Origin of the sequence: Paracoccus kondratievae, from assembly GCF_009301415.1 — a bacterium.
GTDB lineage: Bacteria > Pseudomonadota > Alphaproteobacteria > Rhodobacterales > Rhodobacteraceae > Paracoccus > Paracoccus kondratievae.
In genome coordinates, this window is the sequence record NZ_CP045073.1 from 504,257 (window position 1) to 731,502 (window position 227,246).

General features: G+C 63.1%; 221 protein-coding genes, 2 tRNA genes, 1 other RNA gene and 9 pseudogenes (2 of these 233 running past the window's edge). 103 read left to right on the plus strand and 130 right to left on the minus strand.

Going from position 1 to position 227,246, the window contains the following annotated elements; genetic code table 11:
• The 5 genes in view from F8A10_RS13790 to F8A10_RS13810 are tightly spaced (at most 18 nt apart) and all read left to right on the plus strand, a layout consistent with a single transcriptional unit that may run on beyond the window.
• Positions 1-1,400 carry the 3' portion of an ABC transporter substrate-binding protein gene (locus tag F8A10_RS13790; protein ID WP_152367606.1) on the plus strand. It extends 193 nt beyond the left edge of the window, so only the last 1,400 of its 1,593 coding nucleotides appear in the window; the start codon falls outside the window, past its left edge; it ends in the stop codon at positions 1,398-1,400.
• Between the two features lie 18 nt (positions 1,401-1,418).
• Entirely contained in the window at positions 1,419-2,390 is a 972-nt protein-coding gene (locus tag F8A10_RS13795; protein WP_010394303.1) for an ABC transporter permease, read from the plus strand.
• 3 nt (positions 2,391-2,393) lie between these two features.
• Positions 2,394-3,272: an ABC transporter permease gene (locus F8A10_RS13800; RefSeq protein ID WP_406611796.1), complete on the plus strand. Its 879-nt coding sequence runs from the start codon at positions 2,394-2,396 to the stop codon at positions 3,270-3,272.
• 3 nt (positions 3,273-3,275) lie between these two features.
• Positions 3,276-4,268: an ABC transporter ATP-binding protein gene (locus F8A10_RS13805; protein ID WP_010394297.1), complete on the plus strand. Its 993-nt coding sequence runs from the start codon at positions 3,276-3,278 to the stop codon at positions 4,266-4,268.
• Entirely contained in the window at positions 4,265-5,215 is a 951-nt protein-coding gene (locus tag F8A10_RS13810) for an ABC transporter ATP-binding protein (RefSeq protein ID WP_085502690.1), read from the plus strand. Before F8A10_RS13805 ends, F8A10_RS13810 begins: the two co-directional genes overlap by 4 nt.
• A 58-nt stretch (positions 5,216-5,273) precedes the next feature.
• Here the strand turns inward: F8A10_RS13810 and F8A10_RS21450 are convergent, their stop codons facing one another.
• Both F8A10_RS21450 and F8A10_RS21455 read right to left on the minus strand, forming a co-directional pair.
• Positions 5,274-5,483 (minus strand): hypothetical protein, encoded by a 210-nt coding sequence (locus tag F8A10_RS21450; protein WP_227493507.1) that lies wholly within the window; start codon positions 5,481-5,483, stop codon positions 5,274-5,276.
• Between the two features lie 68 nt (positions 5,484-5,551).
• Entirely contained in the window at positions 5,552-5,719 is a 168-nt protein-coding gene (locus F8A10_RS21455; protein ID WP_227493508.1) for a hypothetical protein, read from the minus strand.
• A 142-nt stretch (positions 5,720-5,861) separates the two neighbouring features.
• Here F8A10_RS21455 and F8A10_RS13820 point away from each other — a divergent pair, with 142 nt between their 5' ends.
• Positions 5,862-6,302 (plus strand): MarR family winged helix-turn-helix transcriptional regulator, encoded by a 441-nt coding sequence (locus F8A10_RS13820; protein ID WP_227493509.1) that lies wholly within the window; start codon positions 5,862-5,864, stop codon positions 6,300-6,302.
• Between the two features lie 91 nt (positions 6,303-6,393).
• On the opposite strand, the gene F8A10_RS13825 is transcribed toward F8A10_RS13820, so the two are convergent.
• From F8A10_RS13825 to dsbD, 4 genes are read right to left on the minus strand one after another with little or no spacing between them, the layout of a single operon-like run.
• Entirely contained in the window at positions 6,394-7,023 is a 630-nt protein-coding gene (locus F8A10_RS13825; protein WP_085502688.1) for a DsbA family protein, read from the minus strand.
• Positions 7,024-7,059: 36 nt separating this feature from the next.
• Positions 7,060-7,707, minus strand: a complete 648-nt coding sequence (locus F8A10_RS13830; RefSeq protein WP_152367608.1) for a DsbA family protein — start codon at positions 7,705-7,707, stop codon at positions 7,060-7,062.
• 9 nt (positions 7,708-7,716) lie between these two features.
• Entirely contained in the window at positions 7,717-8,529 is an 813-nt protein-coding gene (locus F8A10_RS13835) for a TlpA disulfide reductase family protein (RefSeq protein WP_152367609.1), read from the minus strand.
• Positions 8,526-10,295 (minus strand): protein-disulfide reductase DsbD, encoded by a 1,770-nt coding sequence (gene dsbD, locus F8A10_RS13840; RefSeq protein ID WP_152367610.1) that lies wholly within the window; start codon positions 10,293-10,295, stop codon positions 8,526-8,528. The genes F8A10_RS13835 and dsbD overlap by 4 nt, the downstream gene beginning before the upstream one ends.
• Positions 10,296-10,390: 95 nt before the next feature.
• On the opposite strand from dsbD, the gene F8A10_RS13845 reads away from it, so the two are divergent.
• Positions 10,391-11,071, plus strand: coding sequence for a response regulator (locus tag F8A10_RS13845; protein WP_152367611.1), 681 nt, complete (start codon positions 10,391-10,393; stop codon positions 11,069-11,071).
• On the plus strand, positions 11,068-12,435 hold the full coding sequence (locus F8A10_RS13850; RefSeq protein WP_152367612.1) for a sensor histidine kinase: 1,368 nt from the start codon (positions 11,068-11,070) through the stop codon (positions 12,433-12,435). Before F8A10_RS13845 ends, F8A10_RS13850 begins: the two co-directional genes overlap by 4 nt.
• 30 nt (positions 12,436-12,465) lie before the next feature.
• Here F8A10_RS13850 and F8A10_RS13855 read toward each other — a convergent pair whose 3' ends face one another.
• The gene (locus F8A10_RS13855) at positions 12,466-13,167 is read right to left on the minus strand and encodes a L,D-transpeptidase (RefSeq protein ID WP_176224567.1); all 702 of its coding nucleotides are present in this window, start codon (positions 13,165-13,167) and stop codon (positions 12,466-12,468) included.
• 161 nt (positions 13,168-13,328) lie between these two features.
• On the opposite strand from F8A10_RS13855, the gene F8A10_RS13860 reads away from it, so the two are divergent.
• A complete protein-coding gene (locus F8A10_RS13860; protein WP_152367613.1) occupies positions 13,329-13,967 on the plus strand; it encodes a DsbA family protein in 639 nt (212 codons plus the stop codon).
• Positions 13,968-13,993: 26 nt separating this feature from the next.
• On the opposite strand, the pseudogene F8A10_RS13865 reads toward F8A10_RS13860, so the two are convergent.
• Positions 13,994-15,514 (minus strand): annotated as a pseudogene (locus F8A10_RS13865) (AbgT family transporter).
• Positions 15,507-16,694 carry an amidohydrolase gene (locus tag F8A10_RS13870; RefSeq protein ID WP_152367614.1) on the minus strand — a complete coding sequence of 396 codons (1,188 nt, stop codon included), beginning with the start codon at positions 16,692-16,694 and terminating at the stop codon, positions 15,507-15,509. Before F8A10_RS13870 ends, F8A10_RS13865 begins: the two are co-directional and overlap by 8 nt.
• 181 nt (positions 16,695-16,875) lie before the next feature.
• Between F8A10_RS13870 and F8A10_RS13875 the strand changes: the two genes are divergently transcribed.
• Together F8A10_RS13875 and F8A10_RS13880 are read left to right on the plus strand one after the other, a co-directional pair.
• The gene (locus F8A10_RS13875) at positions 16,876-17,784 is read left to right on the plus strand and encodes a LysR family transcriptional regulator (protein WP_152367615.1); all 909 of its coding nucleotides are present in this window, start codon (positions 16,876-16,878) and stop codon (positions 17,782-17,784) included.
• 80 nt (positions 17,785-17,864) lie between these two features.
• Positions 17,865-19,082 carry an aminotransferase-like domain-containing protein gene (locus tag F8A10_RS13880; RefSeq protein WP_152367616.1) on the plus strand — a complete coding sequence of 406 codons (1,218 nt, stop codon included), beginning with the start codon at positions 17,865-17,867 and terminating at the stop codon, positions 19,080-19,082.
• 541 nt (positions 19,083-19,623) lie between these two features.
• Here F8A10_RS13880 and F8A10_RS13885 read toward each other — a convergent pair.
• From F8A10_RS13885 to F8A10_RS13935, 11 genes are all read right to left on the minus strand, one after another.
• A complete protein-coding gene (locus F8A10_RS13885) occupies positions 19,624-20,409 on the minus strand; it encodes an ATP-binding cassette domain-containing protein (RefSeq protein WP_193668291.1) in 786 nt (261 codons plus the stop codon).
• A complete protein-coding gene (locus tag F8A10_RS13890; protein ID WP_227493529.1) occupies positions 20,406-21,386 on the minus strand; it encodes an ABC transporter permease in 981 nt (326 codons plus the stop codon). Before F8A10_RS13890 ends, F8A10_RS13885 begins: the two co-directional genes overlap by 4 nt.
• A gap of 123 nt (positions 21,387-21,509) precedes the next feature.
• Positions 21,510-22,529, minus strand: coding sequence for a sugar ABC transporter substrate-binding protein (locus F8A10_RS13895; protein WP_010394264.1), 1,020 nt, complete (start codon positions 22,527-22,529; stop codon positions 21,510-21,512).
• Positions 22,530-22,625: 96 nt separating this feature from the next.
• Complete coding sequence (locus tag F8A10_RS13900) at positions 22,626-23,369, minus strand: SDR family NAD(P)-dependent oxidoreductase (RefSeq protein WP_152367617.1); 744 nt, start codon at positions 23,367-23,369, stop codon at positions 22,626-22,628.
• A 69-nt stretch (positions 23,370-23,438) separates the two neighbouring features.
• Positions 23,439-24,083 (minus strand): HAD family hydrolase, encoded by a 645-nt coding sequence (locus F8A10_RS13905; RefSeq protein ID WP_010394260.1) that lies wholly within the window; start codon positions 24,081-24,083, stop codon positions 23,439-23,441.
• Positions 24,080-25,573, minus strand: a complete 1,494-nt coding sequence (locus F8A10_RS13910) for a xylulokinase (protein ID WP_152367618.1) — start codon at positions 25,571-25,573, stop codon at positions 24,080-24,082. The genes F8A10_RS13905 and F8A10_RS13910 overlap by 4 nt, the downstream gene beginning before the upstream one ends.
• 33 nt (positions 25,574-25,606) lie before the next feature.
• Positions 25,607-26,692, minus strand: coding sequence for a glycerol dehydrogenase (locus tag F8A10_RS13915; RefSeq protein WP_152367619.1), 1,086 nt, complete (start codon positions 26,690-26,692; stop codon positions 25,607-25,609).
• Positions 26,679-27,452 (minus strand): SDR family NAD(P)-dependent oxidoreductase, encoded by a 774-nt coding sequence (locus F8A10_RS13920; RefSeq protein ID WP_010394250.1) that lies wholly within the window; start codon positions 27,450-27,452, stop codon positions 26,679-26,681. Before F8A10_RS13920 ends, F8A10_RS13915 begins: the two co-directional genes overlap by 14 nt.
• Before the next feature lie 17 nt (positions 27,453-27,469).
• On the minus strand, positions 27,470-28,441 hold the full coding sequence (locus F8A10_RS13925; protein ID WP_152367620.1) for an ABC transporter permease: 972 nt from the start codon (positions 28,439-28,441) through the stop codon (positions 27,470-27,472).
• A gap of 10 nt (positions 28,442-28,451) precedes the next feature.
• Complete coding sequence (locus F8A10_RS13930) at positions 28,452-29,945, minus strand: sugar ABC transporter ATP-binding protein (RefSeq protein ID WP_152367621.1); 1,494 nt, start codon at positions 29,943-29,945, stop codon at positions 28,452-28,454.
• A 69-nt stretch (positions 29,946-30,014) separates the two neighbouring features.
• Positions 30,015-30,980, minus strand: a complete 966-nt coding sequence (locus F8A10_RS13935) for a substrate-binding domain-containing protein (protein WP_010394244.1) — start codon at positions 30,978-30,980, stop codon at positions 30,015-30,017.
• Between the two features lie 205 nt (positions 30,981-31,185).
• Here F8A10_RS13935 and F8A10_RS13940 point away from each other — a divergent pair, with 205 nt between their 5' ends.
• The 6 genes from F8A10_RS13940 to F8A10_RS13965 all read left to right on the plus strand — a co-directional run bounded on the left by F8A10_RS13940 (position 31,186) and on the right by F8A10_RS13965 (position 38,044).
• Positions 31,186-31,806 (plus strand): glucose-6-phosphate isomerase, encoded by a 621-nt coding sequence (locus tag F8A10_RS13940; RefSeq protein ID WP_227493511.1) that lies wholly within the window; start codon positions 31,186-31,188, stop codon positions 31,804-31,806.
• Positions 31,807-31,824: 18 nt separating this feature from the next.
• Entirely contained in the window at positions 31,825-32,784 is a 960-nt protein-coding gene (locus tag F8A10_RS13945) for a shikimate dehydrogenase family protein (protein ID WP_152367622.1), read from the plus strand.
• Positions 32,785-32,817: 33 nt separating this feature from the next.
• The gene (locus tag F8A10_RS13950) at positions 32,818-33,642 is read left to right on the plus strand and encodes an MBL fold metallo-hydrolase (RefSeq protein WP_010394240.1); all 825 of its coding nucleotides are present in this window, start codon (positions 32,818-32,820) and stop codon (positions 33,640-33,642) included.
• 3 nt (positions 33,643-33,645) lie between these two features.
• Positions 33,646-34,524 (plus strand): MurR/RpiR family transcriptional regulator, encoded by an 879-nt coding sequence (locus F8A10_RS13955; RefSeq protein WP_010394238.1) that lies wholly within the window; start codon positions 33,646-33,648, stop codon positions 34,522-34,524.
• A gap of 43 nt (positions 34,525-34,567) precedes the next feature.
• Positions 34,568-35,986: an FAD-binding oxidoreductase gene (locus tag F8A10_RS13960; RefSeq protein WP_152367623.1), complete on the plus strand. Its 1,419-nt coding sequence runs from the start codon at positions 34,568-34,570 to the stop codon at positions 35,984-35,986.
• Positions 35,987-36,394: 408 nt separating this feature from the next.
• The gene (locus F8A10_RS13965; RefSeq protein ID WP_040601769.1) at positions 36,395-38,044 is read left to right on the plus strand and encodes an FMN-binding glutamate synthase family protein; all 1,650 of its coding nucleotides are present in this window, start codon (positions 36,395-36,397) and stop codon (positions 38,042-38,044) included.
• Positions 38,045-38,453: 409 nt separating this feature from the next.
• On the opposite strand, the pseudogene F8A10_RS13970 reads toward F8A10_RS13965, so the two are convergent.
• Positions 38,454-39,111: pseudogene (locus F8A10_RS13970) on the minus strand (transposase).
• Positions 39,112-39,282: 171 nt separating this feature from the next.
• Here F8A10_RS13970 and F8A10_RS13975 point away from each other — a divergent pair.
• A pseudogene (locus F8A10_RS13975) lies at positions 39,283-39,525 on the plus strand (transposase); the annotation flags it as partial.
• 88 nt (positions 39,526-39,613) lie between these two features.
• Here the strand turns inward: F8A10_RS13975 and F8A10_RS13980 are convergent.
• From F8A10_RS13980 to F8A10_RS14010, 7 genes are all read right to left on the minus strand, one after another.
• Entirely contained in the window at positions 39,614-40,399 is a 786-nt protein-coding gene (locus F8A10_RS13980; protein WP_152367624.1) for a GAD-like domain-containing protein, read from the minus strand.
• A 145-nt stretch (positions 40,400-40,544) separates the two neighbouring features.
• The gene (locus tag F8A10_RS13985; protein WP_152367625.1) at positions 40,545-41,255 is read right to left on the minus strand and encodes a GAD-like domain-containing protein; all 711 of its coding nucleotides are present in this window, start codon (positions 41,253-41,255) and stop codon (positions 40,545-40,547) included.
• Between the two features lie 12 nt (positions 41,256-41,267).
• Entirely contained in the window at positions 41,268-41,810 is a 543-nt protein-coding gene (locus F8A10_RS13990; RefSeq protein WP_152367626.1) for a polymorphic toxin type 15 domain-containing protein, read from the minus strand.
• A gap of 236 nt (positions 41,811-42,046) precedes the next feature.
• Complete coding sequence (locus F8A10_RS13995) at positions 42,047-42,511, minus strand: hypothetical protein (protein WP_152367627.1); 465 nt, start codon at positions 42,509-42,511, stop codon at positions 42,047-42,049.
• A gap of 36 nt (positions 42,512-42,547) precedes the next feature.
• Positions 42,548-42,706: a hypothetical protein gene (locus F8A10_RS21125; protein WP_176224553.1), complete on the minus strand. Its 159-nt coding sequence runs from the start codon at positions 42,704-42,706 to the stop codon at positions 42,548-42,550.
• A 323-nt stretch (positions 42,707-43,029) separates the two neighbouring features.
• A tRNA-Leu gene (locus F8A10_RS14005) sits at positions 43,030-43,114 on the minus strand.
• Between the two features lie 85 nt (positions 43,115-43,199).
• Positions 43,200-44,720: an NAD(P)H-hydrate dehydratase gene (locus tag F8A10_RS14010; RefSeq protein WP_152367628.1), complete on the minus strand. Its 1,521-nt coding sequence runs from the start codon at positions 44,718-44,720 to the stop codon at positions 43,200-43,202.
• A gap of 153 nt (positions 44,721-44,873) precedes the next feature.
• Here F8A10_RS14010 and F8A10_RS14015 point away from each other — a divergent pair, with 153 nt between their 5' ends.
• The 6 genes from F8A10_RS14015 (at position 44,874) to gap (ending at position 50,939) form a co-directional block, all read left to right on the plus strand.
• Entirely contained in the window at positions 44,874-45,212 is a 339-nt protein-coding gene (locus tag F8A10_RS14015) for a P-II family nitrogen regulator (protein ID WP_010398051.1), read from the plus strand.
• Positions 45,213-45,307: 95 nt separating this feature from the next.
• Positions 45,308-46,714, plus strand: a complete 1,407-nt coding sequence (gene glnA / locus F8A10_RS14020; RefSeq protein WP_010398047.1) for a type I glutamate--ammonia ligase — start codon at positions 45,308-45,310, stop codon at positions 46,712-46,714.
• Positions 46,715-46,854: 140 nt separating this feature from the next.
• Positions 46,855-48,171, plus strand: coding sequence for an adenylosuccinate lyase (gene purB / locus F8A10_RS14025; RefSeq protein ID WP_010398044.1), 1,317 nt, complete (start codon positions 46,855-46,857; stop codon positions 48,169-48,171).
• A gap of 60 nt (positions 48,172-48,231) precedes the next feature.
• A complete protein-coding gene (locus F8A10_RS14030) occupies positions 48,232-49,290 on the plus strand; it encodes a flagellar motor switch protein FliG (RefSeq protein ID WP_085502473.1) in 1,059 nt (352 codons plus the stop codon).
• 260 nt (positions 49,291-49,550) lie between these two features.
• Positions 49,551-49,694, plus strand: coding sequence for a hypothetical protein (locus tag F8A10_RS21130; protein ID WP_010398041.1), 144 nt, complete (start codon positions 49,551-49,553; stop codon positions 49,692-49,694).
• 243 nt (positions 49,695-49,937) lie between these two features.
• Positions 49,938-50,939 carry a type I glyceraldehyde-3-phosphate dehydrogenase gene (gene gap, locus F8A10_RS14035; RefSeq protein WP_152367629.1) on the plus strand — a complete coding sequence of 334 codons (1,002 nt, stop codon included), beginning with the start codon at positions 49,938-49,940 and terminating at the stop codon, positions 50,937-50,939.
• Positions 50,940-51,068: 129 nt separating this feature from the next.
• Here gap and F8A10_RS14040 read toward each other — a convergent pair whose 3' ends face one another.
• Complete coding sequence (locus tag F8A10_RS14040) at positions 51,069-51,368, minus strand: antibiotic ABC transporter (RefSeq protein WP_227493512.1); 300 nt, start codon at positions 51,366-51,368, stop codon at positions 51,069-51,071.
• Positions 51,369-51,506: 138 nt separating this feature from the next.
• Here F8A10_RS14040 and pyrC point away from each other — a divergent pair, with 138 nt between their 5' ends.
• The 8 genes from pyrC to F8A10_RS14080 all read left to right on the plus strand — a co-directional run bounded on the left by pyrC (position 51,507) and on the right by F8A10_RS14080 (position 60,246).
• Positions 51,507-52,550, plus strand: a complete 1,044-nt coding sequence (gene pyrC / locus F8A10_RS14045) for a dihydroorotase (protein ID WP_152367630.1) — start codon at positions 51,507-51,509, stop codon at positions 52,548-52,550.
• Positions 52,547-53,218, plus strand: a complete 672-nt coding sequence (locus F8A10_RS14050; RefSeq protein WP_152367631.1) for an orotate phosphoribosyltransferase — start codon at positions 52,547-52,549, stop codon at positions 53,216-53,218. Before pyrC ends, F8A10_RS14050 begins: the two co-directional genes overlap by 4 nt.
• A gap of 237 nt (positions 53,219-53,455) precedes the next feature.
• On the plus strand, positions 53,456-54,955 hold the full coding sequence (locus F8A10_RS14055; protein ID WP_010398031.1) for a replicative DNA helicase: 1,500 nt from the start codon (positions 53,456-53,458) through the stop codon (positions 54,953-54,955).
• Positions 54,952-55,314, plus strand: coding sequence for a DMT family protein (locus F8A10_RS14060; protein ID WP_010398028.1), 363 nt, complete (start codon positions 54,952-54,954; stop codon positions 55,312-55,314). Before F8A10_RS14055 ends, F8A10_RS14060 begins: the two co-directional genes overlap by 4 nt.
• Before the next feature lie 64 nt (positions 55,315-55,378).
• A complete protein-coding gene (locus F8A10_RS14065; RefSeq protein ID WP_010398025.1) occupies positions 55,379-56,587 on the plus strand; it encodes a multidrug effflux MFS transporter in 1,209 nt (402 codons plus the stop codon).
• 57 nt (positions 56,588-56,644) lie between these two features.
• Positions 56,645-58,039: a helix-turn-helix domain-containing protein gene (locus F8A10_RS14070; RefSeq protein ID WP_152367632.1), complete on the plus strand. Its 1,395-nt coding sequence runs from the start codon at positions 56,645-56,647 to the stop codon at positions 58,037-58,039.
• A 439-nt stretch (positions 58,040-58,478) separates the two neighbouring features.
• A complete protein-coding gene (locus tag F8A10_RS14075) occupies positions 58,479-59,759 on the plus strand; it encodes a M23 family metallopeptidase (RefSeq protein WP_085502469.1) in 1,281 nt (426 codons plus the stop codon).
• Complete coding sequence (locus F8A10_RS14080) at positions 59,749-60,246, plus strand: bactofilin family protein (protein WP_010398018.1); 498 nt, start codon at positions 59,749-59,751, stop codon at positions 60,244-60,246. The genes F8A10_RS14075 and F8A10_RS14080 overlap by 11 nt, the downstream gene beginning before the upstream one ends.
• 52 nt (positions 60,247-60,298) lie before the next feature.
• Here F8A10_RS14080 and F8A10_RS14085 read toward each other — a convergent pair whose 3' ends face one another.
• The 4 genes from F8A10_RS14085 to F8A10_RS14100 all read right to left on the minus strand — a co-directional run bounded on the left by F8A10_RS14085 (position 60,299) and on the right by F8A10_RS14100 (position 63,249).
• Positions 60,299-61,153 carry a DUF2189 domain-containing protein gene (locus F8A10_RS14085; RefSeq protein WP_227493513.1) on the minus strand — a complete coding sequence of 285 codons (855 nt, stop codon included), beginning with the start codon at positions 61,151-61,153 and terminating at the stop codon, positions 60,299-60,301.
• A 66-nt stretch (positions 61,154-61,219) separates the two neighbouring features.
• A complete protein-coding gene (coaD, locus tag F8A10_RS14090; RefSeq protein WP_152367634.1) occupies positions 61,220-61,714 on the minus strand; it encodes a pantetheine-phosphate adenylyltransferase in 495 nt (164 codons plus the stop codon).
• A 108-nt stretch (positions 61,715-61,822) separates the two neighbouring features.
• Positions 61,823-62,260: a CBS domain-containing protein gene (locus tag F8A10_RS14095; RefSeq protein ID WP_010398012.1), complete on the minus strand. Its 438-nt coding sequence runs from the start codon at positions 62,258-62,260 to the stop codon at positions 61,823-61,825.
• A 95-nt stretch (positions 62,261-62,355) separates the two neighbouring features.
• Complete coding sequence (locus F8A10_RS14100; RefSeq protein ID WP_029372343.1) at positions 62,356-63,249, minus strand: LysR family transcriptional regulator; 894 nt, start codon at positions 63,247-63,249, stop codon at positions 62,356-62,358.
• Positions 63,250-63,354: 105 nt separating this feature from the next.
• Here F8A10_RS14100 and F8A10_RS14105 point away from each other — a divergent pair, with 105 nt between their 5' ends.
• From F8A10_RS14105 to F8A10_RS14125, 5 genes are all read left to right on the plus strand, one after another.
• The gene (locus F8A10_RS14105) at positions 63,355-64,854 is read left to right on the plus strand and encodes a CoA-acylating methylmalonate-semialdehyde dehydrogenase (RefSeq protein WP_010398007.1); all 1,500 of its coding nucleotides are present in this window, start codon (positions 63,355-63,357) and stop codon (positions 64,852-64,854) included.
• A 165-nt stretch (positions 64,855-65,019) separates the two neighbouring features.
• Positions 65,020-66,165 carry an acyl-CoA dehydrogenase family protein gene (locus F8A10_RS14110; protein ID WP_152367635.1) on the plus strand — a complete coding sequence of 382 codons (1,146 nt, stop codon included), beginning with the start codon at positions 65,020-65,022 and terminating at the stop codon, positions 66,163-66,165.
• Complete coding sequence (locus F8A10_RS14115) at positions 66,166-67,173, plus strand: enoyl-CoA hydratase/isomerase family protein (protein ID WP_085502466.1); 1,008 nt, start codon at positions 66,166-66,168, stop codon at positions 67,171-67,173.
• A complete protein-coding gene (gene mmsB, locus F8A10_RS14120) occupies positions 67,170-68,045 on the plus strand; it encodes a 3-hydroxyisobutyrate dehydrogenase (protein ID WP_152367636.1) in 876 nt (291 codons plus the stop codon). The genes F8A10_RS14115 and mmsB overlap by 4 nt, the downstream gene beginning before the upstream one ends.
• Positions 68,046-68,151: 106 nt before the next feature.
• The gene (locus F8A10_RS14125; RefSeq protein ID WP_010397998.1) at positions 68,152-68,475 is read left to right on the plus strand and encodes a hypothetical protein; all 324 of its coding nucleotides are present in this window, start codon (positions 68,152-68,154) and stop codon (positions 68,473-68,475) included.
• Positions 68,476-68,485: 10 nt separating this feature from the next.
• Here F8A10_RS14125 and recN read toward each other — a convergent pair whose 3' ends face one another.
• The 13 genes from recN to F8A10_RS14190 form a co-directional block, all read right to left on the minus strand.
• On the minus strand, positions 68,486-70,129 hold the full coding sequence (gene recN / locus F8A10_RS14130) for a DNA repair protein RecN (RefSeq protein ID WP_152367637.1): 1,644 nt from the start codon (positions 70,127-70,129) through the stop codon (positions 68,486-68,488).
• 7 nt (positions 70,130-70,136) lie between these two features.
• Entirely contained in the window at positions 70,137-70,979 is an 843-nt protein-coding gene (locus tag F8A10_RS14135) for an outer membrane protein assembly factor BamD (protein ID WP_010397995.1), read from the minus strand.
• A 140-nt stretch (positions 70,980-71,119) separates the two neighbouring features.
• Positions 71,120-72,058 (minus strand): UDP-3-O-acyl-N-acetylglucosamine deacetylase, encoded by a 939-nt coding sequence (gene lpxC / locus F8A10_RS14140; protein WP_085502464.1) that lies wholly within the window; start codon positions 72,056-72,058, stop codon positions 71,120-71,122.
• Between the two features lie 236 nt (positions 72,059-72,294).
• Positions 72,295-73,908: a cell division protein FtsZ gene (gene ftsZ / locus F8A10_RS14145; RefSeq protein WP_010397991.1), complete on the minus strand. Its 1,614-nt coding sequence runs from the start codon at positions 73,906-73,908 to the stop codon at positions 72,295-72,297.
• 220 nt (positions 73,909-74,128) lie between these two features.
• Positions 74,129-75,463 carry a cell division protein FtsA gene (gene ftsA / locus F8A10_RS14150; RefSeq protein ID WP_010397988.1) on the minus strand — a complete coding sequence of 445 codons (1,335 nt, stop codon included), beginning with the start codon at positions 75,461-75,463 and terminating at the stop codon, positions 74,129-74,131.
• Positions 75,464-75,485: 22 nt separating this feature from the next.
• Entirely contained in the window at positions 75,486-76,502 is a 1,017-nt protein-coding gene (locus tag F8A10_RS14155) for a cell division protein FtsQ/DivIB (protein WP_085502463.1), read from the minus strand.
• Positions 76,490-77,425, minus strand: coding sequence for a D-alanine--D-alanine ligase (locus tag F8A10_RS14160; protein WP_152367638.1), 936 nt, complete (start codon positions 77,423-77,425; stop codon positions 76,490-76,492). The genes F8A10_RS14155 and F8A10_RS14160 overlap by 13 nt, the downstream gene beginning before the upstream one ends.
• Before the next feature lie 105 nt (positions 77,426-77,530).
• A complete protein-coding gene (murB, locus tag F8A10_RS14165) occupies positions 77,531-78,451 on the minus strand; it encodes a UDP-N-acetylmuramate dehydrogenase (protein WP_010397982.1) in 921 nt (306 codons plus the stop codon).
• 54 nt (positions 78,452-78,505) lie between these two features.
• Complete coding sequence (locus F8A10_RS14170) at positions 78,506-78,910, minus strand: hypothetical protein (protein WP_227493514.1); 405 nt, start codon at positions 78,908-78,910, stop codon at positions 78,506-78,508.
• Positions 78,882-79,157 carry a DUF2484 family protein gene (locus tag F8A10_RS14175; protein ID WP_010397979.1) on the minus strand — a complete coding sequence of 92 codons (276 nt, stop codon included), beginning with the start codon at positions 79,155-79,157 and terminating at the stop codon, positions 78,882-78,884. The genes F8A10_RS14170 and F8A10_RS14175 overlap by 29 nt, the downstream gene beginning before the upstream one ends.
• Entirely contained in the window at positions 79,154-80,581 is a 1,428-nt protein-coding gene (gene murC / locus F8A10_RS14180) for a UDP-N-acetylmuramate--L-alanine ligase (protein WP_152367639.1), read from the minus strand. Before murC ends, F8A10_RS14175 begins: the two co-directional genes overlap by 4 nt.
• Positions 80,578-81,684 carry an undecaprenyldiphospho-muramoylpentapeptide beta-N-acetylglucosaminyltransferase gene (gene murG / locus F8A10_RS14185; protein ID WP_152367640.1) on the minus strand — a complete coding sequence of 369 codons (1,107 nt, stop codon included), beginning with the start codon at positions 81,682-81,684 and terminating at the stop codon, positions 80,578-80,580. Before murG ends, murC begins: the two co-directional genes overlap by 4 nt.
• Positions 81,681-82,850, minus strand: a complete 1,170-nt coding sequence (locus F8A10_RS14190; RefSeq protein WP_010397972.1) for a peptidoglycan glycosyltransferase FtsW — start codon at positions 82,848-82,850, stop codon at positions 81,681-81,683. Before F8A10_RS14190 ends, murG begins: the two co-directional genes overlap by 4 nt.
• A 263-nt stretch (positions 82,851-83,113) precedes the next feature.
• Between F8A10_RS14190 and F8A10_RS14195 the strand changes: the two genes are divergently transcribed.
• The 6 genes from F8A10_RS14195 to ssrA all read left to right on the plus strand — a co-directional run bounded on the left by F8A10_RS14195 (position 83,114) and on the right by ssrA (position 88,601).
• Positions 83,114-84,010, plus strand: coding sequence for an ATPase (locus tag F8A10_RS14195; protein WP_085502459.1), 897 nt, complete (start codon positions 83,114-83,116; stop codon positions 84,008-84,010).
• On the plus strand, positions 83,991-84,917 hold the full coding sequence (locus tag F8A10_RS14200; protein WP_010397967.1) for a homoserine O-succinyltransferase: 927 nt from the start codon (positions 83,991-83,993) through the stop codon (positions 84,915-84,917). The genes F8A10_RS14195 and F8A10_RS14200 overlap by 20 nt, the downstream gene beginning before the upstream one ends.
• Before the next feature lie 4 nt (positions 84,918-84,921).
• Complete coding sequence (ppk2, locus tag F8A10_RS14205) at positions 84,922-85,827, plus strand: polyphosphate kinase 2 (RefSeq protein WP_152367641.1); 906 nt, start codon at positions 84,922-84,924, stop codon at positions 85,825-85,827.
• A gap of 11 nt (positions 85,828-85,838) precedes the next feature.
• Positions 85,839-86,783, plus strand: coding sequence for a TPM domain-containing protein (locus tag F8A10_RS14210; protein ID WP_152367642.1), 945 nt, complete (start codon positions 85,839-85,841; stop codon positions 86,781-86,783).
• 72 nt (positions 86,784-86,855) lie between these two features.
• Positions 86,856-87,908: an ABC transporter substrate-binding protein gene (locus F8A10_RS14215; RefSeq protein ID WP_152367643.1), complete on the plus strand. Its 1,053-nt coding sequence runs from the start codon at positions 86,856-86,858 to the stop codon at positions 87,906-87,908.
• Positions 87,909-88,248: 340 nt separating this feature from the next.
• Positions 88,249-88,601: a transfer-messenger RNA gene (gene ssrA, locus F8A10_RS14220) on the plus strand.
• Positions 88,602-88,676: 75 nt separating this feature from the next.
• On the opposite strand, the gene F8A10_RS14225 is transcribed toward ssrA, so the two are convergent.
• A complete protein-coding gene (locus F8A10_RS14225) occupies positions 88,677-89,051 on the minus strand; it encodes a recombinase family protein (protein WP_288948639.1) in 375 nt (124 codons plus the stop codon).
• On the opposite strand from F8A10_RS14225, the pseudogene F8A10_RS21920 reads away from it, so the two are divergent.
• Positions 89,001-89,198: pseudogene (locus F8A10_RS21920) on the plus strand (DUF3363 domain-containing protein); the annotation flags it as partial. The gene F8A10_RS14225 and the pseudogene F8A10_RS21920 sit on opposite strands and share 51 nt — an antisense overlap.
• Before the next feature lies 1 nt (position 89,199).
• Here F8A10_RS21920 and F8A10_RS14230 read toward each other — a convergent pair.
• From F8A10_RS14230 to pdxR, 3 genes are all read right to left on the minus strand, one after another.
• A complete protein-coding gene (locus tag F8A10_RS14230; RefSeq protein WP_152367645.1) occupies positions 89,200-89,988 on the minus strand; it encodes a YggS family pyridoxal phosphate-dependent enzyme in 789 nt (262 codons plus the stop codon).
• Between the two features lie 28 nt (positions 89,989-90,016).
• On the minus strand, positions 90,017-91,321 hold the full coding sequence (gene glyA / locus F8A10_RS14235; RefSeq protein WP_152367646.1) for a serine hydroxymethyltransferase: 1,305 nt from the start codon (positions 91,319-91,321) through the stop codon (positions 90,017-90,019).
• Positions 91,322-91,452: 131 nt separating this feature from the next.
• Positions 91,453-92,946 carry a MocR-like pyridoxine biosynthesis transcription factor PdxR gene (gene pdxR, locus F8A10_RS14240; RefSeq protein ID WP_152367647.1) on the minus strand — a complete coding sequence of 498 codons (1,494 nt, stop codon included), beginning with the start codon at positions 92,944-92,946 and terminating at the stop codon, positions 91,453-91,455.
• Positions 92,947-93,056: 110 nt separating this feature from the next.
• Between pdxR and F8A10_RS14245 the strand changes: the two genes are divergently transcribed.
• From F8A10_RS14245 to F8A10_RS14295, 10 genes and pseudogenes are all read left to right on the plus strand, one after another.
• A complete protein-coding gene (locus tag F8A10_RS14245) occupies positions 93,057-94,289 on the plus strand; it encodes a benzoate/H(+) symporter BenE family transporter (protein WP_152367648.1) in 1,233 nt (410 codons plus the stop codon).
• A pseudogene (locus F8A10_RS14250) lies at positions 94,289-94,408 on the plus strand (pyridoxal kinase); the annotation flags it as partial. The gene F8A10_RS14245 and the pseudogene F8A10_RS14250, both read left to right, overlap by 1 nt.
• Before the next feature lie 278 nt (positions 94,409-94,686).
• Positions 94,687-94,986, plus strand: a complete 300-nt coding sequence (locus F8A10_RS14255) for a hypothetical protein (RefSeq protein ID WP_193668293.1) — start codon at positions 94,687-94,689, stop codon at positions 94,984-94,986.
• 352 nt (positions 94,987-95,338) lie between these two features.
• The gene (locus F8A10_RS14265; protein ID WP_152367651.1) at positions 95,339-95,674 is read left to right on the plus strand and encodes a tyrosine-type recombinase/integrase; all 336 of its coding nucleotides are present in this window, start codon (positions 95,339-95,341) and stop codon (positions 95,672-95,674) included.
• Between the two features lie 209 nt (positions 95,675-95,883).
• Positions 95,884-96,246, plus strand: coding sequence for an ArsR/SmtB family transcription factor (locus tag F8A10_RS14270; RefSeq protein WP_152367652.1), 363 nt, complete (start codon positions 95,884-95,886; stop codon positions 96,244-96,246).
• On the plus strand, positions 96,239-96,778 hold the full coding sequence (locus tag F8A10_RS14275; RefSeq protein ID WP_152367653.1) for an arsenate reductase ArsC: 540 nt from the start codon (positions 96,239-96,241) through the stop codon (positions 96,776-96,778). Before F8A10_RS14270 ends, F8A10_RS14275 begins: the two co-directional genes overlap by 8 nt.
• A gap of 8 nt (positions 96,779-96,786) precedes the next feature.
• Positions 96,787-97,212: an arsenate reductase (glutaredoxin) gene (gene arsC, locus F8A10_RS14280; protein ID WP_152367654.1), complete on the plus strand. Its 426-nt coding sequence runs from the start codon at positions 96,787-96,789 to the stop codon at positions 97,210-97,212.
• Positions 97,213-97,221: 9 nt separating this feature from the next.
• Positions 97,222-98,277, plus strand: coding sequence for an ACR3 family arsenite efflux transporter (gene arsB / locus F8A10_RS14285; RefSeq protein ID WP_152367655.1), 1,056 nt, complete (start codon positions 97,222-97,224; stop codon positions 98,275-98,277).
• Positions 98,277-98,993, plus strand: a complete 717-nt coding sequence (arsH, locus tag F8A10_RS14290; protein WP_152368151.1) for an arsenical resistance protein ArsH — start codon at positions 98,277-98,279, stop codon at positions 98,991-98,993. Before arsB ends, arsH begins: the two co-directional genes overlap by 1 nt.
• Before the next feature lie 361 nt (positions 98,994-99,354).
• On the plus strand, positions 99,355-99,585 hold the full coding sequence (locus F8A10_RS14295; RefSeq protein WP_152367656.1) for a helix-turn-helix transcriptional regulator: 231 nt from the start codon (positions 99,355-99,357) through the stop codon (positions 99,583-99,585).
• A gap of 107 nt (positions 99,586-99,692) precedes the next feature.
• On the opposite strand, the gene F8A10_RS14300 is transcribed toward F8A10_RS14295, so the two are convergent.
• Complete coding sequence (locus F8A10_RS14300) at positions 99,693-100,049, minus strand: helix-turn-helix domain-containing protein (RefSeq protein WP_152367657.1); 357 nt, start codon at positions 100,047-100,049, stop codon at positions 99,693-99,695.
• A 137-nt stretch (positions 100,050-100,186) separates the two neighbouring features.
• Here F8A10_RS14300 and mads1 point away from each other — a divergent pair, with 137 nt between their 5' ends.
• From mads1 to F8A10_RS14335, 7 genes are all read left to right on the plus strand, one after another.
• Positions 100,187-100,423: a methylation-associated defense system helix-turn-helix domain-containing protein MAD1 gene (gene mads1, locus F8A10_RS14305; RefSeq protein WP_152367658.1), complete on the plus strand. Its 237-nt coding sequence runs from the start codon at positions 100,187-100,189 to the stop codon at positions 100,421-100,423.
• Positions 100,407-102,440 (plus strand): methylation-associated defense system DNA methyltransferase MAD2, encoded by a 2,034-nt coding sequence (mads2, locus tag F8A10_RS14310; RefSeq protein WP_152367659.1) that lies wholly within the window; start codon positions 100,407-100,409, stop codon positions 102,438-102,440. The genes mads1 and mads2 (F8A10_RS14310) overlap by 17 nt, the downstream gene beginning before the upstream one ends.
• The gene (mads2, locus tag F8A10_RS14315) at positions 102,437-104,455 is read left to right on the plus strand and encodes a methylation-associated defense system DNA methyltransferase MAD2 (RefSeq protein ID WP_152367660.1); all 2,019 of its coding nucleotides are present in this window, start codon (positions 102,437-102,439) and stop codon (positions 104,453-104,455) included. Before mads2 (F8A10_RS14310) ends, mads2 (F8A10_RS14315) begins: the two co-directional genes overlap by 4 nt.
• Complete coding sequence (locus F8A10_RS14320; RefSeq protein WP_193668294.1) at positions 104,452-105,147, plus strand: restriction endonuclease subunit S; 696 nt, start codon at positions 104,452-104,454, stop codon at positions 105,145-105,147. Before mads2 (F8A10_RS14315) ends, F8A10_RS14320 begins: the two co-directional genes overlap by 4 nt.
• A protein-coding gene (locus tag F8A10_RS14325; RefSeq protein WP_152367113.1) for an IS5-like element ISPko5 family transposase occupies positions 105,098-105,879 on the plus strand; the annotation gives its coding sequence in 2 pieces (ribosomal slippage) (positions 105,098-105,428 and positions 105,428-105,879; 783 coding nt in all). Before F8A10_RS14320 ends, F8A10_RS14325 begins: the two co-directional genes overlap by 50 nt.
• A gap of 89 nt (positions 105,880-105,968) precedes the next feature.
• On the plus strand, positions 105,969-108,929 hold the full coding sequence (locus F8A10_RS14330; RefSeq protein ID WP_152367661.1) for a type I restriction endonuclease subunit R: 2,961 nt from the start codon (positions 105,969-105,971) through the stop codon (positions 108,927-108,929).
• The gene (locus tag F8A10_RS14335; RefSeq protein ID WP_193668295.1) at positions 108,929-109,960 is read left to right on the plus strand and encodes a DUF4268 domain-containing protein; all 1,032 of its coding nucleotides are present in this window, start codon (positions 108,929-108,931) and stop codon (positions 109,958-109,960) included. Before F8A10_RS14330 ends, F8A10_RS14335 begins: the two co-directional genes overlap by 1 nt.
• Positions 109,961-110,317: 357 nt before the next feature.
• Here F8A10_RS14335 and F8A10_RS14340 read toward each other — a convergent pair whose 3' ends face one another.
• The 5 genes and pseudogenes from F8A10_RS14340 to F8A10_RS14365 all read right to left on the minus strand — a co-directional run bounded on the left by F8A10_RS14340 (position 110,318) and on the right by F8A10_RS14365 (position 117,418).
• Complete coding sequence (locus F8A10_RS14340) at positions 110,318-112,150, minus strand: SLC13 family permease (protein ID WP_152367662.1); 1,833 nt, start codon at positions 112,148-112,150, stop codon at positions 110,318-110,320.
• A 3-nt stretch (positions 112,151-112,153) separates the two neighbouring features.
• On the minus strand, positions 112,154-114,112 hold the full coding sequence (locus F8A10_RS14345) for a heavy metal translocating P-type ATPase (RefSeq protein ID WP_152368153.1): 1,959 nt from the start codon (positions 114,110-114,112) through the stop codon (positions 112,154-112,156).
• 579 nt (positions 114,113-114,691) lie between these two features.
• Positions 114,692-115,234, minus strand: a pseudogene (locus F8A10_RS14355) (IS66 family transposase); the annotation flags it as partial.
• A 119-nt stretch (positions 115,235-115,353) separates the two neighbouring features.
• The gene (locus tag F8A10_RS14360; RefSeq protein WP_018000059.1) at positions 115,354-116,736 is read right to left on the minus strand and encodes a sensor histidine kinase; all 1,383 of its coding nucleotides are present in this window, start codon (positions 116,734-116,736) and stop codon (positions 115,354-115,356) included.
• Between the two features lie 10 nt (positions 116,737-116,746).
• A complete protein-coding gene (locus F8A10_RS14365; RefSeq protein ID WP_018000060.1) occupies positions 116,747-117,418 on the minus strand; it encodes a winged helix-turn-helix domain-containing protein in 672 nt (223 codons plus the stop codon).
• A gap of 165 nt (positions 117,419-117,583) precedes the next feature.
• Between F8A10_RS14365 and F8A10_RS14370 the strand changes: the two genes are divergently transcribed.
• The 3 genes and pseudogenes from F8A10_RS14370 to F8A10_RS21925 all read left to right on the plus strand — a co-directional run.
• A complete protein-coding gene (locus F8A10_RS14370; RefSeq protein WP_227493516.1) occupies positions 117,584-119,113 on the plus strand; it encodes an ArnT family glycosyltransferase in 1,530 nt (509 codons plus the stop codon).
• Positions 119,114-119,121: 8 nt separating this feature from the next.
• A complete protein-coding gene (locus F8A10_RS14375) occupies positions 119,122-120,126 on the plus strand; it encodes a glycosyltransferase family 2 protein (protein ID WP_227493517.1) in 1,005 nt (334 codons plus the stop codon).
• Positions 120,120-120,422: pseudogene (locus F8A10_RS21925) on the plus strand (GtrA family protein); the annotation flags it as partial. The gene F8A10_RS14375 and the pseudogene F8A10_RS21925, both read left to right, overlap by 7 nt.
• Positions 120,423-120,456: 34 nt before the next feature.
• Here F8A10_RS21925 and F8A10_RS14385 read toward each other — a convergent pair.
• The 19 genes from F8A10_RS14385 to F8A10_RS14475 all read right to left on the minus strand — a co-directional run bounded on the left by F8A10_RS14385 (position 120,457) and on the right by F8A10_RS14475 (position 134,980).
• Positions 120,457-120,696 carry a D-Ala-D-Ala carboxypeptidase family metallohydrolase gene (locus F8A10_RS14385; RefSeq protein ID WP_018000064.1) on the minus strand — a complete coding sequence of 80 codons (240 nt, stop codon included), beginning with the start codon at positions 120,694-120,696 and terminating at the stop codon, positions 120,457-120,459.
• A 72-nt stretch (positions 120,697-120,768) separates the two neighbouring features.
• The gene (locus F8A10_RS14390) at positions 120,769-121,044 is read right to left on the minus strand and encodes a DUF6127 family protein (RefSeq protein WP_026155384.1); all 276 of its coding nucleotides are present in this window, start codon (positions 121,042-121,044) and stop codon (positions 120,769-120,771) included.
• A 25-nt stretch (positions 121,045-121,069) separates the two neighbouring features.
• Entirely contained in the window at positions 121,070-121,390 is a 321-nt protein-coding gene (locus F8A10_RS14395) for a phage head closure protein (protein ID WP_152367663.1), read from the minus strand.
• A 2-nt stretch (positions 121,391-121,392) separates the two neighbouring features.
• Positions 121,393-121,971, minus strand: a complete 579-nt coding sequence (locus tag F8A10_RS14400) for a head-tail connector protein (RefSeq protein ID WP_227493364.1) — start codon at positions 121,969-121,971, stop codon at positions 121,393-121,395.
• Between the two features lie 28 nt (positions 121,972-121,999).
• Positions 122,000-122,440, minus strand: coding sequence for a hypothetical protein (locus tag F8A10_RS14405; RefSeq protein WP_152367102.1), 441 nt, complete (start codon positions 122,438-122,440; stop codon positions 122,000-122,002).
• 80 nt (positions 122,441-122,520) lie between these two features.
• Positions 122,521-123,804, minus strand: a complete 1,284-nt coding sequence (locus F8A10_RS14410; RefSeq protein ID WP_152367101.1) for a phage major capsid protein — start codon at positions 123,802-123,804, stop codon at positions 122,521-122,523.
• 10 nt (positions 123,805-123,814) lie between these two features.
• Positions 123,815-124,681, minus strand: a complete 867-nt coding sequence (locus F8A10_RS14415; protein WP_152367664.1) for a head maturation protease, ClpP-related — start codon at positions 124,679-124,681, stop codon at positions 123,815-123,817.
• Positions 124,668-125,975 carry a phage portal protein gene (locus F8A10_RS14420; protein WP_227493518.1) on the minus strand — a complete coding sequence of 436 codons (1,308 nt, stop codon included), beginning with the start codon at positions 125,973-125,975 and terminating at the stop codon, positions 124,668-124,670. The genes F8A10_RS14415 and F8A10_RS14420 overlap by 14 nt, the downstream gene beginning before the upstream one ends.
• Positions 125,976-126,002: 27 nt before the next feature.
• Positions 126,003-127,775, minus strand: coding sequence for a terminase large subunit (locus tag F8A10_RS14425; protein ID WP_152367665.1), 1,773 nt, complete (start codon positions 127,773-127,775; stop codon positions 126,003-126,005).
• Positions 127,759-128,229 (minus strand): phage terminase small subunit P27 family, encoded by a 471-nt coding sequence (locus F8A10_RS14430; protein WP_152367666.1) that lies wholly within the window; start codon positions 128,227-128,229, stop codon positions 127,759-127,761. The genes F8A10_RS14425 and F8A10_RS14430 overlap by 17 nt, the downstream gene beginning before the upstream one ends.
• 51 nt (positions 128,230-128,280) lie before the next feature.
• A complete protein-coding gene (locus F8A10_RS14435; RefSeq protein WP_062563245.1) occupies positions 128,281-128,526 on the minus strand; it encodes a DUF7220 family protein in 246 nt (81 codons plus the stop codon).
• Positions 128,523-129,899: a site-specific DNA-methyltransferase gene (locus F8A10_RS14440; RefSeq protein WP_152367667.1), complete on the minus strand. Its 1,377-nt coding sequence runs from the start codon at positions 129,897-129,899 to the stop codon at positions 128,523-128,525. Before F8A10_RS14440 ends, F8A10_RS14435 begins: the two co-directional genes overlap by 4 nt.
• Positions 129,900-130,005: 106 nt before the next feature.
• Positions 130,006-130,419, minus strand: coding sequence for an HNH endonuclease (locus F8A10_RS14445; RefSeq protein ID WP_227493519.1), 414 nt, complete (start codon positions 130,417-130,419; stop codon positions 130,006-130,008).
• 92 nt (positions 130,420-130,511) lie between these two features.
• The gene (locus F8A10_RS14450; protein ID WP_068282971.1) at positions 130,512-130,892 is read right to left on the minus strand and encodes a DUF6362 family protein; all 381 of its coding nucleotides are present in this window, start codon (positions 130,890-130,892) and stop codon (positions 130,512-130,514) included.
• A complete protein-coding gene (locus F8A10_RS14455; RefSeq protein ID WP_028720215.1) occupies positions 130,885-131,085 on the minus strand; it encodes a hypothetical protein in 201 nt (66 codons plus the stop codon). The genes F8A10_RS14450 and F8A10_RS14455 overlap by 8 nt, the downstream gene beginning before the upstream one ends.
• Positions 131,082-131,693, minus strand: a complete 612-nt coding sequence (locus F8A10_RS14460; protein ID WP_454557389.1) for a hypothetical protein — start codon at positions 131,691-131,693, stop codon at positions 131,082-131,084. Before F8A10_RS14460 ends, F8A10_RS14455 begins: the two co-directional genes overlap by 4 nt.
• A 10-nt stretch (positions 131,694-131,703) precedes the next feature.
• The gene (locus F8A10_RS14465) at positions 131,704-134,031 is read right to left on the minus strand and encodes a phage/plasmid primase, P4 family (protein WP_227493520.1); all 2,328 of its coding nucleotides are present in this window, start codon (positions 134,029-134,031) and stop codon (positions 131,704-131,706) included.
• A complete protein-coding gene (locus F8A10_RS14470) occupies positions 134,028-134,774 on the minus strand; it encodes a hypothetical protein (RefSeq protein WP_152367668.1) in 747 nt (248 codons plus the stop codon). The genes F8A10_RS14465 and F8A10_RS14470 overlap by 4 nt, the downstream gene beginning before the upstream one ends.
• A complete protein-coding gene (locus tag F8A10_RS14475) occupies positions 134,774-134,980 on the minus strand; it encodes a DUF6511 domain-containing protein (protein WP_152367669.1) in 207 nt (68 codons plus the stop codon). Before F8A10_RS14475 ends, F8A10_RS14470 begins: the two co-directional genes overlap by 1 nt.
• 228 nt (positions 134,981-135,208) lie before the next feature.
• On the opposite strand from F8A10_RS14475, the gene F8A10_RS14480 reads away from it, so the two are divergent.
• The 16 genes from F8A10_RS14480 (at position 135,209) to F8A10_RS14555 (ending at position 152,468) form a co-directional block, all read left to right on the plus strand.
• Positions 135,209-136,399, plus strand: a complete 1,191-nt coding sequence (locus F8A10_RS14480; protein WP_152367670.1) for a hypothetical protein — start codon at positions 135,209-135,211, stop codon at positions 136,397-136,399.
• Positions 136,371-137,528: a hypothetical protein gene (locus F8A10_RS14485; RefSeq protein WP_152367671.1), complete on the plus strand. Its 1,158-nt coding sequence runs from the start codon at positions 136,371-136,373 to the stop codon at positions 137,526-137,528. Before F8A10_RS14480 ends, F8A10_RS14485 begins: the two co-directional genes overlap by 29 nt.
• A 164-nt stretch (positions 137,529-137,692) precedes the next feature.
• Complete coding sequence (locus tag F8A10_RS14490) at positions 137,693-138,304, plus strand: sigma-70 family RNA polymerase sigma factor (protein WP_152367672.1); 612 nt, start codon at positions 137,693-137,695, stop codon at positions 138,302-138,304.
• Between the two features lie 176 nt (positions 138,305-138,480).
• The gene (locus tag F8A10_RS21475) at positions 138,481-138,774 is read left to right on the plus strand and encodes a hypothetical protein (protein ID WP_227493521.1); all 294 of its coding nucleotides are present in this window, start codon (positions 138,481-138,483) and stop codon (positions 138,772-138,774) included.
• Complete coding sequence (locus F8A10_RS14495; protein ID WP_227493522.1) at positions 138,771-139,667, plus strand: ATP-binding protein; 897 nt, start codon at positions 138,771-138,773, stop codon at positions 139,665-139,667. Before F8A10_RS21475 ends, F8A10_RS14495 begins: the two co-directional genes overlap by 4 nt.
• A 2-nt stretch (positions 139,668-139,669) precedes the next feature.
• Positions 139,670-140,299, plus strand: a complete 630-nt coding sequence (locus F8A10_RS14500; RefSeq protein ID WP_152367674.1) for a hypothetical protein — start codon at positions 139,670-139,672, stop codon at positions 140,297-140,299.
• Positions 140,300-140,311: 12 nt separating this feature from the next.
• Complete coding sequence (locus F8A10_RS14505; protein WP_152367675.1) at positions 140,312-141,994, plus strand: DEAD/DEAH box helicase; 1,683 nt, start codon at positions 140,312-140,314, stop codon at positions 141,992-141,994.
• A gap of 196 nt (positions 141,995-142,190) precedes the next feature.
• Positions 142,191-142,646: a DUF2924 domain-containing protein gene (locus F8A10_RS14515; RefSeq protein ID WP_152367677.1), complete on the plus strand. Its 456-nt coding sequence runs from the start codon at positions 142,191-142,193 to the stop codon at positions 142,644-142,646.
• Positions 142,643-143,968 carry a recombinase family protein gene (locus F8A10_RS14520; RefSeq protein ID WP_152367678.1) on the plus strand — a complete coding sequence of 442 codons (1,326 nt, stop codon included), beginning with the start codon at positions 142,643-142,645 and terminating at the stop codon, positions 143,966-143,968. Before F8A10_RS14515 ends, F8A10_RS14520 begins: the two co-directional genes overlap by 4 nt.
• Positions 143,965-144,351 (plus strand): hypothetical protein, encoded by a 387-nt coding sequence (locus F8A10_RS14525; protein ID WP_152367679.1) that lies wholly within the window; start codon positions 143,965-143,967, stop codon positions 144,349-144,351. Before F8A10_RS14520 ends, F8A10_RS14525 begins: the two co-directional genes overlap by 4 nt.
• An 83-nt stretch (positions 144,352-144,434) precedes the next feature.
• Positions 144,435-145,025, plus strand: a complete 591-nt coding sequence (locus tag F8A10_RS14530; RefSeq protein WP_152367680.1) for a restriction endonuclease subunit S domain-containing protein — start codon at positions 144,435-144,437, stop codon at positions 145,023-145,025.
• Positions 145,025-146,542 carry a type I restriction-modification system subunit M gene (locus tag F8A10_RS14535; RefSeq protein WP_152367681.1) on the plus strand — a complete coding sequence of 506 codons (1,518 nt, stop codon included), beginning with the start codon at positions 145,025-145,027 and terminating at the stop codon, positions 146,540-146,542. Before F8A10_RS14530 ends, F8A10_RS14535 begins: the two co-directional genes overlap by 1 nt.
• Entirely contained in the window at positions 146,535-147,698 is a 1,164-nt protein-coding gene (locus F8A10_RS14540) for a restriction endonuclease subunit S (RefSeq protein WP_193668299.1), read from the plus strand. Before F8A10_RS14535 ends, F8A10_RS14540 begins: the two co-directional genes overlap by 8 nt.
• On the plus strand, positions 147,695-148,534 hold the full coding sequence (locus F8A10_RS14545) for a DUF3800 domain-containing protein (protein WP_152367682.1): 840 nt from the start codon (positions 147,695-147,697) through the stop codon (positions 148,532-148,534). The genes F8A10_RS14540 and F8A10_RS14545 overlap by 4 nt, the downstream gene beginning before the upstream one ends.
• A complete protein-coding gene (locus F8A10_RS14550; protein WP_152367683.1) occupies positions 148,531-151,755 on the plus strand; it encodes a type I restriction endonuclease subunit R in 3,225 nt (1,074 codons plus the stop codon). The genes F8A10_RS14545 and F8A10_RS14550 overlap by 4 nt, the downstream gene beginning before the upstream one ends.
• Positions 151,752-152,468 (plus strand): M48 family metallopeptidase, encoded by a 717-nt coding sequence (locus tag F8A10_RS14555; protein ID WP_152367684.1) that lies wholly within the window; start codon positions 151,752-151,754, stop codon positions 152,466-152,468. The genes F8A10_RS14550 and F8A10_RS14555 overlap by 4 nt, the downstream gene beginning before the upstream one ends.
• Before the next feature lie 411 nt (positions 152,469-152,879).
• Here the strand turns inward: F8A10_RS14555 and F8A10_RS14560 are convergent, their stop codons facing one another.
• The 10 genes and pseudogenes from F8A10_RS14560 to F8A10_RS14605 form a co-directional block, all read right to left on the minus strand.
• Entirely contained in the window at positions 152,880-154,616 is a 1,737-nt protein-coding gene (locus tag F8A10_RS14560) for a SulP family inorganic anion transporter (protein ID WP_152367685.1), read from the minus strand.
• A 131-nt stretch (positions 154,617-154,747) separates the two neighbouring features.
• A complete protein-coding gene (locus tag F8A10_RS14565; protein ID WP_152367686.1) occupies positions 154,748-156,430 on the minus strand; it encodes a bifunctional protein tyrosine phosphatase family protein/NAD(P)/FAD-dependent oxidoreductase in 1,683 nt (560 codons plus the stop codon).
• Between the two features lie 14 nt (positions 156,431-156,444).
• Positions 156,445-157,370: pseudogene (locus tag F8A10_RS14570) on the minus strand (MBL fold metallo-hydrolase).
• 65 nt (positions 157,371-157,435) lie between these two features.
• On the minus strand, positions 157,436-157,861 hold the full coding sequence (locus tag F8A10_RS14575; protein ID WP_198517369.1) for a ferritin-like domain-containing protein: 426 nt from the start codon (positions 157,859-157,861) through the stop codon (positions 157,436-157,438).
• Positions 157,862-157,901: 40 nt separating this feature from the next.
• Positions 157,902-158,786 carry an MBL fold metallo-hydrolase gene (locus F8A10_RS14580; protein ID WP_152368161.1) on the minus strand — a complete coding sequence of 295 codons (885 nt, stop codon included), beginning with the start codon at positions 158,784-158,786 and terminating at the stop codon, positions 157,902-157,904.
• A 91-nt stretch (positions 158,787-158,877) separates the two neighbouring features.
• Positions 158,878-159,315, minus strand: coding sequence for a DUF6691 family protein (locus F8A10_RS14585; RefSeq protein ID WP_152368162.1), 438 nt, complete (start codon positions 159,313-159,315; stop codon positions 158,878-158,880).
• A gap of 4 nt (positions 159,316-159,319) precedes the next feature.
• Positions 159,320-159,751: a YeeE/YedE family protein gene (locus F8A10_RS14590; protein WP_152367687.1), complete on the minus strand. Its 432-nt coding sequence runs from the start codon at positions 159,749-159,751 to the stop codon at positions 159,320-159,322.
• Between the two features lies 1 nt (position 159,752).
• Positions 159,753-159,968, minus strand: a complete 216-nt coding sequence (locus F8A10_RS14595) for a YgaP family membrane protein (protein ID WP_100651859.1) — start codon at positions 159,966-159,968, stop codon at positions 159,753-159,755.
• 124 nt (positions 159,969-160,092) lie between these two features.
• Entirely contained in the window at positions 160,093-160,758 is a 666-nt protein-coding gene (locus F8A10_RS14600; RefSeq protein WP_152367688.1) for a Crp/Fnr family transcriptional regulator, read from the minus strand.
• On the minus strand, positions 160,755-161,225 hold the full coding sequence (locus F8A10_RS14605; protein WP_152367689.1) for an Rrf2 family transcriptional regulator: 471 nt from the start codon (positions 161,223-161,225) through the stop codon (positions 160,755-160,757). The genes F8A10_RS14600 and F8A10_RS14605 overlap by 4 nt, the downstream gene beginning before the upstream one ends.
• A gap of 134 nt (positions 161,226-161,359) precedes the next feature.
• On the opposite strand from F8A10_RS14605, the gene F8A10_RS14610 reads away from it, so the two are divergent.
• From F8A10_RS14610 to F8A10_RS14630, 5 genes are all read left to right on the plus strand, one after another.
• Positions 161,360-161,992 (plus strand): peroxiredoxin, encoded by a 633-nt coding sequence (locus F8A10_RS14610; RefSeq protein ID WP_152367690.1) that lies wholly within the window; start codon positions 161,360-161,362, stop codon positions 161,990-161,992.
• 73 nt (positions 161,993-162,065) lie between these two features.
• Positions 162,066-162,335, plus strand: coding sequence for a hypothetical protein (locus F8A10_RS14615; RefSeq protein WP_193668301.1), 270 nt, complete (start codon positions 162,066-162,068; stop codon positions 162,333-162,335).
• Positions 162,336-162,439: 104 nt separating this feature from the next.
• Complete coding sequence (locus tag F8A10_RS14620; protein WP_152367691.1) at positions 162,440-163,849, plus strand: cytochrome ubiquinol oxidase subunit I; 1,410 nt, start codon at positions 162,440-162,442, stop codon at positions 163,847-163,849.
• 12 nt (positions 163,850-163,861) lie between these two features.
• Complete coding sequence (gene cydB, locus F8A10_RS14625; protein ID WP_152367692.1) at positions 163,862-164,866, plus strand: cytochrome d ubiquinol oxidase subunit II; 1,005 nt, start codon at positions 163,862-163,864, stop codon at positions 164,864-164,866.
• On the plus strand, positions 164,866-164,976 hold the full coding sequence (locus tag F8A10_RS14630) for a DUF2474 family protein (RefSeq protein WP_152367693.1): 111 nt from the start codon (positions 164,866-164,868) through the stop codon (positions 164,974-164,976). The genes cydB and F8A10_RS14630 overlap by 1 nt, the downstream gene beginning before the upstream one ends.
• 458 nt (positions 164,977-165,434) lie before the next feature.
• Here the strand turns inward: F8A10_RS14630 and F8A10_RS14635 are convergent, their stop codons facing one another.
• The 10 genes and pseudogenes from F8A10_RS14635 to F8A10_RS14680 all read right to left on the minus strand — a co-directional run bounded on the left by F8A10_RS14635 (position 165,435) and on the right by F8A10_RS14680 (position 174,853).
• Entirely contained in the window at positions 165,435-165,788 is a 354-nt protein-coding gene (locus F8A10_RS14635) for a C1q-like domain-containing protein (protein ID WP_227493530.1), read from the minus strand.
• 11 nt (positions 165,789-165,799) lie between these two features.
• Positions 165,800-166,588, minus strand: a pseudogene (locus tag F8A10_RS14640) (IS5 family transposase).
• A gap of 420 nt (positions 166,589-167,008) precedes the next feature.
• Positions 167,009-167,710 carry a VIT1/CCC1 transporter family protein gene (locus F8A10_RS14645; RefSeq protein WP_152367695.1) on the minus strand — a complete coding sequence of 234 codons (702 nt, stop codon included), beginning with the start codon at positions 167,708-167,710 and terminating at the stop codon, positions 167,009-167,011.
• A complete protein-coding gene (locus F8A10_RS14650; RefSeq protein WP_152367696.1) occupies positions 167,707-169,614 on the minus strand; it encodes a heavy metal translocating P-type ATPase in 1,908 nt (635 codons plus the stop codon). The genes F8A10_RS14645 and F8A10_RS14650 overlap by 4 nt, the downstream gene beginning before the upstream one ends.
• Before the next feature lie 5 nt (positions 169,615-169,619).
• The gene (locus F8A10_RS14655; RefSeq protein ID WP_152367697.1) at positions 169,620-170,600 is read right to left on the minus strand and encodes an FAD:protein FMN transferase; all 981 of its coding nucleotides are present in this window, start codon (positions 170,598-170,600) and stop codon (positions 169,620-169,622) included.
• Complete coding sequence (locus F8A10_RS14660; RefSeq protein WP_152367698.1) at positions 170,581-172,788, minus strand: PepSY domain-containing protein; 2,208 nt, start codon at positions 172,786-172,788, stop codon at positions 170,581-170,583. The genes F8A10_RS14655 and F8A10_RS14660 overlap by 20 nt, the downstream gene beginning before the upstream one ends.
• 11 nt (positions 172,789-172,799) lie before the next feature.
• Positions 172,800-173,270: a DUF2271 domain-containing protein gene (locus F8A10_RS14665; protein WP_152367699.1), complete on the minus strand. Its 471-nt coding sequence runs from the start codon at positions 173,268-173,270 to the stop codon at positions 172,800-172,802.
• Between the two features lie 37 nt (positions 173,271-173,307).
• Positions 173,308-173,682 (minus strand): hypothetical protein, encoded by a 375-nt coding sequence (locus tag F8A10_RS21140; protein WP_193668303.1) that lies wholly within the window; start codon positions 173,680-173,682, stop codon positions 173,308-173,310.
• Positions 173,683-173,868: 186 nt separating this feature from the next.
• Positions 173,869-174,540, minus strand: a complete 672-nt coding sequence (locus F8A10_RS14675) for a cytochrome b/b6 domain-containing protein (RefSeq protein WP_152367700.1) — start codon at positions 174,538-174,540, stop codon at positions 173,869-173,871.
• Positions 174,533-174,853, minus strand: coding sequence for a PepSY domain-containing protein (locus F8A10_RS14680; RefSeq protein ID WP_152367701.1), 321 nt, complete (start codon positions 174,851-174,853; stop codon positions 174,533-174,535). The genes F8A10_RS14675 and F8A10_RS14680 overlap by 8 nt, the downstream gene beginning before the upstream one ends.
• Before the next feature lie 163 nt (positions 174,854-175,016).
• Here F8A10_RS14680 and F8A10_RS14685 point away from each other — a divergent pair, with 163 nt between their 5' ends.
• Positions 175,017-175,676, plus strand: a complete 660-nt coding sequence (locus F8A10_RS14685; protein ID WP_152367702.1) for a response regulator transcription factor — start codon at positions 175,017-175,019, stop codon at positions 175,674-175,676.
• Entirely contained in the window at positions 175,673-177,031 is a 1,359-nt protein-coding gene (locus F8A10_RS14690; RefSeq protein WP_152367703.1) for an ATP-binding protein, read from the plus strand. Before F8A10_RS14685 ends, F8A10_RS14690 begins: the two co-directional genes overlap by 4 nt.
• Positions 177,032-177,209: 178 nt before the next feature.
• On the opposite strand, the gene F8A10_RS14700 is transcribed toward F8A10_RS14690, so the two are convergent.
• From F8A10_RS14700 to F8A10_RS14785, 19 genes are all read right to left on the minus strand, one after another.
• Complete coding sequence (locus F8A10_RS14700; protein WP_152367705.1) at positions 177,210-177,467, minus strand: hypothetical protein; 258 nt, start codon at positions 177,465-177,467, stop codon at positions 177,210-177,212.
• Positions 177,464-178,138, minus strand: coding sequence for a YcbK family protein (locus tag F8A10_RS14705; protein WP_152367706.1), 675 nt, complete (start codon positions 178,136-178,138; stop codon positions 177,464-177,466). The genes F8A10_RS14700 and F8A10_RS14705 overlap by 4 nt, the downstream gene beginning before the upstream one ends.
• 73 nt (positions 178,139-178,211) lie before the next feature.
• Positions 178,212-178,499 (minus strand): DUF6127 family protein, encoded by a 288-nt coding sequence (locus F8A10_RS14710; RefSeq protein ID WP_152367707.1) that lies wholly within the window; start codon positions 178,497-178,499, stop codon positions 178,212-178,214.
• A 52-nt stretch (positions 178,500-178,551) separates the two neighbouring features.
• Positions 178,552-178,899 carry a phage head closure protein gene (locus F8A10_RS14715; protein WP_152367708.1) on the minus strand — a complete coding sequence of 116 codons (348 nt, stop codon included), beginning with the start codon at positions 178,897-178,899 and terminating at the stop codon, positions 178,552-178,554.
• Entirely contained in the window at positions 178,899-179,468 is a 570-nt protein-coding gene (locus F8A10_RS14720) for a head-tail connector protein (protein ID WP_152367709.1), read from the minus strand. The genes F8A10_RS14715 and F8A10_RS14720 overlap by 1 nt, the downstream gene beginning before the upstream one ends.
• A gap of 77 nt (positions 179,469-179,545) precedes the next feature.
• Positions 179,546-179,932, minus strand: coding sequence for a hypothetical protein (locus tag F8A10_RS14725; RefSeq protein ID WP_152367710.1), 387 nt, complete (start codon positions 179,930-179,932; stop codon positions 179,546-179,548).
• Between the two features lie 67 nt (positions 179,933-179,999).
• Entirely contained in the window at positions 180,000-181,274 is a 1,275-nt protein-coding gene (locus F8A10_RS14730; protein ID WP_152367711.1) for a phage major capsid protein, read from the minus strand.
• Positions 181,275-181,284: 10 nt separating this feature from the next.
• A complete protein-coding gene (locus tag F8A10_RS14735) occupies positions 181,285-182,154 on the minus strand; it encodes a head maturation protease, ClpP-related (protein WP_152367712.1) in 870 nt (289 codons plus the stop codon).
• Positions 182,154-182,306, minus strand: a complete 153-nt coding sequence (locus F8A10_RS21145) for a hypothetical protein (protein WP_193668306.1) — start codon at positions 182,304-182,306, stop codon at positions 182,154-182,156. Before F8A10_RS21145 ends, F8A10_RS14735 begins: the two co-directional genes overlap by 1 nt.
• A 17-nt stretch (positions 182,307-182,323) precedes the next feature.
• Positions 182,324-183,682, minus strand: coding sequence for a phage portal protein (locus F8A10_RS14740; protein ID WP_227493523.1), 1,359 nt, complete (start codon positions 183,680-183,682; stop codon positions 182,324-182,326).
• 20 nt (positions 183,683-183,702) lie between these two features.
• Positions 183,703-185,496 carry a terminase large subunit gene (locus F8A10_RS14745; protein WP_152367713.1) on the minus strand — a complete coding sequence of 598 codons (1,794 nt, stop codon included), beginning with the start codon at positions 185,494-185,496 and terminating at the stop codon, positions 183,703-183,705.
• Positions 185,480-185,950 carry a phage terminase small subunit P27 family gene (locus tag F8A10_RS14750; RefSeq protein WP_152367714.1) on the minus strand — a complete coding sequence of 157 codons (471 nt, stop codon included), beginning with the start codon at positions 185,948-185,950 and terminating at the stop codon, positions 185,480-185,482. The genes F8A10_RS14745 and F8A10_RS14750 overlap by 17 nt, the downstream gene beginning before the upstream one ends.
• Positions 185,951-185,968: 18 nt before the next feature.
• Positions 185,969-186,199, minus strand: coding sequence for a DUF7220 family protein (locus F8A10_RS14755; protein ID WP_152367715.1), 231 nt, complete (start codon positions 186,197-186,199; stop codon positions 185,969-185,971).
• Positions 186,196-187,587 (minus strand): site-specific DNA-methyltransferase, encoded by a 1,392-nt coding sequence (locus F8A10_RS14760; RefSeq protein ID WP_152367716.1) that lies wholly within the window; start codon positions 187,585-187,587, stop codon positions 186,196-186,198. Before F8A10_RS14760 ends, F8A10_RS14755 begins: the two co-directional genes overlap by 4 nt.
• 137 nt (positions 187,588-187,724) lie before the next feature.
• Positions 187,725-188,069: an HNH endonuclease gene (locus tag F8A10_RS14765; protein WP_018000081.1), complete on the minus strand. Its 345-nt coding sequence runs from the start codon at positions 188,067-188,069 to the stop codon at positions 187,725-187,727.
• A gap of 139 nt (positions 188,070-188,208) precedes the next feature.
• On the minus strand, positions 188,209-188,586 hold the full coding sequence (locus F8A10_RS14770; protein ID WP_152367717.1) for a DUF6362 family protein: 378 nt from the start codon (positions 188,584-188,586) through the stop codon (positions 188,209-188,211).
• Positions 188,579-188,803, minus strand: a complete 225-nt coding sequence (locus F8A10_RS14775; protein WP_319805340.1) for a hypothetical protein — start codon at positions 188,801-188,803, stop codon at positions 188,579-188,581. The genes F8A10_RS14770 and F8A10_RS14775 overlap by 8 nt, the downstream gene beginning before the upstream one ends.
• A 311-nt stretch (positions 188,804-189,114) precedes the next feature.
• A complete protein-coding gene (locus F8A10_RS14780; protein ID WP_152367719.1) occupies positions 189,115-191,340 on the minus strand; it encodes an AAA family ATPase in 2,226 nt (741 codons plus the stop codon).
• Positions 191,337-191,537 carry a hypothetical protein gene (locus F8A10_RS14785; RefSeq protein ID WP_152367720.1) on the minus strand — a complete coding sequence of 67 codons (201 nt, stop codon included), beginning with the start codon at positions 191,535-191,537 and terminating at the stop codon, positions 191,337-191,339. Before F8A10_RS14785 ends, F8A10_RS14780 begins: the two co-directional genes overlap by 4 nt.
• Positions 191,538-191,660: 123 nt before the next feature.
• Between F8A10_RS14785 and F8A10_RS14790 the strand changes: the two genes are divergently transcribed.
• Both F8A10_RS14790 and F8A10_RS14795 read left to right on the plus strand, forming a co-directional pair.
• Entirely contained in the window at positions 191,661-191,900 is a 240-nt protein-coding gene (locus F8A10_RS14790) for a FitA-like ribbon-helix-helix domain-containing protein (protein WP_095641522.1), read from the plus strand.
• Positions 191,897-192,331 (plus strand): PIN domain-containing protein, encoded by a 435-nt coding sequence (locus F8A10_RS14795; protein WP_152367721.1) that lies wholly within the window; start codon positions 191,897-191,899, stop codon positions 192,329-192,331. Before F8A10_RS14790 ends, F8A10_RS14795 begins: the two co-directional genes overlap by 4 nt.
• Here the strand turns inward: F8A10_RS14795 and F8A10_RS14800 are convergent.
• From F8A10_RS14800 to F8A10_RS14810, 3 genes are all read right to left on the minus strand, one after another.
• Complete coding sequence (locus F8A10_RS14800) at positions 192,241-193,035, minus strand: sigma-70 family RNA polymerase sigma factor (protein ID WP_227493525.1); 795 nt, start codon at positions 193,033-193,035, stop codon at positions 192,241-192,243. The two genes, F8A10_RS14795 and F8A10_RS14800, sit on opposite strands and share 91 nt — an antisense overlap.
• A gap of 97 nt (positions 193,036-193,132) precedes the next feature.
• Positions 193,133-193,366, minus strand: coding sequence for a hypothetical protein (locus tag F8A10_RS14805; protein ID WP_115754683.1), 234 nt, complete (start codon positions 193,364-193,366; stop codon positions 193,133-193,135).
• Between the two features lie 93 nt (positions 193,367-193,459).
• Positions 193,460-195,622: a hypothetical protein gene (locus F8A10_RS14810; RefSeq protein ID WP_152367722.1), complete on the minus strand. Its 2,163-nt coding sequence runs from the start codon at positions 195,620-195,622 to the stop codon at positions 193,460-193,462.
• Positions 195,623-195,955: 333 nt separating this feature from the next.
• On the opposite strand from F8A10_RS14810, the gene F8A10_RS14820 reads away from it, so the two are divergent.
• The 5 genes from F8A10_RS14820 (at position 195,956) to F8A10_RS14845 (ending at position 202,386) form a co-directional block, all read left to right on the plus strand.
• Positions 195,956-196,405, plus strand: coding sequence for a DUF2924 domain-containing protein (locus tag F8A10_RS14820; RefSeq protein WP_152367723.1), 450 nt, complete (start codon positions 195,956-195,958; stop codon positions 196,403-196,405).
• Positions 196,402-197,709: a recombinase family protein gene (locus tag F8A10_RS14825; protein WP_152367724.1), complete on the plus strand. Its 1,308-nt coding sequence runs from the start codon at positions 196,402-196,404 to the stop codon at positions 197,707-197,709. Before F8A10_RS14820 ends, F8A10_RS14825 begins: the two co-directional genes overlap by 4 nt.
• Complete coding sequence (locus F8A10_RS14830) at positions 197,706-198,188, plus strand: hypothetical protein (RefSeq protein ID WP_454557390.1); 483 nt, start codon at positions 197,706-197,708, stop codon at positions 198,186-198,188. The genes F8A10_RS14825 and F8A10_RS14830 overlap by 4 nt, the downstream gene beginning before the upstream one ends.
• Positions 198,189-198,730: 542 nt before the next feature.
• Positions 198,731-198,934: a hypothetical protein gene (locus F8A10_RS14835; RefSeq protein WP_152367725.1), complete on the plus strand. Its 204-nt coding sequence runs from the start codon at positions 198,731-198,733 to the stop codon at positions 198,932-198,934.
• A 533-nt stretch (positions 198,935-199,467) separates the two neighbouring features.
• Positions 199,468-202,386, plus strand: a complete 2,919-nt coding sequence (locus F8A10_RS14845) for a DNA methyltransferase (protein ID WP_152367726.1) — start codon at positions 199,468-199,470, stop codon at positions 202,384-202,386.
• Here the strand turns inward: F8A10_RS14845 and F8A10_RS14850 are convergent.
• The gene (locus F8A10_RS14850) at positions 202,383-203,600 is read right to left on the minus strand and encodes a phospholipase D family protein (RefSeq protein ID WP_152367727.1); all 1,218 of its coding nucleotides are present in this window, start codon (positions 203,598-203,600) and stop codon (positions 202,383-202,385) included. The genes F8A10_RS14845 and F8A10_RS14850 overlap by 4 nt on opposite strands.
• A gap of 92 nt (positions 203,601-203,692) precedes the next feature.
• The gene (locus F8A10_RS21845) at positions 203,693-203,896 is read right to left on the minus strand and encodes a hypothetical protein (protein ID WP_319805341.1); all 204 of its coding nucleotides are present in this window, start codon (positions 203,894-203,896) and stop codon (positions 203,693-203,695) included.
• Between F8A10_RS21845 and F8A10_RS21150 the strand changes: the two genes are divergently transcribed.
• Positions 203,816-204,103, plus strand: coding sequence for a hypothetical protein (locus F8A10_RS21150; protein ID WP_193668308.1), 288 nt, complete (start codon positions 203,816-203,818; stop codon positions 204,101-204,103). The two genes, F8A10_RS21845 and F8A10_RS21150, sit on opposite strands and share 81 nt — an antisense overlap.
• Before the next feature lie 208 nt (positions 204,104-204,311).
• Here the strand turns inward: F8A10_RS21150 and F8A10_RS14860 are convergent.
• The 4 genes from F8A10_RS14860 to phaC form a co-directional block, all read right to left on the minus strand.
• Positions 204,312-204,401 (minus strand) — tRNA-Ser (locus F8A10_RS14860).
• Positions 204,402-204,451: 50 nt separating this feature from the next.
• Positions 204,452-205,042, minus strand: coding sequence for a polyhydroxyalkanoate synthesis repressor PhaR (gene phaR / locus F8A10_RS14865; protein ID WP_010399951.1), 591 nt, complete (start codon positions 205,040-205,042; stop codon positions 204,452-204,454).
• A 174-nt stretch (positions 205,043-205,216) separates the two neighbouring features.
• Positions 205,217-205,672, minus strand: coding sequence for a phasin family protein (locus tag F8A10_RS14870; RefSeq protein ID WP_010399953.1), 456 nt, complete (start codon positions 205,670-205,672; stop codon positions 205,217-205,219).
• Between the two features lie 107 nt (positions 205,673-205,779).
• A complete protein-coding gene (gene phaC / locus F8A10_RS14875) occupies positions 205,780-207,687 on the minus strand; it encodes a class I poly(R)-hydroxyalkanoic acid synthase (protein WP_152368164.1) in 1,908 nt (635 codons plus the stop codon).
• Positions 207,688-207,781: 94 nt separating this feature from the next.
• Here phaC and F8A10_RS21485 point away from each other — a divergent pair, with 94 nt between their 5' ends.
• Complete coding sequence (locus tag F8A10_RS21485; protein ID WP_152367728.1) at positions 207,782-208,129, plus strand: hypothetical protein; 348 nt, start codon at positions 207,782-207,784, stop codon at positions 208,127-208,129.
• Between the two features lie 92 nt (positions 208,130-208,221).
• A complete protein-coding gene (gene phaZ / locus F8A10_RS14885) occupies positions 208,222-209,568 on the plus strand; it encodes a polyhydroxyalkanoate depolymerase (RefSeq protein WP_139824634.1) in 1,347 nt (448 codons plus the stop codon).
• A gap of 46 nt (positions 209,569-209,614) precedes the next feature.
• Here phaZ and F8A10_RS14890 read toward each other — a convergent pair whose 3' ends face one another.
• Complete coding sequence (locus F8A10_RS14890; protein WP_152367729.1) at positions 209,615-210,364, minus strand: alpha/beta fold hydrolase; 750 nt, start codon at positions 210,362-210,364, stop codon at positions 209,615-209,617.
• Between the two features lie 163 nt (positions 210,365-210,527).
• Here F8A10_RS14890 and thrS point away from each other — a divergent pair, with 163 nt between their 5' ends.
• From thrS to F8A10_RS14920, 6 genes are all read left to right on the plus strand, one after another.
• On the plus strand, positions 210,528-212,474 hold the full coding sequence (gene thrS / locus F8A10_RS14895; RefSeq protein WP_085503092.1) for a threonine--tRNA ligase: 1,947 nt from the start codon (positions 210,528-210,530) through the stop codon (positions 212,472-212,474).
• Positions 212,475-212,711: 237 nt separating this feature from the next.
• On the plus strand, positions 212,712-212,918 hold the full coding sequence (locus F8A10_RS14900) for a cold-shock protein (RefSeq protein ID WP_010399969.1): 207 nt from the start codon (positions 212,712-212,714) through the stop codon (positions 212,916-212,918).
• A 155-nt stretch (positions 212,919-213,073) separates the two neighbouring features.
• Entirely contained in the window at positions 213,074-214,540 is a 1,467-nt protein-coding gene (locus tag F8A10_RS14905; RefSeq protein WP_152367730.1) for a class I adenylate-forming enzyme family protein, read from the plus strand.
• Complete coding sequence (locus tag F8A10_RS14910) at positions 214,537-215,196, plus strand: DsbA family oxidoreductase (RefSeq protein WP_085503087.1); 660 nt, start codon at positions 214,537-214,539, stop codon at positions 215,194-215,196. The genes F8A10_RS14905 and F8A10_RS14910 overlap by 4 nt, the downstream gene beginning before the upstream one ends.
• 153 nt (positions 215,197-215,349) lie before the next feature.
• Positions 215,350-217,614, plus strand: a complete 2,265-nt coding sequence (locus F8A10_RS14915) for an adenosylcobalamin-dependent ribonucleoside-diphosphate reductase (RefSeq protein ID WP_152367731.1) — start codon at positions 215,350-215,352, stop codon at positions 217,612-217,614.
• A gap of 131 nt (positions 217,615-217,745) precedes the next feature.
• A protein-coding gene (locus F8A10_RS14920; RefSeq protein WP_152367732.1) for an IS630 family transposase occupies positions 217,746-218,805 on the plus strand; the annotation gives its coding sequence in 2 pieces (ribosomal slippage) (positions 217,746-218,218 and positions 218,217-218,805; 1,062 coding nt in all).
• Positions 218,806-219,641: 836 nt separating this feature from the next.
• Here the strand turns inward: F8A10_RS14920 and tssH are convergent.
• The 6 genes from tssH to tssC form a co-directional block, all read right to left on the minus strand.
• On the minus strand, positions 219,642-222,266 hold the full coding sequence (gene tssH, locus F8A10_RS14925; protein ID WP_152367733.1) for a type VI secretion system ATPase TssH: 2,625 nt from the start codon (positions 222,264-222,266) through the stop codon (positions 219,642-219,644).
• Positions 222,263-223,258, minus strand: coding sequence for a type VI secretion system baseplate subunit TssG (gene tssG, locus F8A10_RS14930; RefSeq protein WP_152367734.1), 996 nt, complete (start codon positions 223,256-223,258; stop codon positions 222,263-222,265). The genes tssH and tssG overlap by 4 nt, the downstream gene beginning before the upstream one ends.
• Positions 223,255-225,156 carry a type VI secretion system baseplate subunit TssF gene (gene tssF, locus F8A10_RS14935; protein ID WP_152367735.1) on the minus strand — a complete coding sequence of 634 codons (1,902 nt, stop codon included), beginning with the start codon at positions 225,154-225,156 and terminating at the stop codon, positions 223,255-223,257. Before tssF ends, tssG begins: the two co-directional genes overlap by 4 nt.
• Positions 225,153-225,677 carry a GPW/gp25 family protein gene (locus tag F8A10_RS14940; protein WP_193668311.1) on the minus strand — a complete coding sequence of 175 codons (525 nt, stop codon included), beginning with the start codon at positions 225,675-225,677 and terminating at the stop codon, positions 225,153-225,155. Before F8A10_RS14940 ends, tssF begins: the two co-directional genes overlap by 4 nt.
• Positions 225,678-225,826: 149 nt before the next feature.
• Positions 225,827-226,324 (minus strand): Hcp family type VI secretion system effector, encoded by a 498-nt coding sequence (locus F8A10_RS14945; protein ID WP_152367737.1) that lies wholly within the window; start codon positions 226,322-226,324, stop codon positions 225,827-225,829.
• A gap of 32 nt (positions 226,325-226,356) precedes the next feature.
• Positions 226,357-227,246 carry the 3' portion of a type VI secretion system contractile sheath large subunit gene (gene tssC / locus F8A10_RS14950; protein WP_152367738.1) on the minus strand. It continues 598 nt past the right edge of the window, so 890 of the gene's 1,488 nt are visible here — the last part of the coding sequence; its start codon lies beyond the right edge, outside the window — the gene reads right to left on this strand; the stop codon is at positions 226,357-226,359.

Sequence of the window (227,246 nt, forward strand, 5' to 3'; positions counted from 1 at the left end):
CACAGATTTTTGCCACATTGCTGCGCTATGGTGAGGATTTCGAGCCTCAGCCCTATCTGGCCGAAAGCTGGTCGTTCAGCGAGGACAGCAAGGTTCTGACCCTAAAGCTGCGCAGCGGCGCGACCTTTCATGACGGTCAGCCGATCACCGCCGAGGACGTGATCTGGTCGCTGGGCGTCGTCAAGGAAAACCACCCGTTTTCAAGCATGCTCGCGCCGGCCGAGACCTTTGAGGCGCCTGACCAGCAGACCGTTGTCATCCGCATGACGCAGCCCCATCCCGCGATCCTGCTGGTGCTGTCATCGGCTTTGACACCGATCATGCCCAAACATGTCTTTGACGACGGGCAGGACATCAAGTCGAACCCGAAAAACAACATGCCCGTCGGCTCGGGCCCTTTCAAGGTAACGGCTTTCGAGCCGGGGCAGCATATCATCCTGGAGCGTCACGATGGCTTTTTCCTCAAAGACAGGCCCTATCTGGATCGGATCGTCATCCGCCAGTATCAGGATCCGAACTCGGCCGTGCTGGCGCTTGAATCGGGCGAGGCGCAGCTTTTCCCGATGCTCGACTCGACCCGACTGATCCGGCGGCTTGAGAAGTCCAGCAGCCTGACCATCAGCGATCAGGGTTATGCCGGGATCGGTCCGGTAAACTGGCTCGCCTTCAACACCAAGCACCCCGCCCTGTCCGATGTGCGCGTGCGTCGGGCCATCGCTTACGCCATCGACCGCAATTTCATCACCAAGGCCCTGCATTCAGGCCTGTCCAAACCCGCGATCGAGCCGGTCGTGCGGGACAGTCCCTTCTTTACCGAAGAGGTCGAGCGTTATGACTTTGATCTCGACAAGGCCAAGGCTCTGCTGACCGAGGCAGGCTTTGGCGAAGGGGGGCAGACGCTGAAACTGCGCATCGACTATCTGCCCGACACTGACGAGCAGCAGCGTTCGGTTGCGGAATATGTCAAGGCGGCGCTGGCCAAGGCGGGGGTCGAGGTCTCGGTCCGCGCCTCGCCGGATTTCCCGACCTGGGCACAGCGTGTGTCCTCTTATGATTTCGATATGACGATGGATCTGGTCTTCAACTGGGGCGACCCGGTGATCGGGGTGAACCGGACCTATCTGTGTTCGAACATCCGACAGGGGATCATCTGGTCTAACACCCAGCAATATTGCAACGAAGAGGTGGACCAGCTCCTGAACGCAGCCGGGGACGAACCGGACCTGACCAAGCGCAAACAGCTTTACGCCCAGGCGTTTGGACAGATCACCGCCGACATCCCGATCCATTTCCTTAATGAGATTCCCTATCACACGGTCTGGTCTCAGGCGGTGCAGAACCCGCCCATCTCGATCTGGGGGGCAATGGGGCCGATGGATGAGGTCTGGCTGAAGCAATAACCGGCAGAGGCAATCGAGATGTTCAAAGCTATCCTCAGGCAGCTGCTTTACGTAGCGGCCCTGATCCTTGCGGTCCTGGTCCTGAATTTTCTGCTGATCCAGCTTGCCCCCGGTGATCCGGCCGAGGTCATCGCCGGTGAAATGGGCGGAGCCAATGCCGAGGTCATGGCCGCGATCCGCGAGCAATACGGGCTCGACAAGCCGGTACTGACCCAGCTGGCCCTGTATCTGGGCCGCGCATTGCAAGGCGATCTGGGCACCTCCTATTTCTACAATCGCCCGGTGGCCGAACTGATCCTGTCGCGCCTTGGACCAACGCTGCTTCTGGTGGCGACCGCGCTGGCTTTTGCGCTGATCATCGGCACGCGGCTGGGAATGCTGGCATCGCGCAATCCGCGCGGGATCGCCTCGGCACTGGTCACGGTGCTGTCGCTTGTCGGATATTCGGCACCGGTGTTCTGGACCGGGCTGATGCTCGTCATCTTGTTTGGCGCAACCATACCGCTGTTTCCGATCGCCGGGATGATCGACGTGGTGAAACAGGGTGGCCCGCTGGGCCGTGCACTGGACATCGCCCATCATCTGGTTCTGCCGGCGTTGACGCTGGGGCTGGTCTATCTGGCGCAATACAGCCGCCTGACCCGCGCCGCGATGCTTGAGGTTTTGGGCGCGGATTACATCCGCACCGCCCGCGCCAAAGGGGTCAGCGAGCGGCAGGTCTTTGGCCGCCACGCCTTTCGCAACGCCCTGCTGCCGGTCGTGACCGTCGCGGGCATGCAGTTCGGCACCATCATTTCGGGCGCGGTCCTGGTCGAGACGGTGTTCAGCTGGCCAGGACTTGGGACGTTGGCCTTTCAGTCGATTCTGGCCCGCGACTATCCCACTGTGATGGGTATCCTGTTCTTTTCCACTCTGATCGTCATCATCGCGAACCTGCTGACCGATTTCATCTCGCGTCTGCTGGACCCGCGCCTTGCCGGAGGTCGCTAAGACATGACCGCGCCCGCCAGAACCACGGTTCCAGCAGCCCGCGGCCCTATGGCCGAAGCCTGGGACATCTTTCGCCGCAGCCCTGCCGCCATGCTTGGCCTGTTGCTGCTGGGGCTGGTCATCCTGATGACCGTTGCCGGACCCTTTCTCTATCAGGTCGATCCGTTCGAAATCGTCTGGGCTCCGCTGACACCGCCGGGCGAGGAGGCGACAATTCCGCTTGGCACCGACAACCTTGGCCGCGACATCCTTGCCGGGCTGATCGAGGGCGGTCGCGCCACGCTGGCCGTCGGCTTTTCCGCCGCGCTGATCACCATGCTGATCGGGGTGGTGATCGGCGCCTACGCAGGCTTTTACGGCGGCTTTGTCGATGACATGCTGATGCGCGTCACCGAGTTCTTTCAGGTCCTGCCTCCGCTGCTGTTTGCCATGGTGGTGGTCACGTTGTTTCAGCCGACACTTATCAACGTGGCGCTGGCGATCGGCATCGTCAGCTGGCCCCAGACCGCACGACTGACCCGGTCCGAGTTTCGGCGCATCCGCACGCTGGAATATGTCAGCGCCATGCGCGCGGTCGGCGCGGGCGACGGCAATATCATCTGGCGCGTCATCCTGCCTAATGCTTTGCCTCCGCTGATTGTTTCGGCCACTCTGACCATCGGCATGGCCATCCTTTTCGAGGCAGGGCTTAGCTTTCTTGGCCTGTCGGACCCCAATGTCATGTCCTGGGGCCTGATGATCGGCACCGGACGCGAATATCTGCTGGACGCGTGGTGGGTGGTGACCCTGCCCGGCACGATGATCTTTCTGACCGTTCTGGGCATCAGCCTGGTCGGAGACGGGCTGAACGACGCCTTCAACCCCTGGATGAGAGAACGCTGAGCCATGATGACCGAACCCGTTCTGGACATCCGCAACCTCAAGGTCGATTTCGTCACCCGCCGCGGCGTGGCCCATGTCCTTGATGACGTGTCCTTCAGCGTCGCCGCTGGTGAGCTTTTGGCCATTGTCGGCGAATCCGGCTGTGGCAAAAGCATGACCGCGCTGTCGATCCTTGGGCTTATCCCCTCACCCCCGGGCAGGATCGTCGGCGGCAGCATCCTGTTTCAGGGTCGCGACCTGACCCGGTTGCGGCAATCTGAGCTGCGCCGGATCCGGGGCGGCGATATCGCCATGATCTTTCAAGAGCCCATGACCTCGCTTAACCCGGTCTTTACCTGCGGTGAGCAGATCGCCGAGGCGGTACGCCTGCATCAAAAGGTCAGCCCCAGGGCCGCGCTTGCCCGCGCGGTCGAGATGCTGCGCGCCGTGGGCATCCCCGAACCCGAGCTGCGCGCCCGCGCCTATCCGCACCAGCTGTCAGGCGGGATGCGCCAGCGCGTGATGATCGCCATGGCGCTGTCCTGCGAACCAAGGCTGCTGATCGCGGATGAACCGACGACGGCGCTGGATGTGACCGTGCAGGCGCAAATCTTTGCGCTGCTTGACGAGTTACGCCAGAAAACCGGCACTGCGATCATTCTGATCACCCATGACATGGGCGCAGTGGCCGAAATGGCGGACAAGGTCGCGGTCATGTACGCTGGTCGCATCATTGAGCGCGGTCCGGCGGATGCGGTTCTGGACAACCCCGGCCATCCCTACACGCGCGGGCTGCTTGCCAGCATTCCGCGCATCGACGCCGATCCCGACGCCGACCTGCCCGAGATCCCGGGCATCGTACCGGCCCTGACCGATCTTGGCCGGGGCTGCGCCTTTGCACCGCGCTGCGCGCTGGCAGTTCCGGCCTGCAACGCAGCCCAGCCGCATCATGTCGCGATGTCCCGGGACCACTCGGCCGCCTGCATCCGGCTGCAAGCCAATGAGGTTTCCGCATGAGCCAGCTTCTTTCCGTCCGCGACCTCAGGGTGCATTTCCCGACCGGGCGTGGCGGCACGATCCATGCGGTCGACGGCGTCAGCTTTGACATTCCACGCGGGCAGACACTGGGGATCGTCGGTGAATCCGGCTCGGGCAAGACCACGACGGCGCTGGCGGTCATGCGCCTTGCCCCGATCACCAGCGGCAAGATCGACCTTGACGGCATCCCCATCAGCCGCATCGAGGGCCAGGAGCTGCGCCGCGCCCGGCCACGCTTTCAGATGGTCTTTCAAGACCCCTTCTCATCCCTGAACCCGCGCGACCGGGTGGGGCGGATCATCCGCCAACCCATGGACCTGCTGGGTCTGCTTCAGCCACCCCAGCGCGATGCCCGGGTCGAAGAGCTGTTGGCTCAGGTCGGTCTGCGCCCCGAGCTGAAATCGCTGTACCCGCATCAGTTCTCGGGCGGGCAGCGCCAGCGCATCGGGCTGGCGCGGGCACTGGCGACCAAACCAGATCTGATCGTTTTTGACGAGCCAGTCTCGGCGCTGGATGTGGCGGTGCAAGCCCAGGTGCTGAACCTGATCCGACGATTGCAGCGGGAAACCGGGCTGACCTATCTGTTCATCAGCCACGATCTTGGCGTCGTCCGCCATGTCTGCGACGAGATCGCCGTGATGTATCTGGGCAGGATCGTGGAAAAGGCGTCGGCTGCGCGGATATTTGCCTCTCCCCGGCATCCCTATACGCAGGCGCTGATCGCCGCCGCCCCCTCGCTTGCGCCCGAGCATCGGCGCCGCGGCGGCGGGGCACGGCTGCAAGGCGATCCGCCAAGCCCGGTCAACCTGCCGCCGGGATGCCCCTTTGCCTCGCGTTGCCCAATCGCGGTCAACGACTGCCGTAGCCGGGTCCCCACGTTGCGCGAGCTTGCCCCCGGCCAGGCCGTTGCCTGCCATCTGGCCTGACTGGCTGCCTGCAAGCTGCACGGAGCTTTGTGAAAGAGCCAATGCGTTACGCCGCAATTTACACATTGCGACGGCGCAACCGGCCCTTCATCATTAACCCATCGCGAAGATTGAGCCCAAGCAAGGTGATATTCACCGCCCCTGCAATCAACTCGATCGCCTGCACGATGTAGAAATAGGCATCAAACTCATCAGCTTTGGCCTTAAAGGCCAGAAACAGCGCCGCCGGGATCAAAAGCAACAACCCATTCACGACAATGATCGGCATGCGCCGCAGCTTTGCGTCGGCCAGCCTGCCTCGGCGACCTCGCATTAAGGAAAACCCGGTCCCTCCGGTCAGGGCCAGCGCGGGGACCAGCAGCAAAAACCCCATGGAATAGCGGTCTTGACCTCAACAACTGCTGCTAAACCCAAAAACAGCTCTGAAATCACTGTCGAAAGCCAGAAACCTGCAACCGTCAGGAAAGCGACTAATCCGGCGATAGGGTGGATGATCTTTGGCATGACGCTTTCCTTTACAGAGCAAAATTGTAATTATGATGTCGATTTGGTATTATGATTACAATTAGATCTTTGACACCATGGTGTCAACCTAAGCACGGAGAGGAAAGTGCAGCAAAAGGCGGCAATCCCAGAGGGCGAAGCCTTGACCGGGCTGATCCTGACCATGTTCCGCGTGAACAACCTGACGCTTGGCTGGGGGGACAGGCTGGTTGCGCCATTCGGCCTGACCAGCGCACGCTGGCAGGTTCTGGGCGCAATCGTTCTGTCAGAAATGTCACGCCCTGTGGCCTGGATCGCCCGCGATCTTGGCGCGAACCGTCAGAACGTTCAGCGCATCGTGAATGATCTGGAAAAAGAAGGGCTCGTCGAGTTTCAGCCCAACCCCCACCATCGCCGCGCGCAACTGGTGGTGCTGACCGAAAAGGGGCGCCAAGCCTATGAAGCGGCAATCGACGCCTATACCCCCCGGGTGAATGCGCTGGCAAAGGACCTGTCAGCCGAGGAAATCCGAACCGCGCACCGGGTCATGGCCACGCTGCGCGAACGGCTGGAGGCCGAGGCTGATCAGGAAGGACAGTCCTGACCATCATCGCCCCACCCAGGGACGACCACCGTCAGGCCGCCGCATCCCTGCCTGTCAGGATAGTCAGCGGCGCATCAGCCTTGGCGACACCCTACCCCAGGGTTTCTCTCGCACGTTCCACCAGCCCGCGCAGATCGGCGAGGCTGTATTGGCCAAAGGCGCCCTCATCGCCCGCAACAAAAGTCGGGGTACCGACCAGCCCCATATGTTCGGCCAGCATATGGCTCATCGAAATATGGCGCTCGATCTGTTCGGCAGCCATGTCGCGTTCAAGCCGGGCGATATCCAGACCGACCTCTCGCGCGGCGCGCATGGTTGCAACCTCGGTCACGCGGCCCTTGGTGCGAAACAGCGCGGTATGCATCTGCCAGTATTTCCCCTGCTGCAATGAAGCCAAAGAGGCGCGCGCGGCAAATTCCGAATCCTCGCCGAAAACCGGCCATTCACGAAAGACGACCCGCAGGTTCTTGTCCGAGGTGATCAGCCGGTGCATCGGATCGACCATCTTACGGCAGAACGGGCAGTTATAATCAAAGAACTCGGTCAGGGTGATGTCCCCCTGCGGATTGCCCAGAACCGGCGAGGTCGGGTCACGCTCAAGCGCCTTGCGCAGATCCTCGGGCATCGGGTTCTCACGCGTTTTCTTTGCAAGGGCCGGACGGCCCAGAACCGGCAGCGACAGCAGGCTCGCGCCCGCGAGGATCAGATTTCGGCGTTGCATGGGATCTCCTTTTTATAAAGTGGCGGGCGTTTCAGCTTAGATTTGACCTCGCGCCTCAGCGATGGCGCGACGCAGGCGGTTTTCGTCCATGGCACCCGGATAGACCGTTCCGCCGATGACAAAGACCGGCGTGCCGCCAAGGCCCAGCCCCGCCGCCTGCGCCGAGTTGCGCGATAAAAGCCCGTCCCACCGATCACGTTCGGCGCGATAGGCAGTCAGGGCAGTCCCGGGGTCAATGCCGGCCGCGTTCAAAACCTCGTGGATCTGATCCTGGGACAGCCGCGCGTCGGTCGCCATCAGCGCGTCATGGGCCTGATGATAGCGACCCATCGACACAGCGCCGAGCACCAGCTGACTGGCCAGAACCGAAGGTGCGCCAAGGATCGGCCAGTCCTTCATCACCAGCCGGATATCGCCTTCATCGCGGACCACCCGACTTAGCATGGCATGGCCCATCTTGCAGTAAAGGCATTGGTAATCGAAATATTCAGCAACGGTCAGTGCGCCTTGTTGATTGCCCAGCACCGGGTTGTCAGGATCGTGCAGCGCCTGGTCGATCACCGCATCGGGCGTCGGCTTTACGCTGGCACCCTGTCTGCGGCTCAAAAGAAGCGCCCCTGTGGCAAGACCGGAAATGCCAAGGCCAGTGGTCGCGGCAAGAATATCGCGCCGGGTGATACTCATAACGTCTCCTTATCTTAGCTGCGTGGTCATTGCCGCCTGCGCAATCATGCGGGTCAGGGCGGCACGCGAAATCTCACCCGTATGGGACGCGACCAGCCTGCCCTGCGCGTCAAAGATCAGCGTCGAGGGCAGGCCGATAGCACCCAGCTTTCCCATCAACCGGCTTTGCGGGTCACTGATCATCCCCTGTCCGGGCAGGCCCTCAGCAACAAGAAAGCCCGCAATCCGGCGCAGGTCATCCCCCTGATTGACAAAGGCGAAATCGATGCCGGGGCTATTCGCGGCCAGATCGACCATCATCGGCATCTCGCGCCGGCACGGCGGGCACCAGGTCGCCCAAAGATTCAGCACCAACGGGCGGCCGCGCCCGGCAAGCTGCACCGCCTTTCCATCCAGCGTCAGCAACTGGATATCAGGCACGCTAAGCACAGGACGCGGAAGCGCGGCGATGACGACCTGATGCGCCAGAAAGGCGACCGCTCCGCCCAGAACCAACGCCAGACCCGCGCCGTGCACGCGGCGGAAAAGCATAAACAGCAGCAGGGCTGCGCCAGCGACCCAGCCCGCAGCAGGCAGAAAGCCGCCTTGCCACAGCTTCAACGCGTCCAGCGGATGGCTGGCAAAGCTGGACCAGTTCGCAAGGACGAAGCCAGCCCGCGCGGCAAGAACCCAGACCAGCGCCGCGATAATTGGCCAGCGCACCGCATCGCGCCCTTTTGCCCGCGCTGCGACCTCAGCCAGCACAAAGAACAGGGCAAACGCCACCACGGCGGCAAAGCGTGCGCCGTCAAGGACCAACGGCCCGATCGAGATCGCATTCACAGCCCGATCTTCGCAATCGAGGCCAGCAGCGCGGCGCTGTCCATCGCGCCGATCAGCCGGCTGCCCGAAGCCTCAGCCCGCGAAGGATCCAGAAAGATCATCGTCGGCGGGCCAGCAGCAGCCAGATCCTGCATCAGCGCCTGTGCCTCGGCGTTAAAGCTGGTAACGTCCAGCCGGATCGGTGCCAGATCAGCCAGCGCGGCATGAACGGCGGGATCGGCCAGAGGCCCGCGCTCGATGGCGCGGCATGTCACGCACCAGTCAGCGGTAATGTAAACCAGCGCCGGACGCCCCTGAGCCGCGGTCAGGGCACGGCCAAGCTCGTCACGGGTCGAGACCTCGGCAAATTGTGGCCCTGCCTTGGTCGGAGCGGGCACGTCCCGTCCGGCAAGCGGCGCCAGCGGGCCCAGGGGATCACCGGCCCCCAGCGCCGCACCAAAACCCTGAACCAACCCGGCGAAAAGCAATAGCACCCCCATAGCCGCGCCAAGCCGCCGCGTACGCGTCGTATCGCATTCAAGCCGGTCCAGCGCACCCAGAAAGACCGCCATCCCGACCAGCAGGGCCGACCAAAGCGCCAGCGTCGCCGGACCCGGCAGCACCCGCCCCGCCAGCCAGATCGCAAAGCCCAGAAAGATCACGCCAAAGGCGCGTCTCGCGCCCTCCATCCAGCCACCGCTGCGGGGCAGGATGCGCGGACCAAAAAGCCCGATAGCAAGCAGCGGCAGCCCCTGTCCCAGCCCCAGCGCAAACAGCGCCCCAGCCCCTAAAATGACATCTCCGGTCTGGGCGATATAGATCAGCGCCCCGGCCAGCGGCGCGGTCACGCAGGGGCCAATGATCAACGCCGAGGTAAGGCCCAGCACCATAGCCCCCCCGACCGAGCCGCGACGGCTCCCGGCCCGGCCAAGGCGGGATAACAGCGCCTGCGGCAGGCGCAATTCGTAAAAGCCGAACATCGACAGGGCCAGCACCACGAATAGCACCGCAATGACAGCGATCGCGGCGGGCGATTGCAGCACCAGTTGCAGGTTCGCCCCCGACCACGCCGCAGCCACACCGAGCAGACCAAAGGCCACCGCCATCGCCAGCACATAGGCGCTGGTCAGCAACAGACCCCGCCGCGCGGTCAGACTTTCACCCTGCGCGGCGAGCATGCCCGCGACGATGGGCAGCATAGGAAAGACACAAGGGGTAAAGGCCAGCAGCAAGCCGAAGCCCAGAAAAGCCGCGATGACCAATGCACCCCCGCCGCGCAGGGCAAGCCCCTGCACCAGCCCCTGATCCTGCGCCAGCGTCAGCCGCAGCCCGGGGCCAGCGGCCTGCGGCCTCCACCCCGCGCCTGCTTGGGCATCGCCTGCCATCAGCTTGCCCGTAGCGTCCAGCCGCGCGGTTTGTGGCGCATAGCAGATACCATCCTGCTGACAGCCCTGCCAACGCAGGGTCACCGGCCGATCCATCCTTTCAAGCCGGACCGAGACCGCGTCGCGATAGATCTGGCCCGTGCCGAAATAGGGGTCATCGTGAACCTCGCCCCCGGGCAAAGAAAGCGGCAGGCTCTGGCCGCCCGCCTCGGCAGAAAATTCGCTGCGGTAAAGATAATACCCCTCGGCGATGCGCCAGTTCAGCGAAAGCCCTGTTTCTCCATCGTGGCTGACGGAAAGGGCAAAGGCCTCATGCGGCGGCAAAGGTGCCTTGTGTGACTGGGCAGTGGAGGCGCTGGCGGCAAGGACCGCGATCAGCAGCGCCACAAGTGCGGGGAACAATCTCGTTATCATGGGCTCTGGCTAAAGACGCGACCTTAAGCCCACCTTAAGCTTTATCAACGATAGCGTGATCGTCACGAATTGCGGGGAAAACCATGCGCCTCTTGATTGTCGAGGACGATCCGGCCCTTGCAGACGGGTTAAGCGTCGGCCTGGGCCTGTCCGGATTCACCGCCGATGCGGTCGGAACACTGGGTGATGCCCGCGCCGCGCTGACGGGTGGCGGCTTTGCCGGCATGGTGCTGGACATCATGCTGCCCGATGGTTCGGGTCTGGACCTGTTGGCCGAGCTGCGCGCCGCGGGGTCGCGCCTGCCAATCCTGCTGCTGACGGCGCGCGATCAGGTACGCGACCGGGTACAAGGCCTTGATGCAGGGGCGGACGATTACCTTGGCAAGCCCTTTGACCTTGCGGAACTCGCCGCCCGCCTGCGCGCCATGCTGCGCCGGCAAGAGGGCCGGGCGGCGGCAGTGATCGAATGGAACGGGTTGCAGCTGGACCCGGCCACCATGCAGGGCAGGCGCGACGGTACGGATATCCCCTTTTCGCGCCGCGAGTTCACCATTCTTCAGGCGCTGATCGAACACCCCGGCGCGATCCTTGCCAAATCGGTGCTGGAAGAGCGGCTCTATGGCTGGCAGGCCGAAGTAGAGAGCAACACGGTCGAGGTCCATATCCACAAGCTGCGCGCCAAGCTTGGCCCCTCGTTCATCGAAACGGTCCGCGGGGCAGGCTATCGGCTGGGCAAGCCCGGCGAACAGGACGGTGGGGCATGAACTCGATCCGCAAACGGCTGTTCGTGATCCTGCTGGTCGCCACCGGCATCATCTGGCTATCTGCGATGGGCTGGATTCAGCATTCGACGCGGGTCGAGGTCGGCCATGTTCTGGACCGCCGCCTGCAGGAATCGGCCCGCATGGTCGCCTCGCTGATCCGTCGCAACGGCGGCATCGCCGCCCCCGATGCAGCTATGCTGGTCGACGAAGCACCGGCCCTGGCAGGCACCGGACCGCATGATTATGCCCGACAGCTGATCTGTCAGGTCTGGGGCTTTGACGGCCAACTGAAAAGCGAATCCGACGGCGCGCCATCGGGCCAGCTTGCCCGGCAGGAAGGGTTCAGCGAGCGCGAGGCCGACGGCGAGGTCTGGCGCGTCTATACCCATGTGGACCGCGAGATGGGCGTGCGCGTCATGGTGGGCGATGCACACTCGATACGTGAACGGCTGGTGCATGACGTCGCGATGGGACTGCTCGCACCCGCCCTGCTGATCCTGCCGCTGCTGGCGGTACTGATCTGGCTGGCGGTGCGCGGCGGGCTGGCGCCGCTTGACCGGCTGACTCAGGCGCTGTCGCGCCGTCCGGCGACCGATTTAAGCCCGCTGCGTCAGGTCGATACAGCCTCGGAGCTGCGCCCGATGATCGAGGCACTGAACGGCCTGTTCCAGCGCGTCGAGGGGCTGCGCGAGCGCGAGCGCAGCTTTACCGCCTTTGCCGCGCATGAACTGAAAACCCCGCTGGCCGGGCTGAAAACGCAGGCGCAAGTCGCCGCAATGGCCCCGGACACGGCAACCCGGGATCGGGCGCTGGGGCAGATCGCGCGCGGGGTGGACCGCACTGACCGGATGGTGCGCCAACTGCTTGATATGACAGCGGCCGAGAACGCCATCGACAGCGGCGCACCCCCGCAAGAAGGCGCGCGCATCCTTGCCGATGTCGCCGATGCGCTGGTGATTCTGGCGCAATCGCGCGGCGTCACCCTGCGGCTTGAGACCGGAGAAACCCAGTGGCGCACCACGCAGGCAGCCCTGCTGGCACCGGCACTGCGTAACCTGCTGGAAAATGCAATCCTCGCCTCGCCCAAAGGCGCGTGCGTCGAGGCACGGCTATTGCGGGACGGCGACACTGTACGCTTTGCGGTGCTGGACCGCGGCCCCGGTATTGCCGAGGCAGACCGCCCTCATGTCATCGAACGCTTTTATCGCGGTGCGTCCAGCCCCTCGGGCGGGGGCAGCGGGCTGGGCCTTTCGATCGTTGCCGCCGCGGTCCGGACGATGGGGGGTGAGCTGCGCCTGTCCCCGCGCCACAATGGCGGAGAGCGGGCAGAACTGATCCTGCCCGCCGCACCCCGCACCACCTGATCACATTTGGGGGTCGCCCGCTGCGCAGGCTCAGAAGATGGTGACCTGCGTGCCGATCTCGACCAGCGGGTAAAGCCTTGCGATATGTTCGTTATAAAGCCCGTAGCAACCGCTTGAGGATTTACGGCCAATCTTGCGCGTATCATGGGTGCCGTGAATCAGATAGGCCGGCCAGGACAGATACAGGGCATAGACCCCCAAGGGATTGTCCGGCGCCCCGCCTTCGACCCGCTGCGGCAGACTGGGATCGCGTTGACGCATACTGGGGGTTGGCGTCCAGGTCGGGTTCTCGGCCTTGCGCACCACCTCGGTCCGGCCGCGCTTGGTCAGCTCTTCCGACACCGGGATCGAAGAGGGGAACAGCAGATAGGTGTTCCCGTCGCCCGACCAGTAATGCAGCGCACGCGATGAGATGTCCGCCAGAATGACCCCCTTGCCAAGCGAGGGGTAGAACTCGCTCCAATGCCGATTGCGGAACGAAGACAGGTTGCGGCGGCTGTCTTTGGTCGGGTCGATCTGATAGACGCCCACATCCGGCGCCTGCCCGGCAGCCGCCGAGCCATAAACGGCCTGCCCCGTCGTCGGATCAATGGCCTGAGCCGATGCAAGCCGCGGCAGCGCCAGCCCTCCGGCGATCAGCCCGCCCAGAAACGCACGTCTGCTTGCTGTGCCATCCACAGTCGCCGTTTTGCGGCGCGGATCATGCGGGGGTTGGTGGCAAGGTTGATTCATATTTCACGCTCCAGTCGTTCGGGGTATCGGATCCCGCGCCCGAATGGGCGAGAAAGCTTAACACCAGCTTAAGGGTGATCAGGCGCGAACAGTTCTGCGCTTAAGGCTTGGTTAAGGCCCGCCGCCTATCAATGCGCTCCAGATCGCAGAAGGACAGGCCCATGCCAGACAGAACACTCCCCTCTCGCAACCGGCGCGAATTCCTGCAGACCGGCCTTGCGACAGGAGCCGTCATCATCACCGGCATCCCTGCCTCTGCACAGGAAAATCCCATGCCTGACGGGCTGCGTCAGGCGCTTGAACATGAAAAGCTGGGCGCAGTTCTGGGCAATCCCTCTGGTGATGTGACGCTGACCGAGTTCTTTGATTATAACTGCCCATATTGCCGCGCTTCGGTCGCTGACCTGCACCGGCTGATCCTTGAGGATCAGCAGTTGCGGGTGGTGCTGCGGGAATGGCCAGTCTTTGGTGCCGGATCACTTTATTGTGCAAAAGTCTCACTCGCCTCGCTGCGACAGGGAAAGTTCTGGCAGTTCCACACCAGCCTGATGCGCATCAAAGGTCCGGCGGATGACAAAAGCGCCATCGCCACCGCCAGCTCGGTCGGCCTCAACATGGGTGAGCTGCGCCGCGACATGGAGGACATCAATATCGCCCGCCAGATCGAGCATTCCTGGATTCTGGCCGAAAACATGGGGCTGTCCGGAACACCCACCTACATCGCCGGGGACTTCGGCGCGTTCGGCCAGCAATCCCTGGACGAGCTCAGGTCGATGATCGCAGAGGTGCGCGGGGCCTAGCCCAGCGCAAACTGCGCGCCGATCCTTTACGGATAGCTGACGGGAGTGCCGAACCCGACCGGCAGATCCAGAAAATACCACAGGACGATCAGGATCAGATATCCCAGCGAATAGGCGATGCTATAGGGGATGATCGCGCTGAAGATTGTCCCCATCCCCACATTGCGGTCATATTTCTGCGCCAATCCCAGCAGCACAGGAAAAAAGGCGTTCAGCGGAGTCAGCGGGTTGGCGACACTGCCTCCCATACGGTGGATCGCCTGCGTCAGCGCCGGATGGACACCAAGCTGCATCATCATTGGAACAAAGACCGGCGCAAAGACCAGATAACGCGCCGAACCGCTGATGATAAACATGTCCGCAACCGCTTCCAGCAGAAAGAACAGTATTAGGACAGCCACAACCGGCACCGCCAGCTGGGTCAGTGCCTGCCCGCCCCGAATGGCCAGTACCGCGCCCAGGTTCGATTCATTGAAAAGATACAGGAACTGGCTGACCACGATGGCGATGACAATAAAGGGAGAGACCGTCTTGACCGCCTCGGTCATCAGCCGCGCAAGATCGCTTAGGTTGCCGATCTTGCCGGTGCCAACCCCGAACACCGTCCCGGCCAGGAAAAAGACCATCAGCAGCAACGGAAAGATCAGTCACATCAGCGGTGCATCGACCACCAGCGAACCCGAGGGCGAACGCAGAAAGCTGTTTTGCGGAATCGCTGCGACGATGACGGCCAAAAGGAACAACCCAACCGCCAGATAGCTGCGCCGCAGCGCCCGGCGCTCGACATCCGTGACCACGATATCCGGCGTCCCCGCCAGTTCGCCTTCGTATTTTCCAAAGCGCGGCTCGACAAAGACCACCGTCACGAAGGTGGCGATGGCAGCAACGACGATGGTGCTGGTCGCGAGCAGGTAATAGCCGTTCAGAATGTTCATGTCAAAGCTCTCATCATAAAGATGCGCCGACTGAACGCTGATCGGGGTCAGGATCACATCGAAACCGCCCGGGATAACGCTGACGCCAAAGGCGCCTCCGACCACGGCATAGCCAAGAAACAGGCCGACCAGCGGGTGCCGGCCCATGCCCAGAAAGACGCTAGCCGAAAGGGCCGGAATGATGGCAAAGGACACATCCCCCGCCACATTGCCGATGGCAGCGATGCAGGCGATGGCAAAGACGACATAAATGCCGCGGACATTGCGCAGAGATTGCTTAATCGCGACGGTAAAGAAGCCGACCTGTTCGGCAATACCGGTTACGGCGGCCATCACGATGACCACTGCCAACACCGGAAAGTTTTGCAGGTTCGCCGTCAGCCTGCTCATCCAGGTCAGAATACTGTCGATTGTCAGCATGCTGCGGACAGCGATCACCTCTCCTGACTGGGGGTGGGTGGCGGTGACACCCGCCCATGACAAAAGCGCCGAAAGCAGCAGTACCAGCGCGATAATGCCCAGAAATATCGCCAGAGGATGGGGGATCTTGTTGCCGATACGCTCGACCGCACTCAGAAACCCGCGCTTTTCGATGATGACCGCATCACTCATTAATTAACCCTTTGCCGCCCGAGAGGCATTCGATCGCGTATTGCGCATGCAGCGCCGCACCCAGAACCAGTGAGTTTTCGTCGATATTGAAATTCGGATGATGATGCGGAAAGTCTGAGCCCAAAGAGGGATCTCGGATGCCGATAAAAGCAAAAACCCCGGGATAGCTGTCGAGGTAATCGGCAAAATTTTCAGACGCCATCAGCGTGTTGAACTTGGTCATTGACGAGGACAGGCCCAGATTGCGGACCGCCTGTTCGGCAATGCGGCTGAAGGTGGGATGGTTCTCAACAATCCCGCAACCCAAACCCCATTCAACCGTCGCCGTCGCCCGAAAGGTCTCGGCCGCGGTAATGGCCATACGCTCGACCGCCTGCACCATCTCAGCCTGAATCCGGGGCGAGGTGGTGCGCAAGGTCCCCTCGATCATCACTTCTTCGGGGATGATATTCGCGCTTTCGCCACCGGCGATTTTGCCAAAGCTTAGCGAAACCGGGGCAAGCGGGTCGATCTCACGGCTGGTGATGGTGGCGCAGTTCATCACGATCGCAGCCGCGGCGATGATCGGATCAACGCCGCGATTGGGATAGGCGCCATGGGTGCCGCGCCCCTTGACCCTGATCGACAGCTTTTTCCCGGAAGCCATCCTTGATCCCGCCTCGACCGAGATCTTGCCGGTCTCAAGCTCTGACCAAAGGTGAATCCCAAAGATGGACTGAATGGGGAATCGGGCCAGCTCGGCCTTGATTTCGGCGGTGCCCATTCCGACCTCTTCGGCCTGCTGGAAGCAAAGCTTTACCGAACCCTGCAGCGCATCGCGATTGGCCCAAAGGATGCGCGCCGCAGCCAGCAGCATGGCGACATGTCCATCATGGCCACAGGCGTGCATGACGCCGGGCACGGTCGAGATATAATCCAGATGGCTATTCGCCTCATGGATCGGCAGCGCGTCCATATCAGCACGCAGGGCGACCATCGGCTCGGCCCGCGCGCCGCTGATCGTCGCAACCAGCCCGTAATCCCCGACCCGGACATAGGGGATGCCGATCCCCTCCAGCTCTGTGGCGATCAGCTGCGAGGTCTTTTCCTCTTGCAAGGATAGTTCGGGGTTGGCGTGCAGACGTCGCCGGATAGCAATCATGTAGTCATGCTGAGCCCGAGCCCCTGCAAGAATATTCATCCGCTTCTCCTCCTGCGCGATCAGCGCGATTGCCTGCCGCAGCAGGAACAGAATTCTGGCAGACCTCTTACAAAGCCGGACCACAGCAAAGACGCCCGTCAGAGGTGACCAGGCGTAATGCTAACCATCTGGTTTCATACCCAGAAATACCTTATAAAGATCGCATCCATGCTGAACGGATATGGCAACGAAGCTGAGACAGTTGCGATATTTCCTGTCAGTCGTGGAATGCGGCAGCATCACCGCCGCCGCGCAGTCGATCCGCGTCGCTCAACCCGCCCTGACCCGGCAGATCCAGGAGCTGGAGACGGATCTTGGCACTCAGCTGTTCACCCGCACGGCCCGGGGAGTGACGCTGACGGATGCCGGGCTGCAACTTCAGCGCGACGCTGTGCGCCTGCTCAGCGATTTTGAACAGGCGCGCCAGAATGCGATCCGCGCCGGACGGGGCGAGCTTGGGACCCTGTCGCTGGCCCTGCCCGTCATGCAGATCATCCCGGCCCAAATCAGCGAGCTGTTGCGTTCGCTGCGTGACGCACTGCCCGATGTATCGATGACCTTCAGCCACCTGCTGTCCGAAGCGCAGTTGCCTTTGCTGCGAAAAGGTCGCCTGGATGCCGGCCTGACGCTGTTTCGTCCGCCAAACGACCCCGAACTGGCCGGCATACCCATTTATTCCGCAGGGCTTGGCATCGGCTATCCCAGCGACTGGCGCTGGCCCGAAGGCCAGCCGAAACGACTAAAGGACCTCATAGGTCGCGATTTCGTCTGGCTGCCGCGCCATGTTGCGCCATTATGGCACGATTGGGTTATCCATGCCTTTCACGAGGCAGGCTTTGTGCCACAACCCGCTACACTGGCCGCCAATGGCTCAATGATGCTGTCGCTTGTGGCGGCGGGTATGGGTTGCGCCATCATGCCGATGGATGTGCATGTCCCGCCCAATGTCTCGCTGACGCGGCTTGAAGACCTGACTCTGACGCAGGATTGGGAGCTGGTCTGGCGCACAGACAACCCCTCGTCTGTTCTGCACCACGTGATAACGGTCGTCCGCACAGCCTATGAAATCAAGCTCGGAAACGTGACATAACCTTCCCGACACCCCCCATTGCATTCACCTGCGCAGAGGCGCAGTTATCGGGAGATTTTGTGGCCGGGAGTGTGGAATCAATGCAATGGTCTGATGTGTTTGCGACGCGGAACGCCCGGATGAAGGCGTCCGAAATCCGTGAATTGCTCAAGCTGCTGGACCAGCCCGACATCATTTCCTTTGCCGGTGGCATTCCCGACCCCGAGCTTTTCCCCGCCGAGGCGTTTTCCAAGGCCCTTGCCACCGCCATGCAGCCCGGACAGGCCAAGGTCGCATTGCAATATTCGGTGTCCGAAGGGTATCGCCCCTTGCGCGAATGGATCGCCGGGCGCATGGCCGATCTGGGCGTCTCTTGCGATGCGGACAATATCCTTATCACCTCGGGTTCGCAGCAGGCACTTGATTACCTAGGAAAGCTTATGCTGTCGCCGGATGATACGGCGCTGGTCACATGGCCCAGCTATCTGGGTGCGCTTGGTGCGTTCAATGCCTATGAGCCGCGCTATGCCCGCCTTGATCCGTTCAGCAACGAGTCCCCCGAACTGCTGAAGGCGCAGGCCGGGGCCGCAGGCGGCGCAATCAAATTCGCCTATCTTTCGCCTGATTTCGCCAACCCCACCGGGGAAACCCTGTCCCTGGCAGGGCGTGAGGCGCTTCTTGATCAGGCCGAGGCTCTTGGCATCGCGATCATCGAGGACGCGGCCTATCAGTCCCTGCGGTTTGACGGCGATTCAATTCCTCCGATCCTTGCTCTCGATGTCGCCCGCAATGGCGGGATCGAAAGGACCCGCACCATCTATTGCGGCACCTTCTCAAAAACCCTGTCGCCCGGCCTGCGCGTCGGCTGGGTTTGCGCAGCCAAGGACGTGATCGGGCGGCTGGTGCTGATGAAACAGGCTGCCGACCTGCATTCGCCCACACTGAACCAGATCGCGACGAATGACGTGGCCCGTGCGCTGTTTGACGAACATGTCAACCGCCTCCGCACGGTCTATTCCGCCCGCCGTGACCGGATGATCGCGGCGCTTGCGCGCGAAATGCCCGCAAATGTTCACTTTACCCGGCCCGAAGGCGGGATGTTCATCTGGGTAACGCTGGACCCGTCGATTGACGCGGCAGAGCTGCTTGCCCGTGCCGTCCGTGACGCCCGGGTGGCCTTCGTGCCGGGGGGCGCGTTCTTTGCCGATGGGTCGGGGCGCAACACGCTGCGACTAAGCTTCTCTTGCGCCAGCGACCAGCAAATCGACGAAGGCATCCGCCGGCTTGGCGAAATGCTGAAGGCGCCGGCAGCAAGGTAAAGCTGCCGGGGTGGGCACCATTTAGCCTCTACCTCAGCCCAGCCGCACGGCGACAGCAGCGTCATCCATCGATTCGGCTGCCCGGACCTGCGGCTGGCGCATCGCGGGTATGAGCGGACAGAACCGGATCACCGACAAGACCAGATCAGAAACTGGCGCGATCAGTTCGCCATCATACTGCGCGACAATGCGGCTCTCTGTATCCGAACCGCTCCGGTCCCCGGGGCATGCTTTAGGCCAAACCCTGTTGCACTGATTGATCAGCCCCTGATGCATGCACGGTACGTACTTTCGCGGCCAGTGGCTTAAGTCGCGATAACGGCCCCAGTGTCCGCCTGCATTCTGTTTCGGACCGGTCTTGCCAACCGCCGCACCGTGCCTGGGTCCTTCGGTGTCCGACGAGGGGCAAGGAAGACAGCACTGAACCGGGGCGATTTCTGCAATGGCTTCTCCCTGATCGCGATGTAGTCGCCGCCCCCGCCGCCAGCATCAGCAAACCGGCAAGCAGACCCTGCCCCCTTTCGGGGCTAAGCCGGGCTTGTCATCCGACCACCTCTGCCGGGTTGCTTTCCGGACCAAGCGCCCCCGTCATCAGCCCGACCACATCGGGCATACTGCAATTCTTTGGCCTGACGGTGCAAAGCCGCTTTCCCAGCCGGTGTATGTGGATGCGGTCCGCGATCTCGAACACATGCGGCATATTGTGCGAGATCAGGACAATCGACAGCCCCCTGGCCTTCAGCTCGGCAATCAGGTCCAGAACGCGCTGTGACTCCTTGACTCCCAGCGCAGCGGTCGGTTCGTCAAGGATGATGACCCGGGACCCGAAGGCCGCAGCCCTTGCCACGGCGATGCCCTGTCGCTGACCGCCGGACAGGGTCTCGACCGGCTGATTGATGTTCTGGATGGTCATCAAGCCCAGCTCATTCAGCTTTTCACGAGCGAATGCGCGCATCCGCCCCCAGTCGAGCATCCGCAACACCGATCCGGCGAAACCCGGTCTGCGCAACTCGCGCCCCATGAACATATTGTCGGTGATCGACAGGGCCGGAGACATGGCAAGCGTTTGATAAACCGTTTCGATCCCCGCGCGCTGCGCCTCTTTGGTCGAGTTGAACTGAACCGGTTGGCCCTGAAACCGGATTTCGCCCGCGTCGGGCCGAACCGCGCCGGACAAGGCCTTGATGAGCGAGGATTTTCCGGCACCGTTATCGCCGATCACGGCAAGAATCTCGCCAGGATACAGGTCGAAATCAGCACCATCCATCGCGACGACATGGCCGTAACGCTTGACCAGCCCACGGGCCTGCAGAATTGGTTGGGTCATGATGTTACCTTTCTGATCCACTGATCGACCCCGACCGCCACGATGATCAGCACGCCAATCATCAGATAGGTCCATTGCGCGTCAGCCCCGAGCAGGCGCAGGCCAAGGGTAAAGACCCCGACGATCAGGCCGCCGAACAGGGTGCCCATGATCGAGCCACGCCCCCCGAAAAGCGAAATCCCCCCGATGACGACAGCGGTAATGCTTTCGATGTTCGTCAGCTGACCAACATTGGGTGAGACAGACCCTATCCGCCCGATCATCACCCACCCGGCAAGAGCGCAGATCAGCCCCGCCACTGCATAGACCGAGATCAGCGTGCCCCGCACATTCACCCCGGAAAGCTCGGCCGCGCCCGGATCGTCGCCCACGGCATAGACATGCCGTCCCCAGGCCGTATGGCGCAGCACAAAGGCCAGAAACAGCACCAGCGCCAGCATGAAGATGGTGCCAAGGGTGAAATCGGTCCCGGCGATGTTCTGTTTCGCGGCAAAGAGATGCAGCAGCGGTGCTTCTGCCGCGATATCCTGCGCCCGGATCGTTTCATTGCGGGAATACAGGAAATTCGCCGCCATCAGGATCTGCCACATGCCCAGTGTCACGATGAACGGCGGCAGCCGCATGATCGACACGAGCAGCCCGTTGATCGCACCAAACAGCGCACCCGCCGAAAGCCCGCACAGGATCGACAGACCCGGCGGCAGGCCATAGCGGAACGTGAACTGCCCCATGATAACCGAGCTTAGCACCATGATCGCCCCAACACTCAGGTCGATTCCCGCGGTGATGATGACAAGGCTTTGCGCCGCGCCGACGATCCCGACAATGGCGACCTGTTGCAGGATCAGCGTCAGCGCGAGCGGGGAAAAGAACCTCGGCCCGATCAGGATGCCAAAGACCAGGACCGAAACGACAAGGACCAGCAGCGGCACCAGCGAAGGGTTGGTATGCAGCGCATGCTGAACGCGATCCAGCATCGAGCGCCCGCCCCCGTGCCGGAAGCTGTCGGCCGAGACCGACTTTTCTGTAGATGTCATGAATAGTCTCCCAGGTGCTTCTGAAAGGCAAAGAGGCAGCAGCGGCCTCTTTGCCCGATGAGCTTAGCCCCAGCAGAGCTTGGCGCCTTCGGCAGAGTCGATCGACTCCAGCCCCTCGACCGGCTTGTCGGTAATCAGGGTCGTGCCGGTGTCAAAAAAGTCTTTCCCGGGCTCCAGTTCAGGCTTTTTCCCGGTTTCGGCATATTCCTTGATCGCATCGATACCCATTTGCGCCATGCGCATCGGATATTGCTGCGCTGTCGCGCCGATAATGCCTTCGGCAATGTTCTTGACGCCCGGACAGCCCCCGTCCACCGAAACCAGCAGCACATCTTTTTCACGACCAGCCGCAACCAAAGCCTCATAGGCGCCCGCCGCAGCCGGTTCGTTGATCGTATGGACAACGTTCACGTCCGGATTGATTTGCAGGATGGTTTCCATCGCCTTGCGGCCACCCTCTTCGGCACCGTCGGTATAGGCATGGCCGATGATACGACTGTCATCCTCATCCCCGATCACCCTGGGATCCTTGACGTCGATACCAAAGCCGGACATGAACCCCTGATCGCGCTGGTAATCCACTGCGACCTGACTTGCGTTCAGATCCAGAAAACCGATCCGTGCCTCGGCAGCCTTGTCGCCCAGTTGGGCTGCCGCCCATTTGCCGATCAGTTCGCCCGCCTTGAAGTTATCGGTCCCAAAGGTCGCATCCGCCGCATCAACAGGATCAAGCGGTGAATCCAGCGTGATGAAAAGGATCCCCGCATTCCTTGCCTGTTCGACCAGAGGGACGATGGCCGCACTGTCGTTGGGCGACATCAGGATTCCCTTTACACCTTCGAACATGCAGGTTTCGATTGCCGCGACCTGCGCCTCATGATCGCCGTCATATTTGCCGGCAAAGGTTTTCAGCTCGATCCCGACTTCTTTGGCGCGTGCGACCGCCCCTTCACGCATCTTTGCGAAAAAGGGGTTGCTGTCGGTCTTGGTGATCAGGCAGGCACTGATCTCGGCGGCACCTGCGGAGGCAGCAAAAGCGGCGCAAAGGCCAAGAAAAGCCACGGTTGAAAGGATGGGTTTCATTATTCATCTCCACTGTTGGACAGGCGTGCGAAGGCAGCGGGCAAAATGCGCAACCGCACCCTTGCCCGTACCGGTTTGCTTCAGAGGCGGGACAAATCAGCCGGTGTGGTAACCACCGTCGACGGGCAGAACCGCCCCGGTAACAAAACCAGCCGCGTCAGAGGCCAGAAACAGCGTGGGGCCAACCAGATCCTCGACAGTGCCCCACCGCTTGGCCGCCGCGCGCTGCGCGATGCGGTCTGCGGCCTCGGGTTCGGACCACAGCGGCTTGGTCATCTCGGTCTTGTGGTATCCGGGCGCAATGGCGTTGACGCGGATGCCGTCGGCACCCCATTGGTGGGCAAGCGCACGGGTCAACCCGACGATCCCCGTCTTGGAGGCGGTATAGGACGGGACCGTCGGATCCGCGAGATAGGACAACATTGACGCAACATTGATGATATTGCCGCGCCGGGCCTTCAGGCCGGGATAGGCCGCCCGCGCAAGCCGCATCGCGCTGTTCAGGTTGATGTCCATGACTGCGAGAAAAGTTTCCTCGTCCCATTCATCGCCGGGACGCGCGACACCCTGACAGTTGACCAGAACATCCAGCTCGCCCAGCTTTTCAAACCGCGCCCGAACCGCGTCATGGTCCCGGACATCCAGCCGCTCAAAGGACAGGTTCGGCCTTGCCTGGGCTTGCGCCCCGGCTAGCCGCTTTTCCGAGCCCCCGGTCGCAATCACCGTTGCACCGCAATCGGCAAACCCCTTGGCCAGGGCAAGGCCGATACCACCAGTGCCGCCGGACAGCAAAACGGTCTTGCCGGCAAAGGTAGTGCCGAAGACCTCCTGATAACCCATAACGTCACTCCTCCTCTGAGTTTTCACCATCTACACCGAGGCGCGGCCTTAAAGGCCGGGATCGGTTCGTCATTCCTGCGGCAGCAGACCCAGCCGTCCGAACAAGCCCGCAAGTTTGCCAGGGCTGGCGATCAACGCCCCCGCAGGCGGCTTTAACGTGGGAATCTGCGGACAAAAAATCGTCGTCATTCCGGCTGCCAGACCGGCGGCAGCACCCGTGGGACTGTCCTCAACGACGACGCAGTCGGCTGGCGGAACCCCAAGGCGCTCTGCGGCCAGCAGATAGCCTTCGGGATCGGGTTTGCCGCGGCGAACATCGTCACGGCTGACCGTCACCGGAAAATAGCGGGCAAGGCCGGCGACCGACAGATTATGTTCAACCTCGGCACGCGTCGAATTCGAGACAAGGGCCATGTCCCGACCGGCATTGGCCAGCGGTGCCAACAGATCCGCCTGCGACAGCCTCGTGATCCGGTCCGCCGTCTCGCGGTAATGCCGCCATTTCACCGCGCGCCAGCCTGCACGATCCAGCGTGATGGCGGTTTGAGCCACCAAAGCTTCATGCACGCGGTCCTCGCTCGCACCCAAAAGCCGGTCGTGAAACTCTGCCGGTACCGACAGGCCCAGCTCGGCAATCGCCGCATCAAAGGCCAGTTCGTGAGCAGGCTCACTATCGACCAGCGTCCCGTCGAGATCCCACAGAACCGCCCTCATATCAGCGCATCCAGTTCAGCGTAAAACGGCTGCGCAGCGGCGTAGAGCTTTTCATAGATCGGCATCATCCTGTCATAGCAATCCGCCCATTCCGGTTCGGGCAGGATTTCACGATCAAAGACCACCATACGCCGGACTGCCTCGGCCAGATCCGGCGCATCGCCGACAGCGACCGCCATCATCGCAGCAGCCCCGATGACGCCGCATTCCAGCTCGCGCGGGACCAGATAGGGGACGCGATACATGCTGGCCTTGATCCGCAGCCAAAGGTCGGATTTTGCACCGCCGCTGGCCGCAACGAACCGCTCGGGGCGCCGGCCCTGCACCTGAAGCGCCCCAAGCCTGAGGCGCACGGAAAAGGCCACGCCCTCCAGCACGGCCCGATGCAATTCGGGCAGTCCATGCGCGGCGGTCAATCCAAAGAATTGCGCGCGCGAATTGCGGTATTCGCCAAAGCGTTCCCCCGACAGATAGGGCAAAAAGAACAGCTTGCCGGAACCCGGCAAAGCGTGCCGTGCAGCATCGGCAATCTCGGCATAGCTACGGCGATTTTCGTGAAAGGCGCGCCGTGCCCATCTCATCGCATCACCACCCGCATCAAGCAGGGTCAGGCTGCCCCAATTTCCCTCGACCGTCGCGACATTCGAGACCTCGGGGTCGATGACCGGGGCGTCGTGCAACAGCGTCACAATCGTCGAGGTCCCCGTGACATCCGAAGCCATGCCGGGCGCCATGACGCCCGACCCAAGCAGGGCAACGGGATAATCACCGCCTCCGACCAGAACTGGCAGCCCTTCGGCAAGGCCCAGCCGCGCGGCGGCCTGCGGCGTCAACCCGCCCAGCACCTCGACCGGATCACGAAGCGGCGGCAGCAGATCGCGCGAAATCCCGGCCAGAGTCAGCAGTTCGCCGGACCAGTCGCGGGTCGCAGCGTCCATCAGAAAGCTCATCGACCCTTCGGTGCGGTCCTGTGCGCGAACGCCGGTCAGCTTGAAGTTGATCCAGTCCTTGGGCATCAGAACGGTCCGGGTGGCCGCCATGGCCGCCGGGTCATGGGCCGCAAGCCAGCGCAGTTTGAAAGCAGGCCAGGCCGGGCTTGGCGGGTTGGCCGTCCGCGCAAGATATTCCCCCGGGGCGTGGCGGGCAGCAAAATCCCCGACGTCAGCCAGCGTGCGCTTGTCGTTCCACAGCGGCACCGTCTCACGCGTAAGCTGACCGTCCGCGTCGATCAGAACCGTCCCGTGCATCTGTCCGCAGGCGCAGATCGCCGAGACACGGGCCGGCGCGTTCTCGACCCGGGTCAGCACGTCACGGATCGCCTCGACCGTGCCTGCCCACCAATCCGCCGGGCGCTGCTCGGACCAGCCGAACTGCGGCACGATCTGTTCATGCTCGCGGCTGCTCATGGCAAGGATCGTACCACGACGCTCGACCAGCGCCGCCCGCAGGCTGCCGGTGCCGACGTCAATGGCAAGATACAGGTCACGCATGGCAGGTTCCCTCAGGTATGAACGCCTTGGACGTCATCTCAGCCGTGCCAGAGCAGCAACGACCATCGGCGAAGTGACGGGCATCGGCTCGTTGTGAATGATTTCTCCGGGGCGGCAAGCCCGTTCGGCAATACGGAAAAGATCATCATCGCTTGCCGCGACAAGCCCGATATCGCCCAGTCGTACTGGCAGGCGGACCTTGGCGCAAAAATCGCGCACGCGGGCGAATTCGGCCTCATCCCCCTGAATCAACAGGCCCGCCAGAACCCCAATGGCAACCTTTTCGCCATGCAGATGGCCATGGACCGCATCAATTTCTGTCAGCCCATGATGAATGGCATGGGCAGCAGCGACGCCGCCGGATTCAAACCCGATCCCGGACAACAGGATATTCGCCTCAACCACCCGCTCGATCGCCGGGCCTGCGGTATCGGCATCACATTCGGCCAAAGCTGCAGCACCATGTTCAAAAATCGTGTCGCGGCAAAAGCGGGCGATTTCATAGGCCAGCGGCAGGCCGGGCATGCCAAGGCAATTCGCCGCCCCGCTGCGCCTGCAAGCCTCGGCTTCATAAAAGGTCGCAAGTGCGTCACCGATGCCCGCCGCCAGAAATCTTGCAGGCGCACGGGCGATCAGCCCCGTGTCGACCAGCACCAGATCAGGGTTACGGGGCAGAAAGCGGTCATGAGCCACCGTTCCATCATCATGATAGACGACCGCAAGGGCGCTGCACGGTGCATCTGACGCCGCGATGGTCGGCACGACGATGACCGGCAAGCCAGCCTCATGCGCCGCAGCCTTGGCAGTATCCAGCGCCTTGCCCCCGCCGATGCCAACCAGCACGCCAGCACCCTTGTCGCGCGCAGCCCCGGCTGCCGCAGCAATGGCGGTTTCGCTGCATTCGCCGCCATGGCGCAGGACCAGCGCGTCGGTCTTGTCCAATGCAGAGGCAAGTTCGCCCGCGATCAGCCCATGCACGCCCCCATCCACAAGAACCAGCGCAGATGACCCCGGCGCCAGGCCCTGAATTTCCGCACCCAGACGTGAAAGCGCACCCGGTCCCTGAAGGTAACGACCGGGAAAGCGCATACCGGCAGGCATGATCTTACCAGCAGACATAACCGCCATCCGCCAAAACGATGGAACCGGTCATCAGACTTGCCGCATCACCCGCAAGAAACAGCACGACCGAGGCAACCTCGTCGGGACGGCCCATCCGGCCCATGGGAGTGCCGCCGATCCAATGCCGATGCATCTCGGGGTCATCATAGACATAGGCGTTCATCTCGGTCTCGATATAGGTGGGCGCGACCGCGTTGACCCGCACCCCCCGCCCGCCCCATTCGGCAGCAAGCGAACGGGTCAGATGGTGGACACCAGCTTTCGAGGCATTGTAGTTCGCCTGCTCTTGCGGGCGATTGACGATAAAGCCCGACATCGAGCCAACGTTGACGATGCTGCCCGTCCCCTGTTCCAGCATTGCGCGGCCAAAGGCGCGGCAACACCAGAAAACCCCGTTCAGGTTCACGTCGATGACCTTGGCCCAGACCTCATCCGTCATGTCCTCGGCCGGCTTGTTCGAAATGGCGATACCTGCGTTGTTCACCAGGATATCGACCCTGCCGTGTCGTGCGACCACATCCGCCGCCAGGGCCTCGACCGCCGCGACATCGGTCACGTCCAGTGCGGCAGCCTGGGCCCGGGCGCCGGTTCCGGTGATCTTTGCCGCTGCGACCTCGGCTGCCTTGCCATCCATATCGGTCAGGATCACGGTTGCCCCGGCCTCGGCCAGCGCCTCGCTGATTGCCAATCCGATGCCTCGGGCTGCGCCGGTGACAACGGCAACACGGCCGTCCAGTCGGAAACGTTCAAGATACATGGATGTATTCTCCGAAATCAGCGGCGAAAGAAGGAAGAGCCGTATTGCAGCAGCATCGCCCCGATGATGATGACGCCCATAAAGACCTGCTGGTGATAGCCAGGCACATTGGCAAGGTTCATCAGGTTCGCGATGATGCCAAGGATGAACACGCCAACAAAGGTGTTCAGAGCACTGCCACGCCCGCCCATCAGGCTTGCGCCGCCGATCACCACCGCCGCAATGGCGTCAAGTTCAGCGCCGACCCCGATATTGGCCGAGCCGATCCCGGTGCGGCTGGACGAGATGATCCCCGCAGCAGCAGCCAGAATGCCCGAGATGACATAGACCGCGACCTCATAGCGCGAGACCGAGATCCCGGACAAGCGAACCGCATCACGGTTTGAGCCGATGGCCTTAACCAGCCGGCCGAACCGGGTATAGGTCAGCACCAGCCCAGCAATGACGAAAACCGCCAGCATCAGCAACACGGGATAGGGAACTCCCGCGACAAAACCCGTGCCAAAGGCGGTGATGGTTTGCCCCGCCTCTCCCATCCTGATGGGTTGGCCGGATGAGGCGATGAACGCGGCCCCGCGCGCAATGGTCATCACGGCAAGCGTTGTCACAAACGCCGGCAGGCGCAGAAAGGCCACCAGCAGGCCGGAAACCAGCCCGCAGGCCGCGCCGACGACAACCGTTGCCCCGATCGCAAGCCCCGGTGCCATCTGCTGGACAAGGACGGCGGAAACCACGCTGCCCAGCGCCGAAACCGAACCGACAGACAGGTCGATGCCCCGGGTCAGGATGACAAACAGCATTCCGACGGCCATCAGCCCGGTCGCCGCCACCTGCCGCAGGACGTTCATCAGGTTGCGCTGGGTCAGGAACACATCCGAAAGCATACTGGCAACCGCAAGCAGCACGATCAGGATCACGAAGGTTCCATAGCGATGCATGAGATCACCGAAATCAAGACGGCGAGTATCGGGTTTGGTCACCGTGGACATGGAATTATCCTCATGCAGCGTTCGCGTTACTGGTCATCGCCAGCTTCAGCAGTTTTTCTTCGGAGTAGTCGGGGGGCATAAGCTGACCGGCAAGCCTGCCCTCACGCATCACAAGAATACGGTCGCACAGGCCGAACAGTTCGTGATGTTCGGACGACACCACAAGCACCGCCTTACCCTCTGCCGCGAACCTGCGAATAAGCGAGTAGATCTCGGTCTTGGCACCAACGTCGACGCCGCGGGTGGGTTCGTCAAAGATCAGTACGCGCCCTTCTGCATGAAACCATTTCGCAAGCACGACCTTTTGCTGGTTGCCACCCGAAAGGCTTGAGACCGGAGCATCCTGACTGGAAGCCTTGATCCGCAGCTGATCCGACAGGGCGTCAACGGCCTGCCGTTCGGCGCGGCGGCGGACGACACCGACAAGGTTCGTCAGCGGGTCAAGGCGCGCCATGGTCGCGTTCACGCGGATCGGCATGTCCAGAACGACGCCCTGATCCTTGCGACTTTCCGGCACAAGACCGATCCCGGCCCGCACCGCGTCCCCGGGACGGCGGATGCGCATCTGTTGCCCTGCAACAAAGATGCGGCCGGCGTCATGACGGTCAGCGCCAAAGATCAGCCGCACAAGCTCTGTCCGTCCGGCACCGACAAGGCCGCCCAGACCGACGATCTCTCCGGCCCGCACCGTCAGCGAAACGTCCCGCACCACGTTACCACGCCCAAGACCTTCGGTACGCAGCAACTCACGCCCTATTTCACGCGGGACATCCTCGCCAAAAAGCGCATCCAGCCGACGTCCGACCATCATGCGGATGACATCATCAATAGTCACCGCGCTTTTCTCGACCATGCCGACGGTCGTCCCGTCTTTCATGACCGTCATACGGTCAGCAATGCGGAACACCTCATCAAGGCGGTGCGAAATATAGACCACCCCGACACCCTGATCCCGCAGGTCGCGGATGATCGTAAGCAGCCGCTCGGCATCCTGCACCGACAGCACCGCAGTCGGCTCGTCAAAGACGATGACGCGCGCATTTCTTGAAAGTGCCTTGGCAATTTCAACCACTTGTTGCTGAGCAACAGACAGATCCCGGACCATGGCCTGCGGCTGAATGTCAAAGCCAAGCCGCTGAATGATGTCACGCGCGCGCCGCTTCATCTCGCGCCAGGAAATCAGCCGGGGCAGTTCAGCAAGAAAGATGTTTTCGGCAACGCTAAGGTCCGGAACCAGCGCCATCTCTTGATGGATGACGACGATTCCGCGCTGCATGGCATCTGCGGGCCGGTGAAAGACGGCCGACAGGCCGTCGATACGGATCTCTCCCTCACTCGGCAAATGCTCTCCGCCCAGAACGCGCATCAGGGTGGACTTGCCCGCGCCGTTTTCACCCAGCAGGGCGTGCACCTCGCCAGAGCGAAGGACGAAGTCCACGCCTTTAAGAGCATGGATGCCGCCAAAGGATTTCCGGATACCGGAAAGCTGCACCACTTCTGTCATGGAAGCTTCTCTGCAAGGGATCGGAGGATAAAAGGCGGCAGAGACCATAGCCGTCCCCGCCGCCGTCGATCAGAACACCGCGTCGGGGCGATAGTACTTGCCGACGTTGTCTTTGGTGATCACTGCGGGCTCGGTATAGGTGATCTTGCCCATACCTTCAGGCAGCTCGCCATCGACTGCCTGTTTGGCCAGATCGACCGCCGTAGTCGCGACGATTGCCGGATCGTTAAGGCCGGTGGCCCCGTATTCGCCGGATCTGATCAGCTCCAACGCCTCTTTCTGACCGTCAGCGGCCGCAACCAGCAGCACGTCCGTCTTGCCTGCCGCCTTGAGCGCATTGCGCGCGCCAAGGACCATCGAGTCATTCTCGCCCAGCACAACATTGACGTCCGGATGGGCGACCAGGATGTCCTCCATCGCGTCGAGGCCGCCTTCATTGTTCCACAGACCCCAGCCCTGGCCGACGATCTCAAACCCTGCGGTGCCGCTGGTCTGCAACTGACCCTCAAGCAGCCCCGCAAGCACGCCCAGCCGGCGCTCTTGCCCGACTTCGTTGCCCTGATCGCCCGAGATCAGCGCGATCTTCAGCGGCTTTCCCTTGGTCTGATCGGCGATCCAGCGCCCGACCAAAAGGCCGTTGCGACTGTTGGACGACTGCACCAGCGTCACGAAATCCGCGCTGGAATCCAGCGTCGAGTCGATGACGAAAACCTTGACCCCCTGAGCCGAGGCCGCGTTCACGGCAGGGACCAGTCCCTGACTGTCGCGCGGATTGACCAGCAGCGCCTCGACCCCGCGCGCCACCATATCCTCGATATCAGCGACCTGCTTGTTCAGATCATTGCCCGCATCGGCTGTCATGATCTCGCAGCCGATCTCGGCGGCACGAGCTTTGGCGGCCACCTCTTGCGCGGCAAAATAGGGGGCATCCAGCGTCTTCATCGACAGGCCGATGGTGCATGCGGACGCCTCAGCCGCACTCATGGCCGTAATCGAAGCAACAGCGACAAGCGCAAGCCTTGCAGTGGTTTTCATTGGCAGTTCCTCCCAGACGGTGGTGAGTCCCGGGACATGCGCCCGCTGCTCATCTTTCGTAGTTTTGCAACTTAATATTTTCCGAGTCAACAATAATATTCGCCGCAATTTAGTGTAACCTTGGCAAATAGGGCATAATAATTGAGTATTGATTTCAATCTCGCTATCTTTTACGTAGCAAAACAACCAAACAGAGAGGCCCTGCATGTCCATCCCTACCCCAGCAAGCTGCCGCGTATCCCCCGAGGCCGGCACGATGTCGAACGGAACCGGACATTACGAAAAGCGCCTCAGCGATCTGGCGGGTCTTTATGCAGATCAAACGGCCTTTGCCGCCCTGCTGGCCGAGGGGGACCGGGTCGTCTATGACGTCACCGAGTTTCGCCCCTCGGAAAAAGCAGGGGATGTGATCTTTGGCGTCACCAGAATGAGCCCCGGCCGCATCGGCGATGAGTTCTTTCTGACCCGTGGCCACATTCACGCGAAATCTGACCGCCCCGAAATCTATTATGGCCAGAAAGGCACCGGGCTGATGCAGCTGGAATCGCCCGATGGCGAAACCCGCATTGTCGAGATCGGGCCGCAGACGATCTGCTACGTGCCCCCCTACTGGATTCACCGCACGGTCAATATCGGCGACGAAGATCTGGTGATGGTGTTCTGCTACCCCGCCGATTCGGGTCAGGACTATGGCATCATCGAACGCTCTGGCGGCATGCGTCACCGCGTCGTCGCAGTGGATGACGGTTGGACCCTTACCGACAATACCAGCTACGTTCCCCGCCCCCCGGAAGTCGCCGCCGCGCTTGTCGGTAATGCCGTCTGAAGTCGAAGGAAATCACGAATGCCCTACGAAGCCGCACGCAAACCGACCTTTTATTTCATCGGCGTAACCACCGCGAAAAGCTCGATCATGCGGGTCTTTCCCGCCTGGGCGCATCATCTCGGCCTGGGCGATGTCGAGATTCGCGGCATGGATTTTCAGCCACATGCCGAACCCGCGCGCTATCGCGAGGCCGTTGAATTCATCAAGGCCGATCCCCAGTCACTCGGCGCACTTGTCACCACGCACAAGCTTGATCTCTTTGCCGCCTGCCGCGACCTGTTCGACGAAATCGACCCGCACGCCGCACTGATGGCCGAGACAAGCTGCCTGTCAAAACGGAACGGACGGCTGATCTGCCACGCCAAGGACCCGATCTCATCCGGTCTTTCGATCGACAGTTTCCTGCAACCCGGGCATTTCGCCAGCACCGGGGCCGAGTTCTTTTCAATGGGGGCGGGCGGCTCGACCATCGCCATGACATGGCACCTGATGCAAGCCCGACGCGGGGCAGACAGACCTTCGCGGATCGTGGTTTCCAACCGCTCGCAGCCGCGCCTTGACCATATTCGCGACATCCACCGGCAGATCGGCAGCGACGTTCCGGTCGAATATGTCCTGGCCCCGACCGCCGCCGAAAATGACCGGGTGCTGGCAGGAATGAAACCCGGCAGCCTGATCGTGAACGCGACCGGGCTTGGCAAAGACGCGCCGGGATCGCCGCTGACAGATGCCTGTCAGTTCCCGGAACGCGCCGTGGTGTGGGAGCTGAACTATCGTGGCGATCTGGTCTTTCTGGATCAGGCTCGTGCTCAGGCCCCCGCGCGCAGGCTGCAGGTTGAGGACGGCTGGACCTATTTCATCCACGGCTGGACACAGGTGATCGCAGAGGTCTTCGATGTGGCGATTCCCACCTCGGGTCCGGAATTCGACGCTATCGCCCGGATTGCCGGCGAAGTAACCGGAAGGATCGCTGCATGAAACGCTTTCCGTCCGCTCATCCGGGGCAGTGCCATGCGGCTTAACCCCCGGCCCGGAGCTATCGCAGACGGCCCTGCCATCCATTGGCTGGGGCAGGCCGGTTTCTGGATCGACACCGGGGCGCATCGCCTGCTGATCGACCCTTACCTGTCCGACAGCCTGGCGCGGAAATATGCCGGCAAGCGTTTCGATCATCGTCGCATGATGCCGGTACCGGTGACGCCCGAGGCTCTGCCGCGGCCAGACATCGTGCTGATCACCCATGCCCATACCGACCATATGGACCCCGACACTCTGGGCCCCCTGCATCGCCGTTTTCCCGACCTGCCATTTGTTGTGCCGGCCGCCCGGGTTGAGGCGGCGCGCGAAAGGATCGGCGAGAATGCCTCCCTGATCGCCGTCAACGCCGATGATGAACCGGAGCCCCTGCCCGGCCTGACGCTGCGGGTGCTGCCGGCCGCCCATGAAATGTTTGAGCGGGACGAAAAGGGGCAGCATGTGTTTCTTGGCTATGCCTTTGCCTCGGGCGGAGCCCGCATCGCGCATTCCGGCGACACGATCCCCTACCCCGGGCTGGCCGAGCGGTTTCGTGATTTCGGGACAGACATCCTGCTGCTGCCGGTCAACGGACGAGACGCCGAACGGCGCGATGCCGGGATTCCGGGGAACCTGACGCTGGATGAGGCGATCACAGTCACGACCGCAGCTGCAGCGCGCTACCTCGTGCCGCATCACTTTGGTATGTTTGCCTTCAACACGCTCGATCCGGCGACCATCGACGCGGCCGCGGCAGCAAGCCGCGATCCGATCATCCTGCGTCCCGAAATCGGCATGGCAATGGACCTGCAGAAGGACTGACTGATGGATCTGATGGCAAGCGAAAGCCTTGACGACAACCTGCTTGAGGTAATCCGGCGCGCCCTGCCCGGATTACGCAAGTCCGACCGCCGCGTCGCCGAGACGATTCTTGAGGCCCCGCTTGCCGCCACCGAAATGACCCTTGCCGCACTGGCCGAAGCATCGGGCGTCAGTGAACCGACCGTTCTGCGTTTCTGCGCTGCGATCGGCTGCGAAGGCTTTCGCGATCTTCGGGTAAAGCTTGCCCGCTCACTGGCCTTTTCACGCTCGACCTCGCATAGTGCAATCTCGGCCGAGGACGATCTGGGCACCATCGTCACCAAGATCTTTGACTTCAACCTCTCGAACCTCGCCTGGGCGCGCAGCAAACTTGATCCCCAGCGGCTGGCCGCCGCAGTCGAGACGCTTTCCTCCTGCGACCGTATCGAATTCTTTGGCTTTGGCGCATCCGGCATCGTCGCACGCGATGCGCAACAGAAATTCCCGCTGTTTGGCGTACCCTGCGGCGCCCCGACCGACGGTCATCAGATGTTCATGACCGCCGCAATGGTCGGGCCACGTGATGTCGTGGTAGCGATCTCGAACACCGGTACCACGCGTGAGGTGATCCAGGCGACCCGCCTTGCAAAAGAACGCGGCGCCCGGACCATTGGCATCACCGGTTCGGAAAGCCCGCTGCTGCGCCACTGTGACATCGGCATCGTGGTCGAAACGCTGGAGAACACCGACGTCTTTACCCCGACGATTTCGCGCGTGGCCGCCATGGTCATCATCGACATTCTCTCAACCGCCGTCAGCCTGGGCCGGGATGAGGCGCATCGCGCACGCGTCGCCGACATGAAACGCCACCTGGCCGAAATGCGTGCCAGCGGAATTTACTGACCCCCTGCGCCTCGCGCAGGCCGCCCGACACAAAGGACAACCGATGACTGCCTCGCCCCGGACCGTGACTGCCGACGCCCTTTTTGCGGGTTTCGATGCCGATCTGTTTGTGACCGACCCGGACATCATCGCGTCTTACACGCGGGACCGGACCAGGGCCTATGTCGGCACCCCTCTTGCCGTCGCTCGCCCCCGCTCGGCGCAAGAGCTTTCGGCGCTTATGATCCGCTGCGCTGAACTCGGCGCCGGTGTCGTACCGCAAGGGGGTCTGACGGGTCTGGTGGGCGCGGCAGTCTCTGACCCTGACCGGCCAGAGGTCGTGGTGCTGCTTGACCGGATGAATGCCATCCGCTCGATTGATACGGTCGGCTTTGCGATGGTGGTCGAGGCCGGCTGCATCCTTGAAACCGCCAAGCTTGCGGCCGAAGAACAGGATTGCCTGCTGCCGATCACCTTTGGCGCTCAGGGGTCGTGCCGGATTGGTGGCAATGTCGCAACGAACGCCGGCGGGTTCAACGTCCTGCGCTATGGCATGACCCGCGATCTTGTTCTGGGGCTTGAGGTGGTCCTGCCCGACGGCAGGATCTGGAACGGCCTGAGAACCCTGCGCAAGGACAACCGCGGCTACGATCTTAAGCAACTGTTCATCGGCGCCGAAGGCACGCTTGGCATTGTCACCGCCGTGGCGCTGAAACTGTTCCCCAGACCAAGCCAGGTCGAGACCGCCCTTATCGGCCTGCACACGGTCGAGGACGCGATGGCGCTTTACGCCATGGCGCGGCGCAGTTGCAGTGACCTGCTTTCAGCCTTTGAGATCATGTTACGACCAGGTCTTGAACGCGGCCTTACCCATCGCCCCGAACTTTCTGACCCGCTGGAAACCCCCTGCCCGGTCTATATCCTTATGGAGTTGGCAGGTGGCGGCAGAGTCGATCTGCGTGCCCTTCTGGAAAGCTGCCTCGCGGATGCGGGTGACCTGCTGATGGACGGGGTGATCGCCATGAACAAAGCCCAGGCAGAGCGGCTATGGGCCTGCCGCGAGGCGATGGTTGAATCGCAAAGCCGCAGCGGGCCTTACCTTCGCACCGATGTTTCGGTGCCGATCGCACAGATCCCGGCCTTTCTTTCGGCCGCGCTTGAAACCCTGGCGCAGTCTTTGCCCGAAGGGCAACCGGTCACCTATGGCCATGTCGGAGACGGCAATATCCACCTCAATATCGTGCCACCCGCCGACTGGCCTGTCGAAGAGCGGAAAGCACTGTTTGCCCGCGCCGAAGAAATCATCTTCGGGACGGTCGATCAGTTCGGCGGCAGCATCAGCGCCGAACACGGGATCGGCAGATCGAAAAAACAGGCGTTCCTGCAACGCGTTGATCCGGTCACGCTGGACCTGTTCCGGCGTATAAAACGTGCAATTGATCCCGAAGCTTTGCTGAGCCGAGGCCGGATATTTGATCTGTAACCAGGTAGCGGCCGGCAATAACCTGCACCGCCGCCTGCCGTCCGTTTCAGGTTCTGATGCAGGATGGCTTTACTGTCATTGCCCAGGCAGACAGTGGCACGGACGTCATCGCGGCCCCGGGATCCGCAGCTTTCGGTCAAGCGACATGTGCGTGGGCACAGTGCTGCAAAAGAGGCCCTTGCGTCACATTGAACGGTCCTGACCAGGAGCCGCCCCTGCAGCTTTCAGGTGGCCTGCCTGCACAATAGTGTCCAACGCTGTCTCAACAGGCTCAAGAATGCCTGTGGGTTTTCATTGCTTACGCTGCGTCACCGGCTCTGCGGCATCTCGCTGACCAGCCCGCCTTGTCTGAGCGGACCTATGCAATATGATGGTTCAGGCATTCCAAACCTGGTTAAGGGGTTCCCCATGTTTTCGTCCGCCCGCTATACCGTTTTTGCTGGAACATGTATCACGGCAGTGATGGCATCAGCTGCGACAGTTCTTCACAGCGGCTGGTGGGCGCCATTGGCGATCAGCGCGACGGGCCTTTCTCTGCTGGGGCTGTGGGACATAAAACAGCGTCGGCATTCCATCCTTCGCAACTATCCGGTGATCGGTCACGTACGTTTCCTGATGGAATCGATCCGGCCTGAAATCCGTCAATACCTGATCGAAAGCGATCGTGACGAAGAGCCGTTCAGCCGTGAAGCCCGTGCGCTCGTCTATCAGCGATCCAAGGGCGTTGAGGACAAGCGGCCTTTCGGCACCACGCAAAACGTCTATGGCTCTGGCTATGCCTGGATCACCCATTCAGCCGTGCCGGTGACGATCAGTGACACCAATTTCCGGGTCAAGATAGGGGGGCCGGACTGTCGTCAGCCCTATGACGCCAGCATCTACAACATTTCCGCCATGAGCTTTGGCTCTCTGTCGGCAAATGCCGTGCTTGCGCTTAACCGGGGTGCGGAAAAGGGCGGTTTCGCACATGACACCGGCGAAGGGGGCATCAGCCGCTACCATCGGGAAGGCGGGGGCGATCTCATTTATCAGGTGGCCTCCGGTTATTTCGGCTGCCGGAATGAGGATGGCAGCTTCTCGCCCGAACGTTTTGCAAAGCAGGCCGCCGATCCTCAGGTAAAGATGATCGAGCTTAAGCTCAGCCAGGGGGCCAAGCCCGGTCATGGGGGCGTGCTTCCCGCCGCTAAGATCACGCCCGAAATTGCCGAAGCTCGTGGCATCCCGATGGGCGTCGATTGCATTTCACCTGCGGCGCACAGCGCATTTTCTACCCCGCTGGGGATGATGAGGTTCATCGGTCAGCTACGCGAGCTTTCAGAAGGCAAACCCGTCGGATTCAAGCTCTGTATCGGCCATCGGCGCGAGTTCATGTGCATGGTCAAGGCGATGCTTGAAACAGGCATCGTTCCCGATTTCATCGTCGTTGACGGGAAAGAGGGCGGCACCGGAGCCGCCCCGCTGGAGTTCACCAACCGGGTCGGCATGCCGATGCTGGAAGGTCTGAGTTTTGTTCACAACACCCTGCGCGGGGCAGGTATCCGTGACAGGGTCAGGATCGGGGCGGCCGGAAAGGTCATCTCGGCCTTCGATATAGCCCGGGCGCTGGCGCTGGGGGCGGACTGGTGCAACTCGGCCCGCGGGTTCATGTTCTCGATCGGCTGCGTTCAGGCACAGTCCTGTCATACGAACAAATGCCCGGTCGGGATTGCCACTCAGGATCCCCGCAGGCAGCGGGCGATTGACGTCGGGGACAAAAGTGATCGGGTTGCACGGTTCCACCGGAACACGCTTCACACCCTCGGTGAGCTGGCGGGCGCAGCCGGTCTGCATAGGCCCAGCGACTTCATGCCATATCACCTGATGTTCCGCCTCAGGGACAATGAGTTCACCGACGGCAACATCGCCAGCCCCTATCTGCCCGAAGGCTTTCTGGTGTCGGGCGAGACCTATCCCGACCTTGCCGAATGGCACGACAGGTGGCACAGGGCATCGGCCGAAAGCTTTACTCCGCATGAAATCCCCACCGGAGCCTATCGGAGCGCCTTCCAGGCGGCATAACAAACGGGTGCGGGGGCCCTCTTGCCGACGCTCACATCGTTGCAGGCGGGCCCTTTGGGCCTATGCCGGTGACCCCCAAGGCCCTGTGCCCTTTGCCGGCAGGGCTGTGATGGGCGGTTCTTCACGCAGTGTTTCCGACACGAATGAAAGCTGGTTTCTTTGACACCCAAAGCCCCGGAAAATAGGCGCGATACCGACTGCTTTCATTGCCGCAACCTTCTGAGATCATCCCGGCGTTACGCGCCTGCGTCATTTTTCCAAAACGCTCCTCGGCAATTTGTGTGACACACACGAATCCACAGGCATGCGCTTCGGCTACTCGCCTTTATCCTGCGGCTATCCTGCAGCACGACCCATCCACCCGGCCGCCGTGGGTCTTCTGCCGGCCCAGAATCAGGGCTCACAACCACTATATGACGTTTGCGGCCAGGGTGCAGGCGGAGAGGGACAGGATCGGGCAACGGTCGTATCGGGTTCCGATGCAGCGCCAGTCCTTGAGGCGTGCGAACATGTTCTCGATCCGGTGGCGCAGGCGGTAGAGTCCGGTGTCATGCGGGATCGAGGTTTTCCGGCCGGTGCGGGAGGGGGGGTGCGGGAGGGGATGCACGGCGAAATACCCGTCCCGATCAGCGCATTGCGGGACCAGCCGGCATCAAGACCCCGGTCTGCAAGCAGCGCCCGCGCGCCAATGTAGCCGGAGGTCTGGCCTGCCGACAGGAACATCCGGATCGGACGGCCCTTTGCATCCGCCAGGCTCGATGCGGTTCGATGCGCCCTGGCGTGGGTCGCGTCGATCATTACGATCCCGGTCTTCTGCGCTTCGGCAGCCTGTTCGGTCATGATCGTGGCGAACACACCCATCCGGCTCCACCGCTTCCAGCGGTTGCAGAGCGTCTTCGGCGGGCCATCGGCCGCAGGCGCGTCCTTTCACATCAACCCATTGCGCTGGATGAAGATTATCCCGCTCAACACCCGCAGGTCATCGGCCCTCGGCCTGCCCGGGACTTCGGAAAGAACGGCCGCAGCTGCTTAATCTGCGCGTCTGTCAGCCGGTAAAGTTCGCTCATGATCCCTCCCCAAGTCGGGAGTTTGAAGCATCCCGCCCGCCGGCATTCAAGAATATAGGTCCCAACTCAAGAAATGAGTATGGCGACGCTTGTGTGATTGCAGCGGCGTTGTTGCAGACGTCCCCGGCAAGCAGGATTTCCATGTAGAATCCATGGGTTTAATAGTCTGTCATGACCCGGCCTGACCCGAGCCACTACCGCACGACGAACTGGAAGTCCTACAACGATGCGCTCAGGCGGCGCGGGTCTTTGCTGATCTGGCTGGACAAGGACATGGTCTGGCGCGCACCGAAGGCCGGGTACAACGGTCGGCCGCCGGTATTCAGCGATGCCCCCATCCAATTCTGCTTGATGGTGAAAGTCCTGTCCGGACTGCCGCTACGGCAAACGACCGGGATCGCGGTCGCGGCGATCCGCACACCGATCATCCGTAAGCTGAAACAGGGCACTCCCGGCCAGTTGGGCCCGATCTCGCGCGTATTGGCCGAGGCTGCGGACGGGATTATTCGCCTTGCGGGCCAAGCTTGCGGATCGGAACAGGCCGCCTGAGGCCGCCGCCATCCGGTATCGGCTCCCAGCCGATCAGGGTGGCCCGATCAAGCTGAGCATGGAAAAGCAGATGCTCAACGATTTTCACCTTGCGCATATCTTCGGGATATCCTTCGCCGCCCATCTGGCGTGAGGGGAAAAAACCGAAGATCTCGCCAGGCTCAAGACGGCCAAGCCGGTTCGAGGCTGAGGTGAACAAGTGATAGTCCGTATACTCTTCGTCCATATCACGGGCGAGATTGTAACCGCGATTCCGCAAGTAATGGGCAACGAAAAAATCTGGCGTCATTGTGCCAAACTGAACATCAGGTAGCGGTTCAGGTCCGTAAACGTCTACTGTTGCGTTATCGAAGGCTGTCAAATCTATTTCACAGTGCTGGTTTTTTGCACTCCACGCTCGAACTCTACCGTCATATTCATAGGCATAGCAGTCAAACTCATCTGCCGAATATTCGGGATCTCCTTCGAACACAGCTTCCAGAACTGGCCGGAGCAGTTCGGGATCACAGAGCCATGCATAGCCTTGCAGCAATGCACCCCGCCCGTTCTTGACCCAAAAATCCAGCAGCCCGTCCGGTAGTCTCCCGCGATAGCGCTCCGCTTCTGCTTGGCTGACCGGTTCGACAAAATCCATCGGTCCCAGCACATCAAGAATATCATCGAATGGATGACTGCGGTCTGTTGGTCCGTAATCCTGCAAATTCATGCCACTGAAATCGACGCCGATCTCATCGTTCATAGCGGGTTTCCTTCTATATCAATGCCGCGACCGGGGCAGACCCGTAGTCACGCATTCATTTTAGGATAGCTATTGGCCTGCAAACGGGTAACATCGCTCATCGAGCAGAGAAGTTGAGAGAGTCGCGGGAAGGTTGTGGGTAACACTATGGCTGCCGTCCGACTTTTCTGCGTGGCACCAGCGTTCCGAAGCCTCCTTGTTCACCCTCGGGCTGGACATAATCGTAGAGCGTCGGCGGTGACAGCGAAGCCAGCATGACCAGATGCTCGATCAGCGGCAATCTTTGCAGGTTCCTGACGGGGTAATCACCAGAGGCCGAATAGGCGGGAACGAAGCCATAGATTTCGCCAGGGGCCAGTTCGCCAAGATTTTCCAGTGCCCAGGGGAATAGTGGGATCATGTCTTCGTCGTTCCAGTCAAGACGGTAGGCGCCATCATCAATTTGGAAGTATATTGGCTTGAAATCGGGCCTGCTACCCCGATAATCTGGGCTGGATTGATCGCGCCATGTCACCGTCCCGAAAGCAAGGTTGATGGTCATGGTCCTGCCCGCCCCCATGAACACATCGATCATCCCGAGCGCATTATAACCGAACGGGATCAGATCATCGACATTGTATTCCGGATCACCCGCGAAGACCTCGTCCATCACCGGGCGCAGGAAATCCGGATCACAAACCCAATACTGACCTTTGCTGAGCGATCCCCAGCCTTGTTCAGTCCACCAGCGCAAGAGGAAATCCGGCAGGCGCCCCCGCCATTTTTCGACCTGTGCTTCTGTCGGATAGGAATGAGCAACTGGCGCATATTTGCGGATCAGCGCGTCGAAATAATCCTGCTCACTATACTGAACCATGCTTGTTCTCCCTCACCGCCCTCGATCGACACAAATCTCAAGAACGACCTGGACCGAAGGACATCCGTTCCTTTGCTGTTCCATGGCGTGATTCGCCAGCCGCTGCGATCTGCCGCCCCGCCATTGCGATCCCATCGAGCTGTTCTCGTTGAGGCCGCCAATGCGGTCTCGCAGCGGGATCGACGGATCGGCAACCGAGGTATAGGCCCCGCCCGCGATCATGTCGGGATTGTGCAAGGCGGCAACGGTTTCCATGTGCGCGTCGAGCATTTTTCTGCCATCTGGGCCATATAACCTATTGTATTCCCTAATTTTCGAGGACCGATATTCCGCTCTCGTTCTTGCCTGCAACGGCTCGGACAGCTTGCGCATGCCTTCGGGATTGGCGAGATAGGCGCCACGGTTGCCCAACATCTCGCCCGGCGTCATCGCGTTCAGCGCCCGCTCCTGCAACTTCAATTGCCGGCGGAACTCGGTGCGATCCACATCGGGACTGACCGGCATGAAGCAGAGCAGCTGAACCTTGCAGCGCGGGCGTTCCTCATCCTCGTCCACGCGGACGTTATCTGGAAACGGGACGGGCTGGGGTCGGGCGGCAGGATCTTCCGCCGGGGCTTGCTTGCGCTCGCGATGATGTTGCAGTTCCTCAGGGGTGATTGCAGCGCACGCAGTGGCCGCAAAGTGGCATCGGCCAGCGTCGCATCGGGCGATGTCGAAAGACCCCCCACAGGGGTGGCGGGCGGCGCAGGCGCGCTTTGGTTGTCCTCAAGCACCAGATCGGCCAGCGCGGGTCAGCAGCGGGGAGGGGATATGCTCGCGGAGGTCAACAAGTGCCGCGCGCTGGTTGGTCCACTGACCCACGCTTTCCGGACTGCTCGCGTAATCGCAGAGCGAGCGCGGGTCTTCGGCCGCCATGCCGGGTTGAAGAAGAGGTTAGCGGGCATGTTCTTCGTGCCATACTCCTGCAATTTGGCGTTTTGGAAGCGGGCGCCGCGATCGTTGGTTACTATCGTGGCCTCGTCCCCAACCTTGACCACCACTTCGATGAACCCTCGCGAGCCCTTACCGGTCTGGACCGTCGTTGCATCCTCCACTCGGATCGAGCGGATCAATTCGCCCTCCTCGCGCGGCGCGAGATAACACATCGCGGACGTCACCTGCTCTCCACTAACCCGCGCCTGCGCCTTAGCGGCTGCGACAACCTTCGCCGCTTTGCGGCGAAACATGACTTGAACCTCGGGGATGCCGTTGACCATTTTTGACTCCCAGAATCAGTTAGTTGCTTCCTACGCTCAGGAGAAAAAATGGAGGTTCACATATCGGATACAGCACGGGCAGGCCAATTTCGCGGCCAACGGATAGGCGAACGGCAAATCCATGAACTGATCGGTATTGCCCGCGGCCTTCTCGCTGACGGTCACCTGAATGATGGAGAAATCAACTTTCTTCATCGATGGCTGGCCGCCGACGATGGGGCTCGGGCAAACCCACTGGTGTCATGCCTCGTCACGGTTAGCGCTATACCGCAGCCATGCAGTTAGCCGAGGCAGGATGTACGGACGCCGAGATCCAGTCAGTTACAGGGCACAAGACGCTGACGATGGTCCAAAAGTACCGCTCACAAGCAAATCAAAAGCAGGTCTCCAAGGCGGCTCAGAGTCGTAGAGAACAGAACAGGGACGGAACGTGATAGTGCTAAAACATGTGCCAAAACCCTTCGGCACAGGGTCAAATCCGTTGCCTATATACGCAAGATTGTGTATATTTTTCAATATGGTGCGGGTGGAGGGACTTGAACCCCCACGCCTTGCGGCGCCAGAACCTAAATCTGGTGCGTCTGCCAGTTTCGCCACACCCGCATCCTGATCCGCGCGAACCGAAACCGGCCATCCACGGATTGGCGCCCCTCTTAGCAAAGCCGTTTTCGGCTGGCGAGAGGAAAGTTTAACAGCCAAGCATACGAAGCACCGAAGGCAGCCGCCCGGGCAGGTCCTCGGCGATCAGGCCAGGGCCAAAATCACGCGCGGCCTCGGCGTGCAGCCAGGCCCCCGTCGCCGCAGCATCAAGCGGCGGGAACCCGCGCGCCAGCAGACCGGCGATGATGCCAGACAACACATCGCCCGAGCCCGCTGTTGCAAGCCATGGCGCAGCGGCCTCTCCGACAGCGGCGGCAATGCGCGCCTCTCCCCCCGGGGTAGCGATCACCGTGTCGGGCCCCTTGAGCAATACGGTGCAGCCAGCCCTCGCCGCCGCCTGTCGGACCGCGTCCAGTCGTGAAAACGCAGGACCAGTTGGGGCCGGGGCGACAAACTGACGGGCCAGATCAGGGAATAGCCGGGCAAACTCACCTCCGTGCGGGGTCAGCACCACGCCCGGATGCAGCGCCGAAAACAGAGTTCCGGGCGCATCGGCAAAGGCAGTCAGCGCATCGGCATCCAGCAATACCGCCCGCTGTGACGCCAGCGCCACCGGGACCAGATCGCGCGCGCGCTGAAGCCCCAGCGCCGGACCCAGAGCCAGCGCGTTGAAACGGCGATCCTCAAGCAACCGCTCCAGCCCGGCACGATCGGGGACCGGGCGCAACATCACCGCATCAAGCCGCGCCGCATTCTCGGCCAACGCGTCGGGCGGACAGGCAAGCGTCACCAGGCCCGCACCCACCCGCAACGCCGCCCGCGCCGTCAGCCGCGCTGCGCCGCCCTGCCCCGACCCTCCGCCCAGAATCAACGCGTGGCCGTGGTCGTATTTGTGGCCAGCGCGCTTTGCCAGCGCGGGCTGAGGACCAGCCAGCAGGGCAGGTCCATCCACCCCCTTCATCCACGAATCAAGACCAATATCGACAAGGCGCAACGCACCGCTAAGCTCGCCCCCCTGTGCCAGCAGATGCCCAAGCCTGGCGCGCTGAAAACTGACCGTCAGGGCCACCGCCGGCAGATCCAGCCCACCCAGCACCCGGCCACTGTCAGCGCAAAGCCCGCTAAGGATATCAACCGCGACGATGGGACAGCCACAGGCAGCAGCCAGCCGCAAAGGCGCAGCGCATTCATCAGGCAAGGGGCGCGTCAACCCGGTTCCGAAAAGCGCATCAATACACAGGGTGCCGGGCGGAAAGTCCTCGGGGCCAATATCGTCAAGCGCCGCAACCGTCCCGATCCAGCCCGCCGCCGCGGCGCGTGCATCAGGCGTCACGGGGGGCGCAAGCGCCGCCAGCCGGATCTGCCAGCCGCACGATGCCAGTTGGCGGGCGATGACATAACCGTCGCCGCCATTATTGCCCGGCCCGCAGAGAATCACCGCTCGCCCCGGCTGCTGTGCATACTCGGGCCAAAAGGTCAGAACCTCGGTCACAACACCCGCTCCGGCCCGCTCCATCAGCGCGGCTCCGGTCACGCTGGCACTGTTGATCGCGGTTCCTTCCAGCGCACGCATCTGTCGAGTCGTCAGGATCTCGCGTCGCCCGGCCATTCTGTCGCACATAATTCAGGCAACCCGCACAATAAACGGGCACATGCCCGGGATTTGCTGTCTGCATGCTGCTTTCCCCGTCAAGCCGCATGGACGCGCATCATCAAACCCGCCAATCAGGTCCCAGGCAAGTCGCGAGAGAAGGATCAGGCGATGAAGAAAGTCGAAGCCATCATCAAGCCCTTCAAACTGGACGATGTGAAAGAGGCCCTTCAGGAAGTCGGCGTGCAGGGTCTTTCGGTCACCGAGGTCAAGGGCTTCGGCCGGCAGAAAGGTCACACCGAGCTTTATCGCGGCGCGGAATATGTGGTGGACTTCCTGCCCAAGGTGAAGATCGAGATGGTCCTGCCTGACGACCTGGTCGAAGCCGCTGTGGACGCCATCATCTCGGCCGCCCGCACCGAGAAAATCGGCGATGGCAAGATCTTCATCCTGCCCGTAGAGCAGGCCATCCGCATCCGGACCGGCGAAACCGGCGACGACGCGGTCTGATCCGCGACCCCGCGCAGGATCAAAGACACGGAAATATTCAACTGGTATCCATGCCCGGCGGCGGCGCCGGTCAGACTGATGGAGGAAGGACCCAAATGACAGTCAAGGACGTTCTGGATCTGATGAAGGCGGAAGAGGTCGAATACGTCGATGTCCGCTTCACCGATCCCAAGGGCAAGCTGCAGCATGTGACCCTGGTCGCCGATCTGGTGGACGAGGACTTCTTTGAAGAAGGCTTCATGTTCGACGGCTCCTCGATCGCTGGCTGGAAATCGATCGACCAGTCCGACATGAAACTGATGCCGGACGCGTCCTCGGCCTATATCGACCCGTTCTACGCCGAAAAAACCCTGTGCCTGCACTGCAACGTGGTCGAACCGGACACCGGCGAACCCTATGCCCGCGACCCGCGCGGCACCGCCGTCAAGGCCGAAGCCTATCTGAAGTCGAGCGGCATCGGCGACACGGCCTTCTTCGGCCCCGAGGCCGAGTTCTTCCTCTTTGACGACGTGCGCTATTCGGTGACCCCACAGAAGGTCGCGTTCGAGCTCGACTCGGTCGACGCCGCCTGGAACACCGATACCGTTTACGAAGACGGCAACCTTGCCCATCGCGCGGCCCACAAGGGCGGCTATTTCCCGGTGAACCCGGTCGATGCGGCGCAGGACATCCGCGGCGAAATGCTTTCGACCATGAAGCGCATGGGCATCAAGGTCGACAAGCATCACCACGAAGTTGCGACCGCCCAGCACGAGCTGGGGATGATCTTCGGCACGCTGACCCAGCAGGCCGACAACATCCAGAAATACAAATACGTCATCCACAACGTCGCTGCCGCCTATGGCAAGACCGCGACCTTCATGCCCAAGCCGATGAAAGGCGACAACGGCTCGGGGATGCACGTCAACATGTCGATCTGGAAAGACGGCAAGCCGCTGTTCGCCGGCGACAAATATGCTGATCTTAGCCAGGAAGCCCTGTGGTTCATCGGCGGGATCCTCAAGCACGCCAAGGCCCTGAACGCGCTGACCAACCCCTCGACCAACAGCTATAAGCGGCTGATCCCGGGCTTTGAAGCTCCGGTTCTGCGCGCCTACTCGGCCCGCAACCGCTCGGGCTGCGTGCGTATCCCGTGGACGGAATCGCCGAAAGCCAAGCGCGTCGAGGCCCGCTTCCCCGATCCGGCCGCCAACCCCTATCTGGCCTTTGCCGCGCTGCTGATGGCCGGCCTGGACGGCATCAAGAACAAGATCGACCCGGGCCCGGCCTCGGACAAGGACCTCTACGACCTGCCGCCCGAAGAACTGGCTGAAATCCCGACGGTCTGCGGCAGCCTGCGCGAAGCGCTGGAAGAGCTGGAAAAGGACATGGACTTCCTGCTCGCCGGGGATGTCTTCACCCGCGATCAGCTGGAAGGCTATATCAAGCTGAAGTGGGAAGAGGTCTATGCCTATGAGCATACGCCCCACCCCATCGAATACGCGATGTATTACAGCTGCTGATCCGTTTTCGGGACAGTGACAGGGAAAGCCGCCTCTTGGGGCGGCTTTTTTCCATCAGGGCCGGCGCGGACCCTCGCCAGCCCGTGGTTGCGGGGCGGGGGCCTTGCCGCTAAAAGCCCGGCAAACATCAGGAGCCCCGCATGATCCCCCGCTATGCCCGCCCCGAAATGGTCGCCATCTGGTCGCCCGAAACCAAGTTCCGCATCTGGTACGAGATCGAGGCCCATGCCTGCGACGCCCAGGCCGATCTGGGTGTGATCCCGCGCGAGAATGCCGAGGCCGTCTGGAAAGCAAAAGACGTCGAATTCGACGTCGCCCGCATCGACGAGATCGAGGCGGTGACCAAGCATGACGTGATCGCCTTCCTGACCCATCTGGCCGAGCATATCGGCGCCGAAGAGGCGCGCTTTGTCCATCAGGGCATGACCAGTTCGGACGTGCTCGACACCACGCTGAATGTACAGCTGGTCCGGGCGGCGGACATTCTGCTGGCCGATATGGACAAGGTTCTGGCGGCGCTGAAAAAGCGCGCCTATGAACATAAGGACACCGTGCGTATCGGTCGCAGCCATGGCATCCATGCCGAGCCGACCACCATGGGCCTGACCTTTGCCCGCTTTTATGCCGAAATGGCCCGGGGGCGCGAGCGCCTGCAACGCGCCCGCGAAGAGGTCGCAACCGGCGCGATCTCGGGCGCAGTCGGGACCTTTGCCAATATCGACCCGCGCGTCGAAGAACATGTCTGCGCGCAGATGGGCCTGCGCCCCGAGCCGATCTCGACCCAGGTCATCCCGCGCGACCGCCACGCGATGTTCTTTGCCACGCTGGGCGTCATCGCCAGCTCGATCGAAAACATCGCCATCGAAATCCGCCACATGCAGCGTACCGAGGTGCTTGAGGCCGAAGAGTTTTTCAGCCCCGGCCAGAAAGGCTCGTCGGCGATGCCGCACAAGCGCAACCCGGTGCTGACTGAAAACCTGACCGGCCTTGCCCGGCTGGTGCGCATGGCCGTGATCCCCGCGATGGAGAACGTCGCCCTTTGGCATGAACGCGACATCAGCCATTCCTCGGTCGAGCGTGGTATCGCCCCCGACGCCACCATCACGCTGGACTTTGCCCTGAACCGGCTTGCCGGCGTGGTCGAGAAACTGGTTATCTACCCCGAAAACATGTTGAAAAACCTTAACAAGTTCAAAGGACTGGTTATGTCTCAACGTGTTCTTCTGGCGCTGACCCAGGCCGGTGTCAGCCGCGAGGACGCCTATCGGCTGGTCCAGCGAAACGCCATGAAAGTCTGGGAACAGGGTGCCGATTTCAAGACCGAGCTGCTGTCTGATCCCGAAGTGACCGCGGCACTGAGCCCGGCCGAGATCGAAGAGAAGTTCGACCTTGGCTATCACACCAAGCACGTGGACACGATCTTTGCCCGCGTTTTCGAAGAAAACGGCGCCCATTAACCCGCAGTTTGTCTTTTGCTGTCAGATTGCCCCCGAAGGTTATGGAATCGGGGGCAATTCATGGGCGTTCCGGCTATCGGGACGGCGGGTCTAAGCCCGCGGCAAAAGGCAGCGGTGATCGTACGGCTGGTTCTGGCCGAGGGCGAGGACATCGACCTTGCCCGGCTGCCGCAGGACTTGCAGACAGTGCTGGCTCAGGAAATGGCCCTGATGGGGGTCATCGACAAGCAGACGCGTGACGCCATCGTCGCCGAATTCTGCGACCATCTGGAATCGGTGGGCCTGTCTTTCCCGGGCGATATCGACGGGACGCTGGCGCTTCTTGACGGCCACCTGTCGCCCGACACCACCGACCGCTTGCGGCGGCTTGCCGCCCTGAACGGCACGGGCGACCCCTGGGACCGCATCGCCACATTGACGCCCGAGGTGTTGGCCGAGCTTGCCCGGACCGAGGCGCCCGAAATCGCAGCGGTGATGTTTTCTAAACTGCCGGTTCCGCGGGCGGCCGAGGTCTTTGCCCTGCTGGACCCGGCCCTGGCCCGGCGTATCGCCTATACGATGTCGCTGACCGGCGGCATCAGGGCTGATGCGCTGCAACGGATCGGGCGGGCCCTGATCCAGGCGGTCGACGCCCTGCCCCGCCCGGCTATCGAGGGCAAGGCCGACGAAAAGGTCGGCGCTATCCTGAACTTTTCTCCCTCGCGCATGCGCGACAGCGTACTGGCCGGGCTCGAGGATGATGATGCCGCCTTTGCCGGAGAGGTACGCAAGACCATCTTTACCTGGTCGCATATCCCGCGCCGCATTGATCCCCGCGATATTCCCCGCGTCACGCGCGAAGTGGACAATGCCGTGCTGATCAAGGCGCTGGCGGGCGCGCCCGAGGATGCGCGCGCTACAGTCGATTTCCTGCTTGGCGGACTGCCTTCACGGCTGGCAGAATCGCTGCGCGACGAAATGGAAACCGTTGGTAAGGTTTCAGCGCAGGATGCAGAAGAGGCGATGGATCAGGTCGTCCTCGCTATCCGGCAGATGGAAGCTTCGGGCGATCTGTTCCTGATCTCGCAGGAAGAACAGGACGATGGTCAGGAGACCGAAACAACCGAACCCTCTGCATGATCGCGCCAGGCAAATGAGCAAGCCAAAGCACCGAACGGGCATATGTCGCGCGGCATCCGCCAAGGTTGATACCGAAACCCCACCGCATCGCAGGGACGATCAGAACCGTCTCTGCAAGACGCCAGATCCCGACCTCGGGGGGAAACCAAACCGGGGCTTGCCTGCCAGAGGCGGCTGCCCTAGCAGAAGGGCGCGGCGTCCGTGCGGGCTCACACCATGGGGCAGAGAACGCGGACAGGAACAATCGCGGAAGGTATGGCATGACCAATCAGATCGCACTGGTGCTGGGGCTGTTGATCATCGGCCTTTTCGCGGTGGATGCGCTGTTTCTTCATTGGGGCCTGCCGGTGTTTTTGGGAAAACAGCTCGTCAGCCTGATCGAATATCTCAGCTTCTGGCGTTAGACGCCACGCCGGGGCGATTCGTTCCATCTGCTTCCAATCGGGCGGCGGGCCGCATGAATGGGCATGGCTGCGTCCCTTTCCGCGCCTCTTCAGCAACAGGTCTTGCGACCTTGTGCAGAGATTTCGCGCCACGGCATCGGATTTTCGGCTGGGTTAGCGCCCCCATTGGTTTCTGGCATTTGCATTTACCCGGCAATGCGGGCTATTTGCAGCCCGCAACATCATCAGCGGCGGAGGACACACATGGCTGTCAAGGTGGCGATCAACGGTTTTGGCCGGATCGGTCGGAACGTGCTGCGCGCGATCATTGAATCGGGGCGCAATGATATCGAGGTCGTGGCGATCAACGACCTGGGTCCGGTCGAAACCAACGCGCATCTGCTGCGCTATGACTCGGTCCATGGCCGTTTCCCTGCCGAGGTCAAGGTCTCAGGCGACTCGATCGACGTCGGCCGCGGCCCGATCAAGGTCACCGCGATCCGCAACCCGGCCGAGCTGCCCTGGGGCGACATCGACGTCATCATGGAATGCACCGGCATCTTTGCGTCGAAAGAAAAGGTGCAACCGCACCTGTCGACCGGCGCCAAGCGGGTGCTGATCTCGGCCCCCGGCGACAATGCCGACAAGACCATCGTCTTTGGCGTCAACCACGACACGCTGACCAAGGACGACCTCGTCGTCTCGAACGCCAGCTGCACCACCAACTGTCTGTCGCCGGTCGCCAAGGTGCTGAATGACAGCATCGGCATCGTCCGCGGCTTTATGACCACGATCCACAGCTACACCGGCGACCAGCCGACGCTGGACACCATGCACAAGGACCTTTACCGCGCCCGCGCCGCCGCGCTGTCGATGATCCCGACCTCGACCGGCGCTGCCAAGGCCGTGGGCCTGGTGCTGCCCGAACTCAAAGGCAAGCTGGACGGCGTCGCAATCCGCGTGCCGACCCCCAACGTCTCGGTCGTGGACCTTGTCTTTGAAGCCAGCCGCGACACCTCGGTCGAGGAAATCAACGCCGCGATCCGCGCCGCTGCTGACGGCCCGCTGAAAGGCGTCCTTGGCTATACCGAAGAAAAGCTGGTTTCGTCGGACTTCAACCACGATCCGCACAGCTCGGTCTTCCACATGGATCAGACCAAGGTGATGGAAGGCAAGCTTTGCCGCATCCTGACCTGGTACGACAACGAATGGGGCTTCTCGAACCGTATGTCAGATACTGCGGTCGCCATGGGCAAGCTGATCTGAGGATTGTCGGCCAGCGTCGGACAACCGTCGCAGGTCAGCCTGAGAAGATGGAACGCGCCCGACATAACTGGGCGCGTTTTTCATTTTCGCGTCTCATCATGCCCGGCCAGGAACCGGGCAGGGCCAGGATCAGTTTTTGCGTGACAGGCGGCGCATATTCGCCCGCGTGCGCCGACGATACGGCAACAGCGCCGCCGCCATGACCCGATCCGCGCGCTCGCCCCGTCCGGCCGCACGCAACGCTGCATGTAGCGCCTCGGATGCGGCATTGGCTTTTTCCATCACCATACGCTGAGGCTCAGAGGCATCTTGCGGCACCATGCCCATCAGCCCGGCCGTGCGCAATGCGATGACCATCTGTGCCTCCCAGGTCATGCGCGCCATCTGCTGCCAAAGCTGCAGCGTCTGCATCGCCGACCTATTCATCATTCCGAAACCCATCACGACTTCCTCTGAAACAGCGGGTAGGCAGAAAAATTTGCTCCTATCGCGGGCAAAAGCCAAGAGGTTCCTTGCAGCCGCCTTTGCCCTATGGCCATGAAGCCGCACCCGGTATAGAGGGGAATCATGACCACATCCGTAACTATCCGACGCCCCGACGACTGGCATCTGCATCTGCGCGACGGCGCCATGCTGCAGGCAGTGGCTTCTTTTTCCGGCCATTTTGGCCGGGCGATCATCATGCCGAATCTGGTGCCGCCGGTGGTGACCGGCGCGCAGGCTGCAGCCTATCGCGACCGTATCCAGGCGGCGCTGCCGGGAAAAGTGACGTTACGTCCCTTGATGACGCTTTATCTGACCGAGGCCACCGATCCCGCCGACGTGGTTGTGGCCCACGCGCAGGGAATCATCTCGGCGGTCAAGCTGTATCCGGCCGGGGCAACGACCAATTCTGCCTCGGGCGTGCGCGATTTCGACAAGGTGCGCCCTGTCCTGGACGCCATGGCCGAGGCGGGAATTCCCCTGCTTTTCCATGGCGAGGTCACCGATCCGTCAGTGGATATATTCGACCGCGAGGCGGTGTTCATCGACCGCGTTCTTGACCCGATCCGCCGCGCCACCCCCGGCCTGCGTGTGGTAATGGAACATATCACCACCTCGGACGGGGTTGATTACGTCCTGGGTAACGAGAGTATCGGCGCGACCATCACCACCCACCACCTGATCATCAACCGCAACCATATCCTCGCAGGGGGTATCCGGCCGCATTACTATTGCCTGCCCGTCGCCAAGCGCGAAACCCACCGGCTGGCGTTGCGCAAGGCGGCGACCTCGGGTGATGGGCGTTTCTTCCTTGGCACCGACTCGGCGCCGCACCCTGACCGCGCCAAGGAATCGGCCTGCGGTTGCGCCGGCTGCTTTACCGCGCCGAACACCATGTCGATCCTTGCGCAAGTGTTCGAGGAGGAGGGAGCGCTTGAGCAGCTTGAGGCCTTTACCTCGCTCAATGGCGCAGCTTTCTACGGCATTGCCCCGAATGAGGACCGCATCCGGCTGGTCCGGCGCGACACCCCTGCCGAATACCCCACCCATATCCCCGCCGGAGACGAGACCGTCACCGTCTTTGACCCCGGCTTCCCGCTTTACTGGCACGTTGAGGACCCCGCATGACCCTGCCCTTTCCCCCGCATGAGGAAATCGCCCGGCTGACCGCGCGCATGCTGCTGGAGATCAAGGCGGTTCATTTCAACGCCGCCGAGCCCTTTACCTATGCTTCGGGGCTGAAGGGGCCGACCTATATCGATTGCCGCAAGCTGATCAGCTTTCCGCGCATCCGCTCGACGCTGATGGATTTCATGGCCGCGACCGTACTGCGCGAGGCCGGTTTTGCCGCCTTTGATAACGTCGCCGGGGGTGAGACGGCGGGCATCCCCTTTGCCGCATGGGTCGCCGAACGGCTTGAACTGCCGATGACCTATGTGCGCAAAAAGCCCAAAGGCTATGGCCGCAACGCCCGGATCGAAGGGGCGATGACCGAAGGCCAGCGCGTGCTTCTGGTCGAGGATCTGACCACCGACGGCGGCTCGAAGCTAAGCTTTGTCGATGCCATCCGCGAAACCGGCGCGACCTGCGGGCATACGGCGGTGGTGTTCTACTACGACATCTTCCCCGAGACCGAGCAGCGTTTGGCCGATCATGGCGTCAAGCTGCACTATCTCTGCACCTGGTGGGACGTGCTGGCCGAGGCCAAAGCGCAAGGTTTTTACGACACCGGAACGCTGGCCGAGGTCGAGAAATTCCTGACCGATCCGCGTGCCTGGCAGGCAGCCCACCCCTGATCCGGCACGGTCGCCTGACGGTACCGCCGGAATAACCCTTCGTCAAAAAACCGGGTTGGCGCCCATCAGCGCCAGCCCGGTGCGGGTTTTTCTGCTATACCAGTAACCAGTTGCCCCTTTCGTCAGCGCAGGGGGCGGCTTTTCGCCTAGCCTTGGCCGGCCCTACAACGCCGTAGACCCGGCCCTTCATAAGGTGGATAACGATGCCCACCGAGTCGAATATCCGGAGCTGATGGGATGAGCGAGTTACGCGCCGTTGAGATCAGAAAGCCCGGCGAAATCGCCGAGGCCGCAGCCGAGCAAGCAGTACCGTTCTCGATCGAGGCCGAGCAGCAGCTTCTTGGCGCGCTCCTGACCAATAACGAGGTTTATGACCACGTTTCGCGCATCGTTCAGGCCAAGCATTTCTACGACCCTGTCCACCGCCGCATCTATGAAATCTGCGCCGAGCGCATCGCCCGCAACGCGCTGGCCAGCCCGGTGACCATCAAGGCGTTCATGGAACATGACGCCGGGCTTAAGGAGCTGGGCGGACCGGCCTATCTGGCCCGTCTTGCCGGAGCGGCGATCTCATCCCACGCCGCGCGCGACTATGCGCAAATGATCCGGGAATTCGCCCTGCGGCGCGAGCTGATCTCGCTGGGGCAGGATATCTCGTCCCGCGCGGCGACCATCGCAGTCGATGATTCCGCCGAAGAGCAGATCAAAGAGGCCGAGCAGGTGCTTTACAAGCTCGGCGAACAGGGCGTGGCCGAGCGTGGTTTCCAAAGCTTCCTTGCCGCGGTGACGGGCGCGCTGAACGCCGCCAATGCCGCTTTCAGCCGTGGCGGCGGGCTGTCGGGCATTTCGACCGGGCTGATCGACCTTGACCACAAGATGGGCGGGTTGAACCGTTCGGACCTGATCATCCTTGCCGGGCGGCCCTCGATGGGGAAAACCTCGCTGGCAACCAACATTGCCTTTAACGTCGCGCGGGCGCATCGGCTGGGCGAACTGCCCGACGGCACCCATGGCACGGTTGCGGGCGGTGTCGTCGGCTTCTTCAGCCTTGAGATGTCGGCCGAGCAGCTCGCCGCACGTATCCTTTCCGAGGCCGCCGAAGTACCAAGCGAGGCGATCCGCCGCGGCGACATGACCGAGGATGAGTTTCGCCGCTTTGTCAAAGCAGCCCACGATCTGCAAAACTGCCCGCTTTACATCGACGACACCCCGGCGCTGCCGATCAACCAGCTTGCCGCCCGTGCCCGCAAGCTTAAGCGCACCATGGGGCTGGATCTGCTGATCGTCGACTATTTGCAACTGCTGCGCGCCACCTCGGCCAAGGACAGCCGCGTCAATGAGGTGAGCGAGATCACCCAGGGCCTAAAGGCTGTCGCCAAAGAGCTGGACATCCCCGTCATCGCCCTGTCGCAGCTGTCCCGTCAGGTCGAGTCGCGCGACGACAAGCGCCCACAGCTTTCTGACCTGCGCGAATCCGGCAGTATCGAACAGGACGCTGATATCGTCATGTTCGTCTTCCGTGAGGAGTATTACCGCGAGCGCGAAAAGCCCGCCGATCACGATCTGGACAAGATGGCCTCCTGGCAACAGATCATGGAGGCCTGCCATGGCAAAGCCGAAGTGATCATCGGCAAGCAGCGCCACGGTCCCATCGGCACGGTCGAGCTGTCCTTTGAGGGCCGCTTCACCCGCTTTGGCAATCTGGAAAAACACCGCAGTTGGGACCGGTCTGAATGAACCTGCCCGTCTCTGTGACGACGATCGGTCTGCTGACCGCATCAAACCTGTTCATGACGGTCGCCTGGTACGGGCATCTGAAGTTCAAGGCCACGCCCCTTTTTCTGGTCATTCTGATCAGCTGGGGCATTGCCTTTTTCGAATATGTCCTGCAGGTGCCCGCAAACCGTATCGGCTACGGCCATTTCAGCGCCGCCCAGCTAAAGACCATCCAAGAGGTGATCAGCCTGTCGGTCTTTGTGCTGTTTTCTTGGGTGTGGCTTGGCGAAAAGCTGACCTGGAACGTGGCGGCGGGCTTTGCCTGCATCTGTCTTGGCGCCTTTCTGATCTTTCACAATTTCGGCGGTTCGGGCCATTAAATCTGACAGGGCCGTGTCAAACAGCCGATTGCCTTTGCCCGCCTAGAGGGGCAAAGGTGCGTGCATGAACAGCATGGCTTCCCCCAGCCCGCGCCGTCCCAGCATTCTGACCCTGGTCTCGATCTCGGCGGCGGGCGCCCTTTCGATGAATATCTTCCTGCCCTCGCTGCCGGCCATGGCGCGGGATTTTGGCGTGGAATACGGCTTCATGCAGCTTTCCGTCTCGGCCTTTCTTGGGGTCAGCGCGGTGCTGCAACTGCTTTGCGGCCCGATCAGCGACCGCTTTGGCCGCCGCCCTGTCGTGCTTGGATCATTTGCGATCTTTCTGCTTGCGACTATCGGGGCGCTGCTTGCACCGACTGCGGGCTGGTTCATGCTGTTCCGGCTAATTCAGGCGGTGGTGACCACCGGCTTTGTCATCAGCCGCGCCGTGGTGCGCGACATGGTCCCGGCTGAACAGGCCGCCAGCATGATCGGCTATGTGACCATGGGCATGTCGCTGGTGCCGATGGTTGCGCCCACGCTTGGTGGTATCCTGGACGAAACCCTGGGTTGGCGCGCCAGCTTTGTCGCGATGGGTCTGGCCGGGTTTGCCGTCATGACGCTATGCGCGGTCGACCTTAAGGAAACCGCGCGCAGCGGGGGGGTGCCGCTGGCCCAGCAGCTGGTGACCTATCCCATCCTTGCCCGCTCGCGCCGGTTCTGGGGCTATGCGCTGACTGCGACGCTTAGCGCCGGCTCGTTCTACGCCTATCTCGGCGGCGCGCCCTTCGTCGGGCAGGTGGTGCTGCATCTTTCACCGGCCGAGGTCGGCTATTGGTTCGCCGGCCCCTCTATCGGCTATGCGCTGGGGAATTTCCTGTCCGCGCGCTATTCGACCCGGATCGGCATGAACCGGATGATCCTTGCCGGAGCGGTGATCTGTTCTGCCTTCCTGACCGCAGCTTTGGTGGTCGATATGCTGGGCGGGCTGACACCGCTGGTCTTTTTCGGCTCGGTCGCCTTTATGGGCCTGGGCAATGGCATGCTGCTGCCGAACGCCAATGCCGGAATGATGAGCGTGCGGCCCGAGCTTGCCGGCACGGCCAGCGGGCTTGGTGGCTCAATGGCCGTTGCAGGCGGGGCGGGACTGGCCGCGCTGGCCGGGATGCTGCTTGACGCTCAATCGGGCGCAGTGCCGCTGTTGACGATCATGGCGGGCTCGGCCATCGCCTCGATCGGCTTCATCATTTGGGTGATGATCCGTGAAAGACAGGTCATCTCGGGCGGCTGACCCTCTTGCCGGAACACCTTTGCAAAGCGTATTGGTTGCTTTGCAAAGAGGAGTCCCATGGCCACGCAAAAGATCTATGCTGGCGTTGCCCTGCGCGAAACCCGCGCACGCGCGGGCCTGACCCAGCGCACCTTCGCCGACCGGCTGGGCGTATCGCTGCCCTATCTGTCGCAGATGGAAAACAACCATCGCCCGGTTTCGGCCGGGGTGCTGCTGAAGCTCGCGTCGGAATTCTCGGTCGATCTGGGTGCGATGGCGGTGGGTGATGCCGAACGCATGGTCATGGATATGGCCGAGGCGCTGGCTGATCCGTTGTTCGACTCGCCCCCGCCCCGCGCCGATCTGCGACTTGCCGCAACCAATGCGCCAGCGTTGGCACGCGCGTTTCTGGACCTTTACCGCGCCCACCGCGAGGGGCAGGAACGACTGGCGGCCCTGGACGAGGCGCTTGGCGCCGGAGCGCAAAACGCCACCCCCTCACCTTGGGAAGAGGTGCGGGATTTCTTTCACTACTGCGACAATTACATCGACGCGGTGGACCGCGCGGCCGAGCATTTCGCCCGCATTCGCCCCGAACTGCGCCCGCTTGACCGCGCTATCGCCGCACTGGCCGAACGCGGGATCGAGGTCACCATGGCCGAGCTTGGCAGCGCCCCGGTCTATCTGCGCGAAGGCAAACGAGTCACGCTGAACGCCGCCGCCGAACCCGCGACACAGGCCTTTCAGCTATTGCACCTGCTGGCGCTGGAAACGCGTAGCGACCTGCTTGAAGCGACGCTGGAGCTTGCGCGCTTCCGCAGCACCTCGGCCCGCGACATCGCGCGACTGGGGCTGGCGAACTATTTCGCCGGGGCCGCAATGATGCCCTATGCGCGCTTTTTGCAAACCGCGCGGGCCGAGCGTCACGACCTCGAAAGGCTGGCCCATCTGTTCCACGCCTCGCTTGAGCAGGTCGCCCATCGCCTCTCTACCCTGCAACGCGGCGGAGATCGCGGCGTGCCGTTCTTTTTCGTCCGCGTCGATCAGGCTGGCACGATCACCAAGCGCCATTCGGCCACCCGGATGCAGTTTGCCCGTTTCGGCGGCGCCTGCCCGCTGTGGAATGTGCATCAGGCGTTCGAGACCCCGGGCCGTTTCCTGCGCCAGTTGGCCGAAACACCGGACGGCAAGCGCTATCTGCTGCTCGCACGCGATGTCTCGAAACCCGGCGGGGCCTTTGGCGCGCCCGTCCGGCGCTTTGCCATCGGGCTGGGATGCGAGATCAGCCATGCGCGCGAGATGGTCTATGCAGACGGGCTGGATATCGGGAACCCGCAGCTTTTTGAACCGATTGGGGTGTCATGCCGCATCTGCCCACGGTCGAACTGCCACCAACGGTCAGTGCCTCCGGTGGACCGCCATATCCGCATCCCGCAGGATCGGCCCGGCCCCCTGCCCTATGAGATCGCCTGAACCGGCGAAAACGCCGAAACCCTGCACTGGTTCCGTCAAAAATTTAGGTCGCCGGGCAGAATCAGTGCTGGCCATCGTGCCCGATCCGATGCCGGGGACGGCTGGTGCCCGGCGAACAGTCGGGATGGCGAGCCTGTGGCAAAACCACCCATGCAATTTCATCGGTCCCGGCAAAAATTCAGCAATCGCAGTAATATACAGCGATTCCATCTCGTTATCAGCAAAACCCAGATTCTCTATCTAGGGCTGCAAGATTTCACCGCACCACCACCGGCGGATATCCACCTGCAACCGCCCGGCGTATCGGCATCAATCCGCCCAAACCCTGCCTAAGCGGCCCGCCCCTGTTGCGCTTTGAGCACAGGTCGGATTTATCCCTGCCCAGCCAAGACCAAAACTGCCCCTGCAGCACGGTCGGAACAACAATGGACCTGGGACATTGCGCATCACCCGTCGCCTGAATTCGGTGCTTGAACGCTGGCTGCCAGAGCAGCGCCTTTTTCTCAAATCGGACAAGAGCACCCGTTTTCTGCGACTGCGGCCCGCAACCCAACTTGCTGCGATCGGCGGTATCACCCTGGTTTTTGGCTGGTCGATCGTCGCCAGTTCTATCCTTGTCATTGATGCGATTGCCCCCAGCGGGGCGCGTAATGGCGCAGTGCATAGCCAGTCCACACTTGAGGCGCGGCTGACCGATCTTTCGGCCGAACGTGATCGCCGTGCCGCCGAAGCTGTGGCAGCGCAGAACCGCTTTGCCGTCGCGCTGGATCAGGTCTCGCGCATGCAATCGCTGCTTCTGGAATCCGAGGCGCAGCGGCGTGAGCTGGAAACCGGCCTCGACGCCGTTCACGCCAGCCTGCAACAGGCCGTAAAGGCCAGCCGCGAGGCTAACGCCGCCAACAGTGAAGCAGCACCCGTCCGCACCGCCGAGTTGCAGGCCGCCCTGGACATCCTTGCCGGTGAGCTGGAGCAGGCCGCCAACGCCCGCGCCGATGCCGTGCAGCAGGCCGAGGACGCGCGCCGCGTGGCCGATGCGCTTGCATTAGAGCGTGACCAGATCGTTGCCCGGAACGATCAGATCCTTTCGCAGCTGGAAGACGCTGTCAGTGTCTCCGTCAAACCGCTTGACGATATGTTCCGTAGCGTTGGCATGAACCCGGACGAGGTCCTGCGCAAAGTCCGTCAGGGCTATTCCGGCCAGGGCGGCCCCCTGAACCCGGTCAGCTATTCGTCCAGCGGCAATGCCGCCATTACTCAGGGCGAGGCCAAGGCGAACGAGATCCTGATCACGCTGGATCAGATGAACAGCTATCGTATCGCCGTCGAAAAAATGCCGCTGGCGATGCCGGTCAAATCGGCCTTTCGCTATACCTCGCCCTTTGGCCGCCGCTGGGGCCGCTCGCATGAGGGCATCGACATGGCCGCTCCGGTCGGAACGCCGGTTTATGCGACAGGCGAAGGCACGGTCATCTTTGCCGGCTGGCAGCGCGGCTATGGCAACCTGATCAAGATCCAGCATGAGCTGGGCACCGAAACCCGCTTTGGCCATTTGTCCAAGATTCGGGTCAAGGTTGGCCAAAAGGTATCGCGCGGCAGCTTGATCGGTGATATGGGCAATACCGGCAGATCGACCGGCTCGCATCTTCATTACGAAGTTCGCGTGAACGGCCGTGCCGTGGACCCTATGCGATTCATCAAGGCAGCCCAGAATGTTTTCTAAGACCCGTGTTACCGAACCAGGCCCCCGTACCCAGCCTACGCCCGAGCCCGAACCCGCGCGCGTCGACACGAGTTACGATATCCCCGCGACCACTGCGCGCACGCGCACGCCGCCTTCGGTGCTGGCGGCGGACCTGACGGTCACCGGCAATATCCAGACCCAAGGTGACATTCAGGTCGAGGGCACCGTGGAAGGCGATATCCGCGCCCATCAACTGGTAGTCGGCGAAAGCGCCACCATCCGTGGGGAAATCGTCGCCGAAGAAGTGGTGGTGAACGGCCGTGTCGTTGGCCGCGTCCGCGGGCTGAAAGTTCGCCTGACCGCCACTGCGCGGGTCGAAGGCGACATCATCCATAAGACCATCGCGATCGAATCCGGGGCCCATTTCGAAGGTTCGGTCCAGCGTCAAGAGGACCCATTGGCCAATGGCGTGACGCCGAAGCTGGCGCCGCCCGTCGCGCGCCCGGTTAGCGACGACTCAGAATAAAAGGTCTGTCGACCTGTGACCGGATCCTGGGCGGCCCATTGGCCGCCCTTTCTCACTCCCAAGCGTCGTCCGGCATCAGCCGCCGGTACATGTGCCAGCTTGCGTGACCCAGCACCGGTAGCGCGACAAACAGCCCCAGAAACAGCGGCAGGATCGCGGCAAACAGCAGCCCGGCGATCACCAGAGCCCAGACCAGCATGACCGGAAAATTGACCGCCACCGCCTGAAAGCTGGCGATGATGGCCGAGATAAGGTCCACCTCACGATCAAGGATCAGCGGCAGCCCGACCACAGAGATCGAGAAAAGCAGCGCAGCCAGCCCGCCACCGACCAGCGTGCCAGTGGCCAGCATTGCAAGCCCCCGTCCCTGCAACACCGCCTCGGCAGATGAGGAGATATTTGTCAGCGCCGATGCGCCCATGAACAGGGCAAAGATGGTATGGGCAGCAAAGACCCAGAACATAAAGAGCAGTAGGATCACCATGGCCATTGAGGGAATCTGCCGGTCTTTTTGCTCGATGACCACCGCAACCACCTCGCGCCAGATCAGCGGCTGGTCCGCCTCGATCCGGCGGCTGACCTCATAAAGCCCCACAGCAGCAAAGGGCGCGATCAGGGGAAACCCGACGATAAAGGGGATAAGCCACCATTCCCGTCCTGCAGCCATGGTTACGGCGGACAGGACCAGCCCGCCCGCGACGTAAAAGGCAGAAAACAGCAGCCCAAAGGCCGGAGCACGCCGGAAATCCCGCCAGCCCTCAGCCAGGGCCGCAGGGATGGCCTCGAACCCGACCACAGCAGGCAATGGAATTTCATCCGGGCCGGGATCCGGTGCGGGATCAGGCAGCGGCGACCGCCCCGGTTCGGGGATCGGGATGGGAATGGGCTTTGGTTCCGAATCGTGCATGGCCAACCGCTCCTCCGTCGCCTGGACAAAGGTTAGCAGGCCAAACATAAAGAAACAGCAAAAGCCTTAGCGCGCGAACCGGCCGACCAGTGCATCCCGGACAGAGGGCGAGACGAATTTCGATACGTCCCCGCCCAACCGGGCGATTTCCTTGACCAGCTTTGACGCAATCGCCTGACGGCGGGCATCGGCCATCAGAAAGACGGTTTCGATGCTGTCGTCCATGGCCCGGTTCATACCGACCATCTGGAATTCATATTCGAAATCGGCCACTGCCCGCAGACCGCGGACGATCACCTTGGCCCCCACATCGCGGGCGCAATCAATGAGCAGGTTTTCAAAGGGATGGACGACAATCTCACCGCCACGCTGGGCTACGATGCGGTCACATTCCTCGCGCACCATGGCGACGCGATCTTCCAGCTCGAACAGCGGTCCCTTGTCGCGGTTGATGGCAACGCCGATCACCAGCCTGTCCACCAGTTCCAGCGCGCGCTGAATAATATCGAGATGTCCCAAGGTGATAGGATCGAAGGTGCCGGGGTATAGCCCGATGCGCATGAAAAGGTCCTTCTCCTCGCCTGATGCCGGCAGTCAAACAGAGTTTTGCAAGAAAATGCAAGGCAGTGAGCCTTTTTTGCCATAACAGCAAAAAAGGCTCCCCGGCAATCAGTTCCCCATGATCATGCCGGTCAGCGCCTCTTTCTCGGCCGCCAACTCTTTCAGCCGGGCCGAAACCGTATCGCCGATCGAAACCAGACCGACCATTTCGCCTTCGTCGTTCACCACCGGCAAGTGACGGAAACGCCCCTGGGTCATGCGGTCCAGAATGACCAACGCATCCTCGCCCGTGGTGCAGGTAATCAGTTTGCGGGTCATCAGTTCGCTGATCGGCAGGGTCAGGACAGCGGCACCGCGCCTGCCCAGTTCGCGCACGATGTCGCGTTCGGACAGGATGCCCAGCGGAATGCGCCCATCCTCAGAGACCACGACCGCACCGATGCGCTTTTCCGAAAGCAGCCTGGCGGCATCGGCCACGCTGGCATCCGGTGCGACGGTGATGATATCGCCGCTAGGCTTCATCGACAGGATCTGAGTAACTAGCATCGCGGTTCCTCCTCGGGTCGGGCTGGCTTAGCTCGTGACCATCAGCGTCACCTCAAGCCGGCCTTGCGTCAAGACTGCTGTTGCAGTGCAGCGTCTCAGGGCACGACCAAAGCCTGAAGGCGCGCGACCTCGGCGCGGATCCCCTGCGCCAGCGCCTCGGCCAGCCGGTTCATGCGTTGCGAGCGGCGGTCATCAGCATGACGGATCAACCAAAAACTGCGTGTCAGCGAAACCTGATCGGTCAGCACCCGCCGCACTCCGGGGCAAAAGGGGATGGCAAAATCATGCACGATCCCAAGTCCCGCCCCTGCCCGGATCGCCTGCATCTGCACAGAAACGGAATTCGAAGTCAGCGCCGCCCATTCCATCCCGGTTTCAGGCAGATAATCCAGTTCCCGGTCAAAGATCATGTCGGCGATATAGCCGATCATGCGATGGCCATGCAGATCCTCGCGTGAGCGGATCGGCGGATGGGCGCGCAGATAATCCTGATGCGCGGCAAGGTGCAGCTGATAATCGGTCAGACGCTGCACCACCAGCCGCCCGGCCTGCGGCTGGGAAACGGCAATGGCCATATCCGCTTCGCGCCGCGACAGGTTAAAGACGCGCGGCAGGGCGATGATCTGAATCTCCAGCCGCGGGTGATCCTGCGACAACTTGGCGCAGACCTGCGGCAGAAGATAGTTCGCGCAACCGTCTGGCGCGCCGATGCGCAACTGCCCGGTCAGGTCCCCGGGACCCGAGAGCGCCTCTTCAGCCTCGCTTAGCGCCGCCTCGACCGCCTCAGCGTGGGGCAAAAGCCGCTCACCCTCGGGTGCAAGCCCGTATCCCTGCGGGGTTTTGACGAAAAGCTTGGCCCCCAGCGATGCTTCAAGCCGCGCCACACGCCGCCCGACGGTAGAGGCATCAATGCCCAGACGGCGCCCCGCGCCCGACAGGCTGTCAGCGCGCGCCACGGCCAGAAAGATGCGCAGATCGTCCCAGTCCATCTTACCCCTTTGCAGAAATGCAAAACGATTTTGCCAGACTTCCTCTTTTTTCGGCAATGCTGCAAGTCTATCATCCGCTCCGACTGGCATTCCTGGGAGGCATTCATGGAAGAACTCAGCCACTGGATCGACGGCAAAGAGGTCAAAGGCACCTCGGGCCGCTTTAGCGATGTCTATAACCCCGCCACCGGCGAAGTGATCGCCCGCGTGCCGCTGGCAACCCCGGCAGAGCTGGACGCCGCGGTCAAAAGCGCCGAAAAGGCGCAGATCGGCTGGGCCGCCACCAACCCGCAGCGCCGCGCGCGGGTGATGATGAAATTCGGTCAGCTTATCCAGGACAATATGGAGCAACTGGCCGAGCTGGTCGCGCGCGAGCACGGCAAGACCCTGCCCGACGCGCGCGGCGATGTGCAGCGTGGCCTTGAGGTTATCGAGGTCTGCATGGGCACCCCGGCGCTGCTCAAGGGTGAATATACCGACAACGCCGGCCCGGGCATCGACCTTTATTCGATGCGTCAGCCGCTGGGCGTGGTCGCGGGCATCACGCCCTTCAACTTCCCGGCGATGATTCCGCTGTGGAAGATGGGCCCGGCGCTGGCCAGCGGCAACGCAATGATCCTGAAACCGTCCGAGCGCGTGCCCTCGACCTCGATCATGCTGGCCAAGCTGGCGCAAGAGGCCGGGCTGCCCGATGGCGTGCTGCAGGTGGTCAATGGCGACAAAGAGATCGTCGACGCGATCCTTGACCATCCGACCGTTCAGGCGGTGGGCTTTGTCGGCTCGACCCCGATCGCGCAATATATCTATGGCCGCGCCGCGACCAACGGCAAGCGTGCGCAGTGCTTTGGCGGCGCCAAGAACCACATGCTGATCATGCCCGACGCCGATCTGGACAAGGCGGCGGATGCACTGGTCGGCGCCGGATTCGGCGCGGCGGGCGAACGCTGCATGGCGATCTCGGTCGCGGTGCCGGTCGGCGACAAGACCGCCGATGCGCTGATCGAACGGCTGGTGCCCAAGATCGAAAAACTGAAGGTCGGCCCCTATACCGCTGGCGAGGATGTCGATTACGGTCCCGTCATCACCAAGGCCGCACAAGAGCGCATCAACCGCCTGATCGGTTCTGGCGTGGATCAGGGCGCGAAACTGGTCGTGGACGGCCGCGGGCTGAAAATCCAGGGCTATGAGAACGGCTTCTTCTGCGGACCGTCGCTCTTTGACAATGTCACGCCCGAGATGGACATCTACAAGGAAGAGGTCTTTGGCCCGGTGCTTTCGACCGTGCGGGCCAAGACCTATGAAGATGCGCTGCGTCTCGTCATGGACAACGACTATGGCAACGGCACCGCGATCTATACCGCCGACGGCGACACGGCGCGCGACTTTGCCAGCCGCGTCAACGTCGGCATGGTCGGGATCAACTTCCCGATCCCGGTGCCGCTTAGCTACTACACCTTTGGTGGCTGGAAAAAGTCGGCATTTGGCGACCTGAACCAATATGGCCCGGACGCCTTCCGCTTCTACACCAAGACCAAGACAGTGACTGCGCGCTGGTTCTCGGGGATCAAGGACGGCGTTGCGCTGAACTTCAAGGCCATGGACTGATGGCGGCGAGGGAGGTGGAAACGCCCCCTTCCATCCCGGACCACCGGGACAGTGCTGGGGCGGGACAACCGCCCCGCCCCTTTGCGCAGGGCTTGCAATACTTGCGCAACATTTTCCGGCCATGTCCGGCACGGCATATCACACGAAAGACATGAGGGAGTGAGCATGGATTTCGCGCTGAGCGAGGAACAGCAGGCGATTTTTGACATGGCCCGGGATTTTGGGGCCACTGAGATTGCCCCCCACGCCCGCGCCTGGGAAGAGGCCGGCGCCATCCCCCGCGACTTGTGGCAAAAGGCTGCCGAACTGGGCTTTGGCGGCGTCTATGTCGCCGAAGAACATGGCGGCACCGGGCTAAGCCGTCTGGACGCGACACTGGTCTTTGAGGCACTGGCCATGGCCTGCCCTTCGGTCGGTTCGTTCCTGTCGATCCACAATATGTGTGGCGGCATGATCGACAAATTCGGCACCGGGGCCAACAAGACCCGTTGGCTGCCCGACCTGTGCAGCATGAAGAAAGTGTTCTCCTATTGCCTGACCGAGCCGGGCTCGGGCTCGGACGCGGCGGCGCTGCGCACCCGGGCGGAGCGTGTCCCCGGCGGGTGGAAGCTCAATGGCACCAAAGCCTTTATCTCGGGTGGCAGCTACTCGGATTGCTATCTGGTCATGGTGCGCACCGGGCAGGACGGTCCGCGCGGCATCTCGACGGTGGTGGTCGAGGCCGGCACCCCCGGCCTTAGTTTCGGCGCGCTTGAACACAAAATGGGCTGGAAGGCGCAACCGACGGCGCAGGTCCAGTTCGACGATTGCATCATCCCCGAAGAGAACCTGATCGGCGAGGAAGGCCGCGGCTTTTCCTATGCCATGGCCGGGCTTGACGGCGGGCGGCTGAATATCTCGGCAGGCGCGCTTGGCGGCGCTCAGGCCGCGCTTGAACAGACGCTGCGCTACATGGGTGAGCGACGCGCGTTTGGCCAGACGCTCGACCAGTTTCAGGCGCTGCAATTCCGTCTGGCCGAGATGGAGACAGCACTGCAATCCTCGCGCATCTTTCTGCGCCAGGCAGCGTGGAAGCTGGACCGCGGAGAGCGTGACGCAACCAAATTCTGCGCCATGGCCAAACTGCATGTGACCGACCGCGCCTTTGATGTCGCCAATCAGTGCCTGCAACTTCATGGCGGTTATGGCTATCTTGCCGATTACGGGCTGGAAAAGATCGTGCGCGATCTGCGCGTACATCAGATTCTGGAAGGCACCAATGAAATCATGCGGCTGATCATAGGCCGCGCCCTGCTGGCGGAGCGTGACTGAATGAATGATATGATCATCCGTAAGGACCGCCGCGCCGGACGGCTGACCTTTAACCGGCCCCAGGCGCTGAACGCGCTGAGCCATGAAATGGCGCTGGCAATCGACGCCGCGCTTAGGGAATGGCGCGACGACCCCGAGGTGGCGCTGGTCATCATCGACGCCGAGGGCGAGCGCGCCTTTTGCTCGGGCGGGGATATCGCAGCGGTCTATCGCGCCGGTCTGGCCGGGGACCACCGCGTCGGACGCGAGTTCTTCCGCGACGAATACATCATGAATGCGCGGATCGCGGAATATCCCAAGCCCATCGTCGCCTTCATGCAGGGCTTTGTCATGGGCGGCGGTGTCGGTGTCGGCGGCCATGCCAGCCATCGTATCGTCGGCGACACGACCCAGATCGCCATGCCGGAATGCGGCATCGGCCTGATCCCGGATGTCGGCGGCAGTTGGCTGCTTGGCCATGCTCCGGGCCGCTGCGGCGAATATCTGGGGCTGACCGCCGCGCGGATGGGTGCGGGTGATGCGATATTCACCGGCTTTGCCGACAGCTATATCCCCGAGGCCGAGTGGCCCGCGCTGATCGAGCGGCTGGCCGAAAGCGGCGATGTGACAGCGATCGGCGCCCACCCCGCGCCCGAGGCGCCGCTTGCAACGGTGGACCTGTCTGCCTTTGCCGGCGAAACCGTAGCCGAGATTGTCGCCGCGCTGGAAACTGCTGGCAATGAGGCCGCCCTGAAACCCCTGCGCCGCAACTCGCCCCTGTCGATGGCGGCGACGCTGGCGCTGGTGCGGGCGGCACGCAAGGATGCCACCCTGCGCGACAGCCTTGCGCGCGAATTGCGCTTTACCGCCCGCGCCACCGCCGGCAGCGACTTTCTGGAAGGGGTGCGGGCGCAGATTATCGACAAGGACCGCAACCCGCGCTGGTCCGCAGACGCGAGTCCCGCGCATGTCGCAGAAATGCTGGCGCCGCTGGGCGCAGATGAACTCATCTGGGAGGAGAACAAATGAAGATCGGATTCGTCGGCCTGGGCAATATGGGTGGCCCAATGGCAGCCAATCTTGCCAAGGCAGGCCATGAGGTCACCGGCTTTGACCTGGCGGCACCGATGCCCGAGGGCGTGACCAAGGCCGCCAGTGCCCCCGAGGCGGCGCAGGGCGCCGAGGTCGTCATCACCATGTTGCCTAATGGCGCCATCCTGCGTGCCGTTGCCGCCGAGGTAATCCCCGCCATGCAGTCGGGCGCGGTCTTGTGCGACTGCTCGACGGTCGACGTGGATAGCGCACGTGCAGTCGCGGCCGATGCGCAGGCGGCAGGGCTGGGCGCACTTGACGCGCCGGTCTCGGGCGGGGTCGGGGGCGCAGGCGCCGGCACGCTGACCTTTATGGTCGGCGGCAGCTCTGCTGCCTTTGAAAAGGTCAGCCCGCTTTTCGACATCATGGGGCAAAAGGCGGTCCATTGCGGCGAATCTGGCGCCGGACAAGCGGCAAAGATCTGCAACAACATGATCCTTGGCGTGACCATGATCGCCACATGCGAAGCCTTTGCCCTTGCTGACAAACTGGGGCTGGACCGGCAAAAGATGTTCGATGTCGTCTCGACCTCTTCGGGTTACAGCTGGTCGATGAACGCCTATTGCCCGGCACCGGGGGTTGGCCCGACTTCGCCCGCAGATAATGGGTACAAGCCCGGTTTCGCCGCCGAGTTGATGCTGAAGGACCTGCGGCTAAGCCAGCAGGCCGCCGAATCCGCCGATGCCGACACGCCGATGGGTGAGCTTGCCGCCGCGCTTTACGCCCGCTTTGTCGACGAAGAGGACGGAAAAGGCAGGGATTTTTCAGCCATGCTGCCAAGATTCGAGGCAAGGCACCGCCACGACTGACACCGCCCGCACCCCGGGGGCCCGGATTTCTCGCATTCGTGAGGGAGCCAATCGGTAGCTTGCGGCGTTTAACCTACAAGCAAGCTTCTTGTGCTAGGCTGGACCCATGTCACGCAATCGCCAGAGCCTGATTCTTATCGTCTGCCTGCTTACCGCCCTTGTTCCGCCCAGCTTTGCGGAACCGGCGGGGCAGGCGAAAGGGGCGGGCAAATCACAGGCCGTCGGCCAATCCCAATCCTCGGCGCTGCGTGTCGGCGACCAGCTGGATAGCGCACGTCTGCATCAGGTGACGCGCCCCGGCCTTTACGGAATGAGTCAGGCCCCCGCCGGCAGCCGCTATGGCATCGTCGATGGAAAACTGATCCGCTATGATCCGGAAAGCGCGCGTGTCCTGTCCATCATCCGACAGGTCGACAAGATCATGGACTAGAGCCCGACGATCAGCCGCGTAGCAACGACCGCGCAGCCTCTTTCGCGGCGGGGGTGATTTCCTCGCCCGACAGCATCCGCGCGATCTCTTCGATACGCTGGCTGTCGGTCAACGCCGCCACCTCTGAAGTGGTCATGCCGCCCTGAACCGACTTCGCCACCCGGAAATGATGGCCGCCCAAGGCCGCAACCTGTGGGCTGTGGGTGACGACCAGGACCTGTGCGTCCTCGGCCAGCCGGGCGAGGCGACGGCCAACCGCATCGGCAGTAGCCCCGCCGACACCACGGTCGATCTCGTCAAATATCAGCACCAGCGCATCATTACCGCGCGCCAGACAAACCTTGAGCGCCAGCAGAAACCGCGACAGCTCACCACCCGAGGCGATGCGGTCCAGTGGCCCGGCAGGGGCACCGGGATTGGTCGCAACGGTAAAGGCGACCATATCGCGTCCCTCTGGCCCCGGATCGCCCTCAGATATCAGGGTCGCAAAGACCGCGCGTTCCATTTTCAACGGGGCAAGTTCGGCCGCCATCGCGGCATCGAGCCGCTTGGCCGCCGCGATGCGCTGCTGCGTAAGGTCAGAGGCGGCGGCGTCATAATGCGCATCGGCCTCGTCTACGGCGGTGCGCAGGCGGGCAATATTATCCTCGCCCGCGTCGATCCGACCCAGACGGCCACGCAGTTCATCCGCGAGCACCGCCAGATCATCCGCCAGAACGCCATGTTTGCGCGCCAGCGCCCGCAGCGCAAAAAGCCGCTCTTCGGTCGCCTCAAGCTCGCGCGGGTCAAACTCCATCGCATCAAGAGCCGCCTCGACGCCTGACACCGCCTCACCCAGTTCGATCAGCGCCCGTTGCAGGGCGGCTGCGGGGCCCTCAAGCCGCCCCTCGGCACGTTCGGCGGCGCCGTCAAGCCAGCGCGCGGCGTCCAGCATCGCGCCCTCGGCCCCCTCTGTGCCCAACGCCTGCAGGGCGCGAACCACGTCCTCGCGGATGCGCTCGGCCCCTTGCATGGCGCGGCGGCGGGTATCAAGCGTGTCCTCTTCGCCCGGCTGAGGATCAAGCTTATCGAGTTCAGCCACCGCATGCCGCAGGAACTCTTCTTCGTCCTTGGCAGCTGCCAAAGCGGCCTCGGCCTCAGCCAATGCGGCCCGCGCCTCGCGCCGGGCGGCCCATGCCGCGCGGGTCGGGCCAAGGTCCACCCCGGCAAAGGCATCAAGCAACAGGCGATGGCCACGCGGGTTCAAAAGTCCGCGGTCATCATGCTGGCCATGCAGCTCGACCAGCACCTCGGACAGGGTCCGCAACACCTCACCCGAGGCGCGCCGGTCGTTGATCCAGCCGGTCTTGCGCCCATCGGCACCGTTCACGCGGCGGATGATCAGTTCATCCGAGACCGGAAAACCCGCCTCATCCAGAAGGGTGCGGGCGGGATGATCGGGCGGCAGGTCAAAGACGGCCGTCACCTCGCCCTGAGTCGCGCCCTGCCGGACCAGATCGGCACGACCGCGCCAGCCGAGGACAAACCCAAGACAATCAAGCAGGATCGATTTACCCGCCCCAGTCTCTCCGGTCAGCACGTTCAGGCCGGGCCGGAACTCCAGCTCCAGCCGGTCGATGAGCAGCATATCGCGGATATCGAGATGCCGCAGCATCGCCCGCTTACAGCCACTTGCCCTGAATGACCTGCCGATAGACACGCGTCAGCCAGCTGTCGCCACGCGCCTCGGGCGACAGGCCGCGACCGCGCAGCTGCGCATAAGCATCGGCATAGAAGGGCGAGGAGCGGAAGTTATGGCCGAGAATCGCCCCCGCCGTCTGAGCCTGATCGTTCAGACCCAGCGCCAGATAGGCCTCGACCAACCGCATCAGCGCCTCGGGCGTGTGCGAGGTGGTCTGGAAGTCCTCGACCACCACGCGGAACCGGTTGATCGCAGCGGTGTAATGGCCGCGCTTGAGGTAGTAGCGACCAATCTCCATCTCTTTGGCGGCGAGATGGTCAAAGGCCAGGTCGAACTTGAGGATCGAGGAACGCGCATATTCCGTATCGGGATATTGCTCGATCACCTCGCGCAGCGCCTGCAGCGCCTGAAAGGTCAGGCCCTGGTCGCGGCCGATCTCGTCTATCTGGTCGTAATAGGACAGCGCCAGCAGGTATTTCGCATAGGCTGCGTCCTCATCGCCCGGATAGGTGTCGATGAACCGCTGGGCCGCGCCCCGCGCCTCTTCGTATTGGCGGGCACGGTGGTAGGAATAGGCCTGCATGATCAGCGCACGCTTGGCCCATTCGGAATAAGGGTAAAGCCGCTCGACCTCAGAGAAATACTTCACCGCATCCTTGGGCTTGCGCGAATTCTCAAGCTCGTACTCGCCGCGCTTGTAGATTTCTTCGGCAGTGAAGTTCTCGAACGATTCGGGTTCTTTGCCGCCCCCGCCCGCGCATCCTGCCAGAAGGCCCAACGACAGCACAGCCGCGACCAAGGAACCCGATCTGATGCCTGTCATTCTACCCTGCCCGTCAGAAATTCATGCCGCCGCATCAGGAAACAGCCCGTGCAGCCTGGTCGTCCTAGCACAGAAAATCTGGTTGCGCAAAATGCCAAAACCGGAAAAACAGCGATGCAGGCTGAAGCCGGCCATCACCTTCAGGCGACGGCCAGCTGACGGGTAGCAGCAGCGATTCGCTGAGCCGAGGCCAGCACCCCTGCACCGGGCAGCCGGCTTTCCATCGTCGGGGTCAGCGTCACCCATTCCCAGGCATCCGGCTGGGCAAACAGGGCCCGCAGCAGCCGGTTGGTCATGGCATGGCCCGCGCGGTGGCCTGTGTAGCGCGCCAGCAGCGGCGCCCCGGCCAGCGCAAGATCGCCGACCGCATCCAGCATCTTGTGGCGCACAGCCTCGTCCCGGTGGCGCAGCCCACCCGGCGACAGCACCTTGTCGCCATCAAAAACCACGGCGTTCAGATAGGTACCGCCAAGCGCCAGACCGCTTTCCTGCATCTTCACCACGTCTGCCTTGCGGCAAAAGGTGCGGCTGTCCATGAGTTCATGCACGAAGGTGCCGTTGGCCATGTCGAGTCGCTTTTCCTGATGGCCGATGGCCGCATCGACAAAGTCGATGTCGAAATGGATCTCAAGGTGATCGGCAGGGGACAGGCGTGCATAAGCCTCACCCTGCTGAACCTCGACCTCGCGCAGCACGCGAATGGCGCGCAGCGGGGCGTTCTGCTGCCGCAGACCCGCCTCAAGAATGCCACGCACGAAGGGTGCGGAGGAACCGTCCAGAATCGGCACCTCGGGTCCGTTCACCTCGACCACAGCGTTGTTGATTCCGGTCCCGGTCAGCGCCGCCATCACATGCTCGACCGTCGAGACGGTCGCCCCCTCGCCATTGTCGAGCAGGGTGCAAAGCTGCGAGGGCGTCACATGGTCCCAACGGGCAGGAATGCGGGCGCCGTCCAGATCGGTGCGCACGAACACAATGCCATGATCCACCGGCGCAGGCAGGATCACCAGCCGCACGGCTGCACCGGAATGCAGCCCGACGCCACGGAACTGCGCTTTCTGAGCAATGGTGATCTGCATGGTCTTACCCGCCGTTCTCTGTTGACGACCCGCGCCGGGAGAATCTCCCCACGGCCGCCAGATTGAGTTAGGCACGCCCTGCAGATTGCTCAATTAACGTTTTGTAACGGCGTGAAACAATCACTCCCCCGGACTGCAACACAGCCTCAAGACCCGGGCAGACTATTGATTTTGCAAATAAAAAGGACCGCCGAAGCGGTCCCCTATGATTCTGCCACAGAAATTTTGTGATCTGCTCAATTGGCCTGACGGCGCAGGAACGCGGGAATTTCAACATTGTCGTCCGAACGATCCGGGCTGGCCAGATCATCGAACCCAGCATCAAAACCGCTGCGATTCCGCGCAGCCACACGCTCACTGACACGTTCGGCGATGGTCGAGGGCGCGGGCTTTTCCGCCTGTTCGGTATGACCCGAGATGCGCTCAAGCATCCGGCTGAGACCGGCCATGCGGCCCTGACCACGCGGCTGCTCGGCGGCCGCCTGCTGGGCGGCCTGACGCTCAGGCGCCTTTTGCACGGCGCGCGCAAGACGCTGCATCACCTCGTCCGACGGGGTACCGGCCGGGGCCTGCGGGCGGCGGGTCGGCGCGACAAAACCGCCAGCGTCACCGTTCAGAACATCGCCGGCCTGAGGCGCAGCGGGGGTCTGGCGCAGTTCCGGCTGATAGGCCGGGCGCGGCATATCGTCGTCTTCGTGCTGCGCGGCAGGCGCGGTGGGCTGAGGGCGCGCAACAGGCTGGTGCAGGGTCGATTCGGCGACCGGAGCGGTACGGCGCGGGGGAACCGGGATATCTTCTTCGACCGCTTTCTGCGTGACCGAAGGGGTCTGGGTCAGCGGCTCGCGCATACCACGGCGCGGGGCCGGGATTTCGGCCACCGAAGCGTCGATGCCGGTCGCCACGACCGAAACGCGGATCGAACCTTCCATCTGGGGGTCGAGGGTCGAACCGACGATGATATTGGCATCGGCATCGACTTTCTCGCGGATCTTCTCGGCCGCCTCGTCCATTTCGAACAGGGTGAGGTCATAGCCACCGGTGATGTTGATAAGCACACCCTTGGCGCCGTTGAGGCTGATTTCGTCCAGCAGCGGGTTGGCGATGGCTTTCTCGGCGGCCTGAACGGCGCGGTTCTCGCCCGAGGCCTCGCCGGTGCCCATCATCGCCTTGCCCATCTCGTCCATCACCGCGCGCACGTCGGCGAAGTCGAGGTTGATCAGGCCCGGACGCACCATCAGGTCGGTCACGCCTTTGACGCCCTGATAAAGCACGTCGTCAGCCATGGCGAAGGCTTCGGTGAAGGTGGTCTTTTCATTCGCCAGACGGAACAGGTTCTGGTTGGGAATGATGATCAGCGTGTCGACAACTTTCTGCAGCTGTTCGACCCCTTCCTCGGCCTGGCGCATCCGCTTGGTGCCCTCGAACTGGAAGGGCTTGGTCACAACGCCGACGGTCAGGATGCCCATCTCACGCGCGGCCTGAGCGATGATCGGGGCAGCGCCGGTGCCGGTGCCACCGCCCATACCGGCGGTGATAAAGCACATATGCGCACCCATGAGGTGATCGACGATGTCCTCGATCGTTTCTTCGGCCGCCTTGGCACCGATGGTCGGCTTGGCACCCGCGCCCAGACCTTCGGTCACTTTCGGGCCCAGCTGGATGCGGCTTTCAGCCTTGGACTGCTGCAGCGCCTGCGCATCGGTATTCGCCACGACGAATTCGACGCCCTCAAGCTGCTTTTCGATCATGTTGTTGACTGCGTTTCCGCCCGCGCCCCCGACGCCGAAGACGGTAATGCGCGGCTTCAGTTCCTGGTCATCATTCAGCATCAGGTGGATCTGCCGTTCCATGTCTCGCCTGCCTTACATCTGTTGCGCCGGACATCTGCGCAGTCCGGTCGAATCCCCTATGGCTCTCAGCCTAGCCAGATTCTCTCCGAGCGTCACCCGAAAAACACAGGTCGCATACCAAATATGGCGGTAATCGCCGGGGTTCTCGGCGGTATCTTGCCCAAACTCCAGCATGTGGTGGGGACGCCCGCCCACACCACCGCATCCGGGTTCTGCCTGATCACCAGTTGTTGCGGAACCAGCGATAGGCCCGGCGCAGACTGCGCGCCGGATAATGTTCGGCGGGCATGTCGAAATCCCACCATTCATCCTGCGGATGGGCCGTCAGCAGCGCCAGCCCGATGGCCGAGGAAAAGCCCGGCGCGGTCGCGTTATGCGGCAGGCCCTGAATGCGCAGCGGCCGGCCGATACGGACATTCTGTCCCAGAATGCGCGAGGCAAGGACGTCCAGCCCCGGGATCTGGCTTGACCCGCCGGTCAGGACGATCTGACGCGCGGGCATGCAATCAAAGCCCGCTGCCTCAAGGATCTCACCCACTTTCTCAAGGATCTCTTCGACGCGGGGACGCATGATGCCGATCAGATCGGCACGGCTGACGCTGCGGCGGTCGGTATCCCAGTCCCCGGTCGAACCGCCCAGTTCGATCATTTCGCGGTCATCACGGCCGGTGGCCTCAAGCCCGCCATGCAGGGTCTTCAGCCGCTCGGCCACGGCGTAGCTGACGCGCAGACCCTTGGCGATGTCCTGGGTGATCAGATCGCCGCCAAAGCGCACCGCATCGGCAAATATCATGTGCTTTTTAATGAACACCGACACGCCGGTGGTACCGCCGCCCAGATCGATACAGGCCGCGCCCAGTTCCTGCTCATCCTCGACCAGCGCAGCAAGCCCAGCGGCGTAAGAGGCCGAGGCCACGCCCGCCAGCTCCATGTCGCAGCGCCGGATACAATGGACGAGGTTCCCGGCAGCATCACCGTCGATGGTCAGCACATGCATGTCGCAGGCCAGGCGGCTGCCCGACTGGTCGCGCGGGTCCGACAGACCAGAACGCCCGTCGATGGCAAAGTTCACCGGCTGAGCGTGCAGCACCTCTCGCCCGCGCCCGAAATCGGGCACGTCGCATGAGGCCAGCACCCGCGCCACGTCGGTTTCGGTGACCTTGCCCGAAGGCAGCGTGATTTCGCCCGCCAGCCCATAGCTTGCCGGACGCGCGCCCGAGATACAGGCGATGACGTGATCTACCCGGGTCCCAGCGACCTTTTGCGCCGACTGGATCACCGTGCGGATGGCGCGTTCCGTCTCGGCCATGGTCTCGATCTCGCCATAGCGCATCCCGCGCGAACGGGTGGTGGCGGTACCGATAACCCGGAAATTCGACTGACCGGCCATAGGGCCGACGCCATCGGTTTCGCGGAACTGACTTGGACCGTCGAATTGCAGGACAAGACAGGCGATTTTCGAGGTCCCGATATCCAGAACCGCGATGACGCCGCGCTGCATCGCCTGGCGGCGCATGTTTCGCATTGCCCGCTGGCCCTGATACAGATCCTTCATATCTTCCTGCCTCTCCAAGCTGTTAGCCGCTCTTTTTCGTGCTCTTTCCACCGGATTTTCCGGCGGCTTCGACCGGTTTGCCGTCAGGCCCGATCTCGGGTTGGCCGCGCGCGCGGCGAATGGCGTTCTGGGCCTCAAGCCCCAGCCGCACCACCGGCCGTGCCTCCTGCCGCAGATCGATCACCGCGATGTCGCGTTCAAACATGTCCTGGGCGCGGTCCAGCGCAATGGCACGCTCAAGCGCCTGCAGGGCCTTGTCTTCGGGCAGCTTGATGCGCTGGCCGCGATCCAGAACCAAGTCCCAGCGCCGCTCTCCAATACGTTCCAGCCCGCGCAGACGGGGCAGGATCGGCCCGGCCGCGTCGATCAGGGCCAGCGCCTCGGGGGCGGCAAGGTCTGCGCCCTCACCCGCGATGATCGGCAGATCGCCCCGCACCTCACGCGAGGTGACCGAGGCAACGCGATGCCCGGTCTTGTCAAGCAGCTCGATCCCCCGCGCATGGCGCCACAGCACCACCGGCACCCGTTCGGTCACCACCGCCGACAGCACCCCGCCCGGCTTGATGCGCAGATCAACCGCCTCGACCGCGTCAAGCTTCAGCACCCGCTCGCGCAGCTTTTCAAGGTCGATGTCAAAGCTGGAGGCCGGCAGATCGACCGGCAACATGGCGCGCAAGCCCTTGTCCACGACCGGCGAGGCCCCTTCGATGGTCATCATCTTGACCATGAACTCCTCGCGGTGCTGGATGCGATCAACGATGGCGTTGATACCACCGGTCAGATTGGCGCGGCGCGTTTCATCGGAAAGCCACAGCCCCGCGACCATTGCCGCCAGAAAGGCCGGCAGGCCGATATGGACAAGCCGCCGCACCAGCGGACGCAGCATCATCCGGTTCAGGCGATAGGCAAGGCGCGAAGGCGCAGGATCGCGGCGTGGCGCGCGGTTCAGCGCCGGGGCAGGACGCGCAGGAACGTGCCGCACCGGGGCCGGACGGCCACCGTCACCATGCCCACGGTGAAAGGGATTCAGGCCCTGCACAGCGCCTCCTCGACGATCCAGCGGCAAAGCGCGGGAAAGTCCATACCAGTATGGGCCGCCTGTTCCGGGGCCAGAGAGGTGGGCGTCATGCCGGGCTGGGTATTCACCTCAAGGATGATCAGCCCGTCCAGCCCGCGGCTTTCGTCCCAGCGGAAATCCGTCCGGGTAAGCCCCCGGCAGCCAAGCGCCTGATGCGCGCGGACAGCATAGTCGCGGCAGGCGGCGGCGATTTCGGCCGGGATATCAGCCGGGATCACATGGGTCGAACCGCCGGGCTTGTATTTGGCATCATAATCATACCAGCCCCTGGTCACGATCTCGGTGACGCCAAGCGCACGGTCGCTCAGCACAGCGACGGTCAGTTCCCGGCCCGGGGCATAGGTTTCCACCATCACCCGCGCGGGCATCTGGTCCGAGAGCTGAGGCGGACCGTTCGCGGCCTCGTGCACGATATACACGCCGACCGAAGAGCCCTCGTCATTCGGTTTAACCACATAGGGCGGGGCCATGACATGACGGTTGCGCACCTCATCGGCCGAGGCGATCACGCTATCCATGACCGGCAGCCCGGCAAGGCGCAGCACCTGTTTGGCGCGGCTTTTATCCATGGCCAGCGCAGAGGCCAGCACGCCCGAATGCGTATAGCGATAGCCCAGCCACTCTAGCAGGCCCTGAACGCAGCCATCCTCGCCCCAGCGGCCGTGCAGCGCGTTAAAGACCACGTCAGGCGCATACTCGGCCAGACGCGCGGGCAGATCCCTGCCCGCATCCAGTTCCACGACTTCAAAGCCCGCCTGCCGCAGCGCCTTCGCGCATTCACGCCCAGAGGACAGTGACACCTCGCGCTCTGCCGAGGGGCCGCCCATCAGGACCACGACTTTCGGGGCTGTCCTGCTCGACCTGCCCGCCAATTTCCGCCTCATGTCCCCGGTTGATCCGGGTATTTGTTCGGTGAGGATAGCTGTTATGGCCGAATCACAAAAGTCCCTTTTCGCATCGGGCGCGATATTTCGGGACAGGCAGGCAAGTTACGGCTCACCAATACGAATGACTTCCCATTCCAGTTGATGGCCGCTCGTCTCGCGCACCTTCCGGCGCACCAGCTCGCCTAGCGCCTCAAGGTCGGCGGCCGTGGCGCCATCGGCATTCAGCAGGAAATTGGGGTGCTTTTCAGACATTTGCGCACCGCCCAGGCGGTGGCCGCGCAAGCCCGCCTCGTCGATCAGGCGCCATGCCTTCAATTCATGGCTGTCATCGGCACGGCCGGTCGAGGAATAGCCTGCCGGATTGCGGAAGGTCGAGCCAGCACTGCGGTCGCGCGTGGGCTGGCTTGCGTCACGACGGGCAAGCTGCTCATCCATCCGGGCCGCGAGTGCCTGCGGGTCACCCTGCCCGGCGCGAAAGCGGGCCTCGGTGATCACCCAGCCTTCGGGAATTTCCGAATGGCGATAGGCCAGGCGCAGATCCGCGGCCGGGATTTCGTGCAGACTGCCGTCACGGGCGACGGCACGGACCGAGATCAGGTGATCTGCGACATAAGAACCATAACAGCCCGCATTCATCCGCACCGCACCGCCAATACTGCCGGGAATGGTCCGCAGAAAGGTCAGGTCCAGCCCCGCCTCGGCCGCGCGGCGCGCGACATGGGCGTCAAGCGCGGCTGCCCCGGCGGTAACAGTCCCGTCCTGGCATGAAATGGCGTTGAAGCCACGTCCCAGCCGGATCACCACACCACGAATACCGCCGTCGCGCACGATGAGGTTCGATCCGACGCCCATCGGGAAAACCGGCAACTCGGGATCGAGATCACCCAGGAAATCGGCCAGATCGGCCTCATCCGCGGGCTGGAACAGCCAATCGGCAGGGCCCCCGACGCGCAGCCAGGTCAGATCGGCAAGAACTCGGTTCGGGGTCAGTGCGCCGCGCGGCGAAGGAAGCGTCTGGGTCATGTCGGTTCGTTAATCAGCGTTGCGGATGCCGTCAATGCAGCCAGGGGAAAGCAGTCACTCAGCGATACTGAAACCCACCGCCAGGGTCGACAGGACCAGCAACAGCCAGATATCCCAGCTGCCGACGGGTGGGCGTTTCGGCGCTGACCGGGCGATCCCGTCAAAGAGCCAGCGCACCCCTGCCCCCAGCAGCAGCCCACCTGCCGCGATCAGCATCAGCAGACTCATCAGCATGCCCGCAAGGCCGGGCAAATGACCGCCGGTCTTGCTTGCGCCGATCATGTAGCACAACAGGGCCGAGCCAAGCAGCAAGGCAAAGTCGATCGCAAGCTTGCCTCCGGTCCGGGCGGCAACCCGCAATGCGCCAATGATGCCGGTCAGCACCACGACCCCGGCGACGATCAGCCAGACCTCTCCCATAGCCTCGCGCTCAGCGCAGACCGCGCTGGACCAGCGCACGGCGCCGACGCCGGGGGTCAAACGGCGGCCAGACAAGCAGGGACAGGCCAAGTGCAAAGAACAGCACGCCAAAACCCGGCCCGCACAGATAGGTCAGCCAGCCCAGCACCGGCACCCCGCAAAGAACCAGCGTCCAAAAGGCCGAATAGCGCCAGCGCAGCCGCACAAAGGGCAAGAGACAGGCCATCACGCCCCAAAGGACAGCAGCAAGCGCCGCAGTGGCAGGATGGCTTGCAAGGGCGATCACGCCGCTTTCTCCGCCAGAAGTTCGGGCAGATTATTCGCCCAGGCCGAAATAGTGCCCGCCCCAAGGCAGACCACCATATCGCCGGGCCGCGCCTGTTCGCGGACCAGCCGCGCCAGATCGGTTTCGTCGATCACAGCCCGGGCATGGCGATGGCCATGGGCAATCAACCCCGCAACCAGATCATCGCGAGAGGCACCGGGGATCGGGTCCTCGCCCGCGGCATAGACCTCGGCAATGCCAACGACGTCGGCCTCGTTGAAGCAGGTGCAGAAATCGTCAAACAGGCTCGACAGCCGCGAATAGCGATGCGGCTGGTGCACTGCGATGACGCGTCCCTTGGTCGCCTGCCGCGCGGCCTTGAGCACCGCCGCGATTTCGACCGGATGATGGCCATAATCATCAATGATCGTGACCCCGTTCACCACGCCAACGCGGGTAAAGCGGCGGCCAACGCCTCCGAACCGAGCCAGCGCCTCTCGGATCTGGGCACGCTTCATGCCCAGATGGCGGGCGACCGCCACGGCCGCAAGCGCATTCGAGACGTTATGATCGCCCGGCATCGGCAGGGTGCAGCCCTCGATCACCGGGACATCGTCGCCATTCAGATCGGCCTCGGCCTGCAGGGCGATATCGAAATGTGCTACTCCGTCCTCATAGCGCAGGTTCATCGCCCGCACATCGGCCTGAGCGTTAAAGCCAAAGGTGACAACGCGGCGGTCCGTCAACCGGCCGACCAGCGCCTGCACCTCGGGGTGATCGGTGCAGCAGACGGCAAGGCCATAAAAGGGAATGTTCGAGACAAAATCCTGAAAGCCCTTGCGCAGCGCGTCAAAGCTGCCCCAATGCTCCATATGCTCGGGGTCGATATTGGTGACGATGGCGATGGTCGCGGGCAGACGGTTGAACGAGCCATCCGATTCATCAGCCTCGACCACCATCCATTCGCCAGCCCCGGCACGGGCGTTCGAACCATAGGCGTGGATCACGCCGCCGTTGATGACGGTCGGGTCAAAACCACCGGCGTCCAGCAGGGTCGCCACCATGGTCGTCGTCGTGGTCTTGCCATGGGTCCCGGCAATGGCGACGTTGGATTTCAGCCGCATCAGCTCGGCCAGCATCTCGGCCCGGCGCACGACGGGCAGACCGCGGCGGCGCGCCTCTTCCAGTTCGGGGTTGCCCTTCTTGATCGCGGTCGAGATGACGACGACGCCCGCATCGCCAATATTCTCGGCTCTCTGCCCTTCAAAAACGGTGGCGCCAAGGGCCTCAAGCCGGTCGGTGATCCTTGAGCGTTTCGCATCCGACCCCTGAACCGTATAGCCCAGCGTCATCAGCACTTCGGCGATACCAGACATGCCGATGCCGCCGATGCCGATAAAGTGGATGGGGCCCAGTTCGCCGGGAAGTTTGGTCGCTGCGTTCATCGGGTCAGTTCCGTCACTAGATCTGCAAGGCGCTGCGCCGCATCCGGGCGACCCAGCGAAAGCGCCGCCGCTGCCATGCCGGTGGCGCGGGCGCTGTCGGAAAGGATATCCCGCATGTCGCGCCTGAGGCTTTCGGCGTCAAGCACGGATTCGGGCAAAAGGATCGCCGCGCCCGAATCCGCCAACGCACGGGCATTGGCGCTTTGGTGGTCCCCGGTGGCGGCGGCATAAGGGATCAGGATGGCCGGACGGCCGATCACAGTGATATCCGCAATCGACGAGGCGCCGGCTCGGCTGATCACCAACTGGCACGAGGCAAGCCGTTGCGGCACGTCCTCGAAAAACGGGCGCACCTCGGCGGGAATGCCGGCGGCTAGATAGGCAGCGGTCACGCGCTCGACATCCTCGGCGCGGGCCTGATGGCTGACCGACAGCCGGGCGCGCATCGCATCAGGCAGGCCGGCGACGGCGGCGGGCACCGTGTCGGAAAGCACGCGCGCGCCCTGACTGCCGCCAATGACCAGAAGGTTCAGCGTCCCCTCTTCGGAGGCAGGCGTATAGGCAGCCCCCGCCTGATCCAGCACCGCCTGTCGCACCGGGTTGCCGGTATGGAGGCCCTTCACCCCGGATGGCAACCGGGTCGGCCAGGTGCCGCAGGCGACGCGATCAACGCGGCGGGCAAAAGCTGCGTTGACGCGCCCCATGATGCCGTTCTGTTCATGAACCATGCGCGGGATCCGCAGCGCCAGCGCCGCCGACATGGCCGGAATGGTCGGATAGCCGCCAAAGCCTACGACCACGGCGGGCCGGTCGGCACGCAGCGCGCGGATAGCGGCAAGGACCCCCGCCCCAATGCGGAACGGCACGGCCAGCTTGGCCAGCGCCCCGCCACGTGCGGTGGTGGCCGAGCTGACGACCTCGCGCACGACCTCTTGCGGAAAGGCCCCGGCATAACGCGCGCCGCGTTCATCGGTGGACAGCTTTACCCTCCAGCCGCGTTCCAGCAGGACCTCGGCCAGCGCCTGAGCGGGAAACATATGGCCTCCGGTACCGCCTGCTGCAATCAGGCAGAGCGGCCGGCCTTGAGTCTGTACGGCGCTCATCCCCGACCTCGGCCCAGCACGTCGCCAATGCGACCCTGAGGACGGGTGCGGGTCAGCGCAAGCAGCATCCCCGCCGCAATCCCCGAAGCGATGACCGAACTGCCGCCATAGCTGATAAAGGGCAGCGTCATGCCCTTGGCAGGCAGCAGCCGCACCGCAACCCCCATGTTGATCAGCGCCTGCACGCCAAAGGCACAGGCAAGTCCCGTCCCGGCGATACGGGCAAAGGGGTCGCGTTCATTCTGCAGGCGCAGAAGCGAACGGATAACGATGGTCGCGTATAGCGCAATGATGATCAGCACCAGGATCAGGCCATATTCCTCGGCCGCGACGGCGATGATAAAGTCGGTATGCGCGTCCGGCAGCGACCATTTGACCGAGCCTTCGCCCACGCCAACGCCAAAAAAGCCGCCCTCCTGAATGGCGTTGGTCGCATAGCCCAGCTGGGTGCGCGGATCGACCTCGGCAGCAAGAAAGCCGTTGATCCGGCGGGCAAAGTGATCAGAGGCGCCATAGGCAAAGACGCCCCCCATCATCGCCATGCCAAGCACGCCGAAAAGCAGATAAAGCGGCGCGCCGGCGATGAAATACATCACGCACCACGAAAAGAGCACCAGCGAGGCCTGACCAAAGTCAGGCTGCAGCGCAAGCAGCACCACGACCACGCCTGCCAGCACCGCCGAATAGGCACGGCCGGGCGGACCTCCGACCTCCTGGCTTGCGGCCATGAACCATGCGCAGATGGCGACAAAGCAGGGCTTCAGAAACTCGGACGGCTGCACCGACATGCCACCCGGCAGCCGCAGCCAGCGCACCGCGCCCTTGCCGAAGTCTGTGCCGATAAAGGGCAAAAGCAGGATCGCCGCCATTGCAACGGCAAAGCACAGGACCCCAAGCCGACGCACCTGCCGGGGCGAAAAGGTCGAGACGACCAACATCACCCCCAGCGCCATGGCACCAAAGACCGCCTGACGGCTGACGTAATAGAACTGCGGCAAGCCGTTCTTTTCGGCAAGCGGCACCGAAGCCGCCAGCCCCAAAAGAAGCCCCACCGCAAATAGCCCCAGCACGCAGGCCAGGGACCATCGGTCCACCGTGCGCCACCATCGGGGAAGAATCGGATCACCAGCCCGCACGGGCGTGGTGCCAAAGACCATCTCGGTCATGGGATACCGCCGTCACTGCCTCGAATTGATCGCCCGTTTGCCGGGTCTGACTGAAAGCATAGCGCGATTGGCCGTCCGACGCTACTGCGGATTCACTGACGCGGCGACAGGGGCGGATCACATCGCGCTGAGCCCGCCAGCAGGTGACAGGCCGCAGGTCTGTGCGGCACCCCCGCCGCAGGATCAGGGCCAGCTTGCACGGCCCCCTTTTCCTCGGCCCCTTGGGGGACTAACTATCGCCAAGCCCAGCAAAAGGAAGGCCCATGCTGTACCAGACCAAAGCCGAATGGCTGGCCGCCCCGAAAAAGCGCGTGCTGTTCTTTGGCATGTCGGGTCTGGGCAAGACTTTCCTTGCCTCGATGCTGCGCGCCTCGGGTGACTGGTTCCACTATTCGGTCGATTACCGCATCGGCACCCGCTACATGGGCGAGCTTATTGCCGACAACTTCAAGCGCGAGGCGATGAAGGTCCCCTTTCTGCGCGAATTGCTGCTGTCGGATTCGGTCTATATCGCCTCGAACATCACCTTCGAGAACCTTGCGCCGCTGTCGACCTATCTGGGCAAACCGGGCAGCGTCACCCGCGGCGGGCTTGAGTTCGAAGAATACATGCGCCGCCAGGCCCAGCACCGCGCCGCCGAGATCGCGGCATTGCTGGACACCGGGCATTTCATCCGCCGGGCCGAAGAAATCTACGGGCTTGAGCATTTCGTTTGCGACTCTGGCGGCTCGGTCTGCGAAGTGGTGGAGCCGTTCGCTGATGGCGACCCGGTGCTTGATGCGCTGGAACGGGAGTTACTGCTGATCTGGATCAAGGGTTCGGACGCGCATACCGAGGAACTGGTACGCCGCTTCGACCGCGCGCCGAAACCGATGTATTACCAGCCCGCGTTCCTTGACCGCGCCTGGACCGATTACCGGGTCGAAAAGGGCCTGCGCGAGGATCAGGTCAACCCCGACGACTTTATCCGCTGGACCTATGCCCGGGCGCTTGCGCATCGCCAGCCCCGTTACGAGGCCATGGCCCGGCGCGGCGTGACGCTGCTGGCCGAAGAGGTCGCGACCGTAAAAACCCCGGAGGATCTGATCGCCCTGATCGGCCAGGCGATCGAAAGACAGTCACCGACTGAAAGGACGCATGATGCCCATCACCCTGCCTAATGACCTGCCTGCCTTTGACATCCTGTCGAACGAAGGCGTCATGGTCATGTCGCCGGGCCGGGCCGCGACCCAGGATATCCGGCCCCTGCGCATCGGGCTGCTGAACCTGATGCCGAAAAAGATCCAGACCGAGAACCAGTTCGCCCGGCTGATCGGCGCGACGCCGCTGCAGATCGACTTTCAGTTGATCCGCATGTCGGATCATGAAAGCCGCAACACCGCCGCTGATCACATGGCAGCCTTCTACCGCCGCTTTTGCGAGGTCGAGGCGACGGGCGAAAAATTCGATGGCCTGATCATCACCGGCGCGCCGGTCGAGCACCTGCCCTTTGAAGAAGTCACCTATTGGGATGAGTTGAAGCGGGTCTTTGACTGGACCCAGACCCATGTGCATTCGACCTTTGGCGTCTGTTGGGGCGGCATGGCGATGGCATGGCACTTTAACCGGCTGCCGAAACACATATTGCAGGAAAAGGCCTTTGGCTGTTTCCGCCACCGCAACCTTGCGCCGGCCAGCCCCTATCTGCGCGGCTTTTCCGATGATGTGCTGGTCCCTGTCAGCCGCTGGACCGAGGTAAGCCAGGCCGACGTCGATGCAAGGTCGGGGCTAAAGACGCTGATCGCATCAGATCAGGTCGGGCCCTGCCTGATCGAGGATGCGGCGCATCGCGCGCTCTATGTCTTTAACCACTTTGAATATGACAGCACGACGCTGAAGGACGAATACGACCGCGACGTCGCGGCAGGCAAGCCGATCGACGTGCCGGTGAATTACTACCCCGACGACGACCCGTCGCAGGCACCGATGAACCGCTGGCGCAGCCATGCGCATCTGCTTTACGGTAACTGGATCAACGAGATCTATCAGACGACCTATTTTGACCTGAACCGCATCGGCGAGGCATGATCCCATGACACGGAACGGCAAAGACGCAAATGACAATCTGCCGGACCTGCCTTTCGTCGGCGCCATCACGCGCTATCTGGAAAAGGACGCCCCCCCCGCGCTGCGCAAGGCCATCGCGGCAGGCAAGGACAAACAGGTGCTTGACCCATCATATCCTTACCCCGAGGAAATGAAGGGCAAGGACTATGATGAACAGATGGCCGGGCTGCAATTGCAGCTCGTGCGGCTGATGCATGACGTCATCCGCGAGGGCAAGCGCATGATCGTGCTGTTCGAGGGGCGCGACGCTGCCGGCAAGGGCGGCACGATCGAGCGCGTGCGCGAGAACCTGAACCCGCGCTCAGCCTATATCGTCGCGCTGCCGAAACCCAACGAGCGCGAGGCGGATGAGTGGTATTTCCAGCGCTATGTCGATTGGCTGCCCGCCCGGGGCGAGATCGCGCTTTTCGACCGCAGCTGGTACAACCGCGGTGTGGTCGAAAAAGTCTTTGGCTTCAGCTCGAATGCGCAACGTGAGACCTTCTTTCGCCAACTGCCGCTGTTTGAAAACATGCTGGTCGATGACGGGGTTATCCTGGTCAAACTGTGGCTCGAGGTTGGCCGGGCCGAGCAGCTGCGCCGTTTCCTGGCGCGCGAGCGTGATCCGCTGAAGCAATGGAAGCTCAGCTCGATTGACGTCGACGGGCTGGCGAAATGGGACGATTACAGCGCGGCGATCCGCGACACGCTGCTGCGCAGTCACTCAGGCATCGCGCCCTGGACGGTAATCCGCGCCGATGACAAACGCCGCGCCCGGATTGCCGCAATCCAGACCATCCTGCGGTCGGTCGAGTTCAGGGGCCGTGACGATCGACTGATTGGCCAGCCCGACCCGCAGATCACCGGCGGACCCGAGATCCTGCCGGAATGAGGGGCGCGCGGATGCCGGATCGGACGCTTACCCCCGAACGCAGGCCGCGCCTTTTTCTGGTGGCAGCATGGATGATGGCGGCCCTCTGGCTTGCGATGCTGACACCCGCCGGGGCGCAAACGCTGCCTGACTGGCAGGACCCGCAGATCAACGACTTTGCCGGGCTTTTGACACCCGAGGATGCCCGGGCGCTTGATGAGGCGCTGACCGCCCTGCGCGATCAAACCGGGGTCGAGGGCACGGTCGTCACCCTGCCTGACCGCGCCCGCTACGGCGGCACGGACGGGCTTGAAGCCTTTGCCACCCGGCTTTTCAACCATTGGGGCGTCGGCGACGCGACCCGCAACGACGGCTTCATGGTGCTGGTGCTGTCTGAAAACCGCGAAGCGCGGATCGAGCTGGGACGCGGCTATGAAAACGACGCCGACATCCTTGCCCAGGAAATCATGCGCAACACCATGCTGCCTGCCTTTCGTGACGGGCAAATGTCGCGCGGCATCCGCGAAGGCACCTTGGCAGCAATCGACCTGATCGCCCGACCGACAGCGGCAGGACAGCCGGTCCGCGCCCCGAAAACAAGCATTGTCGACCGCATCGTGCCACTGTTGTTCGGCGGGGCGTGGCTTGTGATCCTTGGCGGCATTGCGCGGCAGGCATGGCGGCGCAATCGCTGCCCGCAATGCCGCCGGCGTGGACTGGAGACACAGGCCACCCCCCTTGAGACCCCGCTGCCGGAAGGCGGGCATATGGTCTCGCATGAAACCGTGACGCGGCGGTGCCCGGCCTGCGGCTGGTCCGAAAGCCGTGAGCGTCTGCGCCCGCAAACCGTCTGGTATGGACCGACCGGCACCGTGCTGCGCAGCGAGCGGACACCGGGCTATCGCAGCCTCTCGGGCGGGTCCCCGGGCTTTGGCGGCGGCTCATCGCGCGGTGGCGGGGCCTCGGGCCGCTGGTAGGCTCTGTCATGCTTGCGAGCTTGGCGTGAGGCGGCTAGCGTCAAGCCAGAGTGCCTCAAGGAAAGCTCCGACATGAAACCTCTCCGCTTCCCCGCCCTTGCCCTTGCGCTGGCCAGTTCCAGCCTGACCGCTGCATGGGCCGCCGATCCTGAACTGACGGTCTTTGACTGGGCCGGGTTCGAAGAGCCGGTGATCTTTCAGGGCTATATCGACCAGCATGGCGACAGCCCGACCTTCGCCTTTTACGGCGATGATGACGAGGCCTATCAAAAGCTCTCGTCCGGCTTCAAGGCGGATGTCGCCCACCCCTGCTCGCAGATGGTGTCGAAATACCGTGATGCCGGCCTGATCGAGCCCTGGGACGTCTCGAAGATCCCTGCGTTCGAGACCATCGACGCGAAGTTCCTGAATTCTCCGATCTTCAAGGACGATCAGGGCGTCTGGTACATCCCGACCGACTGGGGTGCGACCGCCATCGCCTATAACAAGGACACCGTCCCGGCCGAGGATGTCGCCAGCCTGAACGTCTTTATCGACCCGAAATATCAGGGCCGCACCTCGCTGCCCGATTCGGCCGACGATACCTGGGCGCTGGCCTATCTCGCCACCGGCACCACGGATTGGACGCAGGTGACGGATGAACAGTTCAAGGCGGCCGCCGACTGGCTGCGTCAGGCCCATCAGAACGTCGCCGCCTATTGGGCCGATCCGGCCGAACAGGCACAGCTGATGGCATCGGGCGCGGTAGATGTGGCCTGGTCCTGGAACGACGCGGTGGTTCTGCTGGAAAACGACGGCTTCCCGGTCGGTTTCCAGCGTGCGGCCAAAGAAGGCAGCTCGACCTTCTTCTGCGGGTTCATCAACCTCAAGAACGGGCCGGGCAAGGAAGACAAGGTCTATGACTTTATCAACGCCTGGCTGGCACCCGAGGCAGGCAAGGGCCTGCTTGACACGATCGGCTATGGCCACACCTCCAACGTCGCCATGGAGACGATCAAGGACGAGCCTGCGGTGCAAGAGGGGCTTTCGCCCGTCGACGCCCCGATTCTTTCGCAAACCCCGAACGATCCCCAGCAGCGCGAGCGTCAGCTGCAAGAGTTCGAAAAAATCAAGGCCGGCTTCTAATCGCCGCCTGATGCGCTCTGCCCCGGCGGGGCGCATCAGCTACCGCGCGGGAATAAGCCAAATAACCGCCGCCCAAGCGGTGATTTTGCAGAATGTTCCCCGCACGCGCGGCGATAGACCGGTCAGCGCATCCTGGCCGCGCGCATCACCCACACGTTCCACGTAAACGCGGGATGGGATCCCGGACGATGTGAGCGGGATCACGCCACAGATGGGTGCCCGTGTGGACGACGGTCGATTTCCTCAGCACGGAATTCACCGGCACGTGTTCCTCCCTATGCGGTAATGACCGGCCAGTCAGGTATGCAGCGGCGGTCGGCCCCGTCTCCCTGACATCCGCTCCCTTGCGTGTCCGCTGGGCCGCGCCTATATTCCGCCTGTTCGGGTTCGCCCGGGCTATGGGCATAAACGCGCAGGTAATAAGCGGATCGGACCCGGGGGCGGTACCCGGCGGCTCCACCAAAAACCCTCGTTGGGGGCACCTGGGGCCGAAACAGGATCGACGAACGTCTAAAGCTGTTGCTTTGTCCCGGTGAGCTACCACCGTTATCGGTGCAAAAAGTACAGTTGCCAACGACAACCGTGCTCCGGTCGCTCTGGCTGCGTAAGCAGCTCGGGTAACCGAAACTTAAGCCCTTGCGCCTAGCAGCGTAAGGCGGGGCCCGCAGGAGCCTGGCAACAGAATCCTGCACCTTATTATTCCCCTCATGCGGTGCTGTTTTCCTTGGGCTTCTGCTGTCCAGTTTTGCGAAGTTTTACCGTTTGCGTTCACGATAATCCCTCAGAATGGTGTGAGCGTCGGCCTTCGTGTCCTCGTGGCGGCAGTACCGCTGGACCATTTCCGCCGACAGTCCGATTGAATCGCTGACGCGCTGCAATCAACCCGGCCCGTGTACGTTCACTGATGAGATTGCGCTCGAACTCGGCAAAGGCGGCCATGATATGAAAGATCAACCGCCCACCTGACGTGCTGGTGTCGATCGCTTCGTTGAGGGATCTGAACTCACATCCCCTTTCGCCGAGTTCCTCGATGAACCTCACCAGATCGGTCAGGGACCGCCCCAGCCGGTCGAGCCTCCAGACCACCAGCGTATCGCCGGGCTTCAGCGCGCGCAGCACCTTCTCCAGTCCGGGCCTGTCCATGTTCGAGCCCGTAGCGCCGTGATCCTGAAAGAGCTTGTCACAGCCTGCATCCTTGTTCCGTGGCGGCCGGTCATCGACCGCCATCTCGGCCGCGAGGTCATGGGCGTCGTGCAGGGCGGATCAGTGTCGTGGCAGTTGGGGCATAGGGCTATGAGGGCGAAATCGCGCCGGGCCAGTAGAAGGCATCATCGGTCGGACGCGGGCCGAATATGGCCTGACCGACACGCACGACATCAGCACCTTCTTCGATGGCAACCTCATAATCCCCTGACATGCCCATGGATAGCTGCGTCAAGCCGGGATGAACGGCCATGGTCTTGTCCCGCAGAGCGCGCAGCAACCGGAAGCAGGGGCGCACCCGTTCGGTATCCGCGCTAAAAACTGCCAGTGTCATCAGGCCGCGAGGTTTCAGCCGGGGATATTCCGGCAAGCGTTCCACAAACGCGGTCAGATCGTCAGGGTGCAAGCCGTATTTGCTGGCCTCGCCGGAGGTGTTCACCTGCACGAACACGTCAAGGTCGCGCCCTTGTGTATCAAGGCGGCGGTTCAGTTCCTCGGCTAGCCGGAAGCTATCGAGAGCGTGGAACTCCGATGCGAAGCGGACGAGATATTTCACCTTGTTGGTCTGGAGGTGGCCGATGATGCTCCAGCGGATCGCAAGATCGGCAAGTGCTGCCTGCTTGTCGCGCGCCTCTTGCAGCTTGTTTTCCCCAAAATCAGAGATTCCCGCCGCAAAGGCGAAGCGCAGGATATGGGCGGGAACCGTCTTGGTGACGGGCAGAAGCCGCACATCTTCGGGCTGGCGGCCGCTGCGCAGGCAGGCGGCGGCAATGCGTTCCTGCACATCTTGCAGGTTGGCGGCAAAGGCGCGAGCGGGATCGTCCCCGAAGCGTGCTATGTCTTCCGATGAAAGATCGACGTTCAGCGAGACTGTCATATCCGAACAGGCTCCCGCATCATGGCGGTCAGTAGGGCAGCGGAAAGCGACCGACGAGGCCGCGCACAAGCCCGCCGATCCGTTCTCGCTCGGCTTCGAGCGTCCCCCCGCGAACGGCGCGCAGCGTGTCGAGCATCAGAGCGGCGATCTGCCTGTATTCTTCCGGTCCGAAGCCGCGTGAAGTTCCTGCCGCGCTGCCGACCCGGATGCCCGATGTTACCATGGGCATTTCGGGGTCATTCGGTATCGCGTTCTTGTTGAGCGTGATGCCGACAGATTCCAGCGCCTTTTCGGCGATATTGCCGGTGACGCCGAGAGGACGCAGATCGACCACCGCCAGATGGCAGTCGGTTCCGCCCGTGGTGATCGCCAATCCGCCTTCGGTCAGCGTTTGCGCGAGGACGCGGCAATTCTCGACCACGCGCCGCGAATAGGTCTTGAACGAGGGGTGAAGTGCCTCGCCGAACGCCACAGCCTTCGCTGCGATGACGTGCATGAGCGGACCGCCTTGCAGACCGGGAAAGGTCGCTGAATTGATCTTCTTCGCAATCTCGGCATCATTGGTCAGGAGGAACCCGCCGCGTGGCCCGCGCAACGTCTTGTGCGTGGTTGAGGTGACGACATCGGCAAAGGGTATTGGCGACGGATAGGCGTCACCGGCCACCAAACCCGCGAAGTGCGCCATATCGACCATAAGGATTGCACCCACTTCGTCGGCGATCTGGCGGAAGTGGGCAAAATCCAGCGTGCGCGGATAGGCCGATCCACCAGCGATCAACAATTTCGGGCGATGCGTCCGCGCCAGCTCGGCCACCTGATCCATGTCGATCAGATGGCTTTCGGGGTCCACGCCATAGCTGACGACATTGAACCATCGGCCCGACAGGTTGACGGCAGCGCCATGCGTCAGATGGCCGCCCGCCTTGAGGTCGAGGCCAAGGATCGTATCGCCGGGTGTCAACAGCGCAAGGAATACCGCCTGATTGGCTTGGCTTCCCGAGTGCGGCTGCACATTGGCAAAAGTGCTTCCGAAAAGCTGGTTCAGGCGCTCTATGGCGAGGTCTTCCACCACATCGACATTGGCGCAGCCGCCATAATAGCGCCGATACGGATAGCCTTCGGCATATTTGTTGGTGAGGATCGAGCCTTGCGCTTCCAGAACGGCGGGGCTGACAAAATTCTCCGAGGCAATAAGTTCGATGCAGTTGCGCTGGCGGTCCCGTTCGTCGTTAATGGCCGCGAATACGGTGCTGTCCCCACCCGACAGACTGCTGCTTCCAACACTTCCTTCCGCAAGGGGCTGGCCTGGGGCTTCGGCTGTCGATGTTGCCATCGCTTATCTCCTTCAAGGTTCAGGCAGGGAGCGGCTAACCACATGGGCATCATGCGGCAGCCGGTCCGCCGGTCCCTATCATGAGAGTGGTCTGATATTCCCAACCATTTGCGGGATCATATCCAGACCATTCAGGTAGGCATCCTCACCGACTGGAGTGCGTTCGCCAGTTTTCTAACCGCAACCTCAAGCTCTGCCGGCGTGTAGGCGGCAAAGCCCATCAGGAAACCGGCCTTGCCGCCGCCCGTGGCATGTAACGGCGACAGTCCCAACAACTCCACGCCGACACGGCGCGCGGCATCCACGGCCACGCGCTCGGGAATGTCGCAGGTCAGAACGCAAGGCATCTGCAAACCACCGATAGGAATACGAGGTTCGACAAAATCGGAAAGGTGTTTGCGGACCAAGCTAGAAAGCACATCAAGCCGTTGCGCATAGATGCCGCGCATAGCGCGAACATGCGCGCCGAAATGCCCGCCTTCCATAAATCGCGCCAGCACCAGTTGCGCCATGGAGGCGGTGTGACCGTCGAGCAATGTGCGGGCGACCGTCATCGGTTTCACCAGCGGCGGCGGCAGTATGACATAGCCGATCCGTAACCCCGGAAAGAGGGATTTGGTGAAGGTGCCAATATAAATGGTCCGGTCATGCGGATCGAGACCCTGCACGCAGGCCGTGGGCTTGCCCGCATAATGGAACTCGCTGTCATAATCATCCTCGATGATCCACGCCTGATTCCGGGCCGCCCATTGGATCAGCGCCAGCCTGCGATCCAGCGCCAGTGTCACGCCGGTCGGGAACTGGTGGGAGGGGGTCAACGAAACAGCCTTGGCATGGCGGGGATCGTCCAGGATCGGCTCGACCATAATCCCCTGCCGGTCCACCCGAACGGGCACGCATTCCAGCCCCGCTGCGTCGAACGCCTTGCGTGCGCCGTAATAGGCTGGGTCTTCGATGAAAATGCGATCACCGGGATCGAGCAGCATGTTCGCGCAGAGCGTCATTGCCTGTTGCGAACTGGTCAGCACCAGCACGCGGTCGGCAGTGGCGCGCGCCCCGCGTTCGAGGTTCACATAGTCGGCGATAGCCCGGCGCAGCGGCTCGGCCCCCTGCGGATCGCCATGCAGCAGGGCCAACGTGCCGGTTTCCTTCAATACCTGTCGCTCCAGCCGTTCCCAAAGCGGGAGGGGAAAGCTGCGCGTATCCGGCACTCCGGGTGCGAAGGGGCGCGGCATCAGTATCTCACGCACACCACCGCTGCGGAACGTGGCGTCGCCGCGCTTACTTAGGTTTGGCGCTTGGTTGCGCATGAGAGCGTCGCGCTTGGAGCGCCGGTGTCCGGGTGTGAACTCCGTCATTTCCGCCACGAAGCTGCCGCTGCCGACGCGCCGTTCAATGAAGCCCTCGGCATGAAGCTGCGCATAGGCGGATTCTATCGTGTCGCGCGAAACGCCCAGCGATGCCGCAAGCGCGCGAGAGGCTGGGAGCGCCTTTCCGGAACCAATTGCGCCGTCAAGGATCAGTTGGCGGATAGCCCGCTGAATCCGCGCGTGGAGCGGCATTGCCGCATGGGCCGGATGGGCGAGCCATGCCTTCACGGATTCGAGCTGCGAGTGCCTGAACAAATGGTCTGATCCTCTGGAAATAATTGGCGGGGAACATCAGGCCATTGGCCGGCTAAATGTCAAGCCATGTTTACGGCCTCGCGCCCTGCCTTTGGAGAATCCCCGGAACCATGTCGTCCAGTTCGTCACCATCGCCCATCCGGTTGAATGATCTTACCCATCCCATCGTCGCAGGGCTGATTTCCGTCATCGTCAACTATGGCGGGACTTTCATTCTTGTCTTCCAAGCCGCGCAGGTTGCGGGCCTTAGCCCGGAATTGACGGCATCATGGGTATGGTCGGTTTCGATTGGTGTCGGCCTGACCGGGCTTTTCTTGAGCTGGCGCTACCGCGAGCCGATCATCACGGCGTGGTCAACGCCAGCCGCCGCCTTTCTTGTCACGGCGCTTGCGACCACGTCCTATGCGGAAGCCGTCGGAGCCTACATCATCTCTGCTGCTGCCTTCGTTCTGCTCGGCATGTCGGGATATTTTGAGAAAGTCATCCGATTGATCCCGCCCGGCATCGCCTCGGGCCTGCTCGCGGGCATATTGCTGCAATTCGGAATTGGGGCCTTTGGCGGCGCGAGCGTCGATCCGGTGCTGGTTGGCCTGCTGATCCTTGCCTATGTGCTGCTCAAACGCATTTCCGCACGCTATGCCGTGGTCGGCATCCTCGTAATCGGACTGGTGTTTTTGCTCTTGCAGGATCGCGTCGATCTGTCGGACCTGCAATTGCAGCTCGCCATGCCGATCTTTACCATGCCGGAGTTCACGCTGAACGCGGCATTGAGCGTGGCGCTGCCCTTGTTCCTCATCACGCTGACCGGACAGTATATGCCCGGCATGCTGGTGCTGCGGAACGACGGGTTCAAGACGAGCGCCAACCCTATCGTGACCACGACCGGCCTTGGCTCGCTTGTCATGGCGCCGTTCGGCTCACATGCGTTCAACATCGCCGCCATCACGGCCGCCATCGCCACAGGCCGCGAAGCGCATGAAAACCCATCGAAGCGGTGGATCGCTGGTATCGCGGCAGGCTGCTTCTATGTGCTGGTCGGCGTGTTCGGCGTGACCCTTGCGGCGGTGTTCATGGCTTTCCCCGCGACGTTCATCACCACGCTCGCAGGCCTCGCGCTGCTCGGGACCATCGGCGGCAGCCTCGCGGGGGCCATGGCGGAACCGGTATCGCGCGAAGCGGCGCTCATTACGTTCCTCGCTTCGGCCGCCAACATCACCATGCTCGGTGTCGGAGGCGCGTTCTGGGGGCTGGTGATCGGCCTAATCGCGTACATGGTGCTGAACGGACAGCTTCCCCGCAAACGACCTGCCGAAACTGCGATCAGCGAGAGCGCCGCCGAGTGATGACCATGCAGACCTCTATCATTTCGATCCAGAGTCAGGTCGTCCATGGGCATGTCGGCAATAGCGCCGCCGTCCTGCCCATGCAGGCGCGCGGGCTAAACGCGGCGGCGGTGCCGACACGGTCATGATGCCGCCCCCACTCAGGAGCAGTTGTGTAATCCTTCGTCTCCACAGCCCCTCAGATCACGCTCCTGCGGCCTATGGGACTCACAAGACACCCTATCGCCGATGATGGAAGCGCTGGCACTAAAACAGCACCATCTCGTGGCATGGCCAAGCTCGCTGCTGCCCCTCAAGTCTGCCGCCATCAGCAGGTCATCAGGCGCACGGCAAAGGAAATCCTGAGCAGCGGAGGCCGATTGGTTTTCAGAGATCGACGCTATCGAAAGGCAGTCATGTGAACAAAATGCACAGCACCAAAGACCCATCCGCCGACACCGATCTTCAGGCTGAGATACTGGCCCTTAAGCTGGTCCTGACGCCCATCGTCGGGGCTATCCTCGATGCGCCCGCCATAGTGAAGCAGTATGAATACCTGCTGAGCCGTGCACGGCAGGAGCGCAGGACAGCACCGGTCGAGAGCAGCGCTCTGGATGAGACGACGTTCAAGGCACTGCTTTCCGCTGAACAGTGGCTGAGCGATATGTCCAGCGACTATCTGGAGCGAAAACTCGAAGCCAACCGCAAAACGCATTGATCCGGTCAGGCGGCGACAGAACGGCAGGGAGGACCACCGATATCGCGAAATGGCAGGCACGATCCTAATGCAAAAAGCCCGCCTCGGTGGCCCGGGGCGGGTTATCGTGGCGATATCGGTTCAGGACACCCCTGCCCGCCTCAACGCCTCGGCCAGCGCGTCCTTGCCACGCTCCGCCGCCACCTGCTCCAGCTTGGCTTGCGCCCGATCGGTTAGGCCCGCAGCACGTAGGTAAGGATGGCGTTCTGTCGTTCCGCCAGTCCAAAACCGGAGGCATGGCCTATGTCCCTTGGACAGCGCCCCTGCCAAGCTGGGGGGGGCGGATGGGATCAAGAACGCAGAGAAATGCTCGATGCCATCCGATGCTTGTCAGGGGACTAACGTTCCTGCAAGCGCGCGGGTCTCGGCCAAGGTCCGAAAAGGGGTTAGCAACCTTATTAGTGACGCGGCGCGCGAGGCAAAGCTTGAAGCGCGTACCGCTCATGGCCTTCGCACGGCACGCTTGACTCGCATTGCCGAAGCAGGCGGATCGGCCCACGCCATCAAGTCATGGGGCGGTCACAAGACACTGGCCGAGGCCGCACATTATACCCAGTCTGCGGATGCAAAGCGGCTGGTGACCGGCACGGAACAAGAACAGAATAGTGTATCACTCGCCGAACGTGATACAAAAATTGGAAATAACTGAATAAATTCAACACCGATTTAAGGAGGTGGCGGGCCGAAGCCGACGAAACAGAGAACTACACCTACGCTATTCCCCTCCATAGCCCTCCTTAAGGCTCCCAAGGCCACTGACGCGGCATTGCTCGATTAGGCTGTCGAAATTTCCGCTGGCGCGACGGGAAGCTTTGACGTATCTATTATCTCAATAATTCTTGAATTGTTGAGATAACGATGAACGAGAAACAAGCCCTCCATGCCTTTGCCGCACTCTCGCAGGAGACGCGGTTGCGGATCGTCCGGCAGCTGGTGACTGCTAGCCCGGAAGGCATGTCAGCCGGAGCCATCGGCGAAGCGATGGATGGCGCATCTTCGTCCCGTATGTCGTTTCATCTGAGCCATCTCGAACAGGCCGGGCTTGTCGAGTCCCGCCGTGACGGGCGGTCGATCATCTACAGCGCCGCGCTGACCACGCTTTCCGGTCTCGTGGAATTTCTCATGCGCGATTGCTGTCAGGGCCACCCGGAGGTCTGCAATCCGGCAATGGCGGCGCTGTCCTCCTGCTGCGAACCCACGAAAGGAACCTCCCATGTCTGATGCACAAGAGTATCGCGTCTTCAACGTTCTGTTCCTCTGCACCGGCAATTCGGCGCGCTCGATCCTCGCGGAAAGCATCCTGAACAAGGATGGTGAGGGTCGCTTTCGTGCCTTCTCCGCCGGGTCGCAACCGAAGGGGACGGTCAATCCCTTCGCGCTGAAGGTGCTGAAGAGCTTCGACTATCCCACCGAGGGCTTTCGCTCGAAGAGCTGGGAAGAGTTTGCGGGGCCTGATGCGCCTGTCATGGATTTCGTGTTCACCGTCTGCGACAACGCCGCAGGCGAAGCCTGTCCGGTCTGGTCCGGACAGCCCATGACCGCGCATTGGGGTATAGAAGACCCAGCCGCCGTCGACGGGCCTGATATACAGAAGGAAGCCGCCTTCGTTGCGGCCTTCCGCTACATGAAGAACCGCATCTCGGCCTTCACGTCCCTACCGGTCGCCAGTCTCGACAAGTCGTCACTGCGCACAAAGCTGACCGAGATCGGCCAATCCGATGGTGCGTCGTCTCCACGTAACAGTGCAGCGTGAGGCGGGTCATGGACGTCATCATCTATCACAACCCGGATTGCGGGACTTCGCGCAACACCTTGGCGATGATCCGCAATGCAGACGTCGAACCGCATGTCATCGAATATCTGAAGACGCCGCCGTCTTGGGACATGCTCACCCGGCTCATCGCGCGCATGGGCATATCGGTGCGCAGCCTGCTTCGGGAAAAGGGAGCCCCCTATGCCGAGTTGGGCCTTGGCAATCCGGCACTGAGCGACGAGCAGTTGCTCGACGCCATGATGGCGCATCCCATCCTGATCAACCGCCCCATCGTCGTAAGTCCCAAGGGCGTAAAACTCTGCCGGCCGTCCGAGAACGTGCTCGACCTGCTGCCGCCGCAGCGCGGCGCGTTCGTCAAGGAAGACGGCGAGCGCGTGATCGACGAACACGGCCGACGCGTCGCAACGGCCTGAGGGGATCCCATGTCTACCTTCGAACGCTACCTGACCCTCTGGGTCGCCCTGTGCATTGTCGTCGGTATCGCACTTGGCCATTTTCTGCCGGGCGCATTTCATGCCATCGGCGCGATGGAAATTGCTAAGGTCAACCTGCCGGTTGCCGTGCTGATCTGGCTGATGGTCATCCCCATGCTGCTCAAGATCGACTTCGCCGCATTGGGCGAGGTCAGCCGGCACTGGCGCGGCATCGGCGTGACGCTGTTCATCAACTGGGCGGTGAAGCCGTTCTCGATGGCGCTGCTGGGCTGGCTGTTCATCGGCTGGCTGTTCCGGCCATACCTGCCTGCGGACCAGGTCGACAGCTATATTGCCGGCCTCATCATCCTTGCCGCCGCGCCATGCACGGCCATGGTGTTCGTCTGGTCGAACCTCACGAAAGGCGAGCCGCATTTCACATTGAGTCAGGTCGCGCTCAACGACGCCATCATGGTCGTTGCCTTTGCACCCATCGTCGGCCTGTTGCTGGGCCTGTCGGCCATCACCGTGCCATGGGGCACGCTGGTCCTGTCGGTGGTGCTCTACATCGTCATCCCGGTCGTCATCGCGCAGATCATCCGTCGCCGGGTGCTGGCGAACGGCGGGCAGGCAGCGCTTGACCGCCTGCTTGCAAAGCTTGGCCCGGCCTCCCTCGTTGCGCTGCTGACGACGCTGGTTCTGCTGTTCGGCTTTCAGGGCGAGCAGATCATCGCGCAGCCGGCGATCATCGGCCTGCTTGCCGTACCGATCCTGATTCAGGTCTATTTCAACGCCGGCCTTGCCTATCTGCTCAACCTTCTGGCCGGCGAGCAGCATTGCGTCGCGGGTCCCTCGGCGCTGATCGGCGCGTCGAATTTTTTCGAACTGGCGGTTGCTGCCGCCATCAGCCTGTTCGGGTTTCACTCGGGCGCGGCGCTCGCCACGGTCGTCGGCGTGCTGATCGAAGTGCCGGTGATGCTCTCGGTTGTCTGGATCGTGAACCGTTCCAAAGGCTGGTATGAGCGCGGCGGCAAAGTATCCGAACTCGCGGAAGAGCAGCGTTGATGCCGGACGATCTTCCCAATCTTGATGCCGGTTGCGTTGATATTCCGGGCATCGGCCGATTGCGTGCAACAACGCCGTCTACCCATCAGCCGCGTATCCTGCTGCTTTACGGCTCGCTCCGCGAGCGATCTTACAGTCGCTTCCTGACATTCGAAGCCGAGCGTCTGCTCAAGCATTTCGGGGCCGAAACACGTATCTTCGATCCGTCCGGCCTGCCGCTGCCGGATGGGGCTGAGGTCAACCATCCCAAGGCGCAGGAACTGCGCGAGCTCTCGCTCTGGTCCGAAGGTCACGTCTGGACCAGCCCGGAGCGTCACGGTGCGATGAGCGCGGTGATGAAGGCGCAGATCGACTGGATTCCCCTTTCGGTCGGCGCGGTAAGGCCGACACAGGGCCGGACACTCGCCGTCATGCAGGTCTCCGGCGGCTCGCAGAGCTTCAACGCCGTCAACCAGATGCGTGTGCTCGGGCGCTGGATGAGGATGGTCACGATCCCTAACCAGTCCTCTGTCGCCAAAGCCTTTCAGGAGTTCGACGAGGCGGGCCGGATGAGACCGTCCTCATATTATGATCGGGTCGTCGACGTGATGGAGGAATTGGTCAAGTTCACGCTGCTGACGCGCGACGTGTCGTCCTACCTGACTGATCGCTATTCCGAGCGAAAGGAAAGCGCTGAAGCCTTGGCCCAGCGCGTGAACCTGACGGCGGCGACCTGACCAATATTGTGGCGACGCGCCCACTGTTGTGCTGTGGCGTGCTATCGGCGGCTTTGATGCAGTTTTCTGCCTAGAGGGTAATCGGCGGTGATCGGCGGCTATAGCGCACTATAGAGGGCAATCGGCGGGCATGGCGGAGGGAAAGGACTCTTCGACAAACTCGCTCGAAGTATGCCCCACATCGCGCCAGCACGCCCTCGTATTCTTAGGTGAATCTTCGCTACCGCATAACTTCGCTCTCACCAAAAAAGCAGTGCATCGTCCAGCCTTAGATGCTCAGGCCAGTATTACCTTGATAGTGTCTTCTGCCCACGCCTTCGTTGTGTCGCAGTCAAAATTGCCCGCACGAAAGGACACGAAGATGGAGGCAACCAAAGTCGATGTGATCTGTATTAACCAGATGGAGCTGGCAGCACGCTGGCGGATCAGTCACCGGACCCTTGAGCGTTGGCGTTGGACCGGCGAGGGTCCTAAGTTCCTCAAGGTCGGCGGGCGAGTGGTCTATCGCCTAACCGACATCGAGGAGTACGAGGAGATGATGATCCGCTCCAGCACCTCAGGCGTTCGCGACGCTCACCAGTTCAGCGCATAACTTTGAGCCATGATGACGGTCGCCTGTCAGTGAGGCCGTCATCATGTGCTACTTGTTGGTCGGCCGCACCTGTATATCCGCACTAGAGAAAAGATGAACGTCGATGTCTAGTTGGCGCCACGCCTTTTGACTAAGTCACTTGCTAGCTTTATAAGACGCTGAATTTCTGAATTGGATGCATGATGCTCCTTCAGGAACCTCAAAAGCGCCATGAGCTCTGGGTGCCCGTGGAGAAACTCAGTCATCTCTGGGTCAGTTGAGGATGACAGGCGAAAGAGTACATCCGGATCGGCGGCCAAGACCCGGGCCAATGCCTTGATCACTTCCGCGCTCGGCGGCTTCTCCTTGCCACGTTCGATGCGGCTCAAATAGGCTGGTGAGATCCCAACTTTCGCAGCCGTCTCCCGGAGCCCCAGGTCCTGGGCAACGCGCAGTTCTCGCAGTGTCTCGCCGAAGTTCCTCATGACCGTGGTACCTACCGCATTGTTTAGTGTTATGCAACGCAAAAAACGGCTGGCGTATGGCGGCAATGTCTTGTAAGAGCGAGCATAATCTGTCCGATCGCGCCCGTCTGGGCCGTTCGTCAGAAAGGGGAGCTGACGTGTCGAGCGAAGAGATCCTGAAGCTGCGTGAGGTCGCCGCCCTCTTAAAGGTGGGGGAAAAAACGGTCTACTCCATGGCTCAAGCTGGCGAGCTGCCTGCTTTCAAGGTTCGGGGGCAATGGCGCTTTTCTCGTGCAGACATTGATGCGTGGATCGGGCAGCAAAAGCGCACTACACAAGACCATCTCGACGAGGATCAGCAATCGAGGATCAGCAATAATGTCCGCCTGCACTAAGGAAACGAAGCAGAGAAAAAAGAAGGCGCCTTCGCAGACGGGAAACACGATTCCGGCGGGATACATCCTTGATTATGCTTCCGGCAAGCAGATCAAAGAAACGAAAAAGGAAATCGTTCGACAGCGAATTATTCGAGCTCTGATCCACGAGTACGGATTCTCTCCCGAAGATATGGAATTGGACTTCTCCATCGGCGGTCGCAAGAAGGTGGATGTGGCCATCTTCCACCATGGGAAGGAGCACACCTTGGAGAATCTCGGACGTGCTGTGCTCTGCCGCCAGGAGCCAACTATCGGCAAGAACGCCGTCCGTATCCGTGACTTCGAACAGGCCGCCAAGGACCTAGACGAAATCGAAACCATCATGCGGGACGTCGATGCGGTTCAGTACGGGCTTTGGACCAATGGCCTGGAGTTCTTCTTTGTAGAGAAGGAACGGAAGCGCTTCGAAACCAAGTGCACCCCCATTGGCGACTGGCCCATGGCCGAAGAGTCAGTTGGCACCAAGGAGGTCATCTCCGATGCCCATACCCGGGTCGCCGACAACGAGATGCTCAAGATCACCTTCCGCCGTTGTCACAACTTCATTCATGGCAACGAGGGAATGCCCAAGGACGCCGCCTTCTGGCAGTTCCTGTATTTGATCTTCTGTAAGATGCACGACGAAAACCTGCGCACTAAGCAACGCCAGGCTTGGCAGCGCCGCTTCTGGGCTGGCCCGAAGGAACAGTTCGAGGCGGACGGGCGCAAGGCCATCCGTGCGCGCATCGACGAGCTCTTCACCGAGGTGAAAAAACAGTACAAAAATATCTTCCGAGGAAACGAGGAGATCAGTCTCTCCGACCGGGCGCTGGCCTTTATAGTTTCCGAATTGGCCAAATACGACTTCACCCGCACAGACGTCGATGCGAAGGGCGTGGCATACCAGGAGCTGGTTGGCGTCAACCTTCGTGGCGATCGCGGTCAGTACTTCACGCCGCGGGGCGTCGTGAAGCTGGTGGTCGAGATGCTCGACCCGAAAGAGAACGAGATCTTACTGGATCCAGCGTGCGGCACCGGCGGATTCTTGGTCGCTACTCTAGGCCATATGCTCAAGCAGTTCCGCGAGGAGCAGAATACCCAAGCCGGTAACGAGAGCACCACTGAATTTCTGAGTGTCCACGAGCGGCTGAAGGAGTATGCCGCTTCAAACGTATTCGGGGCCGACTTCGACCCGTTCCTGATCCGCGCCGCGCAGATGAACATGGTGCTGGCTGGTGACGGCCGCGGTCACATTTACAACATCAACTCCCTAGAATTCCCGCTGGGGCATCTGGCGGATCTTCCGGCCGCCAAAAGAGAGATCCCGCTGGGTTCGGTAGACATCATCGCTACCAACCCACCATTCGGGTCGGATATTCCGATTACCGACAAGCACATCCTGGAGCAGTACGAGCTGGCCCACAACTGGGAGCCGGATGGCGAAGGTGGTTTCCGCAACACCGGTGTGCTTAAGGGCAGCGTTGCACCCGAAATCCTCTTCATTGAGCGTTGCATCAAGTGGCTGAAGCCCGGCAAGGGCCGCATGGGCATCGTCCTGCCCGATGGCGTTCTCGGCAATCCGGCAGCGGAATATATTCGATGGTGGATCATGCGGGAAGCCCAGGTGCTCGCCTCCGTCGATCTGCCGGTGGAGGCATTCATCGCGGAAGCCAACGTCAATATTCTTACCAGCCTTCTGTTCCTGCGCCGAAAGGATGACCAGGAGAAGCATCGCGAGGCGCTGGGCGGAGCCGACGAATATCCAGTTTTCATGGCCGTAGCGGACAAGGTTGGCTTCGATCGCCGTGGCAACAAACTCTACAAGCGCACTCCAGACGGCGAAGAAATCATCGAACCTAAACAGCACATTGAGCGAATTCGTATCGGGGGGCGCTTCGTAGAGCGAACTCTGACCCGCAGCGAAAAGATCGAGGACAATGATCTGCCGCTAATCGCTGAGAAGTACCGTGAGTTTCTGAAGGAGCAGAACGGATGAGTGACGAAGAAAATGTCATTGAAGCTTCTCAGGATGCGGCCGAAGAAAGCGGGCCCGATAACTTCTTCATCGATATACTGACGGGGAACAAGGAGAGCGCATCGGCGAAGAAGCTCTTGGTACAAAAGGTGCTCCGACAGCTGATCGAAAGCTACGGTTTTGATCGAAACGATATTGAGCTGAATTACAACCCCCAAATACCCGGCCAGGGACGCAAGCGCATTGATATTGCGATCTTTCGCCCCGATGCGGAGCACACCAATGAAAATCTGCAACGGATTATAGTCTGCAAAAATCAAAAGAAGCGCGACAAGCTTCGGTCCATTGCCGAGGCTGACATAGACCTGCGGGAGCTCAAGGAGCTGCTGGAATTGATCCCTGGCGCTTCGTTGGGAATGTGGACGAACGGCCAGGAAGAATTCCTCTTCCAGGTTGAACGCACCCGGTTCGAGGTTCGATCGAAGCCATTAGGCATCTGGCCGGCGCCGGGGGAGCACACCGCTGACTTGGATCGGACAGGCGGGGTCATTCAGGTCAGTGCCGAGGCGGAAGACCTCGAGGATGCACTGCTGCGCTCGCACCGTTTCCTGAATAGAAACCTGGGCCTGGATCACAAGGACACCTTCAAACAGCTTGCGGTGTTGATGCTGGCCAAGATTTTCGACGAAACGCTGCCGAGCGGCGAACGCAAGTTTTGGATCAGGGGAGACGAGCCTTTCACGGAGCCGGGGCAGCAGGCGATCGCCCAACGCATCAATGAGTCCATCGCTGCGGCCAAGGCCTGGCAGCCAAGCCTGTTAACCCGTGGCTGGGAGCTGACGCTAGAGCCTCATGAGACGGCTCGTGTGGTCATGGAACTGGCGCGTTATTCCCTGAGCGAAACGCAACCCCGTTTCCGCACGGGAGCGTTCCGTGCAGTTGCCCGTAGCGTTATGGATGGCCGCGAGGGTCGGTATCCGACACCGCTGAATGTCGCCGAGATGGCGGTGGAGATGCTCGACCCGCAGCCCGGCGAACGCATAATGGACTGCTCCAGCGGCACCGGCACGTTCCTGGCCATGACCGCTGCTCACGTCTTCAAGAAAAAGCTCGCGGCTTTAGGAACCTCGCCTGAGGAAGCTACCGGTGAGCAGATCCGCCGCGCACAAGATGAAACCGCGGCTTGGGCTTCCACGAATGCCCTTGGCTGTGACATCGATCCGTTTCTGGCCGTGGCCAGTCGCATGAACCTTCTCTTCACAATAGGCAATCCCGGCCGCGTCTTTCGTATCGACGCGCGCACTTTCCCGGACGGGGATCTCGACGGTATCGAAGCTGCTCGCCCTGCGATGGCTTTGGGCAGCATGGACGTTGTCCTGCTGAATCCGTGGTTCTCGACCCAGGATACGGTCAGCGACGCCTCCATCCTCGAGCGCTACGAATTGGGCAACACTTGGGAGCGCGACGAGGCTGGCGGGTTCCGGAACACCGGCAATCTGAATGCTGGAGGTGTGCCTCCTGAAGTCCTGTTCATCGAGCGCGCCCTGCAATGGGTCAAGCCGGGCACGGGGCGAATCGGCATCTTGTTGCCGGATGGTCTTCTCGGTAATCCGAGTGATGAATACGTGCGCTGGTGGATCTTGCGACACTGCGAAGTGCTGGCCTCGGTTGATCTACCGGTGGAACCGTTCAAGGTCACCGTCAAGGAATATGGCCTAACCCCTGCCTTGCCCAGCTTCCTGGTGCTGCGCCGTCGTAGCCAGGAGGAGCTGATGCGTACCGAACACCCAGAATACAAGGTCTTCATGGCCGTGGTGGATCGCGCTGGCGTCGACGCCCGGGGCAATTTGTTATTCCAGCGAGCGCCGGACGGTGAGGAACTCATCTTCGACGAGGAAGTGGTCGAACGTGTACGCGAAGCTGGTGAAGTCGAGATTCGCCGCACGACACGCCGCAGCCGCCGTATTCATGACGAGCTGCCCGTGGTGGCGGAGAAGTACAAGAGCTTCCGGGAAACCGGCGAGGTGTCCCAATGAGCAGAAAGTTTCAGGTCAAATCTGTTCCGAGCACCTGGCTGGAAAACAATGGGCGCCGGCTAGACTGCGGTCCGTACCTTTCTGGGGCAATGGAAGCAAGGGAACTGCTGAGGAAACTGCCCGCGGAGAAGACGCATTTAGCTAATCTCACTGTCGATATCTTCCATGCTGGCCGAGAGAGCCGTCAGTGGGTAGAGGCCGAGGAGTTTGGCGTCCGGTTTATGGGAAGCACCGATGTTCTGGCCGCAGATTTGTCTGGGCTACCCCTCATCTCAAAGAAGCAAGTTCGAGCGAATCCAAACTTCACAATCCGAGCTGGCTGGACCCTCATCACTAGGTCGGGAACAATCGGCCGGATGGCCTATGCACGTTCTGACATGGATGGAGTGGCCTGCTCTGAACATGTGATGCGAGTGGCCCCTGATGAGCAGAAGATCAAGCCTGGTTACCTATACGCCTATTTGCATAGCCGTTTTGGTGTGCCACTCGTTGTTTCAGGCACTTACGGAGCAATCATCCAGCACATCGAACCACATCATATCTCGGATCTGCCAGTTCCGCGCCTCGGTGAATTAGGTTGTGTTGACAAAAAGGATTCCCCTGCGCGTCTGGCTGTGATTCAAGATCATCTCTACGTGGGAGGTGACCTTGGCACGCAATCTGATGTCCGACGACGAATGGGCATTCTTTGAGGGCTTCATCCGAGCCGTCCGGCATCCGAACGGGCGCAAGCCTGCGGACCATCGACTTGTTCTGGATGGCATTTTCTGGGTCGCGCGGACCGGTGCGCCCTGGCGGGACCTGCCAGAGGAGTTTGGCAAGTGGTCATCTGTCTACCGGCAGTTCCGGCGCTGGACGCTCGCCGGGCTGTGGGAGGACATCCTGGATGCCTTGAACCACGCGAAGCTCGCGCCCGACAAGCTCCAGATGATCGACAGCACTGTGATCAGGGCCCACCACCATGCGGCCGGCGCAAAAGGGGGACTCCGAAAGAGGCTCTTGGCCGTTCAAGAGGTGGGTTCTCGACCAAGATCCATCTCCGCGTCAACGGCGCTGGCCTCCCGATAAGGACCGAGATCACGCCCGGGCAGGATTCAGACTACACGGGCTATGATCTGGTGATGGCCGACAACCTTCCGCAGCCCGCCGTGTTGGTCGCCGACAGGGGCTATGACTCTGATAAAATTAGAGAAGACATCGAGAGCCGTAACGCGCTGCCCATGATCCCCATGCGAAAGAACCGCAAGGTGCGCAAGGTCGTCGACATGACCATCTACACCTTGCGCAACATGGTCGAGCGTTGTTTCAACAAGCTCAAGAACAGTCGCCGCCTGGCAACACGCTACGACAAAACCGCAGACAGTTTCCTCGGCTTCATCGACATCGCCTGCATCAGGCTCTGGCTTCGCCATTTGTCAACATGACCTAGCGCAATGCTGAATGCAGAAGCCCGGGTAAAAGAGGCTCAAGCCCTCTACATGAGAGGTTTGGCGGCAATAGCGGAGGGTGTTTGATGTCTTTCAACGAGGCTAACACCGTCGAAGCCTTCATCCGTGACCGCCTCGCGGGCAGCACCAATTCACCCACAGTCACGCCCGGCCTCGCCCGGCAGGGCGGCGCGATCTCCGGCCTCGGCTGGCATTTCGTCGGCCCCGCCGACCTTCCGCGCGAGTCGCAGGAGGCATTGGTCGAGCCCTATCTGCGCGATGCCCTGATCCGCCTGAACCCCGACATCGCCGCCAACCCGTCCCGCGTGGACGACGTGCTCTACCGCCTGCGCGCCATCGTCATGTGCGCGCGCTCGGACGGGCTGGTTAAGGCCAACGAGGAATTCGCCGCCTGGATGCTCGGCGAACGCTCAATGCCCTTCGGCGCGGACGGCCAGCATGTCACCATCCGCCTGATCGATTTCGACGACATCGAACAGAACAGCTTTGTCGTCACCCAGCAGTTCACCTTCCGCGCCGGCAAGACCGAAAAGCGCGCCGATCTGGTGATGCTGGTCAACGGCCTGCCGCTCGTCCTGATCGAGGCCAAGACGCCGGTCCGCTCCAGCCAGAGCTGGCTCGACGCCGCGCTCCAGGTCCATGACGACTACGAGCAGAACGTGCCGGAGCTGTTCGTGCCGAACGTCTTCTCGGTCGCGACCGAGGGCAAGGAATACCGCTACGGCTCCGTCCGCATGCCCGTCGATCTCTGGGGCCCGTGGCGCACGGATGCCGATGGCCCGCAGTCCATGGGAGAGGTCGAGAAGGCCGTCAACGCGATGCTGCGCCCGGCGATGGTGCTGGACCTGCTCGCCAACTTCACCGCGTTCGCCACGCAGAAGGGCAAGCAGCGCATCAAGATCATCGCCCGCTATCAGCAGGTCGAGGGCGTCAACAAGATCGTCGAGCGCGTCGTCGCTGGCCAGGTGCGCAAGGGACTGATCTGGCACTTCCAGGGCTCAGGCAAGTCGCTGTTGATGCTGTTCGCCTCAAAGAAGCTACGCCTGCACCCGGCGTTGAAAAACCCGACCGTGCTGGTGGTGGTCGACCGCATCGACCTCGACAGCCAGATCGCCGGCACCTTCTATGCCGCCGACATGGCCAACCTGGTGCGCACCGACAGCCGCAAGGAGCTGTCCGACCTGCTGGCCAAGGACGTGCGCAAGGTCGTCATTACCACGATCCACAAGTTCGCAGAGGCGGACGGCGTGCTGAACGACCGCGACAACATCATCGTCATGGTCGACGAGGCGCACCGCACACAGGAAGGCGACCTTGGCCGCAAGATGCGCGAGGCGCTGCCGAACGCGTTCCTGTTCGGCCTGACTGGCACGCCGATCAACCGTGCCGACCGCAACACCTTCTACGCCTTCGGCGCCGAGATCGACGAGAACGGCTACATGAGCCGCTACGGGCTCAACGACTCGATCCGCGACGGCGCGACCAAGGAGTTGCATTTCGAGCCGCGGCTGGTAGACCTGCACATCGACCAGCAGGCGATCGAAGAGGCCTATGCCGAGCTGACCGAGGGCCTCACGGACGAGGACAGGGACAAGCTCGGCCGCGCCGCCGCGAAGATGTCGATCCTGGTGAAGGCGCCGGAACGCATCAGCGCCATATGCGCCGACATCGCGCAGCACTTCCAGGCGAAGGTCCAACCGAACGGTTTCGGCGCGCAGGTGGTGACCTTCGACCGCGAGAGTTGCGTTCTCTACAAGAAGGAGCTCGACAAGCACCTGCCGCCGGAAACCTCCGACATCGTCATCTCGGTTAACAGCGGCGAGCCGGAATATGCGGCCTACAAGCGCGACCGGGATGCCGAGGAAAAGCTTCTCGACCGTTTCCGCGACCCGAAGGACCCGCTGAAGATCATCATCGTGACATCGAAGCTGCTGACCGGCTTCGACGCCCCGATTTTGCAGACGATGTATCTCGACAAGCCGCTGCGCGACCACACGCTGCTGCAGGCGATCTGCCGGACAAACCGCCCCTACGGCGAGCAGAAGACGCACGGCCTGATCGTCGACTACCTCGGCATCTTCGACGACGTCGCGCAGGCCCTGAAGTTCGACGAGAAGGGCGTTCAGAAGGCGGTGTCCAACATCGCCGAACTGGCCGCAATGCTGCCGTCCGCGATCCAGAAGTGCCTGGAGTATTTCGCCGGCGTCGACCGCACCCTAACCGGCTACGAGGGCCTCATCGCGGCACAGGATTGCCTGCCGAACGACGAGCGCCGCGACGCCTTCGCATCGGATTTCAGTGTCCTGAGCCGCATTTGGGAGGCGCTATCGCCAGACCCGGTTCTGACACCCCACGAGAAGGACTATCGCTGGCTGGCGCAGGTCTACGAGTCGCTCAAGCCGTCGACGGGAACGGGGCGACTGCTCTGGCACCGGCTCGGGGCCAAGACGATCGAGCTGATCCACGAGAACGTCCACGTCGACGCGGTCCGAGACGACCTTGACACCCTCGTGATGGACGCGGAGCTGCTCGAGGCCGTTCTCGGCAACCCGGACCCGGAGAAGAAAGCCAAAGAGATCTCGGTCAAGCTGACCGGCCGGCTGCGCAAGCACGCCGGGAACCCGAAATACAAAGCGCTGGCAGAGCGCCTCGAAGACCTCAAGAACCGCCACCAGCAGGGGCTCCTTCTCAGCATCGACTTCCTGAAAGAGCTGCTCGCACTCGCCAAGGACGTCGTGAAGATGGAACGCGAGACGCCGGTCGAGGAAGACATCGACCGCGGCAAGGCCGCCCTCACGGAACTCTTCGAGGAAGCGAAGAACGGAGAGACGCCGATCATGGTCAAGCGCGTCGTCGACGACATCGACGAGATCGTCCGCGCGGTGCGCTTCGATGGCTGGCAGGCCACCCATGCTGGCGAGCGTGAGGTGAAGAAGGCGCTTCGTCAGACGCTCTTCAAGTACAAGCTCCACCAGGACTCAGAGCTTTTCGAGCGGGCCTACGGCTACATTCGGGAGTATTATTGATGGTGGCGTCGAGCAATGGACTTGGCCGACTTTCGCGCGTCGACCTTCGTGAGATTTGGGTGAGCGAGTCGAGCGATTTTACTCCTTGGCTTGCAAGGGAAGACAACCTCGAAATCTTGGGCGAGACGCTGGGGATCGATCTCGAACTGGAGGCGCAGGAAAAATCCGTAGGACCATTCCGCGCCGACATCCTTTGCAAGGATATCGGAACTGGATCATGGGTGCTCGTCGAGAACCAACTCGAACGCACCGACCATAGTCATCTCGGACAGCTATTGACCTATGCCTCGGGGCTTGAAGCCGTAACAATCGTCTGGATTGCGGCGCGTTTCACTGAGGAACATCGCTCTACCCTCGATTGGCTCAACAAGATCACAGACGAGAGCTTCAGGTTCTTTGGGCTGGAAGTGGAACTATGGAGAATCGGCGACTCGCCTGCAGCACCCAAGTTCAACATCGTGTCCAAACCAAACGACTGGTCACGATCTGTCGCTCAGGCTGCCCGCGCGATCGACGAGTCAGAACTCTCTGACACTCGACTGAAGCAGCGATCCTATTGGGATGCTTTCCACCAAGCGCTTGATAAGGCGGCTGGTCCAGTCTCCGGCGCACGCAAGCCACAGCCGCAGTCCTGGATGGGCTACTCGATTGGCAGGACAGGCTTCAACCTCGGAGCAGTGATGATCCGGCCGAAGCGCCAGATCAGGGCCGAGTTGTACATTGCGGGCGATCAGGCGAAGTCTTTCTTTCATCTGCTGCAGGAGCAGAAGCAGGCTATTGAGCAGGAGTTGGGCTATGAGCTCGACTGGGAGGAACTGCCTACGAGGCGAGATTGCCGCATCTCCGTGTACATGACGAACGTCGATCCGGAAGACGAGCGCGATTGGCCGCGGCAGCACGAGTGGTTGGCCGCCAAGGTGAACGATTTGCACAAAGCGTTCCTTAACCGGGTAAGAGAGCTCGATGCTGACGAGTGGCAGAAGGAGGGAGAAGCGGGCGGCACAACAGGCCAAGAGGCGACCGAGGTCTAGAGCGCTTTTCCAGTCTTTGCCTCGTTGGATTTCAGTCCGTTCTTGCGAACGCCACCGGCATCGAAGTGTTCAGCTACGCATCTGAAAAAATCATTCTAAATCAGCCGCTTGCAACCTGATCACCAAATCGGCGCAGTCATTAGGTCCGGAGAATATCGGCCCTGAGAGACCGCCTCCGGGCCACCTGGCAGCAGGGGCAGTGCTCAGCCCGTCCCGCATAACCCTCGAAAACAACGAGAAAATCCGGCCGAAGCCGGATGGGGAGAACGCTTTCGCGAGGGCAAGTGGCGGAGGGGATGGGCCTGATATCCAACCTTCTCCACCTTCTAGCAGTCTTCTGGCCTCGGCGCATGGTCGCTAGAAAGGCAGCAGGAGCGGCACGAGCGCCACACTCGCGGCCATGCAGATCACAGCGAAAGGCACGCCGATCCGCAGGAAATCTACGAACCGGTAATTGCCCGGCCCCACAACCAGCGTGTTCACCGGCGAAGAGACAGGCGTCATAAACGCAGCCGACGCCGCGAGGGCGACAGTCATCGCGAACGGATAGGGCGAGGCGTCGAGGGCGCTTGCGACGGCCAGCGCCACCGGGGCCATAAGGACGGCCGTCGCCGTGTTAGAGATGAACAGCCCGAGAAGCCCGGTGACAGCGAAGATTGCAGCGAGCACCAGCCGGGGCGAGGCACCGTCGAGCGCGCCGAGCAGCGCCTGTGCCGCGATCTCGACCCCGCCGGTGCGCTGCAATGCCAGTGAAAAGGGCAGCATTCCAACGATCAGGATCAGACTCTGCCAGTGGATCGAGCGATAAGCACCGGGCATGTCGATGCAGCGGAATAGTCCCAGGAGCAGACAGCCGAGCAGCGCCGCCTGCACGTTCGGCATCACACCCCAGACCATCAGGAGCACCACCACCAGCAGCACGCCTACGGCAAGGGGCGCACTGTGGCGGGCAGGCACGGCCTCGTCAGACTCGGCGGGAAGGTCCAAAAGAACCAGATCGCGCCGCTCGTCGGCCAGCTTGCGGACTGCGCGCCAGGGACCGACCGTCAGCAGCGTGTCACCTGCGCGTAGGGGCTCGTCGATCACACTGTTGGCGACCGGCCTCGTGCCGTGCTTCATGCCGATAACTGACAGGTCATAGGTGCTGCGGAACCGCGCTTGGGTGATGGTCTTGCCGATCAGGCGCGAGGTCGGCGGCACAATGATCTGCGCCATGCCGATTTCGTGCGCCGTGTCGGTGAACCACTGGCCGGAGACCGGCAGTGGGATCAGGTCGTGCGCCAGCGCGAAGGCTTCCAGATCGAAGCCCTTATCATCCCCGCGGTCGCGCTGGTCTATCAGCAGGATGTCGCTCGCCGCGAGCACCGTCGCGGCTCCAGGATGGATCAACTTGCGGCGAAACCGGCTGCCGCGCTCGATGGCGATGATGTTGATGCCGGCGCTGGAGCGCAGGTCCAATGTATCCAGCCGCTGGCCCACCAGATCCGATTCCGGGCGCAGTCGCAGACGGTGTTCGCGCTCGGCCAGATCATAATCGGCAACCCAGCCGGCCAGGGCGGCGCGCTCGGGCAAAGCGGGCGCAGGACCGGGCGCCAAAGAGCGGCGGGCCATCAACATGTAGAGGATCGCTAGCACCAGGATCGGCACGCCGAAGGGGGTGAAGGCGAAGAAGCCGAAGCCCTCGTGCCCCTGCCGCAACAATTCCGAATGCACGACGAGGTTGGGCGCGGTGGCTACCAGCGTCATCATCCCGCTGATCAGCGCCGCCACGGAAAGCGGCATCATCAGCCGCCCAGCCGGGATACCGGCTTTGCGGGCGATGCGCATCACGATGGGAATGAAGATCGCCACCACCCCGGTCGAGGACATGAATGACCCAACTCCCGCCACGATCACCATAAGCAGGAAGATCAGCCGCGCCTCGCTCGCACCGGCCCGCGCCGACAGCCAGTCGCCCAGCCGTTGCGCCACGCCCGTGCGCACAAGCGCCTCGCCAATCACGAAAAGGGCGGCGATCAGCACGATATTCGGGTCCGACAGCCCCACCAACGCTTCGGACATGGAAATCACGCCCGTCATCGGCAGCGCGACCATCATGATAACCGCGACCACATCCATGCGCGGGCGGTTGAGCGCGAACATGACGACCGCTGACGCCAGAAGGGCCAGCACCATCGCGAGTGGCGACATGCGCTAGCCCCCGCGTTGCCGGCCGACGCCGGACCCCCGCGGGATCATTCTACGGTAGGCATGACGTTGGACGGGGGCGCTGATGCTGTCGACCGTCACCACCTGATCTGGTGACGCTGACTTGTTTTCGTTGCGGCGGATGGGGTCCCTCAGCAAACGCAGCCCGTTGAGCACCACCAGAACCGTTCCGCCCTCGTGACCGACCACCGCGAGCGGGAGAGGCAGCTCGAAGAATAGCGCGCCTGTCACGAGAATGACCATGGCACCCATGGCGAAGGCGAGGTTCTGCCGAATGATCCTCGCCGTGCGACGCGCCAGTCGTTGCGCGTCGGCAAGCCGTCCCATGTCTTCCGACAGAAGCGCCACATCGGCTGCCTGGAGCGCGACGTCGGAGCCCGCAGCACCCATGGCGATCCCGACATCGGCGCGGGCCAGCGCGGCGGCGTCATTGACCCCGTCGCCGACGAAGGCGACCTTGCCTCTGGCAGCCAACTCCCCCGCCATCCTGACCTTGTCCTCCGGCAGCATGTCGGCATGGATTTCCTCGGGCTTCAAGCCGAGCTCTTGGCCGATCCGCAGCGCAACCGGGCGGCGATCGCCGGTCATCATGACGATTTCGCCGACTCCACCTTCGCGCAACGCGGCGAGCGCTGGCGCAGAGGTCGCGCGGGCCTGATCCGCGATGGTGACAGCCCCGATCACGTGCCGATCCCGCCCGAAATAGATGACCGTCTCGGTATCCGCAGCCAGCGCCTTCAGCATCGGATGTTCGATGGACGCGCCCATCTGCGCGGCGAGGCGCGGGTTTCCGGCCCACAGCTGCCCTTCGCCGTCCGCACCGACGATGCCGGCACTCGGTCGGGTGATCACGTTTGTCACTTGGGCCGGTTCAACTCCGCGGCTGAGGGCTTCCTGCCGCACGGCAGCCGCACTGTGATGTTCCGACTGGGCCTCGAGCCCAGCAATCAGCGAGAGGAAGCGCCCTTCATCGCCATCGAGCGCCACCACCCTGGTGACCGAGGCCTTGCCGGTCGTCAGGGTCCCCGTCTTGTCGAAGGCGAAGGTCTCGACCGCCGCCAGTGTCTCGAGCGCCGCGCCGCCCTTGAACAACACACCGCCGCGTGCGGCAGCCGACAAGGCAGACAAGATTGCTGCGGGGACCGAGATCACGATCGCGCACGGGCTCGCAGCCACCAGCAATGTTGCGGATCGGTAGAGCGCCTCCTCCCAGTCGCGCCCCAGCCAGTAGAAGGCGGCGAAGGCCAGCACGGCTCCGGCCATCACCGCCACCGTGTAGCGCTGGCCGAACCACGCGCTAAAACGCTCCGACGGCGCCTTGGCCGCCTGTGCCTCAGTCACGAGGGCGATCATGCGGGCGACCGTGCTCTCCTCGATCGTCTTCGTGACGGCCATTTCGAGCACGCCATCAAGGTTGACCGTCGCCTCAAACACCTGGGCGCCGGGCTGTTTGGCGACGGGCATTGACTCGCCGGTGATATGGGCCTCGTCCAGCGAACCCCGGCCGCTGACAATTACTCCGTCCGCCGGAACGCGCGCGCCGGGCCGCAGCACCACGACGTCATCCACCCGTAGATCGACAGCAGGGACTTCCGAGACCGACCCGTCCGGCGCCCTTCGAAGCGCCGTTTCCGGCCGAAGCTCCATCAGCGCCTCAATGGCCCGGCGAGCGCGGCCAAGCGCACGTTCCTCCAGCGTGGTCGAGATACTGAAGAGCGTTAGCAGGACCGCACCCTCGAAGGGCGCACCAACAGCCGCCGCCGCGACGGCGGCAACGACCATCAGCAGGTCGATATCGAGAACTCGCTCGTCCCACAGGGTGACGGCCGCCCGCCATGCGGCGGGCAAGCCGCCTGCCAGATACACAAGCGAGAGACCTCCGAGAGAGAAGAAAGCCGCGGCAGCGCCCTGAAGCGGCCATAGCGCGAGAGTGGCCAGGAGCATTCCTAGGGCGGTGAGGGCCGTCAGTATGATCGAGCGATCAAGATCAAATACTTTTCTCACTTCATCTCCTGATCGCGGTGTAGGATCACACAATGGAAATGCGCGACAGGTCACCGCAACGCTACCGCCCTTGCCGTAGGTTCAGTAACAAGATGAGAACACCGGCGCTAGTTTCGACGCGCTCAAGCACCTCGTGCTTTGCCTAGTCGAAAGACGGCCACTAGGCTCGACATCGACGTCTCCCCCTATCTGCCGCGCGCCGACGTCGCGACTACCTTTGCTGCGAGCTACATGGGCCGCGTAGCCGGGGGCGGGGAACCCAACGCCCCGGATGACGTTAATGATTCATGTTGCTGCGTCGTGATGCCGTTATAGCCGTCCACCGCCCGGCGGGGTTCCGCTTTTCCTCGCGGGGACTTGGGTGCGTGCGGCTCCCTGCATAAGAGGGGGCCGCAGTGATATCGAATTTCCGTTCACCCCGCCCCTGCAGAACGGAAGGCTAAGTATCACATCCGAAGGCCAGAGCGGAGACGTCGGGGTTCAGGAACTCCGTAAGCGGCGGCGCCGCCTCACCTGCTTTCAGCTTGACGGGTTGAAGTTCCAAGGCAGCAGATCGTCGATCCTCGCTTGCGGGTGACCGGCGGCCACGGCTTCCAAGGTTACCTTCAGGTAGGCAAAGGGCTCAACATTGTTGATCTTTGCGGTGGCGATCAGGGATGCGATGCGGGCCCAGGATCTCCCGCCCTCGTCATGGCCGGCGAAGAGTGCATTCTTCCTGGTCAGGGCAATCGGTCGGATCAGGTTCTCGACATTATTGGAGTCGATCTCGACACGGCCATCGCGCAGGAAAGTCTGCAGCCCGTCCCAGTGGCGGTGGATATAGGCTAGTTTTTCGCCGAGGCGGGACTTCATCGATACGCGGCGGCATTGCGCCTGCAGCCATTCGCCGAATGCGGCGACCAGCGGCGCAGTGCGCGCATGGCGGGCCGAGAGTCGTTGGCCGGGGCCCATGCCGCGGATCTCGGCCTCGATCCGGTAAAGCTCGGCGATCCGGCGCAGTCCCTCGGCTGCGATCTCGGAACCGTCTCGATCGAAGATCTCCTTCAGCTTGCGCCGGGCATGCCCGGAAACCTTCTTCTCCGCGATCATGCTCGCCGCAACCGTCTTGTTCTCGCTGTGAAATTCAATGAGTCTGGACCCTAGCATAACGGCGACCGCAAAAACGATTGCAATCAGGGGGGTTAGTAATCTTCGCGAGCAACAGGCGGAAACGAGACCAGAACGCACAGGCCCGGATGATTATCGTTCAGTGTCAACACCGCGCCATGCAATTCGGCAATCGCCCTGACCATACTGAGGCCCAAGCCATTGCCCGGGGTCGTGCGACTCTTTTCGAGGCGAAAGAAGCGGCGGAAAACCTTGTCCCGTTCCTCAGCTGGGATGCCCGGACCATTGTCGGAAACCTGAAGCAGGGCGCTGTCATCCACCCTCGACAGCGTGACCTCGATCCGCGTGTCTGATGGACAGTGACGCAGGGCGTTTTCAACGAGATTTGCGATCATCTGGGTCAGGAGTTGCTGATCGCCCTGAACCATCGCGTCCTGATCTTCGATGTCAAACCTCAGCGTTTGACCGTTTTCTTCGGCGACGGGACCGTAGGCGTCTTCGATCCGGGCGAGGATCGGGGCAAGAGGGGCTGCGGTAAACCGACCTGACCGCTGACCGGCTTCGATCTGCGCGATCCGCAGCAGGGCGTGGAATGTCTCGATCAGATCGTCGGCGATCTCCACGGCTTGTTCCGCATCTTCCCTGATCTCGGAAGTCAGGTCGGGCGTATTCCGAAGCACATCCAGCCGTTGTTTGAGGCGCTGCATGGGCGTGCGAAGGTCATGGGCGATATCGGCTGAAATCTGTTTCTGGCTTTCGACCATCTGCTGAAGCTGTGTGATGGTGCGGTTGATTTCATCTGCCATACGGGCAAGGTCATCGCCATCGCTGCCAGTGGTGGGGACGCGTCGATCCAACTGCCCCAATGCCACCGATTTCAGCGTCGTGGCGATCTGGGTCAGCCGCCGTTCGGTTTTGCGGCCGACAATGATCCCGGCCAGCAAACCGGTAAGCAGCAAGAGGATAAAACCTGCAACGAATCCGCGGCCTAAAACCTCGCGCAGCTCTTCAAGAAAATAGGTGCTTGTGCCCAATGTCAGCCGGTTCGGGCCGAGTTGCACCGAGTGAAGCAGATAACCCGTCACATCTTCATAGCGGGGCTTGTCGGCTTGGATTGCATTGACCGGGACGTAGTCGCTGCTGCCTTGCCGGTCGATGGCATTGACATTTCCGACCAGAACGTTGCCGTCCGCGTCCTGAAGCAGATAGATCCGATAATCCTCGAAGTTGAACCCGTCAAATCCGCCCAGCTTTGCCTGAACCGCATCCAGACCTTCGCTTTCGTAAAGATTGCCAAAACCGGCTGCATCGTCCGCAAGTTGGTCTAGCACCCACTCGCTGATTTCCCGATCCGCGAAGTGGTAAGTCAGACCAAAGACGAGGGCAGTGATGATGGCGTAAAGTGCGGCGAAACGCAGAGACAACCGCGCCGAGGTCGAGCGCAGGAAGTGAAACATGCCGAGATTCCTAGCCATGCAGGCTATACCCGGCCCCGCGGACGGTATGGATCAACTCGATCTTGAAGGGCCTGTCCACTTTGTTACGTAGCCGGCTGATATGGGTCTCGACGACGTTGGTTTTGGGATCGAAATGGAAATCCCAGACTGATTCCAGCAGCATCGTGCGGGTCAGTACCCGGCCAGCATTGCGCATCAGATATTCCAGTAGCTTGAACTCGCGAGGCTGCAGGTCCAGAGAAATGCCCGCCCGCGTGACCGTACGGCGGATCAGGTTCATTTCCAGATCGGCCACCTGTAAGACGGTTTCCTCGGCTTTCAGCGGCGGCCTGCGAGTCAGCGCTGCCAGCCGCGCTGACAGTTCCTGAAACGAGAATGGCTTGACGAGATAGTCGTCCGATCCCGCCTCAAGCCCCTCGACCCGGTCATTGATCCCGTCCATCGCCGAAAGGATCAGGATCGGCGTCTCGACTCCTGCGCCGCGCACGGATTTGATCAAGGTCAGCCCATCCAGACCTGGCAACATGCGGTCAAAGATCATCACGTCGTAACTGTTGTCCAGCGCCGACAGGAAACCATCGCGGCCATTGTCGCAGTGATCGACCAGATGCCCCTGCGCCCGGAGGCTGGAGGCAATGTAGTCGGCCGTTTCGGGATGGTCCTCGACCACAAGGACGCGCATGGCTGCTGCTTTCCGTATTCTGTCTGCCCGCAGGGATAGCCCACTGTGCGGTTGGGTCAAGACGTCGGGACATTACGGATTGGTATAGTTCCGGCAACGGCCCGGACAGATCGTTCCTGGTAGATAGCTGCTGACACGAACCGTCAGCCGATCGAGCAGGACAAGATGACAACAATAGACGAGGCCCATGTGCGCCAGCACGCGGCGGCGACCCGAACCCGCCCAAATGTGCGACCGACGATGTGTGATATGCAGTTGGATAGCCCGACCCGCCGGTTTCTGGTGGCAGTTCTAACGGCGTTCGGGCTTCTGCGGCTCTGGGCAATGTTTGCCGTACCTTTCTCCGACACGACCGAGGCCCGCTATGGCGAAATCGCCCGCAAGATGGTTGAAACCGGGAACTGGCTGACACCGCAATTCGACTATGGCGTGCCGTTCTGGGGCAAGCCGCCGCTGCATACCTGGCTATCGGCAGGGGGAATGCAACTGTTCGGCGTGAACGAAGCGGCCGCTCGGTTGCCGATCCTGCTGCCCGCTCTGGCGGTTCTGTTTCTCGTCTGGCTGTGGGTGCGTGATACCGTCGGGCGCAATACGGCGTTGGTTGCGATGACGGTGCTTGCGACGATGGCGATGTTCTTTGGCGCTTCGAGTTTCGTGATGACCGACATGCCGATGGTTCTTTGCACGACGCTGGTCATGGTCGGATTCTGGCAGGCGGTCGGTGATGGCAACAGGCGTTGGGGTTATGGCGTCTTTCTAGGGCTGGCAATTGGAATGCTGGCCAAGGGGCCGGTGGCGGTTGTGCTGAGCGGCATTCCCCTGATGCTGTGGCTGGCCCTGACATGGAACTGGCACCTGCTGCGCTTGCTGCCATGGGCGCGCGGCATGGCATTGCTGATAGCGCTGGTCGCGCCTTGGTATGTCGCCGCCGAAATCGCCACACCCGGATTCCTGCGCTACTTCCTCATCGGAGAGCATGTTCAGCGTTTCCTAACCCCCGGCTGGCAGGGCGATCTGTACGGGTCTGGCCATCGGGAAGCCAAGGGCATGATCTGGCTGTTCTGGCTGATGGCAGCCCTGCCATGGAGCTTGGTTGCCACCTTGCTACTGACCCGCCTGGACAAGACGGTCACAATGTTCCGGCAGGATCGCTCGGGCTGGCTGGTTTATCTGTTGCTCTGGGCATTGTCGCCTTTGCTGCTGTTCACGCCCGCATCCAATATTCTCGCCGCCTATGTCCTGCCCGGCCTTCCAGCTGCCGCTGTCTTGCTGGTGGTGCTGTTCACGCAGGTGTTCGAGGCCCAACCGAGCCGTGCAACTCGAACAGGATTTGCCATCGCGACATCGGTAATCTTCGCGTTTTTCCTGGCGCTGATCTCGGGCGCGGTTTTCGCGCCGCAGAAGATCCGATTGAAATCCGACAAGCGGCTCGTTGCGGCCGCCAGCACAGCGATGCCCGATGCGCCGCTCTATACCCTCGGCGGGCGCAGCTACTCGGCCGAATTCTATTCGCGGGGCAAAGCGCGCGCCATTGATCCCGCAGATTTCGCGCGACTGGCCGGCAGCGGTGCATCGGCGGCTTTTTCGGTGCCTCCGACCATGGCGTTGGAGGCGGCGACATTGGGTCTTGAAAACTTGGGAGAATATGGGCGGCACGTCCTGTTCGTCACCCGACCGACGAACGAGGTGAAATGATGGGCCGCATGCAGGATATCAGTCGCGAAACGGCAAACATGAGGCCGCGCGCACTCGATTCAGGGCCATTGGCGCCCGATCTATCCTTTGTCATTCCGGCATATAACGAGGCAGAAACAATCGCGGAAACGCTGACACGGGTGTCGCGCAAGGCGCGCGGGCTGGTGCTGCATTCCGAGATCGTTGTCGTCGATGACGGCAGCAGCGACGAAACGCTGGAACTGGTCACATCCGGCCAATGGGACCTGCCGGTTCGCCTGCTGCGTCTGTCGCGCAATTTCGGCAAGGAACAGGCGATCATGGCTGGGCTGCGTCATGCGACGGGCAAAGCCGTGGTAATTCTCGACGCCGACCTGCAAGAGCCTTTGCGCTATGTCGATACGATGCTGGAGCGCTACCGAGAAGGCTATGAGATCGTCTACGCCGTCCGCGCCCATCGTGATGACGAAAGCTGGTTGAAGCGCCGCTGCACCGCCGCTTTTTACCGCTTCCTGAATATCGGCAGCGAGGTGTCAATGCCTGCCGGAGCGCGGGATTTCCGGCTGATGGATCGAAAGGTGGTCGATGCGCTTTGCGCCCTGCCCGAAAGAAATCGCTTCATGAAGGGGCTTTATGCTTGGGTCGGTTTCCGCTCGCTTGCCATCCCGGTCGAGTTGCAGCCACGCGGCGGGGGCAGCTCCAAGTTCCGCTTCCGCGGGTTGCTGAAACTGGGCATGACCGGGCTGACCGCTTTCACCGACTGGCCATTGCGCATGTGGACCGGCATCGGAATGATCCTTGCCATGCTGTCGATCCTCTACGGGCTGTTTCTAGCCAGCCGCACGCTGCTGCTCGGCCATGCTGTGCCCGGCTGGTCCACGCTGGCAGTGGCGATCTTCTTCTTCAGTGGTATCCAGTTGATGTCCATCGGTGTGTTGGGCGAATATCTGGCGCGGGTCTTCAGCGAGGTGAAAGGCCGCCCCGGCTATCTGATCGCCGAGGATGTCACGATTGCCGCGTCACGCGAATGTTAGGCGAGGTCGTGCGGTTCGCCCTGACCGGGGGTGCAGCAACGCTTGTCCATCTGGGCGCCGCGATTGGCCTTGTCCAGTTTGGCATGCTTCCGCTGATGAGCAACGCCGTTGCTTTCGTGATTGCCTTCATGGTCAGTTTCTTGGGTCACCATCTGTTCACCTTCGCCGGACATGGCTCGGCCGCGACCCAGACCTTCGGACGGTTCGCTGTGGTGGCGGCAATCGGATTTCTAGCAAATGAAACCGTCCTGTTCCTATTGCTGGGCATCGGCTTGTTTCGTCTCGAAGCTGCCGTTCTGATCTCGACCGTCTTTGCAGCTATCTGTACGTTCATCCTGTCGCGCACTTGGGCGTTTGCAGGGAGCGGTTGTGCTCGGGGCTGCGATAGGCCGAGCGGACGATCAGCGGCTTGCCGAGGCGATCACGCAGCGCCTGCAGTCTGTCGAGCGGCGGCGCGTTGACGAGCAGCTTGCCAGTGCCGCGGCAGGCGATTTCGGCTGGGCTGAAGTTCGGCCAGCGCCAGGCACCGTCGGGCACGTCACGCCAATGACGGTAGAAGGTCGTGGTCATACGCGTCCTCCAAACGGAAAAACCCGCCTTCGAGGGCGTGTGTTCTGAACAATTGATCGACGGCAACGCGCATTACGGCCCGCTGCCAAAGATCCTGAGCTTGAGAACGATGCCGGCGAGCAGCGTCAGCATCACGCCGGTTGTGATCATGCGGACTGCCGTCTGCATCGCGGTGCGGCGCACCAGTCGGATGCAGTCCACCAGGGAGCGCAGATCGCGGATGTCGAGCGCGGCTTCATCGCCATCGAGGCCAAGGTCAGCGAGGGCCCGTTTCGCGCCTTGCTCGGCGGCCCGGACCAACAATGCTTCCAGTTCGGCATCCGACCGATCAGAACTGTGCGGTGTCATCGGCGCCTCCCGCATCCTACGCCTCTCACGCCTCGGCCAGCATCTCGAGATAGGCGCCGCCCTCACTGGGCCGAGGGTCTTCCTTCAGGTCGAAGATCACCGCATCGATGACGGCGCGCCATTCGGAGGTGATGGCGCGGGTCTCGGCACTGGCGCGGATGGTGAGGATGGCCGGCGATTTTGACACCAGCCGCGCCTGCATCACGGCCTCGGAGCCGCGCAGGTAGTGGACATGGCACCAGAGGGTGAAGCGATCCTCCCACCCTTGGATCAGCATCCCGTCCGGATCGCGGATGATCACAGCCTGCTGGAAGGTGACCCGGCGCCGCAGGCGTCCGGCAACCATTCTCACAGCCGGATCCTGCGATAGGGGGCGAGCAGCGCATCGACCGCCATGGGCAGCGCCGATGGACTTGCCCCGAGGCTGACCGCCTCGCGATGCTCATACCAATGCGCGATCAGCAGCAGCATGGCCTGACGGATTGCCGCAGGCACATCGGCGGGGGCGCCATAGCCGGCGGTGAAGGTGATGGCCGCGGGGCGGCCGAAGCCGGCCAAGGGTCGCAGCAACAGCCGCTGGTCCTGCAGCGCGATATGATAGTCGAGATCAACGCCCGCGGCATCGGTGAACACCGCGCTGTCGATCTCGCTGTCCGGAAACGGCAGCAGGATCGGGCCGGTGAGGGCATCGAGGTCCATCTGCCAGGATTGCGTGACTAGGCAACGACCGAGAATGCCGGCAGGCCCGTCGAGCCAGGCGGTGGCCGCATCGATATAATGCTGGATCAGCAGGTCCTCGTCCTCGTGATCGACCCGAAGCTGCGCCTTGGCCTCTTCCAGCGTGATCGGCGTGGTCGCGGGCGCGGTGATGCGGGTCAGCGTGAACATGGGCAAAACCCCCTGAGGCAGGGCACGGGCGGTCTTCATCGCCCGCGCAGTTATTGCAGCATCGGTCTCAGGCCTGATCGGCCTGCGGGTTGATCCGGCCGTGACCCTTGATCACCAGGCCGGCAATCGGCGTGCCGGTGGCATGGGTGCCTTCAAGCGCCGCCAGCAGCTTCAGGTAGCGTTTGGTTCCGACATAGCCGAAGCGGTAAACGGCGGCGGTGGCGTGGGCCTCGACCAGCGCCTTGACGATGCCGCCTTCGCCCACGGTCGGGACGCCCAGCAGGTCGGCTGCGGTCACCGCCTCATAGCTGCTGTCGTCATCGGAATGGGTCAGGATGAACTCGATCCTGTTGGTCGAGGTGAAGGTGATGCCGCCCACGCCAATGGCGAGAATGATCTCGGCACCGTCATGACCGCGCAGATCAATGGCCACGGGGGTGCTGTCGTCGGTGAGGGTGGCAGCATTGATGGCCGCGGCCACCGAGAGACTGGAATGCAGATCCTTCATCGGATCCTCCTGTGCAGGAATGTGGGTGGGAAGACGCGGGCTGAACCCTGCCGCGCGCGCGCCTTGGTTCAGCCGGGCGATCAGCTGGCCGCGATCTTCAGCAGCTTGATGGCATCAAAATTCTGCACCCCGCCACCGACGCGCTTGGTGGTATAGAAATGCACATAGGGCTTGTTGGTGAAGGGATCGCGCAGCACCCGGATGCCGAAGCGGTCGACGATCAGATAGCCGCGCCGGAAATCCCCGAAGGCGATCGGGAAAGCTCCGGCGGCGATATCGGGCATGTTGTCGTCATCGCTGATCGGATAGCCGAGCAGCGTTGCCGGCTGGCCAGCCTGGACCGGGGGTTGCCAGAGATAGAGCTCCTCGGTCTTCGACTTCAGCTTGCGGATCGCAGCCTGCAGCGAGCGGTTCATCAGGAAGCGGGCATTCTGCCGGTAGCCCTGCTTCAGCCCGTAGACGAGGTCGATCAGCGCATCGACGCCGTTGTGGCTGGCATCGGTCAATGCGGCCGCGACGCCCGAGGCGGTGTAGCCGATCTTGCCCCAGGCGTAAGAGGCATTGGCGACCGTGTCATAGGCCAGGATGCCGCGGGGCCTGTTCACCCCGTCGCCGGTGATGAAGGCGGCAGCCTCGGCCTCGGCGAAGGCGGTCGAGACCTCTTCGGCCAACCAGGCAGCGATATCGACCCTTGCATCGTCGAGCAGCGTCTGGGTCGCAGCCGGGTTGGCGTAGATCTCCATCGCCGGGAAAGCCAGTTCAGCGAGCCTCGGGGTGGCGGTCTCGGGGCGGGCCTGACGCTCGCCGACCCAGCCGGCCGCAGCGCCCCCCTGATTGACCAGCTTCTTGTAGCTGCCGGCCGAGATCGAGATGACACTGGCGATCGACCGCATGGCCGAGACCGAGCCCAGCACCCGGTCGATGGTCTGTTCCATCTGATCAGGCACGACATAGCCGCCATCGGGATCGCTGTCGGTGCGAAGCGCGGCCTTCACCTCCAGTTCCCGAAGCCCGGCCTCGACGCCGCGGCGGAAGAACTGGTTGAAGGCGCGGGCGTGCTCGCGGGTCTCGGGGCTGTCCGCCCGATCCGCGCTGCTTGCGCCGCCCAGCTTGGCTGCGGCTAGCATGGTGTTGGTCTCATCCAGCGCAGACTGCAGCTTGGTGATCTCGGTATTGATGCGCTCGAGTTTCTCGGCCTGCACGACATCGGCGAACTTCGCGTTGATGCCGTTGATCTCGGCTTGATGCTCGTCCTTGAAGGCGGCAAAGGCGCGGTTCAGATCGGCGAGGATGGCGTTGGCGTCGCCGGCCTCGGCGCGCACGCGAACGGCCCCGCGAATGCGGGGGGATTTCTGGATGCCCATGATGGTTTCCTTATGAGCGGATGGTGTCGATGAGCTGCCGGATGGCGCTCACGGGGATGCCAGCGTTCTGCGTGGCGGGTTCGGCAGCGTTGCGCGTGCCGGTAATCTGTTTCAGCATCGCGCGCCGCTCGCTGCGGGGGATGCCTTGCTGCGCCAGAGCCGCGTCGATGCGGCGCCGCGCCTGAATGTCGGGGCGCGACTGCGCGCCGCTCTGCGGTGACTGCGCGGGCAGGCCAGCGGCCGAACCCTCGACCATGCAGTCGGCCATCCCGGCCGCAATCGCCTCCTCGGCGCTGAGAAAGGTCTCGGCATCCAGCAACGCGACAACCTCGACCTGTGGCCTGCCACTGCGGGCGGCATAGATCCCGGCCAGCGCGGCATCGAATGTCTCGAAGAGCGCAGCGGCCTCAGCCATATCGTGGCGATTGCCGATCACCACGCCCCAGGCATTGTGCAGCATCAGGAAGCTGCCGGGGCTCATGTGGATCTCGTCGCCGGCCATGGCGATGATGGAGGCCGCCGAGGCCGCGAGGCCCAGCACCTCGACGGTGACCGCGGCCGGATGGGCGCGCAGCAGGTTGTAGATGGCAATGCCCTCGAACATGTCGCCGCCCGGCGAGTTGATCTGCACCGTCACCGCCTGCGGGCCGATCCTGCTGAGCGCCGCTGCGATCCGGCGCAGGCTCACCCCACCGCCCATGCCATCCTCGCCGATCACGTCGAAGATGGTGATGGTGCTGTCGCTCTCGGTGACGGAAGTGACCTGCGCGGCGACCGGCGTTTCGGCCCAGCGGACCAATGCGTCCGATGGCGCATCGGCCTGGAACGCCGCGGGGCGCGGCAAGGCCGGTCCGGCAGGAAGATCACGCAGGCTCATCGGAAACTCCTTCGCTTGTGGGCGCGTCCGCATCGTCACCCGCGTCCCCGGCCGCAGCCGTCATGTTGGGCGGCGGATAATAGATGTCGCCGCCGGCACGTGGATTCTGGTCCTCGAGCGCGCGGATCTCGTTGGGGCTGTAGACGCCCCATTGCAGGCCTTTGACATAGGCTTCCCAGCGGGCCCGGATGTCGCCCTTGACGAGGGCTGCGCGGTTGAACCGGGCATAGAGCAGATCATCCGCGCCGATCAGGTCGCGGTCGATTGCCTCCTCCCACATGGTCAGGTGATCCTCGAGCGTATAGGCTACGAAGCCGATCGACTGCTGCTCGATGCCGGTGCCCCAGCTGGTGGACTTCTCGGTGTCGCCGATCATGTGCGGCGGCACCCCGAAGAACATGGCGATGTCGGTGCGGCTGAACTTGCGGCTCTCGATCCATTGCGCGTCCTCGGCGGTCATGGCGATGCGGGCGTAATCCATGCCTTCTTCGAGGATGAGGTGCTTGCCCTCCTGGTCACCGCCGGCGCGGAATGCCTCGAGCCCGGCCTTGAGATTGGCCACCGCTTCAGGGCCAAGCTTCTGCGGATGCTTGAGGACGCCCGAGACCCGTGCCCCGTTGCGGAAGGTGGTGGCGCCGTGATCCTCCATCGCCAGCGCCAGACCGATGGTCTCGCGGGCATAGGCGATTGGTGAGACACCTCGCACCCCGTCCAGCGTCAGCCCGACCAGATGCAGCACCTCGTCCTGCGGCAAGCGCAGCCGCCGGCCATCGGGGCGGGTGTAGAGGAACGTCAGCGCCAAATCGTCGCCCTGCGCCACCTCGACCCGGTCGGGATGCAGCGGGATCAGCGCCTGCACGGTGCCGCGCGAGCGCACGATCATGGCATAGGCATTGCCGCGCAAGAGCAGATGCGCCTGCAGCATCCGGCGGAACTGCGATGGCGTTTGCCAGCGATTGGGCCTTCGCCGCAGCAGCTGCCAGATCGGGGCATCCGAGGCATCCTCGCGGGTCCGAGCATCGACCCGGCGCTTGATATGCAAGGGCAGCGTTGCCACCGCGCCGGAAATGATGCGCACGCAGGCATAGACTGCCGCCACCCGCATGGCGCTGTCGGGCGTCACCGCCATGCCGGAGCCGCTGACCGCCCCGGCCCTCAGCGCAGCGTCCAGTTCGGCAGCGGAGGTGATGACCAGCCCGCCACCCGCCTCCTGGACGGACGCGCGCGGTGATGGGGCGTGCGGAGGCGAGGCCGCAGGCGGGGCGCCTGCAAACCAGCGGGACCAGAAGGACATGGGCATTCTTTCCGTAAGACGAGTAGCCTACAGCACCAGGATGCTGCGGCTGTCATAGACCGAGCGGCCGGCATTGACGTCGCGCAGGAGCGCCCGGCCGAGGGCGTTGCAGATCGCGACAATGCCGTCGATGCGCTCCGAGGAGCGTTCCTTGTCCGGCTTGATATTGCCGGCCGGATCATGGCGCACGGCGACATTCGAGGCATTCCAGCGCAGCACCGGATGGCCGCCATGCCACAAGAGCCGCGACACCGAGAGCCGCTCAAGTTCCGCGGTCGGCGCCGCCATGCTCAGAAACCCCTGACCGAACTGCACCAGGTTGATCCCCTCATCCTGCAGATGCTGGACGATCTCTCCGGCGAAGGTGCGGTCGTAAGAGAGCTCGCGCAGATCGTAGCGCCCCGCGAGTGCGATGATCTCGGCCTCGATAAAGGCGAAATCGGTGGCATTACCCGGCGTGGCCACAAGGAACCCCTGGTTGCGCCAGGTATCGTAGGGCACCCGGTCGCGCCGGGCGCGGCGCAGGATGTCCTCTTCCGGCACCCAGAAGCGGCTGAGCACGATCCATTTGTCGGCCAGATCACCGAGCGCGGGGGCCCCAGTTGGCGGGAACAGCAGTGTGAGCGCCGATAGGTCGTTGACCCGGGCGAGATCCAGCCCGCCATAGCATTCGCGCCCGAGCAGCTTGCCTTCCAGATCCTCCAACCCCGCGCGAACCTCCTGCCAGTCAGTGGCGTCAGGCGGCCCGCCCTCGGCCCATACGCCCATGTCGAGCCAGCGGGTGATCTGTTCGGTCCATTCATTCAGCCGCAGCCGCCGGATCGCGTTCTGCTGCGCCGGCATCTCGCGGGCCTCGTCGATCTGGCGCTTCAAATCCTCCATTTTCACCGTCACGCCGAGGCTCGGGTTCGCCTTCACCCAGACATCCGCGTCGGTCCAATCATCGCCCTCGTCGATGGTGGCGATATAGGCAAACCAGCTGGCGGCCGTCTCATGCGGCACCGTGCCCTCCAGCGCCTTGACCGAGAACTCATGATGCTGGCGGCAGACTGAGTGGCGGTCATACCCGGCCGTGGTGATTTCGACGATCAGCGGCTGGCGGCGGGCGCCGGTGGCGGTGTTGAGCTTCTGGATGATCTCCGGCCCGGGATGCTCATGCACCTCGTCCACAGCCGCCAAATGCACGTTGAGCCCGTCCATCTTGCTGGCATCCGCCGAGAGCGGCCGGAACCAAGACGCGGTCGGCAGCACCGCGAGGTTATTCACCGTCTTTGTGACCCGGCTTGAGAGCGCCGGGCTAGCCGCAACCATGCGCTCGGCCTCGCCAAACACGATCCGCGCCTGATCGCGGGTGGTGGCGGCCGCATAGACATGGGCGCCCGGCTCCCCATCGGCAATCAGCGCATAGAGCGCGATCCCCGCCAGCAGCGCCGATTTGCCGTTCTTGCGCGCAACCTCGACGTAAGCGGTGCGGAACCGGCGCAGCCCATCGGCGCGTTTCCAGCCGAACACGGCGCCGACGACGAAGGCTTGCCACGGCTGCAGCACGAAGGGCTGCCCGGCCCACTCTCCGGTCGAGTGCCGCAGATGGGTGAAGAACTCGATCGCGTGCAGCGCCGCCGTGCGGTCCCAGGAGAGGCCGCGGCTCTTGCCGGTCTTCAGGTCCTCCAGATGCCGTGCGCAGGCCAGCTTCACCAGCCGGCCGGCGGTGATCTTGCCGCCGGTGACCGCCTTTGCATAGGCGGTGACCGGGCACGCCGGTGCCTTCCGAGCGGTATCAGATTTACGCGCTGCTGCCACGGTTCAGAAAATCCTCGAACGGGTCGCGGGTCTTGGACGGCTCTGCCATGCGCACCCGGGTGCGGCTGGATGGCGTCATCCCGAACTCACTCTCGATCTGGCCCATCTGCGCGAGGCATTTATTGGCCACCGCCAGGAACGGGTTCTGGATGATATTCCCGCCCACGGTCTTCACCACCGGGCCGCGGCGCTTGACCTCGGCCTCCGCCTCGAGCCAGCGGCGCCAGATCACCACGTAACGGGCCAGCGCGCCGACATCGAGTTCGGTCATCACCCCATGCCGCGCCAGCAGCGCGGCCATCTCGGTGAACTTCGCGGCAGCCGCTTCGTCGAGATGCTCGGGCGGGTCCGGGGTCGCGACCACCGGCTGCGGCTCATCCGGGTTCAGCCGGTGCGACCGGGCCGTGCCCTTGACCAGTTTGAGCTGCGTCGGCAGTGGCTTGCGACCCGCCATGATCCTTGTCCTTTCCGGCTGTTCTCCTCCCGCAATGCTGATGAATCGGGCTTATCCCCGAGAGTCGGACTCGTGCTCGCCGCCACCGACCCGCATAGCCTCGAACACCCGCCGCAAGGCGAAGGAACGCACTATCGATACGATGGTAAAAATCCCGCCCATCGCCATGTTCTGCGTCAGCGTGACGTGCAGCCCGAAGAACGGGAAGATCAGGATCTGCGTGGCGACGGCAACGCCATATCCGACGATGACATTGGCGATGGACTCGACCAGCGACATGAGGCGTGATTGTTTCATGCTGCCTTGCTCCGGCGGCGCTTGCGGGGGGCGGCGTCACCCTTAGCGTCGTCATCCGCTTTCTCGGCCCCGGCATCATCGCCCAGCCGCTCGGTCCTCACCTGCGCGAAGGTCCGGCCGTCGCCATCGAGGATCGCGTCCTTGCCGGTCTCGGCCTGCCAGCGTTCCACAGCGACATCGACATAGGCGGGGCTGATCTCCATCGCGAAGACGCGGCGGCCGTTGACCTCGCCGGCCATGATCTGCGAGCCCGAGCCCGAGAAGGGCTCGTAGCAGAGGCCGCCGCGCGCGACATGCTGGCGCATCGGGATGCCGAAGGCATCGAGCGGCTTCGGGGTCGGGTGATCAGGGCGCTCGTCCCTGGCGAAGGACGGCATCTCCCAGGTCGAGGGCAGCGTCTGATCGGCGACCTTGGGCGGTCGGTTCGGGCGACGCCAGCCCATGAAGCAAGGTTCGTGCTTCCAGAGATAATGCGACCGGGTGAGAACACCGCGGTCCTTCACCCAGATGATCTGCTGATGCACAAACGCCCCGGCCTTTTCCCAGCAGGCTTCCAGCATCGCCTGGCGGCGCGAGGCGTGCCAGCAATACCAGGCCGCATCCTCGGTAATCGCCTCGGCCACCGCCGCCGCGATGAAACCGTCATAGAGTTCTGCCCCTTGGCTCGAGTCATCCCAGGTCGTGCCGTAGGACGCCGACCAGTCCTTGTTGCGGGTCGGGTGGTTGCTGCCGTCGTAATCGACCAGATACGGCGGGTCGGTCGCGAACAGCACGGCGCGCTCGCCATTCATCAGCCGGCGCACATCGTCGTGGGATGTGCTGTCACCGCAGAGCAGCCGGTGATCGCCGAGCAGCCACAGATCGCCGGTGCGCGAGGCCGGATGACGCGGAGGCTCGGGGATAATGACGGGTGGCGTCGACGTCTCGTTCTCCGCTTCCGCGCCGGCCAGCAGTCGGTCCAGTTCGCCGTCCTCAAAGCCCATGATCCCGAGATCGAAACCAGCCTCCTTCAGGTCGGACAGTTCCAGCGCCAGCAGCGCCTCGTCCCAGCCCGCATTCAGCGCGATGCGGTTGTCGGCCAGCACCAGCGCCCGGCGCTGGCTCTCGGTCAGGCCGGTCAGCCTGATGGAGGGCACGGCGTCCATGCCAAGCAGGCGCGCGGCCAGTACGCGACCATGGCCGGCGATGATGGTGCCGTCCTCGGCGATCAGCACCGGGTTCACGAATCCGAACTCGCGGATCGAGCCGGCGATCTCGGCCAGCTGCGCCTCGGAATGGGTACGGGCGTTGCGCGCGTAAGGCACGAGGCGATCAAGCCCATGATATTCGATGACAAGTTCGCGATCGGACACGGCTGTATTTCCTTGTTGCATGGGCCGCTACCCCCCCCCCTCGCCATTTTGGCCACGGATGCAGAAAGCTTGGCGCGCGGTCCTGGGAGCGAACTCTCCAGAGATTTGACCTCCCCCGGGGGGCCTATCAGCAGCGCCGCACATTGCCGAAGCCGCCATCCTTCGCAGCCGTCTTCCTGCCGTGGCACGATGCACACAGCGCCTGCCAGCGGGTGCGATCCCAGAATACCGTCTCGTTGCCGCCATGCGGATCGATGTGATCGACGACGCTGGCCGGTCGGATCAGATCATGGCGCTCGCATTCCACGCACAGCGGATGATCGTGCAGGAAGGATGCGCGTTCCGTTCGCCAGCGCTTTGAGCGATAGAGCGCGCGGGCCAGCGGATCCCGCTTGCGAGCGTAGTCCCGATCGCGCTCCCGCTTTTCGCGCCGGCCAACCGGGCGATGGATCGGTGGGCGGACGGGCATGATGCTGATCTCGATGGTGCAGGGGGCGATGACGATGGTGGCGGAAACGACAACGCCCGCGATGGGTTTCACCGTCGCGGGCGCGCTACTCTCCCGAGCATAGTCAAAACTATAGCTGATTTGCCCTCGTTTGTTGCATGGAAAAGTGTTGCAACACATCGGAGTCACTGCGCATTCAACCGCGCCGCGATCTTTGTGAGCGCGAGCTGCCAGCGTCGCCACGCCGTGGTTCGATCGCAGCCATGCTCATGGCTGATGAGTTTCCAGGGCACGCGGGCAGCGCGTTTCCAGACGAGTTTACGCTCGTCCTCTTCGATCCAGAGCACCCAATCAAAAGTCCGCTCGAGCCGGGTGATCGCCGCGGCCGAGGGCCACACCCGCATCGGCTCGGGTTCCATGAACGCAATCTCGCGCCTCGACCGCACGATCTCGGGCCAGGTGTTGAAATACCCCTGCGCCTTGACCGACGGCAGCTTACGCAGGGTACGAAACGCCTCCTCGAAATGATCGGCGACGCACTCGGCAGTCCATTCGCGCTCAGCCATGGCGCGCCTCCCTGTCGGAAGGACGTGGTCCGTAGAGCTTCTCGCCGAGCTGTCGGACCAGTTCACGCTCGGGCCAGGTGAGGCGGTCGTCATCGGCGGAGACCGCGAGGACGCCCTGTTCCTGCCAGCCCTCGCGCTTGACCTGTTCGGGATCCCGGCGCCGGCCGCCGTAACCGTGGGGATGCCACCTCATGCGACACCTCCCTTCGTCTCGAGCGCCCAGAGCAGGATGGCGATGGCGTCGGCCTCGTTGTCGTCGGCCGGGCTGAAGCCGCGGGCGCGGACGGCGGCGACCATCGCGGCCTTGTCGGCGTTGCCCTTGCCCGCGGCGTGACGCTTGATCGTGCCGACCGGAACACCCTCGTAGGGCACGCCCCGAAGCTCAGCCCATGATGTGAGCGTGGCCATGAGCCCGCCGTAAATATGGCTCGCGTCGGTGCCTGCGTGGCGGCGAACTTCCTCGAACCAGATGGCGGCGACGGGTCCGGAAAGCCGGTCGATCTCGGTCAGCCAGTTGGTGAAGCGGAGATACCGCATGCCGCCGCCGTCGAAGCGGCCGGGGCGCAGCGAGACGGTGCCGCTGGTGATCAGGCCGTCATGGCCGCGGATCGCCCAGCCGGTCGTGGTGCCGAGGTCGAGCGCGAGGATGCAGCGGCCCACTCCATCAACGCCTTGAAGACCGGGGGCGGCGGTGACGGGTGTGACGGATGGTTCCTTATCCGCTCCACAGGCGCGCACATGCGCGCGCGTAACGGTCATATAAGTATGATCCGTCACATCCGTCACAACATCTGAATCCATTGGCATTTTCCTATTCTCCCGAGAAAAGGTCAGAGTTGCTGTCATTGAGGGCGATGCCGCGAAATCCCTTGGCCGCACGGGTGTTGTGGCGTTCGAACCCGCGCACGATCAGGGCTTCCGAGAACCGCTTGACCGAGCCGGCGAATTCGCCGTTCGCCTCGGCCCAGGCCTTCCAGTCCGCAAACATCGTGGTGGTGGCCGCGCTCAGGTGCGATCCGAGCGAGCAGCGTTCATCGATCCAGCGACCGATGGCGTCCTCTGCCTCGAAGTAATCCTCGGTCGCGGCCATCACGGCGGGCGGTGGGCGCAGCCCCGTCCGCTGCCATTCGATGCAGCCTTCGAGCGCCCATGCGAGGATCCCGTCGCGTTCGGCGAGCAGCCTGTCCGCCAGGTGCTTGTCGCGCCGCGCGGGCGGGATGGTGACGGTGAACGGCACCATGTGCAGGCGCCGCTTCATCGCCTCGTCCACGTTGCGGATGGAGGGCTTGTGGTTGCCGACGATCAGCAGCTTGAACTGCGGGATGAACTCGAAGAAATCCTGCCGCATGAAGCGGGCGGTGATCTTGTCGCCCCCGGTCAGCGCCTTCAGCTTGCTTTCGGCCCAGCGGCTGCCCTGTTCGGTCTCGATGGAGGTCACGATCCGCGCACCACGCAGCCCCGCCATGTCGGTCGGGTGGCGATCGCCCTGCGTGGCCATGAACATGTCCATCGGCGCGACGGTGGCGTAGTCGCCGAGGATGGCGGTCAGGGTGTTGGCGAAGACGGATTTGCCGTTGGCACCGGTGCCGTAAAGAAAGAACAGCGCATGCTCGGTGGTGACGCCGGTCAGGCAATAGCCCGCCATCCGCTGCAGGTAGGATTGCAGCTCGCCGTCCCCGCCGGTGACGGTCTCCAGAAAGCCCAGCCAGACGGGACAGGTGTCGGCGACGGACGCACCGGCGATCCTGGTCATGAAGAGACCGGGATCATGTGGCCGGGATGCGCCGCTCTGGAGGTCGACCACACCGCCCGGCGTATTCAACAGCCAGGGATCACGGTCCCACGGTTCGGTCGTGGTCGCGTGGCGGCGGTCGGAACGGGCGAGCCGCTCCACGGCCGAAACCGTCGCGGCGGTGGAGAGCTTGGCCTTGAGCCTTGCGGATCCGGCACGCGCGGCCGCCTCGCGGCAGATCATCCGCGCCAGATCGAAGGCCTGCAGCGTCTCCTCACGCCGCCACAACTTGCCCGACCAGGTCAGCCACTGTCCCCAGCCCGCGACGTAGCGCCAAGTTTCGGCATGGCGGGCTGCGAAGGTTGCGGCGAGCGCATCCTCGGTGAAGCGCACCGGCACTGGCCCATCATGCCCCCCGCCATCGCGAACGTCATCCTCGTCATCGACCTCGCCGTTGCGGGCGGCGTCGCGTTTCCAGAGGCGTTCGGCTTCCTCGCGCAGCCGATCCTCCGGCCAGGGAGGGGCAACGCGGGCCGTGTTGTAGGAGACGATTTCCTCCCAGGCCTGTTCGCGCGGCACATGGCCTTCGCGAGCACGGCGGATCCAGTAACCCATCACCCGCGACAGCGCGTCGAAGCGCGTGGTACCGTCGACGCCACCTTCGCGGACCTGACGGCCGAAAAGCTCGGTCACGCTGCCGCGCTCGGGGGCCGCCATGTTGAAGTCGAGCCCGGCCTCGCCTTCGAGCGGCGGCATGGCGATGATCGCCTCGAGCAGTTCGCCCAGATCGTAGTCGCGGGGGCCGTGGTGCAGAATCTCCACCAGCCGCCGTCGGCCCTGTTTGGCATGGATCGATCCGGCCACCCGGATCGGCTGGTGGGCGGACCGGAAGGACGGATCGCCGCCGACCTTGGCGGCGATCATGTGCCGCGCACGGCAGACCGTGGCGATGTCATCGCCCTCGGCGGGCTCGGACAGGCGCCAGTAGAGGTGCAGCTTGCGCTGGCCCTCGGCGGTGACACCGCCGGACGCCACTTCAAGCGTCGGGCATCCGAGATGCTGCACAAGATGGTCGCGCTTCGCAAGGATGTCGCCATGGTCGAGATCGACCAGCACAACCTGCGTCTGGACGATGCTCTCCGCCCGCGCGTCGCCTGGGGCCGCAACCGTGCCGGGCGCGACGAACAAGGCCATGCCGGCGTCGCTCGCCCATGTCGCCTGAAGCGCGAGTTTCGCGGCGAGCGTGGCGTCCGCTTCGATGAAGGGCACATGCGGCGGACCATCTCCCGCGCCTTTCTCGGCCAGAGCACGGACCGGCACCCAGCCGTCGCAATAGCCGAACACGACGTCGGCATAGAGCGCGATCATTTCAGCGTCGGGCGCGATGGTGTCGGATGGGACCGTCATGCCCAGCACCGTTCCCGCCACGCACAGAAGCGGCATTCGAAGTGGTCGGGGTCGGCCGTGTGGCGCGGCAGCAGTTCGCCGGCATCGCAGGCGCGCAGGATCGTCACCGCCTTGTCGCTGGCGGACTGGGCAAGTGCGGCATCGAACGGCACGAGTTCGTGCCAGATCTCGCACGTGTCCTTGTTGATCGCCGTGAACAGCGCGGGCGTTTCGGTCAGGCCGAGATAGGCCTGGTAGAGTGCTATTTGTGCGGCGTAGACCGGCTTGGCTTTCGCGACGCCATGCTTCGCGATCTCGCGCCAGTTCTTCGCATTGGCCGACTTGCACTCCCAGAGCGCCGGGACCGCCATGCCGTTCGGCGCGGCGACCACCACGCCGTCGGCATGCCCCTGGACCCGACCACCGACGACCGAGAAGCCGAACTGATCGCCATGGCGATTGCGCGTGCGAAGGTCGAAGCCCGCCTGGCGCAGCCATTCGATGGCCAGATCTTCGAGGACGTGTCCGAGCGCGAATATGCGCAGAGACTGGCCCGAGAATCCGGCGCCCGGGTCCTTCGGCGTCTTCAGGTATTCGTATTGCAGCCTGCGCTGGCAGATATCGCCGAGCCGGCTGCCGCCGAGGTAGTCGCGCGCGGGACGTTCGGCCTGTTCCGCAACGAGGGCATTATCGATGCAGGCATTGACGGTGTCCGCGAAACTGGGCGGCTTCTCCCGATGGTTGAAGTCGAAACCGGCGTCCATCAAAACGGCACCTCCGGATCGGGCCGGGGCGCGCTGGTCTGCATCGCCTCCTGGAAGCCATCGACGGCGGCGGTGGTGAGGGCGAGCGCCTGCGCCTCGCTGAGATCGGCGAACCGCTTGGTCCAGCCGATCTCGGCCATCAGTTCGGCCATGTTCTTCAAGGCGGCGCGGAGCGCGGCCTGTTCACGTTCATCGGGATCGATCATGCGCAGCCCTCATGTGCCGGGGCCGCATGCGGGCATGGATGGATGTCAGCGCGGCGCGCGAAGGGGATTGTGGTCATGGGAGAGCTCCAGATGCTCTCCTCACCTACCGGCTGGCTGTCCTGACTGTCGGATGTGCGGTTCGGAACACTTCGGGAACATGGACTTGTGCGTTCACAACTCTGCCGATAGCCTGAAATTTCCCCGATTCACCCTGGAGCCGCGTCGCGCATGGCGTCATTCAACCCGAGAAGCTTCACCAACCCTGATCGCCTCAAGAGCATTTCGCCGAAGCACCTACTGAAGTTCTTCGCGACGTGGGCGGAATATTTTTCGGCGCGGGGTTTTGAACTTCCGGTCGAAGCGGATGAGGATTTTCCCTACGACGATCTTGCTGCGGTGTTGATGAAGCCCGACGAAAACGTGCCGCCCGAAATGGTCGACGCGCTTTTCTACGTGCACGAGACCGCGACCAAGGAAACCGCCGAGGAGTTGATCGAGGCGGCAGGACGGGCTGGTCTCACGATCGAGGCCGGTGAGGAACCATCCGATGCGGACATCGCCCTGCAGATCTGGCTCCAGAAACCTGATCTGCTGCGACGTCAGCATGCCGAGACCGTGGCATTCACACGTTCGCGGTTCATCTACTTCGCGGGCCAGAGCGGCAAGCCGCGACCGGCTCCGGATCCGACCGCCGAACAGACCGCGATCATGCAGGAGCGGATGGACGAGTGGTTCGACCGCAAGCGGCGTGGCAAGGGCTCACGGGTATTCGCTTTTCCGCGCGGCACGAAGACATGGTTCATGGTCCGGCATGGCGAACCGATGCGGCGCGAGGGGCGACATCAGGATGATGGCGGATCGGGAATCGCCTACTATCGACCGCAGAAGCACGACGTCGTCATTTATGACGGCGAGTCTGACGAACTTGCCGTCAATGCAGGGACGAAAGGCGAAACCGAGCTCTACCTGCGGACGTTCGGCGGGGTCATCTTCGGGGACGAGGAGTACTTCGATCGCTCGAACCGCTTCACCCTCGATCCTCTGCTGGAGAAGGGCGAGAAATCGCTCGACAACGACACTGTCTCCGAGATCGTCAAGGTGCGCCTGATCGAAATCGAACGCTTCTGGGGCGGAAAGGCCAAGGAGAAGGAGGTGCGCAAGGCGAACGACCTCTTCATGGCCTGGGACGACAATTGGGAGCGGCGCCTTGCGGGCGGTTCCATCGACCGGGCCGTTTTCAAGGTCAAGTTCGATGGGGATGGCAAGGAGCGGACGGTTGCCATTCTCCCGCCGAGCCTCGCGCGCTATGACCGTGATGCCGACAGCGATCTGATCGACCGCTGGCTCAAGGATCAGGGATTTTGCCGCCCCAACGTCGGAGATGAGGACGATGACGTCGGCGTTCTGGAGGACGATTGAGCGCGTTCCCGGTCACGCGACCGACACGCGCGACTGGAAGGTGGACCTGACGGATTGCTGGACCCAGGTCGAACGCTACCTTCCGGAGACCTCCAAGTACGCAGAACGTATCGACTGTCCCTGGCCCGGAGGGGAACATTGCCCGCGCCATGTCGTGCGACATGCCTGCGGCTCGGTCCGTGCCGTCTGCAGCGATCCGGGGCGACTCTGCGAAACCCTCGACATCAATTCCGACGATATCCGCATCCGTGAACTCGACCGCCGCAGACTATTCGCCGACATTGCCACGGCGCTTGGCCTTGTCGTTCCCACCGCGCCTTCGCGCGGGGCGGCCCTTCTGCACATCGGCGATCATGCCATTGCCGCCGGCCGGAGTTTTCCGGTGTTCGCTGCGCTCACAAGCCCGCGCGCGCCGCTCAGCCGGGCAGACGTCCTCGACATCGATCGCCGCAATCTGCCATTCGTCCTGCTGGTGACATCGCTCGGCGCGATTGACCCGGACGTTCCGGCCTTTCTTGCGGCACGGCAAGGGCGTGTTCTGACGTGGGCCGAATGCCTCCACTTCGCCCTCGCACCGCGCAAGGGATTCGTCGCTGCCATGCCACTTGTCGATCTCTTCGCGCCCGAGATCGCGGCACTGGCGAACGGAGGTGACGTCGCCCAGCGTCCGGTGATGACTCTGCCTGCGAATGCACGGTGGTCCGATCTGCGCTTCGCGTTTCGCGAGGAGGCCGTGCTCAACGTCAGCTATCTTGGGCAGGCTCCGGCGCGCCTTGAACCGGACCAGATCGGCATGCGCGATGAGCGGAACGGCAAGCCGAACCGCCAGTGGCGGCTACTCCTTGTTTGCGCCGCACTTGGCGGGGCATTGCCTCGGTCCTTTCCGATTTCCACCATCAAGGGGCGCCGCCCGGCGAGCGATATCGTTCGCATTCTCGGGCAGTTCCAGCGTGGTTACGAAAAGCAGCGCCAACTTCTCGCCGCCGCGCTAAGGGTGCAGTTCGGGATCGACGACGATCCGTTCACGGCCGAGGACGATTGTTACGCGGCACGCTTCCTTGTCGATGCAAGTGCGCTGCGTCAGGGTCGCGCTGACCAGCGAGACCGAAATTTCGCCGACGACGACTGACTCTTTCCGAACTTTTTTCCATCCCACCCAACCCCATGAAGCCGCAAGGTTTCGTGGGGTTTTTCGTTTTCCGATCCCCCTGATTTCGAGGCCCTCCAACGAATTTTCGCCGGTGCCAGGCACTCGGGCCGCGTGCCCGTCCACCTGGACGAAGGCGAAACTTCATGGAGCGTTTCCACCCCATTTGCGACGCGCACTCGCGCGTCTCCCGTAACATCACCATTCGCGCCGAACGGCTGGCCCGCTCGGGCTCCGTCCCCGGAATGGACGCCGAGGACATCAAGCAGGACCTGCGGCTGCACCTCTATCGCCGGGACGGGAAGTTCGATCCTTCCCGCGGTCAGTACGACACCTTCGCCGACCGCGTTCTGGCGAACCGCATCGCCACGCTGGCCGCGCCGACCGAACGGCTGCGGGCCGAGCGGACTTGGATCGACTTCGACAGTCCCGCCGAGGGGCGCGGTGAAGACGAGATGCTGCCGCTCGCGGAAACGCTGCCCGACAGCGTGATGCCGCATGCCGCCGTCACACGCGCACCAGACGAGGCGTTCGGGCTGGTCCGGGACGTCCAGCGGCTCCTTGCTGGCCTGACCCCGACCTGCCGCGCCCTCGCGCTGGCGCTGATCGACATGTCGCCGACGGAAGCGGCCGAAGCCCTCGGGATCCATAGGAGCACCGTCTACGCGCGGCTCGCCACCATCCGGAAGGCGGCCGAGGCGCTTGATCTCGCGGCATATCTCGGCACCGCCCCGACAGTCTCGGAGGCTCGCCGGTAGGTGACAACAGGACCGGCGATAACCCGGCCCACCAGTTTCATGCCGGGCCCTCGGAGGAATGCAACACCCCCACGCGGGGAAACACTCCGACCGCAAGCTCCAGGGCGGCGTCAGGCCCGGCAGCAGTCTTCCCGACGATCCCTGGACACCAACCGACGAAAACACGGAGCATCACCATGTTCACGACTTCCCCCCTGAAACGCCTGCGCCAGTCGAGCTGGATGGAGGCGATCCCCGACACGATCAACGTTCCGGCCCTGTCCGACAGGCCGAACCGCGCGGTGCCGATCGAGCGCGCCACTGTGGACGACATCGAGTTCGCGCTTGTCGCCCTGGCGTGGCAGCAGTCCGAGCTCTACCGGCTCACGAGTGCGCTTGGCGACGTATTGAAGATGGCACGCCGCCAGGGCGCTTGTGGCGCGGACATCGCCATTTCGGCTGCTGTGCGGGATCTGGAGGGCGGCAAGTGAGCGCCCCGTTCGGCGCCGGGCCGCTCCGGATCATCACCGCCGACGAACGGCTGCGCGAGGCGCGCGGCATCAAGGGGGTGCTCACGGGCACCTCCGGCATCGGCAAGACCACGCAACTCCTGACCCTCGATCCGCAGCGCACGCTGTTTCTGAACCTCGAGGCGGGCGAGCTCGCCGTGCAGGGCTGGCCCGGCGACGAGATCCGCATCCGCGACTGGGAGGTCGCCCGCGATCTCGCGGCCTGGATCGGCGGCGCCAACCCGGCGATGCGGGACGACCAGTCCTATGGGCCCGGGCACTTCGCACGGGTTTGCGCCGCCTTCGGCCCCGCCACCCAGCTCGACAAATACGACACCGTCTTCGTCGACAGCATCTCCGTCGCCTCTCGCATTTGCCTTCAGTGGTGCAAGGGTCAATCCCAAGCCCAATCCGACCGCACCGGCAAGCCGGATCTCCGCGCGACCTACGGGTTGCTCGGCCAGGAGATGATCGGCTGGCTCACGCATCTGCAGCACACGCCCGCCAAGAACATCTGGCTGGTCGGGCTGCTGGACCGCAAGCTGGACGATTTCGGCAAGCCCTTCTTCTCGATGCAGATCGAGGGCTCGAAGACCGGGCTCGAACTGCCCGGCATCGTCGACGAGGTCATCACCCTGACCGAGTTGCGCCCCGAGAAGGGCGAGGCGTTCCGCGCCTTCATCTGCACCACCATCAACGATTTCGGCCTGCCGGCAAAGGACCGCAGCGGCCGGTTGTCGATGATCGAGCCCGCTCATCTCGGGCGGCTCATGGCGAAGATCCGTGGTCCGCGCCCAGAGGGCGCTGCCCGCCTGAACTTCGATCTGCCCACGGACGCCACCGCACCCAATCCCCCGACGACGAAAGGAGCATGACAATGGCGAGCGACATGGATTTCAACGGCGCGGACACGCAGGATGCCGCTTTCGACCTCATCCCGGCCAACACGCTGGTCAAGGTCTGCCTCACCGTCCGCCCCGGCGGCGCGGGCCCGGAAGGCTGGCTGACCCAGAGCAAGACGAGCCCGGCCCTCTACCTCAACACCGAGGCTGTCGTGATGGAGGGGCCGTTCGCGCGGCGTCGCATCTACACCCGCATCGGTTTTCGCGGAAAGGCTGCGGGCGGTCCCGGCGACGACACCTACGGCAACCGCGGGCGCGCCATGATCCGCGGCATCCTCGAATCCGCCCGCGGTGTGCGTGCCGATGACCAGTCGAACGCCGCCCGCGCCGCGCGGATGGTCCGCAGCCTCGGCGAGTTGAGCGGGCTGGAGTTCGTGGCGCGCATCGGCATCGAGCGCGACAAGGACAAGCCCGACGACACCGGGCGCAACGTCATCAAAGCCGCGCTCGGCGCCGACCATGCCGAATATGCGCGCCTGATGGGCAGCGTGCCCCAGCCGCCGCAACAGGGTCAGTTCACCGCGACGGGCGCCCATCTGTCGAACACCGGCACGGGCCAGTCCGGCGCGCCGTCCTCCGGTTCCGCACCCTTCTGGGCACGCTGAGGGGGGGCGGTCATGATTCCACGCGACTACCAGAGGGCGGCAGTCGATGCCGCCCGCGACCGCACCGCCACCCACGGCAATACCATGCTGGTCCTGCCGACCGGGGCGGGCAAGACCGCCATCGCCGGTTTCTACATCGGTGAGGAACTGGAACACCGGCGACACGACCGCGTCCTGGTGCTGCAGCACACCGACGAGTTGATCGACCAGAACCGGACCTCCATCGGGGCCGTGACCGGAATGGCCACCTCGGTGGTTAAGGCCGAGCAGGACGATTGGGACGGCCCGGTGATCTTCGGCAGCGTGCAGACGCTCGCCCGGGAACACCGCCGCGCATCCATGCCGAAACTGAGCCATCTGGTGATCGACGAATGCCACCGCGCGGCCGCCGCGAGCTACCAGGCGATCCTGGCCCATGCGCGCGAGGTCAGTCCTGGCCTGAAGCTCTTGGGCCTCTCCGCCACGCCCGGCCGCGGCGATGGCCGCAGCCTGCGCAAGACCTTCAGCAATGTCGGCTATCACCTGCGGATCGGCACGCTCATCGCGCGTGGCCTGCTGGTCCCGCCCCGGACCTTCACCATCGACCTCGGGATCGAGAATGAACTCTCCGGCATCGACAGCACCGCCGGCGATTTCGACATGCGCCAGGCGGACAAGGTGCTCAATCGCGCTGTGCTCAACGAGGCCGTGGTCGAGCACTGGATGGACAAGGCCGCCGACCGGCGCACGATCTTCTTCTGCGCGACCGTGGACCATGCCTTAGCCGTGGCCGACGCGTTTCGGGCTGCGGGCGTTTCGGCCGAGACGATCGCGGGGGACATGCCGGCGCGGGCGCGCGCGAAGCTCATCGCCCGCTTCGACCGGGGCGAGGTTCAGGTTCTCACCAACTGCATGGTGCTGACCGAAGGCTTCGACAGCCAGCCCGTGGGCTGCATCGGCATCCTGCGCCCCATGCTGCACAAGGGCACCTTCATTCAGGCGGTCGGACGTGGCTTGCGCCGGGTGGATCCCGAACGCTTCCCCGGCATCGTCAAGACCGACTGCATCGTGCTGGATTTTGCGGGCGCGGCACTTCGCCATGGCACGCTAGAGCAGGAGATCGATCTCGACGAGGACGAGACCCCGCCTGGCGAGCGCCCGTGGAAGACCTGCCCGTCCTGCGAGGCCGAACTGCCGCTCGGTGCCTCCATCTGCGATCTCTGCGGCCACGTCTTCACCCGCGAGATCGGCGAGAAACGCCTGCTGACCGCCTTCGAGATGACCGAGATCGATCTTCTGGATCGCTCTCCGTTCTTCTGGGTAGCGCTGCATGGCGACGGCCAAGCGCTGATGGCCAGCGGCTTCCAGGGCTGGGCTGGCGTATTCCACGACGGTACGCTTTGGCACGCGCTCGGCCGGCCCAAGGGCCAGGCGATCCGCCCCCTTGCGGTCGGCACGCGGGTGCAGGCGCTGGCGGCGGCTGACGATTTCCTGCGCATGACCGAGACCTCCAGCGCCGCCGCCAAGAGCAAACGCTGGCTTAACGATCCCGCCACCATGCGCCAGATCGAACTGCTGCAGCGCGCAGGCTTCGATACCAGCGGCATGGATTTCAGCCTGTCGAAATATGCAGCCAACTGCCACCTGAACTTCCGCTGGAACCGTGGGGAGATCACCGCCGCCGTTCTTGGCCGGGCGGAGCGGTCGGCCGCATGAAACGCCCCAATCCGCTGCCGCCCGACCTGATGACGCCCGCCGAGCGCCGCGCCGAGCTGTGCGGTCTGCTGGCGCTCGGGCTGGTCCGGCTGCGGATGCGGGAAAGTGGCGAAGTATCTGACGATACCGGAGAAAGTTGCCTACACTTGTCCAGCGACCAATGCCCTCATGCAACTCCAACTCACCGGAGAGATGCATGAACAAGCCCGACACCATCCCCGCGCGCCTGGCCGCGCTGAAGACCACGCCAACGCCAGACCTGAAGCAACAGTGGCGCGACCTGTTCGACAGCGAGCCGCCCCCGTTCAACCGCCGCTACCTCGAGTCCCGCCTTGCATACCGCATCCAGGAACTCGCCTATGGCGGGCTAAAGCCCGAAACGATACGGCGACTGGAGCGGCTTGGCGAAGAACTGGACGGCGGCGACAGGAAGAAGCGTGGCATGCGCGCCGACCGTGACCGCCCGATCACCGGCACGCGGTTGCTGCGCGAATGGCAGGGTGTCGAGCAGGTCGTCACCGTCACCGCCGATGGCTTCGAGTGGCAGGGCCGCCCCTACAAGTCGCTGTCGGCCATCGCCCGCGCCATCACCGGAACGCGCTGGAACGGCTGGGTCTTCTTCGGGCTCAGGAACCACAGGGGCCGGAAATGACGAAGCCACCGGAAAAATCGAAACCCGTCCGCAAGCTGCGCTGCGCGGTCTACACCCGCAAATCCTCAGAGGAAGGGCTGGAGCAGGAGTTCAACAGCCTGCATGCCCAGCGCGAGGCCTGCGAATCCTACATCGCCAGCCAGCGATCCGAGGGCTGGGTGCTGGTCCGCGATCAGTATGACGACGGCGGCGTCTCCGGCGGCACGCTGGAACGCCCCGGATTGAAGCGGCTGCTGGAGGACATCGAGGACGGTTTGGTCGACGTGGTGGTGGTCTACAAGATCGACCGACTGTCGCGGTCGCTGGCCGACTTCGCCAAGCTGGTCGAGGTGTTCGACCGAAATGGCGTCACGTTCGTTTCGGTCACGCAGTCGTTCAATACCACCACCTCCATGGGGCGGCTGACGCTGAACATCCTGCTGTCCTTCGCCCAGTTCGAGCGCGAGGTCACAGCCGAGCGCATCCGCGACAAGGTCGCTGCCAGCCGGAAAAAGGGCATGTGGATGGGCGGGGTGCCGCCCTATGGCTATCGCGTCGAGAATCGGAAGCTGGTGATCGATGACGAAGCGGCCGAGCATGTCCGCTGGATCTTCGCCCGCTTCCTCGAGATCGGCTCGGGCACGGAACTGGCGCGGGAGGTCGCGAAACGCGGCATTCGCACCCCACGCGGCAACCAAATCGACAAGAAATACCTCTACAGGATGCTGAACAACCGCGCCTACATCGGCGAGGCGGTGCACAAGGGCGACAGCTACCCCGGCGAGCACGACGCCATCATCGACCGCGAGACGTGGGACCGTGTCCACGCCATCCTGCAGGAGAGCCCGCGCAAGCGCGCCGCGCGCACCCGCGCCGAGACGCCGGCGCTGCTGAAGGGGCTGTTGTTCGGACCGGACGGCGCGGCCTTCTCCCCGACGCACACCCGCAAGGGCGAAAAGCTCTACCGCTACTACGTAAGCCAGACGGTGCTTAAGCATGGTGCGGGTTCGTGTCCTGTTGGACGCTTACCGGCAGGGGAGATTGAGGCGGCAATCATCGACCAGCTGCGCGCCGTGTTTCGCCAACCCGAGATCGTGGCGGGCACGTGGAAGGCTGCGCGTGCCCACGCCAACGATGTCACCGAGGCCGATGCACGCGGGGCCCTCCAACAACTTGACCCGCTGTGGGACGAGCTCTTCCCTGCCGAGCAGGCACGCATCGTGGCACTTCTGGTCGAGCGCGTGGACATAGGCACGGAGGACCTGAACGTCCGCCTGCGCGTTGACGGGCTCAGCGGTCTGGCCCGCGAGATGCTGGCCGGTGGCATCGAGGCTGCCGCATGACCCGCGGGGCTCCGATCCCGGAGACCATGACTCTCCACGTCCCGTTCCGCATCGTGAAGCGGGGCGGACGGAAAGAGATGCAGTTGCCGGATAGCGCCACCCAGCCCTGCAAGACCGACAACACGCTGGTCAAGGCGCTGGCGCGCGCGTTCCGCTGGAAGCGGATGTTGGAATCCGGCGAGTTCGCCACCATCGCCGAACTGGCCGAGCGCGAGGGCATCGCGCCGTCCTACATGACCCGCGTCCTGCGGCTCACGCTGCTCGCGCCTGACATCATCGAGGGCATCTTGGACGGGAAGCAGGGGCCGGAGGTGACGCTCGCGAAGGTGCTGGAGCCGTTCCCGCTCACATGGCAGCATCAGGCGCTGCATTTTTCTCTGTAGGATGAAAACTGCACATTGAAGGATTGACTCGAGGGAGCGGTCTCGCTTAGATCTCTGTAAATCGCCTTACAGAGGATTCTTTCATGCGGCTCGCGGAGCTCTCGGACATTCACTCCGGCTACACGGCGCGCAGCAGGCTCGATCCGCTGCCGGAGGGTGGCGTGCCGGCGCTGCAGCTGCGTGATGTTGGGGCGGAAGGCGCGGCACCGGGCCCAGACTTCCAAAGGTACGATCTGGGCAAGCTGCCCGACCGATACTTTGTCCGTGGCGGCGAGGTCGTGTTTCGCTCGCGCGGCGAGCCGAACGTTGCGGCGGCCATTCGCGATCCGCTGCCGGAACCTGCCGTGGTCATCGTTCCGCTGGTGATCGTTCGCCCGGACAGGGACCGCGTTCTCCCCGAATACCTGGCTTGGGCCATCAACCAGCCTGACGCGCAGCGCAGGCTCGGCGCGGAAGCGCAGGGCACAAGCCTCAGAATGATTCCCATGGCGGTCCTCGAGAACCTCGAGATCGCCGTGCCCGACCTGCCCACGCAGAAACGTATCGTCGAACTCGACGCCCTCGCCCGGCAGGAGGGGCAGCTGCTCCGTCAACTCGCCGCTCGCCGCGAAGAACTCGTAAGCGCCATTCTCGGCGATGCAGCGAAGGCCGCCGACCAGAAGGAAATTGCCTGATGACCGATCAGATTACCCAACAGCAGATCAACCAGACCGCCTGGGCGGCCTGCGACACCTTCCGGGGCGCCGTCGATGCCGGTCAGTACAAGGACTACATCCTCGTGATGTTGTTCCTGAAGTACATTTCGGACCTCTGGAACGACCACCTCGAGACCTACCGCAAGCAATATGGTGGCGACGAGGCGCGCATTCGCCGGCGCCTGGAGCGCGAGCGCTTCATTCTTCCCGAGGGGGCGAGCTTCTACGACCTCTACGCCCAGCGCAACGAGCCCAATATCGGCGAGCTGATCAACATCGCGCTCGAGAAGATCGAGGACGCGAACCGCGCCAAGCTGGAGGGCGTGTTCCGCAACATCGACTTCAACTCAGAGGCCAATCTCGGCCGTCCAAAGGATCGCAACCGACGCCTAAAGAACCTCCTCGAGGACTTCGCCAAACCCGCGCTCGACCTGCGCCCGTCGCGGGTGACCGAGGACATTATCGGTGAGTGCTACATCTACCTGATCTCCCGTTTCGCGTCGGACGCGGGGAAGAAGGCGGGCGAGTTCTACACGCCCACCGCCGTGTCGCGGCTGCTGGCCAAGCTGGCCGCGCCGCAGCCCGGCAACACGATCTGCGACCCCGCATGCGGGTCCGGCTCGCTGCTGATCCAGGCCTCGCAGGAGGTCGGGTCCGAGAACTTCGCCCTCTACGGGCAGGAGGTGAACGGGGCGACCTGGGCGCTGGCCCGGATGAACATGTTCCTCCATGCCCGCGACGCAGCCCGCATCGAGTGGTGCGACACGCTCAACAGCCCCGCGCTGGTCGAGGGCGACCACCTCATGCGTTTCGACGTGGTGCTCGCCAATCCGCCCTTTTCGCTCGACAAGTGGGGCGCGGAGAACGCGGAAACCGACCAGTACAAGCGCTTCTGGCGCGGCGTGCCGCCCAAGTCCAAGGGCGATTACGCCTTCATTACGCACATGATCGAGATCGCCAAGCGGCAGTCCGGCCGCGTGGCGGTGATCGTGCCGCATGGCGTGCTGTTCCGGGGCGGCGCCGAGGGGCGCATCCGGCAGCAGCTGATCGAAGAGAACCTGCTCGACGCCGTCGTCGGGCTGCCGGCCAACCTGTTCACCACAACGGGGATCCCGGTCGCCATCCTGATCTTCGACCGCTCGCGCGAGGAAGGCGGCGCGAACGCGGACCGGCGCGACGTCCTGTTCATCGACGCGAGCAAGGAGTTTGCGCCGGGCAAAACCCAGAACGTGATGGACGAGGCGCATGTGACCAAGGTGCTGGAGACCTACAGCGCCCGCGCCGAGATCGAGCGCTATTCGCATCGGGCGGCGCCCGAGGAGATCGCCGAGAACGGCTACAACCTCAACATCCCCCGCTACGTCGACACCTTCGAGCCCGAGGAAGAGATCGACGTCGCCGCCGTGCAGAAGGACATCCTGCGGATCGAGGCCGAGCTGGCCGAGGTTCGGGCGAAGATGGCCGGGTATCTGAAGGAGCTCGGCGTTGATGCGTGAGCCTTACGCCAAGCTACCACTCTCGAAGGTTGCGAGCATCGAGCGCGGCAAGTTCTCCGCGCGTCCCCGAAACGACCCGAAGTATTACGGTGGCGAAATTCCTTTCTTGCAGACCGGCGATATCGCGAGAGCTGGTCGCGTCATTCAGGGTTGGACCCAGACGCTGAATGAACTCGGTCTTGGGGTGAGCAAGATGTTCCCGCGCGGCACGATCTTCATGTCGATTGCCGCGAACATTGGCGATGTGGCCATTTCGGGCTTCGATGCCGCGTGCCCCGACAGCGTGGTGGCTGTGAAGCCGCGCAACGGCTTTGATCCCGAGTGGCTTTTCCAGTCGCTGAAGTTTTCGAAGAACGACTTAGCGGCGCTCTCCACCCAGAACGCGCAAGCTAACCTTAGCCTTGAAAAGATTGAGCCTTTCAAGATTTCCGTTCCGCCGCTCCCGGAACAGCGCAAGATCGCCGAGATCCTGCGGACTTGGGACGAGGCGCTCGAAAAGCTCGCCGCACTGCGCGCCGCCAAGGCGCGGCGGCTGGAGGGCCTCGCCGCCAGGTTGATCTATGACGAACAAACTGAACGCCTCCACCTACGCGATTTCCTTAGCGAGGTCTCCACCCGTAACCGTGGCCAACAGGTCGAGCGCGTGCTCAGCGTCACCAATTCGGCTGGTTTCGTCCTCGCCGAGGATCAGTTCGCTCACCGCGTGGCCTCTGCGGACCTGTCGAATTACAAGATCGTGCGACGCGGCCAATACGCCTATAACCCATCCCGTATCAACGTAGGTTCGATCGCGCGCCTCGACGCGTGGGAAGATGGCGCACTCAGTCCGATGTATGTCGTTTTCCAAGTGTGCGACGAGCTGGATTCCGATTTTTTCGGGCACTGGCTTCGTTCGGCTGAGGCACGTCAGCGCATCGCCCTGGCCGCGCAAGGAAGTGTCCGGGAGACGGTGAGTTTCAGTGACCTTGGTTCGATCCTCATTCCGGTCCCGAGCATCGAACGTCAGCGAGCAATCTCTCGCGCCCTGAACGCGGGCCGTGACGAAATCGCCCTCCTTGACGCCGAGATTGAAGCCCTGACCCGCCAGAAGCGCGGTCTGATGCAGAAGCTGCTGACGGGCGAATGGCGGGTGAATACGACAGAGGTGGCGCAATGAAGTTCATCTACGTCGACGAGAGTGGCGCCGCGGGAGACAGCGATGTCTTCGTGATGTGCGGGCTGATGGTGGACGCCTACAAGCTGCGCAAGAAAACCGCCGACTTCGACAGGATGCTGGCGGAGTTCCTTGCCAAGCACCCGGGGTCGAGCACCGAGCTCAAGACGAGCAGGTTCATCAACGGCAAGGGCGGCTGGAGCAAGATCTCTGCCGACGAGCGCAAGGCGTTCCTCACCGACATCTGCAAGCTGGCGGTCGCCAACGGCGGAAAGCTCTTCGGCATCGGCTTGTCGTTCGCGGCGCTGAATGCAGCGCGTGCTGCCGGGCACGGTCATCCATTCGGCGAGAGCTACTGGCTCGCCGGAGCCATGTTCACCTGCGCCCTCGTTCAGAAGAAGATGCAGAGTGTGAAGAACAGCAAGGGTCTGACCGTCGTCATCATGGACGACAACAAGACCGAGATGCCCCAGCTCTCGGACGGCCTGTACGACGCGGATGCCTGGTACGACGGTCTTTACCAGCTCCGTGGCTCGAGGCGCGGAAAGAAGATCTGGCTGCCTCGAAGCAATTCGGATCGGTTTGACCACATCATCAACACGGCCTTCGCAATCAAGTCGCACCATTCCTCGCTGGTGCAGGTCGCCGATGCGATCTGCTACGTATATCGTCGGCACCTCGAGATGAAATCCTCGGGCGAAGCCTACGCGGGAGAGGCCGCGTATTATCAAAGCCTCGTCGATATCCTCGAACCGCAGCGCGAGAAGCTCGGCCAGTCGCCTGACGCGCCCTGCGTGACTTTCTACAAAGCAGCCAGGCACCCGGAGTGGGCGCTATGAGTCCCGAGATCTTCAACGCCGCCGAGAAATACCAGTCCCAGGTCCCGGCGCTGCAGCTGCTCGTGGCGCTGGGGTTTAAGCCGCTCTCGCATGAGGAGGCGCTGCGCCTGCGCGGCGGGCGGCTGCGGAACGTGGTGCTGGACGACGTTCTCGCCGAGCAGCTCATGCGCATCAACCGCTTCACGCATCGGGGCCGCGAGTACGCTTTCGACCTCGAGGATGCGCACGAGGCGATGCGGCGGCTCAAGCCCACGCCAGATCGGTTGAAGGGCCTGCGCGGCACGAACCAGGACATCTATGACACGCTCATCCTCGGCACGACGATCACGAAGTCCATCGACGGCGACTCGAAGAGCTACTCGTTCCGCTACATCGATTGGGAGCGGCCGGAGAACAACGCCTTCCATGTCACCGCCGAGTTTTCGGTCGAGCGGACCGGATCGAGCCAGACCAGGCGCTGCGACATCGTCGCCTTCGTGAACGGCTTGCCCCTCCTCGTGATCGAGAACAAGCGGCCGACCGAAAGCCTGAAGAAGGCGGACAGCCAGCTGATCGGCTATCAGAACGAGGACAACATCCCGCAGCTCTTCCACTTCGCCCAGTTGCTGGTGGCCATGAACCGGAACGAGGCGCGCTATGCGACCGTCGGCACGCCGCGAAAGTTCTGGCAGACCTGGCGCGACGAGGAAGACACCGACGAGGCCATCGCGCCCTTCGCCAACCGTGTGCTCACCGTGGCGGAGAAGGACGCCATTTTCTCCGGTGATTTCGCGGGCGCGCGCGCCTATTTCGACGCGATGGCCGCCGAGGGCGAGCGCGCGGTCACGGCCCAGGACCGGACGGTTTATGCACTCTGCCGCCCCGAGCGGCTGCTCGATCTGATCCGCCGCTTCACCGTGTTCGATGGCGGTGTCCGCAAGGTTGCGCGCCACCAGCAGTTCTTCGGGATCCGCCGCGCCGTCGAGACGGTCAAGCAGCACGACATGAGCGGCGCGCGCAAGGGCGGCGTGATCTGGCACACGCAGGGCTCGGGCAAGTCGCTGACGATGGTGATGCTGGGGCGCTCGCTTGCCTTGGAGCGCAGCATCGAGAACCCGCGGATCATCATCGTCACGGACCGCGACGATCTCGACAAGCAGATCAAGGACACCTTCAAGTCCTGTGACCTCGAACCGATCCGCGCGACGAGCGGGGCTCACCTTCTGGAGCTCGTCCAGAACAAGGCTCCGCTGGTCACCACGATCATTAACAAGTTCGACACGGCGCTGAAGAACAGCAAGCTGATGGACGAGGATCCGAACATCTTCGTGCTGGTCGACGAGAGCCACAGAACGCAGACGGGGCGCTACGGCGGCCACAGCCAGTTCGCCGCCAAGATGCGGCGCCTCCTGCCCAAGGCCTGCTACCTCGGCTTCACCGGCACGCCCCTGCTGAAGAAAGAGAAAAACACGCTGTCGACCTTCGGGCGGCTGATCCACCGCTACGCCATCGACGAGGCGGTCGCCGACGGCGCCGTCGTGCCGCTGCTCTACGAGGGACGGCTTGTGGAGCAGCAGGTCTCGGGCACCGTGATCGACCGCTGGTTCGAGAAGATCAGCGAGGGGCTGACTGACAGCCAGAAGGCCGACCTCAAACGCAAGTTCTCCCAGATGGACGCGCTGGCCAAGACTGACCAGGCCATCCGAGCCAAGGCGTTCGACATCTCGGAGCACTATCGCCAGCACTGGCAGGGGACTGGCTTCAAGGCCCAGCTCGTTGCCCCCTCGAAGGCGGCGGCCGTCCGCTTCAAGGAAGTTCTCGACGAAATCGGCCACGTGTCGAGCGCGATCGTCATCTCGCCGCCCGACGAGAACGAGGGCAACGAGGAGGTCGACAAGGAGTCCAAGGACCTCGTCCGCCGCTTCTGGTCGCAGATGATGGCGCGGTACAAGACCGAAGAAGAGTACAATCGCCAGATCATCGATGCCTTCAAAGGCTCCGGCGATCCGGAGATCCTGATCGTCGTCTCCAAGCTCCTCACCGGCTTCGACGCGCCCCGGAACACGGTCCTTTACGTCTGCAAATCCCTGAAGGAACACAATCTCCTCCAGGCGATCGCGCGGGTGAACCGGCTCTACGAGGACGGCGGAACGGAGAAGCAGTTCGGCTTCATCGTCGACTATGAGGGGCTGCTGGGCGAGCTGGACAGTGCGCTGACGACGTACAGCGCCTTCGAAGGCTACGAGGCGGCCGACCTCGCCGGAACGGTGCATGACGTCCGCGAGGAGATCCGCAAGCTGCCCCAGCTGCACGATCAGCTCTGGGATCTCTTCAAACCGGTTCGAAACAAGAAGGACATGGAGCAGTTCGAGCAGCACCTCGCTGACGAGGCGCTGCGCCATGAGTTCTACGCGCGCCTCAAGGCATTCAGCCGCTGCCTGCACATCTCGCTCTCGTCCGACAAGCTGTTCGATGTCTTCGACGAGGCCAAGATCGATGCCCTGAAACGCGACTGGAAGCAGTTCTCCGAACTCAAGCGCTCGGTCCAGCTACGCTACCAGGAGACGGTCGATGTCCGCGAGTTCGAGCCGAAGATCCAGAAGCTCCTTGATGACCACGTCGTGGCAATGCCGGCGGAAACCATCATCGAGGTGGTCAACATCAACGATCCCGACGCGCTTAAGGCCGTCGTCGAAGAGACGGGCGTCTCCGAGGCCTCGAGGGCCGATCGCATCGCCAGCGCGACCCGGCGGGCGATCACCGAGAAGATGGATGAGGACCCGACGTTCTACAAACAGTTCTCCGAGCTGCTCGAAGAGACCATCCGCGCCTACCGCGAGAAGCGGCTGTCCGAGCGCGAATACCTGAACAGCGTCGTGGACCTCGCGAGCAAGGTCGCGCGCAAGGATCGCGGCCGCGATGTTCCGGAAAGCATCCGGGGCGATGAGGATGCGCAGGCGTTCTTCGGGATCCTGGACGGTCAGCTGAAGACCGAAGACGATGAGCTGGTAGCCGGCGACGATGCCGCAGCGATCGCTCAACAGATCATCGACATCATCAAGTCCCACCTGATCGTCGACATCTGGTCGAACGAGGTGGCCCAGAACAATCTGCGCAATGCCATCGATGACTACTTCTTCGACGTCCTGCGCGACGAAAAGGGCGTCGACCTGCCCGTGGAGGTGCTCGACGAGCTCGAACTGAAGATCATGGACCTCGCCCGGGCCCGGTTCGCGGCATGACGCGGGAACTGCACTGCCTGCAGTACGGCGAGCAGGAGATCCGGTACGAGATCGTCCGCCGTCCGAGGAAGACGCTAGAGATCGCTGTCGAGCCGGATGCTTCGGTGGTGATCGCGGCCCCGGAGGACGCGACGCTCGACGCCATAGAAGCCAAGCTGCGGAAGCGCGCGGCATGGGTGACGAGGCAGCAACGTTACTTTGCCCAATTCCTGCCGCGGACGCCGGAGCGCAAGTTCGTCGCCGGAGAGACGCATCTCTATCTCGGGCGCCAGTACCGGCTGAAGGTCGTCCCGCATGTCCAGGAAAGCGTGAAGCTGATCCGCGGTTTCATCGTCGTGCAGACTCACCGGCCGACCAGGCCGGAGGTGACACGCGAACTGGTCGAGGCATGGTACCGGGAGCGGGCCCACATCAAGTTTCCGGAACGGATCGAACTCTGTCTCGGTCTGTTCCCGGATCCCGAGGCTTTCCGGCCGAAGGGACTTATCGTGCGCCAGATCCGACAGCGATGGGGGTCCATGTCGTCGGCGGGACGCCTGCTGCTGAACCGCCGTCTCGTGCAGGCGCCGGTCGACGCCATCGACTATGTCATCACCCACGAACTCTGCCACGTGGCCGAACCCCATCACGGGGCAGCCTTCTTCGATCTCCTCGACAAGGTGATGCCCGACTGGGAGCGCCGGAAGCAGAGGTTGGAAAGGGCCATGGCCTGAGAATTTCCGAACCCGGTCGCGGCAGACGCAAACGCGACTCCAATCCAAGCAATTTCAATGGCTTGAATTTCGCCAATATCTACAGGGGCTTATGAGAAATTCACCAAAATGGCGCAGTCATGAGGTCCGGAGAATATCAGCCCCGAGAGACCGCTTCGGGGCCTCGCGACGGCAGGGCCAGTGCTCAGCCCCTCCCGCATTACCCTCGAAAACAACGAAAAAATCCGGCCGCGGCCGGGTGGGGAGAACACTTTCGCAAAGGCAAGTGGCGGAGCGGACGGGACCGGGGGCGAACGTTCTCCAGTTGCGCGGTGACTTTGCCTGGCCCTCGAAGGGCTTGAGCGAGAAAAGCCAGCGAGGAAAACGCCCGGCCCGCCAATCTCCATACTGGCGAGCATGGGCTGGCTATTCCTACTCGGCGGCTCTGTTCAGGTGTTCCTCGCTTGCCAACGCGGTCCAGGCGTCGAATTGCGACAGGAAGACCCGGCCGGTGAGCTCGCTCAGGAAATGCGAGGTCTCGAGCCGGTCCATCACCGGGCCCTTGACCTCGGAAAGGTGCAGCCGCACGCCCATGTCCTTGAGCCGCCGGTTGATCGCCTCGAGGCTTTCCAGCGCCGAGAAATCCACCTCGTTCACGGCCGAGAACATCAGCACCACGTCGGTGATGCCGCAACCCTCGGTCACGCGGCTCTGGATCAGGTCCTCGAGGAAGCGGGCGTTTACGAAATAGAGGCTCTCGTCCACCCGCAGGGTCAGGAGGTGCGGCCGGGTGTCCACCTTGTGCCGCCGCACGTTGCGGAAATGCTGGGTGCCGGGCACCAGCCCCACCTCGGCCACGTGCGGGCGCGAGGTCTTGTAGAGGTGCAGAAGGACCGAGATCGCCACGCCGCTGGCCACGCCGGTTTCCACGCCCATCAGCAGGGTCAGGACGATCGTCGCCGCGACGGCGGTGAAATCGGCCCTGGAATAGCCCCAGGTCTTCTGCAGGATCGACAGGTCCACGAGGCTGAGCACCGCGACGATGATCGTGGCCGCCAGCGTCGCGGTCGGCAGGTAATGGACCAGCGGCGTCAGGAACAGCGAGGCGAAGAGCAGCCCCAGCGCGGTGAAGGCGCCGGCGGCCGGGGTCTCGGCGCCCGCGTCGAAATTGACGACCGAGCGCGCGAAGCCACCCGTGACCGGGTAACCCCCGGTGAAGGCGGCCCCGAGATTGGCCGCGCCCAGCCCGATCAGTTCCTGGTCGGGGTCGATCCGCTGGCGCTTCTTCGCGGCGAGCGTCTGTGCGACTGAGATCGATTCGACGAAACCGATGATCGAGATCAGGATCGCCGGCACCAAAAGCGCGCCCAGAAGGTTCGGCGCGAAGGCGGGCAGCGTCAGCGGCGGCAGGCCCTGCGGCACCTCGCCCACGATCCTGACGCCCCGCGCGTCGAGCCCCAAGGCCCAGACCGCCAGCGTCGTCACAACCACGGCGGCCACCGGGCCGGCCTTGGTCAGAACGTCCGCCATCAGCGGCGACAGACCCATGCGCCGCAGCGCCGGCTTGAGGTTCTTGCGCACCCAGAACAGGAAGGCGGTCGCGGCCACGCCGATCACGAGGGTGATCCAGTTCACCTGGTCCAGATGCGCGAAGATCGAGCCCAGCATCTGCGGCAGGGTGTGCCCGTGGGCCGAGACCCCAAGAATGTGCTTGAGCTGGCTGGTGGCGATCAGGATGCCAGAGGCGGTGATGAAACCCGCGATCACCGGGTGCGACAGGAAGTTCGCAAGGAACCCCAGCCGGAACACGCCCAGGAGAACGAGGAACCCGCCCGACAGGAAGGCCAGCGTCAGGGCGGCCACCGCGTAGCCCGCCGTGCCCTGATCGGCCACCTGCCCCACGGCGCTGGCGGCCAGGAGCGAGACCACGGCCACCGGCCCCACCGCCAGCGCCCGGCTGGTGCCGAAGATCGCATAGAGGATGATCGGCGCGATCGAGGCGTAGATCCCGGCCTGCGCCGGAAGCCCGGCAAGAAGCGCGTAGGCCAGAGATTGCGGGATCAGCATGATCGTCACGATCACCGCGGCGATCATGTCGTTGGAAAAGGCGGTCCGGTCATAGGTGCGACCCCAGTCGAGGATCGGCAGATAGCGGCGGAGCGTGGTCATCGTCTTGGTCCTGGAAATGGGACGATCAGAGCGGGTTCACCCTGATCGTCCGGTCGTGGCCCGACAGGGAGGTGCCGAGACCGTCGGTTCGCAGCGGCCGGGACGGTCGCCGGATGCTGGAGCGGAGCCGGCTATTCCGCCGCCCCGACCTTGATCGGCTCGGGTTGCGCCAGCCATTCGCGGCCCTTCAGCATCGCCTTCCAGTAGATCGGCGGCAGCATCCTCTCCTTCAGGAACCAGGCCGCGCGCGAGGGCTTGGTGCCATCCAGCAGGATCTTCGGGAAGGACGGCTTCAGCACCCCGCCATAGCCGAATTCGGCCAGCACGATCTTGCCGCGCTCCACCGTCAGCGGGCAGGAGCCGTAGCCGTCATAAGCGGCAATCGGGCTGCGCCCCTCGATATCGGCCACAATGTTGTCGGCCACCGTCGGCGCCTGCTTGCGCGCGGCGGCGGCAGTCTTGGCATTGGGCGCGTTCATCACGTCGCCAAGTGACCAGATGTTCTCGTAGGTCTTGTGGCGCAGGGTGGCCTGGTCGACGTCCACCCAACCGGCGGCATCGGCCAGTGGCGAGACGCGGATGAAATCGGGCGCGACCTGCGGCGGGCAGACGTGGATCATGTCGAAATCGACCGTCACCTCGGCCGGCTCGGTGTCCGGCCTGGCCACCTTGAAGGTCGCCTTCTTCGCCGCGCCGTCGATGGCCACGAGGTTGTGGAAAAAGTTCAGCGTCGCGTCGTATTTCTCAACGTATTTCATCAGTGCCGGGACATACTCCTTGACTCCGAAGAGCACGCCACCGGCGTTCATGAACTGGATGTCGATATTCTTCAGCACGCCGCGGCGATGCCAGGCGTCGCCCGACAGATACATCGCCTTCTGCAGGGCGCCCGCGCATTTGATCGGCATCGGCGGCTGGGTAAAGAGCGCCCGGCCCGCCCTCATCTCCCGAACCAGTTGCCAGGTGTAGGGCGCGAGATCGAAGCGGTAGTTCGAGGTCACGCCATTGCGCCCGAGCGTTTCGGGCAGGCCCTCGACGGCGTCCCAGTCCAGCTTGAGCCCCGGCGCGACGACCAGCCGGTCGTATTTGACCACCCGGCATCCGTCGAGGATCACGGCGTCGTTCTTCGGCTCGAAGGCGGCCACGGCAGCCTTGATCCATTTCACGCCGGCCGGGATCAGCGAGGCCATCGTGCGGGCGGTCTCGTCCGGCTCGAACACGCCGGCGCCGACCAGCGTCCAGCCGGGCTGGTAGTAGTGCACGTCGGCCGGGTCGATTATGGCGACCGACAGGTCCGACTTGCGGCGCAACAGGCTGGCGGCGGTGGCGATACCCCCGGCCCCGCCGCCGACGATGACCACGTCGAACTTCGCGTCGCCCGTGTCCGTCGGCGTCCTGCCGCCATTGGCGATGCGCCGCGCCACGCCGGACATGTCGTAACCGGCGGCCTTGGTGGCGGCGAGGATTTCGGGCAGCGGGCGCTTCTTCGCCTCGTGCAGCGACCAGAGCGTGGCCGAGCGCGTGCCGGTGCGGCAATAGCCGAGGACCGGCCGCGGCAGGTCCTTGAGCGCCGCGCCGAAGGCCTCGACATCCTCGTCACGCACCATGCCCGACTGAACTGGCACATAGGCCACTTCCAGTCCTGCCTTCTTCGCCGCCGTTTCGATCTCTTCGAAGGTCGGCTGGTCGGGGCCCTCGCCGTCTGGACGGTTGCAGATGATGGCCTTGAACCCCGTCTCCTTGATGGCGTCGATCTCGTCCGGCGTGATCTGCGGAGTGACCGAGAATTTGTCCGTAATCTTCTTGATGTCCATTGCTCGCGTACTCCTCAGAACTTGTTTGCCGGAATCTTGAAGTAGCTGTGGCCGTCGCCCTCTGGCTCGGGCAGCCGACCACCGCGAAGGTTGACCTGGAGCGCCGCGAGCATCCGGTCGGGCAGCGGCAGGGTCTTGTCGCGTTCTTTCCGGAGGCGGACGTATTCGTCCTTCGGTCGCCCACCGCCGACATGAATGTTGTTGGCCTTCTGCTCGCCCACGGTGCTTTCCCATGCCGGCTCGTCGCGATCCTTCGTGCCGTAGTCATGGCCAATGAAGATGCGGTAGTCGTCAGGGTGGTCGAGGATCGCCATGATGCTGTCGTAAAGCTGGCCGGCATCGCCGCCGGGGAAATCGGCCCGCGCCGTGCCGGCATCGGGCTGCATCAGCGTGTCATGGGCAAATATCGCGTCGCCCACGACATAGGTGATCGAGCCCAGCGTATGGCCCGGCGACAGCATCACCTTGACGTCGAGGTTGCCGATCCTGAGGCGGTCGCCATCGGCAAAGAGCCGGTCGAAGTCGGGGTCGACGGGGAAGGCGTCCGGCATGTTGTAGATCTTGCGCCAGAGCGCAGCGATCTCCCGCCGATCGCCATCGGCGCGCCCGTTCTCTCCTTCAGCCAGGCCGCCGCCATGAAGTGATCGGCGTGGGGGTGCGTATCGAGGATCCATTCCAGTTCGAGCCCCTCCCGCTCGACGTAGTCCAGCGCCCACTGGGCATGGTCGAACGCGGTGGAGAACGATCGCGGATCGAACTGCTGGACGATGTCGATGAGCGCGCATTTCTTCGTCTCTTCGTCGACGCAGATATACTGGCAGCTACCGGTATCGGGCTCGTAAAAGCCGACGACGCGCGGGCTGCCGGCGCCGCGCGAAGGTGACACCCTGCTGATGATATCCTGGGACACTCCTCTGTTCCTCCGATGTTTCTTGCGCATTCAGCCTTCGGCGCCGGAAGCGCCGAGGAAGCGGACAGCATAGACGGCTTCTCCGAGCCTTTCGATCAGGTCGAGCTGGGTCTCGAGCCAGGCCTTGTGGCCTTCCTCGTCGAGCACAATCTGCTCAAAGAGCAGCCGCGAACCGATGTCACCTTCGGCGCCGGCTTCCTTCGCCGCCTTTGTATATTTGTATAGAAGCGGATCGCGTTCTCTTCGTCCTTCAGATCGGCCTCGAACATCTCGCGCAACGATGTCGCGCGCACCGGTGCCTTCTCGAAGGCGACCTCGGGCTCGCCGCCGAGGAAGAGGATGCGGTCGAGGAAACGGTCCGAATGTTCCGTCTCTTCGGCCTGCTCCTGCCGCATCATCTCGGCCAGGCCCGGCAGCCCCCAGTCGTCCAGAACCTGCGCGTGCAACTGATACTGATGAGTGGCCGTGATCTCCATCTGGAGCGCGGTGTTCAGGTTCCGAATGGTCTGCTTCTGTTCCATTTTCCTTCCTCCTGTCGGTCGTCTCGGGTAGCCGCGGGGCTCAGAGCTTGTTGACCGGCACCTTGAGCATCTTGTCGCCGTGCTGGTCGGTCGGGATGTGGCCGGCGCGGATGTTCACCTGGATCGACGGGATGATAAGCGTGGGCATCTTCAGCGTCTTGTCGCGCTCGGTGCGGATGCGGATGAACTCCTCGCGGGTCTTGCCGCCGCCCACGTGGATGTTCTTCGCCTTTTCCTCGGCGACGGTGGTCTCCCACTTCACCTCGCGCCCGCCGGGCATGTAGTCGTGGCACATGAAGAGCCGCATCTCGCCGGGCAGGCTGAGCACCTTCTGGATGCTGTCATAAAGCGTGCCGGCATCGCCGCCGGGGAAGTCGGCCCGCGCCGAGCCGCCGTCGGGCATGAAGAGCGTGTCGCCCACGAAGGCCGCATCGCCGATGACATGGGTCATGCAGGCGGGCGTGTGGCCCGGCGTGTGCATGGCAAAGGCCGTCATGTTGCCGATCTTGTAGGTCATGCCGTCGGTGAACAGCGCATCGAACTGCGAGCCGTCGCGCTGGAACTCGGTGCCCTCGTTGAAGATCTTGCCGAAGACCTCCTGCACGATCTTGATGTTCTCGCCGATGCCGATCTTGCCGCCCAGCTTTTCCTGGATATAGGGCGCGGCCGAGAGATGGTCGGCATGGGCGTGGGTCTCGATGATCCACTCGAGCTTCAGGCCCTGGCGCTCGATCTCGGAGATCAGCATGTCGGCATGCTCGAAGGTGATCCGGCCGGCGGCATAGTCGATGTCCATCACGCTGTCGATGATGGCGGCCGCGTTCGAGGTCGGGTCCTTGACGATGTAGCTGATCGTCGCCGTGGCCTCGTCGTAGAAGCCCTGAATCTCGGGCTTCACGCTCATGTCCACCGGGTAATCGGCGATCGGCGTGGCGATGGCGTCGGCCATCTTTTGATCGTGGGCTTGAATCTGGTCTTGCTTGGTCATGTCGTGAACTCCTTTGTACTGGTCCGCGTCAAGCCGAGGCCGACCGCGGCAGGATGGATTGCCCCTTGAGAATGCGGGCCAGAGCAAGGCCCAGGCCGACGGCGCCCAGGAACAGCGCCACCTCCCAGCGGCCCATGCCAAGGGCCGGGATGGCCGCGCCCGGGCAGAACCCGGCGATGCCCCAGCCGATGCCGAACAGGGCCGAGCCACCGACAAGGCGCGCGTCGATCACGTTCGAATTGGGCACCTGGAAGCGGTCCTCGAACAGCGGCGTCGCGCGCCGCCAGACCAGCCGGTAGCCGATGAAGGTGACGGCGACGGCGCCGCCCATGACGAAGGCGAGGCTCAGGTCCCAGGTGTCGGCGATGTCGAAGAAATTCAGCACCTTGGCCGGGTTCATCATGCCCGAAATCGCGATCCCGAGACCGAAGACTAGGCCCGTGGCCCATGCGTAGATCAGTTTCATCATGTCAGGCTCCGATGACGTGGCGGATGACGAAGACGGTGATGGCGGCCGTGGCCATGAAGGTGGGCACCGCGACGAGCGAGCGCAGCGAGAGGCGCGAGAGCCCGCAGACCCCGTGACCCGAGGTGCAGCCCGAGCCGAAGCTGGCGCCAAGCCCTACGATCACGCCTCCAATGGCGATTATCAGCGGGCTGACGGGCACGTCCAGCGCCGGCCAGGCGCCGGTGGCCAGGAAGATCAAGCCGGGTGCCATGACCATGCCCAGCACCAGCGTGGCGCGCCAGGCGAATTCCGGACAGCGCTCGGGAAAGATCAGCCCCGACAGGATGCCGGTCGCACCGAAGATGCGGCCCAGGCCCAGCATCAGCAGCACGGCGGCGAGCCCGATCAAGAGGCCGCCCCCGAAAGAGGCAAAGGGAGTGAAAGCCGTTTCCATCTCAGCACTCCCGGCAGGTCTTGAGGCCGATCAGCCGATAGAGCGGGCAGAAGCGGAACGCCGCTGTCGCCAGCATCACCAGCCCGACCGCGCCTGCGCCCCACTTCCAGACTGCGGCTTCCATCAGCTGCAGGCCGCCGAAGAAGGCGAGGTAGAGCAGCACCAGCCCGAGCGCCGCGCGCACCACCCGGTCAAGGGTTCCGACATTGGTGTTCATGGTGTCCTCCGATTTCAAAGCTGGAGGACAGATAGAAGTTTGATCAGCGCTCTACAGTGACAATGTCACCCAACGGCGATTTTCTCGATGGACCGCTTCGACGGCCCCTTGAAACGGGCCCGTCTCAGCGGCTTGCCGCCAGCCCTCTCAGCCCCGCCTTGTCTGTCAGCGTGATGCGCCCACGAGATTGTTCGACCAGGCCGCGTTTATGGAAATCGTTCAGGATGCGCGAGATCACCTCGCGCGCGGTCCCAAGCTCCTTGGCCAGATCATGATGGGTGGCAGAGATTTCCTTGAAGTCTCCGGCAAGGGCCAGAAGCCGTTCCGCCAGCCGCACGTCCATCCGGCCGAAGGCAACACCGTCGATGACGCGCAGAAGGTCGATCAGCCGCCGGGAATAGGCGGCAAAGACGAAGCTGCGAAAATCGGGTTCCTCGCCGGCCAGTTGGTCGAACGCCGTGCGCGGCAGATTGACGACGGTGACATCTGTCTCTGCGATCCCCTCGGCGTTGTAGGCTTCCTCGGCCAACATGCAGGCGGTGGTCAGCACGCAGCTTTCGCCTGCCTCCACCCGGTAGAGCACGATCTCCCGCCCCCGGTCCGAGCTTTGCGAGACGCGGATCGTGCCGTCATGCAGGAACAACAGGCCATCGGGCACCTTGGCCGGACCGAAGACCAGCGCCCCCTCGGGATAATGCCGCACCCGAGCCACCTGCAACAGCCGGTCGCGCACCCTGCGGGGCAGTTTCCGCGTGCCGGTGAAACGCTCCGTCCAGTCGCCAACGCTCATTTCGCTCTCCGCACCGGCGCCACAATCCCGGCCTCCAGGGGCGCAATGCGCGCCAGCAGGTCGTTCCGGTTGGCGGCGATCTCGTCCAAAGTGAGATCGTCAAGCTCCGCCATGAAGGCACGGGTCGCTTCCTGAAGGGCACGGGACAGGCGGCATATGCCGATCAGGGGGCAGGTGTTCCGGTCAGGGTTGAAGCATTCCACCAGGTCGAGCGGCCCCTCCGTGAGCCGGACCACATCACCGATCACGATCTCCTCGGCGGGCCGGGCAAGGGTGAAGCCGCCGCCGCGGCCCCGGATCGTCCGAAGGTAACCGGCCCGCCCCAACTCGTGCACGATCTTGACGATGTGCGGCCGGGCCAGACCGTGCACCCGCACGACATCGTCAACACGCACGCGGTCCGGCGCCTTGAGGGCGGCAAGCTGAAGAGTTCGCAGGGCGTAGTTGGTGTAGGCCGTGAGCTTCATGAGCTTCGGGATAGTATTGTTCCATTTTCAGTACAACTTTTTTCGAATTGAGTGACTTTGTCACTGTCACGACCCGGCGACAGGCCATATCTGGGGGCGCGAACCATGACAGTTTCCTAAGGAGGACAGGTCGAATGAGTCTGCACATCGGCGATATCGCCCCCGATTTCGAAGCCGACACCACCAAGGGCCAAATCCGGTTCCACGACTGGGCCGGCGATTCCTGGGTGTTCCTCTTCAGCCATCCGGCCGATTTCACGCCCGTCTGCACCACCGAGATGGGCCGCACCGCGCAACTGGCCGAGGCGTTTGCCAAGCGCAACGTCAAGCCGCTGGGGCTGTCGACCGACACGGTCGAGGAGCACGTGAAATGGATCGAGGACGTCAACGACACCCAGAACACGGTGCTCGACTTCCCCATCGTCGCCGACCCGGAGCTGAAGGTGGCGAAGCTCTACGACATGATCCACCCGGGCGAAAGCACGACCGAGGCGGTGCGCACGGTCTTCATCATCGACCCGGACAAGAAGATCCGCCTGACCATGACCTATCCGATGAGCGTCGGGCGCAACTTTGACGAGATCCTGCGGGTGATCGACGCACTTCAAACGGCGGATGCCAACAAGGTGGCGCTTCCCGCCGACTGGCGTCCGGGTGGCGAGGCGATCATCCCGCCCTCGATCCCGAACGAGAAGGCGAAGGATCTGTTCCCGCAGGGCTGGGAGGAAGTGCGACCCTACCTGCGCAAGGTCAAGCTGAGCGCATAGCCATGCGAACGTCCGGTCGGCGGTTCCGGCCGCCGCCCGGATCGGATGATGACACGCTGAATGGCACACGACGATGTCGGTCTCGGAAACCCTTCCCGATCAACCTCCCAATGCCCGTTCGGACTGGCGTTGGCATCTTGGCGTCGTCGCCTTCGGCGTGGCCTGGTGGGTGGTCTACCACCAGCTGATCCCATTTTCGGAATGGATCACGTCGCTGGTCCCGGTGGATCGCCACAGCCACACCGGCGAAGCGATCGCCTTTTCTCGCCCGATCTGCTCGCATGCGCGGTCAGCCGGAGGCTTGGCGCGGACCCCGTCGCGGACAGTGTCTGGGCTTGGCTGAACGGGCAGGTGCGGTGCGGCGCGAAGCACTTCGATTTCGCAAGGATCGGGCCGACGACCGGAATCCGCCCGGACTGGCCATCTCGGAATTTCAAGGAGTGAACAATGCTGGATGGACTGACTGCCGAGACGCTGGCGCGATTGCAATTCGCGTTCACGGTCTCGTTTCACATCATCTTCCCGGCCTTCTCGATCGGGCTGGCGAGCTATCTCGCGGTGCTGAACGCTCTATGGCTGAAAACCCGGGATGAGACCTATCTCAACCTGTTCAACTACTGGAAGAAGATCTTCGCCGTCGCCTTCGGCATGGGTGTGGTCTCGGGCATCGTGATGTCCTACCAGTTCGGCACCAACTGGTCGGTGTTTTCCGACAAGGCCGGGCCGATCGTCGGGCCGCTCATGGCTTATGAGGTGCTGTCGGCCTTCTTCCTCGAGGCGGGCTTTCTGGGCATCATGCTGTTCGGCCGCGAGCGTGTCGGCGAGGGCCTGCACATGTTCGCGACTGCGATGGTGGCGGTCGGCACGCTGATGTCGGCCACCTGGATCCTGGCGGTGAACAGCTGGATGCAGACACCGCAGGGCTATGCCCTGGCCGAGAACGGCCAGTTCGTGCCCGAGGACTGGCTGGCGATCATCTTCAACCCGTCCTTCCCCTATAGGCTGGTGCATATGGTGCTGGCGGCCTACCTGACCGTGGCCTTCGTCGTGGCCGCCGTCAGTGCCTTGCACCTCTTGCGGGATCGGACCGACAAGGAGTCGCGCAAGGCCTTTTCAATGGCCATGTGGATGGCGCTGCTGGTCACGCCGATCCAGATCGTGGCGGGCGACATGCACGGGATCAACACGCTGGAGCATCAGCCGGTGAAGGTCGCCGCGATGGAGGGCCATTTCGACAGCCACGGCGACAACCAGCCGCTGGCCCTGTTCGGCATACCGAACGAGCAGGAGGGCCGGCTGGACTACGCCATCGAGGTTCCCTATCTCGGCTCGCTCATCCTGACGCACACCCTGCACGAACAGATCGCGGGCCTGAATGAGTTTCCAAAGGACGAATGGCCGCCGGTGGCGATCGTCTTCTTCAGCTTCCGGATCATGGTGGCCATCGGTTTTGCGATGCTGGGTCTGGGGCTATGGGGGGCCTGGGCGCGGTGGCGCGGCAAGCTCTATGATGCGCCGTGGCTGCATCGCGCGGCCGTCCTGATGGGTCCTGCCGGCTTCATCGCGGTTCTCGCGGGCTGGATCACGACCGAGGTTGGGCGCCAGCCCTACACCGTCTATGGCCTGCTGCGCACGGCTGACAGCCTCGCGCCGGTGGATGCGCCGGCGGTGGCGGCCTCGCTCATGGCCTTCGTGGTCGTCTACTTCTTCATCTTCGGCGCCGGGACCTTCTACATCCTGCGCATGATGAACAAGCGGCCTGCAACGCCGAGGCTCGGCCTGCGCGACGGCCCGATCCGGACGGCCGGCATTACGCCAGCGCCGCAGGTCGAGCCCGACTTCATCCCCGGTGAATGAGGAGAGACAGCAATGCTCTTCGATCTTGCCTTCATCTGGGCCGGTCTCATCGCCTTCGCGGTGTTGGTCTATGTCATCCTCGACGGCTTCGACCTGGGGATCGGGATCCTGTTCCCGTTCGGGCGGTCCGAGAAGGAACGCGACCTGATGATGAACTCGGTCGCGCCCGTGTGGGACGGCAACGAAACCTGGCTCATCCTGGGGGGAGGCGGTTTGTTCGCCGTCTTCCCGCTGGCCTATGCCGTGGTCATGCCGGCGCTTTACATGCCGATCATCCTGATGCTGCTGGCGCTGATCTTCCGGGGCGTGTCCTTCGAATACCGCTGGCGGACGAGACGCTGGAAAGGTGTCTGGGACATGGCCTTCTTCGGCGGGTCCTTCGTCGCCGCGTTCTGTCAGGGCATCGCCCTCGGCGCCCTGGTTCAGGGCATCGAGGTCGAAGGTCGCGCCTATGCAGGCGGCTGGTTCGACTGGCTGACGCCTTTCTCGGTGCTGACCGGCTTCGCAGTCGCGGTCGGCTACGCGCTGCTCGGTGCGACCTGGCTGGTCCTGAAGACCGAGGGAGAGCTTCACATCCGGATGCGTCGCTTCGCCTGGTATCTGGGCGCCGCAACGCTCGGCCTGATCGGATTGGTCAGCCTCATCACGCCATTTCTCGAGCCGGTCTACTTCGAGCGCTGGTTCAACCTGCCCGGCAGCCTGTGGTCGATGGTCGTGCCGCTGCTGATGCTTGGCCTTGCCTGGTCGTTCTTCACCGGACTTAACGACGGCAAGGATCTGCAGCCGTTCCTATCGGCACTGGGCTTCTTCATCGTCAGCTTCATCGGGATCGGCATCAGCTTCTACCCGATGATGGTTCCGCCGTCGCTGACGATCTGGGAGGCGGCGGCGCCGGACGCGAGCCTTGCCTTCGCGCTGGTCGGAGCCGTGATCCTGGTGCCGATCATCCTGGCCTATACCGCCTACGCCTACTGGGTGTTCCGCGGAAAGCTGGACCCGTCGGAGGGGTATCATTGATGACCCGGTCCCCGATTTGGAAACGCCTCGTCTGGTTCGCCCTGATCTACGGGGCGAGCCTTGCCGCGCTGGGAGTCGTGGCCCTGGCAATCCGCGCCGTGATCGGGTGATGCGCCGGCGCTGCTGGGTCTCGAACACTCACTCTGCCTCCTTCGGCATCTGGACAAAGTCATGCTCGGATCCTTGAGGTGTCATGGCGGCCTCAGTCTGTCGGGGTGAACGCGGAGGCATAGATCGCAATGTGCCCGGCGCCGCCGGCGAAGCCGCCGTTGGCGGTTAGGACAGTGGGCATATGGGCCCGCAAAGCTCCGGGCCAAATGATGACGAGGTTGGAGGCGGCTGCAGTGCATCGGATAATCAGTGTCTCCTAGGCGAAGGTAAGACCGATCACGGCGCCGTTCACCGAAAGTAGAGTGGCAACGATGCTCAGTTCGACGAGCCCGAGCGCGGATAGATACCGAAGCCGAGAAACCCGACTTCCGGCGCGGCCCTCGAACGCCGCTGGATGTTGGTTCGTCCGGCGGACGAACCTGTCCTCCGGGCGTTTCGGTGCCAAGGCGTGCCTCCCTCAGCCGATCTTCGTGCCCCAGAAGGACGTGTGGTCGGCCGCGAAGTAGCCGTCCGCGACCCGGAAATACCCCTGCAGCTCGACGGTATCTCCGGCTGTCAGCGGCACCATCGTCTGCAGCCAGATCGCGGTGGCGAGCGAGACATGAGTGGCTGAGATTTCGCCGAGGGAGCCGCGGATTTCGGTCGTGCCGTTCAGGACGAGCCGCCCGCTCATCCGCGCCGACGTGCTGGCGTTGAACTTGTAGAGGAGCGTCGCGCCGAAGAGGTAGGTCCCGTCGACCGGCGCCACGAAGCGGTTGTTCGCGGCGTCGAAGGCACCCTGATCGTTATAGTCGGTGTTGTTGATGGCAATCTTCGTCTAGGTCATGTTGACAAATGACGGAGCCAGAGGCGGATCGACGTGATGTCAATGAAGCCGAGAAAGCTTTCCGCCGTCTTGTCGTAGCGGGTCGCGACACGCCTGGCGTTCTTGAGCTTGTTGAAGCAGCGTTCGACCAGATTGCGCAGGCGATACAGCGAACGATCGACACCAATCCGTTTTTTTGCGGGACTTGCGCATCGGTATCACGGGCAGGACGTTGCGCGCCTCCATGCCGTCTCTGATCTTGTCTGCATCGTAGCCGCGATCTGCGAGCAGCACGCTCGGGCGGGGCAGATTATCCACCATCACCAGATCGAAGCCGAGATAGTCCGACGTCTGGCCCGGCGTGATCTCTGTTCTCATAGGTAGCCCGTGCGCGTTGACCAGAAGGTGGATCTTGGTCGTAAAGCCACCTCGAGAACGGCCGAAACCTTGTCGCGGAGTCCCCCTTTAGCGCCCGCTGCCTGATGGTGGGCACGGATCACGGTGCTGTCGATCATTTGCAGGGCGCTTGGCACGGCTCCGCTCTGGTTCAGGGCATCCATGATTTCCTCCCACAGGCCTGCCAGCGTCCAGCGCCGGAACTGCCGATAGACGCTTGACCATTTGCCGAACTCGGCAGGTAGGTCCCGCCATGGCGCACCGGTGCGTGCGATCCAGAATATGCCATCAAGAACGAGGCGGTGGTTGGTGGGCTTGCGCCCGTTCGGGGCGCGGACGGCGAAGATGAAGCGCTCAAAGAACGCCCACTCCTCGTCCGACATAAGGTCTCGTGCCAAGCTGGTCTCCATCGCAGATGCCAGCTTGAATCATGCCCCAAGCCCAAGGGGAATCCCTTTTGTCAACACGACCTAGTTTTCGTTCAGTGAAAGCAGAATGAGCCTCCGATAATAAGTTCGATTTCTGTTCCTTCTCGAAGCGTGTCCCTGAAATCGAAGTGTTCAGCTGGCGTGTGATTAAACAGAACAATGTCAATGACTTGCTGGAAATTTACCAAAACGGCGCAGTCATGAGGTCCGGAGAATATCGGCCCTGAGAGACCGCTTCCGGCCACCTGGCAGCAGGAGCAGTGCTGAGCCCCACCCGCATAACCCTCGAAAACAACGGAAAAATCCGGCCGTAGCCGGATCGGGAGAACGCTTTCGCGGGGGCAAGTGGCGGAGGGGATGGGGCTCAAATCCAACCTTCTCCACCCAGAAACCCAACAATTGCTACCCAACCGTGACGCCAAACAGCGCTCCCACCGCTGCTGTCGCAGCCATTGCGAGAGCGCCCCAGAGGGTGACCCTCGCGGCGCCCCTAACGACACCGGCGCCGCCGGCGGAGGCGCCCAGGCCGCCGAGAACCGCGAGGCCGACGATCGTCAATGCCGCCACGAACAGCGCGATCGACGTTTGGGGCGCCAATAGGACGACGATCAGCGGAACGACCGCCCCCACGGCGAATGTAAGAGCCGAGACCAGCGCCGCCTGGATCGGGCGTGCCGTCACGGTCTCTGAGATGCCGAGTTCGTCGCGGGCATGCGATCCGAGCGCGTCGCGTTCGGTCAGCTGGTGGGCAACCTTTTCCGCCAGGTCGCGATCCAGCCCTCGGTCTACGTAGATCCGGGTGAGCTCCTCGAGTTCCGCCTCAGGCGTTTCCGCCAGCTCGCGGGTCTCGCGGGCAAGATCGGCTTGTTCCGCATCAGTCTGGGAACTGACCGAGACGTATTCTCCTGCCGCCATGGACATCGCACCGGCCACGAGGCCAGCCAACCCCGCGATCAGGACCTCAGGCTTTCCGGATCCTGCCGCGGCGACGCCGACCACGAGGCTCGCGGTCGAGACGAGCCCATCGTTGGCGCCGAGAACGGCGGCCCGCAGCCAGCCGATGCGATGCACCATGTGGATTTCGGAATGCGAGAGGCGGCTCATGGCGTGGCTCCTTGCGTGATGTCATCCTGCGCGGAGGAGACAGCCTTTGGTTTCGGAGTGGTGGGTTCGTGGGGCGCGATGCGCAGCGCGCGGAGGGCGTTCAGGATCACTGCAACGTCGATGACCTCCTGCAGGAGCGCCCCCTGCACCGGAGTGAGATAGCCGAAAGCCGCCGCGATCATGCCCATGACCGACAGGCCGATCCCGGCGACAACGCTTTCGACAGCGATGCGGCGCGCGCCGCGCGCGATCTCGATCCCCGGCCCGAGCCGGTCGATACGGTCGACAAGCAGCACGACGTCCGCCGCCTCCGCCGATGCTGCGGCCCCGCGTGCGCCCATCGCGACACCCACATCGGCCGCAGCGAGAGCCGGCGCGTCGTTGACGCCGTCGCCCACCATCATGACCGGCCCGTGCTTGCGCTCGGAGAGAACCAGCAGCACCTTCTGGTCGGGCGTGAGCCCGGCGCGCAGCCCGTCGAGGCCAAGCCCCTCGGTCACGCGCTCAGCCACGTCCGCGCGGTCGCCGGTGGCGAGCAGGATGCGAACGATCCCCTCCCGCCGCAGCCCGTGGAGCATCACGCCCGCGCCCTCGCGCAGGGGATCGGACATGACCAGATGCCCCGCCATGTGACCGTCGACCGCCACAGCGACGAGGACCGAACCGGCGGCAATGGCGGAATGATCGCCCGGCTGGCGCCCCACGCGCGAGGCCACGAAGCCGTCGCCACCGACGATCACCTTGCGACCCTCGACATGGCCCACGACGCCTTCGCCCGGAATTTCTGCGACATCTGACGGAACGGGCAGCGTGAAGCCCCGTGCCTTTGCGGCGACGACGATGGCTTGCGCCACGGGATGCTTGGACGCCTGATCGAGCGCAGCAGCCAGACGCAGGATATCGCCCTCGGCCATGCCGTCATGGCTGTCGATCGAGACGATCTGCGGCCGACCGTCCGTCAGCGTGCCGGTCTTGTCGAGGATCAGCGTTCGGATACGCGCCATCGTCTCGAGCGGTCCCGCGCCCTTAATCAGCACCCCGAAATGCGCCGCGCGGGACAGGCCCGCGACTAGTGCGACCGGCACGGCGAGGATCAACGGACAGGGCGTGGCGACGACCAGCACGGCAACCGCTCGGATCGGATCGCCAGTGAACCACCAGGCCGCGAATGCGATGCTGACCGTGACCGCGAGAAACCCCAGTGACCAGCGGTCCGCCAGCCGAGACATCGGCGCCTTCGACGCCTGCGCCTCCTCCACCAGCCTGACGATCCCGGCATAGGTGCTGTCCTTCGCTTCGCGTATCGCCATCAGGTCGAAGGCCTCGCCTGCGTTGGTGGAGCCGCTCATGGCGTCGGCACCGAGCGCGAGTCGCACCGGAAGGGATTCGCCGGTCAGCGCCGAGGTATCGACGAAGGCCGTCTCCGAGGCCACCGTGCCGTCCACCGGCACCACGTCGCCCAGCCGGATCAGCAGGCGATCGCCGGGCGCGATGTCATCGAGCGGGACCTCCTCCAGCCCGCCATTGCGGTGCCGGGTCGCCGTTCGGGGCACGCGGGAGAGAAGGTCATGCATCTCGCGCCGGGCGCGGCCTTCGGCGAAGGCTTCGAGGAAGGTGCCGCCTGAGTACATGATCGCGACGACCGACGCGGCGAGGGTCTCGCCGAAGACGAGCGCCGCCGACATCGACAGCGCCGCGACGATATCGAGGCCCACCTCGCCGGAGCGCAGGCTGCGAAGGATCTCGACCACGAGCGCGGCGAGCGCGGGAACGACGCCGGCGATCCAGATCAGGTTCGCAGCGTTGGGTCGGCCGGAAAAGTAGAACGCAAGTCCCGCAATCAGGCCGGTCGCGGCAATGAGCAGGATAGCGGTCTTGAAGCGGTCAGTCCGTGTCGTCTCCATGCGGCCTATCTCTCCTCTGCAGGGGTAATCGCCGCTGGCTCTTCGGAAAAAAGTCGTCCGACTCCCACGCCCCTCACGCTCCCGCAATCTTCGCGCAGGAGGAACAGGGCGTCGAGCCCTTCTTTTCTTGCGAGTTCGGCTCCTTTCTCGAGACCGAGCACCATGAGCGCCGTCGCCCAGGCATCGGCCTCGGCACAGCTGCGGGCAACGACGGTGACGGAGGCCGGCGATGCGATCAGCGGCGCACCGCGCCTCGGGTCCATTGTGTGCGACAGGCGGCGTCCCTGAACCTCGACCCAGTGGCGATAATCGCCGGAGGTGGCGACGGCGGCATCCTGCAGCGCGAGGATCGAATGCGGCGTCCGGCGTTCCGCGTCCGGCGCCTCGACCGCAATACTCCAGGCCTCGCCGTCAGGCCGGAGACCCATCGCGCGCATCTCGCCATCGATCCCGACGAGGGCGTCGGCGATCCCGTGATCGCGCAGGGTTTCGACCAGACGGTCCACGCCGTAGCCCTTGGCTATGCCGTTCAGATCCAGCGCTATGGGAGCGATCTTGCAGATGCGGTCGCCTTCGAACTCCAGAGCCTGATCCGCCGGGCGGCGCGGGGCTTTCATCGCGGCGCGGATGCCCTCGGGCGCGGCCGCCTTCGGCCCGAAACCCCAAGCCGTCACCGCGTCACCCATGCCGATGTCGAACGCGCCGCCGGATATGCGCCCGATCTTTAGGCCGAGGCGCAGTACCTCGGCGAGCCGCGCGGGAAGCGCGATCCATTCGCCCACCAGCGCCGCGTTGAGCCGCATCAGGTCGCTGTCGGGCTTCCAGGTCGACATCTGTCCGTCCACTTCGTCCACGGCCGCCTGTAGCGCCGTGCGGATCGGCGCCGGGTCGAGAGCGGGCCCTGCGAAGAACAGCGCCGACCAGCGCGTGCCCATGGTCGGCCCGTTCAGGGCGATCCGCGCGCTCTCAGTAGACATCTTCGACATACCGTCCCTCCGCCTTCAGTACCGCCGGTGTCAGCCCGGTCGGTGCGAGGATCTCGGCCAGCGCATCGGCCACGCCGGCCGCCATGTCGCGCCCGCCGCACACCATCACGCGCGCGCCGTTGCGGATGAGCTCTGCGACCTGAGTGGCCTCGCACCGCAGCGCGTCCTGCACGTAGTGGGGACGCGCCCCGCGTGAGACTGACGTGACAAGGCGGCTCAAACGCCCCTCGTCCTGCCATGTCGCCAGCTCCTCGCCGTAGAAGAAGTCGCTGTCGGGATGGCGCATGCCGAAGAACAGGTGGACGGGCCTACGGCGTGCGTTGCCGCGGACAATGCCCGCGAGCGGCCCGACGCCGGTCCCTGCGCCGATCAGGATCAGCGGCGCACGGCTCCGGCCCGGACGGAAACCGGGGTTGGGGCGCAGGAAAGCGCTCACCGTCTCGCCCGGCTCCAGCGCCGTGAGCTGGCCCGAGCAGAGGCCGCCTGGGTGCCTCTTGACCACGATTTCGATGAAGCCGTCGCGGCGCCCAGAGGCGAGCGAATAGAGCCGCGGGACGGACCCGCCTTCGGGCAGAATGCCGATCAGGTCTCCCGCTTGGAACCGTGCGAACCCGCCCCCGAGCAGCCGTTGCCAGAGCGAGACGCGGGGAAGCGCGAAGCGGAGGATCGCCGTCGGGGCCTGCACCTCGGCGCCGTAGTCGCGGCGCGAGACAAGGGTCAGCGTCTCGCTGGTGGGCAGGACGGGCTGGTGCGACAATTCCAGTGCAATGCCGAGCACGTCTCCAAGCGCACGACCCCAGCGGGCGAAATCCTGCGGCGATTGCCGGTCGATGGTGTCGAGAGCCAGCAGTTCGGGCCAGCCCTTCGCCTGCGCCGCTGCCGCGACGTCCCTGGCGAAGGCGCAATAGGCCGGAAAGCTCCGGTCGCCGAAGCCGAGTACCGCGAGAGGGATGTTCGGCGCGCGGTCGGAAGCGTTCAGCCGGTCGAGAAAGCCTTTCGCCGACGCGGACGCCGCCCCGTCGCCATAGGTCGCGGCGAGCAGGATGATCCGCTGGGCGCTAGTGTAGCGCTCCGGCGTGAAGGCCGACATCGGGCCGACATGGACGCTCTGCCCGGCTTCTGTCAGTGCGGCCTGCAAGGTCGCGGCGAAGCCCCAGGTGCTGCCGCCCTCGCTGCCGACGAGCAGGATCGTCTCGGCGCGACCGGCGGGCTGATTGCCCCGGATGCGCGGCCGACCGCGTCGCCCGGCGAGCCAGACCAGGACGCCGGTCGCGCCCATCGCGGGCACGCCGAGCGCCATGAGCCCGAGCACGAGGCCGAGCGTCGCCGCGCCCTGTCCGGTGTGCAGCATGTAGATCGTTTCCGAGACGCGTTCCCACCCCGTGAGGTCGGCCCAGGCCAGCAACGCCCCGTCGCCCTGATCGAGGTATCCGGTTCCCCGGTCCGTCTTGAGCGTGAACACGTCCGTCGCATCGCCGGGATAGGGAAAGCTCAGCTCGCGCAGTTCGGCGACGGGCGTCTGCTGCAGCGTGGGCATCCGGTCCAGCGCGAACCCCGTCTCTCCACTGACTTCGGTCGGGGCGGCCGCTATGGCGCCTCCATCCGGCAGGAGATCGAAGGTAGACGCAGTCATCCAGAGGGCGGTCGTGGAGGACAGAACAAGGCCGACGACGGCGATCCGGGCGATCTCGACGTGCAGCCTGCCCGCGAGCGGACCACGCAAGCGCGCGAACCAGTGCCGCCAGCCGCCCGCCCGCCGCACGACAAGCGCGGCGCCGGAGAGCGAGAGGACGAGCATGGCGGCAGCCCCTGCAGCCATTGCGATGCGGCCGCCATCCCCGAGGAACAGCGACCGGTGCAGGTTGGTGAGCCAGCGTTCGGCCTGGTTCGGGTCGGCCGAGGCCACGCCTTCACCCGTCGCCGGGTCGATCACGGCGGCGCCCGGCGCGCCCTGATCGAACCAGTAGGCGGTGATCCGGCCCGAGGGCGCGCGCCGGATCTGCTCGACGCCCGGATAGATGGCCTGGATGCGGTCCGCGAGAGCGGCGACGGTCAGTCCGGCTTCCGCCTGCGGCGCGGCGATGCGCTCGGCCGCAGGGAAGACCGACAGAGCCGCGCCGCTCAGGCTCAGGATGGTGACGAGCGCGAGGGCCAGAAGACCCGGCCAGCGATGGAGTGCACGGATCATGGCCCCGCTCCTCACATGTCGTAGGCGAAGCTGGCGATGTACCGGCGCCCGGTCACCGGCGTGCCCGCGCCATCGGTCGTGAGCGGGACGGCCACCTCGTTCGGGCTGTCGCGCATGTCCTCGACGGCCGCGTCGATGTGGAGCGTGTAGCCCGCGTCGAACAGCGCGTCGGCGAGGTCGAGCGTGATCTCGAGCGTGCGGCCCGCGCCGACGCTGGCGCCGGTGATGCCGTTTACCTGCGCGGTGTCGCCGCCGGTGGCGCGGTACCAGTCGCTCAGGTGCTCGTAGTACTTGGATTTGCCGCCGGCCATCCACAAGCTGCCGACATAGGCGCCGGAGGTGTCGGTGACGTAGAGCGCGAGATAGGCCCCGTCGCCGCCGTAATTGTTGAGGGTCGTGGTCAGGGTCACCGGCCGCGCCATGGCGAGGCCAGGAAGCGTCAGCGCCGTGGTCAGCGCGAGCGTTGCGAGAAGCGATTTCATCGTGATGATCCTAGTTCGGAGGGGGCTTCGGAGCGGTTCAGTTCACCTGAACCTGCGGAGGTGCGCCGTTCCCGAAGAGACCGTTCTGCGGCGGGGCGACCGTGCCGGCGGGCGCGGGATTGCGAGCGGCACCGCTGCAATCGTCGTCGTCGTCATCGTCGTCGCAGTCGTCGTCATCGTCATCGTCGTCGTCATCGTCGTGGCCGCGACGCGAGCCGTCCCGCCAGCGGTCGTCGTCGTCGTCATCGTCGCTTGCGAGAACGAGCGGCATGGCTTGCGATGAGTCATCGAAGAGCGCGGCAATGGGCCGAAGGACGCTATCGGCCGGGGCTTGCATCGCACTCCAGGCGGGGACGCCGATTGCGGCGGTCAGCGCCGTGGACGCGACCAGAAGTGTCAGGGTCTTTTTCATGGCAGGGTCTCCTTTCGTCTGCTGAGGACAATCTGGAGACGCGACCTGAGGGCTTCCTGACGCGGCAGCGATTCCCGCTTCAGCTTGCCGTCAGGAAGAGAGCGGCTTCGGACGGAAAAAGGCCCCGCCCGTGAGAGCGAGGCCAGGCGGGGCCGAAGGGACCGTCGGCCTTGAGTATGGGTGCCGTTAGGCGATGTCGCCGGGACCGGGTCCGCGCTTGTCGCCCGTCACCATGGCGCGCGCCAGGTTCTCGTGGTGCCGGAAGGAGGCCAGCACGACGCCGCCCACATGCAGCGCGGCCAGCAGCAGCATCAGGTTGGCAAGCGTCTCATGGACCTCCTTCAGCGGTCCCTCGACCTCGCCCCGCGCGCCATACTCCCGCTCGTCGCCGTCGTCGTCGGCCCAGGCGGGCGCCACGATGGCGGGCATGGACGGAAGCATCGCCAGACGGGCTTCGTCCTCCATGAGCCAGCCGGTGAAAGCCGTCCCCGACAGCGTGACCAGCAGCGCCACGACCATCGCCGCGCCCGCCGGGTTGTGGCCGAGGTAGCGCCGCTCGCGTCCGCGGGTCATGTCCCCGAGATAGGCCAGCGTTTCGCCGGGGCCTTTCAGGAACTGGGCGAAGCGCGCGTAGCGACTGCCGACGAGGCCCCAGACCAGCCGGAAGGCGACAAGTCCGGCGACGGTGTAGCCTGCGAACTCGTGGACAGGTTGCAGCTCGTCCGCAGTCAGCCATGCGGTCGCGAAGGCCGCGACCAGACCCCAATGGAAGACCCGGACCAGCGGATCCCAGACACGGACCTTGCTGCTCGGCCCCGTGCTCATCTCTGGCGCTTGGTGTGAGATTGCGTCAGTCATCGTCGCCTCCTTCGCGATCCCGGCGGGGGCGATCGTCGTCGTCCTCGTCCTCGTATTCGAACTCGATCACCTGGAGCGTCGCCGGATGAACGGTCACCTCGATCCGGCGCCCCTCGGCGTCGCGGCCGTCGATCTCGTAGCAGCCGTCGTCGATCTTGATCCGGCGCACCGTCCAGCCGTTTTCCTCGGCCAATCGGGCAACGGCGTCGCGCGGCTGCCAGTCGGCCATCGGCACGAAGCAGTCGTCGTCCGCCAGCGCGACACCGGCCGGGACGACCGCGAGAAAGCCGAGAATTGTCAATGTCTTCTTCATGGGCCAAACTCCTCGCTGCGGCCATCTTGACGAGCTGCGGCCATCTTGACGAAATTCATGCGCGGCGAAGCTGACGGCAGCCTGAAGGGACGCAACCACCCGCTTCAGCTTCGTGTCAGCCAGACGGATCATGGAGGGTCATCGGAAGAGGACGGGAACGAGCATGCGCATCCTGCTGATCGAGGACGACACGGTGCTTGGCGCGGCGGTGCGCGACCAGATCGCGGCCGATGGGCAGTCGGTCGATTGGGTGATGCGCCTCGATGCGGCCGGCGACGCTGCGAAATCCGCGACCTACGACATGATCCTGCTCGACCTGATGCTGCCGGACGGGCGCGGGATCGGCTTCCTGAAGAGCCTGCGCGCGCGCGGAGACGTGACGCCGGTTATCATCCTGACCGCGCTCGACCAGGTGTCGGATCGGATCGAGGGACTGAACGCGGGCGCCGACGACTATCTCGTGAAGCCCTTCGATCTCGCTGAGTTGTCTGCGCGGATCGGGTCGGTCGCCCGACGCTACAGCGGCAATCCGAACCCCATCGTGACCCACGGGCCGCTCGAAATCGACCTCGCCGCGCGCAGCGTGCACCGCGACGGCAAGCCCGTTGCCCTAACGGCGCGGGAATGGGCGCTCTTCGAGGCCTTTCTCGCGCGTCCCGGTCAACTCCTGTCCAAGGCACAGCTGGAGGAGAAGCTTTACGCCTTCGACGCGGAGGTGGAGAGCAACACCATCGAGGTCCATGTAAGCCGCCTGCGCAAGAAGCTGGGAACGTCGGTCATCGAGACCGAGCGCGGCATGGGCTACAGGCTGGGCCGTCCATGAGATGGCCCGCGAGCCTTCAGGGCCGACTCGGCCTGTCGCTCGGCCTGGCGCTGACGGTGCTGTGGCTGCTCGCTGCGACGGTGACGGCCGTGATCGTCCGGGGCGAGTTGGACGAGGTCTTTGACAGCGTCCTGCAGGAGACTGCGGAACGCATCCTCCCGCTGGCGGTGACCGATATCGTGGGCCGCGAAGATCAGGGTATCACGCAGCGGCTCGCGCCGATCCGGGAGCATGACGAGTTCTTCACCTACCTCGTGCGGGATGCCGAGGGGCGCATTCTGCTGCAATCCCACGCGGCCGACCCGGCGGTATTCCCGCCCTGGGACGGACCCGGGTTCCGTCAGACCGCCACCCACCGGTTCTACAGCGACGCAGCGCTTCAGGACACGATCCGGATCACCGTGGCCGAGCCGCTGGCCCATCGCGCGTCGGTCGCGCGTGAGATCCAGATGGGCCTCGGCCTGCCGCTGCTCATTGTGCTGCCGATCGCTCTGGGGGCGATCATTCTTGCCGTTCGCTTCAGCCTTGATCCGCTGCGCCGGTTCCGTGCTCGGCTGGAGGCGCGCGGCGCCCGCGACCTGTCGGAGGTTCCTGCCAACGATCTGCCGACGGAGATTGGTCCACTGGCGAAGACGCTCAACGGCCTTCTGGCCCGCTTGCGCGAGTCGTTCGAGGCCGAGCGCAGCTTTGCTGCGAACGCGGCCCACGAGTTGAGAACGCCACTGGCCGGCGCAATCGCTCAGGCGCAGCGGCTGAGGGCGGAGACGCAGGAGCCGGCCACCGAAGCGCGTGCCGCCGAAATCGAGGCGACGCTCAAGCGCCTGACCCGGCTTTCCGAACGCCTCATGCAGCTTGCGCGGGCCGAAGGCGGGCGGTTGCGGATGGACCGGAGCGGGGACCTGATGGCGGTCGCCCGCGTGGTGGTGGACGATCTTGAGCGCGCCAGCACGAAGGACCGCATCGCGCTGACGCTGCCGAGTACAGCCGTCATGTCCGACATCGACCCCGACGCCTTCGCCATCCTGTGCCGCAACCTCGTGGAAAACGCGCTCCGGCACGGAGCCCAAAACACGACGGTCGACGTCACGTTGACCCCGGACGGGCTGCTTTCTGTCGCGAACGACGGCCCGGTCCTGCCACGCGACACCCTCGACCGCCTCACGGCGCGCTTCGAAAGGGCGAACGCGAATACCGACGGCAGCGGGCTCGGCTTGGCTATCGTTGCCGCCATTGCTGACCGGATCGGCAGCTCGCTCGTTCTGGAGTCGCCACGTCCGGGAGCATCATCCGGTTTCCAGGCGTCGATCCGGTTGCCAACTGAAGTCCCGGACACCACTGCGAGGCGCGACGCGTAGAAGGAGACGAGTGCCGGAACATCAGCAAACCCGCGCTTGCTCCCGCATCACGTCATAGTCGCTCAGCATCTCCGCTATCGCAGAGCCTTCCGACAGCAGGGCCAGTTCCTCGGCTGCCCGCGCCTGGAACTCCCGGCCATACTCGACCACGGGCGGGCACGTCGCGTGCCTGCCGGCGTCAGAACGAACCGTCCCGCAGCCGTTCAGCAAGCTCGTGGTGATCGCGAGGACGGCGAGCCGCCGCTTCCAGCATCCGGCGTTGGACGTCATTGGTCTTCTCCGAGGTTTCGAGGCGTTCGGCGAGGCGGCCAGCACGCTCGCCGGACCGCCGAAGCGCAAACAGGAACAGGAGTACTGCCAGCGCGATGGCGCCGTAGCGCAAAGCCGCCCGAATCCACGGGCTGGCGGCGAACCCGGTGAGGAGAGTGGTGATCATCGCCGGCCCCGCTTCCAGTCGTCGAGCCGCGCGTAGACCGTGACCGCGATCCCGATGAGAGCCACGGTGATGAACACCCAGCGCAGAGTTTCGAGATACGGCACCAGCGGTAGGATCGCGGTCTGGGTCTCGGCGAGGACGCTCTGCGCCACCTCGACCCCTGCTGCGCCCAGCGTCGCCACACCAGCCGCGCCGCCGCCCTTCATCGTGCGGCTCTCCGCCAGAACCTCGCGCGCAGGTGGCAGTTCCGGCGCGAAGGGCACAGGCCGCACCGGGAACCGCTCGCCCCACTGCCGCGCTGGCCCGAGATCGACATGGACGAACCCCGAGCGTGGATAGAAGCCGAACCCGAGGAACCCGACCTCACGCGCTGCGACCTCGAACGCAGCGGGGTCGTGGTTCGCCATGGCGATGTCGAACGCAGCGCCTTCGATGTGCTTCGACCGGGTCGCGCCGCCGACCGCGCGATTGTGCTCAGGGCTGCGATAGGCCGAACGGACGATGAGCGGCTTGCCAAGCCGGTCGCGCAGCGCCTGCAGCTTGTCGAGGGCGGGTTCGTTGACGAGTAGCTTGCCCGTCCCCCGGCAGGCGATCTCGGCAGGGCTGAAATTCGGCCAGCGCCAGGTGCTTTCAGGCACGTCGCGCCAGTGGCGGTGGAAGGTCGTGGTCATGAGGGTCTTCCGAAAACGAAAAACCCGCCTCGAGGGCGGGTGCGGTTGGGCTGATGGATGGGATGGGGCGCGACTACGGGCTGCCGCCGAAGATCTTCAGCTTGATGGCGATGCCGGCGAGCAACGCCAGCATGACGCCGGTGGTGATCATGCGGACGGCAGTCTGCATCGCGGTGCGGCGCACCAGCCGGATGCAATCCACCAGGGAGCGCAGATCGCGAATGTCGAGCGCGGCTTCGTCGCCGTCGAGGCCGACATCGGCGAGCGCGCGCTTCGCGCCTTCCTCGGCGGCACGCGTCAGGATCGCCTCGAACTCGGCGTCGGGCATGCGGAACTGGTGGCCCGCTTTCGGCGGCGTCATGGCGTTTCTCCAGGAGAGTCTGGTTTTGGCTCGCGGCTTTGCCGGTGGTCGCTCAGGTCGCCACGCCGGACTCGCACAGCATGGTGATGAAGCGGGGACGCCGCTCCATGTCGGCGACGGTGCGAATGTTGTAGACGGTGCCTGAACGTGTCTCGATCAGCCGCCAAGTGGGAGTGATGGTGGCAGTCTCGGTATCGAAACGCACGATGATCAGCGCCGGCTGAACGCTTTGCAGGCGTGCGGCAATGACGGTCTCGCCGCCTTTGGAGAGTAGAATGCAGGCGTCGCGCTCGAACTGTGGCACCCACTGGCCATAGGTGTTGCCATAGCCATCATCGATCTCCTCGCGCTTTTCGAGGCGGACGCGGTCGCGCACGGCATTGGCGGTGATCCGGGCCATCAGATCGGGCTTCTGCGGTAGGGTGCGATCAGGGCATGGACGGTGTGCTCGATGGCGGCATCGATGCTGGTGTCGGCGCCATCGAACAGGCGCTGGACGATGAGCAGGAGGGCCTGGCGGATGGGCTCCGGCACGTCGGCCGCCGCGCCATAGCCGGCGGTGAAGATGATCGAGACGGCATCCGCGCGACGGAAGGTAGCCGGCCAGGATTGCCCCGGTCGCAGGGTGACATAGGCACCGCGCGCGTCGGCAAACAGATCGTAGACGCCGGTGTCCAATGTCTGCTGCACATTGTCGCCGTCGAAGTAGCTGACGCTGTCGATCGCGGTGACCGGCGCCAGCGGCAATGGCAGGTGATCGGCAAAGCGGCCGAACTCCTGTCGCCAGGTTTGGGTAATCAGCGCCCGCCCGAGAATGCCGGACCAGCCGTCGAGCCAGGCGGTCGCCGCCCTGATCTGGGCGCTGATCAGATCGTCCTGGTCATCGTGATCGACGCGCAGATGGGCCTTGGCCTCGGCCAGCGACACCGGCATGGTCGCGGGCGCAACCGTGCGGACGGGAGCGAGCATGGCTGTCTTCCAACAGGTTGATGAACGGGGGGTGGCCAGAATCTCGGCGCTGCCGACTGTCTGGCCGCTCTGACCGATCAGGCGACCGGCGCGTCGTGGGGATGGCCGAGCGCAAAGATCGCACCCGCGGCGATCGACGTGCCGGAGGTTTTGGTGATGACGGCACGAATGTAGCGCTTGTTGCCCTTGTAGCCCTGCTTGCAGACCGTGTCGGCTTCGAGCGCTGCCGGTAGAGTGCCCTGGAGGTCGGCTGCGGCAACGTCGCTGAAGTCGCCGTCGTCCGTGGTGTCGGCATGCTGCAGCTTCACGTCGAACAGGCCGTCGCCGGCAATCGCCCCGGTGGTGATGATCAGCGTTGCCGCGTTGTAGCCCTGCAGATCGGCATGGCTGCCCTTGGTGGTGGCCGTGACCACGGCCGGAACCAGAGACGCAACCAGGCTGAGGCCGGAGATACCGTCCTTCATGACAGGAGTCCTTTCGATGAATGGGAATTGTGAAGAGACGGGCAGCCGGAGCCGCCCGTCATGTGGATCAGGTGCTGATCTTCAGCAGCTTCAGGGCTTCAAAGTTGACGATGCCGCCGCCGACGCGCTTGGTGGTGTAGAACAGCACGTTCGGCTTGGCGGTGTAGGGATCGCGCAGGACGCGGATGCCGATGCGGTCGACGATCAGATAGGCGCGGCCGAAGTCCCCGAAGGCGATGGGAAAGGCATTGGCCGCCACCGCCGGCAGGTTATCGTCGGTGTGCACCGGCTTACCGAGGATGGTGGCCACCTGGGCAGGGCCGGAGGGTGGCGCCCAGACATAGGCGCCTTCGGCGTCCTTGAACTTGCGCACCGTGTTCATGGTCGCATCCGACATCAGCCAGGAGGCTCCGTTCCGGTAGCCGGATTTCAGGGCATAGTAGAGGTCGATCAGGCAATCGGCAGGATTGGCCGAGGCGGTCGCCGCAACAAAGCCGTCAGCCTTGCCTGAAGCGACGAAGCCGATCTTGCCCCAGGCATGGGAGGCATTGGCCACCGTGTCATAGGCAAGGATGCCGCGCGGCTTGTTGATGCCGTCGCCATGGGCAAAGGCAGCACCCTCCTGTTCGGCGAACTCGATCGCCACTTCCTCGGCCAGCCAGGCCGCCAGATCGATGCGCGCATCGTCGAGCGAGGTCTGCGTGGCACCGGGCATAGCGTAGATCTCGCCGGTATTGATGGCGATCTCACGCAAGGTCGGCGTGGCCGTGCCAGGACGATCCTGTTCCTCGCCAACCCAGCCCGACGTCGCCCCGCCCATATTGACCAGCTTCTTGTAGGTGCTGGTCGAGATCGAGATGGTGCGGGCGAGCGAGCGGATGGTGGAGACGGTACCGAGCACCCGATCGATCCCGGCCTCGGTCTCTTCCGGCACCAGATAGCCGCCGTCGGGATCGGACTGGGTGGTCAGCTTGGCCTTGACCTCGAGATCACGCAGGCCGGCATCGACACCGCGGCGGAAGAAGCGGTCGAAGGCCTGTGCATGTTCGGCCTTGTCGGGGTCAGCCAGGCCACCCACCCCGCCGACCTTGACCGCTGCCAGCGCGGCATTGGTCTCGTCGAGGGCCTTTTGCAGGGCGGTGATCTCGGCATTGATACGGTCGACCTTCTCGGTTTGGACCACATCGGCCATGCCGGCCTTGATGTCGGCGAGTTCCTTGTCGCGCTCGACCTTGAAGTCCTCGAAGGTCTTCTGCAGTTCGGCCAGGATTTTGGTGGCATTGCCGGAATCGGCGCGCACGCCGACGATCCCGCGCGCACGCGGGGTGAGTTCGATACCCATCTCGGGTCTCCTATGATCTGATGGTGTCGATCAGCCGCTGCAGGGCGGCGGCATTCAGTTCGGGATTGTCGCCTGCATCGCGCGCGGCGGAAGGCTGGCCTGCATCACGCGTGGCCGAGCCGATCAACTCCGAGAGCATCTCGGAGCGCATGGTGCGGGTGAAGCCGGCCTTCGCGAGCGCGGCCTCGGTTTGCCGGCGTGCCATCAACCGCCGGTCTGTGCTTTTGGCATCGCCGGAAGGCGCTGCAACGCCATCGTCGACGGCATCGGCAAAGCCATATTCGACGGCCTGCGCCGCCGTCATGAAGGTTCCGGCGTCCATCAGGCGCTCGATCTCCACGCGGGCCATTCCGGTGCGGGCCTTGTAGATGTCGGCAATAGCCGCATCGAACTGATCGAACAGGCTGGCGGCCTCACGCATGTCATGGCGGTTGCCGATCACCATGCCCCAGGCATTGTGCACCATCATGAAGGAGCCGAGCCCCATGCGGATCACATCGCCGGCCATGGCGATGATGGAAGCGGCCGACGCTGCCCAGCCCAGCACCTCGACAGTCACCTTTGCCGGGTGCGTACGCAGTAAATTGTAGATGGCGATCCCCTCGAACATGTCGCCGCCGGGCGAGTTGATGCGCACGATGACGTCGCGATTGCCGATCGAACGGAGCGCCGCCGAGATGCGCTTTGCCGTGACGCCGCCGCCTGTCCAGCCATCGTCGCCGATGACGTCGAAGATGGAGATGGTGGCGTCGGCGTCGGCATCGGGCGCAGCTGCAAAAGGGTGCTCTGCCCATTTCGCCAGCACGTCGGACGGCGCATCCCACTGGTAGTTCTGCGGGCAAGCCATTGTGGGCGCCTTGGGAAGGCTGCGCAGGCTCATCAGAGGTTCTCCAGAAGCTGGAACAGGTATCCGCCGAGCGTGACGCCGCCGATAAAGATGCCGAACTCGAAGGCAGGGCTGATGGCGGCCAGCCCGACAACCGCCATGACGATCAGCGTCGAGGCCAGCTTCAACGTGTTCAGAAGGGTCATCTGTTTATTCCTTGTCGTTACGGGGCGTCGGTTTCGTCATCGCGCCGGCCACCAGTCTTTCGATCGCCAGGGTTGCCACTGGCAGCGACCACGCGATCGCCATCGCTGCCGTTGCCAGACTCCTGGCGATCTCGTTGTTCCCCCGCCGGCGCGCCCGCCGTGTTCGGAGGCGGATAGAAGACGTCGCCGCCGTCGCGCGGGTTCTGGTCTTCCAGCGCGCGGATTTCATTCGGGCTGTAGACGCCCCATTGCAGGCCTTTGACGTAGGCCTCCCAGCGCGCCTTGATGTCGCCCTTCACCAGAGCCGCCCGGTTGAAGCGGGCATAGAGCTGGTCATCGGCGCCGATCAGGTCGCGGTTGATCGCCTCTTCCCACATGGTCAGATGGTCCTCGAGCGTCCAGGCGACGAAGCCGATCGATTGCTGCTCGATGCCGGTGCCCCAGCTGGTCGATTTCTCGGTGTCGCCGATCATGTGCGGCGGCACGCCGAAGAACATGGCAATGTCGGTGCGGCTGAACTTGCGGGCCTCCAGCCACTGCGCATCCTCCGCCGTCATGGCGATGCGGGCATAGTCCATGCCCTCTTCGAGGATCAGGTTCTTTCCCTCCTGCTCGCCGCCGGAACGGAACTCTTCGAGCCCGGCCTTGAGATTGGCGACCGCCTCGGGCCCGAGCTTGTTCGGATGTTTCAATACGCCGCTGACGCGGGCGCCATTGCGGAAGGTGGTTGCACCATGGTCTTCCATGGCCAGCGACAGCCCGATGGTCTCGCGGGCGTAGGCAATCGCCGACACGCCATGCACGCCATCCAGCGTCAGCCCGACCAGATGGAACACCTCATCCTGGCGGAGCCGGATGCGCCGTCCGTCCTGGCGGGTGTAGATGTATTCCAGCGCCAGATCGTCCGTCTGCCTGACCTCGACCCGGTCGGGATGCAGCGGGATCAGTTCCTGCACCAGTCCGCGTGACCGCACGATCATGGCGTAGGCATTGCCGCGCAAAAGCAGATGCGCCTGCAGCATGCGGCGGAACTGCGACGGCGTCTGCCAGCGGTTGGGCCGTCGTCGCAGCACCGTCCAGATCGGCGTGTCGGAGGCGTCTTCGCGGGTGCGCTCATCCACCCGGCGTTTGATGTGCAGCGGCAATGTCGCCACAGCACCCGAGATGATGCGCACACAGGCATAGACGGCCGCCACCCGCATGGCGCTGTCGGGCGTCACCGCAGCCCCCGAGGCGGTCACCGTTCCCGAGCGCAGCGCCTCTTCCAGCTGCTGCGCCGTGGTGATGACGATCCCGCCACCCGCATCCTGGAACGACGCGCGCGGAGATGCGGCCGGCGGTTTTGCGCCGCCGAACCAGTTCGACCAGAATGCCATTGGGTTCTTTCGTCAGCTCTTTACAGCAACAGGATGCCGCGGGTCTCATAGACCGAGCGGCCGGCATTGACGTCGCGGGCCAGCGCCCGCCCGAGCGCGTTGCAGATGGCGACAATGCCGTCGATGCGCTCTCTGGAGCGTTCCTTGTCCGGCTTGATGTTGCCGGCCGGATCATGGCGCACGGCAACATTGGAGGCGTTCCATCGCAGCACGGGATGGCCGCCATGCCAGAGCGAGCGTGACACCGAAAGCCGCTCCAGCTCCGCCGTGGGTGCCGCCATGGACAAAAACCCTTGTCCGAACTGCACTAGGTTCAGGCCTTCATCCTGCAGATGCTGGACGATCTCGCCGGCAAAGGTGCGATCATAGGACAGCTCCCGCAGATCATGGCGTGAGGCCAGCTCCAGTATCTCGGCCTCGATGAAGGCAAAGTCGGTGGCATTGCCGGGTGTCGCGGTCAAAAATCCCTGATCGCGCCAGACGTCATAGGGCACGCGGTCGCGCCGCACACGGCGGACTATGTCGTCCTCAGGAATCCAGAACCGGCAGGTGACGATCCATTTGTCGGCAAGCTTTCCAAGCGTTTCATCCAGTGTCGGCGGGAAGACCAGCACGAAGGCCGACAGATCGTTGACGCGGGCAAGATCGAGCCCGCCATAGCATTCACGCCCCAGCAGCTTGCCTTCCAGTTCCTCCAGTTCGTGTTTGACGATGCGCCAGTCGGTGGCAGCTGGCAGTCCGCCTTCCTCCCACACGCTCATGTCGAGCCAGCGGGTGACCTGCTCGGTCCATTCGTTGAGGCGCAGCCGGCGGATCGCATTCTGCTGCGCCGGCATTTCCCTAGCCTCGTCGATCTGCCGCTTCAGGTCATCCAGCTTCACCGTCACGCCAAGGCTCGGATTGGCCTTCACCCAGACCTTTTCGTCGGTCCAGTCGTCGCTCTCATCAATGGTGGCGATATAGGCAAACCAGCTATCCGACGATTCCGTCGGCACCGTGCCTTCCAGCGCCTTCACCGAGAACTCGTGATGCTGGCGGCAGACCGAATGGCGATCATAGCCGGCCGTCGTGATCTCGAAGATCAGCGGCTGGCGCCGCGCACCGGTGGCGGTGTTCAGCTTCTGGATGATCTCCGGTCCCGGATGTTCGTGCACTTCATCGACGGCCGCAAAATGGATGTTCAGCCCGTCCATCTTGCTGGCGTCCGCCGACAGCGGCCTGAACCAGGACGAGGTCGGCAGCACGGCCAGATTGTTCACCGTGCGTGTGATCCTCGATTGCAGCGCCGAACTCGCCGCCACCATGCGCTCGGCCTCGCCAAAGACGATCCTGGCCTGATCGCGCGTCGTTGCCGCCGAATAGACATGCGCACCCGGTTCACCATCGGCGATCAGGGCATAAAGCGCCGTTCCCGCAAGCAGGACCGACTTGCCGTTCTTCCTTGCTACTTCGACATAGGCGGTGCGAAACCGGCGCAATCCATCCTTGCGCTTCCAGCCATAGAGCGAGCCGACGACGAACTGCTGCCAGCCCTGAAGCACGAAGGGCTCGCCGGCCCATTCGCCGGTCGAGTGGCGCAGATGGCCGAAGAAGTCGATCGCATGCCGTGCCGCAGCGCCATCCCAGACCAGGCCGCGTTTTACCCCCACCTTCAGGTCCGCGAGGTGCCGCTCGCAGGCCAGACGCACCAGCCGGCCGGCGACGATCCGGCCGCCAACCACCGCACGGGCATAGGCTGTAACCGGACAGGGTGGTGCTTTCCTGCCGCTCCCGTCCAGTGGGCGCGAAGCAAGGGAACTAGGCTTTGCGGCCACGGTTCAGGAACTCCTCGAACGGATCGCTCGTCTCGGCGGGTTCCGCCATACGGATGCGCGAGCGGCTCGACGGCGTCAGTCCGAATTCGCTCTCGATCTGCGCCATCTGCGCCAGGCACTTGTTGGCCACAGCCAGGAACGGGTTCTGGATGATGTTGTCATTCGACGTCTTCACCACCGGCCCACGGCGCTTCACTTCCTGCTCCGCCTCCAGCCAGCGTCGCCAGATCACGACGTAGCGGGCGAGTGCGCCGGCATCCAGTTCCGTCATGACACCGTGGCGGGCAAGCACCTCTGCCATCTCCATGAACTTGTCCCTGGCAGGCCCGTCGAGATGGTCAGGCGGTTCGGGCGTCGCCACCACCGGCTTCGGCTCGGCCTTGTTCAGGCGATGCGGACGGGCCGTGCCCTTCACCAGCTTCAGATGTGTCGGCAGCGGCTTGCGTCCCGCCATGGTGGCTTCTCCATACATTTATCCTGTGCCGTCACTACGAATGCGCACCGCTTCGAACACCCGCCGCAATGTAAAACTGCGCGCGATCGACACCACGGTGAAGATCGCGCCCATGGCCATGTTGTCAGCCAGCGTGGTGGACAATCCGAACAGCGGGAACACCAGCATCTGCGTCACCACGGCAATGCCATAGCCGACGGCGACATTGGCGAAAGCCTCCACCAGAGACATGGTGCGGGATTGCTTCATGCCGCTGCCGCATCCCTGGTCGCGGTCCCGGCATCAGGCACTCGGTCGGCGGCGATCTCATCAAAACGGCGACCGTCGCCATCGAGCCTGGCCGCCTTGCCGGTGAATGCCTGCCAGCGCTTGACGACCACATCGCAGAAGGCCTCCGACAGTTCGAGGCCATAGACGCGGCGGCCGGTCTTCTCGCCGGCGATCAGCTGTGAGCCCGAACCGGAGAACGGCTCGTAGCAGATGTCGCCCGGTCTTGTGTGCAGCTGCATCGGCAGCGTGAACACCTTGACCGGCTTCGAAGTCGGATGCTCGCGGGTTTCGATCTCCGAGGATGGGATGTTCCACACCGTGGTCGGCCAGCTCTCGAACCCCTCGCGGTTGATGCGGGGCTTCCTGCCCCGGCGCCAGCCGAACAGGCACGGCTCATGCGCCCACAGCATCACCGAGCGCGTCAGCACCGGGCGCGATTTGGCCCAGATGATCTGCTGGTGATGCAGCACATCGAACTGATCCCAGACCGTTTCCAGCATGCGCTGGCGGCGCGAGGCGTGCCAGCAATACCATGCCACATCCTCGGCAATGGCATGCCCGATCGCCACCTTGCAGAAGGCCTCGTAGAACTGCGGTCCTTGGGCAGAATCATCCCAGTGTGGCTGCTCGATATAATCGTCGCCCCAGTCCTTGTTGGCGATTTTCTTCGCCCGCGCCGAGGCGGTTTTCTTTGTCGGATGGTTGGTTCCGTCATAATCGACCAGGTAGGGCGGATCGGTGGCAAACAGCGCCGCCCGTTCGCCGTTCATCAGGCGACCAACATCTTCCGGCGAGGTGCTATCACCGCACAGCAGCCGGTGATCACCCAGCAGCCACAGATCGCCGCGCCGTGTGACAGGCGTTGCCGGCACCTGCGGAATGGCGTCGTCCTCGGTCAGCCCATCCTGTTCGTCATGGCTGCCGTAAAGCAGGTTCTGCAACTCGTCGTCGCCGAAGCCGGTGAGGCCAAGGTCAAAGCCGGCCTCCTGCAGGTCGGAGAGCTCGAGCGCCAGCAGCTCCTCGTCCCAGCCGGCATTCATGGCAATGCGGTTGTCGGCGAGCACCAGCGCCCGGCGCTGCGTCTCCGACAGTCCCGCCAGCACGATCGTCGGCACCGTCTCCATACCGAGCTTGCGCGCCGCCAGCACGCGGCCATGACCGGCAATCAGCGTGCCATCCTCGGCAATCAGCACCGGGTTGGTGAAGCCGAAGGCGCGGATCGACCCGGCGATCTCGGCCACCTGCGCATCCGAATGCGTGCGGGCATTGCGCGCATAGGGCACCAGGCTGTCGAGCGGCCGGTATTCGACGGCCAGCTGACGCTCAATGTCACCAACACCGATGTGCGCAGTTTCAGCGATTGTCATTTTCGGTATCCAGTGAAATCAACATCTTAGCCGCGCACCCCCCATGCTTCATTTTGGCCACGGATGCGCTTTTGGTGGCGCCCGGTCCGGGGCTGGAAGGCCCCAGAGATTTACCCTCCCCCCGGGGGGGCGGTGGTTTATGGTTGGCGGCGGGCGTTGCCGAAGCCGCCATCCTCGCTCGCGGTCTTGCGACTGTGACAGCTGGCACAGAGCGGCTGCCAACCGTCCGGGTCCCAGAACCGCTCCGTGTCGCCGCGGTGCGGGATGATGTGATCGACGGTATTGGCGGCGCTCACACGGCCCTGACGCTGGCATTCCGCGCAGAGCGGGTGCCGGGCGAGAAACATCTGCCGCGCACGCTGCCAGCGGGCGGACTTGTAGAGCGCCCTGACCGCGGGGTCGCGGTTACGGTCAGCATCGCGGTCGCGTTCACGCTTGTCGCGTCGCCCCACCGGGCGATGGATCGGCGGGCGCACAGGCATGGGGCCTCGCGAAATGGATGGAATGGGTGTGGGAACGATCGGTGGCGCTCATGGCGCTCTTCTCCCGATCATGCCCTGCTTGTAGCACGGATCTGTTGCATGTGTCGAACAGAAAAGTGTTGCAACACTTTGGACTCGTTCACGCATTCAGCCGCGCAGCGATCTTCGTGAGCGCCAGCTGCCAGCGCCGCCAGGCGGTGGTCCGGTCGCAGCCCATCTCGCCCGCGATCTGCTTCCACGGCACCCGTGCCGCGCGGGACCAGACCAGCCGCCGCTCGGCCTCCTCGATCCAGAGGACCCAGTCGAAGGTCCGCTCCAGTCGGGTGATGGCCGCGGGTGACGGCCAGACGCGCATCGGCTCGGGCTCCATCGCGGCGATCTCGCGCTTCGTCCGCAGCACCTGCGGCCAGGCTCCGAAGTAGCCCTGGGCCTTGACCGGCGGCAGCTTGCGCAGGGTGCGGAACGCCTCCTCGAAGTGATCCGCCACATCGTCAGTGGTCCAGTGGCGCTCAGCCATCGCCGTGCCCTCCCTCGCTGGCGCGGGGGCCGTAGAGCTTGCAGCCCAGCTGCACGACCATCTCCCGCTCAGGCCAGCTCAGCCGCGGATCGTCGACCGAGACCGCCAGCAGCCCCAGCTCATGCCAGCCGTCCCGCCGGACCTGATCGGGGTCGCGGCGGGTGCCACCGTAACCGCGCGGCGTGAAGCGCATCATCGTCATCGTCTTGCAGGCCATCGTCATCTCCTGTCGTTCTGGCCGTCGTGATCGGGTGAGGCAGACACGAGGGGTGACGTGGAGGACCGCGGGCCCGGACGTCGCGGATGGGGGGTCCGGCCCGGAGGCCGGCCCTCCCATACGTAGTATGGGGGCTCTCCCCCTTCCTCATCCGACCGCGGCCAGGTGATTGATAAATAACGGGAAAAAGGCGATCCGGATGACAAAGGGGGATGACAGCGGACTTTGTCATCCTCATGCGCAAGCCATTGATTTCGTTGAGGCATGACAGGGGTATGAGGATGACAACGGGCTTTGTCATGATGACGAAGTCAGACATCGGGCCCCTCCGGATGGACCCAGACCGCAGGGTTCTCGACCTCCAGCACCATGCCCGAGTGGGCGCATTTGTAATGGCTCGGCTGGACCGGCAGCCCTTGTCCGGTCACTTCTCCGGTCTCCGGATCGACCTGCTCGTCGACCCCGAAGCGCATCCCTTCGACGCAGAGATAGCCGTAGTGTGACCGCGTCGGCGGGAAGCCCTGATCGGCGAACTCCCGGCGGAACTTGATCAGTCCCTTGGTCGCGAGGACCCCGATCCGTTCGCGGATGGTGTAACGGCTGCCCAGGCCGCCGCGGTTCTCGAAGGCCTCAGCGAACTGCGTCGACGTGTAGAGCCGCTGCTCGGCGGCCTCGTCGAACAGCAGGCCGAGAATGACATCATGCTTGCGAAGCCGTTCGGCATCCTGCCTGGCGCCAGCCTCCTTGCCGACCAGGCGCTCGAAGCGGTTGTCGATCTCCACCCACGTCCCACCGATCTTGTCGACCAGCTTCGCCTCCAGGGCCGGTCCGTTGCGCAGCTCGATCTCGAGCCGCCGGGCGGTGCTGTCGTCGTCCGGGCGGTGCAGGATCAGGCCGCTGGTGTAATAACCCCGCAGCGCGCTGGCGCCGGAGAGAGCGAGGAACGGGTCATCCTTCACCTGCTGCTTCGAAAGCTTTTTCGTGTGGTGGACGAGGATGACGCCGGCATCGGGATTGACCGCCGCCTGCAGCGCTTCGACTCGCTCCTTGAGGAAGAACATCATCGCGCTGTTGTCGTTCTCGCCGCCGCTGTCGGGACCGCCGTCGAAGACGTTGCGGATAGGATCGACGCAGAGGATGTCGGGCGGGCTGTCGGGGAAAGCGCTCCGGATTGCCTCCAGCACGCGGGTGACGCCACCCTGGTCGAGCAGCAGCTTCAGCCGCGGAGTGGCCACGAAGCCGTCGCGCGCGGCAACAAGGACTTCGGACGGCAGGCCGATCTGGTGGAGGCGCTCGCGCAGGTAGTGATACTGCAGCTCCGCTTGCAGGTAGAATACCCGCAGCGGCCGCGGCGGCGTGAAGCCGAGGAACGGCACGCCTGCCGCCATGTGCACCAGCCAGGAGATCAGGAAGTCGCTCTTGCCGACCTTGGGCGCGCCGCCGAGGACGAGCAGCCCGCCCGGGGTGAGCACGCGAGGCGCGATGATGTCGTCGGGCAGCGCGCTGCGGTCATCGAGCAGCTGGCCGAGACTGAAGCAGGCGAGCGGGGCTGTATGCGACTCCTGCCGCGGCGGCTGCGCAGGTCCGTTGCGTTCGAGATGACGCTGCCACAGCCGGCGCGTCTCGGCCTTGAGGCGATCCTCGGACCAACTAGGCCGCAACATGGCGGCATTGTAGCCGCAGATCGCCTCCCAGGCCTCGTCGAGGCTGAGCCGGCCATCATGCGCCTGACGGAGGTAGTGCCCGATCGCGGCGCTGGCGCCCTGAAACCGGGTCCAGTCATCCTGCGCCCCCTCGCGCACCGGCGTGGTCAGGACGTCATCGACTGCGGGTTTGCTACCGGCGTTGAAGTCGAACCACGCTGAGCCTGAGGTTTCCGGGGTGAGCGCGGGCATCGCAGCGACGAGGGCCGCGAACTCAGCCAGATCGACCTCGATGGGCTGCTGGTCGACGATCCGGACCTGCGCCGTCCGTCCATATTTACCATGGATCGTCCCGGGCACCCGGATCGGCTGGTGAGCGGAGCCGAAGCTGTCGTCACCGCCGACCTTCAGCGCCATCGTCGCCCGCAGCTGGCAGAGCCGGGCCAGGTCCTCGCCCTCGGCCGGTTCGGTCAGCTTCCACCACAGATGCAGCTTGGGCTGTCCGGCCTCGGTCATCCCGCCGCTCTCGATGGTCAGCGTCGCCGGGCCGAGGTTGCGGATCAGGTGGTCCCGCTTGGCGGAGATGTCGCCCTCGTCGAGATCGACGACCAGCGCCTGCATCTGCCGGACATGCTCGGCGCGACCTTCGCCGCTGTTTCCGACCGTGCCGGGGATCACATAGATCGCGCGCCCGACGGAGGCGGCGGCTCGCGCGGCTGTGGCGATGATCTCGGGCGCGCTCGCGTCTGCCGGGATCCAGCGCAGGTCGTTCGACGGCACCGGCGTCACGCCCTTCTCGGGCAGGCCGCGCAGCGGGATCAGGCCGTCGCACCAGGAAAAGACCACGTCGACAAACAGCGCGATCTGGTCGCGATCGATGCCGGGCGCGCTCATTGCAGCCGCCCTTCGCCCGGCGCCAGATCAGCCGGGTGGACATAAACCGCAAACAGCGGCTCACCGTCGCCGTGCAGGCCCGCTGCCTCGAAGAAGTAGTACCGATCCGGGATGACCAGTTCGGTCAGTTCCCAACGCCGGTAATATCCCGGCAGGCGTTTGAGGAGATCGGGCGGCGGGACCGGCGGCAAGGACATCGATCAGGCTCGTGAACAGGGGCTTCACCTGGTCAAAAGCCACCCCCGCACGCCGATCGGGACATTGAGGACGGGAATAATATGTGATATCTATTTCAGCGTGTGATATCGATGGAGGCGGCCGTGGCCCAGATCGTCGTGCGACAGATCCCCGACGAGGTGCATCGCGCCCTGAAGGCGCAGGCGGCCGCCCATGGCCGGAGCGCCGAGGCCGAGCTGCGCGAGATCATCGCTCGCGCGGTTCTGCGCGAGGGCCGGCCACGTGCAGGCGATCTGATGCGCGGCATCTGGTCAGGCGCCGCGATGGACGGGTTCTCAGTCGAGCGCGACCGCACCCCCGTGGAGCCGGCCTGCTTCGAATGATCATCCTCGATACGAACGTCGTCTCGGAGACGATGAAGCCGGTCCCCGAGCCCCGGGTGATCGACTGGCTCAACCGCCAGGAGCTGAGCACCCTGCACCTGACCACCGTCAGCCTGGCCGAACTGCGGTTCGGCATGGCGCGGCTCGAGCCCGGCCGCCGCCGGGATGATTTCGAGCTTCGGCTCGAGCGGATGCTGACGGAGGTCTTTCCCGGCAGGGTCCTGGGGTTCGACGCAGCCGCGGCGAATGCCTTTGGCGCGCTCGTCGCGACGGCGGGGCGCCAGGGGCATGCGGTGAGTTTCGCGGACGGCGCGATCGCCGCCATCGCGGCCGCCAGCGGCTATCCCGTCGCCAGCCGCGACACCGCGCCCTTCGCCGCCATGGGGGTGAAGGTGGTCGATCCCTGGGGCCTGCCGGCAAACGAAGCGTAATGCAGCGCCAGCGAGGCCATTGCGCGCTGGTAGCGCTTGCGCGCAGCTGACCCGGTTACGGCCATCACGGCTCCCATCTCGACCTGGCTTGCGCCGTCGAGCACCACGCCGAGGACCAGATCGGCGTCCCGCCCGATCAGCGCGACGAGATCGCGTCGCAACGCCCCGCGCAACCGCTGCCGCTCCGCCCATGACGGCGCGGCCGCGATCCAGTCGGGATCGAGATCTGCGCAGGACTGCTGCCGGGCATCGTCACGGATCACGGCACGCAGCACGTCGCGTTCGGCATTCCTCAACACAGTCGCCGCGATCTGGTTGACTCTGGAGAGGTCCAGCTTGCGGATGGTCTCGGTCGCGCGCGCCAACAGGTCGGACGCGATGTCGTCGGGGCTGCCGATCCGGCGGCGCAGACAGCGGTTGCGGATCGCATCGAGCCCCGGCCACAGGGAAAGCAGCATGACGTGCAGGGCCAATCCCGCGGGACGATCGCGGCCTTGTGACCTGCGCACGAGGGCGGCGAGAATGGCGTTTCGCCCATCGAAATCGAGATGCCCATGATGTAGGGCGCCGAGCAGCGCGACAATATCGGCGTAAGGCCGAAGCGCCGGTTCGGCCGACCGGACGGCACGATAATCGCATCGGGATTGCAGGGTTGCAGATGAACGGGCGAGATCCTCGCGGATCGCGGACCAGGAGAAAGACACGGGACGCCAGCCTTCCGGCCGGGCGTCCAGCGCCTCTCTCGGGCCTCAGGGCGTCATGCGCCTCTGATGATCGGGAAATCGGGTGGAACGGCGCGCCTTAGCGCGCCGGTCCCTTGGTCTGGCTCATCGTCCCGCAATGCCGGCAGGTCGCCGTGGCGGGATAGCTGAACAGATATTCGTGGCCTCGCGCGAAGCTCACATGCATCAGGCCATCGCGATGGATGCCCAGCAGCGCGCCGCAGCGGCTGCAGCGCCAGTCGTTAGATGAGATGCGGGGCGTGCGGTCCTGCGCGCAGCGCACCGCCGGGAGATGAGAGTTGTGGGTCGGCATTTGAAATGCTCCGTCGTTGAAGGAGCAACTCAAATGAAACAGCGAATCGCAGTTAGTCAGAGCCCCTGAACGCAGTTGGAGCGCAGTTGGCGGTCAGACCGCGATCTCCCATTGTCCGCGCTTCGGAGAGCGCATGAAGCCAGCCTTCAGCTTGTCCCACAATGGCTGGCCAAAAATGCTGCTGAGGGATTGCCCCCCGAACCCTGCGATCATGTCCTCGGTCTTCATGGGCGTCGGATATGCCTGTACCAGTCGATCGATGACCGTGACGCGATTTTCCCCCACAATGTCGATCGTGCCTCGGCCTGGTACGCTCAGCACCCCGGCGCCGGTGCCCGACTTGTGGAACTCGACAGCCGCCCCACCTTGGGCCAACGAACGGTTCCGACGAAATGCTGCCGTCAGGCTTGTCAGATCGACAGCAAACTCGGCTCCCTCCGGCAGGATATGGTCGGCGAGTCTGGCGAGCACATTTGCCGCCAGGCAGACGCCGGCCACGTCGCCCGCCTGCAGGACGAGTCCGATCCCCTGTTTGTCACGCGCGCGAAGCTCGGTGTCGATGGCGGCGCGGACCCGTTCGTCCTCGAGTCGGCGCGCGAGATAGAGCGGCACATCACGCCCGTCGATTTCGAGTGCGCCGAGCGCGATGAGGTCGGGCCGGATGTTCTCCATCGCTGTGATGTCCAGCGCCTTGCCAAGCTGCTCGCGCAGGTGGCTGGCGACCCATCCGTCTCGAATCCGATAGACACGGTAACGCTCAGGCAGCGCGGCCGACGATGACTGGCCGTCGCTCGAGTGAAGCTCGAGTCCTTCAGGACGCTCCACGACCTTTGCCACATGTTCCCCGAAATCGTCTTCTTCGTCGATCAGGTCGTCACCCTCCCAACCTGAGGGGACCAGGAACCCGAGATCGAGCAGGGTTTTGACGTCTACCCCCCGCTCATGAAGCCAGGCACCGTTTATCCGGTCAGATGCCAGGTTCCACAAAGCCAGCAATGCAGGCAGCACCGCCGTGCTCTCTCTGGGCGTCGGTGCGCGACCATCACGCAATATGCCCCAATGGCGGAGCAAGCGGTGACCGAGGACGCGCTCGAACGGATCATCCAGGCTCAGCAGGCTCGTGGTGTTTCGATCCGTCAGGGTAAAGTCCAGCGTGCGCTCGCCGTCCACGCCCGCCCGCCGGTATTGAACAGCAATTTCCACGAACCGCATCGCGAGGGCATTGCGAAATATCCTCTCGAGTCCCGGCTGATCGCTGATCAGCTGGCCGATGTCCTCATCCAGGGACGTCGAGACCGACAGCCTGTTGGCGAGATTTCCGATACTGATGTCCGCGCGGATCACGCGAGCTCGCAGGATGCTTGCATCGTCGAACTCGGGGAGTTCCAGATCGAACCCGTTAAAGAACCGCGCGATGTCGTAGGCCTGAAAATCGACAGGTTGTTGCGAGGGCTCCTGTTCGAGGACCGTCCTGATGAAGCTCTCGGCCGCATCGTGGCGAAGCTTTCGGGTCCCAGCACGGACATGCACGCGCCCGGTACTCGGGGTGTGCACGATCATGATTTCCCCTGGTGGGCGGAAATACATTGTCGTGCGCTGCCCGTCGTCGTGAAGTTCCCGCACACTGGTAGGAGCTTCCGGGTGAACCACAAGGTACATGACCTCGGCGGGCTCATCGCCGTCCTGGGGAATGGCGAACCGGTCGACTTCATATCCGTCGCCCCGATCGAGTCTATCCCGCAGATCGTCCAGCAGGGTGTCCAGCGCCGATGAGGCGACATCAGCCACGCCGTCTTGCACAGGCGCGACCATGAACGTCTGGTAGTGGCGGTCATAGCGGCGGTAGAGCCGCAAATGCAGGGTGTTCTCTGCAGCCTCGAACAGCATCGGCTCGTTGAGATAGGTCCAAAAGCTGCGTGCCAGCGAGTCGCGCTGCCCATCGAATTGCCGTTTCCGGTCGGGCGGCATTTTGGTGCGGACAAGTCCGTCCAGCGCGAACTGGCCGCGATCTGACGACATGTTGACGATACGAGCTGCCTCGGTTTCGAGGGGTGACAGCTTCTCCTTCCGCTGTTCGCGCAACATGGCTGCCGCAGGCACATCTCCATCGGCGCCATCGGGTTCGAAATGGTAATCTGCCAACCATGTCAGCTTGTCGAAGACACGCATTCGCAGGAATGCGGCAATCATCGAGGGCTCGGCATCGTCGAATAGCCGCGACAGGTTGGGACAGGATTTGGCCGGCGCACGAACCACGTGTACCTCCGTGATCAAGGTTTCGTGAAGGCTAACCTCACATGGCCCCCCGACGCAAAGAATCTTCGATCGCTGTCCCGATTTGCTTCCTGAACCGGCTTTTCATCGTCGAGAACCCTGCGAGTTACCGATGATGAAACGTCCCAACCCTCTGTCACCCTTCCTGATGACTGCCGCCGAGCGCCGCGCCGAACTGTGCGGCCTGCTGGCACTGGGGCTGGTCCGGCTGCGGATGCGGGAGGCGGGCGAAGTATCTGACGATACCGGAGAAAGTTGCCTACACTATCCACCCGACCAATGCCGTCATGCAACTCCAACGCACCGGAGAACCGCATGACGACCCACGATCCCATCCCCGCGCGCCTGGCCGCGCTGAAATCCACCCCGACGCCCGAGCTGAAAGCGCAGTGGCGCGATCTGTTCGACAGCGAGCCGCCGCCGTTCAACCGCCGCTATCTCGAAAGCCGCATCGCCTATCGCATCCAGGAACTCGCCTATGGCGGGCTGAAACCGGAGACGATCCGGCGGTTGGAACGGCTCGGCGAGGAACTGGACGGCGGCGACCGGAAGAAGAGCCGAATCCGCGCCGACGCCATGCCCATCGCCGGCACGCGGCTGATCCGCGAATGGCAGGGCGTCGAGCAGGTCGTCACCGTCACCTCCGAAGGCTTCGAATGGCAGGGGCGGCCCTACAAGTCGCTCTCCGCCATCGCGCGTGCGATCACCGGCACGCGCTGGAACGGGTGGGTGTTCTTCGGCTTGAAATCGCGGAGGCGCGCATGAGCGATGTGAAGATCAAGCGCCGCTGCGCGGTCTACACCCGGAAATCCTCCGAGGAAGGGCTTGAGCAGGAATTCAACAGCCTCCACGCTCAGCGCGAGGCCTGCGAGGCGTACATCGCCAGCCAGCGGTCCGAGGGCTGGGTGCTGGTCCGCGATCACTATGACGACGGCGGCATCTCCGGCGGCACGCTGGAACGGCCCGGACTGAAGCGGCTGCTTGAAGACATAGAGGACGGGCTGGTCGACGTGGTGGTGGTCTACAAGATCGACCGCCTGTCGCGCTCGCTCGCCGACTTCGCCAAGCTGGTGGAGGTGTTCGACCGGAACGGCGTGACGTTCGTCTCGGTCACGCAGTCGTTCAACACCACCACGTCCATGGGGCGGCTGACGCTGAACATCCTTCTCAGCTTCGCCCAGTTCGAGCGGGAGGTGACAGCCGAACGCATCCGCGACAAGGTCGCCGCCAGTCGGAAGAAGGGCATGTGGATGGGCGGGGTGCCGCCCTACGGCTATAGGGTCGAGAACCGGAAGCTGGTGGTCGACGAGGAAGCCGCTGCGCATGTGCGCTGGATCTTCGCCCGCTTCCTCGAGATCGGGTCCTGCACGGAACTGGCGCGGGAGGTTGGCACGCGCGGAATCCGGACGCCGCGCGGCAACCGGATCGACAAGAAATACATCTACCGGATGCTCAGCAACCGCGCCTACATCGGTGAGGCAGTCCACAAGGGTGACAGCTATCCCGGCGAGCATGACGCCATCATCAGTCAGGAAACGTGGGACCGGGTCCACGCCATCCTGCAGGAGAGCCCGCGCAAACGCGCCGCCCGCACCCGTGCCGACACGCCCGCGCTGTTGAAGGGGCTGCTCTACGGCCCCGATGGCGCGGCCTTCTCGCCGACGCACACCCGAAAGGGCGGCCGGTTGTACCGCTACTATGTCAGCCAGACAGTGCTGAAGCATGGCGCTGGATCCTGCCCCATCGGCCGCGTGCCCGCGGGCGAGATCGAGGCCGCGGTCTTCGACCAGCTGCGCGCCGTGTTCCGCCAGCCCGAGATCGTGGCCGGGACGTGGAAGGCGGCGAGCGCCCACGCCAGCGACATCACCGAAGCCGACGCCCGCGCCGCCCTGCAGCAGATCGACCCGCTGTGGGACGAACTCTTCCCCGCCGAGCAGGCGCGTATCGTGGCGCTGCTGATCGAGCGCGTGGACATCGGCACGGATGGACTCAACGTCCGGCTGCGCATGGATGGTCTGGGGAGCCTCGCCCGCGAGATGCGGGCTGGAGACATGGGAGCGGCCGCATGACCCGCGAGCCGCCGATCCCCGACACCGTGACGCTGCACGTGCCGTTCCGCATCGTGAAGCGCGGCGGGCGGAAGGAGATGCACTTGCCGGACGGCACAACGCCGTCACGCCGGGCGGACAGCGCGCTGGTCAAGGCGCTCGCCCGCGCGTTCCGGTGGAAACGGATGCTCGAATCCGGGGAGTTCGCCACCGTCGCAGAGTTGGCCGAGCGCGAGGGGATCGCGCCCTCCTACATGACCCGCGTCCTTCGGCTGACCCTTCTAGCGCCCGAGATAGTCGAGGCGATCCTGGACGGAAAGCAGGGGCCCGAGGTCACGCTCGCGCGGGTGTTGGAGCCGTTTCCGTTGGGCTGGATTGATCAGTTTCCGTTCAAGCCGTGCGCTCGGGTCCCAAGTTTGTTCTTCCACAAACCCTCACGGGCAAGGATGTCGTCCCGAGCCATGTCGGGTGAGGCCACCTCGAGTATCGACACGGTGTAGTCTCGATGGCCGCGCTGCCGCAGCAGTACGTTGCCCCCATGCCCATTTGCCACGTAGGCCATCCACCGCCCGAGAAGACCATCTTGACCGGTAGCAGACCCTACATACTGATCACCCCCTTCGGAAACGAGTAGATAAACTCCTCGGACAGAGGATAGTGCAGCCCGCCATGCTTGCGGCAGCGCGGGCACTTCACTGATCAGGCTCCTGAACCTGGAGAATCCGGGGAACGGCGGCTCCCTGCGATCAAGCCTTAGTTCGAGAATCTCTTTGTGCCGTCGCGCAGCCCATTGTGACCAAGCGCGCGCGCCAGCCGGCGGGCCCCAACGAACAAGGATGCGTTCCGTGTACGCACTGCCAGCGGCAAGCCATTCGAGATCATATGCGTCAACGTCCCTTCGGTCACGCTCGCCCTCGATGATCTCGGGATCCTGGATGGCGGGAAGGCGGCCTCCATTCCAGTCCCATCGATCGTTGATCCGTGTAATCCCGACGAACAAGCCGGTTGTATCTCCGTCGGCCAGCATCGGCCCTGGAACGAAATGGCACGCAAGCTGCGCCTCTGCGTAGGGCGATGGATTTCGACGCTGAAAGCTGGCGAAGCATCCAAACTTCTGAGAGCCGCCGGTCCGCCAAGCCATCAAGCCGCGATTGTCATGCCGAAGGAGGCGCGTATGTACGACGTCCAATTCGAGCTTTATCAGGAACTCATGGAAATAGAACACTTTACCTCCTACCGTCGCTGAGATCGTGCTCAGCTAAGCGGCAATCGTCAATGCTTGGCAGCGACATCCGATATCGAAGAGGTGAACCTCTAGGTGCAGCAGGCTCCAGAGGCGGCGCGGACGGGTCGCGTGCTGAATGTCATCGAAGTGCTGGCGCTGAACACACTGCTCCCTCAGAGTCCGGATCACCCGCTCGGCCGCCGCGACCCACGGGCTGTTCCGCGCATACTACGCGGCCCGCCGCGCCGCGGTGGTCGCTCCTGCCGGGATCGCCGCGTTCAGCGCATCGACCGTCCCCATCCCCTCCCAACGCCGCCCGCCACCCGCGGGCTCGATGCCGCGAGCGCGCACGAAGCCAAGAAGGCGATGGAGGACGGGCCGCACGGGCTGAAGAATTGCCTGCAACGGACCCTCAAGCTATTGTTAACGTTTGGGAATCAATCCACCCGAACAGCGCTAGATCCCACCGAAAGACACCTACTGAACGGCAGGCTGCCACTTGAATACGGATTCATACTCAAGTAGCGTCCGAAAAAAACGCAAAAGGCCTGTCGATGTCGCGCTCACGGATCATTGTTGAAACTTCCGATCAGAAGAAGACCGCCGTTTTGGAGGCTGCATCGCTGCAGGGAGCGACACTTGCTGAGTGGTTTGAAGAGCAACTGAGGGCAACGATTCCAAGCGTTAATCACGAATCCGATGCCAAACAGCACGGACTTGTGCGGCCTAACGAACTGAACGACGTCGAAGCAGTCATGTCGAGCCTGTCTTCACAAGACTGGGCATTCACTGACGACGATACTCGCTACCTCACACATGATCTGCATCCATATCCTGCGAAGTTCATTCCACAAATCCCGGCACACCTCATCGCACGGCTCTCAATGCCGGGGGATAGAGTGTTTGATCCTTTCGGTGGCAGCGCCACCACCGCAGTTGAAGCCGTACGCCTAGGTCGGAGAGCAATTTCAATCGACGCGAACCCCCTCTCAGCGCTTATAGGACGGGTGAAGACTGGCTTCATGACGCCATCAATCCGTGCAGATCTTGAGCAACTTGCTGCTGCGGTAGAAAGCCGGTTGGTGGGCCCTGACGGCGAGGTTGAGGCTCAATGGCCATCCGTGCTGGAACGGCATGGCAAATACCGCCCCGAAATCCCCAACATTGAAAAATGGTTCGATGTCGAAGCACAGGCAGCTCTCTGCCTCCTCAGACATTTGATCGATACTACGACAAAGGATCTGTCTCGGGATGCTGCCCTGCTGGCACTTTCTCGGATAATTTTGCGTGTTTCCAACCAAGAGTCAGAGACCAGATACGTTTCAGTAAAGAAGAACGTTTCATTCAAGATATGCCTTCGAGCGTACTTGGAATCTTTGCGCACAGCGATGAGGCGGCTGGATAATGCTGCGGCGGAGCTTCAGTATGCAGACGCAGAATTTCTAATTGGTGACAGCCGCGCGGACCTCCAGCGCAGTATTGCTGAATGTTCTGTGGATCTTATTGTTACATCACCGCCTTACCCCAATGCGACGGATTACCATCTCTACCATCGATTTCGGCTGTTCTGGCTTGGATTTGATCCACGAAAGCTCGGTCAAATAGAGATCGGATCGCATCTCAGGCACCAAAGGAATAACTCTGGCTTCGAAGAGTATCACGAGGATATGGTCAAAGTCCTCTCAGGCTGTGCTTATGCGCTAGCCCCGGGGCGTTTCGCTGTATTCGTCGTTGGTGACGCACTATTTAAAGGGGAAAGCTTCTCGACCGCGTCCGCGATTGCTGAGGCCGCTGAGGCGGCTGGATTGCGCATGGTTGGGACGGTTGACCGTCCAATTCACACAACAAAACGCTCCTTTGCTAAACCGGCGCGTCGCGCGCGGCTTGAGCAGTTGGTTGTCCTGCAGAAGCCCAATCATGAAATTGTCGTCTCGCTTGGTGCGCCCGCCTACAAGATGTGGAACTATGAGGTTGAGCTTCGCGCTAAAGAAATAACCGCCCTGACCAACGCGAGAATAAATACGCGTGAAGCTGGCGGTGAGATCCGACTAAAGGTGGCAAATCCAGATTACTGGAATCTTCGCAGGCTGGCTTTCACCCGCGACTATTCGGTGGTCGGGGATCCAGATCGGCGTGAGTCCACCTGGCAGAAAGTCCTTGAGAACGGCGATGCTGATCCCTCCAAACGCAAAGATCCCAAATATGCAACTCATGGCCTGCACGCATACAAGGGTAAGTTTTATCCACAGCTCGCTAAGAGCCTACTAAACATCTCCGGAGTCCCCGTAGGAGGGAGAATTCTTGACCCTTATTGCGGGTCTGGAACGACGCTCGTTGAGGCAATGTTGAACGGCTTCGCTGGGCATGGGTGCGATTTCAACCCGCTCGCTGCGAAGATTGCAAAAGCCAAGACCGGAATACTCACTCTTCCACGCCACATTGTTGATCATGCCATCCGATCGGTTCTGGATCGCGTTGTTCTGCGAGGCACCGGATATGATGTCTCACTGGATCAGTTTTCCAAGGATCTACATCGAGAGCTACATGATTGGTTTCCGGAGAAGGTACTCTTCAAGCTCAACTGGCTTCTGGCACAGATCAGATTGCTCGGGAATCCGACCATTGTTGATTTTTTGGAGGTCACGCTCAGCAGCGTAGTCAGGGACGTTTCGCAGCAGGATCCAAGCGATCTGCGCATCCGACGGCGCAAAGAGCCCCTAGAAGATGCTCCCGTATTCGAGTTGTTTGCAGATCGTCTCACGCACGCGCACTCTCGTCTTCAGAAGTATTGGGCTGTCGCAGGACGCCAGCCCGGCGATATGATCGAGCCGAGGGTTGTGGAGGGCGACTCTCGGGCGCCCCATACCGCTGAGCTCCTGGGCTTGGAGCGTCAGAGCGTGGACGCTGTTGTGACTAGCCCACCCTACGCCACGGCGCTTCCGTACATTGATACCGACCGTCTCTCGCTCCTTGCGATTATGGGTATTCCGTCGAAGATTCGGTCGACTCTGGAGGAGAACCTCACAGGCTCTCGTGAGATCCGGAAGTCTGAACGCGACACATTCGAAGCGACGCTCATGGACGACAAGGAAGCCTATTCCATACTTCCAAAGGATGTGGTCTCTGAGGTGCGTTTTATCCTTAAGGAAAACAGCAAGATCGACGTCGGTTTTAGAAGAGCAAATATGCCAGCGCTGCTTTGGCGCTACTATGTCCACATGAAAGAAAACCTCGAAAGCATGCACAGTGTCATGCGGCCGGGAGCGCGTGCGTTCTATGTTGTTGGCGACAGCCGCACAAACGCTGGCGGCAACTGGGTGAGGATCAATACTTGTGCGAACATATCAAAAATTGCCCAAGAGGCAGGTTTTAGGTTCTTAGAGGCAATCGACATCGACGTCACGACCGAGAACTATAAGCATATCAAGAATGCAATAACAGAAAACCAGATTCTGGTTTTTGAACGGCCCTAGAACCAACCAAATTTCCTAGGCTTCTTTCCGCCGCCTGGCATGGTCTGATTGCATGCGGCCTCCCACAAGGGGTAGTCGGGGCTATCTGGCCTATAAACTGTAACTTCGTAGTCGAGTTGAGGGTTGTTAGATTGCTCCATGACCATCACAGAATAGTCTGGTACAACGCCTACAAGTGGAGATGCCGTTACCCTTATTTCTTTCTTCGTTTCATAGAAGACGGTGTTCAGGGCGTACTTGCTTAGGGTCAGGGCAGGCGTAGGAGACGCGCCCAACACGACCAGATCTATGATAGGATCGGGATCGAGTTGAGGGTAAGACGGATTTCCAACTTTCTTAGGAGTTGTTTTCCCGGTGAACGGCCAATTGAAGAAAGCTGGGTTTTGTAGTGCAGCAGATACGCTGAGAAATATCTCTCCATTGTGATGCGGCTTGATTTGGATTGCCAGGCCGCGGACTGGCGTTGGACTGGTTGCGGCGGGACCGGTAGTGATCGATGGCGCTGTAGTCGCTGTCTTCTTTTTTGCTCCACCCTTTGCGACCGACTTTGGTAGCGCGCTCTCGGGCTTGACTATCAAACCAGATCGCAAGGCGCTGGTTGCTCTGCCAACGGCAGCTGTATCAGAGCTTCCGTTGCCGGATGTGCGCATGGTCTTTTCGTCGATTACGCGGCCTGAAGAGATGAGACCTGCCAACACAGTAGAGTTTAGCTTCGTCGTCGCCGGACACGAAGAAGGTAATAGCTCGGTCCAGGCGGCCTCAATGGCAGAAAGCACTGGCCCGTCAGTCGGAAGATTCAGTTCAAGGTCTATCGCTGACTCGAAGTTCTTCTCCGTCCCCCCCACAGTAAGGTTGTTGGATCCGATGAAGGCCCTTGCCGCACTGGATCCTTTGAACAAGTATATTTTCGGGTGAAAAGTGATACCGGGCTCCTGCGTGATGTAGACCTCATCGAACAATGCGAGAGCGAGTTCGAGAGCTTCTTTGCTAGTTCCCTTCTGATCTATGCCTAGGATGGCGGCTGTGCTTTTTCCGGCGGCCTTCCACGCCTGGAGAAGACTTTCCAGCCGAAGCAGTGGGCCGCTTTTTGCGTATGCTACAATCAGACGGAAGTCGGAAAACTCAGCGCTGCCGAGGCAGGTCTTAAGATCATCGAGGAGTCGACGTGTGCCCGGAGGTTGATCGAGAGGTTTGATCAGGGAAAGCTTTGGCATGAGAGTTTTGAGGAAAGCACCGTATGTTGACTTGCGCAGATAGTGTCAGAGCGACCCTTCCTGCACAATAGAGCCTGCCTCCAGTGCCATGACTACGCCATCCATCGTGATCGGACGATTGGGATTGAGTCCGTGCCTTCGGCGCTGGGCCGTCTCGCCACCGATTCCACCCTCTCGACTTCCTCGTTTGGCCTGAACCCCATGCTGATGAGCCTGTGCAGGTCGGCGTGGGCGTAGACGAAGGTGTCCAGCACCTCGCTTCGTTCGCCGTCGTGCCTGGGCTGCCAAGAGCGGATGGGGCGTCCGCGCTCGAAGCGGGTGAAGACGCGTTCGGCGGTCAGCTAGCGGAAATAGTGGGCGGCGAGGCGGCGATAAAATGGATCGCGCCGGGGCCGGAGCCAAGTATGGTGTTTCCCGGCCATTGTGACGGCTATGACCTGCAATCAAAGGTTCGATTTATGTTCCTTCTGACGAACGTCACTGGCATCGAAGTGTTCAGCTGACACTCTCAAGAAATCTAGCTTTTTCTAATAGTTAAGAGGAATTCACCAAATCTGCGCAGTCATGAGGTCCGGAGAATATCGGCTCCGAGAGACCGCTTCCGGCCCTCCTAGTGCAGGGGCCAGTGCTGAGCCCCTGCCGCATAACCCTCGAAAACAACGGAAAAATCCGGCCGCAGCCGGATCGGGAGAACGCTTTCGCGAGGGCAAGTGGCGGACGGTGAGGGATTCGAACCCTCGAGACGGTTCCCCGCCTACACACTTTCCAGGCGTGCGCCTTCGACCACTCGGCCAACCGTCCATCGCGGCCCGTCTAGCGCGACAGGCACGACTGCGCAAGTCGCAGTTAGCTCAAAGCCTGGAAATCCGCTTCTGAAGCTCGGCTAGCTGGCGGCGAATCTCGGCCATGTCCTCGGGATCCGAGCTTTTCTTGCCCGCGCGGCGAGGGATCTCCTCTCCCATCTCTTCCAGGTCGGGGCCACTGCTGCCGCTTGTGCCCCAGCCCGAGGACATCGCCTTCAGAAACAGCTGCTGCTGACGCTGCAACGCCTCAAAACCCGGCATCGACGACATGGGGTTGGGGAAGGTCGCCAGATTCTCCATGAGTTTCGACTGACCCTCGCGCAGCATCTCGAAGCTGGCGGCAAGGAATTGCGGCACCACGGATTGTGCCTGTGTCGTATAGCTGCGCACCAGATCAATCAGCACCTCGATCGGCAGCACGCTTTCGCCCCTGCCCTCATGCTCGGCGATGATCTGCAGCAGATATTGCCGAGTCAGATCGTCACCGGTCTTGAGGTCGACAATGCGCACCTGCCGCCCCGCACGAATGAAATCCGCAATATCCTCAAGCGTGACGTAATCGCTCGTCTCGGTGTTATAGAGGCGGCGGCTTGCATAGCGCTTGATCAGAAGCGGGGTCGTATTCTCGGCCTCAGCCATGGCTCCTCCGGCAATGCATTTGCAGCATGATGGGAAATGGCCTGAGGAAATGCAAAGAAAATCGCCAGCGGCGCCGTTAACACCACTGCCGACAGGACCGCAGATGCACGGACACAGATGTGAAAAAGGGGACAGCCAGCTGTCCCCTTAACCCTCAAACCATCAACTGGTTAATCAGGCCTTGGTCGCAGAGGTGGCAGCTTTACGGACAGCGGCTTGCGCGTCGCGGGTAGCTTTTTCAGCGACTTTCTGGGCGTCGGCAGCCAGATCCTTACCAGCGGTCAGCATCAGATCGACGGTGTCCATCTGAACTTTCTTGGCCACTTCGGCAAAGGCAGCCATATGCTCGGCAGCAACTTCGGCCGAGGCCGTGGCGAAATCGCTGAGCGCTTTGGCGTATTCGGCCGGCTCATCTTTCGAGGCGGTCAGTTCACCCATGCGGGCAAGGGTATCTTTGGCCCACTGGGCCGAGATTTCGGTCGAACGCTCGGCAGCAGCCAGCGCCACCTTAGCCATCTTTTCGCCCAGCGCGGTCTGCGAGCGGAAAGCGTCCTGGAAGGACGAGGTGTCGATCGGGAATTTCGCCATGATTTCTTGCATGGTCTTGGTGAAGTCGGGGGTCTTGGCCATCTGCACTCTCCTTGATTGGCGGCTTGGCACCGGAAACTCTATCTGCCCCCCATATACTTTCTGCACCGCAGCATTGCAAGATCTTTTTTGCTGCGGTGCAGAAAAATTTACGCCCGCTCGTGGACGTATACGCCCGGAGCCGGGCCAAGCCCCTCACCCGGATCGCGGGCTTTGACCAGGCTTCCGGCCCGTTCGGCCAGCCATTCGCCCCAGCGGCCCCACCAGCTGCCGTCATGACGCTGTGCGTGGTCCAGCCAGTGCTGCTCTCCGCGCTCAAAGCCAGCGGTCGAGGTGTAGTGACCGTATTTCTTCTTGCTGGGCGGGTTCACGATCCCGGCGATATGGCCCGATTCGGACAGGATGAAGGTCTTGTCGGGCGAACCCATCTGCGCCACGCCTCGCCAGCTGTCGCGCCATGGGGCGATATGGTCGGTCTCGCAGGCGATGGCGCAAAGCGGCAAAGAGACATCGCTGACATGCAGCCGATGCCCCATCAGATCAAACCCCTCGCCGACAAATCGGTTCTCCTGACAGAGGCCACGCAGATATTCCATCGCCATCCGTCCAGGCAGGTTGGTGCCGTCGCCGTTCCAGTACAGCAGGTCAAAGGCGGGCGGTGTCTCGCCCAGCATATAGCTGCGGATCGCCGGCCCCCACACCAGATCATTGGCCCGCAAAAAGCTGAAGGTCCGCGTCATCAGCTGGGCGCCCAGAACACCGGTCCGCGCCGCCTCTTCTTCGATGCCCGAAACAAAGTCCTCTTGCAGATAGGCGGTAAATTCGCCCTGATCCTCGAAATCGGTCAGCGTGGTAAAGAAGGTGGCCGAGTTCACCCGATCATCGCCGCGCTGCTTGAACAGCGACAACGTCAGCGCCAGCGTCGTCCCGGCGATGCAATAGCCGACAACGTTCAGCTTTTTCTGGTTGGTCTGATCCAGCACCCGGTCCATGACCTCAAGATAGGCGCTGACATAATCCGCCATCCCGGTGTCGCCATAGCTGGGATCGGGGTTTTTCCATGCCACTACAAACAGCGTATAGCCCTGATCGACAATCCATTTGATCAGACTGTTCTGAGGCTTAAGGTCAAGGATGTAGAACTTGTTGATCCAGGGCGGGAAAATCACCAGCGGAATTTCATGCACCTGCGCCGTGGTCGGCTTGTACTGAATCATCTCATAGAGCTTGGTCCGCGCAACCACTGTTCCTTCGGTAGTGCCTATATTTTCGCCAACGCGGAATGCATCGCGGTCAGCCAAAGAAACGATCAGCTCACCATTATTCTGCTCGACATCGCGAACAAGGTTTTCCAGCCCCTTGACCAGACTTTCGCCCTCGGTTTCCAGCGCTTTTTCCAGGGCATCAGGATTCGTGGCCAGAAAATTCGTTGGTGCCAGCATGTCGATCATCTGGCGGGTGAACCATTCGATCCGGCGCCGGTCGGTCGTGTCGGGCAAATCAAGCGCGCTTGTCGCCTCCTGCAAGGCCTGAGCGTTGATCTGATATTGCCGCTTGATAAAGTTGAAAAAAGGATGTGCCTCCCAAAGCGGGTTCGAAAAGCGCCGGTCCTTTGCCCCGCTATCAGCCGGCGGTTGCAGCGTACCGCGGGCCAGTGCGGCCTGCGCCTCGGCAAAATGGCGCAGCGTCTCGCCCCAGTAGCTGACCTGCTGACTGATCACCCGCTCGGGCTGCTCAGCCAATAGCTTCAGCCAGGCAGTCGTCGCCGTCGCGAACAGATCAGGGCCCGGCATCTCGACCCCCGGACTGTGGGGGCGGCGCGTGGCCAAAGCGCGGACCAACCGCTGGGTCAGCGCCTCAATGCGCTCGATATTGCGGCTCAGCTGCTCGGGCAGAGTGCTATCAACGCCAAAGGCCGCTTCCGCAAAGGCAGACACGGCCGAGCCGTCAGCAGGCCCCTGAGCAGCAGATTCAGCAGGTTTTACGGCGGGGCTGGTCCCGACCGGCATTGCGGTCGGTACCGTATCGCCAAGGCCAGCAGCACCCAGCGGCCGCAATACCTCATCAGCCGCGCTCAGCGTCGCTGCAGCGGGCTTTGCTGTTGATTTCACCGCGGTTTTACGCCGCGTGCTAGTACGTGGATCGCTGCGATTGGCTGCCCGCGCCCGCGATCCCGTTCCCCGCACTGCGGATTTTTCCCCCGCAGATTTGGCAGCAGCGGCAGATCGCGTGCTGGTAGATTTTGCGGCCTGCGCTGATTTAGTGGCGTCAGAGGTTTTCGTTGTCTTTTCAGCAGAAACGGCGGGTTCTGTTTTATCCGGTTTCGCCTGCCGATTGTGCACAGGTTTTACGGCATCTGCTGAGGCAGGTTCAGGTTTTGACGCAGAGGAGGATTTTGCGCCTGTCTTGCCGCGACTGCTTTTTCCAGCCGCAGCTTTGGCCCCGGAACCAGTTTCCGGCTTTTCATTCTTACCCACCATAATTGACAATCCTCCCTGAACCGTAAAATCATTATGCCCAGCATAAAACGCAGGTAAAGCCGTGTCCTTCCCCGGCAAGGCCGAATCCGGCGCAGCGTAACGGAGAGGGCTATGTTGACGACTTACAAGGGACTGAAAGGCATCATCTCCTACGACGCGATGGAGACGATCCGAAACACCAACGAATGGATGGGCGCCAGCGCACGGGCGCTTGCCTCCTACCCGGCTTTCGCGCTCAGCCCCAACCCGCTTTTCAAGCTGATGTCGGCCTGGGGCCGGGTGACTGAACGCAGCTTTGCCCGCATGGTGATCAAGCCCGACTGGGAGATCCCGCCCATCGTGTCCGAGGACGGCCAGGACCATGTCGTCTATGTCGAACCGGTGATCAGACGCCCTTTTGGCGACCTCGTGCATTTCCGGGTCGCCCGCCGCGAACCGCTGGCCCGTAAGGTCCTTCTTGTCGCCCCGATGTCGGGCCACTATGCCACCCTCCTTCGCACTACGGTCACTTCATTGCTTCCCGATTGCGAAGTCTATGTGACGGATTGGCACAACGCCCGTGACATTCCGGTCAGCTGCGGCAAGTTCGACGTCGAGGATTACACAAATTATCTGGTCGATTTCATCCGCCACCTCGGGCCGGATACCAATGTCATCGCAATCTGCCAGCCCGCGCCACTGGCCCTCGCCGCCACCGCGATCCTGGCCGAAGACGACCCCAAGGCCCAGCCCCGGTCCCTGATCCTGATCGGCGGGCCGATCGACCCGGATGCCGCCCCGACCGAAGTGACCGATTTCGGCAACCGCATGACAATGGGTCAGCTCGATTATCTGATGATCCAGCAGGTCGGCTTCAAGTATCGCGGTGCCGGACGCATGGTCTATCCGGGCCTCGCCCAGCTGGCCTCATTCATCGCCATGAATGCCGAAACCCATGCCCGTGCCTTCCTCGACAAGATTTTCGCCGAAGCGCGCGGCGAGGGATCCGAGGGCGATAAACACAACACCTTCTATGACGAATATCTCGCCGTCATGGACATGACCGCCGAATTCTACCTCTCGACGGTCGAGCGTGTCTTCAAAGAGCGCGAGATCGCGCGCAACTGCTTTGCCGTGGATGGCAGGCAGATTGACATCGGCAAGATCACCGATGTCGCGATCATGACGGTCGAAGGGGCCAAGGACGACATCTCTGCCCCCGGCCAATGCGTGGCGGCCCTGTCGCTCTGTACCGGGGTGCCGGACAACCGCAAGACCCAGCACCTCGAACCCGACGCAGGCCATTACGGCATCTTCGCAGGCAAAAGCTGGCGACTGAATATCCGCCCGCTGGTGCTCGACTTCATCGACGAACAACTTCAGCCCACAGAAACGCGTCGCCGCCGGCGCAGGGGAACGGCACCGGTCGACTGCGGCGTCGTCAACCTGTCCGAACACGACGCCAAAATCGCAGTCTGACCCTACGGAAACATCCGGCAGAGGCGGCGATAACGCCGCCTCTCGCTTATTCCGCGCACGCCAAGACCTCGTTGATCGCTGCGCCGATCAGTTCCAGACAGTCCGGGGTGGAAAAGCGGTGATCGGCACCCTTGACCAGCGTCAGACGCATATCCTCGCCCGAGGCATGATCCAGCAAATCCAGCGCCCAGGACATCGGCACATCTGCATCAGCCGTACCCTGCAGGAAACGCACGGGAAAGGGCAGTGGCAGCGGCTTGTCCAGAACCAGATGATCGCGCCCGTCCTCGATCAGTCGCCGGGTGATGACATAGGGCTCGTCGGCATAATCACTCGGCAACTCGACCCGCCCCGACTCAGCCAATGCCGCCCGCTCTGCCTTGGAAAAACCGGCCCAGAAGCCGCGCTCGGTGAAATCCGGCGCCGCCGCCACAGTGACCAGCCCGGCCAGCCGCTCAGGCATGGTGCGCGCCACAAGCAGGCTGATCCAGCCACCCATTGAGGACCCGACCAGCACCTGCGGCCCCTCTGTCAGCCCCCGGATCACCGCCAGCGCATCCTGAAACCAGTCGCCGATCGCGCCTTCGTCAAAAGCGCCCGAGGACTCGCCGTGCCCCGAATAGTCAAAGCGTAGAAAAGCCCGCCCGCGCCCGCGCGCCCAATCCTCCAGCCACAGGGCTTTCGACCCCTGCATGTCGGATCGGAACCCGCCCAGAAATACCACACCAGGCCCCTGCCCCCCGACCCGGTTATAGGCAATGCGCCGCCCCTGCGGCCCTTCGAGATACTGCGTCATTCTTTCGTGTCCAAATATCCTGCGGGGGAGTCGCGGAACGCGACGGGGGCGCAAAGCCCCCTGCCACGCTATCCGCATTGACAACGCGCGGCAATCGCGCCACACCCGCCCGACATACCCGCAACCGGGCGTTCCGTGGGCGCCAAACCGACGAGGAGGACCTATGTCCCAGATCTCCCTTACCTTCCCCGATGGCAATTCGCGCGACTATCCCGCCGGCATCACCGCCGCCGAGGTTGCCGCATCCATCGCCCCGAGCCTCGCCCGGAATGCGATTTCTGCCTTTCTCGACGGCCAGCACATCGACCTGCAATGGCCAATCCAGAAAAGCGGCCAGATCAGCATCAACACCATGAAGGACAGCGAGCCGGCACTCGAACTGATCCGCCATGACCTCGCCCATATCATGGCCCGCGCCGTGCAAGAGCTGTGGCCCGACGTCAAGGTGACGATCGGTCCCGTCCGCGATCAGGGCTGGTTCTACGATTTCGACCGGGCCGAACCCTTCACGCCCGAGGATCTGGGCGCGATCGAGGCTCGGATGAAACAGATCATCGCCGCCCGCGAGCCTGTGCGCACCGAGGTCTGGGACCGTGCCCGCGCCCTTGCCCACTACGAGGCGCAGGGTGAGTCCTTCAAGGTCGAGCTTGTGAACCGCATCCCGGAAGGCGAGCCGATCCGCATGTATTGGCACGGCAACTGGCAGGACCTCTGCCGCGGCCCCCACCTGCAAAGCACCGGCCAGGTTCCGGCTGATGCCTTTAAATTGACCCATGTCGCCGGTGCCTATTGGCTGGGCGATTCCTCGCGCCCGATGCTGCAACGCATCTACGGTGTGGCCTTCCGCAACCGCGACGACCTCAAGGCCCACCTGACCATGCTGGAAGAGGCTGCCAGGCGCGACCATCGCAAGCTTGGCCGCGAGATGGAGCTTTTCCATTTTCAGGAAGAAGCGCCGGGCATGGTCTTCTGGCATCCGAACGGCTGGACAATCTATCGCGAACTTGAATCGTATATGCGCCGCCGCCTGATCCGCGCCGGCTATAAAGAAATCAAGACGCCCCAGGTCGTGGACCGTATCCTGTGGGAAAAATCCGGCCACTGGGAAGCCTATCGCGAGAACATGTTCATCGTCGAGGTGGACGAGGAAGGGGCCAGGGAAAAGCGCATCAACGCGCTGAAACCGATGAACTGCCCCTGCCATGTACAGGTCTATAATCAGGGCCTTAAATCCTACCGCGACCTGCCGCTGCGGCTGGCCGAATTCGGCTCGTGCCATCGTTACGAATCCTCGGGTTCGATGCACGGGCTGATGCGGGTGCGCGGCTTTGTCCAGGACGACGCGCATATCTTCTGCACCGAGGACCAGATCGAAGACGAATGCGCCGGCTTCATCGCGCTCTTGTCCTCGGTCTATCAGGACCTCGGCTTCGACGGCTTCGACATCAAGCTCTCGACCCGGCCCGAGGTGCGGATCGGCACGGACGCGCAATGGGACAAGGTCGAGGGCGCGCTGAAAGGCGCCATCGAAAAGCTGGGCCTGCCCTATGAGATCAACCCCGGCGACGGCGCCTTCTACGGGCCGAAACTGGACTTCAAGCTGACCGACGCCATCGGCCGCGAATGGCAGTGCGGCACCTTCCAGGTCGATCCCAACCTGCCCGAGCGGCTCAGCGCGGAATATGTCGGCGAGGACGGCGCCAAGCACCGGCCCTACATGCTGCACCGCGCCGTGCTGGGCAGCTTCGAGCGTTTCATCGGCATTCTGATCGAGAACTACTCGGGCAAGATGCCGCTGTGGCTCGCGCCGCGCCAGGTGGTGGTCGCATCTATCGTCTCGGCTGCCGACGACTATGTGCACGAAGTCGTGGCGGCGCTGCGCGCCGCCGGGCTGCGGGCCGAAGCCGACACCCGCAATGAAAAGATCAACTACAAGGTCCGCGAACATTCGGTCGGCAAAGTGCCGGTCATCATGGCTGTGGGTCTGAAAGAGGTCGAGGAACGCAGCGTCTCGATCCGGCGACTCGACCGGCAGGGCAGCGAAAACCACACGCTGGATGCAGCCATCGCCATGCTGCGCGACGAGGCCACCCCGCCGGATCTGCGCTGAGCGCACCCCCCCGGTTTGGCGGCAATCTGCCAAAATAATCGCGCGAGATGATCCTGCATCATCTCGCGCGACGCATTCGTTCTTGCGTTTTTTCGCGAATCGTTCATCCTCTGCGCTGCGTGAGCACGACTTTCTACCGCCTCCCTTCACGGGGCAGCCGGACTTGACGGGAAAGGGCTGCACTGCACGGCTCGGGTGCAATTTCGCCCCGGGATGACTTGAAGGAGAGACGGTAAAATGGCTACCGGCACCGTAAAATGGTTCAACGCCACCAAAGGCTATGGCTTCATCGCGCCCGATGATGGCGGCAAGGACGTGTTCGTCCATATCTCGGCGGTCGAACGCGCCGGGCTGACCGGACTGAACGACAACCAAAAGATCAGCTATGAGCTGCAATCGGGCCGTGACGGCCGCAGCTCTGCCTCGGATCTGAAGCTGCTCTGATTCGACGACAACGCGACATGCCGGAACCGGCCGGGCCTGCAAGGCGCCGGCCGTTTTCATGTCTGCGGCTTGCCTGACAGGCAACTGCCCCCGCCCTCTTTCCCCCCGCAGCGCAAGGCTTTATCCCCGAAAGACGAACCAGACGGGGTAACGGAATGAATCTGGCCGAACATGTGCTGCAAGCTGGAACCGCGTCTCCGGATCGGCTTGCCATGTCGGTGCTGGGCCTCAGCCGCGCCGACCGTTGGTCCCATGCCCGGTTGCGTCAGGCGGTGCTGGGCACGGCGACCGGGCTTTTGCAGGCAGGCCTGCGCCCGGGACAGCGGCTGCTGATGCGGCTGGGGAACAATCCGAACTTTCCGGTCACCTATCTTGGTGCCATCGCCGCCGGTATCGTGCCGGTTCCGACCTCTCCTATGCTGACCGAGGCAGAGATCAGCAAGATCGCCGCCGTCATTCAGCCAGCGATGATCGTCGCGGACAAGGGCATTGCCTTGCCCGATCACCCGGCCCCGGTCCTGTCGGCCGAACGAATCACCGGATTCGCCGCGCTGCCTCCGGCCGGATTCGCGCAGGCCAGGCCTGATGATCTGGCCTATATCGTCTTTACCTCGGGCACTTCGGGCCAACCCCGCGCGGTCTGCCATGCACATCGCGCCATCCTTGCCCGGCAAATGATGTATCAGGGCTGGTATGGGCTGACGGCGCAGGACCGGCTGCTGCATGCCGGGGCCTTTAACTGGACATTCACGCTTGGGACCGGCCTCATGGACCCTTGGACCATGGGCGCTACGGCGCTGATTCCCGCCGAAGACGTAGCGCCCGGACAGATCCCGCTGATCGCCAGCCGACACGGCGCCACCATCCTCGCCGCCGCACCCGGCGTGTTTCGCCGCCTGCTGCGGGCCGAGTGGAAACCGTGGAACGGGCTGCGTCACGGTCTTGTCGCGGGCGAAAGGCTGGACCCCGCTCTGCGCCGCGCCTGGCAAGAGCGCACCGGCACCGATCTGCATGAGGCGATGGGAATGTCGGAATGCTCGACCTTCATCTCGGGCAGCCCCGCGCGCCCGGCACCAGATGGCACGGCGGGCTTTCCTCAGCCCGGCCGGCGGATCGCAATCCTTGATGACGAGGGGCACGAGCTTGCCTCCGGCCAGCCCGGCGTCCTTGCGGTCCACCGCTCGGACCCCGGGCTGTTTCTGGGCTATCTCGACCAACCGCAGGAGACGGCGGCACGCTTTTGCGGCGACTGGTTTCTGACCGGCGATCTGGCTGAAACCACCGCCGAAGGTGCGATTCGCACCCTTGGCCGCGCCGATGACATGATGAACGCCGGCGGCTTTCGTGTCTCACCCGGTGAGGTTGAGGACGCGCTTGCCGCCCTGTCCGAGGCGGGCGAGGTCGCGGCAGTCGAGCTGCCAGTCGGCCCCGGCACAAGTGTAATCGCCGCCTTCTGGACCGGTCCCGCCACGGTCGAGGCGCTGCGTCAGCAGGCCGAAACCCGGCTTGCACGCTATAAGCAGCCGCGCGAATACATCCCTCTGTCCGCCCTGCCCCGCACGCCGACGGGCAAGATCAACCGCCGCGCCCTGCGGGACGCCCATCGCAAGGATAACCCATGACCGAACCGCTTCCCGGCCAAATTCGCCTAGATATCTTTGCCGATCCGGTCTGCCCGTGGTGCATGATCGGCAAGGCTGAACTGGACCTTGCTCTGGAAAGCCGGCCCGACCACCCCTTTGCGATCAGCTGGCATCCCTTTCGCCTTGATCCACAGATGCCGCAGGCCGGCATGGATTATGTCGCCTACATGAAGATGAAATTCGGCGGCGAAAAGGGCATCCTCCAGGCGATGAAACCGGTGATGGAGGCCAGCGAGCGGCTGGGCCTGTGGATCAACCCCTCGCTGATCGAGCGGGTGCCGAATACCCTCGACGCGCACCGCCTGTTGCATTGGGCAGGACTGGAGGGCGCACAGACCCCGGTCATGTCCGGGCTGATGCGGGCACATTGGCGCGAGGGTCGGAATATCTCGAACCCCGATGTGCTGGTCGAGATCGGGGAAAAGGCAGGAATGGATGGCCGGATGATCCGTCGTCTGCTCGCCACAGCCGAGGATCGCGACGAGGTCGCCACGCGCGAGATACACGCCCGCCAGCGCGGCATCAACTCGGTCCCGACCTTTATTGTCGCCGACAGCCACGTTGTGACCGGCGCGCAACCGGCAAGCCTGTGGCAGAACGTGATTGATGAGCTGACCGGCCTGCAATCTCAATAGGTTGGGCCCTTACCGCAGCTTGCCGCTAAATCTGGAAATCAGCGTCGAGTTAAACTATATTAAGAGGCTCCATCTTTCTCCTCCTAGAACCGGGCGCAGGGCCGTGTATAAGACCGGCTTGCCCGTTTCGATCACTAGCCAGGGATTTCCGCCATGAGCCGTTTCTCAGCCCCTATCGCCGAACAGATCTGGGATATGAAGTATCGGCTCAAGGATGGTGCGGGCCAGTCGCTTGACCTGTCGATCGAGGACAGCTGGCGGCGCGTTGCCCGTGACCTTGCCCGCGTCGAAAAAGACCCCGCACAGTGGGAAGACCGCTTTTACGCCGCGCTTGAGGATTTCCGGTTTCTTCCCGCCGGCCGCATCCTTGCCGGCGCGGGCACCGGCCGCGAAGTGACGCTGTTCAACTGCTTTGTCATGGGGACTATCCCCGACAGCCTCGCCGGTATCTTTGACATGCTCAAGGAGGCCGCGCTGACCATGCAGCAGGGCGGCGGTATCGGCTATGACTTCAGCACCATCCGCCCGCGCGGGGCCGAGGTAAAGGGCGTGGCCGCGGATGCCTCGGGCCCGCTCAGCTTTATGGATGTCTGGGACGCGATGTGCCGCACGATCATGTCTGCCGGCTCGCGCCGCGGTGCGATGATGGCAACGATGCGCTGCGACCACCCCGATATCGAAACCTTCATTCAGGCAAAACAGGACAGCGCCCGGCTGCGCATGTTCAACCTGTCAGTGCTCGTCACCGATGCTTTTATGGAAGCGGTCAAGGCCGACGGCCCGTGGGATCTGAAATTCGGCGGTAAGGTCTATCACACCATCCAGGCGCGCGACCTGTGGAACCGGATCATGCGCGCGACCTATGATTATGCCGAACCGGGCGTGATCTTTATCGACCGCATCAACCAACAGAATAACCTGAACTATTGCGAGACGATCGCCGCCACCAACCCTTGCGGCGAACAGCCCCTGCCGCCTTATGGTGCCTGCCTGCTTGGCTCGATCAACCTGACCCGTCTGGTCGAGGCGCCCTTTACCCCCGAAGCACGGCTGAACCCCGAGGCGCTGGATGAACTGGTCCGCGTCGCGATGCGGATGATGGATAACGTCGTCGATGCCTCGAAATTCCCGCTGCCGCAGCAAGCAGCCGAGGCGCAGGCCAAGCGCCGTATCGGCCTTGGCGTCACCGGTCTGGCCGATGCGCTGCTGATGCTTGGCCTGCGTTACGGTGCCGATGATGCGGTAGCGCAAACGCGGGCGTGGATGAAGTCGATTGCCCGTTCGGCCTATCTGGCTTCGGTCGATCTGGCGCGTGAAAAAGGTGCCTTCCCGCTGTTTGACGCCGAGAAATACCTCGCCTCGGGTTTTATGCAGCGCATGGATGAGGATGTGCGCGAGGCGGTGGCCCAGCACGGCATCCGCAACGCGCTGCTGACCAGCATCGCGCCGACCGGCACTATCAGCCTTTACGCGGGCAACGTCAGTTCGGGAATCGAGCCGGTCTTTGCCTATGCCTATACCCGTAAAGTCCTGCAAAAAGACGGCTCGCGCACCGAAGAAGAGGTCGTCGATTACGCCGTGCAGATGTGGCGCGACCTGCATGGCGACGCGCCGCTGCCCGACCATTTTGTCAATGCCCAGACGCTTTCGCCCATGGATCACGTCGCCATGCAGGCGGCCGCGCAGGAATGGGTCGACAGCTCGATCTCAAAGACCATCAACTGCCCCGAGGATATCTCGTTCGAGGACTTCAAGGATGTCTATCTGGCCGCCTGGGATCAGGGCTGCAAAGGCTGCACCACCTATCGTCCGAACGACGTGACCGGCTCGGTCCTGTCGGTAAGTGAGAAATCCGAAGAGGCCCCGCAGGCCGACAAGGGCGCCGATGTGGTTTATCTGACCGAGCCACTGGAACGCCCGGCGGCGCTTGAGGGCTCGACCTACAAGCTGAAATTCCCCGGCAGTGAGCACGCGATCTATATCACCATCAACGATATCGTTCAGGCCGATCACCGCCGCCCCTTCGAGGTTTTCATCAACTCGAAGAACATGGAGCATTTTGCCTGGACCGTGGCGCTGACACGGATGATCTCGGCTGTATTCCGGCGCGGCGGCGATGTGTCCTTCGTGGTCGAAGAGCTGAAGGCGGTCTTTGACCCGCGTGGCGGCGCGTGGATGGAGGGACGCTATGTCCCCTCGATTCTTGCCGCCATCGGTGGGGTGATCGAGCGGCACATGATCTCGACCGGCTTTCTTGCCGGCGAGGGCATGGCACTGAAATCCGATCCCAAGGCCGAACTGGTCGCCGTGGGCGAACGCCCGCGCGGCCCGGCCTGCCCCTCTTGCGGCCAATACGGGATGCGTATGATCGAGGGCTGCATGACCTGCCCTTCATGCGGCCATTCCAAATGCGGCTAAGGCGGGACGGCTCGTGTGCGGCCAAGCATAAAATGAGCCTTATACCAGCGGCATGAACCATCGACTCTGAAGGTGGTTTGCTTTGCGGCCGACCTCTGATTCACTCCCTTGCAAGGCGGAGGAGGATCAGGATGGCAGTGGGCATCACACGCACGGACCTTTCAGCATCGGATCTGCGGCGAGAGGCGGCTCGCGTGAAGGACGCGCGAGCGACGCGCCGGATGTTTGCGCTGGCGCATGTGCTTGACGGGCGAAGCCGGACGGAAGCGGCACAGAGCTGCGGTATGGATCGGCAGACGCTGCGTGACTGGGTTCACCGTTACAATGCCGAAGGGCTGGCTGGCCTTGTCGATCGGCCGCTTCCTGGGCGGCCCCCGCGGCTCAGCGCCGAGCAGATGCGCGAACTTGCCGTGATCGTCGAGACGGGGCCTGACCCGTCGACGGATAAGGTCGTGCGTTGGCGTCGGATTGACCTCTGCGACGTGGTTGAGCAGCGGTTTGGCATTCGCGTGGCGGAGAGGACCATGAGCGCGATCCTTCACCGGCTCAGCTTTGCACGTCTCTCAGTCCGGCCGCGCCATCCGCAGGCCGATGGCGAAGCACAAGCGGTATATAAAAAACTTTGCCGAACTGGCGCGCGCGGCCTTGCCTGACGAAGCGCAAGGAAAGCCCTTGGAGATCTGGTTCCAGGACGAGGCCAGGGTGGGTCAACAGGGAACATTGACACGCGTGTGGGCAAGAAAGGGCACACGCCCGCGGGCGCCAAAAGACTGCCGCTACGCCTGGGCCTACATCTTCGGGGCGGTCTGCCCGGCCCGCAGGATCGGTGCGGCGCTTGTCATGCCCTACGCGAACACAGAGGCGATGAACGCCCACCTGGCCGAAATCAGCGGGCAGGTATCGCCCGGTGCACACGCGCTCCTTGTTCTCGATGGTGCTGGCTGGCACAGCTCCACAGACCTCATCATCCCGCCCAACATCAGCCTGCTGCCGCTGCCACCTTACAGTCCGGAACTGAACCCGGTCGAGAACCTCTGGCAGTTCCTCCGTCAGAACACCCTCGCGAACCGGGTCTTCGACAGCTACGAGGCCATCGTCGACGTCTGCTGCGATGCCTGGAACACGCTCCTCGCAATGCCGGAACGCGTCGCTTCAATCACCTCACGCGATTGGGCGCAGGTCAGTGGATAATGCCGTTGGTATTAGCCGGACTGTTTGAGCCTTTTTGCAAGCATAAGGTGAGCCCAGGATTTTTCTTGGCTCACCTTATCTTTATTTATCAATATGCTACTGAACTCGCCTCTTCAGGCCCTGCGGTCGCTTCACACTTGTCCGGCTTGAGCGCGGTCCCATTGACGAGTTTTGGATGGCTGCGCATCGTCAGGGCATCCCCTCCATGATCGGATGCCGGTCACGGTCCGTTTCCGTCCCGCTGTTAACCGTGGAACATCACCACTCGTCACTCTCCACACCGGAAAAACGCCCGCTTTTCCGAACAGTCTAGGCTTGTCTCTGAAAAGAGCCAACCTCCAGCCTTACCGATCGCGCCTTCTGCTCCACCATGCGCGGCGCCCGTTTAGCGAGTCTGGATATCCCGTCTCGTAGAGCGCCATTTCAGGGTGCGGGTCTTGCAGCGCACCTATGGAGGATAGTCCGTCTTCTGGGCTTCCTCCTCATTCATCGGCGATGGCAAAGGCCATCCGATCAAGGACGCCACAGGACATGTCCAGCAGCTGCTTTTTCCTGTCGAATCAGGCCTCGCTGCGTGCCTGATACGCGCCGCCCGCCTCACTCGCTCGTCAAAATAATTTCGGCAAAGGGGCGTTTCGGGGCCTTTGCACCGTTTACATCAAAGATGCATCCGTGAAGCACCTTCCCTATGGTGCCACGCTCACACCTTCGCCAACCTCATGGCAGCCGACAATCGGCTTAAGACGCCCGGAGAGTGAACGCTCTCAGGAGGGGATCAGCGAGACACCTACCTGAGAGCCAGATTTCTTGATCATCCAGAGGCAGTGAATGAACCACTAGGCGAAATCATAAGCGAAGCCGCCACCTTCGATACGAATCGTCACATCAGACATCGCCTGCCCCGAAACCATGCGCGACAGTACTTGCCGCGACAGTTCGGGCAGGATCGAGTTGGTAATAATATTGTCTATCATCCGTCCGCCGCTGTCCGGATCACGGCATTGCGCGACAATATGATTGATCACCGCATCATCCCAACCCAGCCGCGCGCCATGACTGTCACGCATCCGCCGCGCCACCGAACCAAGCTTCAGCCGGCTGATGCCGCCCAGCACCTCAGCCGACAGAGGCAGGTAGGGAATGGTCACGATCCGGCCCAGCAGCGCCGGGGGGAAGGTGCCAAGCAACTCCTCTTTCAGGCTGGCCTGCAACGTATCCTCATCAGTGATGATGCCCTCGGGGGCAAGCGCCATGATCGTACCGGTGCCGACATTCGAGGTCATCAGGATCAGCGTGTTACGAAAGTTGATGGGGCGGCCGTTGCCGTCCTCCATCCAGCCCTTGTCAAAGACCTGAAAGAACAGCTCATGTACATCGGGATGGGCCTTTTCCATCTCGTCCAGCAGTACGACCGAATAGGGCTTGCGGCGCACCGCCTCGGTCAACCGGCCGCCCTCGCCATAGCCGACATAACCGGGGGGGGCCCCTTTCAGCAGGCTGACGGAATGCGCTTCCTGGAATTCGGACATGTTTATGGTAATGATATTCTGCTCACCACCATATAACGCCTCGGCCAGCGCCAGCGCCGTTTCGGTCTTGCCAACGCCCGAAGGGCCGCAGAGCATGAAAACCCCGATGGGCTTTTCCGGGTTCCCAAGACCGGCACGGGCAGTCTCGACCCGGCGCGCAATCATGCAAAGCCCCTGATCCTGCCCGATCACCCGTTCACGTAGCAAGTCCGACAGACCCAGCACCGCCTGCAATTCATCAGCAACCATGCGCCCCGCCGGAATGCCGGTCCAGTCGCTGATAACGCTGGCCACCGCCTGTTCGTCAACATGCGGCCAGATCATCCGCTCATCAGCATGAATTTGGCCCAGCTGATCCATGGCGCCGGTCAGTTCGGCACGGATCGCCTCTTCGTCGAAATCTTCGCCTGCGCGTTCGGCAAGCGATTTGCGCAAAGACAATATCTGCCCGACAAGCGATTTCTCATCGGCATAGGCAGTTTCCAGATCAGCCAGCTGGGCCCGCGCCTCTTCGGCGCGTGTGCGGGTCTCGGCCAGCCGGGCCTCGTCGCCCTCACCCAGATCGCGATCGGATTCGCGGGCGGCGATCTCACTGTCATAACCAGAAATTTCTGCGCGCAGATCGGCAATCCGGGCGGGAATGGTAGATTGGCTGATTGCAACGCGGGCACAGGCGGTATCCAGAAGCGACACTGCCTTGTCGGGCAATTGCCGCGCGGGCAGATAGCGCGCCGAAAGCTTCACCGCCGCCTCAAGCGCGGCGTCCGAGATACGGACCTTGTGATGCGCCTGCATTGGGGCGCGCAGGCCACGGATCATGTAGCACGCGGTCTCGATCGAGGGCTCATCGACCGAAATTGGCTGAAAGCGCCGGGTCAGCGCCGGGTCCTTCTCAAAATAATTGCGATATTCGGCCCAGGTCGTCGCGCCGATGGTGCGCAAAGTGCCCCGCGCCAAAGCTGGCTTCAGCAGGTTCGCGGCATCGCCGGTTCCAGCCGCACCCCCGGCACCAACCAGCGTATGCGCCTCGTCAATGAACAGGATGATCGGGGTGGCCGAGCTTTGCACCTCGTCAATGACCGAGCGCAAGCGCTGCTCGAACTCACCTTTCATGCTGGCACCGGCCTGCATGGCACCGATGTCCAGCATATGCAGCCGCATGCCCTGCAAGGCTGGCGGCACCTCTCCCGCGGCAAGCTTTTGTGCGAACCCCTCGACCACGGCAGTTTTGCCGACGCCAGCTTCACCAGTCAGAATCGGGTTGTTCTGACGCCGACGCATCAGCACATCAATGATCTGGCGGATCTCATTATCGCGGCCGACAACCGGGTCCATGCCACCCTCGGCCGCCTGCGCGGTCATATCGACCGAGAACCGCCCCAGCGCGGTGGCTGCTGCGCCCTGCTGCCCTTCACGCGCTGGGGTGCCGACGCCGTCCATCGGGCGCAGGTTTTCCTCCTCAGAGTCCTGCCACAGCGTCCGGGCCTCGGCACCGATGCGCTCGGCCGACATGTCGGCAAACAAGGACGAGTAAAGCTCGACCTCGCGGCGCAGGGCAGCATCATTCAGCAACGCGACCAGCAGGTGCCCGGTACGGATCTGCGCCTCGCCGAAGAACAGCGTGGCGTAGGTCCAGGCATGATTCAGCGCATCCGCCAGCCGTTCCGAGATGCCGGGGGTTTCGGTAACGTTCTTTTGCAGGCTGTCCATCGCCCGGCCCAGATCCTTGAGCATCCGTCCGCGATCCAGCCCCAGCGCGCGCAGGGTGACCGAAATATCGCCATCCTGATGCGATACGGCATGAAACAGCCAGTGCGACAGTTCGACATTGCGGTTGCCGTCACCACGCGCCTGCCGCATCGCCTGAAGGAAGGCCTCATAACCCAGCCGGTTCATTTTGCCGGCAAATTTCTCGATTGTGATCGCGGTCATCGGGGGCCTTTCGCGGAATTCTGGCCCGTGTCGCGACCCAGCGCGAAACGGGCGACTTCGGTATAATCAGAGCCGGGGGGCAACCCTTCGGGGCGAATGGCGGCCAGCCAGCCAATGGCAGCATCGCGGCCAAGCTGCGCCGGTGGTACACGGTCGGCAGGCAGGGCAAGCGCCAGATCGATATCCAGAGTCTTGCCGAGATACCAGTACACCAGCCCGGCCAGCCGGTCGTGCCGGGGCTGGCCGGGCAGGAAGTCACGATAGGTTTGCGGATCGGGCAGGTCCAGCCGGATACAAATCTTTTCGTTCACCGATTGCCGCCGCGCGCCCAGATAACTGTCGCTGCCCAGCATGCCGCCCTGCCCCAGACCGTGCAGGTCGTCCGGCTCGAACTCAAGCCAGCTTACGACATGTTCCTGCACATCGACCGGATAGCCGAAATGGCTGTGCAGCAATTGCCGCAGCCTCACTGCGCTGCGCACCCGGCCCCCAAAGATCGACACCAATGGCAACCGGGCAATGTCGGGGAAACTGTCGTGGTCGCGGAAAGCGGGTGTGCCGATACCAGCCACCGCGCCGACGTAGAACTGGAAACGGTCCTGATCCGGACGGTCGTGCTGGCTGATGGCATGGGCATCCGACCATGCACGAAAGAACAGCTGGTAGAAACGCGAGGACAGGATATCGGCAAAGGCGACAAAGCCTTCTTCGCCTTCTTCCTGCCAGCGCAGCACCTCTTCGGTCAGGTTCAGCGGCAGCGCGCCATGCGGGCCAAAAAAGCCCATGAATTGTGCACGGATTCTGGCGCGGGTGCCTTCTGTGTCCAGCGCCGACAGCTCTTGCGAAGGGAAGGCCAGCCGGGGGTCCTGCCCGATATCGACAATATCCTGCGCCCGCCGGGTGCTTCGGCCAATGCGCGGCCGGCCCGCACCTTCACGCTCCAGCCGGCGCAACAGCGCCAGAAAGCCGGCCTCTCCGGCAGGACGGGTCATATCAGTGGCCCCAGCCCGGCCCGGGGCGGGAAACGTTTTATGACGCCGCGCTGCCGGCTGGTAATCACGGTCTGGGTAAAGCTGTTGATACTGGCGTATTCTGCAAGGAAACGGTCCAGCACCGCCCCCAGCAGAATGACGCCGCGTCCCTCGAAGGCGGCTTCATCGAAGGTCAGCACCAGCTCCAGCCCGCGCGCTGGAAAGATCCCCTCGGGCCGGCGCAATGAGCGGGTGACAGGCCGCACCGCAAGGCCGGTCAGCCCGGCCAGCTGCACCTCGGTCACATGATCTGAGGCATCGGCAAACAGGCTCAGCAGCTCACGCAGGCTGGCGGCGCCATCGCGGCCAAAGCGGTCGTCCAACCCGAAATGATTCAACGACAAATAGGAAATCAGTCGCCAATAAACGTCGCCCTGCCGCATACGGTGCGGGCCGGCACGCTCGACCTCAGTCACAGCCTCGCGCGGAGGAGTAGGGCCGTTTACGCAGGTCAATGACAGCGCCTGATCCGAAACCATGACGAAATCATCCGAACCTGCCAGCGGCAGCACCGCCGGCAGATGTCGGTTGGAACAAAGAGCGCGGATATGCAGCCGCTGCGCCCGCCGGCCCACCACCGCTTCCGGCGGCTCGTAAATCGAGATAAAGGTCTCGGTGCCGCGATAGTCGTTGCGCAGCCCGGCACGCCGTTCGATCTCGGTCAAGCGGCGGGGTTTGCGGCGGGCGGTATAGTAATATGTCGCGCGCGGCGCCCCGCTCTGCGGCAAGGCGTATAGCGGCACCACGTCGACCCGGTCATGAGCAGTGCCATAGCTCGCCTGCACACGCAGCAGACGCTGAATCTCGTAATGCGTGATCGGGCTGGAATCCGGGGTCACCACATATTCGTGCCGCCGGTCGTCCAGCCGCACCTGGTTCGATGCTTCCTCGAAAAGATTGATCGCCGGTGCACAGTTCAGTCGAATGTCGTGCTGTTGGATCTGCCGCGCCAAATCGTCATTGACACGGTCGAACTCAAGGATCAGTTGCGCCTCGCGCGCTGGGATGCGCGACAGCGCAGGCTTCAGGCCCGTCAGGCGAAACCCCATGAACTTGCGCGGAAAGGCAAAGAAATCGCGCAGGATGGCAAAGCCTTCGAACAGGCGCAGATCCCTGTCGAAGAGCTGCTCGCTGCGATCAAAGCCGATCTGCTCGATCTGGTCGGGTCTCAGGCGGATGAAGGCCGGATCGCCGTTCGGCTGTAGCCAGCGCAATGAAGCACGGGTCACGTTGCAATGGATCTGCTCATAGGCGGCGATAGCCCGCAACTGGTCTGCGGTCAGATGAAAGGTCAGTGCGTCCTGCGCGTTGACGCCGATCTGCTCACCATCGGTGCGTGCAAGGTCGATCTGCAACCCGGCGCTGGTCGCCGGATCGGGGTCCTGCCCCAGCCCGCCCAGCGTCGTGGTCTGCTCATGATAGGTCAGGCCAGCAACAGTCAGCGGCAGCACATGCAGCGGCGCAGTAAGGCTGAACCGGCAAGCCACGCGCTTTTCTGCGTCGCGAAAGCGCGCGTCCAGATATTCACCGCGTGCAAAGACCTGCACCCCCTCGTTCTGCCGGGTCAGGGGCCCTGCTTCGACAATCATACAGCTGGGAACCGGCGCCAGCGCATCGGGAAATATCTGCTCCAACAGTTCGGTGGTAAAGCCGCGGAATTCTTCGTCCAGCTTAAGCTGCACTCTGGCGGCCAGAAAGGCGGTGCCTTCCAGCAGACCGGCAATGGTCGGGTCGATATTCTCGCGCAGTACACCGCCCAGCCGCTCGGCCAGGCCGGGATATTCCTCGGCAAATTCCGCCGAGCGCTCGTAGAGCATGTCCAGCTCGCGCTCATATGCGTCGCGGAAAGCCTTTTTCATGCCTCGGCCAGCGTGCGTTTCAGCGCGATCTTGCCGGCGGTCGGATCAACCTCAGCAAAGAACTGCACGGCAATATCGGTGGGGTCGGACTTCATCTCGGCCAGTATCTCAAAGGTGATGCGCTGGTCGGTGGTCGGCGCCAGATCGTCCACCCGTACCTCCAGCGTTTCGGCGCGCAGCCGGGGTTCGTTGCGGATCAGCGCCTCGCGGATGGCATGGCCCAGGTCTATTGGCGTGCGACTTTCGCGCCAGAGCGTATCGAGATCGGGCAGGCCGTGATTGACCACTGATTCCCGCACCCTTGGCGTATCGCTCAGCTCGGTACAGACATCCAGTCGGATGGTGTTCATCAGACTGGTCAGATCCAGCACCAGATTGCGGCGCAGCGATTCCTCACTGGCCCCCTCGCGGCGTTTTTGGCTTTGAAGCGTCAGATCGCGTTCGCCCTCAGTATAGCGGCGTTCGCGGTTGCGTGAATCACGCCTTGCGGCTGAATCGCGAAAGATGTGCAGCAGGGACATCTCGCGCAGCCCCCTGCGCCCAGAATCTCCCTCAGAGGAAGGATGACGTGACGACATGATCCGCCCGCTAGCCTACGCACAGCCGAAGCTGCGCAAGGAAACAGGGCCGACATTGTCGCCCCTGTCGGCGATGGAAGGTCGTGAGGCGCTTAGGCGCTCCATTCCTTGTTTTCGGCGATGTCCCAGCCGGCCAAGGTTTCGGCACCAGCGGCGCCGGTGTCTTCCTGAAGGGTATAGGCCACCTCGAACTTGCGGAAGTTCAGGGTCAGCGTCTCCTGAATGCGGTCAAGACCGTCCTTGGCACCGCCAGTCGAATAGCTCGTGATCATGATTTTGCTCATCTTGATCCGGAAATATTCAACCGGGGCTGCGCCGCCCGATTTCCGCACGATCAGTTCGCCCGATTCGATATGCTCACCGTTAGTGCAGCGCTTGATCAGATCGTTAGTCGCCAGATCAACATATTTGGTCAAGGTGATGTCCTGCACATTGACCTTGCCGCCGCCGCCGCCCGAGCCGACATGCGTGGTGCCCGACTGGGTCAGGCCCCAGTTCCAGGCCAGGACATCAATCTCGTCCTTATGGGTGTCATCCTGGGACTCTCCCTTAATATTGTTCGAGAGCTTCAGAAAGATGTCGACAGCCATTTAGTCACTCCTACGATTTGAGTATCAACTGGTTACTTTTTCGGAAGCTTGGAAACGAGCGACATGCCCACATCCATACCTTCCAATTGGAAATGTGGTTTCAGGAAGAATTTTCCCATATAGTAACCGGGATTCTCCTCATCTTCCACCACTTCTACCTTCGCTCCGGCCAAAGGTTTCTTGGCCTTTTCACGCTCGGTCGCACTTTCCGGGTTGCCGGAAACGTATTTGTTGATCCAGGTCTGCAACTGTGTCTGCAATTGCAGACGATCTGGACTTTGACCGATCTTGTCGCGAACCATACACTTCAAATAATGGCTGAAACGTGACACCGCGAAAATATACGGCAGGCGCGAAGACAGATTGTCCGAGGCCGTAGCCTGCTCATCCACATATTTCTTGGGCCGATACAGCGTTTGCGCACCGATGAAGGCGGCCTTGTCAGTATGCTTGCGATGGATCAGCCCGATCAGCCCGGCCTTGGAAAGCTCTCCCTCACGCCGGTCTGTGATCGACACTTCGGTCGGACACTTCAGATCCTTGGAGCCATCGCCGCTGTCAAAGTTATGCGTCGGCAGGTTCAGCACCTCGCCGCCCGACTGCACCCCACGGATATGCACGGTCCAGCCGTGCTCTTTATGCGCACGGTTGATGTTCACCGCCATCGCATGGGCTGAGTTCATCCAGGCGTATTTGGTGCCGGCATGGCCATCAGTCTCTTCCTCGAAGTTGAACTCCTCGACGACAGAGTTGGAGTTCTGACCGTAGGGTTCGCGCGACAGCACACGCGGCAAGGTCAGCGCCAGATAGCGCGAATTCTCGGAATCGCGCATACTGTTCCATGCAGCGTAATCAGGCGTATCGAATATCTCGGACAGGTCAGGCGGAGTGCCGATCTCGGTCCAGCTGTCCATGCCCAGCA

Coding starts and splice junctions, on each gene's coding strand:
- F8A10_RS14160 (WP_152367638.1), bottom strand. CDS start 77,425: ATGAGGCGGAAATTGGCGGGCAGGTCGAGCAGGACAGCCCCGAAAGTC.
- mads2 (WP_152367659.1), top strand. CDS start 100,407: ATGTCCGCCTGCACTAAGGAAACGAAGCAGAGAAAAAAGAAGGCGCCT.
- F8A10_RS14645 (WP_152367695.1), bottom strand. CDS start 167,710: ATGAGCCGCCTCTCGCATTCCGAAATCCACATGGTGCATCGCATCGGC.
- F8A10_RS14685 (WP_152367702.1), top strand. CDS start 175,017: ATGCGCATCCTGCTGATCGAGGACGACACGGTGCTTGGCGCGGCGGTG.
- F8A10_RS14605 (WP_152367689.1), bottom strand. CDS start 161,225: ATGAAGCTCACGGCCTACACCAACTACGCCCTGCGAACTCTTCAGCTT.
- F8A10_RS14540 (WP_193668299.1), top strand. CDS start 146,535: ATGCGTGAGCCTTACGCCAAGCTACCACTCTCGAAGGTTGCGAGCATC.
- F8A10_RS14270 (WP_152367652.1), top strand. CDS start 95,884: ATGAACGAGAAACAAGCCCTCCATGCCTTTGCCGCACTCTCGCAGGAG.
- F8A10_RS14515 (WP_152367677.1), top strand. CDS start 142,191: ATGAACAAGCCCGACACCATCCCCGCGCGCCTGGCCGCGCTGAAGACC.
- F8A10_RS14740 (WP_227493523.1), bottom strand. CDS start 183,682: ATGGCATTCTGGTCGAACTGGTTCGGCGGCGCAAAACCGCCGGCCGCA.
- murB (WP_010397982.1), bottom strand. CDS start 78,451: ATGACCCAGACGCTTCCTTCGCCGCGCGGCGCACTGACCCCGAACCGA.
- F8A10_RS14710 (WP_152367707.1), bottom strand. CDS start 178,499: ATGACGCCGCCGAAAGCGGGCCACCAGTTCCGCATGCCCGACGCCGAG.
- purB (WP_010398044.1), top strand. CDS start 46,855: ATGATCCCCCGCTATGCCCGCCCCGAAATGGTCGCCATCTGGTCGCCC.
- F8A10_RS13875 (WP_152367615.1), top strand. CDS start 16,876: ATGGCAACGAAGCTGAGACAGTTGCGATATTTCCTGTCAGTCGTGGAA.
- F8A10_RS13950 (WP_010394240.1), top strand. CDS start 32,818: ATGCGGCTTAACCCCCGGCCCGGAGCTATCGCAGACGGCCCTGCCATC.
- F8A10_RS14135 (WP_010397995.1), bottom strand. CDS start 70,979: ATGACAGGCATCAGATCGGGTTCCTTGGTCGCGGCTGTGCTGTCGTTG.
- ppk2 (WP_152367641.1), top strand. CDS start 84,922: ATGACACGGAACGGCAAAGACGCAAATGACAATCTGCCGGACCTGCCT.
- arsH (WP_152368151.1), top strand. CDS start 98,277: ATGCCGGACGATCTTCCCAATCTTGATGCCGGTTGCGTTGATATTCCG.
- F8A10_RS14110 (WP_152367635.1), top strand. CDS start 65,020: ATGGATTTCGCGCTGAGCGAGGAACAGCAGGCGATTTTTGACATGGCC.
- glyA (WP_152367646.1), bottom strand. CDS start 91,321: ATGGCAACATCGACAGCCGAAGCCCCAGGCCAGCCCCTTGCGGAAGGA.
- F8A10_RS21130 (WP_010398041.1), top strand. CDS start 49,551: ATGACCAATCAGATCGCACTGGTGCTGGGGCTGTTGATCATCGGCCTT.
- F8A10_RS14485 (WP_152367671.1), top strand. CDS start 136,371: ATGACGTCGGCGTTCTGGAGGACGATTGAGCGCGTTCCCGGTCACGCG.
- F8A10_RS14690 (WP_152367703.1), top strand. CDS start 175,673: ATGAGATGGCCCGCGAGCCTTCAGGGCCGACTCGGCCTGTCGCTCGGC.
- F8A10_RS14835 (WP_152367725.1), top strand. CDS start 198,731: ATGGCACGCAAGCTGCGCCTCTGCGTAGGGCGATGGATTTCGACGCTG.
- F8A10_RS14555 (WP_152367684.1), top strand. CDS start 151,752: ATGACGCGGGAACTGCACTGCCTGCAGTACGGCGAGCAGGAGATCCGG.
- arsB (WP_152367655.1), top strand. CDS start 97,222: ATGTCTACCTTCGAACGCTACCTGACCCTCTGGGTCGCCCTGTGCATT.
- F8A10_RS13845 (WP_152367611.1), top strand. CDS start 10,391: ATGCGCCTCTTGATTGTCGAGGACGATCCGGCCCTTGCAGACGGGTTA.
- F8A10_RS14910 (WP_085503087.1), top strand. CDS start 214,537: ATGACCGAACCGCTTCCCGGCCAAATTCGCCTAGATATCTTTGCCGAT.
- F8A10_RS14630 (WP_152367693.1), top strand. CDS start 164,866: ATGACCCGGTCCCCGATTTGGAAACGCCTCGTCTGGTTCGCCCTGATC.
- F8A10_RS14340 (WP_152367662.1), bottom strand. CDS start 112,150: ATGTCGCCACTCGCGATGGTGCTGGCCCTTCTGGCGTCAGCGGTCGTC.
- F8A10_RS14850 (WP_152367727.1), bottom strand. CDS start 203,600: ATGCCAAAGCTTTCCCTGATCAAACCTCTCGATCAACCTCCGGGCACA.
- F8A10_RS14655 (WP_152367697.1), bottom strand. CDS start 170,600: ATGTCGAAGATGTCTACTGAGAGCGCGCGGATCGCCCTGAACGGGCCG.
- F8A10_RS14620 (WP_152367691.1), top strand. CDS start 162,440: ATGCTGGATGGACTGACTGCCGAGACGCTGGCGCGATTGCAATTCGCG.
- F8A10_RS13795 (WP_010394303.1), top strand. CDS start 1,419: ATGTTCAAAGCTATCCTCAGGCAGCTGCTTTACGTAGCGGCCCTGATC.
- F8A10_RS14520 (WP_152367678.1), top strand. CDS start 142,643: ATGACGAAGCCACCGGAAAAATCGAAACCCGTCCGCAAGCTGCGCTGC.
- F8A10_RS13955 (WP_010394238.1), top strand. CDS start 33,646: ATGGATCTGATGGCAAGCGAAAGCCTTGACGACAACCTGCTTGAGGTA.
- F8A10_RS14475 (WP_152367669.1), bottom strand. CDS start 134,980: ATGATCGATCCCGATGAACGTGAACAGGCCGCGCTCCGCGCCGCCTTG.
- gap (WP_152367629.1), top strand. CDS start 49,938: ATGGCTGTCAAGGTGGCGATCAACGGTTTTGGCCGGATCGGTCGGAAC.
- F8A10_RS14095 (WP_010398012.1), bottom strand. CDS start 62,260: ATGCTAGTTACTCAGATCCTGTCGATGAAGCCTAGCGGCGATATCATC.
- F8A10_RS13810 (WP_085502690.1), top strand. CDS start 4,265: ATGAGCCAGCTTCTTTCCGTCCGCGACCTCAGGGTGCATTTCCCGACC.
- F8A10_RS14830 (WP_454557390.1), top strand. CDS start 197,706: ATGACCCGCGAGCCGCCGATCCCCGACACCGTGACGCTGCACGTGCCG.
- F8A10_RS13960 (WP_152367623.1), top strand. CDS start 34,568: ATGACTGCCTCGCCCCGGACCGTGACTGCCGACGCCCTTTTTGCGGGT.
- arsC (WP_152367654.1), top strand. CDS start 96,787: ATGGACGTCATCATCTATCACAACCCGGATTGCGGGACTTCGCGCAAC.
- F8A10_RS14230 (WP_152367645.1), bottom strand. CDS start 89,988: ATGACAGTCTCGCTGAACGTCGATCTTTCATCGGAAGACATAGCACGC.
- F8A10_RS14455 (WP_028720215.1), bottom strand. CDS start 131,085: ATGAGGTGGCATCCCCACGGTTACGGCGGCCGGCGCCGGGATCCCGAA.
- F8A10_RS14750 (WP_152367714.1), bottom strand. CDS start 185,950: ATGGCGGGACGCAAGCCGCTGCCGACACATCTGAAGCTGGTGAAGGGC.
- recN (WP_152367637.1), bottom strand. CDS start 70,129: ATGCTGCGGCATCTCGATATCCGCGATATGCTGCTCATCGACCGGCTG.
- F8A10_RS14320 (WP_193668294.1), top strand. CDS start 104,452: ATGAGCAGAAAGTTTCAGGTCAAATCTGTTCCGAGCACCTGGCTGGAA.
- F8A10_RS13895 (WP_010394264.1), bottom strand. CDS start 22,529: ATGAAACCCATCCTTTCAACCGTGGCTTTTCTTGGCCTTTGCGCCGCT.
- F8A10_RS14060 (WP_010398028.1), top strand. CDS start 54,952: ATGAACCTGCCCGTCTCTGTGACGACGATCGGTCTGCTGACCGCATCA.
- F8A10_RS21455 (WP_227493508.1), bottom strand. CDS start 5,719: ATGCCAAAGATCATCCACCCTATCGCCGGATTAGTCGCTTTCCTGACG.
- F8A10_RS21475 (WP_227493521.1), top strand. CDS start 138,481: ATGTTCACGACTTCCCCCCTGAAACGCCTGCGCCAGTCGAGCTGGATG.
- F8A10_RS14070 (WP_152367632.1), top strand. CDS start 56,645: ATGGCCACGCAAAAGATCTATGCTGGCGTTGCCCTGCGCGAAACCCGC.
- F8A10_RS14210 (WP_152367642.1), top strand. CDS start 85,839: ATGCCGGATCGGACGCTTACCCCCGAACGCAGGCCGCGCCTTTTTCTG.
- F8A10_RS13885 (WP_193668291.1), bottom strand. CDS start 20,409: ATGACCCAACCAATTCTGCAGGCCCGTGGGCTGGTCAAGCGTTACGGC.
- F8A10_RS14915 (WP_152367731.1), top strand. CDS start 215,350: ATGAGCCGTTTCTCAGCCCCTATCGCCGAACAGATCTGGGATATGAAG.
- F8A10_RS13985 (WP_152367625.1), bottom strand. CDS start 41,255: ATGGTTCAGTATAGTGAGCAGGATTATTTCGACGCGCTGATCCGCAAA.
- F8A10_RS14480 (WP_152367670.1), top strand. CDS start 135,209: ATGGCGTCATTCAACCCGAGAAGCTTCACCAACCCTGATCGCCTCAAG.
- F8A10_RS14900 (WP_010399969.1), top strand. CDS start 212,712: ATGGCTACCGGCACCGTAAAATGGTTCAACGCCACCAAAGGCTATGGC.
- F8A10_RS14100 (WP_029372343.1), bottom strand. CDS start 63,249: ATGGACTGGGACGATCTGCGCATCTTTCTGGCCGTGGCGCGCGCTGAC.
- F8A10_RS13860 (WP_152367613.1), top strand. CDS start 13,329: ATGCCAGACAGAACACTCCCCTCTCGCAACCGGCGCGAATTCCTGCAG.
- F8A10_RS14680 (WP_152367701.1), bottom strand. CDS start 174,853: ATGAAGAAGACATTGACAATTCTCGGCTTTCTCGCGGTCGTCCCGGCC.
- cydB (WP_152367692.1), top strand. CDS start 163,862: ATGCTCTTCGATCTTGCCTTCATCTGGGCCGGTCTCATCGCCTTCGCG.
- ftsA (WP_010397988.1), bottom strand. CDS start 75,463: ATGAAGGATCTGTATCAGGGCCAGCGGGCAATGCGAAACATGCGCCGC.
- F8A10_RS14725 (WP_152367710.1), bottom strand. CDS start 179,932: ATGAAGGACGGTATCTCCGGCCTCAGCCTGGTTGCGTCTCTGGTTCCG.
- F8A10_RS14720 (WP_152367709.1), bottom strand. CDS start 179,468: ATGCTCGCTCCCGTCCGCACGGTTGCGCCCGCGACCATGCCGGTGTCG.
- F8A10_RS14085 (WP_227493513.1), bottom strand. CDS start 61,153: ATGCACGATTCGGAACCAAAGCCCATTCCCATCCCGATCCCCGAACCG.
- F8A10_RS14405 (WP_152367102.1), bottom strand. CDS start 122,440: ATGAAGGATCTGCATTCCAGTCTCTCGGTGGCCGCGGCCATCAATGCT.
- F8A10_RS13890 (WP_227493529.1), bottom strand. CDS start 21,386: ATGCTGGATCGCGTTCAGCATGCGCTGCATACCAACCCTTCGCTGGTG.
- F8A10_RS14610 (WP_152367690.1), top strand. CDS start 161,360: ATGAGTCTGCACATCGGCGATATCGCCCCCGATTTCGAAGCCGACACC.
- F8A10_RS14465 (WP_227493520.1), bottom strand. CDS start 134,031: ATGACGGTCCCATCCGACACCATCGCGCCCGACGCTGAAATGATCGCG.
- F8A10_RS13930 (WP_152367621.1), bottom strand. CDS start 29,945: ATGACAGAAGTGGTGCAGCTTTCCGGTATCCGGAAATCCTTTGGCGGC.
- F8A10_RS14545 (WP_152367682.1), top strand. CDS start 147,695: ATGAAGTTCATCTACGTCGACGAGAGTGGCGCCGCGGGAGACAGCGAT.
- F8A10_RS14730 (WP_152367711.1), bottom strand. CDS start 181,274: ATGGGTATCGAACTCACCCCGCGTGCGCGCGGGATCGTCGGCGTGCGC.
- mmsB (WP_152367636.1), top strand. CDS start 67,170: ATGAAGATCGGATTCGTCGGCCTGGGCAATATGGGTGGCCCAATGGCA.
- F8A10_RS13935 (WP_010394244.1), bottom strand. CDS start 30,980: ATGAAAACCACTGCAAGGCTTGCGCTTGTCGCTGTTGCTTCGATTACG.
- F8A10_RS14615 (WP_193668301.1), top strand. CDS start 162,066: ATGTCGGTCTCGGAAACCCTTCCCGATCAACCTCCCAATGCCCGTTCG.
- F8A10_RS13870 (WP_152367614.1), bottom strand. CDS start 16,694: ATGAATATTCTTGCAGGGGCTCGGGCTCAGCATGACTACATGATTGCT.
- F8A10_RS14550 (WP_152367683.1), top strand. CDS start 148,531: ATGAGTCCCGAGATCTTCAACGCCGCCGAGAAATACCAGTCCCAGGTC.
- F8A10_RS13925 (WP_152367620.1), bottom strand. CDS start 28,441: ATGTCCACGGTGACCAAACCCGATACTCGCCGTCTTGATTTCGGTGAT.
- F8A10_RS14595 (WP_100651859.1), bottom strand. CDS start 159,968: ATGAACACCAATGTCGGAACCCTTGACCGGGTGGTGCGCGCGGCGCTC.
- coaD (WP_152367634.1), bottom strand. CDS start 61,714: ATGCGCATCGGGCTATACCCCGGCACCTTCGATCCTATCACCTTGGGA.
- mads2 (WP_152367660.1), top strand. CDS start 102,437: ATGAGTGACGAAGAAAATGTCATTGAAGCTTCTCAGGATGCGGCCGAA.
- F8A10_RS14385 (WP_018000064.1), bottom strand. CDS start 120,696: ATGACCACGACCTTCTACCGTCATTGGCGTGACGTGCCCGACGGTGCC.
- F8A10_RS13900 (WP_152367617.1), bottom strand. CDS start 23,369: ATGGGTTATCAGGAGGTCTTCGGCACTACCTTTGCCGGCAAGACCGTT.
- F8A10_RS13940 (WP_227493511.1), top strand. CDS start 31,186: ATGTCCATCCCTACCCCAGCAAGCTGCCGCGTATCCCCCGAGGCCGGC.
- F8A10_RS14820 (WP_152367723.1), top strand. CDS start 195,956: ATGACGACCCACGATCCCATCCCCGCGCGCCTGGCCGCGCTGAAATCC.
- F8A10_RS13965 (WP_040601769.1), top strand. CDS start 36,395: ATGTTTTCGTCCGCCCGCTATACCGTTTTTGCTGGAACATGTATCACG.
- F8A10_RS14530 (WP_152367680.1), top strand. CDS start 144,435: ATGCGGCTCGCGGAGCTCTCGGACATTCACTCCGGCTACACGGCGCGC.
- F8A10_RS14735 (WP_152367712.1), bottom strand. CDS start 182,154: ATGAGCCTGCGCAGCCTTCCCAAGGCGCCCACAATGGCTTGCCCGCAG.
- F8A10_RS14400 (WP_227493364.1), bottom strand. CDS start 121,971: ATGAAGACCGCCCGTGCCCTGCCTCAGGGGGTTTTGCCCATGTTCACG.
- phaZ (WP_139824634.1), top strand. CDS start 208,222: ATGTTGACGACTTACAAGGGACTGAAAGGCATCATCTCCTACGACGCG.
- F8A10_RS14040 (WP_227493512.1), bottom strand. CDS start 51,368: ATGATGAATAGGTCGGCGATGCAGACGCTGCAGCTTTGGCAGCAGATG.
- F8A10_RS13915 (WP_152367619.1), bottom strand. CDS start 26,692: ATGTCTGCTGGTAAGATCATGCCTGCCGGTATGCGCTTTCCCGGTCGT.
- F8A10_RS14795 (WP_152367721.1), top strand. CDS start 191,897: ATGATCATCCTCGATACGAACGTCGTCTCGGAGACGATGAAGCCGGTC.
- glnA (WP_010398047.1), top strand. CDS start 45,308: ATGACAGTCAAGGACGTTCTGGATCTGATGAAGGCGGAAGAGGTCGAA.
- F8A10_RS13995 (WP_152367627.1), bottom strand. CDS start 42,511: ATGGTCAACGGCATCCCCGAGGTTCAAGTCATGTTTCGCCGCAAAGCG.
- F8A10_RS14295 (WP_152367656.1), top strand. CDS start 99,355: ATGGAGGCAACCAAAGTCGATGTGATCTGTATTAACCAGATGGAGCTG.
- F8A10_RS14415 (WP_152367664.1), bottom strand. CDS start 124,681: ATGAGCCTGCGTGATCTTCCTGCCGGACCGGCCTTGCCGCGCCCCGCG.
- F8A10_RS14805 (WP_115754683.1), bottom strand. CDS start 193,366: ATGCCGACCCACAACTCTCATCTCCCGGCGGTGCGCTGCGCGCAGGAC.
- F8A10_RS14770 (WP_152367717.1), bottom strand. CDS start 188,586: ATGGCTGAGCGCCACTGGACCACTGACGATGTGGCGGATCACTTCGAG.
- F8A10_RS14010 (WP_152367628.1), bottom strand. CDS start 44,720: ATGGCCGGGCGACGCGAGATCCTGACGACTCGACAGATGCGTGCGCTG.
- F8A10_RS14705 (WP_152367706.1), bottom strand. CDS start 178,138: ATGACCACGACCTTCCACCGCCACTGGCGCGACGTGCCTGAAAGCACC.
- F8A10_RS14365 (WP_018000060.1), bottom strand. CDS start 117,418: ATGCGCGTCCTTGTGGTCGAGGACCATCCCGAAACGGCCGACTACATT.
- F8A10_RS14080 (WP_010398018.1), top strand. CDS start 59,749: ATGTTTTCTAAGACCCGTGTTACCGAACCAGGCCCCCGTACCCAGCCT.
- F8A10_RS13855 (WP_176224567.1), bottom strand. CDS start 13,167: ATGAATCAACCTTGCCACCAACCCCCGCATGATCCGCGCCGCAAAACG.
- F8A10_RS14590 (WP_152367687.1), bottom strand. CDS start 159,751: ATGGAAACGGCTTTCACTCCCTTTGCCTCTTTCGGGGGCGGCCTCTTG.
- F8A10_RS14500 (WP_152367674.1), top strand. CDS start 139,670: ATGGCGAGCGACATGGATTTCAACGGCGCGGACACGCAGGATGCCGCT.
- F8A10_RS13905 (WP_010394260.1), bottom strand. CDS start 24,083: ATGAGGGCGGTTCTGTGGGATCTCGACGGGACGCTGGTCGATAGTGAG.
- F8A10_RS14765 (WP_018000081.1), bottom strand. CDS start 188,069: ATGCCTGTGCGCCCGCCGATCCATCGCCCGGTGGGGCGACGCGACAAG.
- F8A10_RS14435 (WP_062563245.1), bottom strand. CDS start 128,526: ATGAAACAATCACGCCTCATGTCGCTGGTCGAGTCCATCGCCAATGTC.
- F8A10_RS14940 (WP_193668311.1), bottom strand. CDS start 225,677: ATGTCCCTGCTGCACATCTTTCGCGATTCAGCCGCAAGGCGTGATTCA.
- F8A10_RS14565 (WP_152367686.1), bottom strand. CDS start 156,430: ATGGACATCAAGAAGATTACGGACAAATTCTCGGTCACTCCGCAGATC.
- F8A10_RS14195 (WP_085502459.1), top strand. CDS start 83,114: ATGCTGTACCAGACCAAAGCCGAATGGCTGGCCGCCCCGAAAAAGCGC.
- F8A10_RS14760 (WP_152367716.1), bottom strand. CDS start 187,587: ATGACAATCGCTGAAACTGCGCACATCGGTGTTGGTGACATTGAGCGT.
- F8A10_RS14375 (WP_227493517.1), top strand. CDS start 119,122: ATGCAGGATATCAGTCGCGAAACGGCAAACATGAGGCCGCGCGCACTC.
- F8A10_RS14785 (WP_152367720.1), bottom strand. CDS start 191,537: ATGTCCTTGCCGCCGGTCCCGCCGCCCGATCTCCTCAAACGCCTGCCG.
- F8A10_RS14225 (WP_288948639.1), bottom strand. CDS start 89,051: ATGGACAGGCCCGGACTGGAGAAGGTGCTGCGCGCGCTGAAGCCCGGC.
- F8A10_RS14560 (WP_152367685.1), bottom strand. CDS start 154,616: ATGACCACGCTCCGCCGCTATCTGCCGATCCTCGACTGGGGTCGCACC.
- F8A10_RS14200 (WP_010397967.1), top strand. CDS start 83,991: ATGCCCATCACCCTGCCTAATGACCTGCCTGCCTTTGACATCCTGTCG.
- F8A10_RS14460 (WP_454557389.1), bottom strand. CDS start 131,693: ATGGATTCAGATGTTGTGACGGATGTGACGGATCATACTTATATGACC.
- F8A10_RS14450 (WP_068282971.1), bottom strand. CDS start 130,892: ATGGCTGAGCGCGAATGGACTGCCGAGTGCGTCGCCGATCATTTCGAG.
- F8A10_RS14780 (WP_152367719.1), bottom strand. CDS start 191,340: ATGAGCGCGCCCGGCATCGATCGCGACCAGATCGCGCTGTTTGTCGAC.
- F8A10_RS14825 (WP_152367724.1), top strand. CDS start 196,402: ATGAGCGATGTGAAGATCAAGCGCCGCTGCGCGGTCTACACCCGGAAA.
- F8A10_RS14300 (WP_152367657.1), bottom strand. CDS start 100,049: ATGAGGAACTTCGGCGAGACACTGCGAGAACTGCGCGTTGCCCAGGAC.
- F8A10_RS13880 (WP_152367616.1), top strand. CDS start 17,865: ATGCAATGGTCTGATGTGTTTGCGACGCGGAACGCCCGGATGAAGGCG.
- F8A10_RS14420 (WP_227493518.1), bottom strand. CDS start 125,975: ATGTCCTTCTGGTCCCGCTGGTTTGCAGGCGCCCCGCCTGCGGCCTCG.
- phaR (WP_010399951.1), bottom strand. CDS start 205,042: ATGGCTGAGGCCGAGAATACGACCCCGCTTCTGATCAAGCGCTATGCA.
- tssH (WP_152367733.1), bottom strand. CDS start 222,266: ATGACCGCGATCACAATCGAGAAATTTGCCGGCAAAATGAACCGGCTG.
- F8A10_RS14715 (WP_152367708.1), bottom strand. CDS start 178,899: ATGGCCCGGATCACCGCCAATGCCGTGCGCGACCGCGTCCGCCTCGAA.
- F8A10_RS21125 (WP_176224553.1), bottom strand. CDS start 42,706: ATGAAGAAAGTTGATTTCTCCATCATTCAGGTGACCGTCAGCGAGAAG.
- F8A10_RS14575 (WP_198517369.1), bottom strand. CDS start 157,861: ATGGAACAGAAGCAGACCATTCGGAACCTGAACACCGCGCTCCAGATG.
- F8A10_RS14410 (WP_152367101.1), bottom strand. CDS start 123,804: ATGGGCATCCAGAAATCCCCCCGCATTCGCGGGGCCGTTCGCGTGCGC.
- F8A10_RS14345 (WP_152368153.1), bottom strand. CDS start 114,112: ATGCTCCTGGCCACTCTCGCGCTATGGCCGCTTCAGGGCGCTGCCGCG.
- F8A10_RS14535 (WP_152367681.1), top strand. CDS start 145,025: ATGACCGATCAGATTACCCAACAGCAGATCAACCAGACCGCCTGGGCG.
- ftsZ (WP_010397991.1), bottom strand. CDS start 73,908: ATGGAACGGCAGATCCACCTGATGCTGAATGATGACCAGGAACTGAAG.
- pyrC (WP_152367630.1), top strand. CDS start 51,507: ATGACCACATCCGTAACTATCCGACGCCCCGACGACTGGCATCTGCAT.
- F8A10_RS14525 (WP_152367679.1), top strand. CDS start 143,965: ATGACCCGCGGGGCTCCGATCCCGGAGACCATGACTCTCCACGTCCCG.
- F8A10_RS13830 (WP_152367608.1), bottom strand. CDS start 7,707: ATGAGTATCACCCGGCGCGATATTCTTGCCGCGACCACTGGCCTTGGC.
- tssF (WP_152367735.1), bottom strand. CDS start 225,156: ATGAAAAAGGCTTTCCGCGACGCATATGAGCGCGAGCTGGACATGCTC.
- F8A10_RS14050 (WP_152367631.1), top strand. CDS start 52,547: ATGACCCTGCCCTTTCCCCCGCATGAGGAAATCGCCCGGCTGACCGCG.
- F8A10_RS14700 (WP_152367705.1), bottom strand. CDS start 177,467: ATGATCACCACTCTCCTCACCGGGTTCGCCGCCAGCCCGTGGATTCGG.
- F8A10_RS14945 (WP_152367737.1), bottom strand. CDS start 226,324: ATGGCTGTCGACATCTTTCTGAAGCTCTCGAACAATATTAAGGGAGAG.
- F8A10_RS14775 (WP_319805340.1), bottom strand. CDS start 188,803: ATGGCCTGCAAGACGATGACGATGATGCGCTTCACGCCGCGCGGTTAC.
- F8A10_RS21145 (WP_193668306.1), bottom strand. CDS start 182,306: ATGACCCTTCTGAACACGTTGAAGCTGGCCTCGACGCTGATCGTCATG.
- F8A10_RS14215 (WP_152367643.1), top strand. CDS start 86,856: ATGAAACCTCTCCGCTTCCCCGCCCTTGCCCTTGCGCTGGCCAGTTCC.
- F8A10_RS14360 (WP_018000059.1), bottom strand. CDS start 116,736: ATGTTTCACTTCCTGCGCTCGACCTCGGCGCGGTTGTCTCTGCGTTTC.
- F8A10_RS14490 (WP_152367672.1), top strand. CDS start 137,693: ATGGAGCGTTTCCACCCCATTTGCGACGCGCACTCGCGCGTCTCCCGT.
- F8A10_RS13945 (WP_152367622.1), top strand. CDS start 31,825: ATGCCCTACGAAGCCGCACGCAAACCGACCTTTTATTTCATCGGCGTA.
- F8A10_RS13805 (WP_010394297.1), top strand. CDS start 3,276: ATGATGACCGAACCCGTTCTGGACATCCGCAACCTCAAGGTCGATTTC.
- F8A10_RS14030 (WP_085502473.1), top strand. CDS start 48,232: ATGGGCGTTCCGGCTATCGGGACGGCGGGTCTAAGCCCGCGGCAAAAG.
- F8A10_RS13910 (WP_152367618.1), bottom strand. CDS start 25,573: ATGCGTGACCTGTATCTTGCCATTGACGTCGGCACCGGCAGCCTGCGG.
- F8A10_RS14190 (WP_010397972.1), bottom strand. CDS start 82,850: ATGACCGAGATGGTCTTTGGCACCACGCCCGTGCGGGCTGGTGATCCG.
- F8A10_RS14115 (WP_085502466.1), top strand. CDS start 66,166: ATGAATGATATGATCATCCGTAAGGACCGCCGCGCCGGACGGCTGACC.
- F8A10_RS14335 (WP_193668295.1), top strand. CDS start 108,929: ATGGTGGCGTCGAGCAATGGACTTGGCCGACTTTCGCGCGTCGACCTT.
- F8A10_RS13800 (WP_406611796.1), top strand. CDS start 2,394: ATGACCGCGCCCGCCAGAACCACGGTTCCAGCAGCCCGCGGCCCTATG.
- F8A10_RS14585 (WP_152368162.1), bottom strand. CDS start 159,315: ATGAAACTGATCTACGCATGGGCCACGGGCCTAGTCTTCGGTCTCGGG.
- F8A10_RS14675 (WP_152367700.1), bottom strand. CDS start 174,540: ATGACTGACGCAATCTCACACCAAGCGCCAGAGATGAGCACGGGGCCG.
- F8A10_RS14870 (WP_010399953.1), bottom strand. CDS start 205,672: ATGGCCAAGACCCCCGACTTCACCAAGACCATGCAAGAAATCATGGCG.
- F8A10_RS14430 (WP_152367666.1), bottom strand. CDS start 128,229: ATGGCGGGTCGCAAGCCACTGCCGACGCAGCTCAAACTGGTCAAGGGC.
- F8A10_RS14470 (WP_152367668.1), bottom strand. CDS start 134,774: ATGGACGCCGGTTTCGACTTCAACCATCGGGAGAAGCCGCCCAGTTTC.
- F8A10_RS13980 (WP_152367624.1), bottom strand. CDS start 40,399: ATGAACGATGAGATCGGCGTCGATTTCAGTGGCATGAATTTGCAGGAT.
- F8A10_RS14505 (WP_152367675.1), top strand. CDS start 140,312: ATGATTCCACGCGACTACCAGAGGGCGGCAGTCGATGCCGCCCGCGAC.
- F8A10_RS14055 (WP_010398031.1), top strand. CDS start 53,456: ATGAGCGAGTTACGCGCCGTTGAGATCAGAAAGCCCGGCGAAATCGCC.
- F8A10_RS14905 (WP_152367730.1), top strand. CDS start 213,074: ATGAATCTGGCCGAACATGTGCTGCAAGCTGGAACCGCGTCTCCGGAT.
- F8A10_RS14665 (WP_152367699.1), bottom strand. CDS start 173,270: ATGAAATCGCTTCTCGCAACGCTCGCGCTGACCACGGCGCTGACGCTT.
- F8A10_RS14105 (WP_010398007.1), top strand. CDS start 63,355: ATGGAAGAACTCAGCCACTGGATCGACGGCAAAGAGGTCAAAGGCACC.
- thrS (WP_085503092.1), top strand. CDS start 210,528: ATGTCCCAGATCTCCCTTACCTTCCCCGATGGCAATTCGCGCGACTAT.
- tssG (WP_152367734.1), bottom strand. CDS start 223,258: ATGACCCGTCCTGCCGGAGAGGCCGGCTTTCTGGCGCTGTTGCGCCGG.
- F8A10_RS14845 (WP_152367726.1), top strand. CDS start 199,468: ATGTCGCGCTCACGGATCATTGTTGAAACTTCCGATCAGAAGAAGACC.
- F8A10_RS21140 (WP_193668303.1), bottom strand. CDS start 173,682: ATGAAAAAGACCCTGACACTTCTGGTCGCGTCCACGGCGCTGACCGCC.
- F8A10_RS14245 (WP_152367648.1), top strand. CDS start 93,057: ATGTCGTCCAGTTCGTCACCATCGCCCATCCGGTTGAATGATCTTACC.
- F8A10_RS14390 (WP_026155384.1), bottom strand. CDS start 121,044: ATGACACCGCACAGTTCTGATCGGTCGGATGCCGAACTGGAAGCATTG.
- F8A10_RS14370 (WP_227493516.1), top strand. CDS start 117,584: ATGACAACAATAGACGAGGCCCATGTGCGCCAGCACGCGGCGGCGACC.
- F8A10_RS21450 (WP_227493507.1), bottom strand. CDS start 5,483: ATGCCGATCATTGTCGTGAATGGGTTGTTGCTTTTGATCCCGGCGGCG.
- F8A10_RS14265 (WP_152367651.1), top strand. CDS start 95,339: ATGCCATCCGATGCTTGTCAGGGGACTAACGTTCCTGCAAGCGCGCGG.
- F8A10_RS14275 (WP_152367653.1), top strand. CDS start 96,239: ATGTCTGATGCACAAGAGTATCGCGTCTTCAACGTTCTGTTCCTCTGC.
- F8A10_RS14395 (WP_152367663.1), bottom strand. CDS start 121,390: ATGGTTGCCGGACGCCTGCGGCGCCGGGTCACCTTCCAGCAGGCTGTG.
- F8A10_RS14755 (WP_152367715.1), bottom strand. CDS start 186,199: ATGAAGCAATCCCGCACCATGTCTCTGGTGGAGGCTTTCGCCAATGTC.
- F8A10_RS13850 (WP_152367612.1), top strand. CDS start 11,068: ATGAACTCGATCCGCAAACGGCTGTTCGTGATCCTGCTGGTCGCCACC.
- F8A10_RS14065 (WP_010398025.1), top strand. CDS start 55,379: ATGAACAGCATGGCTTCCCCCAGCCCGCGCCGTCCCAGCATTCTGACC.
- F8A10_RS14890 (WP_152367729.1), bottom strand. CDS start 210,364: ATGACGCAGTATCTCGAAGGGCCGCAGGGGCGGCGCATTGCCTATAAC.
- murC (WP_152367639.1), bottom strand. CDS start 80,581: ATGAACGCAGCGACCAAACTTCCCGGCGAACTGGGCCCCATCCACTTT.
- murG (WP_152367640.1), bottom strand. CDS start 81,684: ATGAGCGCCGTACAGACTCAAGGCCGGCCGCTCTGCCTGATTGCAGCA.
- F8A10_RS14015 (WP_010398051.1), top strand. CDS start 44,874: ATGAAGAAAGTCGAAGCCATCATCAAGCCCTTCAAACTGGACGATGTG.
- F8A10_RS13825 (WP_085502688.1), bottom strand. CDS start 7,023: ATGCAACGCCGAAATCTGATCCTCGCGGGCGCGAGCCTGCTGTCGCTG.
- F8A10_RS14660 (WP_152367698.1), bottom strand. CDS start 172,788: ATGATCCGTGCACTCCATCGCTGGCCGGGTCTTCTGGCCCTCGCGCTC.
- F8A10_RS14650 (WP_152367696.1), bottom strand. CDS start 169,614: ATGGAGACGACACGGACTGACCGCTTCAAGACCGCTATCCTGCTCATT.
- F8A10_RS14600 (WP_152367688.1), bottom strand. CDS start 160,758: ATGAGCGTTGGCGACTGGACGGAGCGTTTCACCGGCACGCGGAAACTG.
- F8A10_RS14440 (WP_152367667.1), bottom strand. CDS start 129,899: ATGCAACAAGGAAATACAGCCGTGTCCGATCGCGAACTTGTCATCGAA.
- F8A10_RS14125 (WP_010397998.1), top strand. CDS start 68,152: ATGTCACGCAATCGCCAGAGCCTGATTCTTATCGTCTGCCTGCTTACC.
- lpxC (WP_085502464.1), bottom strand. CDS start 72,058: ATGCAGATCACCATTGCTCAGAAAGCGCAGTTCCGTGGCGTCGGGCTG.
- F8A10_RS14330 (WP_152367661.1), top strand. CDS start 105,969: ATGTCTTTCAACGAGGCTAACACCGTCGAAGCCTTCATCCGTGACCGC.
- F8A10_RS13920 (WP_010394250.1), bottom strand. CDS start 27,452: ATGTATCTTGAACGTTTCCGACTGGACGGCCGTGTTGCCGTTGTCACC.